Source organism: Sphingobacteriia bacterium, from assembly GCA_017304685.1.
In the GTDB taxonomy this organism is placed as follows: Bacteria; Pseudomonadota; Alphaproteobacteria; order Rickettsiales; family 33-17; genus JAFKLR01.
In genome coordinates this window covers 230686-461371 of the sequence record JAFKLR010000004.1, presented here as the reverse complement: position 1 = coordinate 461371, position 230686 = coordinate 230686, and the positions used below count along the sequence as shown (strand labels likewise).

The 230686-nt window shown below is 29.4% G+C and carries 226 protein-coding genes, 4 tRNA genes and 1 rRNA gene (2 of these 231 running past the window's edge); 104 read left to right on the top strand and 127 right to left on the bottom strand.

The annotated features are described in order from the left end of the window. The 5 genes from J0H68_07630 to J0H68_07610 form a co-directional block, all read left to right on the top strand. A protein-coding gene (locus tag J0H68_07630) for a porin (GenBank protein ID MBN8828560.1) crosses the window boundary here: on the top strand, window positions 1-570 show its final stretch. The gene continues 687 nt to the left of window position 1, outside the view; 570 of the gene's 1257 nt are visible here — the last part of the coding sequence; its start codon lies off the left edge, out of view; the stop codon is at window positions 568-570. A gap of 199 nt (window positions 571-769) precedes the next feature. Continuing rightward, window positions 770-2053 (top strand): porin, encoded by a 1284-nt coding sequence (locus tag J0H68_07625; protein ID MBN8828559.1) that lies wholly within the window; start codon window positions 770-772, stop codon window positions 2051-2053. 81 nt (window positions 2054-2134) lie between these two features. Then, entirely contained in the window at window positions 2135-2515 is a 381-nt protein-coding gene (locus J0H68_07620; protein MBN8828558.1) for a hypothetical protein, read from the top strand. Between the two features lie 108 nt (window positions 2516-2623). Further along, window positions 2624-3037, top strand: a complete 414-nt coding sequence (locus J0H68_07615; protein MBN8828557.1) for a hypothetical protein — start codon at window positions 2624-2626, stop codon at window positions 3035-3037. Window positions 3038-3055: 18 nt separating this feature from the next. Beyond that, window positions 3056-3829, top strand: a complete 774-nt coding sequence (locus J0H68_07610) for a DUF2145 domain-containing protein (GenBank protein ID MBN8828556.1) — start codon at window positions 3056-3058, stop codon at window positions 3827-3829. A 64-nt stretch (window positions 3830-3893) separates the two neighbouring features. Here the strand turns inward: J0H68_07610 and ubiG are convergent, their stop codons facing one another. Together ubiG and J0H68_07600 are read right to left on the bottom strand one after the other, a co-directional pair. Then, entirely contained in the window at window positions 3894-4613 is a 720-nt protein-coding gene (ubiG, locus tag J0H68_07605) for a bifunctional 2-polyprenyl-6-hydroxyphenol methylase/3-demethylubiquinol 3-O-methyltransferase UbiG (protein ID MBN8828555.1), read from the bottom strand. Then, window positions 4603-5427, bottom strand: a complete 825-nt coding sequence (locus tag J0H68_07600) for a dual specificity protein phosphatase family protein (GenBank protein MBN8828554.1) — start codon at window positions 5425-5427, stop codon at window positions 4603-4605. Before J0H68_07600 ends, ubiG begins: the two co-directional genes overlap by 11 nt. A 117-nt stretch (window positions 5428-5544) precedes the next feature. Between J0H68_07600 and J0H68_07595 the strand changes: the two genes are divergently transcribed. Both J0H68_07595 and J0H68_07590 read left to right on the top strand, forming a co-directional pair. Further along, window positions 5545-6282: a Bax inhibitor-1/YccA family protein gene (locus tag J0H68_07595; protein MBN8828553.1), complete on the top strand. Its 738-nt coding sequence runs from the start codon at window positions 5545-5547 to the stop codon at window positions 6280-6282. A 63-nt stretch (window positions 6283-6345) separates the two neighbouring features. Continuing rightward, window positions 6346-7077, top strand: coding sequence for an FkbM family methyltransferase (locus tag J0H68_07590; GenBank protein MBN8828552.1), 732 nt, complete (start codon window positions 6346-6348; stop codon window positions 7075-7077). Between the two features lie 452 nt (window positions 7078-7529). Here J0H68_07590 and J0H68_07585 read toward each other — a convergent pair whose 3' ends face one another. The 9 genes from J0H68_07585 to J0H68_07545 all read right to left on the bottom strand — a co-directional run bounded on the left by J0H68_07585 (window position 7530) and on the right by J0H68_07545 (window position 15855). Continuing rightward, window positions 7530-8810 carry an MFS transporter gene (locus J0H68_07585; protein MBN8828551.1) on the bottom strand — a complete coding sequence of 427 codons (1281 nt, stop codon included), beginning with the start codon at window positions 8808-8810 and terminating at the stop codon, window positions 7530-7532. A gap of 38 nt (window positions 8811-8848) precedes the next feature. Then, window positions 8849-9670, bottom strand: a complete 822-nt coding sequence (gene kdsA / locus J0H68_07580) for a 3-deoxy-8-phosphooctulonate synthase (GenBank protein ID MBN8828550.1) — start codon at window positions 9668-9670, stop codon at window positions 8849-8851. A gap of 9 nt (window positions 9671-9679) precedes the next feature. After that, complete coding sequence (locus J0H68_07575; GenBank protein ID MBN8828549.1) at window positions 9680-11317, bottom strand: CTP synthase; 1638 nt, start codon at window positions 11315-11317, stop codon at window positions 9680-9682. 18 nt (window positions 11318-11335) lie between these two features. Next, window positions 11336-11647 (bottom strand): preprotein translocase subunit SecG, encoded by a 312-nt coding sequence (secG, locus tag J0H68_07570; GenBank protein ID MBN8828548.1) that lies wholly within the window; start codon window positions 11645-11647, stop codon window positions 11336-11338. Between the two features lie 57 nt (window positions 11648-11704). Continuing rightward, window positions 11705-12421: a triose-phosphate isomerase gene (tpiA, locus tag J0H68_07565; protein ID MBN8828547.1), complete on the bottom strand. Its 717-nt coding sequence runs from the start codon at window positions 12419-12421 to the stop codon at window positions 11705-11707. A 52-nt stretch (window positions 12422-12473) separates the two neighbouring features. Further along, window positions 12474-13730 carry a sigma-54-dependent Fis family transcriptional regulator gene (locus J0H68_07560; protein MBN8828546.1) on the bottom strand — a complete coding sequence of 419 codons (1257 nt, stop codon included), beginning with the start codon at window positions 13728-13730 and terminating at the stop codon, window positions 12474-12476. Between the two features lie 13 nt (window positions 13731-13743). Next, window positions 13744-14535 (bottom strand): MotA/TolQ/ExbB proton channel family protein, encoded by a 792-nt coding sequence (locus J0H68_07555; GenBank protein MBN8828545.1) that lies wholly within the window; start codon window positions 14533-14535, stop codon window positions 13744-13746. 1 nt (window position 14536) lies between these two features. Next, on the bottom strand, window positions 14537-14812 hold the full coding sequence (gene fliN, locus J0H68_07550) for a flagellar motor switch protein FliN (protein MBN8828544.1): 276 nt from the start codon (window positions 14810-14812) through the stop codon (window positions 14537-14539). A 125-nt stretch (window positions 14813-14937) separates the two neighbouring features. Next, window positions 14938-15855 carry a 50S ribosomal protein L11 methyltransferase gene (locus J0H68_07545; GenBank protein ID MBN8828543.1) on the bottom strand — a complete coding sequence of 306 codons (918 nt, stop codon included), beginning with the start codon at window positions 15853-15855 and terminating at the stop codon, window positions 14938-14940. Between the two features lie 95 nt (window positions 15856-15950). On the opposite strand from J0H68_07545, the gene J0H68_07540 reads away from it, so the two are divergent. Beyond that, window positions 15951-16040: transfer RNA gene (locus J0H68_07540), tRNA-Ser, on the top strand. Window positions 16041-16139: 99 nt separating this feature from the next. Continuing rightward, on the top strand, window positions 16140-17105 hold the full coding sequence (locus tag J0H68_07535; protein ID MBN8828542.1) for a hypothetical protein: 966 nt from the start codon (window positions 16140-16142) through the stop codon (window positions 17103-17105). A gap of 30 nt (window positions 17106-17135) precedes the next feature. Here J0H68_07535 and J0H68_07530 read toward each other — a convergent pair whose 3' ends face one another. The 4 genes from J0H68_07530 to J0H68_07515 all read right to left on the bottom strand — a co-directional run bounded on the left by J0H68_07530 (window position 17136) and on the right by J0H68_07515 (window position 23733). Beyond that, complete coding sequence (locus J0H68_07530) at window positions 17136-18158, bottom strand: alpha/beta fold hydrolase (protein MBN8828541.1); 1023 nt, start codon at window positions 18156-18158, stop codon at window positions 17136-17138. 27 nt (window positions 18159-18185) lie between these two features. Further along, a complete protein-coding gene (locus J0H68_07525) occupies window positions 18186-19826 on the bottom strand; it encodes an ABC-F family ATP-binding cassette domain-containing protein (GenBank protein MBN8828540.1) in 1641 nt (546 codons plus the stop codon). A gap of 100 nt (window positions 19827-19926) precedes the next feature. Continuing rightward, window positions 19927-20778 carry an N-acetylmuramoyl-L-alanine amidase gene (locus J0H68_07520; GenBank protein ID MBN8828539.1) on the bottom strand — a complete coding sequence of 284 codons (852 nt, stop codon included), beginning with the start codon at window positions 20776-20778 and terminating at the stop codon, window positions 19927-19929. A 24-nt stretch (window positions 20779-20802) separates the two neighbouring features. Beyond that, on the bottom strand, window positions 20803-23733 hold the full coding sequence (locus J0H68_07515) for a hypothetical protein (GenBank protein ID MBN8828538.1): 2931 nt from the start codon (window positions 23731-23733) through the stop codon (window positions 20803-20805). Between the two features lie 154 nt (window positions 23734-23887). Here J0H68_07515 and murJ point away from each other — a divergent pair, with 154 nt between their 5' ends. From murJ to J0H68_07495, 4 genes are all read left to right on the top strand, one after another. Next, window positions 23888-25414, top strand: a complete 1527-nt coding sequence (gene murJ, locus J0H68_07510) for a murein biosynthesis integral membrane protein MurJ (protein ID MBN8828537.1) — start codon at window positions 23888-23890, stop codon at window positions 25412-25414. Between the two features lie 132 nt (window positions 25415-25546). Next, the gene (gene rpsT, locus J0H68_07505) at window positions 25547-25813 is read left to right on the top strand and encodes a 30S ribosomal protein S20 (GenBank protein ID MBN8828536.1); all 267 of its coding nucleotides are present in this window, start codon (window positions 25547-25549) and stop codon (window positions 25811-25813) included. A 27-nt stretch (window positions 25814-25840) separates the two neighbouring features. Beyond that, entirely contained in the window at window positions 25841-26026 is a 186-nt protein-coding gene (locus J0H68_07500) for a Trm112 family protein (protein MBN8828535.1), read from the top strand. A 140-nt stretch (window positions 26027-26166) separates the two neighbouring features. Continuing rightward, complete coding sequence (locus tag J0H68_07495) at window positions 26167-26916, top strand: hypothetical protein (GenBank protein MBN8828534.1); 750 nt, start codon at window positions 26167-26169, stop codon at window positions 26914-26916. Window positions 26917-26956: 40 nt separating this feature from the next. Here J0H68_07495 and J0H68_07490 read toward each other — a convergent pair whose 3' ends face one another. Beyond that, entirely contained in the window at window positions 26957-27544 is a 588-nt protein-coding gene (locus J0H68_07490; protein ID MBN8828533.1) for a thioredoxin domain-containing protein, read from the bottom strand. A 137-nt stretch (window positions 27545-27681) separates the two neighbouring features. Between J0H68_07490 and J0H68_07485 the strand changes: the two genes are divergently transcribed. Genes J0H68_07485 through ychF form a run of 4 tightly spaced genes read left to right on the top strand, consistent with a single transcriptional unit; the run spans window position 27682 to window position 30913 of the window. After that, entirely contained in the window at window positions 27682-28611 is a 930-nt protein-coding gene (locus J0H68_07485; protein MBN8828532.1) for a ribose-phosphate pyrophosphokinase, read from the top strand. Window positions 28612-28624: 13 nt separating this feature from the next. Continuing rightward, window positions 28625-29227, top strand: a complete 603-nt coding sequence (locus tag J0H68_07480; protein ID MBN8828531.1) for a 50S ribosomal protein L25/general stress protein Ctc — start codon at window positions 28625-28627, stop codon at window positions 29225-29227. Window positions 29228-29234: 7 nt separating this feature from the next. Next, entirely contained in the window at window positions 29235-29804 is a 570-nt protein-coding gene (locus J0H68_07475) for an aminoacyl-tRNA hydrolase (protein MBN8828530.1), read from the top strand. Between the two features lie 8 nt (window positions 29805-29812). Further along, entirely contained in the window at window positions 29813-30913 is a 1101-nt protein-coding gene (ychF, locus tag J0H68_07470; GenBank protein MBN8828529.1) for a redox-regulated ATPase YchF, read from the top strand. A 10-nt stretch (window positions 30914-30923) separates the two neighbouring features. Here ychF and aroB read toward each other — a convergent pair whose 3' ends face one another. Further along, window positions 30924-32000 carry a 3-dehydroquinate synthase gene (gene aroB / locus J0H68_07465; protein ID MBN8828528.1) on the bottom strand — a complete coding sequence of 359 codons (1077 nt, stop codon included), beginning with the start codon at window positions 31998-32000 and terminating at the stop codon, window positions 30924-30926. Beyond that, window positions 31987-32532 carry a shikimate kinase gene (locus J0H68_07460; GenBank protein ID MBN8828527.1) on the bottom strand — a complete coding sequence of 182 codons (546 nt, stop codon included), beginning with the start codon at window positions 32530-32532 and terminating at the stop codon, window positions 31987-31989. The genes aroB and J0H68_07460 overlap by 14 nt, the downstream gene beginning before the upstream one ends. A gap of 216 nt (window positions 32533-32748) precedes the next feature. On the opposite strand from J0H68_07460, the gene xerD reads away from it, so the two are divergent. Then, window positions 32749-33681 (top strand): site-specific tyrosine recombinase XerD, encoded by a 933-nt coding sequence (gene xerD, locus J0H68_07455; GenBank protein MBN8828526.1) that lies wholly within the window; start codon window positions 32749-32751, stop codon window positions 33679-33681. 172 nt (window positions 33682-33853) lie between these two features. Then, window positions 33854-34828, top strand: coding sequence for a class I SAM-dependent methyltransferase (locus tag J0H68_07450; protein ID MBN8828525.1), 975 nt, complete (start codon window positions 33854-33856; stop codon window positions 34826-34828). 7 nt (window positions 34829-34835) lie between these two features. Here the strand turns inward: J0H68_07450 and J0H68_07445 are convergent. The 11 genes from J0H68_07445 to J0H68_07395 all read right to left on the bottom strand — a co-directional run bounded on the left by J0H68_07445 (window position 34836) and on the right by J0H68_07395 (window position 45320). Beyond that, a tRNA-Val gene (locus tag J0H68_07445) sits at window positions 34836-34912 on the bottom strand. A 104-nt stretch (window positions 34913-35016) separates the two neighbouring features. Continuing rightward, window positions 35017-35832, bottom strand: coding sequence for a hypothetical protein (locus J0H68_07440; protein ID MBN8828524.1), 816 nt, complete (start codon window positions 35830-35832; stop codon window positions 35017-35019). A gap of 210 nt (window positions 35833-36042) precedes the next feature. Further along, a complete protein-coding gene (locus tag J0H68_07435; GenBank protein MBN8828523.1) occupies window positions 36043-36435 on the bottom strand; it encodes a hypothetical protein in 393 nt (130 codons plus the stop codon). A gap of 74 nt (window positions 36436-36509) precedes the next feature. Further along, window positions 36510-37757 carry a hypothetical protein gene (locus J0H68_07430; protein MBN8828522.1) on the bottom strand — a complete coding sequence of 416 codons (1248 nt, stop codon included), beginning with the start codon at window positions 37755-37757 and terminating at the stop codon, window positions 36510-36512. A gap of 116 nt (window positions 37758-37873) precedes the next feature. After that, entirely contained in the window at window positions 37874-39217 is a 1344-nt protein-coding gene (locus J0H68_07425) for a phosphoglucosamine mutase (GenBank protein ID MBN8828521.1), read from the bottom strand. An 8-nt stretch (window positions 39218-39225) separates the two neighbouring features. Beyond that, on the bottom strand, window positions 39226-41142 hold the full coding sequence (ftsH, locus tag J0H68_07420) for an ATP-dependent zinc metalloprotease FtsH (GenBank protein MBN8828520.1): 1917 nt from the start codon (window positions 41140-41142) through the stop codon (window positions 39226-39228). Between the two features lie 41 nt (window positions 41143-41183). After that, window positions 41184-42488, bottom strand: a complete 1305-nt coding sequence (gene tilS / locus J0H68_07415; GenBank protein MBN8828519.1) for a tRNA lysidine(34) synthetase TilS — start codon at window positions 42486-42488, stop codon at window positions 41184-41186. After that, window positions 42463-43458 carry a tol-pal system protein YbgF gene (gene ybgF, locus J0H68_07410; GenBank protein MBN8828518.1) on the bottom strand — a complete coding sequence of 332 codons (996 nt, stop codon included), beginning with the start codon at window positions 43456-43458 and terminating at the stop codon, window positions 42463-42465. The genes tilS and ybgF overlap by 26 nt, the downstream gene beginning before the upstream one ends. A gap of 103 nt (window positions 43459-43561) precedes the next feature. Beyond that, window positions 43562-44035 carry a peptidoglycan-associated lipoprotein Pal gene (gene pal / locus J0H68_07405; GenBank protein ID MBN8828517.1) on the bottom strand — a complete coding sequence of 158 codons (474 nt, stop codon included), beginning with the start codon at window positions 44033-44035 and terminating at the stop codon, window positions 43562-43564. 257 nt (window positions 44036-44292) lie between these two features. Then, window positions 44293-44769, bottom strand: coding sequence for an ATP-dependent zinc protease (locus tag J0H68_07400; protein ID MBN8828516.1), 477 nt, complete (start codon window positions 44767-44769; stop codon window positions 44293-44295). An 80-nt stretch (window positions 44770-44849) separates the two neighbouring features. After that, window positions 44850-45320 carry a Smr/MutS family protein gene (locus tag J0H68_07395; protein ID MBN8828515.1) on the bottom strand — a complete coding sequence of 157 codons (471 nt, stop codon included), beginning with the start codon at window positions 45318-45320 and terminating at the stop codon, window positions 44850-44852. Between the two features lie 131 nt (window positions 45321-45451). Here J0H68_07395 and rpoH point away from each other — a divergent pair, with 131 nt between their 5' ends. From rpoH to J0H68_07345, 10 genes are all read left to right on the top strand, one after another. Continuing rightward, window positions 45452-46309 (top strand): RNA polymerase sigma factor RpoH, encoded by an 858-nt coding sequence (rpoH, locus tag J0H68_07390; GenBank protein ID MBN8828514.1) that lies wholly within the window; start codon window positions 45452-45454, stop codon window positions 46307-46309. Window position 46310: 1 nt separating this feature from the next. Further along, window positions 46311-47087 (top strand): ABC transporter permease, encoded by a 777-nt coding sequence (locus J0H68_07385; GenBank protein MBN8828513.1) that lies wholly within the window; start codon window positions 46311-46313, stop codon window positions 47085-47087. Between the two features lie 2 nt (window positions 47088-47089). Further along, the gene (gene hemJ, locus J0H68_07380; protein MBN8828512.1) at window positions 47090-47524 is read left to right on the top strand and encodes a protoporphyrinogen oxidase HemJ; all 435 of its coding nucleotides are present in this window, start codon (window positions 47090-47092) and stop codon (window positions 47522-47524) included. Window positions 47525-47706: 182 nt separating this feature from the next. Next, window positions 47707-49056: a transcription termination factor Rho gene (gene rho, locus J0H68_07375; GenBank protein MBN8828511.1), complete on the top strand. Its 1350-nt coding sequence runs from the start codon at window positions 47707-47709 to the stop codon at window positions 49054-49056. 20 nt (window positions 49057-49076) lie between these two features. Further along, window positions 49077-50024 (top strand): malate dehydrogenase, encoded by a 948-nt coding sequence (gene mdh, locus J0H68_07370; GenBank protein MBN8828510.1) that lies wholly within the window; start codon window positions 49077-49079, stop codon window positions 50022-50024. 10 nt (window positions 50025-50034) lie between these two features. Beyond that, window positions 50035-51207 (top strand): ADP-forming succinate--CoA ligase subunit beta, encoded by a 1173-nt coding sequence (sucC, locus tag J0H68_07365; GenBank protein ID MBN8828509.1) that lies wholly within the window; start codon window positions 50035-50037, stop codon window positions 51205-51207. A 4-nt stretch (window positions 51208-51211) separates the two neighbouring features. Then, complete coding sequence (sucD, locus tag J0H68_07360; GenBank protein MBN8828508.1) at window positions 51212-52090, top strand: succinate--CoA ligase subunit alpha; 879 nt, start codon at window positions 51212-51214, stop codon at window positions 52088-52090. Between the two features lie 21 nt (window positions 52091-52111). Continuing rightward, window positions 52112-54943, top strand: a complete 2832-nt coding sequence (locus J0H68_07355; GenBank protein MBN8828507.1) for a 2-oxoglutarate dehydrogenase E1 component — start codon at window positions 52112-52114, stop codon at window positions 54941-54943. 17 nt (window positions 54944-54960) lie between these two features. Then, a complete protein-coding gene (gene odhB / locus J0H68_07350; protein MBN8828506.1) occupies window positions 54961-56151 on the top strand; it encodes a 2-oxoglutarate dehydrogenase complex dihydrolipoyllysine-residue succinyltransferase in 1191 nt (396 codons plus the stop codon). A gap of 17 nt (window positions 56152-56168) precedes the next feature. Then, entirely contained in the window at window positions 56169-57575 is a 1407-nt protein-coding gene (locus tag J0H68_07345) for a dihydrolipoyl dehydrogenase (GenBank protein MBN8828505.1), read from the top strand. Window positions 57576-57603: 28 nt separating this feature from the next. On the opposite strand, the gene J0H68_07340 is transcribed toward J0H68_07345, so the two are convergent. Then, window positions 57604-57861, bottom strand: a complete 258-nt coding sequence (locus J0H68_07340; GenBank protein ID MBN8828504.1) for a SemiSWEET transporter — start codon at window positions 57859-57861, stop codon at window positions 57604-57606. 171 nt (window positions 57862-58032) lie between these two features. Between J0H68_07340 and J0H68_07335 the strand changes: the two genes are divergently transcribed. From J0H68_07335 to J0H68_07305, 7 genes are all read left to right on the top strand, one after another. Then, window positions 58033-58584, top strand: a complete 552-nt coding sequence (locus J0H68_07335) for a NifU family protein (GenBank protein ID MBN8828503.1) — start codon at window positions 58033-58035, stop codon at window positions 58582-58584. 276 nt (window positions 58585-58860) lie between these two features. Beyond that, a complete protein-coding gene (locus J0H68_07330; GenBank protein ID MBN8828502.1) occupies window positions 58861-60060 on the top strand; it encodes an MFS transporter in 1200 nt (399 codons plus the stop codon). Window positions 60061-60187: 127 nt separating this feature from the next. Next, window positions 60188-61927 (top strand): hypothetical protein, encoded by a 1740-nt coding sequence (locus J0H68_07325; protein MBN8828501.1) that lies wholly within the window; start codon window positions 60188-60190, stop codon window positions 61925-61927. A gap of 167 nt (window positions 61928-62094) precedes the next feature. Next, window positions 62095-65256: an isoleucine--tRNA ligase gene (locus tag J0H68_07320; GenBank protein MBN8828500.1), complete on the top strand. Its 3162-nt coding sequence runs from the start codon at window positions 62095-62097 to the stop codon at window positions 65254-65256. Next, window positions 65253-66230 carry an NAD(P)H-dependent glycerol-3-phosphate dehydrogenase gene (locus J0H68_07315; GenBank protein MBN8828499.1) on the top strand — a complete coding sequence of 326 codons (978 nt, stop codon included), beginning with the start codon at window positions 65253-65255 and terminating at the stop codon, window positions 66228-66230. The genes J0H68_07320 and J0H68_07315 overlap by 4 nt, the downstream gene beginning before the upstream one ends. A 3-nt stretch (window positions 66231-66233) precedes the next feature. Continuing rightward, window positions 66234-67079 (top strand): YihY/virulence factor BrkB family protein, encoded by an 846-nt coding sequence (locus tag J0H68_07310; GenBank protein MBN8828498.1) that lies wholly within the window; start codon window positions 66234-66236, stop codon window positions 67077-67079. A gap of 2 nt (window positions 67080-67081) precedes the next feature. After that, on the top strand, window positions 67082-68530 hold the full coding sequence (locus J0H68_07305; protein ID MBN8828497.1) for an AAA family ATPase: 1449 nt from the start codon (window positions 67082-67084) through the stop codon (window positions 68528-68530). A 36-nt stretch (window positions 68531-68566) separates the two neighbouring features. On the opposite strand, the gene J0H68_07300 is transcribed toward J0H68_07305, so the two are convergent. After that, complete coding sequence (locus J0H68_07300; GenBank protein MBN8828496.1) at window positions 68567-69985, bottom strand: DUF4153 domain-containing protein; 1419 nt, start codon at window positions 69983-69985, stop codon at window positions 68567-68569. 271 nt (window positions 69986-70256) lie between these two features. Between J0H68_07300 and J0H68_07295 the strand changes: the two genes are divergently transcribed. Further along, a complete protein-coding gene (locus tag J0H68_07295; GenBank protein ID MBN8828495.1) occupies window positions 70257-70442 on the top strand; it encodes a hypothetical protein in 186 nt (61 codons plus the stop codon). Window positions 70443-70557: 115 nt separating this feature from the next. Here J0H68_07295 and J0H68_07290 read toward each other — a convergent pair whose 3' ends face one another. The 9 genes from J0H68_07290 to rpmH form a co-directional block, all read right to left on the bottom strand. After that, a complete protein-coding gene (locus J0H68_07290) occupies window positions 70558-72381 on the bottom strand; it encodes a hypothetical protein (GenBank protein ID MBN8828494.1) in 1824 nt (607 codons plus the stop codon). Between the two features lie 83 nt (window positions 72382-72464). Continuing rightward, window positions 72465-73643: an O-antigen ligase family protein gene (locus tag J0H68_07285; protein MBN8828493.1), complete on the bottom strand. Its 1179-nt coding sequence runs from the start codon at window positions 73641-73643 to the stop codon at window positions 72465-72467. After that, window positions 73640-74242 (bottom strand): guanylate kinase, encoded by a 603-nt coding sequence (gmk, locus tag J0H68_07280; GenBank protein ID MBN8828492.1) that lies wholly within the window; start codon window positions 74240-74242, stop codon window positions 73640-73642. The genes J0H68_07285 and gmk overlap by 4 nt, the downstream gene beginning before the upstream one ends. A 198-nt stretch (window positions 74243-74440) precedes the next feature. Next, window positions 74441-75382 carry an acetylglutamate kinase gene (locus J0H68_07275; GenBank protein MBN8828491.1) on the bottom strand — a complete coding sequence of 314 codons (942 nt, stop codon included), beginning with the start codon at window positions 75380-75382 and terminating at the stop codon, window positions 74441-74443. Beyond that, window positions 75354-75974: a YihA family ribosome biogenesis GTP-binding protein gene (locus J0H68_07270; protein ID MBN8828490.1), complete on the bottom strand. Its 621-nt coding sequence runs from the start codon at window positions 75972-75974 to the stop codon at window positions 75354-75356. The genes J0H68_07275 and J0H68_07270 overlap by 29 nt, the downstream gene beginning before the upstream one ends. A gap of 16 nt (window positions 75975-75990) precedes the next feature. Beyond that, a complete protein-coding gene (gene yidC, locus J0H68_07265; protein ID MBN8828489.1) occupies window positions 75991-77655 on the bottom strand; it encodes a membrane protein insertase YidC in 1665 nt (554 codons plus the stop codon). 3 nt (window positions 77656-77658) lie between these two features. Then, window positions 77659-77901 (bottom strand): membrane protein insertion efficiency factor YidD, encoded by a 243-nt coding sequence (gene yidD, locus J0H68_07260; GenBank protein ID MBN8828488.1) that lies wholly within the window; start codon window positions 77899-77901, stop codon window positions 77659-77661. After that, window positions 77885-78292, bottom strand: coding sequence for a ribonuclease P protein component (gene rnpA, locus J0H68_07255; GenBank protein ID MBN8828487.1), 408 nt, complete (start codon window positions 78290-78292; stop codon window positions 77885-77887). Before rnpA ends, yidD begins: the two co-directional genes overlap by 17 nt. Then, complete coding sequence (gene rpmH / locus J0H68_07250) at window positions 78252-78386, bottom strand: 50S ribosomal protein L34 (protein ID MBN8828486.1); 135 nt, start codon at window positions 78384-78386, stop codon at window positions 78252-78254. Before rpmH ends, rnpA begins: the two co-directional genes overlap by 41 nt. A 211-nt stretch (window positions 78387-78597) precedes the next feature. Here rpmH and phaC point away from each other — a divergent pair, with 211 nt between their 5' ends. The 8 genes from phaC to J0H68_07210 all read left to right on the top strand — a co-directional run bounded on the left by phaC (window position 78598) and on the right by J0H68_07210 (window position 85244). Further along, window positions 78598-80349: a class I poly(R)-hydroxyalkanoic acid synthase gene (gene phaC / locus J0H68_07245; GenBank protein ID MBN8828485.1), complete on the top strand. Its 1752-nt coding sequence runs from the start codon at window positions 78598-78600 to the stop codon at window positions 80347-80349. Between the two features lie 6 nt (window positions 80350-80355). After that, entirely contained in the window at window positions 80356-80946 is a 591-nt protein-coding gene (gene plsY, locus J0H68_07240) for a glycerol-3-phosphate 1-O-acyltransferase PlsY (GenBank protein ID MBN8828484.1), read from the top strand. 15 nt (window positions 80947-80961) lie between these two features. Continuing rightward, a complete protein-coding gene (locus J0H68_07235) occupies window positions 80962-81735 on the top strand; it encodes a BON domain-containing protein (protein MBN8828483.1) in 774 nt (257 codons plus the stop codon). Beyond that, a complete protein-coding gene (locus tag J0H68_07230) occupies window positions 81728-82663 on the top strand; it encodes a hypothetical protein (GenBank protein MBN8828482.1) in 936 nt (311 codons plus the stop codon). The genes J0H68_07235 and J0H68_07230 overlap by 8 nt, the downstream gene beginning before the upstream one ends. Before the next feature lie 217 nt (window positions 82664-82880). Further along, window positions 82881-83189 (top strand): HU family DNA-binding protein, encoded by a 309-nt coding sequence (locus J0H68_07225; protein MBN8828481.1) that lies wholly within the window; start codon window positions 82881-82883, stop codon window positions 83187-83189. Between the two features lie 5 nt (window positions 83190-83194). Next, a complete protein-coding gene (locus J0H68_07220; GenBank protein ID MBN8828480.1) occupies window positions 83195-83599 on the top strand; it encodes a MerR family transcriptional regulator in 405 nt (134 codons plus the stop codon). 175 nt (window positions 83600-83774) lie between these two features. Further along, window positions 83775-84524, top strand: a complete 750-nt coding sequence (locus J0H68_07215; protein MBN8828479.1) for a transporter substrate-binding domain-containing protein — start codon at window positions 83775-83777, stop codon at window positions 84522-84524. 114 nt (window positions 84525-84638) lie between these two features. Beyond that, window positions 84639-85244 carry a histidine phosphatase family protein gene (locus J0H68_07210; GenBank protein ID MBN8828478.1) on the top strand — a complete coding sequence of 202 codons (606 nt, stop codon included), beginning with the start codon at window positions 84639-84641 and terminating at the stop codon, window positions 85242-85244. Here the strand turns inward: J0H68_07210 and parE are convergent, their stop codons facing one another. The 17 genes from parE to J0H68_07125 form a co-directional block, all read right to left on the bottom strand. Beyond that, entirely contained in the window at window positions 85245-87206 is a 1962-nt protein-coding gene (gene parE, locus J0H68_07205) for a DNA topoisomerase IV subunit B (GenBank protein ID MBN8828477.1), read from the bottom strand. It lies immediately after the preceding gene. Continuing rightward, complete coding sequence (locus J0H68_07200; GenBank protein ID MBN8828476.1) at window positions 87199-87480, bottom strand: cytochrome c-type biogenesis protein CcmH; 282 nt, start codon at window positions 87478-87480, stop codon at window positions 87199-87201. Before J0H68_07200 ends, parE begins: the two co-directional genes overlap by 8 nt. 34 nt (window positions 87481-87514) lie before the next feature. Next, window positions 87515-88042 (bottom strand): thioredoxin fold domain-containing protein, encoded by a 528-nt coding sequence (locus J0H68_07195; GenBank protein MBN8828475.1) that lies wholly within the window; start codon window positions 88040-88042, stop codon window positions 87515-87517. A 67-nt stretch (window positions 88043-88109) separates the two neighbouring features. Next, the gene (locus J0H68_07190) at window positions 88110-88526 is read right to left on the bottom strand and encodes a hypothetical protein (protein ID MBN8828474.1); all 417 of its coding nucleotides are present in this window, start codon (window positions 88524-88526) and stop codon (window positions 88110-88112) included. Continuing rightward, window positions 88513-89382, bottom strand: a complete 870-nt coding sequence (locus tag J0H68_07185; protein MBN8828473.1) for a hypothetical protein — start codon at window positions 89380-89382, stop codon at window positions 88513-88515. Before J0H68_07185 ends, J0H68_07190 begins: the two co-directional genes overlap by 14 nt. 22 nt (window positions 89383-89404) lie before the next feature. Continuing rightward, a complete protein-coding gene (locus J0H68_07180) occupies window positions 89405-90817 on the bottom strand; it encodes a hypothetical protein (protein MBN8828472.1) in 1413 nt (470 codons plus the stop codon). Window positions 90818-90840: 23 nt separating this feature from the next. After that, window positions 90841-91563 carry a winged helix-turn-helix domain-containing protein gene (locus tag J0H68_07175; protein MBN8828471.1) on the bottom strand — a complete coding sequence of 241 codons (723 nt, stop codon included), beginning with the start codon at window positions 91561-91563 and terminating at the stop codon, window positions 90841-90843. A 142-nt stretch (window positions 91564-91705) separates the two neighbouring features. Beyond that, window positions 91706-92491, bottom strand: a complete 786-nt coding sequence (locus J0H68_07170) for a phosphate ABC transporter ATP-binding protein (GenBank protein MBN8828470.1) — start codon at window positions 92489-92491, stop codon at window positions 91706-91708. Next, a complete protein-coding gene (gene pstA / locus J0H68_07165) occupies window positions 92475-93641 on the bottom strand; it encodes a phosphate ABC transporter permease PstA (protein ID MBN8828469.1) in 1167 nt (388 codons plus the stop codon). Before pstA ends, J0H68_07170 begins: the two co-directional genes overlap by 17 nt. Beyond that, on the bottom strand, window positions 93625-94827 hold the full coding sequence (pstC, locus tag J0H68_07160) for a phosphate ABC transporter permease subunit PstC (protein ID MBN8828468.1): 1203 nt from the start codon (window positions 94825-94827) through the stop codon (window positions 93625-93627). The genes pstA and pstC overlap by 17 nt, the downstream gene beginning before the upstream one ends. A 3-nt stretch (window positions 94828-94830) precedes the next feature. Beyond that, window positions 94831-95118 carry a YggT family protein gene (locus J0H68_07155; GenBank protein ID MBN8828467.1) on the bottom strand — a complete coding sequence of 96 codons (288 nt, stop codon included), beginning with the start codon at window positions 95116-95118 and terminating at the stop codon, window positions 94831-94833. Between the two features lie 5 nt (window positions 95119-95123). Beyond that, the gene (locus tag J0H68_07150) at window positions 95124-95804 is read right to left on the bottom strand and encodes an outer membrane lipoprotein carrier protein LolA (protein ID MBN8828466.1); all 681 of its coding nucleotides are present in this window, start codon (window positions 95802-95804) and stop codon (window positions 95124-95126) included. 7 nt (window positions 95805-95811) lie between these two features. Beyond that, a complete protein-coding gene (locus tag J0H68_07145; GenBank protein ID MBN8828465.1) occupies window positions 95812-98055 on the bottom strand; it encodes a DNA translocase FtsK 4TM domain-containing protein in 2244 nt (747 codons plus the stop codon). A gap of 6 nt (window positions 98056-98061) precedes the next feature. Next, window positions 98062-98289 (bottom strand): translation initiation factor IF-1, encoded by a 228-nt coding sequence (gene infA / locus J0H68_07140; protein ID MBN8828464.1) that lies wholly within the window; start codon window positions 98287-98289, stop codon window positions 98062-98064. A 25-nt stretch (window positions 98290-98314) separates the two neighbouring features. Then, on the bottom strand, window positions 98315-99169 hold the full coding sequence (locus J0H68_07135) for an Hsp33 family molecular chaperone HslO (GenBank protein MBN8828463.1): 855 nt from the start codon (window positions 99167-99169) through the stop codon (window positions 98315-98317). A 1-nt stretch (window position 99170) separates the two neighbouring features. Beyond that, window positions 99171-100454, bottom strand: coding sequence for a UDP-N-acetylglucosamine 1-carboxyvinyltransferase (gene murA, locus J0H68_07130; GenBank protein MBN8828462.1), 1284 nt, complete (start codon window positions 100452-100454; stop codon window positions 99171-99173). A gap of 122 nt (window positions 100455-100576) precedes the next feature. Next, window positions 100577-101146, bottom strand: coding sequence for a dCTP deaminase (locus J0H68_07125; GenBank protein MBN8828461.1), 570 nt, complete (start codon window positions 101144-101146; stop codon window positions 100577-100579). 178 nt (window positions 101147-101324) lie between these two features. Here J0H68_07125 and J0H68_07120 point away from each other — a divergent pair, with 178 nt between their 5' ends. Then, window positions 101325-101966 (top strand): peptidylprolyl isomerase, encoded by a 642-nt coding sequence (locus J0H68_07120; protein MBN8828460.1) that lies wholly within the window; start codon window positions 101325-101327, stop codon window positions 101964-101966. Here J0H68_07120 and J0H68_07115 read toward each other — a convergent pair. Genes J0H68_07115 through tkt form a run of 8 tightly spaced genes read right to left on the bottom strand, consistent with a single transcriptional unit; the run spans window position 101963 to window position 111916 of the window. Then, window positions 101963-102910 (bottom strand): mitochondrial fission ELM1 family protein, encoded by a 948-nt coding sequence (locus tag J0H68_07115; GenBank protein MBN8828459.1) that lies wholly within the window; start codon window positions 102908-102910, stop codon window positions 101963-101965. The two genes, J0H68_07120 and J0H68_07115, sit on opposite strands and share 4 nt — an antisense overlap. After that, window positions 102910-103581: an RlmE family RNA methyltransferase gene (locus J0H68_07110; protein MBN8828458.1), complete on the bottom strand. Its 672-nt coding sequence runs from the start codon at window positions 103579-103581 to the stop codon at window positions 102910-102912. Before J0H68_07110 ends, J0H68_07115 begins: the two co-directional genes overlap by 1 nt. Continuing rightward, a complete protein-coding gene (locus J0H68_07105) occupies window positions 103578-106943 on the bottom strand; it encodes an FAD-dependent oxidoreductase (GenBank protein MBN8828457.1) in 3366 nt (1121 codons plus the stop codon). Before J0H68_07105 ends, J0H68_07110 begins: the two co-directional genes overlap by 4 nt. Next, on the bottom strand, window positions 106930-107373 hold the full coding sequence (locus J0H68_07100; protein MBN8828456.1) for an NUDIX domain-containing protein: 444 nt from the start codon (window positions 107371-107373) through the stop codon (window positions 106930-106932). The genes J0H68_07105 and J0H68_07100 overlap by 14 nt, the downstream gene beginning before the upstream one ends. Continuing rightward, entirely contained in the window at window positions 107363-107818 is a 456-nt protein-coding gene (locus tag J0H68_07095) for a hypothetical protein (GenBank protein MBN8828455.1), read from the bottom strand. The genes J0H68_07100 and J0H68_07095 overlap by 11 nt, the downstream gene beginning before the upstream one ends. Next, window positions 107758-108951: a phosphoglycerate kinase gene (locus tag J0H68_07090; protein MBN8828454.1), complete on the bottom strand. Its 1194-nt coding sequence runs from the start codon at window positions 108949-108951 to the stop codon at window positions 107758-107760. The genes J0H68_07095 and J0H68_07090 overlap by 61 nt, the downstream gene beginning before the upstream one ends. Beyond that, window positions 108951-109958, bottom strand: coding sequence for a type I glyceraldehyde-3-phosphate dehydrogenase (gap, locus tag J0H68_07085; protein ID MBN8828453.1), 1008 nt, complete (start codon window positions 109956-109958; stop codon window positions 108951-108953). The genes J0H68_07090 and gap overlap by 1 nt, the downstream gene beginning before the upstream one ends. After that, window positions 109955-111916: a transketolase gene (gene tkt / locus J0H68_07080; GenBank protein MBN8828452.1), complete on the bottom strand. Its 1962-nt coding sequence runs from the start codon at window positions 111914-111916 to the stop codon at window positions 109955-109957. Before tkt ends, gap begins: the two co-directional genes overlap by 4 nt. A gap of 153 nt (window positions 111917-112069) precedes the next feature. On the opposite strand from tkt, the gene J0H68_07075 reads away from it, so the two are divergent. The 5 genes from J0H68_07075 to J0H68_07055 all read left to right on the top strand — a co-directional run bounded on the left by J0H68_07075 (window position 112070) and on the right by J0H68_07055 (window position 114780). Continuing rightward, entirely contained in the window at window positions 112070-112978 is a 909-nt protein-coding gene (locus J0H68_07075) for a DUF1189 family protein (protein MBN8828451.1), read from the top strand. Window positions 112979-113094: 116 nt separating this feature from the next. Then, complete coding sequence (gene rpmG / locus J0H68_07070; GenBank protein ID MBN8828450.1) at window positions 113095-113259, top strand: 50S ribosomal protein L33; 165 nt, start codon at window positions 113095-113097, stop codon at window positions 113257-113259. Between the two features lie 87 nt (window positions 113260-113346). Further along, window positions 113347-113697: an NADH:ubiquinone oxidoreductase subunit NDUFA12 gene (locus J0H68_07065; protein ID MBN8828449.1), complete on the top strand. Its 351-nt coding sequence runs from the start codon at window positions 113347-113349 to the stop codon at window positions 113695-113697. A gap of 10 nt (window positions 113698-113707) precedes the next feature. Further along, a complete protein-coding gene (mlaD, locus tag J0H68_07060; protein ID MBN8828448.1) occupies window positions 113708-114202 on the top strand; it encodes an outer membrane lipid asymmetry maintenance protein MlaD in 495 nt (164 codons plus the stop codon). Between the two features lie 23 nt (window positions 114203-114225). Beyond that, window positions 114226-114780, top strand: a complete 555-nt coding sequence (locus J0H68_07055; protein MBN8828447.1) for a DUF2155 domain-containing protein — start codon at window positions 114226-114228, stop codon at window positions 114778-114780. Window positions 114781-115300: 520 nt separating this feature from the next. Here the strand turns inward: J0H68_07055 and J0H68_07050 are convergent. Beyond that, entirely contained in the window at window positions 115301-120037 is a 4737-nt protein-coding gene (locus J0H68_07050) for an NAD-glutamate dehydrogenase (GenBank protein ID MBN8828446.1), read from the bottom strand. A 94-nt stretch (window positions 120038-120131) separates the two neighbouring features. Here J0H68_07050 and mnmE point away from each other — a divergent pair, with 94 nt between their 5' ends. The 11 genes from mnmE (at window position 120132) to J0H68_06995 (ending at window position 130250) form a co-directional block, all read left to right on the top strand. Further along, complete coding sequence (gene mnmE, locus J0H68_07045) at window positions 120132-121448, top strand: tRNA uridine-5-carboxymethylaminomethyl(34) synthesis GTPase MnmE (protein MBN8828445.1); 1317 nt, start codon at window positions 120132-120134, stop codon at window positions 121446-121448. Next, window positions 121448-121750 (top strand): DUF167 domain-containing protein, encoded by a 303-nt coding sequence (locus J0H68_07040; GenBank protein MBN8828444.1) that lies wholly within the window; start codon window positions 121448-121450, stop codon window positions 121748-121750. Before mnmE ends, J0H68_07040 begins: the two co-directional genes overlap by 1 nt. Before the next feature lie 4 nt (window positions 121751-121754). Continuing rightward, a complete protein-coding gene (locus J0H68_07035; GenBank protein ID MBN8828443.1) occupies window positions 121755-122255 on the top strand; it encodes a hypothetical protein in 501 nt (166 codons plus the stop codon). A gap of 67 nt (window positions 122256-122322) precedes the next feature. Then, complete coding sequence (locus tag J0H68_07030) at window positions 122323-123747, top strand: replicative DNA helicase (GenBank protein MBN8828442.1); 1425 nt, start codon at window positions 122323-122325, stop codon at window positions 123745-123747. Window positions 123748-123752: 5 nt separating this feature from the next. Further along, window positions 123753-124844, top strand: coding sequence for an alanine racemase (gene alr / locus J0H68_07025; GenBank protein ID MBN8828441.1), 1092 nt, complete (start codon window positions 123753-123755; stop codon window positions 124842-124844). 14 nt (window positions 124845-124858) lie between these two features. Then, entirely contained in the window at window positions 124859-125647 is a 789-nt protein-coding gene (locus J0H68_07020) for an ABC transporter permease (protein MBN8828440.1), read from the top strand. 50 nt (window positions 125648-125697) lie between these two features. Continuing rightward, complete coding sequence (locus J0H68_07015) at window positions 125698-126969, top strand: TraB/GumN family protein (GenBank protein MBN8828439.1); 1272 nt, start codon at window positions 125698-125700, stop codon at window positions 126967-126969. Window positions 126970-127137: 168 nt separating this feature from the next. Beyond that, window positions 127138-128154: a GDP-mannose 4,6-dehydratase gene (locus tag J0H68_07010; protein ID MBN8828438.1), complete on the top strand. Its 1017-nt coding sequence runs from the start codon at window positions 127138-127140 to the stop codon at window positions 128152-128154. A 7-nt stretch (window positions 128155-128161) separates the two neighbouring features. Then, complete coding sequence (locus tag J0H68_07005; GenBank protein ID MBN8828437.1) at window positions 128162-128977, top strand: hypothetical protein; 816 nt, start codon at window positions 128162-128164, stop codon at window positions 128975-128977. After that, window positions 128955-129635, top strand: a complete 681-nt coding sequence (locus J0H68_07000; GenBank protein ID MBN8828436.1) for a GNAT family N-acetyltransferase — start codon at window positions 128955-128957, stop codon at window positions 129633-129635. Before J0H68_07005 ends, J0H68_07000 begins: the two co-directional genes overlap by 23 nt. Before the next feature lie 144 nt (window positions 129636-129779). Further along, window positions 129780-130250 (top strand): hypothetical protein, encoded by a 471-nt coding sequence (locus tag J0H68_06995; protein ID MBN8828435.1) that lies wholly within the window; start codon window positions 129780-129782, stop codon window positions 130248-130250. A gap of 47 nt (window positions 130251-130297) precedes the next feature. Here J0H68_06995 and J0H68_06990 read toward each other — a convergent pair whose 3' ends face one another. From J0H68_06990 to J0H68_06980, 3 genes are read right to left on the bottom strand one after another with little or no spacing between them, the layout of a single operon-like run. Then, a complete protein-coding gene (locus tag J0H68_06990) occupies window positions 130298-131158 on the bottom strand; it encodes a glycosyltransferase (protein ID MBN8828434.1) in 861 nt (286 codons plus the stop codon). Next, window positions 131159-132253: an alpha-ketoacid dehydrogenase subunit beta gene (locus J0H68_06985; GenBank protein ID MBN8828433.1), complete on the bottom strand. Its 1095-nt coding sequence runs from the start codon at window positions 132251-132253 to the stop codon at window positions 131159-131161. It lies immediately after the preceding gene. Beyond that, window positions 132243-133205: a thiamine pyrophosphate-dependent dehydrogenase E1 component subunit alpha gene (locus J0H68_06980; protein MBN8828432.1), complete on the bottom strand. Its 963-nt coding sequence runs from the start codon at window positions 133203-133205 to the stop codon at window positions 132243-132245. Before J0H68_06980 ends, J0H68_06985 begins: the two co-directional genes overlap by 11 nt. A 166-nt stretch (window positions 133206-133371) precedes the next feature. On the opposite strand from J0H68_06980, the gene J0H68_06975 reads away from it, so the two are divergent. Further along, complete coding sequence (locus J0H68_06975; GenBank protein MBN8828431.1) at window positions 133372-134310, top strand: GDP-L-fucose synthase; 939 nt, start codon at window positions 133372-133374, stop codon at window positions 134308-134310. Window position 134311: 1 nt separating this feature from the next. Here J0H68_06975 and J0H68_06970 read toward each other — a convergent pair whose 3' ends face one another. The 19 genes from J0H68_06970 to J0H68_06880 all read right to left on the bottom strand — a co-directional run bounded on the left by J0H68_06970 (window position 134312) and on the right by J0H68_06880 (window position 152592). Next, window positions 134312-135463 (bottom strand): serine hydrolase, encoded by a 1152-nt coding sequence (locus J0H68_06970; protein MBN8828430.1) that lies wholly within the window; start codon window positions 135461-135463, stop codon window positions 134312-134314. Continuing rightward, a complete protein-coding gene (locus J0H68_06965; GenBank protein ID MBN8828429.1) occupies window positions 135460-136179 on the bottom strand; it encodes an SDR family oxidoreductase in 720 nt (239 codons plus the stop codon). The genes J0H68_06970 and J0H68_06965 overlap by 4 nt, the downstream gene beginning before the upstream one ends. Continuing rightward, window positions 136176-137189, bottom strand: a complete 1014-nt coding sequence (locus J0H68_06960) for an NAD-dependent epimerase/dehydratase family protein (GenBank protein ID MBN8828428.1) — start codon at window positions 137187-137189, stop codon at window positions 136176-136178. The genes J0H68_06965 and J0H68_06960 overlap by 4 nt, the downstream gene beginning before the upstream one ends. Window positions 137190-137213: 24 nt before the next feature. Next, window positions 137214-138206 carry an NAD(P)-dependent oxidoreductase gene (locus tag J0H68_06955; GenBank protein ID MBN8828427.1) on the bottom strand — a complete coding sequence of 331 codons (993 nt, stop codon included), beginning with the start codon at window positions 138204-138206 and terminating at the stop codon, window positions 137214-137216. After that, window positions 138206-139513: an aminotransferase class I/II-fold pyridoxal phosphate-dependent enzyme gene (locus J0H68_06950; protein ID MBN8828426.1), complete on the bottom strand. Its 1308-nt coding sequence runs from the start codon at window positions 139511-139513 to the stop codon at window positions 138206-138208. The genes J0H68_06955 and J0H68_06950 overlap by 1 nt, the downstream gene beginning before the upstream one ends. 239 nt (window positions 139514-139752) lie before the next feature. Further along, window positions 139753-140220, bottom strand: coding sequence for a hypothetical protein (locus J0H68_06945; GenBank protein ID MBN8828425.1), 468 nt, complete (start codon window positions 140218-140220; stop codon window positions 139753-139755). An 82-nt stretch (window positions 140221-140302) separates the two neighbouring features. Beyond that, complete coding sequence (locus tag J0H68_06940; GenBank protein MBN8828424.1) at window positions 140303-141280, bottom strand: BON domain-containing protein; 978 nt, start codon at window positions 141278-141280, stop codon at window positions 140303-140305. A 72-nt stretch (window positions 141281-141352) separates the two neighbouring features. Further along, window positions 141353-142849 (bottom strand): 16S ribosomal RNA (locus J0H68_06935). 196 nt (window positions 142850-143045) lie between these two features. Next, window positions 143046-144590 carry a YifB family Mg chelatase-like AAA ATPase gene (locus J0H68_06930; protein ID MBN8828423.1) on the bottom strand — a complete coding sequence of 515 codons (1545 nt, stop codon included), beginning with the start codon at window positions 144588-144590 and terminating at the stop codon, window positions 143046-143048. Between the two features lie 87 nt (window positions 144591-144677). Beyond that, the gene (locus J0H68_06925; protein ID MBN8828422.1) at window positions 144678-144857 is read right to left on the bottom strand and encodes a hypothetical protein; all 180 of its coding nucleotides are present in this window, start codon (window positions 144855-144857) and stop codon (window positions 144678-144680) included. Between the two features lie 14 nt (window positions 144858-144871). Further along, the gene (locus J0H68_06920) at window positions 144872-145108 is read right to left on the bottom strand and encodes a DUF1653 domain-containing protein (GenBank protein MBN8828421.1); all 237 of its coding nucleotides are present in this window, start codon (window positions 145106-145108) and stop codon (window positions 144872-144874) included. 4 nt (window positions 145109-145112) lie between these two features. Continuing rightward, the gene (locus tag J0H68_06915; protein ID MBN8828420.1) at window positions 145113-145313 is read right to left on the bottom strand and encodes a phosphodiester glycosidase family protein; all 201 of its coding nucleotides are present in this window, start codon (window positions 145311-145313) and stop codon (window positions 145113-145115) included. A gap of 1168 nt (window positions 145314-146481) precedes the next feature. Next, complete coding sequence (rnhA, locus tag J0H68_06910) at window positions 146482-146913, bottom strand: ribonuclease HI (GenBank protein MBN8828419.1); 432 nt, start codon at window positions 146911-146913, stop codon at window positions 146482-146484. Further along, window positions 146913-148013 (bottom strand): MltA domain-containing protein, encoded by a 1101-nt coding sequence (locus J0H68_06905; protein ID MBN8828418.1) that lies wholly within the window; start codon window positions 148011-148013, stop codon window positions 146913-146915. Before J0H68_06905 ends, rnhA begins: the two co-directional genes overlap by 1 nt. A 245-nt stretch (window positions 148014-148258) precedes the next feature. Then, on the bottom strand, window positions 148259-148591 hold the full coding sequence (locus tag J0H68_06900) for a hypothetical protein (GenBank protein ID MBN8828417.1): 333 nt from the start codon (window positions 148589-148591) through the stop codon (window positions 148259-148261). Next, on the bottom strand, window positions 148581-148865 hold the full coding sequence (locus tag J0H68_06895; GenBank protein ID MBN8828416.1) for an EscU/YscU/HrcU family type III secretion system export apparatus switch protein: 285 nt from the start codon (window positions 148863-148865) through the stop codon (window positions 148581-148583). The genes J0H68_06900 and J0H68_06895 overlap by 11 nt, the downstream gene beginning before the upstream one ends. Window positions 148866-148944: 79 nt before the next feature. Further along, window positions 148945-150345 carry a hypothetical protein gene (locus J0H68_06890; GenBank protein MBN8828415.1) on the bottom strand — a complete coding sequence of 467 codons (1401 nt, stop codon included), beginning with the start codon at window positions 150343-150345 and terminating at the stop codon, window positions 148945-148947. Between the two features lie 75 nt (window positions 150346-150420). Then, on the bottom strand, window positions 150421-151179 hold the full coding sequence (locus J0H68_06885) for a hypothetical protein (GenBank protein MBN8828414.1): 759 nt from the start codon (window positions 151177-151179) through the stop codon (window positions 150421-150423). 45 nt (window positions 151180-151224) lie between these two features. Next, window positions 151225-152592, bottom strand: coding sequence for a hypothetical protein (locus J0H68_06880; GenBank protein ID MBN8828413.1), 1368 nt, complete (start codon window positions 152590-152592; stop codon window positions 151225-151227). A gap of 114 nt (window positions 152593-152706) precedes the next feature. On the opposite strand from J0H68_06880, the gene J0H68_06875 reads away from it, so the two are divergent. The 3 genes from J0H68_06875 (at window position 152707) to J0H68_06865 (ending at window position 156190) form a co-directional block, all read left to right on the top strand. Beyond that, window positions 152707-153666: a COX15/CtaA family protein gene (locus J0H68_06875; GenBank protein MBN8828412.1), complete on the top strand. Its 960-nt coding sequence runs from the start codon at window positions 152707-152709 to the stop codon at window positions 153664-153666. 19 nt (window positions 153667-153685) lie between these two features. Then, on the top strand, window positions 153686-154909 hold the full coding sequence (gene hemA, locus J0H68_06870; GenBank protein ID MBN8828411.1) for a 5-aminolevulinate synthase: 1224 nt from the start codon (window positions 153686-153688) through the stop codon (window positions 154907-154909). A 78-nt stretch (window positions 154910-154987) separates the two neighbouring features. After that, complete coding sequence (locus tag J0H68_06865; protein MBN8828410.1) at window positions 154988-156190, top strand: pyridoxal phosphate-dependent aminotransferase; 1203 nt, start codon at window positions 154988-154990, stop codon at window positions 156188-156190. A 12-nt stretch (window positions 156191-156202) separates the two neighbouring features. Here J0H68_06865 and J0H68_06860 read toward each other — a convergent pair whose 3' ends face one another. The 7 genes from J0H68_06860 to J0H68_06830 are packed head-to-tail and all read right to left on the bottom strand — an operon-like array spanning window position 156203 to window position 162832. Beyond that, complete coding sequence (locus tag J0H68_06860; protein ID MBN8828409.1) at window positions 156203-156547, bottom strand: hypothetical protein; 345 nt, start codon at window positions 156545-156547, stop codon at window positions 156203-156205. Beyond that, window positions 156540-157262, bottom strand: a complete 723-nt coding sequence (locus tag J0H68_06855) for an ABC transporter ATP-binding protein (GenBank protein MBN8828408.1) — start codon at window positions 157260-157262, stop codon at window positions 156540-156542. Before J0H68_06855 ends, J0H68_06860 begins: the two co-directional genes overlap by 8 nt. Further along, entirely contained in the window at window positions 157262-158674 is a 1413-nt protein-coding gene (locus J0H68_06850) for a hypothetical protein (GenBank protein ID MBN8828407.1), read from the bottom strand. The genes J0H68_06855 and J0H68_06850 overlap by 1 nt, the downstream gene beginning before the upstream one ends. Further along, a complete protein-coding gene (locus tag J0H68_06845; GenBank protein MBN8828406.1) occupies window positions 158644-159327 on the bottom strand; it encodes a hypothetical protein in 684 nt (227 codons plus the stop codon). Before J0H68_06845 ends, J0H68_06850 begins: the two co-directional genes overlap by 31 nt. Further along, window positions 159324-160892, bottom strand: a complete 1569-nt coding sequence (locus J0H68_06840; GenBank protein ID MBN8828405.1) for a hypothetical protein — start codon at window positions 160890-160892, stop codon at window positions 159324-159326. The genes J0H68_06845 and J0H68_06840 overlap by 4 nt, the downstream gene beginning before the upstream one ends. Window positions 160893-160907: 15 nt before the next feature. Continuing rightward, entirely contained in the window at window positions 160908-161630 is a 723-nt protein-coding gene (locus J0H68_06835) for a 3-oxoacyl-ACP reductase (protein ID MBN8828404.1), read from the bottom strand. A gap of 17 nt (window positions 161631-161647) precedes the next feature. Further along, the gene (locus J0H68_06830) at window positions 161648-162832 is read right to left on the bottom strand and encodes an acetyl-CoA C-acetyltransferase (protein MBN8828403.1); all 1185 of its coding nucleotides are present in this window, start codon (window positions 162830-162832) and stop codon (window positions 161648-161650) included. Between the two features lie 128 nt (window positions 162833-162960). Between J0H68_06830 and J0H68_06825 the strand changes: the two genes are divergently transcribed. The 3 genes from J0H68_06825 to J0H68_06815 are packed head-to-tail and all read left to right on the top strand — an operon-like array spanning window position 162961 to window position 163872. Beyond that, entirely contained in the window at window positions 162961-163272 is a 312-nt protein-coding gene (locus tag J0H68_06825; GenBank protein MBN8828402.1) for a hypothetical protein, read from the top strand. After that, complete coding sequence (locus J0H68_06820; protein ID MBN8828401.1) at window positions 163272-163535, top strand: hypothetical protein; 264 nt, start codon at window positions 163272-163274, stop codon at window positions 163533-163535. Before J0H68_06825 ends, J0H68_06820 begins: the two co-directional genes overlap by 1 nt. Then, window positions 163525-163872 (top strand): hypothetical protein, encoded by a 348-nt coding sequence (locus tag J0H68_06815; GenBank protein ID MBN8828400.1) that lies wholly within the window; start codon window positions 163525-163527, stop codon window positions 163870-163872. The genes J0H68_06820 and J0H68_06815 overlap by 11 nt, the downstream gene beginning before the upstream one ends. Window positions 163873-163880: 8 nt before the next feature. On the opposite strand, the gene J0H68_06810 is transcribed toward J0H68_06815, so the two are convergent. After that, a tRNA-Thr gene (locus J0H68_06810) sits at window positions 163881-163955 on the bottom strand. Between the two features lie 133 nt (window positions 163956-164088). On the opposite strand from J0H68_06810, the gene J0H68_06805 reads away from it, so the two are divergent. Genes J0H68_06805 through J0H68_06790 form a run of 4 tightly spaced genes read left to right on the top strand, consistent with a single transcriptional unit; the run spans window position 164089 to window position 166769 of the window. Next, window positions 164089-164793 (top strand): hypothetical protein, encoded by a 705-nt coding sequence (locus J0H68_06805; protein MBN8828399.1) that lies wholly within the window; start codon window positions 164089-164091, stop codon window positions 164791-164793. Between the two features lie 3 nt (window positions 164794-164796). Next, a complete protein-coding gene (virB9, locus tag J0H68_06800; protein ID MBN8828398.1) occupies window positions 164797-165573 on the top strand; it encodes a P-type conjugative transfer protein VirB9 in 777 nt (258 codons plus the stop codon). Further along, complete coding sequence (locus J0H68_06795; GenBank protein MBN8828397.1) at window positions 165573-166193, top strand: RDD family protein; 621 nt, start codon at window positions 165573-165575, stop codon at window positions 166191-166193. Before virB9 ends, J0H68_06795 begins: the two co-directional genes overlap by 1 nt. A gap of 6 nt (window positions 166194-166199) precedes the next feature. Further along, a complete protein-coding gene (locus J0H68_06790; GenBank protein ID MBN8828396.1) occupies window positions 166200-166769 on the top strand; it encodes a hypothetical protein in 570 nt (189 codons plus the stop codon). Window positions 166770-166975: 206 nt separating this feature from the next. Here the strand turns inward: J0H68_06790 and J0H68_06785 are convergent, their stop codons facing one another. The 4 genes from J0H68_06785 to petA all read right to left on the bottom strand — a co-directional run bounded on the left by J0H68_06785 (window position 166976) and on the right by petA (window position 170247). Further along, window positions 166976-167629: a Tim44/TimA family putative adaptor protein gene (locus tag J0H68_06785; GenBank protein MBN8828395.1), complete on the bottom strand. Its 654-nt coding sequence runs from the start codon at window positions 167627-167629 to the stop codon at window positions 166976-166978. Window positions 167630-167737: 108 nt separating this feature from the next. Then, entirely contained in the window at window positions 167738-168502 is a 765-nt protein-coding gene (locus J0H68_06780; protein ID MBN8828394.1) for a cytochrome c1, read from the bottom strand. 2 nt (window positions 168503-168504) lie between these two features. Then, complete coding sequence (locus J0H68_06775) at window positions 168505-169719, bottom strand: cytochrome b N-terminal domain-containing protein (protein ID MBN8828393.1); 1215 nt, start codon at window positions 169717-169719, stop codon at window positions 168505-168507. Window positions 169720-169722: 3 nt separating this feature from the next. Further along, window positions 169723-170247 carry a ubiquinol-cytochrome c reductase iron-sulfur subunit gene (gene petA, locus J0H68_06770; protein ID MBN8828392.1) on the bottom strand — a complete coding sequence of 175 codons (525 nt, stop codon included), beginning with the start codon at window positions 170245-170247 and terminating at the stop codon, window positions 169723-169725. 216 nt (window positions 170248-170463) lie between these two features. Here petA and J0H68_06765 point away from each other — a divergent pair, with 216 nt between their 5' ends. The 5 genes from J0H68_06765 to J0H68_06745 all read left to right on the top strand — a co-directional run bounded on the left by J0H68_06765 (window position 170464) and on the right by J0H68_06745 (window position 172920). Continuing rightward, window positions 170464-170676 (top strand): 50S ribosomal protein L31, encoded by a 213-nt coding sequence (locus J0H68_06765; GenBank protein ID MBN8828391.1) that lies wholly within the window; start codon window positions 170464-170466, stop codon window positions 170674-170676. Between the two features lie 23 nt (window positions 170677-170699). After that, window positions 170700-170775 (top strand) — tRNA-Phe (locus J0H68_06760). 27 nt (window positions 170776-170802) lie between these two features. After that, entirely contained in the window at window positions 170803-171747 is a 945-nt protein-coding gene (locus J0H68_06755; protein MBN8828390.1) for a DMT family transporter, read from the top strand. Next, window positions 171716-172111 (top strand): flagellar FliJ family protein, encoded by a 396-nt coding sequence (locus tag J0H68_06750; GenBank protein ID MBN8828389.1) that lies wholly within the window; start codon window positions 171716-171718, stop codon window positions 172109-172111. The genes J0H68_06755 and J0H68_06750 overlap by 32 nt, the downstream gene beginning before the upstream one ends. A gap of 35 nt (window positions 172112-172146) precedes the next feature. Further along, entirely contained in the window at window positions 172147-172920 is a 774-nt protein-coding gene (locus J0H68_06745) for a GNAT family N-acetyltransferase (protein MBN8828388.1), read from the top strand. 15 nt (window positions 172921-172935) lie between these two features. On the opposite strand, the gene J0H68_06740 is transcribed toward J0H68_06745, so the two are convergent. The 8 genes from J0H68_06740 to mtaB form a co-directional block, all read right to left on the bottom strand. Beyond that, entirely contained in the window at window positions 172936-175701 is a 2766-nt protein-coding gene (locus tag J0H68_06740; GenBank protein ID MBN8828387.1) for an alkaline phosphatase, read from the bottom strand. Between the two features lie 149 nt (window positions 175702-175850). Next, window positions 175851-176894, bottom strand: coding sequence for a Holliday junction branch migration DNA helicase RuvB (ruvB, locus tag J0H68_06735; GenBank protein ID MBN8828386.1), 1044 nt, complete (start codon window positions 176892-176894; stop codon window positions 175851-175853). Further along, window positions 176891-177484, bottom strand: a complete 594-nt coding sequence (gene ruvA, locus J0H68_06730) for a Holliday junction branch migration protein RuvA (protein ID MBN8828385.1) — start codon at window positions 177482-177484, stop codon at window positions 176891-176893. The genes ruvB and ruvA overlap by 4 nt, the downstream gene beginning before the upstream one ends. An 84-nt stretch (window positions 177485-177568) precedes the next feature. Beyond that, complete coding sequence (locus J0H68_06725) at window positions 177569-177820, bottom strand: hypothetical protein (protein MBN8828384.1); 252 nt, start codon at window positions 177818-177820, stop codon at window positions 177569-177571. A 127-nt stretch (window positions 177821-177947) separates the two neighbouring features. After that, complete coding sequence (locus J0H68_06720) at window positions 177948-178250, bottom strand: hypothetical protein (GenBank protein MBN8828383.1); 303 nt, start codon at window positions 178248-178250, stop codon at window positions 177948-177950. Window positions 178251-178284: 34 nt separating this feature from the next. Further along, window positions 178285-179565: a DUF21 domain-containing protein gene (locus J0H68_06715; protein MBN8828382.1), complete on the bottom strand. Its 1281-nt coding sequence runs from the start codon at window positions 179563-179565 to the stop codon at window positions 178285-178287. Between the two features lie 6 nt (window positions 179566-179571). Further along, on the bottom strand, window positions 179572-180507 hold the full coding sequence (gene ftsY / locus J0H68_06710; protein ID MBN8828381.1) for a signal recognition particle-docking protein FtsY: 936 nt from the start codon (window positions 180505-180507) through the stop codon (window positions 179572-179574). Continuing rightward, a complete protein-coding gene (mtaB, locus tag J0H68_06705; GenBank protein ID MBN8828380.1) occupies window positions 180507-181745 on the bottom strand; it encodes a tRNA (N(6)-L-threonylcarbamoyladenosine(37)-C(2))-methylthiotransferase MtaB in 1239 nt (412 codons plus the stop codon). Before mtaB ends, ftsY begins: the two co-directional genes overlap by 1 nt. An 87-nt stretch (window positions 181746-181832) precedes the next feature. On the opposite strand from mtaB, the gene J0H68_06700 reads away from it, so the two are divergent. Continuing rightward, complete coding sequence (locus J0H68_06700; protein ID MBN8828379.1) at window positions 181833-182114, top strand: DUF1467 family protein; 282 nt, start codon at window positions 181833-181835, stop codon at window positions 182112-182114. On the opposite strand, the gene J0H68_06695 is transcribed toward J0H68_06700, so the two are convergent. Next, window positions 182083-184554, bottom strand: coding sequence for a hypothetical protein (locus J0H68_06695; protein MBN8828378.1), 2472 nt, complete (start codon window positions 184552-184554; stop codon window positions 182083-182085). The two genes, J0H68_06700 and J0H68_06695, sit on opposite strands and share 32 nt — an antisense overlap. A gap of 26 nt (window positions 184555-184580) precedes the next feature. Between J0H68_06695 and J0H68_06690 the strand changes: the two genes are divergently transcribed. The 4 genes from J0H68_06690 (at window position 184581) to iscX (ending at window position 188146) form a co-directional block, all read left to right on the top strand. Continuing rightward, window positions 184581-185483 carry a hypothetical protein gene (locus J0H68_06690; protein MBN8828377.1) on the top strand — a complete coding sequence of 301 codons (903 nt, stop codon included), beginning with the start codon at window positions 184581-184583 and terminating at the stop codon, window positions 185481-185483. 85 nt (window positions 185484-185568) lie between these two features. After that, on the top strand, window positions 185569-186663 hold the full coding sequence (gene rlmN, locus J0H68_06685; GenBank protein ID MBN8828376.1) for a 23S rRNA (adenine(2503)-C(2))-methyltransferase RlmN: 1095 nt from the start codon (window positions 185569-185571) through the stop codon (window positions 186661-186663). Continuing rightward, complete coding sequence (gene rodA, locus J0H68_06680) at window positions 186663-187808, top strand: rod shape-determining protein RodA (GenBank protein MBN8828375.1); 1146 nt, start codon at window positions 186663-186665, stop codon at window positions 187806-187808. Before rlmN ends, rodA begins: the two co-directional genes overlap by 1 nt. Window positions 187809-187936: 128 nt before the next feature. Continuing rightward, window positions 187937-188146 carry a Fe-S cluster assembly protein IscX gene (gene iscX, locus J0H68_06675; GenBank protein MBN8828374.1) on the top strand — a complete coding sequence of 70 codons (210 nt, stop codon included), beginning with the start codon at window positions 187937-187939 and terminating at the stop codon, window positions 188144-188146. A 4-nt stretch (window positions 188147-188150) separates the two neighbouring features. Here iscX and J0H68_06670 read toward each other — a convergent pair whose 3' ends face one another. After that, window positions 188151-188432, bottom strand: coding sequence for a BolA family transcriptional regulator (locus J0H68_06670; protein ID MBN8828373.1), 282 nt, complete (start codon window positions 188430-188432; stop codon window positions 188151-188153). 169 nt (window positions 188433-188601) lie between these two features. On the opposite strand from J0H68_06670, the gene J0H68_06665 reads away from it, so the two are divergent. Together J0H68_06665 and rsmA are read left to right on the top strand one after the other, a co-directional pair. Continuing rightward, complete coding sequence (locus J0H68_06665) at window positions 188602-188973, top strand: helix-turn-helix transcriptional regulator (GenBank protein MBN8828372.1); 372 nt, start codon at window positions 188602-188604, stop codon at window positions 188971-188973. A 28-nt stretch (window positions 188974-189001) separates the two neighbouring features. Then, the gene (gene rsmA / locus J0H68_06660; GenBank protein MBN8828371.1) at window positions 189002-189841 is read left to right on the top strand and encodes a ribosomal RNA small subunit methyltransferase A; all 840 of its coding nucleotides are present in this window, start codon (window positions 189002-189004) and stop codon (window positions 189839-189841) included. A gap of 27 nt (window positions 189842-189868) precedes the next feature. Here the strand turns inward: rsmA and ndk are convergent, their stop codons facing one another. Next, entirely contained in the window at window positions 189869-190291 is a 423-nt protein-coding gene (ndk, locus tag J0H68_06655) for a nucleoside-diphosphate kinase (protein ID MBN8828370.1), read from the bottom strand. A 172-nt stretch (window positions 190292-190463) separates the two neighbouring features. Here ndk and polA point away from each other — a divergent pair, with 172 nt between their 5' ends. Beyond that, window positions 190464-192995 carry a DNA polymerase I gene (polA, locus tag J0H68_06650; GenBank protein MBN8828369.1) on the top strand — a complete coding sequence of 844 codons (2532 nt, stop codon included), beginning with the start codon at window positions 190464-190466 and terminating at the stop codon, window positions 192993-192995. A gap of 161 nt (window positions 192996-193156) precedes the next feature. Here the strand turns inward: polA and J0H68_06645 are convergent, their stop codons facing one another. Next, window positions 193157-194908 carry an ABC transporter ATP-binding protein gene (locus J0H68_06645; protein ID MBN8828368.1) on the bottom strand — a complete coding sequence of 584 codons (1752 nt, stop codon included), beginning with the start codon at window positions 194906-194908 and terminating at the stop codon, window positions 193157-193159. Between the two features lie 14 nt (window positions 194909-194922). Here J0H68_06645 and J0H68_06640 point away from each other — a divergent pair, with 14 nt between their 5' ends. Then, window positions 194923-195747 carry a shikimate dehydrogenase gene (locus J0H68_06640; GenBank protein ID MBN8828367.1) on the top strand — a complete coding sequence of 275 codons (825 nt, stop codon included), beginning with the start codon at window positions 194923-194925 and terminating at the stop codon, window positions 195745-195747. On the opposite strand, the gene trpS is transcribed toward J0H68_06640, so the two are convergent. Then, complete coding sequence (gene trpS, locus J0H68_06635) at window positions 195724-196719, bottom strand: tryptophan--tRNA ligase (GenBank protein ID MBN8828366.1); 996 nt, start codon at window positions 196717-196719, stop codon at window positions 195724-195726. The genes J0H68_06640 and trpS overlap by 24 nt on opposite strands. After that, window positions 196719-197480 carry a competence/damage-inducible protein A gene (locus tag J0H68_06630; GenBank protein MBN8828365.1) on the bottom strand — a complete coding sequence of 254 codons (762 nt, stop codon included), beginning with the start codon at window positions 197478-197480 and terminating at the stop codon, window positions 196719-196721. The genes trpS and J0H68_06630 overlap by 1 nt, the downstream gene beginning before the upstream one ends. An 88-nt stretch (window positions 197481-197568) precedes the next feature. Between J0H68_06630 and map the strand changes: the two genes are divergently transcribed. The 6 genes from map to J0H68_06600 all read left to right on the top strand — a co-directional run bounded on the left by map (window position 197569) and on the right by J0H68_06600 (window position 204013). Beyond that, window positions 197569-198363, top strand: coding sequence for a type I methionyl aminopeptidase (map, locus tag J0H68_06625; GenBank protein ID MBN8828364.1), 795 nt, complete (start codon window positions 197569-197571; stop codon window positions 198361-198363). A gap of 19 nt (window positions 198364-198382) precedes the next feature. After that, a complete protein-coding gene (locus tag J0H68_06620; GenBank protein ID MBN8828363.1) occupies window positions 198383-198763 on the top strand; it encodes a carboxymuconolactone decarboxylase family protein in 381 nt (126 codons plus the stop codon). Window positions 198764-198951: 188 nt separating this feature from the next. Beyond that, a complete protein-coding gene (gene dnaK, locus J0H68_06615) occupies window positions 198952-200874 on the top strand; it encodes a molecular chaperone DnaK (protein ID MBN8828362.1) in 1923 nt (640 codons plus the stop codon). A gap of 72 nt (window positions 200875-200946) precedes the next feature. Beyond that, a complete protein-coding gene (gene dnaJ / locus J0H68_06610; GenBank protein MBN8828361.1) occupies window positions 200947-202098 on the top strand; it encodes a molecular chaperone DnaJ in 1152 nt (383 codons plus the stop codon). A gap of 178 nt (window positions 202099-202276) precedes the next feature. After that, window positions 202277-203260, top strand: a complete 984-nt coding sequence (locus J0H68_06605; GenBank protein ID MBN8828360.1) for an ankyrin repeat domain-containing protein — start codon at window positions 202277-202279, stop codon at window positions 203258-203260. 99 nt (window positions 203261-203359) lie between these two features. Next, window positions 203360-204013, top strand: coding sequence for a superoxide dismutase (locus tag J0H68_06600; GenBank protein ID MBN8828359.1), 654 nt, complete (start codon window positions 203360-203362; stop codon window positions 204011-204013). Window positions 204014-204054: 41 nt separating this feature from the next. Here the strand turns inward: J0H68_06600 and J0H68_06595 are convergent, their stop codons facing one another. Together J0H68_06595 and glnA are read right to left on the bottom strand one after the other, a co-directional pair. Then, window positions 204055-204339: a GTP cyclohydrolase gene (locus tag J0H68_06595; GenBank protein ID MBN8828358.1), complete on the bottom strand. Its 285-nt coding sequence runs from the start codon at window positions 204337-204339 to the stop codon at window positions 204055-204057. Between the two features lie 60 nt (window positions 204340-204399). Next, window positions 204400-205800 carry a type I glutamate--ammonia ligase gene (gene glnA / locus J0H68_06590; protein MBN8828357.1) on the bottom strand — a complete coding sequence of 467 codons (1401 nt, stop codon included), beginning with the start codon at window positions 205798-205800 and terminating at the stop codon, window positions 204400-204402. Between the two features lie 115 nt (window positions 205801-205915). Here glnA and J0H68_06585 point away from each other — a divergent pair, with 115 nt between their 5' ends. The 4 genes from J0H68_06585 to J0H68_06570 all read left to right on the top strand — a co-directional run bounded on the left by J0H68_06585 (window position 205916) and on the right by J0H68_06570 (window position 211267). Continuing rightward, complete coding sequence (locus J0H68_06585; protein MBN8828356.1) at window positions 205916-207178, top strand: insulinase family protein; 1263 nt, start codon at window positions 205916-205918, stop codon at window positions 207176-207178. Further along, window positions 207141-208334, top strand: coding sequence for a CCA tRNA nucleotidyltransferase (locus J0H68_06580; GenBank protein MBN8828355.1), 1194 nt, complete (start codon window positions 207141-207143; stop codon window positions 208332-208334). The genes J0H68_06585 and J0H68_06580 overlap by 38 nt, the downstream gene beginning before the upstream one ends. Window positions 208335-208399: 65 nt before the next feature. Then, window positions 208400-208624 (top strand): hypothetical protein, encoded by a 225-nt coding sequence (locus tag J0H68_06575; protein MBN8828354.1) that lies wholly within the window; start codon window positions 208400-208402, stop codon window positions 208622-208624. 30 nt (window positions 208625-208654) lie between these two features. Then, the gene (locus J0H68_06570; GenBank protein ID MBN8828353.1) at window positions 208655-211267 is read left to right on the top strand and encodes a UvrD-helicase domain-containing protein; all 2613 of its coding nucleotides are present in this window, start codon (window positions 208655-208657) and stop codon (window positions 211265-211267) included. Here the strand turns inward: J0H68_06570 and J0H68_06565 are convergent. The 8 genes from J0H68_06565 to J0H68_06530 all read right to left on the bottom strand — a co-directional run bounded on the left by J0H68_06565 (window position 211264) and on the right by J0H68_06530 (window position 220228). Next, entirely contained in the window at window positions 211264-211659 is a 396-nt protein-coding gene (locus tag J0H68_06565; protein ID MBN8828352.1) for a holo-ACP synthase, read from the bottom strand. The two genes, J0H68_06570 and J0H68_06565, sit on opposite strands and share 4 nt — an antisense overlap. Further along, window positions 211659-212021 (bottom strand): histidine triad nucleotide-binding protein, encoded by a 363-nt coding sequence (locus J0H68_06560; protein ID MBN8828351.1) that lies wholly within the window; start codon window positions 212019-212021, stop codon window positions 211659-211661. Before J0H68_06560 ends, J0H68_06565 begins: the two co-directional genes overlap by 1 nt. Then, window positions 212018-212590, bottom strand: a complete 573-nt coding sequence (locus J0H68_06555) for a GNAT family N-acetyltransferase (GenBank protein ID MBN8828350.1) — start codon at window positions 212588-212590, stop codon at window positions 212018-212020. The genes J0H68_06560 and J0H68_06555 overlap by 4 nt, the downstream gene beginning before the upstream one ends. Before the next feature lie 87 nt (window positions 212591-212677). Next, entirely contained in the window at window positions 212678-213967 is a 1290-nt protein-coding gene (locus tag J0H68_06550) for a bifunctional folylpolyglutamate synthase/dihydrofolate synthase (protein ID MBN8828349.1), read from the bottom strand. A gap of 28 nt (window positions 213968-213995) precedes the next feature. Then, window positions 213996-215975, bottom strand: a complete 1980-nt coding sequence (locus J0H68_06545; protein MBN8828348.1) for a hypothetical protein — start codon at window positions 215973-215975, stop codon at window positions 213996-213998. Next, a complete protein-coding gene (gene flhA / locus J0H68_06540; protein MBN8828347.1) occupies window positions 215975-218104 on the bottom strand; it encodes a flagellar biosynthesis protein FlhA in 2130 nt (709 codons plus the stop codon). Before flhA ends, J0H68_06545 begins: the two co-directional genes overlap by 1 nt. An 80-nt stretch (window positions 218105-218184) precedes the next feature. Beyond that, entirely contained in the window at window positions 218185-219225 is a 1041-nt protein-coding gene (locus J0H68_06535; GenBank protein ID MBN8828346.1) for a ferrochelatase, read from the bottom strand. Continuing rightward, entirely contained in the window at window positions 219218-220228 is a 1011-nt protein-coding gene (locus J0H68_06530) for a uroporphyrinogen decarboxylase (GenBank protein ID MBN8828345.1), read from the bottom strand. Before J0H68_06530 ends, J0H68_06535 begins: the two co-directional genes overlap by 8 nt. Before the next feature lie 362 nt (window positions 220229-220590). Between J0H68_06530 and J0H68_06525 the strand changes: the two genes are divergently transcribed. From J0H68_06525 to J0H68_06500, 6 genes are all read left to right on the top strand, one after another. After that, window positions 220591-221427, top strand: coding sequence for a kinase/pyrophosphorylase (locus J0H68_06525; protein ID MBN8828344.1), 837 nt, complete (start codon window positions 220591-220593; stop codon window positions 221425-221427). A 120-nt stretch (window positions 221428-221547) separates the two neighbouring features. Beyond that, window positions 221548-222714, top strand: coding sequence for a hypothetical protein (locus tag J0H68_06520; protein MBN8828343.1), 1167 nt, complete (start codon window positions 221548-221550; stop codon window positions 222712-222714). 1 nt (window position 222715) lies between these two features. After that, a complete protein-coding gene (gene glmS, locus J0H68_06515; protein ID MBN8828342.1) occupies window positions 222716-224518 on the top strand; it encodes a glutamine--fructose-6-phosphate transaminase (isomerizing) in 1803 nt (600 codons plus the stop codon). Continuing rightward, window positions 224475-225101 carry a 16S rRNA (guanine(527)-N(7))-methyltransferase RsmG gene (gene rsmG / locus J0H68_06510; GenBank protein ID MBN8828341.1) on the top strand — a complete coding sequence of 209 codons (627 nt, stop codon included), beginning with the start codon at window positions 224475-224477 and terminating at the stop codon, window positions 225099-225101. The genes glmS and rsmG overlap by 44 nt, the downstream gene beginning before the upstream one ends. After that, window positions 225082-225897, top strand: a complete 816-nt coding sequence (locus J0H68_06505) for a ParA family protein (GenBank protein ID MBN8828340.1) — start codon at window positions 225082-225084, stop codon at window positions 225895-225897. Before rsmG ends, J0H68_06505 begins: the two co-directional genes overlap by 20 nt. Next, on the top strand, window positions 225890-226774 hold the full coding sequence (locus J0H68_06500; GenBank protein MBN8828339.1) for a ParB/RepB/Spo0J family partition protein: 885 nt from the start codon (window positions 225890-225892) through the stop codon (window positions 226772-226774). The genes J0H68_06505 and J0H68_06500 overlap by 8 nt, the downstream gene beginning before the upstream one ends. 4 nt (window positions 226775-226778) lie before the next feature. Here the strand turns inward: J0H68_06500 and J0H68_06495 are convergent, their stop codons facing one another. The 3 genes from J0H68_06495 to J0H68_06485 form a co-directional block, all read right to left on the bottom strand. Beyond that, a complete protein-coding gene (locus tag J0H68_06495; GenBank protein MBN8828338.1) occupies window positions 226779-228599 on the bottom strand; it encodes a hypothetical protein in 1821 nt (606 codons plus the stop codon). Window position 228600: 1 nt separating this feature from the next. Continuing rightward, window positions 228601-229434 (bottom strand): helix-turn-helix domain-containing protein, encoded by an 834-nt coding sequence (locus J0H68_06490; GenBank protein MBN8828337.1) that lies wholly within the window; start codon window positions 229432-229434, stop codon window positions 228601-228603. A 433-nt stretch (window positions 229435-229867) separates the two neighbouring features. Further along, on the bottom strand, window positions 229868-230221 hold the full coding sequence (locus J0H68_06485) for a YraN family protein (protein MBN8828336.1): 354 nt from the start codon (window positions 230219-230221) through the stop codon (window positions 229868-229870). Between the two features lie 128 nt (window positions 230222-230349). On the opposite strand from J0H68_06485, the gene dksA reads away from it, so the two are divergent. Further along, window positions 230350-230686, top strand: the 5' portion of a protein-coding gene (gene dksA, locus J0H68_06480) for an RNA polymerase-binding protein DksA (protein MBN8828335.1). 83 nt of this gene lie beyond the right edge of the window; the window shows 337 of its 420 coding nt (coding positions 1-337); its start codon is at window positions 230350-230352; its stop codon lies off the right edge, out of view.

The following is a 230686-nucleotide window of genomic DNA, read 5'->3' as shown; positions in this document are numbered from 1 at the left end:
GATGGTGTTACACCAGGTTCTGCAAACAACTTCTCTAATGCATTCGAAGTTGGTTTAAAATATAAGTATCAATTCGACCAAGTTGGTTTAGAATTAGGTGCTACAGGTCAATTCGCTAGTGCACAAAAAGTTGCTCCAACTGTTACTGTAACAACAGCTAAACAACTCCGTTCAGTTAAAGCTTACAACGTTGGTGGTACATTAACATACACTAACTTCTCTTTAAGCGGTTCTTACGGTTCTTGGGGTAAAAGCACTAATACAAAACAAACCGAACAATATAACCACTCATCTTCACGTTACTACACTTTAGGTGGTGCTTATGTTCAAGGTCCAGTTGGTCTTAGCGTTACATACTTAGACAGTAAACGTTTAATGAACAAATTCCACAACATTTCTGTTGGTGCTGATTACCAATTAGCTCCTGGTATGTTACCATATGTTGAAGGTAACTTCTTCAAATATAAACCACATGCTGGTGCTTTCTTAGCTTCTACTGGTGGTACTGCTGGTGATGCTAAAAAGAACAACGGTAACGTTACATTCGTTGGTGTTAAATTCATGTTCTAATTTGAACACAATTTAATGTTCTTAAAAGGCGTGCTTTCGAGCACGCCTTTTTTTATTTCCTTTTAAAAATATTTTTCGCTTTACTATTAGCTTATTAAAATTTACATAGTAATATGTTAATATAAGAAATTTTATAAAGATTAATTTAAATTTTTCTTTCTATTACTATATTTATTTTAGTATTAGCTTTGGAGTTTTCGTGAAAAATATTTTTAAATATTTAATTATTATTGCCATAATAATTAGCTATACCTATCCTTCATTTGCTACTCCACTAAATATTCAAATTACTGGTAAAGTAGGTTGGAAAACCGCTTTTACTAATCAAAGTAAATATTTTCAGGTAGACCATTTAGACAGCAAAAAATTTTATAGCAGCAAACAAAATATGACTACCGAAACAGGAATTAAAATTCTTGCAAATAATGAAACAGATTTTGGTATGAAATATGGGGCTAGTATAGAATTTGGAGATGACACAACTTTTGGAAAGAGTGGTAAAGATATATATTTTGAAAATACATTTTTATTTCTTGAAAGTAATTTAGGTAAATTGGAATTTGGTAGCCATATTAGCGCATCAAAAACAATGAAAGTTGATGCTTCCAATATAGGACGTGCAACAGGAGGAATTAGTGGCTCATTTAATAGTTTTATCAATAATAAAGTAGGATATTTAGATACTAATCTAGCTGGAGCGGAAACTGGTAAAAGAATAGAAGCAACATATTTAACTGGTCCCCATCAACCATTTAACACTAGTTCACATAATGGTAGGTTTAATAAAATCTCCTATTACACTCCCGAAATTTCCGGTTTACAGTTAGGGCTTACTTATGCTTTAGATTCAGGTGATAAAGGGAATTATAAAGGCTTAACAGGGAAATATTTAAATTTTAATACAAACACACCAGGTTTATATAAAATTAAAAAACAATATCAAAATATTTTTGAAGTTGGGATGAAGTATAAATTCCAATATCAAAAAATAGATTTGGAATTAGGTATAGCAGGACAAGTTGCAAAGGCAGAAAAAGTTAATCCATACATATATCCTAATCCTGAACTTCATCAAAAAATTCATGGAATTAAAGCTTTTAATAGTGGAGTAATTCTTACTTATAATAATTTAAGTTTAGCTGGTTCTTATGGGAATTGGGGAAAAAGCCTTAATACTAAACAAACTGATATGTATAATAAATCTACTACTTCATATTACACATTAGGTGCAGCCTATATTCATAACCTGACTGGCGTCAGTGTAACTTATTTTAACAGTAGTCGCTTAAAAAATAAATTTACTTATCTTGCTTTTGGGTCAGACTATAAGCTACGCGAAGGAGTATTAGCATATGCAGAAACAAGTTTTTTTAAATTTAAGCCTGCACAATATGCTTATTTAAAGCCTATTGGAGGAATTCAAGGTGACGCAAAAAATAATTTAGGAAATATTACATTTGTTGGCATTAAATATATGTTTTAATTTACATCTAAAAAGTTACCTTTCTATTGAATATTTTTAAAAGAAAATTATTATTACATTTTAACTTTAAATAGTAATTATATGTCACTTAAAATTTTCATAATAGTTGTAATCATTTTCTTTAATATAATATCTAATACTTATGCTATAAATCCCTTAGAGCCTAACAAATCAAAAATAACAATAGTAGATGCGAATATTGTTGAAGGCAACCCTGAATTACTTAAAGAACAAGGTCAATTAATAATAGAAGATATACTTTATTATTATGAAGAAGAAAGCTTAGTTACTTTAAGAGATTCAACGGCCACAGAAAAAGTTATACTTAAGCTTCCTACATCTTATATTAACGATGCCGATCTCCATATAGGTGAATTTGTAAACGTACTTATAAAAGATGATAAAACTATTCTGGAAGCAGTAGGTGAAACTTTAATGTTTTTACCTGAAAAACATAAATAAGCTTTTAAATTTATTACAAAAGTATTAAGTTTCATTAATTTATTTGCATAAAACTTGACTTTGAACTTTGTTTATTTAAGATATAAAATCAATTTAAAAGGTAAAAACATGAAGTTATTTAAAATCTTATTAACATTAGGCGTTTTTCTAACGTTAACTTCTACTATGGTTAAGGCTAATAGTACAATGAGTGCTGCAGGTTCTGAATTATCAGTTATAGGTGCTTCTAATATAATTGAAGGAAGCGCTAATATAATTACTGCTGGCGCCAATTTAACTGTTGAATCTGTTAAAATTGTTGGTGATTCAATGGTAATAGTTTTAAAAGATATTAGCCATGCATCAGCTGAAACTTTAAAATTATCATTAAAAGCAGGCGGACATTTATCGGTAGCTGCGGGTCAAACAATAAAAGTTGTTACAACTGCCACAGGTTTAGTTTTAGAATCTGCAGGTAAAGCTATTGCTTTTTTACCAAATGAAGTAGGTGAAGAATTGATTCATTCATCAAAAAGTCATTAAGCTTTATAGGTATATTTTATGTTAAAAACAATTCTTTGCTTATTTTCTATATTACTTCCGATAACCAGTTTTGCTGGAACAAGCTGTGAACAAAAAGCAATTTCAGCTCAAGAAATATTAAATGCAAGTAATGCCGCTATAGGCTTAAAAAACTTTTTAAATAAACATGATCCAGAAGTAGCTATTATTGCACGAGTCGGTTCAAATGCTGCTAAATATGGGATAAAATTTACCCATGGAGCATATGTACTTAAACAAGGTAACAGTAGTGCATGGAAAGTTGTACATTTATTAAATAAATGTGGTAGTAATAAATCAGACATTTATGATCAAGGTTTAATGAATTTTTATCTTGATGATTTACATACTATGGAAACTTTAGTAATCATTCCGGAAAAAAATTTACAAAAATCATTAGCTAAAGTTTTAAATTCATCGACTAAATTAGTTGTACACCATCCGCATTACAGCACTATTGCTTATCCGTTTTCACTCAAATATCAAAATAGTAATCAATGGCTACTAGAAGCTTTAACTATGGCTGAAAATCAAAGTATTAACAATCGACAAGAAGCTCAGCATTATTTAAAAAATAATAATTATGTACCTTCCAAAATTGCTATAGGTGGTTTTGAGCAATTAGGAGCCAATTTATTCAAATCAAGTGTCAGTTTTGATGATCACCCTAAAGAAGAAAATGCATCTGGAAAATTTTCTGTAGTTACAGTTGATTCCATACTTAATTATCTTAAGAAAAATAAGCTACTAATTAAAGCATACGCTTTAAAATAATTTTAATTAAATAAGAGGAGAATTAGTTTTTCCTCTTATTTAATTCTATTCATAAATATATTTATTATCTTTTTAAAGTTATCAGATAATTAACTTCTAAATCATCTGACAAATACCATTCATTTTTAATTGGGTTAAAACTCATTCCCTTCATATTAGAAACTTTTAAATTGTAATTATTAGTTACATTTATAATTTCAGAAGGTTTAACAAATTTTTTCCATGAATGCGTTCCTATTGGAATCCATCTTAGAATGTACTCAGCTCCAAGAATTGCGAGTAAATATGATTTTATTGTTCTATTTATTGTAGTAATAATAATTATACCATTATCATTTAAAAGGTTTACAAGTGATTCTAAAAATTCCTTAATATCACTTACGTGTTCAATGACTTCAAGAGCTAAGATACAATCAAATTTTTGTTCTTCATTTGCTAAAGAGATTGTATCTATACATCTATAATTTATATTTAAATCTAATTTTTTGCTATGAAAACTCGCTGTTTTAATATTTTTTTCACTCGCATCAATACCAGTAACTTCAGCCCCCAAACGATGCATCGGTTCAGAAATAAGCCCTCCTCCACATCCTACATCTAAAAATTTTAATCCAGTAAAGGGTTTATTATCTAAGGTGATATTAAAATAGTCTAGCACATGTTTTTTAATATAATTTATTCTTAAAGGATTAATTTTATGCAAAGGTTTAAAAGGACCTTCCTCATTCCACCATTCTTCAGAAAGTTTAGAAAATTTTTCTATTTCTTTTAAATCAATAGTCATCTTTTAAGCCATTAATTTCTTGTTTTTTAAGTTCATAAAATAAATTATTTATAAATATAGCTCTTTCTAAAGCTAATTCACGATATATACGTTCTTTCTGCATAGCAGTATCTACACTTAAATCTACTCCACCCATAATTCTATGATGTGCGATCATTTGCTCTAAAGTAAAATCTTGAGAGTAATTTAATATAGTGTAAATCATTAAAAAAGTAGTTGTACGTCCCTTTCCTGCTCTGCAATGAATGTGTACCCAATGATTCTTAGGAATATCATTTAAGTAATCAACAAATTGTTTAACCATAGAAATATGTGGTTTATGCAAATCTCTAACTTTAATTGAAATATATTCTATATCATGCTTTCTTGCTAACTCTTCTTCGGTCCAAAATTCTTTTACTAAAACTTCTGTATATTCTTTTGAATCCCTAAAATATATTTTAACTTTTTTTCCTAATATTTTAGATTTATCAATTTGAACTGTTTCACCAAATTTTTTTGCAACCAATAAAACTGGTAAACCATTTATAAATCCATGAGGCTCACCTCTAAGATCTATTATCACTAATTGCTTATTTCTTTTACTAGCAAGGTCTTTAACATATAACAATTGCCTCTCTGAAAATTGTCCGCTTGCGGAAACTGGAGCTTCTAAATTTGGTAAAATATCTGACGGACCTATAATTCTAAAATTTTTTGGTACTAAAGATAGAAAAGAAGTGATGTCATAACGAAAAACATAATTCTCTGCTGTTTCCGCTAAAACATTGCTAGAAATTAATAAAAATACTAAAAATTTTAATATATTGTACACTTTTATAAAAATTTATTTGTAACTATCACTTGAAGTCCAGGACTTCTGTTATTATAATATTAATCAGGTATTATATACAATTCCGAATATTTTTCAAATTATGTTTGAGGTAGTCTTATGAAATTTAATCAAAATCAATCTTATTCATATGCTAAGACAGGCCAAATCGATTATCACGAAGGCTTAAGAAAGTATATGCTAAGAGTTTATAATTATATGGGATTGGCTCTTGCAATCACTGGTCTTATAGCAATGTTTGCTTCTTCGTCCCCAGCTTTTATGCAAATGATGTATAACCCAATGGGCGGAATGACAGGCTTAGGTTGGTTAATTGCGCTTGCTCCAATTGGATTTGTAATGTTTTTAAGTTTTGGACTTGAAAAAATGCAATTACAAACTGCTCAAATGGTATTTTGGGGATATGCAGCAGTTATGGGTCTTTCCTTATCTTCATTGTTCCTCGCTTATACCGGTGAAAGTATTGCAAGAGTGTTCTTTATAACAGCATCAGTTTTTGGCGGTATGAGTATTTATGGCTATACAACTAAAAAGGATTTAACTAAATTTGGTTCATTCTTAATGATGGGCTTATTTGGAGTAATCATTGCAAGCCTAGTTAATTTATTCTTAAAAAGCTCTGGTTTAGTATTTGTTACTTCTTTACTCGGAACCTTCATTTTTATTGGCCTTGTAGCGTATGATACCCAAAGAATTAAACAATTATATTTTGTATTAAGTGGTAATCCAGAAGGTGAAGCAAAAAGTGCTATATTAGGTGCTTTAACTCTTTACCTTGATTTTATCAATATATTTATTCATTTGCTTCAATTCTTAGGCCAAAGAAGAAATGACTAGTTTTTAATTTAATCTAAATTTCACTATTTAGGGGCTTTAGAGCCCCTTTTATTTTATAATATTATGCATTTAACCGAGCTACTTAATATAACCAAAATTCAATTCATCGATATTGGAACTAAAGATGGAATATTTAAGCCATTAGAGAATTATAAGCAATTTTTGGATATCGCACTTTTTGAACCCAATAAAAAGTTTTTTGATAGTTTAGAAATTAAATACCAGGATTATTCCAATATTAATGTATTTAATTTAGCTGTATCAAATTTTAAGGGTCAGGCTAATTTTTATCAAACTAAAATGAATAGCGCTTGTTCCTTACTTGAACCACTTTCTAGTGAATTAAATAAGCTAAATATGAAAGCTTTTAACGTTAAAGAACAAAAAGAAGTTGAAGTAAATTTTTTAGATAATTTAGTATATAAAGAAAATAAAATTAATTATAAATTACCTACTATTTTAAAAATTGATGCCCAAGGCGCTGATTTAAAGATACTTGAGGGTGGAAAAAAATTTATTTCCGAATCCGTGTTTGGGATTATTTGCGAGATTAGCTTTATAAGCAGATATAAAGGTGAGCCTAAACCTTATCAAATATTTGAATTCATGGAAAATAATGGGTTCATTTTGATTAAATTTACTAATCATAAGTATCTTGAAAATTTACCAAATGGTTTAAAAGAAAAATTATTTTTCAGCGATGGAATATTTATAAAAGAAAATTTGTTTGGCGAAATCAATGAAACAAATAAGAATTTAATTAATATAATAAATGAATTGTTTTTAATTCAATAATTTTACGGTTCTAAGATTATACTTCTTATATTTATTAGTTTTTAATTTTTAATCTATTAATGATTCAAAAATGATTCGTTTAAAATAGAAATAAGCGTAATAAATAAATTATAAAACCAAGTGTATATAGCTATAAAAAATTATCTTTATATCTTTTCATTTAAGCCTTTTAAAAATTGAAGTATTTAGAATTTTAATTTTAGTATTCTCAATAATTTCTTAGAAAAGATTTTCAATATTTGTTGATTCTTTATTATGTTTATAGCGAGATATATATTAATCTATTTAAGTACCTTATAACTACCATAAGTTGCCTAAATAATTGATGCTTATATGATATGATTAGTAATATTGTTATTTTACGTGAGATAAATAGGTAAAATATTTTAGATAGCATATTTAAACTCAATTAGAGTTTAAATATGCTAATGCCAACATATAACTTTATTAAATTATTTTGAAGCAGATAAACTTAATTCTTCTTCTTCTTCTTCTTCTTCTTGTAAATCACTAAATTGTTTTGACTTTACCATTGAAAGGAAAGCTAAAGCACTAAGTACCATTAAATACATTGCAGGCGCATAATGGCTTCCTGTTACTTCAATTAAGTAAGGCGCAACTATCGGTGTTGTACTACCAATAATTCCTACACCTAAACCAAATCCAAGTGATACCGCTCTACCACGTTTATTAACGCTATATAAATTTACAGTAAACGCATGTACTGGCCCTACGAAAGCACCTGTAAATAATGTAATTAAAATTTGGAATGCAGTGAAATTTTGTTTTACTAAAAACCCAAATAATGGATAAGCGAAAACAATCAATCCCATACATGCAATTAACATTACTTTAATTGGTTTAAATTTATCTGCGATATATCCCATTACTACACAAGAAATAATATAAGTAATAATTGCAGTTAAAGTTGCATCTAATCCTATCTCATTAGGTAACTTTAAGGTTTTAGTTACGTAAAAATTTGTAAAAGTTATTGGGATCCATACTAATGCACCAACTAAACCACCCACTGCTATAAGAGCTATGAAGTTACGGTAATCTTTAAATATTTCTTTAAATCCTTCTGTATCCGCACTACGTTTAACTTTTTTGTTAGCTTCGAAAAGTTTAAATTCATCACTTTCCATGATTACTCTTCTTAATCTATATGAAATTAAGCCGAATACACTACCGAAAATAAAGGTTGCACGCCATAACCATTCAATCTCACGGAACATTAAAACAATATATACTAATCCAAGAGCTATTAAACTACCAACTTGGCATGAACTTGAAAGTATACCACTGACTATTCCTTTATTCTTAGGGAAGTTTTCCATAAGTAATAAACCTGAGTTATTGTATTCTCCCCCCATTGCAACACCTTGCATGAAGCGAAGACCAATCATAATAATAGTAGCTAGTACTCCAATAGTTGCATATGTAGGCATTAATCCAATAAGTAATGTTGGAAGACTCATTAGTAATACAGTTTTAGCTACAGCTTCTTTACGACCTTCTTTATCAGCCATACTACCAAAATATATTGCACCTACAAGGCGTGAAATATTACTTAATGCAAAAACACCAAGTATAGCTAAGTGAGATTTATCAGGACTATCACTTGGGAAGAATAAAGGACCAATAACAGTAGAAAGATGAGCAAATATCATAAAATCATAAAATTCTAAGATATTACCCATTATAACAGCAAGCAGCATTTTATATTTCATTGAACTCTCCAAAATTATAGAATATTTGTAATAATTATTTAAGATTTAACAATTGTATCAAATTTTTTTAGAAGTGAAAGTAAATTTTCAAGGTTATCAACTTTTAGCATGCATGGACCATCACTTGGAGCATTATCAGGGTCATTATGTACTTCCATAAATACTGCTGCCACTCCTACTGCGATAGCTGCACGAGCCAGAACTTCTACAAATTCTCTTTCTCCACCACTCTCACTACCCTTACCACCAGGCTGTTGCACTGAATGTGTTGCATCAAAAACTATTGGCGCACCAAATCTGGCCATAATAGGCAGAGCTCTCATATCTGAAATAAGAGTATTATAACCGAAGCTTGTACCTCTTTCAGTTATTAAAACATTTTTATTTCCAGTAGAGTAAACTTTTTCAATAATATTTTTAATATCCCATGGGGCTAAAAACTGCCCTTTTTTAACGTTAACAACTTTTCCTGTATTACCGGCTGCTAATAACAAATCAGTTTGTCTGCATAAAAAAGCTGGGATTTGTAAAACATCAATTATTTCAGCAGCTATTTTACATTGTTCTTCTGTATGAACATCTGTAAGCACTGGGCAATTAAATGTTTTTTTTATTTCCTCAAATACAGGTAATGCATTTTCTAAACCTATGCCTCTCTTACCATTTAAAGAACTGCGATTAGCTTTATCAAAAGATGTTTTAAATATGAATTGCATATTCAATCTATCGCATATCTTTTTTACATGCTCAGCCATTTTCATCGCATGGTCCCGAGATTCCATTTGGCAAGGACCTGCAATTAAAACTAACGGTAAATCATTACCAATTTTAATATTACCTACATTAACATGATTTGCCATCTTTAACCTCTAACCATTTTTCTTCTTATTATATTTTTTTGCTGCTTCTATATATGAAGCAAATAATGGGTGTGGAAAAGTTGGCTTTGATTTAAGCTCAGGATGGAATTGAACTCCTATAAAAAAGTCATTATTTCTATTTTCCACTATTTCAGGTAGTTTATTATCAGGTGACATACCTGAAAAAATTATTTTATGTTTTTTGAAAGCTTGTATATAAGCTCCATTAACCTCATAGCGATGCCTATGACGTTCTTTAATTGCGTTTGATTTATATATTTTATAAGCAAGACTTTTAGTTTCTATTACACAATCATAACTTCCAAGTCGCATGGTACCGCCCATGTTTTTACTGTCTACAAAATTTTTACTGCCATCATTTAATTGCCATTCAGTCATAAGACCAACTACAGGATGATCGGTATTTTGATTGAACTCGGTTGAATTCGCATCTTCAAATCCTAGTAAATTCCTTGCAGCTTCAATTACAGAAAGTTGCATTCCTAAACAAATTCCTAAATACGGTATATTGTTTTCTCTTGCATATTTAATAGCAACAATTTTACCTTGAACACCATCTTTCCCAAAGCCGCCAGGTACTAATATGCCATCAATATCAACCATTTTATCTTCGATATTATCTTCATTCAAGCTTCGTGCATTTATCCATCTTAAAGTAACTTTTGTATTATTTGCGATACCGCCATGATTTAAAGCTTCGATTAAAGATTTATAAGCATCTTTTAATCTATTATATTTCCCAACTATTGCTATTCTTACTTGATGTTTTGGTGAATTAATTTTTTCAACAATTTCTTCCCATGTACGTAAATCAGGAACTTTATATTTAATTTTAAAATGCTTTAAAACTTGTTTATCAAGACCATATTCATGATACGAAATAGGAGCTTGATAAATTGTACTAACATCAAGAGCAGGAATTACGCTTTCTACTTCAATATTACAGAATAAAGCTATTTTTTCGCGCTCAGAAATATTAATATCACGATCTGCTCTGCATAAAAGTATATTTGGTTGAATACCAATTGCTCTTAATTCTTTTACAGAATGTTGAGTAGGTTTTGTTTTAAGTTCACGAGCTGCAGCTACATATGGCACTAATGTTAAATGCATATATAGAGTATTTTCTTCACCAATTTGATATCTTAGTTGTCTTATTGCTTCAAAGAATGGAAGAGCTTCGATATCCCCAACTGTGCCTCCAATTTCACACAACATGAAATCTACATCATCAGGATCTTCTAGAATAAATTCTTTAATTAAATCAGTAACATGTGGAATAACCTGAACTGTTTTACCTAAATAATCACCTCTTCTTTCTTTTTCTAATAAATTAGAATAAATTTTTCCTGTGGTTACGTTATCACCTTTTCTTGCATTAACACCGGTAAATCTCTCATAATGTCCTAGATCTAGATCTGTTTCTGCTCCATCTTCAGTAACAAAAACCTCACCATGTTCATATGGACTCATAGTGCCAGGATCAATATTCAAATATGGATCTAATTTTCTTAATCTTACAGAATAGCCATGAGCTTGTAAAAGTACAGCAAGGCTGGATGAGGCGAGTCCTTTCCCTAAAGAAGATACAACTCCACCGGTAATAAAAATAAACTTTTTGGCCATTTTATAATAAAATTATAGTTATTTTCTGATATTTTCTATATCTGCGTTCTCTTTATCCTCAGCAGATTTACTTTCAATTTTTTCTATAAGAGAATCTGAATGATTTTTTTTATCCATAACAATTGATAAACCTAAACTATTTATCATGAATATAGCTGCTAAAATTGCAGTAGTTTTAGTAAAAAAGTTACTACCACTTGAGGACTGAACAAAATTATTAGCTCCTCCGCTTAAATTACCTACGCTATCACTGCCAGTTTTTTGAAGTATGACTACTACAATAAGTAATAAAGTTACAACTATTTGAATTATAAGTAATATTGTTTCCATTGCTACCCTTCTAATTTGTATTCTGGAGGATGTTTTAATGCCCAAAATAATTCTATATTATTCGGCAAAACTAATTATTTTCTTAAAATCGGGAAGCTTAAGACTTGCTCCCCCAATCAAGGCTCCATCAATTGGCCATGAATTTAGTATTTCATTAGCATTACCTGTATTTACTGAGCCACCATACACTATTTTTAAATTTTTTTCAAATAACTTATTAATAATATCTTTAACTTTAGAAATATATTTTAAATCCGGTATAAGGCCCGTGCCGATTGACCAAACTGGTTCATAAGCAATTATTACTTTTAATTGATCAGTAACTGGTAAGTTTTTTATTATTTTTAGCTGATCTTCAAGTACTTTTGCCGTTAATTGCTTATCATATTCTTCTTTTGTTTCACCAACGCAAAATATTGGTTGTATATTAAATTTTAAAGCATTTTGTAATTTTTTATTTAAAATTTCATTATTTTCATTGAAATATTGTCTTCTTTCAGAATGACCTATTAAAACATGCTCACAACCAGAGTATTTTAATAATTTACCACTTATTTCTCCTGTATATGCGCCGTATTCTTCTTCAATAACTGAAATATCTTGCGCTCCTAGATTTACTTTTTGATGATCAAAATAATTAAAGAAAATGCTAGGGGTACAAATAATTATTTTATTTGGCGCATTTACCATTTTAACTAGATAATTATTTATTTCATGAGCTAAAGAAAAATTACCGTTCATTTTCCAATTAGCTATAATAATTTTACCTGGCATTCTTACCTTTTATTTAAATTTACTAAGTAATTTTTGTGAATTAAAAATGATATTACATATTTTGTTCGTAAGCTGCTAGTTTTTCTTCAAGATTTTTTACAGAAATTCCTAAAATTTTTGCAGCAGCAATATGATCGCCCAAGCAATTTTTTAACGTTGAACTAATCGCTTCTTTTTCAAGATCGGCTAATGACTTTGCTCTAAAACTATTTTCCGCGCTTATCATTAAACTATCTTTGCTAATAATGCCGTTCTCTGCTAGTAAACAAGCTCTGTACATTGTATTTTCAAGTTCTCTAACATTACCAGGCCAATTATAATTCTCTACTATTTTAAGAGCTTCTTCATCAAATTTAGGTATTTTCAGACTGTTTTGTTTACTATATTTTTCAATATAAAATGAAGAAATTTTTAAAATATCTTCTCTCCTTTCTCTTAAAGGTGGAAGACTAATATTTATAACATTTAAACGAAAATAAAGATCTTCTCTAAATCTCCCGTTTTTAACTTCTTCAGATAGAGTTCTATTACTAGTAGCTATAATTCTTATGTCTAATTTAACTTTATTATTTCCACCTATTCTTTCTATTTCTTTTTCTTGAATTGCCCTTAGTAACTTTGCTTGTAATTTAATATCAATTTCACTAATTTCATCTAATAAAAGGGTTCCACCATTAGCTTCTTCAAATTTACCTACTCTTCTTGCAACAGCTCCTGTAAAAGCACCTTTTTCATGTCCAAAAAGCTCGGATTCTAGTAAATTTTCTGGAATAGCAGCACAGTTTACAGAAACAAAAGGTTTAGTTTTCCTTTTACTTTGAGTATGTAAAAACTTAGCCATTACCTCTTTACCAGTTCCTGATTCCCCAGTTATCAAAATAGTAGCATCAGAACTTGCTACTTGTTTGCCGAGTTGCATAATTTTTTGCATTGTCTCACTTGAAGCTATGAAATCTTTATTATCTATAGATATTGCTTCAATGATTGAAACTATTAAATCTTCATCAGGAGGAAGAGGTAAATATTCTTTTGCACCAGATTTTATAGCAGTTACTGCATCATCTTTATTTTGATCGAATCCGCATGCTATTACATTTGCAAAAATCTTTTCTTGAGATAATTGATCAACTAATTTTTTTATATTTTGTTTAGCATCAATAAAAATTAAATCTGCACTATTGCCAGATCTTAAATCCTCTAACGCATTATCAATATTATTTGCTTGCCTAACAGATGCACCTCTTTTTGATGCTACCTGACTTGCCTTATATAATTCACCAGATAAATCACCAATAATTAAAAGTCGCATTTTTACCTTTTATCTACTTGTTATCAAAATAATGTACTTTTTTATCGTGAGGTAAAATATTATTTAATGTAATTTCTAATAATCTTGGATTTTGTTTTTTAGCGATAGAAATTATTGTTTCATAAAATAACTTATTTAAAATTAATTCTTCTTGCGTATTTCTTTCTAATTTTGAAGCAAGAGGAAACATAAAAACATAGGAAATAATAGCACCATAAAAAGTTGTAAGCAATGCAACTGCCATAGCAGGCCCTATTTTTGAAATATCGTTCAAATTATTTAACATTTGAACTAACCCAACAAGTGTTCCTATTAAACCCATTGCTGGTGCAATTTCTCCCGCCTTTTTAAGAATAGCGACAGTTTTTTTATGTCTTTCGACCATAAAAATTAAATGTTGTGTTAAATTGTGATCTAAAAAATCCATTGCTACACTATCACTTACTAATTTTACTCCTTCCCAAAGAAAAGGATTAAAATTATAAATTTCTCTTTCTTGATTTGCTAAATCAAGTACCCCTTTTTTATAAGCTCTTTCTGAACATTTAATACAAAAATAAGCTGAATCTGTTAAATCATTAATAGTATAAAAAACTGTCTTAAGAGAAATTTTTATTGAAGCAATGATTTCATCCCATTTAAAACATGCAGACGTTACACAAAAGGTACCACCAACAACTATAAGCACTGATTGCGCATCAAGAAAACTTAATACATTACCACCTACTATTATAGCAGCAAATATTAATGCTATACAAAATACGATACCAAAAAAACTTGTTAAATCTGTAGAAGTTTCATTCATTTTATTCTTTATCTTGTCTCATAATTTCAGTTAATGTCACACCAACTTTTTCATCAACTATTACTACTTCACCACGAGCAACTAAGCGGTCGTTTACAAAAATATCAACTGCTTCCCCAACTTTTCTATCAAGTTCAACTACTGAACCTTTACCTAGTTTAAGAAGTTGACCTACTGACATCATCGATTTGCCGAGTAAAACTGAAATTTGTACAGGAATATCATATACACTTTCTATTTTGATATTTTCATCAATAGTTTCTTGATTTTCTGTCATAATAAACTCGAACCTATATTTGGATAATATTTAATATATTAATCTAAATTATAAATAATACAAGAGTATTAAATTGTAAATTTTTTTATTTTAGTAGATAAGTAAAAAAATATTTATAACTTTTTTTAGGAAGCTTTTTGTAAAATTAAGCAAACCCAATCACCATTAATTATTCTATCAAATAATTTTAATCCAAAATAAGAATATTTTTCAAAAACCATTTTTTCTTGATTTAATAAAAAACCTGAAAGAATTATATAGCCATCGTCTGCAAGAACATTTGCAGCATCTTCAGCCATATCGATTAATGGTTGCGCTAATATATTTGCAAATACTAAATCATATTTATTATGTTTTATTTGTGCATCTTTAAATCCATCACAGGCAAAAGCTTTAATATTTGAAATATTATTTAATTTAAAATTTTCTTTAGCTACTTCAATTGCCACATTATCTAAATCTGTAGCGGTAATATTTGAATTAAAAATTTTTGAAGCTGCAATTGCCAAAATACCTGAACCTGTACCAATATCTAATATATTTTTAAACGTATTATTTTCTATCAATTTACTTAAAGCTTCAATACATGCTGCAGTAGTTTCATGACTTCCCGTGCCAAAGGCTCTACCTGCACTAATTTTTATATGATATTTTTCTCTATTATCATTCATTTCTTCTGAGCTTATAACAAATGGTGGGATTATAATTGGTGGAATATTTTTTTGAACCTCACTAACCCAATCTATGTCTGGTACTTCTTCAAAATTTAAAATTTCAGCTTCAATTTTAAGCTCATTAATATAATTTTTTGTTCCTTCAATGACTTCCTGCTTTTCTTTTAAATCAAAAAAATATGCTTCAACTTGCCATTTATCCTCTGGGTATGGATCTACATGAGTAGTTATATCAACTTCGTAAGCACTAGTAGAAGCTTCATAAAATTCTAGGAAATCGCTTAAAAGCTCAACATATTTGAATTTAGTAAGAATACTCAATTTTGAGATTTTGCTTGCACCTTTAAAGGGGTTTTCAATATTATCCATATCACTACATTTGAAGAATTTGATCTTACTAAATAATAACTATTGCTAAAATGCAAGTTATATGTTATCTAAAGTAACTCAATTATTCATTATACGGATGGGTGACCGAGTGGTTTAAGGTACCGGTCTTGAAAACCGGCGTGCGGGGAACCGTACCGTGGGTTCGAATCCCACCCCATCCGCCACATTTTTAATCTCTTGTTATTTAACAAAATTGAAAATTCTTTACTAAATTAATCTTAAATTTTTATATCATTTTTTGAAGATAGTTTAATTTTATAATTATGAGTAACAATAGAATAATATTATCACCAACTGGTAGTTACAAAGTTGGAGTATGTAAATATAATTTATACAATGAATTCAGGAAAACTTTTGAATATCCTGAAGGACAATTAATACCTATTCAAATATATTTTCCTTTATCAAAAGGACCTCATACTCCAAAAGAAAAAATATATGAAGAATTTGCACCTAAATTATTCCCTATTTTAAAAAATAAAGTATTTGCGGAACAAGCTAATGTAAAAAGCATCTCTTCAGGTAAACACCCTGTTGTAATCTTTAATCATGGTAATGGAGCAATAATGACTGATTATGCTATCCTTAATGAAGAATTAGCTTCACATGGTTTTATTGTAATATGCATTCAACATCAATTAGTAACTGACAAAACTCAGCCGGAAATATGGAATAATAGAAGCTGCGCTAAACATAGTAATATCATAGATAATATTCTTTATGTATTTGACTGGATAAAGAAAAATAAAAATGAATTTTCTGGAAATATTGATACCTCTAAAGTTGCACTTATTGGGCATTCAATGGGTGGCAATGCATTATTTATGCTTGCTAATCGTATTACTAGTATATTTAGATCAGGAGTTAATAGCTTATTACCACATGAACCTACTCATTCAAATGTTAAAGAATGTATAGTATTTATTGATGGAGAATTACAATTTCCTTATCCCACAAAATATCCTATCCTATTCTGCTTATCTGAAGAAAGACAAATTTATCAAAAAAATACTGGTATTATGGAATTACTTAAACAGTCAGGTTATAAATTTCATTACTATCCTGGTTCACGTCATATTAGCTTTATGGATCATGCCTATTTGAATGAATCATTACCACATAATTCTAACGAAAAATATTTTAATGGCACTATTAGCGACTGCAAAGCATTTTATAAAAATCTTAGAAAAGATATTTTAAATTTTTTAAATGAAAACATTAGATATTAATCTATCTATTCATATAATTATTATTGCAAATTATTTACCCAAATTTTCTGATAAAAAATCTACAATTTGTTTACTAACCTGCTTTTGTAATTTATTCCTATTTAGATTACTATTACATAAATGCGGGGTGATTTTCTTACCAAGCTTTGAACAATTATTCATAAAATCGAAATGTTCAGCATCATTTATAATTATAACCTTAGAATTATTCATATTTTTAGCATAAAATTCTGCATTCACTTTTGCAGGTGTAATGAAATCTTTAGTGCCTACAATAATTAAACTAGGAATCTTACTTTGTTTGAGTCCATTTTTATCAAAACCCTCACCTAAATCTGGAGCTATAGAAAAAATAGCTTTAATTCGCTTATCATAATATAAATTTTGAGCATACGACCAATCAACCTTATTAGCTTTTTCTTTCGCATATTCAGGCCAATCATTCCACCTTGAATATTTATGATCCATTGCATTTTTAAAAAGGTCTTTATCTGCTTTAATGCCACTCAGCCAAAGCGAAGTGAGTCCACCAAGTGAAAAACCTCCTGCAACAATCTTTTCCTGATTTATTACCTTACCCCAAGTTTTATCATTTAAAAGATATGTCAAAAACTCTGAAACATCTAAAGGTCGTTGCCACATTGAAGTATAAAGAAACAAATCACTATGTTCATAACTTGTATTATGCGTATGTTCAATCATAGCTACAATATAGCCTTCTTTAACTAAGCTCTCAGCAATCCATGAATTTCCAAACCTATCCCCTTGCCAGCCATGCGAAAATATTACTAAAGGGTAAGTTAATGATTTGTTAGATAAAGGAGCATTTTTCACATAAAATTTTCTATGCCAAATTCCATGTTCTATAGTTTTAGAATTTATTTTTTCATCAATTGGATAATAAATTTCTGTTATTATTTCTCTATCACTATTAGGAAGAGTAAAAGAAATTTCTTGAGTACCAAGAGCATTTGCATCAAATAAAGGTATTACATTTATTATGATGCATGCAATAGCCAATAAATAAAAAGTTTTTTTAATTTGTTTCATCATATACCTAGTAAAATTTATTTTTATCAATTAATTCGCTTTTGCGACTTTAAGTTCAGGTTGTTTATCTAGTTGTAAGAAATCACTACCATTTTTAGCTAGATATTCCTCATATTTACCTTTAAAATCGGTGACTCTTCTTGGAGTTATTGCAATAATTCTATCAGCGACGCTCATAGCAAAATCTCTATCATGCGTTACCATAATTACTGTACCTTTAAAATCAACTAGTGCGCGTTTTAATTCATCCTTAGTTTCAATATCAAAGTGGTTAGTTGGTTCGTCTAAAATTAGCACATTAGCTTCTTCTAAAATCATTTTTGCAATTAAAAGCCTACCAGCTTCGCCACCACTTAAGTTTAATATATTTTTTTCAATTTCCTCTTTGCGGAATAAAACATTTCCTAAAATAGTTCTTACTTTAGGTTGCTGGTCATGCGATGTGTAATTTTGCATCCAATCAAAAACAGATATACTTTCATTAAGTAATTCATGGTGATCTTGTGCGAAATATGAAAATTTTGTTTCATATCCCCATTCAACATTTCCTTCATCAGGCTTTAAATTACCAACTATAATTTTAAGTAATGTTGATTTACCAATACCATTTGGCCCAACAATAATTACTTTTTCACCACGTTGTATATTAATCGAAATATTATTTAAAACTTTTTTCTCTTTAAAACTTTTACTCACATTACTTACAGTTAAAACTGTTTTTCCTGAAGGACGCACTTGAGTAAAATTAAATTTAGGGTTTAATCTTGAGCTTTTATCGATAGTTGGCAATTCCATTTTATCAATAAGTTTTTCACGTGAAGCACTTTGCTTTGAACGAGTTGCTGATGCTCTGAATTTTTCGATAAATACTTTCATTTTTTCAATCTTTTTTTCAAGATCTGCACGTTCACTTAATTTAGCTTCCGCCAGCAATTGTTTTTTAACTACAAAATTATCATAGTTACCTATGTAAGGTCTTATTTCACCATAATCGATATCTAATATGGTAGTTGCTAAATTATTAAGAAAAACTGTGTCATGTGAGATAACTACAAGAATTCCTTTAAAAGTATTTTTTAAATAATTTTCTAGCCAATAAATTGTTTGTAAATCTAAGTGGTTTGTTGGTTCATCAAGTAATAAAACATCAGGATTTTCAAATAAACTTTGTGCAAGTAATACCCTTAATTTATAACCACCAGACAGTGCTGATAATGGCTGATGATGATACTCCTCTTTTATCCCTAAACCTACTAATAATTCTGCTGCTATAACTTCTGCAGTGTAACCATCATTTTCAAAAATAACTTCTTCTAATTCACCAAGTTTATAACCATCTTCTTCAACGAATTCTTCTTTAGCAAGAATTTCTTCTTTTTCCTTCAATGCTTCCCATAAAGCTTTTTTACCTGCAATTACGGTATCAACAATTCTAGTATTTTCATAAAGAAATTGATCTTGTTTTAACCATCCAACTTTATATCTTTTTGGAATACTAACTTCACCATCTAACGGTTCTTCTTCACCTGCAAACAAACGAAGAAATGTTGATTTACCAGAACCATTAGCACCGACAAGCGCATAGCGATCACCAACATTTAAATTTAATGTTACATCAGTAAAAAGTAATTTTGAGCCGTAGCTCATTGCAAGATTTTTAATACTTATCATTTAATTAATTTTATCTCTTTTAAATATGTTAGTTTTGTATAACCCGTAATTGAAATTAATCAAGCTTTTTAAATACATCCAACCTTGCAATGAAACTTTCTTAAGCTACGTCCAGCATATAGTAGTCTGGTGCCTGAATTGGATTTTCAGAATATTGATGATCAGTTAAATTTTCTAAGCTTGTTACTAATTGTGCAGAAATTTTTCCATCAATATTTTCTGGCATATAATGTATTTGAAAAGCTTTAATTGTAAATTCTGTTTGCGGATCATAAATATCTGTTTGTTCAATTTTATAACCATTATCCGCTAATAATTTTTGAACATTTTTTAAACTTAAATCAATCTCATCTTCACGAGTTCTTTCTTCTTTTGGCCACACTCCAATTCCTTCTTTTGCAAGTAACTTCCATGGAAATTTTGCACCTGGATCAGTTTTACCTAAAATTGCATTTCCATCTTTATCAAGTCTCCACGGCGCAATATCAAAGTGACCAATAACATTTTCTTTAGGAATATTATATTTATTCATAAGTGTTTTGATTAATTCAACACCTGCTTGAATTTGATCTTGTTGGAAACCATCAAAATGATACCAATCTAAATTTCCATCACCTGTTATAGCATTTGCATAATTTGGTGAATTAAACTCAATACCAATTGAAAATGAATTTAAATTCTCATCTTGATACCACTTACTAGCACCTGCATGCCAGGCTTTTTTATTATCACTAACAAGGTTATATATAGGGTATCCATCAAGCGTAGTATCTTGTACTTGAGGAATAAAATAATGTGAGCTTACTCCGCCACCCCCATTTTCAACAGTTTTTGTAAGAATATCTAAAGCTTTTATATCATCATATCCTATACAATGAATGACTATATAACGTGGGGTTATTTCTTCATCTGTAAAATTTACACTTGGTCTATCAATAATGTTTATTTTCATAAGTTTCCCCTTCAAATTAAGTGACTAACCTTTTTGTGATGGCGAATTGGAAATTAAAGCTACTTTTCTTTCAAGAATATATTTTCTTGCTTTGCCAACTTTATTACCAACCCAGCCACCGAATTCGTTTAATTTAGGCTTAATATTGCTTGTTTTATCTTTAAGTAAATTACTAGCTGACGCTACATGTTTTGGGAAGAAATAGCAAATAGCAATCGAGATAAAAGCAGCTGTTGCAACACCACATATTATTTTAAGGGTTTTTACAGTTTTTTCTAATGAATTTTTAGACGCTTCTAACAGCTTAATATTTTCCCCATTGGTTGCATTTTCTCTAACTTGTCGTTCAGCTGCTGCTTTACCATTTTGAGCCTCTTCAAGTTGCTGTTTTAATTTAGTAACTTCTTCTGTAAAGTTTTTATCAGTTTTAGCTGATTGGAGCTCCTTAAATTGCTTCTTCAATTGAGTAATTTCTGTTACAGCTTCTTCATTAGCTTTTTCTTTCTCACTAAGATTTTCTTTAAATATTTGAGATTCATCTTCAACACTTTTTCTAGCTTTCTGCTCTTCTTCTAATTGCTTTTGCAAATTAGACGCTTGTTGTTTTAAACTTTCGATCTCAGATTCTAAAGCTGCACTTTGTTGAGTAAAATCATTTTTATTTTTTTCTTCTTCTCTTTTTAGTTTCTGCGCTTCTTCATGTAATTGTTCAATCCTTTTTGTTTCTTCTCTTATTAAGGTTTCAAGATCACTAATTTTCTTTTGAAGGTCTTGAACTTGATGTTCTTTTTCTATTTTAATTACTTTATTTTCAGAATGAAGTTGCTCACTTTGTTTTTTTAAATCTTCAATTTCAGTATTTAACGATTCTTTTTCTTTTTGAGATTGTTCAAGCTGTTGTTTTAACTGCTTAACTTCTTCTAAAACTTTTTGATTTTCACTTTTGAGTTCTTCTATTTCTGATATTGCCCGCTTAATTTCTTTTTCACTTTCATCTAGCAAATTTTGCGCTTCATTATGAGTTTCTTTAGCATTTTCAATCGCCTTTGCTTCTTGCTCTAATTTATTTTTAGCTTCAGTAACTTCTTCAAATTTTTGCTGTAAAATTATAAGCTGATTAGCAAGAGAAGTTTTTTCTTGCTTTAAAGATTCTAATTCAGTTGTTTGTTTTTCAATTAATGAATTATATTCTGCTGCTTCTTCATTATGCTTCTTTATTTTTTCCTGCTCACTTTCAAGCGTAGATTTTAACTTATCAATATTTTCCGCTAATTCCTGTTCTCTTTGAGTAAGGTTTTTCTTATATAATTCTTCTTTGTCTTCTTTATTCGCTAATTCTTGTTTTAACTCTTCTAACTCTTGACTTTTTTGCTTCAATTCTTCTTCTAGTTCAGAAAGTTTAGCTTCAAAAATTTCTTTATTTTTAGCAATTTCTAATTCTAATTGTTCTTTAGTTTCATTAAATTGTTGCTGATTATTTTGAAACTTTATTTCAGCGTCTTTAAGTTTAGCTTCACTTTCCTGAAGTTGGCTTTTTAATTCTTCAGTATTCTTTTCATAATTTTCCCTAAACGCTTCCATTTGCTTTTTTTGCGCTGTATATTCGTTTGTATACTTTGCTAATTCTTCAATATAATTTTGCTGTATTGCCTCAATTTTTTTTGCTTCATCTTCTAACTGAATTTTATTTTTTTGCCTTTCAAAGCCTATGTTAAATTGTAAATCTTTAAGCTCTCCATCTTTTTGACTTAATTTTAATTTGTATTCCTGGGTTAATTGCTCTATTTTACTTTCAAGATCACGAATATTTCTTTTTAAACCATGCTTTTCTTCTTCAAGTTTTCTTTTATCAGATGCTTCGTTTTGATTATTTTGACTTATTTCTAGCTTAGTTTTTTCTAATTCTTTTTGCGTACTTTCAATTTGTTCTAAATGTATTTTATTTTGCTCTTCTAACTTCCTAACTTTAGTTTCAGCTTCTATTTTTTCTTTTTGTAAAGTTTGAAGTTGAGTTTCATATTCAGTTAGTAAATTTATTTTTTCCTCTAATGCCTTAGTTACATCTTCTTCTTCGTTCTTCTTATTACTTATACTATTTTTATCATCTAAAAGGGGAAGATTAAGCGCTTTACGGAAACTATTAATCATTTTAAAAAAAACTTTATTTTTTTTAACTAACATTTCATTAGCAGTTCTGCTAATTCCTAACTCTTTAAGTAAATCTTCATTTTTAGCCTGTAAATTCTTAAACTCTTCTTTAAGCTTGCCTTCAACTTCTTTTACTTCTTGAATCTTTCTAAAATTATCATTAAATGATTTTTCGCTTTCTCCCTTAAGTCTATCCAGTTCACTAGATAACTTTGCAATTTCGCCCTTTAAAATTTCATTTGTTTTAGCTAAATCTTCACTTCCATTATTGTTTGTTTTGAACAACTTACTTCTTGAATTAGCTTTCATATCATTACCCTTTTTTTTATTATTATTTTCTTCAGGTTTTTGATTATTGTTAGTTCCATCTTTTCTTGGTGAATTTGTTGGGGTAGTTGCTGGAGTATCAGGATGATCTTTAACTTGAATAGTTGGCTTAGCAACTGGTTGCTCAGATCGCTTAATTTTTTCAAGTAAACTACTCAAGCTATTTTTTATCTCTTTACTTTTTGATATAATCTCTTTGTTTGTGAATTTGTTATTTTCAATTTTTTGTGCACATGTATGCACTAATTGTGTAATTTTAATAAAAGTTAATCTGTCATTATCAGCAAATCTTGAAGTTATTTTTTTTATGAATTCGGAATCCTTTGTAATCTCTTCAGGTTTAACGCTTATACCTATGGTTTTAGTAAATCCCTTTAAAGCTCTTTTTGCTTTTTCGATGTCATCATTTTCTATTACTTCTTCTAACTTTAAATTAAAGTTATTTAGCTCACTAAATTTATCTTTACTTAACTTCGACATCCCTATTTCCTTAATCTTTTATTTTTTGCAAATTATACACTAACAAATAGTTAATATAAAGTTTTATTTGTTCATTTTGTTAATATTTTATTTATTTGACTGTTATTAAATAAAAATTTAAAACTTGAACATAAACTTTTGATATATAAAAATTATGCTTATCCGCTCATCAATACTTATAAGCTTTTTTACCCTTATTTCACGCATGCTTGGGTATGCTCGGGAAATCCTTATGGCAACCGTGCTAGGGGCCGGCCCTATTGCTAATGCTTTCCATGTAGCCTTTAGGTTTGCGAATGTTTTTAGAAGTTTCTTTGCAGAAGGAGCTTTTACTTCTTCTTTTGTACCTATATTTACAAAGAAACTTAATAATGAAGGTATTGAAAAAGCAAGTTTTTATGCAAGCCAAACCTTCTCGATGCTTATACTTGCCTTAATAGCTTTATCTGTAATTGCTGAGTGGCAAATGGATAAGATTATGACAGTTCTAGCTCCTGGCTTTAATAACGAACCTGAACTATTCAATTTAGCAGTTACTTTTGCTAGAATCACCTTCCCTTATTTATTCTTTATGTCTTTAAGCGCGCTTTTTGGTGGAATGTTAAGTAGCGTTGGGAAATATTCTAGTATTGCTATTTCTCCTATTATTTTAAATCTTTGCATGATGGTCGCTTTAGTAATTAAAAGTGATGATAAAGAATATATAGGCAAGTTATTATCCTTAAGTATTGTAGTTTCTGGGTGTTTTCAGTTAGTTTTAGTTCTTTATATAGCTATTAAAAATAAACTTTTCGTAAAACTTGTAAAACCTTCACTAAATTCTGATACTAGAAAATTTTTAAAAACTATGATTCCAGGAGTTTTAAGTGCCTCAGTAGTACAAATTAATTTATGGGTAAGCACTTCAATTGCAACTCTTTTTGAAAAAGCCGTGTCTCTTATGTATTATTCTGATAGGATAGTACAATTGCCTCTAGCTCTTATTGGCACCTCTATTTCAATGGTATTACTCCCTGTTTTATCTAAATATCAATTAACTGATTCCTCTAAAACTAATGATATAAAAAACCGCACTATTGAAATTACTATGCTTTTAACCCTTCCAACAGTAATTATCATTATTGCGCTCGCTGAACCAATAATTGTGTCGACATTTGAATATGGAGCATTTACTAAGGAAGATAGTCAGGCCACAGCTAACCTTATGATTATAATGACATTAGCTTTACCTGCTTACATTCTAAATAAAATATTTACCCCATGTTTTTATTCTATTCATGATACTAAAACCCCCTTTAAAGTTGCTTTAATGTCGCTTTTATTAAACATTGCTGTAAATATGTTATTTTTAGGATTTCACAAAACTTACTTAGGAATTGCTATTGCAAGCACCATTTCATCTTGGTTTAACGTTACTCTTTTATATTGTTATTTAAAAAGATTCGATTTAATCAAATTCGACAAACGCTTAAAACGTAAATTATTAGCGAATTTATTTGCATGTTTGATTTTAATCGCTATTATGTTTCTAATTATTAAAATTAATATTGCTCTTCCTACGCTAATTTTAACATTAATTAAAGTAGGGATAGCTTACTCGGCTTTTATAATTATTGCTTTCTTATTTAAAGCTTACGATTTTACTGAAATTAAAGGCATTTTGATTTATAGGAAAAAATAATTATATTGCTTAATAAACAGTCATAAATAGTGATTTAACATAATATCAGTCGCTTATTTTTGAATTTTAATCATTGACTGTTTCTATATAAGATATTATTATGCTCACAAAAATTTATTAATGGGTTCAGAAATGGCAAATCATAAATCGGCTGAAAAAGCTCACAGAAAATCACTCAAAAGAGCTTCAATTAACCGCGCTAGAAGAAGCAGAATTAAAACTTTTATTAAGAAAGTAGAAGTTGCGATTGCAGCCGGTAATAACGATGACGCTCGTAAAGTTTTATCACATGCTCAAAGCGAAATTATGCGTGGCGTTACAAAGAAAGTTTTAAGCCTTGGTACCGCTTCAAGAATGGTTAAGAAGCTTGCAGCGAAAGTTAAAGCTATGGCAGCGTAACTTTTAAAATTTGGTAAAATTTATTAAATGACAGCAGAAAAAATTTTCGAATTTGATGTTACTCTTTTAGAAATCCTTGCTTGTCCGCTAACAAAGCAGCCTCTTAAGTTCAATGAAATTACTAATGAACTTATAAGCGAGGCTGCTGGACTTGCCTTTCCCATAATTGATGGTATACCCGTTCTTCTTACAGACCACGCTAGAAAATTATAATTTTTAATTTTTAGGTATATGTAACAATTATTTAAGGTTTATCACCTTAAATAAAAGTAAATATATTAATTATCTCATTGACATATTGGTTAATTTTTAGTATAAATCTTTTCAATAGTTAATTATTTAATGAGTTTTAAATGTTTGATTTTTTAACTAAAAAATTGTCAAGTGTATACGATAGCACAATAGATAAGATAAAAGAAGGAACAAACCATTTTTTAAATAAAGCCTGTCAAACCTTAAAAAAAGCTAGCAATTATTTTCTTGGAAATGTTTTCAATGCTCTTTCCCTAGATGAAAATAAATATGAAAGCCCTTACGGAAAAGCCTACGCAAGAATGGCAAAAAGCATTGTATATCTTACCCCTATTATTTTCAGCGCTTATTTTGCAAAAGAAGCTTTCACTGCCTTTGCAGTAATTGCAAGTAGCTTCGCTACCGTTTGTAGTAAATTTACTATTCTTTTAATTACAATAAGTACAGTAGTTACAACTTTATCCTTTTTAGCAAGTTCAAGTGACGCAGATCATAAAGAAGCACCAAAGAAAGCAGAATTAAAAGATGCTCAAGACCAACATAAAAGAGATACAGAAGCTGCTAAGTTGAAATTAAAACAGACGCAAGTAGAAGTAAATCAACAGTTAATTAATTTGTTTAAAAATCAATTTAATCCTTTTAATTTCCAACCTACAGCCCCAATAGTAAGCGAACCTGTAAGTCGTGATGAAATTATTGATGCAGATTCAAAGGAAGTAGAAGTAAAAAGAGCTATTTTTGACCAGGCTCAAGTTTTACATGTTAATAATTACTCTACGAAATCTCCAGTGCGTACGGTCTTTGATTTAAATAGACAAGCCGACAACTTTTTAGGAACAGATATAAAATAATTTAATTAATAATATACTGGGTGTTTGAATTCTCAGTATATTATTTTAATAATTCTTCAATCTCTTTAGATAAATATTCAAAACCATGAGCACCCTTATAAGGCTTACCATTAATAAGCATAAATGGTATAACATCTATATTTAATTGACTAGTGGCTTCTTTTTGAGATCTTAGTAATTGATCTTGCAAATATTCATTATTCATACATTTTTCAAATTTGTTTTTATCATATCCTGCAAGAGATGCTATATTTTCTAATCTATTTAGATACTCTGATGATATAACCCAATGTTCAAATTGCTTGGATAAAACTTTAATTATTTTATAATAATCTTTTTCACCTTCACAATAAGCAAGCATTGTTCCGGCTAAACTTACACGATCATTTAATATAGATCTATTTACGAAAGCTATTTTATTATTATCAATATAGGCCTGTTGTAACTTAGGGAAAGTTTTCGTATAAAAAGTAGCACAATGAGGGCAAGTTAAAGAAGAATACATTATAATTTGTACTTTAGCATCTCTATTACCCAAGACATAGTCACTATCCAATAACTTATTGTAATCCAAAGCTAAAGATATTTTACTTACCATCATCATTAAAATTAAAAAATACTTCTTCATAAAATTCCTTAACGTATCCTCTAAAATAAGTTTACAACTAAACTAAATCATGATATTAGCGTTAGTTTAATTTAATAACATAGTTTTGTATATAATATACGAAAAATTTTTCATTAAAAAATAATATTTTAATAACAATGCAAATTTTAGCTTGTAACAGTAATAAGGTCTTAGCGGAAAAAATTGCAACCAATTTGGGTGTAAAATTAATAAACGCTAATATAAAAAGATTCCTTGATAACGAAATTTTCGTAGAAGTTATGGATAATGTCCGTGGCCAAGATGTGTTTATTATTCAATCTACAAGCTTTCCTGCTAATGACCATTTAATGGAATTATTAATTACAATTGATGCATTGAAAAGAGCTTCTGCTAAAAGAATCACTCCTGTTATCCCTTACTTTGGATATGCAAGGCAAGACCGTAAACCCGGACCAAGAACCCCTATTTCTGCTAAATTAGTTGCCAATTTAATAACTGCCGCAGGCGCTAATAGAGTTTTAACAGTAGATTTACATGCAGGTCAAATTCAGGGCTTTTTTGATATCCCTGTTGATAACTTATATGCAATGCCTGTATTTGTAAGCGATATTTTAGCTAATTTTAAAAGTAAAAATTTAACAATTGTTTCTCCTGATGTTGGAGGAGTGGTAAGAGCTAGAGCCTTAGCTCAAAAATTAGGAGTTGATTTAGCAATTGTTGATAAACGTCGTGAAAAAGCTGGCATTTCAGAAGTTATGCATATTATTGGTGATGTACATGACAAAGATTGCATAATGATTGATGATATTGTTGATTCTGCAGGAACTTTATGCAATGCTGCTGCAAAATTAATTGAACAAGGAGCTAGAAGTGTTAGCGCTTACGTTACCCATGGAGTGTTATCGCAAGGAGCTTTAGAAAAAGTAAAAAATTCTAAATTGCAAAATTTAGTGATTACCGATAGTATCTACAAACAAGAAATTAACGAGATAAGTAATATTAGACAAGTTTCAATATCAGGACTTATGGCGGAAGCGATAAGAAGGGTATCAGAAGAAACTTCTGTCTCTAGTTTATTTGATTAAAGGAGAAAATTTAATGTCAATAGCTGCGCAAATAATTGAAGGTGAATATAGAACTAACTTAGGTAAAGGTTCTGCTCGTGAATTAAGAAGGAACAAAAAGGTTCCAGCAATAATTTATGGTAAAAATAAAGAAAATGTGAACATAACACTTGATGCAAAAGAAATGACTGTTCGTATGCATAAATCAGGGTTTATGGCACAATTATTAAACATTAAAGTTGGAAAAGAAACTTATCTAGCTCTTCCATATGAAGTTCAACTTCATCCTGTAAGTGATAGTATTGAACATATTGACTTTATTCATGTTGATGAAAAATCAGAAGTAAAAGTACATGTAAAAATTCATTACACTAACCAAGATAAAACTATTGGTATTAAACGTGGTGGCGTACTTAACATAGTTCGTCGTGAAATTGAGTTAGTTTGTAAGGCTCAAAATATCCCTCACTTTATTGAATTTGACCTTAGTACTTTAGACATTGGTAGCAGTATTCATATTAATGATATTGACTTACCGGCTGGTACAAGATTTGCAGGCACCGAAAATGTTACTCTTGTAACTATCGTTGGTCGTGTTGATGACGCGGAAAATCCAGCTGCTCAATCTCAACAATAACAAATAAATGAAGTTAATTTGTGGGCTTGGTAATCCAGGCCCTGAATATACTTTAACTAGACATAATATTGGCTTTTTGTTCATAGATTATTTTACAGAATACTTGAATCAAAAGGCCAATTCTTCTATTTCCTTTAAACATAAATGGCAAGGCGAAATCGCCACTACCAACTACAAAGGTAATGAACTTGTTCTTTTAAAACCCATAACTTTTATGAATTTATCAGGTAAATCGGTTCAACAAGTTGCAAGTTTTTATAAAATAAAGGTAGAGGACATTTTAGTAATTCATGATGACATCGATCTTGATTTTGCAAAAATCAAAGTTAAACAAGGTGGTAGTAGCGGCGGACATAACGGTTTAAAATCAATCGATAGTTTAGTAGGAAATAATTATTTCCGCTTAAGAATTGGAGTAGGCAAAAAAGGGAATGCTTCAAGTCATGTATTAGGTAAATTTAAAGAAGCCGAGTTAGATGAATTAGAAGGATTATTTTTAAATATAGCTAATAATTTTCAAACACTTTTAAATAAAGATTTAAATAATTTTACAACCAAAATAGCATTAGAAAAATAGAGGGTTTTATGGGTTTTGCATGTGGCATAGTTGGCTTACCAAATGTTGGGAAATCTACATTATTTAACGCACTTACTGCGACCCAAGCTGCAGAAGCTGCAAATTATCCATTTTGTACAATTGAACCAAATGTTGGAAAAGTTTCTGTACCAGATAATCGCTTAGAAACTTTAGCAAAACTTGCAAGTTCACAAAAAATTATTCCTACTCAACTCGAATTTGTTGATATTGCAGGTCTTGTAAGAGGCGCAAGTAAAGGCGAAGGTTTAGGTAATCAATTTTTAGGACATATTCGTGAAGTAGATGCTATTATCCATGTTTTAAGATGTTTTGAAGATGAAGATATTACTCATGTTGATGGCTCAGTAGACCCGCTTAGAGATGCTGAAACAATTGAACTAGAACTTATATTAGCTGATATGGAAAGTTTAAATAAAAGACTTCCAGGTTTTGAAAAAAAAATTCGTTCAGGAGATAAACAAGCTAAAGAACAATTTGAATTAATAAAAAAAGTTCTTCCTGTACTTGAAGCAGGTAAGCCAGCTCGTTCAATTACTTTTGATAAAGATGAAATTCCTACACTTAAATTACTTCAATTACTTACAACTAAAAAAGTATTATATGTTTGTAATGTAAAAGAAGATGAAGCAAGTAAAGGTAATAAATGGACTGAAGAAGTTGGGAATTTTGCTAAGAAAAATAATTGTAAACATGTAATTATTTCGTCAAAAATAGAATCAGAAATCGCAGGCTTAAATTCAGAGGAAGAAAAGCAAGAATTTTTATTAGATTTAGGCTTAGAAGAAACTGGATTAAAGAAAATTATTAAAGCTGGCTTTGAATTACTTGATTTAAGCACATTTTTTACTATTGGACCAAAGGAAGCTCATGCCTGGACTGTAAGAAAAGGCGCTACAGCTCCTGAAGCGGCAGGTGTTATTCATACCGATTTTGAAAAAGGATTTATCAGAGCTGAAACAATTTCTTACGAAGATTATGTTAAATGTAACGGTGAGAATGGCGCTAAAGAAGCTGGTAAAATGAGGCTTGAGGGTAAAGAATACACCGTACAAGATGGTGATATCTTCCATTTTAGATTTAACGTATAATAATTATTGTTTATTTAAGTAGATTAAAAGATTCAATATTTACTTTTTCTAAATTAGATTTACCAATCTCTTTTATTATTGGCATAGTAATTTTGTTTTGTTCTTTCTTTTTATCAAATGCTATGGATTCTATAGCTTTATTTAGCAAATTATTTTCTAATTGATAGGGTAAATTATAAAGTTTTAAAACTTCTAAAGTTTCTTCCACAATATTGTTAGGTGTAATACCAAGCTTACTAGTAAGTTGAATTTCATAGGCCATACCGATGCTTACAGCAAAACCATGCGAAATACTAAAGTTACTCGCAGTTTCAATCGCATGTCCTATAGTGTGGCCAAAATTTAAAGCCTTTCTCTCACTTGCATCATTTAAATCTTTTTCAACAAATTTATTTTTTAATTCAACACCGGTTTTGATAATATGAATTAAATTTTCTTTCTGAAATTTTACTATGTTTTGATAATTAGTTTTAAGATAATTAAATAAATCTTTATCGCATAAAATAGAAATTTTAATTAATTCTGCAATACCATTTAAAAATTCTTCTTGAGAAAGAGAATTCAAAAAAGCAACATCAGAGATTACTAAACTCGCTGGATAAATAGTTCCAATGTAATTTTTATATGAATTAACATTAACACCATTTTTTCCGCCAATTGAGCTATCAACCTGTGATAAAAAGCTAGTAGGTATTTGAATAAAATTAATTCCGCGAAATAATATACTTGCAACAAAACCTGTTATGTCCCCTACTACACCTCCACCTAAAGCTATCAAGCAGCTATTTTTTGATAAACCTAAGTTAGTAAGATGTTCACATAAATAATTCACTATTTGCAAAGTTTTACTTTCTTCCTTTTCATCAATAACAATAAAATGAACCGGAGAAATTATAGAAAAAAAGTTTAAAACAGTTTGTAAGTATAACTTACTAATTGTTGCATCAGTTATAATTATAAATTTTTCAATGTTTAGAGAATTTAAGGTTTCTATTAATAGTGAATTTTCAAAATCGTCAAATAAATGTGAACCAATTATTATTTCACCTTCTTGAGTTTCATGACATTTGAATTTAATAGTTTTCATCACCAAAATATTGATTAATAGCGTTAATAATCATTTTTACAGTTTCAGCATGAGTTTTATTATCACTAGAAATTGTTATATGTGATTCAGCATAAACTGGATATCTTTCTTCCATTAAAGATTGAAGAATTTGTCTTTTATCTCCATGTTCTAATAAGGGGCGTGTATTTCTGCGTGATACCCTTTCTACAATTACATCTAAACTTGCATTAATCCAAATTGATAAACCTTTTTCATTAATAAGATTTTTTACATCAGGATTAATATAAGATCCACCGCCTGTAGCAATAATTTTGCCTTCCGGTTTTTCAAGAAGGGCTTTCATTGTTTGATGTTCAATTTTTCTAAAATAAGCTTCTCCGGCATAATAAAATATGTCAGAAATTGAACAACAAGCTGATTTTTCTATTTCTTTATCACTATCAAAAAAAGGTAAACCAAGTTGTAAAGCAAGACGATAACCAATGGTAGTTTTCCCTGATCCCATGAGTCCTACAAGAACTATTGGCTTGTTAATTTTTAAAATATTCATCTTGCTTTAATATTTAATTGTTTTAATATTAAAAGAGATAATGGTTGATAAGCACCTAAAAGACAATAAGTTTTTAAAAAAATTATATGAAAAAAGGCATAATTAAGCATTTAAAATATTCATCATTAGTTTTACTTGGGCTTATATTAATTATTATGTTATATTTGCTCAAACAACCTGAACCAAACTTTCTTCCAATAACTAAGGAGCTGAAGTTTGACACATACCAAATTGAAAGATAATTTATTAGAAATATTTGATGAATATTTAAAATCTGAAGTCGGGGCAAGTGCTAATACTACCGCTTCATACTTAAAGGATTTAAATAATTTTTCAGAGTATTTAAATAAAAGCAAAGTAAAATTTGAAAATGTTCAAAGTACAGATATCGAAAATTTTATAAAATACTTAAATTCTAATAGTTTTAAATCTTCTACAATAAATAGACATATCTCTGCCATAAAAAGTTTTTATCAATTTTTATTTACTGAAAAAATTATCTCATCATCTCCAGCCTTAAATATTGACCATAACAAATTACCACAAAAACTTCCTAAATTTCTCTCAAAAGAAGAAGTGAATCAGCTAATGGAAATTATACGAAAAGCTGAAACTCTTGATGAAATAAGATTACTTGCAATGCTGGAAATTTTATATGCAACAGGAATGAGAGTAAGTGAACTTGTAAGCCTTAAACGCAATTCAATAAAATTTAGTGAAAAAGGTGAAATTGAACCATATTTAAAAGTATTAGGTAAAGGTAATAAAGAAAGAATGGTACCTTTACATAACAAGGCAATTTCTGCTTTACATAATTACATAGCAAAAGTTTTAAAAAATAATTTACAAAACCAATACTTATTTCCTTCAAATTCTAAAGAAGGTTATATAACACGGCAAAGATTTGGCCAATTACTGAAAGAATTAGCTATTAAAGCAGGCATTGATCATAAACGTATTTCTCCGCATGTAATAAGGCATACATTTGCTACACAATTATTAGAAGGAGGAGCGGATTTAAGAATAATTCAAGAAATTTTAGGCCACAGTGACATTGCTACTACTCAAATTTATACGCATACTACCAGTGCACGATTAAAATCTGTTGTTTATTCGCATCACCCTCTTGCAAATGATCATATTAAATAAAAAATTATAATTTTACATTTGCTACAAGAAAACATTAGGCTTTTTCTGTAATTTACTCTATAAAGATCTTTAGCAAACAAGAGAAATCTAAAATTTATTAAAATAAAAACTTTGGCAAATAAGAAATATTTGGTAAAATAATTAATAAAGAATTTAAATTAAGAATAAAAACATGTTAGTAGAAAAAGTAAAATTTTATTGGAATTATTTTAATCAAGAATCAAGAAAATTTATTGAGGAAATAAAATATCGCGTTAAGCACATAGCAGAAGGAAATGAAGAATTATGCTATTTTTATTTTTTCAATAAAAGCTATAAGGATTTAGAATTACGATTAAAAATTTTAAAATATTTTTATCCTAATTATGCTCCTTATACTTTCTTTGATGGAGTTATTAGTTTTTTTAAAGGCGATAAAGTCAAAGCTAAAGAATGCTTTTTAAAATTTAAAGAAGTTGATCCCCGTCACGCTATAAATAATTATTATTTAAACATATTAGATAATGTTGAAAATATTACCTTACCAGAAGATGTTGTAAGATTATATTTTGAAGTATCCGCTAATTTTTATACACAGTTAAACAATGCTTCTATTGAATTATATGTTTCACAAATAGGCGTTAATCAAGACAAATTAAAATTAGATCAAGAAAAAGTTTCAGTGTTAGATTTAGGATGTGGCACTGGAATATTCACCAAAAAGATTTATAAATTTTTAGGAAAAAACCCTGAAATTATAGCAATTGATTTTGCAAGTAACATGCTCGAGAAAGCTATTAAAAAATTTATTAAAGAAGAAAAATATTTATACTTACAAACTATCAATAAAAATGCTTTTGATTATTTAGAACAGGATAATACTAAATTCGATATTATTATTGCCTCAGAATTAATTCCTTACGTAAACGATTTAGAAACATTATTTAAAAGCTTAGCTAATAAAATGTTTGATAGTAGTAAGGTAATTTTAACATTTGAATTTAATGATAATAAAGAAAATAGAAGTTTTTCTACTGATTATTTTAAATATATTTATACAAGAGATTACATAAAAGAAATTTTGCATAAAAATAAATTAAAAATTGTTTCTGAGCCGCTTAATGCGAGTTCAGGTCATACCGTTATGATAATTAAAAAGGAAATATAAATACTAATGGTGGGCGATAGAAGACTCGAACTTCCGACCTCCACGATGTCAACGTGGCGCTCTAACCAACTGAGCTAACCGCCCTTAAGTAATAGTTGTATATAATAAATTTTTAGAAAATATTCAAGAAAATAATAAAAAATAGCTATGTTAAAAATTAACATAGCTATTTTTAAAACTTTATTTAACTAACTTATAAAACTAGCAACTTTATTGAATACTTTGTTAATTACTGCATTTGATTCTAGATTAGTGCGTGCGAAACTTGTAGTAAGTTCTGCAGGATAATGATCTTGTACAGTGGCATCTAACTTCTTTTCTAAACCATTTTCTATTACTACTTTTTTAGATTTACTTAATGTCATCGTCTCTAGCCCAGTTTTAATAGCTGTACCTATAAATGGTAAACTAATAGCCGCCGCTAATAATCTTGGTAAATTATCAACAAAATTAACTAATGCAGTTGGAGCACCACTTAAAGCTCTCCTTGCTGTTTGTGCCGCAAAAGAAGTGTTTGTAGCTGCAAGATATGGTGTAAATGACGGAATAAAGGTAAATAGTGAAGCTGCGAGTCCTAAATTTGCTGCATAATTCACTGTTGATTCTGCTTGATTAAATAAGTTTGGCTTATAACCCTCTTTCTTTTCTTCTTTAAGCATATTAATAGCTAAAGCACTGCCTACACATATTGCGCTTGTAATAGTAAATGAAGGTAAAATATAACCTAACATTGGAGCGAAGCTATTTAATACTAAACCAATGGTTCCTGCTAATGTTAATACATTAATGCCATCGTTAAAATAACCTTTAACTTTTTTGTCATTAATTCCAAGGTTATTTTTAGTAAATATAGTACTTGCTGAATCCCATAATGCAGCAATACCTGCACCCATTGCCCATAAAGGTAAATTTCCTTTTGGTGTAACATTAAACCAGCGTAATGCTTTAGTTGCAACAAATGTTTTAGTGCCTAAATCAACAGCGCCTGTAAAAAATTCTTTCATAATAATTCTCCTTAAAGTTTAATAAACAGTAACTTGTATTAACCAGGATAAAGATAAGATTAAATTAAGCAAGACAAATATTTACTCGAATTAAAAATTTATTTTTATGAATAAAGATAAAATTAACGATTAAACTTTTTAAAAAATTACGTATGAAAATAGATTTTAGTCTATAAAAATCCCCTTTTATAAACTAAAATTTAATTTCGATTATTTAGCCATTTCATTTGGAATGAATGCAATAGCTTTACCTGCAGTTTCTAATATCATACCGCTTGAAGTTTCTACTACTTTTACTGTATGACCGACAACTAAATTTATAGCTTTATTAGTATCTGAAAAAAATTTTATAGTTGCTGAATTTGATGTTTTGGCATCTTTTAATACCACGATCATACCATCAACTGTGTTTTCAATAGAATCTATAACTAATTCTGCGCCACCAAAAATTATTTTTTCCCCATTATCTAAAATAGTTTCAACCATTTGAAAAGGGAGATCAAGTATTGAAAATATATCTTCATTTGCATAAGAAATATTGATTGGTTTACTAATAAATAAACTTACAAATATAAGAATTTTTAAAATCTTAAACAGAAACATTTAAATTAAATTTACAAAGAACATTAATTTATAAATTTAATTTATAATAAAGTGTTAGTCAATGCAGTTTAAAATTATAAACTTACCTTATTATCAGTAGATTGTTCTAACATATTTTCTAACCTTGAACGCTCACTATTTAAATTTATTGTTTCATGTTTATTTTTAAGTGCTTCTTTCCGCGTATTAAACATTATAACTTTAGATTGTTCCAGGGGTAACCTCTCAACTTTTTTTTCAATTACTGCCTTATTATAATGTTCATTCATTAAAATTGCTGTTTCAGAAAAAATAGATAAAAGCTCGCTATTTTCTAACTTTGCTTTGTCTCCTGCAGGATAGATTTCAATTTTTAATTCAATATTACTTTCTAACGATTTTTGAGTAAGCACATTATTAAAATTGACTACTTGCCTAGAAATATATGGCTGCCTACCCAGTAGAATAACCTTACATGTTTTAGCCTTAAATTTACCTAACGCTAATAAATCATTATAAAAATCTTGAGCATTGCTAACGGTGGTTGGGCGCGCGCCATTTTCATTTTGTTTAGAATCAATCACTCTTATTTTACTAAATAATTCTTTTGCATCTCTTTTTAAAAGGTAATTAGCTGCATCTGTTTCTGTAAGAGTTTTAGGTGAGTTTAATACTATTTTTTTTGGGTTACCTTTTTCTATAAATGGCATATCCTTGTTGTATGGTAAGTTCAAGAAGCTCGCTAATTCAAGTATAAATAAATCACTATCTAAACCTACTGTTAGTTCTCTTTGGCCAGTTAAAAAATATAATGTATCAAATTTTATATTTGGAGCTATTATGCTTTTTGTATATTTAATAAATTCTACCATGCTTCCTGCGGTTGCACCTAAAATAGCTATAATATCTACTTTCTTAATATCGGTTTTTAACTCATTAATAATATTCAATTCTTTAAATGCTTGTATAAAATATTCTTTGTTGCTACCTTCCATCCATTTAGGTAGAACTTGTAATTGAGCACGTTCCATACCTGATTCTCTATTGAATGCTGTTTGTGATAAATACAAGATTAACGCAAGTATATCTTGCTCTGTTAAGGTGTTTTGAATACTTAATTCTTCAATTTTTGTAAGAACATTATCTATATTAATGGTATTATTTAAATAAGGCTCAAGTTTAAAATATATCGTCTTAGCTTTTTCAGTTGGGTATATATTATTCAATGTAACCCAAAAAGTTTCTTTATCTAAATAACCTGCCATTTCAAACATTTTAAAATATTGTTTAATTTGATTTGGAGTAAAATCTAATTTATTTATTAAATCGCTAAATTTTGACATTTTCAAACCTATAATAATTGTTATGTCACTAATTATCTTCACTTGAAGTGTTAATAATTAGTTAATAATCTATAGGTTATTTTAGTAATAATCAATTGTAAAAAAATTGCAAAAATTTAAGCTAATGATATTTTTTCTTCAATTTCATTTGCAAGGTTATTTATTAAATTTGAATCTTTACCTTCGACCATTATTCTAATTAATGGCTCGGTACCAGATTTCCTAACTAGTATTCTTGCATTACTAGAATTTGTAGTTTGGACAGAATTAATAAATACTTTTATTTCTTCTTTTTCTAATGGATTAGAATTTTTAAATTTAACATTTTTACATATTTGAGGATATGGTTTAAACACTCTACATATTTCGCTGGCTGGCTTCTTTTGCTCGGCCACTACTGCTAGCACTTGTAAAGCTGCTATTAATCCATCTCCAGTAGTCGCATAATCACTCATAATTATATGGCCAGATTGCTCACCACCAAGATTTACTGAATTCTCTTGCATAGCTTGCATTACGTAGCGATCGCCTACTTGAGTACGTATTACATTTATATTTATTTTGTTTAAATAATCTTCCATAGCTTTATTAGCCATAACAGTGGAAATTACTGTGTTTTGCTTTAATATCCCAGTTTTTTTCCAATAACTTGCTATTAATGTAAGAATTTGATCTCCATCAATGACATGACCTTTCTCATCAACTATTAAAACTCTATCACCATCCCCATCTAAAGCAATGCCTATATCTGCTCTAAGTTTTTTTACATTTTCTATTAATAGCTCAGGATGTGTAGCTCCACATTTTTCATTTATATTATATCCATCTGGCGTATTAGCAATAGTAATAACTTCTGCACCTAATTCCCATAAAATTGTTGGCCCTATATGGTAAGTTGCACCATTAGCACAATCTAATACTACTCTTAATCCATTTAAGCTTAATCCTTTTGGAAAAGTGTTTTTTACAAATTCAATATATCTGCCTTGTGCATCTTCTATTCTTTTCGCTTTCCCTAAATTATCAGGAGTTGCAAAATAGTTTTTCCATGAGCCATTTAACACTTTACGGGAAATTTCTGCTTGCATATCATCAGAAATTTTATAACCATCACCGCCAAATATTTTTATTCCATTATCTTGATAAGGATTGTGTGAGGCTGAAATCATAATTCCTAAATCAGCTCGTAATGATTTTGTTAACATACTAATTCCAGGTGTAGGCATTGGTCCAACTAAAAACACATCTGTACCACTAGCGATAAATCCAGCAGTAAGTGCATTTTCTAATAAATAACCTGAAAGCCTTGTATCTTTCCCTATAAGAACCTTATTATGTCGACCTGTTGATCCTAAAACTCCAGCAGTAGCAATTGCTATTTTTAAAATATTGTCAGGCTCTAAGCTTCCACTATTAGGAACACCTCTTATACCATCTGTACCAAATAAGTTTTTAGTCATATTTAAATTTATGTGCTCGATTGTTGGCCAAAATTTGTATCAATATTATCGCTAGATGCTGTATCACTTGAGCTAGTTGCTAATGACGAACGCTTAGGTTTATCATCATTATGATCTCTTTTTATCTTTTTCCCAGCTAAAATATCTTTTATTTCATCACCGCTTAAAGTTTCATATTCTAAAAGAGCGTTAGCAAGTAAATGTAATTTGTCTAAGTTATCTTTTAAAATTTTAGTAGCGCTTTTATATCCATCATCAACAAACTTTTTGATTTCATCATCAATCAATTTGGTTGTATCATCTGAGCGAGATTTCTGACTACCGGTACTGTGTCCTAAATAAACATCTTGTCCTTCACCACCATAATGTATAGGGCCAACTTTATCACTCATTCCCCATTCAGTAACCATTGCACGAGCCATTTTAGTAGCTTGTTCAATATCTGACGAAGCTCCACTGGTTATTTTTTCTTTACCAAATATTAGTTCTTCAGCAACTCTTCCACCCATTGCCACTGAAATGTCAGCTTTAAGTTTTTCTAAAGTAACATTATATCTATCAGTTTCAGGTAAACGCATAACTAAGCCTAAAGCTCTACCACGAGGAATAATTGTAGCCTTATGGATTGGATCAGAGGCAGGACAGTGTAAAGCAACTATGGCGTGACCACCCTCATGATACGCAGTTAACTTCTTTTGATCTTCAGTCATAGCCATTGACTTACGTTCTACACCCATCATTACTTTGTCTTTTGCTGCTTCAAAATCTTTCATAGTAACGATTTTTCTATTTTTTCTAGCCGCCATAAGCGCGCCTTCATTTACGATATTTGCGAGATCAGCACCACTAAATCCTGGGGTACCTCTTGCAATTACTTTAAGATCCACATCTGGAGCAACTGGAACTTTTCTTGCATGAACACTTAATATTTGTTCACGGCCATTAATATCTGGTGCTGGAACAACTATTTGTCTATCAAATCTTCCAGGTCTAAGGAGAGCCGGGTCTAAAACGTCTGGTCTATTTGTTGCAGCAAGAATAATTACCCCTTCATTTGCTTCAAAACCGTCCATTTCAACTAGTAACTGATTAAGAGTTTGTTCTCTTTCATCATTACCGCCTCCAAGGCCTATACCTCTATGTCTACCTACCGCATCTATTTCATCTATAAAAATAATACATGGAGCGTTTTTCTTGCCTTGTTCAAACATATCTCTTACACGGCTTGCACCAACACCAACAAACATTTCAACAAAATCTGAACCTGAAATTGAGAAAAACGGTACATTCGCTTCTCCTGCAATAGCTCTTGCAAGTAAGGTTTTACCAGTACCAGGTTGACCAATTAATAAACATCCTTTTGGAATTTTACCACCAAGTGATTGGAATTTGCCCGGGTCTTTTAAGAAATCAACTATTTCTGTTAATTCTTCTTTAGCTTCATCAATACCTGCAACATCTTCAAATGTTATTTTAGATTTTTCAGATAACAATTTTGCACGTGATTTGCCAAACCCCATTGCTTTACCGCCACCACCTTGCATTTGCTTCATGAAGAATACCCATACCCCAATAAGTAAGAAAATTGGGAACCAAGAAAGCAAAATTCCTATTACCGAATTCATTTTACTATCGGTAGGCACAGCTTCAATCCTAACGCTATTAGTTCTTAATTTATCAATTAAATTAGGATATTCAGGAAGAAAGGTATTAAATCTCGTACCATCAGTAAATTTTCCTTCAATATTTCTACCTTGGATTAATACGCTAGCCACTTGTCCTTCTTCTACTTTACTTAAAAAGTCAGAAAATGGATATGTTGAATAAGTACCGGTGATAGACCCGCCTTGAATATAGTTATAAATGCCTAATAGCGTTAGAATAACAAAGGCCCAAACTAACAAATTTTTCCCGAAATTTCCCATATAAACCTACAAATATGTTTCCATTTAAGTGTAATATAAATTTATGTATGTAACAAGTTTATTAATTCTCTTGAACGCTCTTGACTATTTAATTTACTCAAGCTTTGCCTTGGTTGCCAATACATTTTTATATTATTATTTTTTATACATGTAATCATTGTACTTGAAATATTCAAGTTTGAATCCAATATTATTGGCAAAAAATACCTAATCTTTTCAACTATTTTAGGTATATTTTTAAATTCTCTTTTTATCTTTTTCCATATTTCTGGCGTTAATGGAGTTATATTATAGTGTTCATTAATAGATATATTTTTAACATAAAAACCCTCTATTATTATATTTTCTTTAAAATAAACAGTCTTTTCTTTATTAAACTTATATTCGGGATAAACATGTAAAATGTTATTATTAATTTCCAATAAGCAATTACCTAAAGTTTTAAACTTAAATCCCGATTTTATACTGTTAATAATTTCTACAATTGAAGAAAATCTAGGAGTATACTTTACTTCACCTATTAATTTAATAATATCTGCTATTATTCTACCTTGATCAATAACTGAGTATTTTAGAAATTTATTCAAATCTATTTCTGCTAGTTTAAAAGGATGGATTCTTATACAATTTACTTCTAATTCATTCAATCTATTTTCATAATTTATATTAGTTAAAGATAAATTTAATATTGTAGTAAAAAGATTTTCTAAATTAAGGTCTAAAACATTCAAATTTGCTCTTATTCTATTACGTAAATATTTATCATTAAAGTTACTAGCATCTTCTTTCCAAGAAATTTTATGATATTCTAAATATTCAATAAGATTTTTCTTATTAAAATTTAATAATGGCTTTATTAATTTTATATTTTCAGAAATATTATAATTTTCGAATTCTAAAGAATTAGCTACTCCTCTTAAGCCACTTCCTCTATTAATTCTTATAAAGAAATTTTCAATTACATCATCTTTATGATGTGCTGTTATTATATTAATGATGTTATATTGTTTACAATATTGATTGATTAAATCATACCTAACTTCTCGAGCTTCATTTTGGTTACGAGCAAGAGGACGATTTTCAGGCCATGCTAAAATTTCATGCCTAATTTTATTTGAGGCACAAAATGAATTAACAAAATTAGCTTCTTCTTCAGCTTCCGGTCTTAATTTATGATTTATTGTAATTACATGCAATCTATCATTATTAACAGCATTAATTAATAATGATAGAAGCGCCATTGAATCGGCTCCTCCTGAAACAGCTACACAAATTTTGCTGCTAGGAAAAAAATCAAATTTTTGCCAAATTTCTTTAAATTTAGTTTGAAGCTTTTGTGCATCCAAGACGTTTATACTCTTTATCTGCTTTACTCTTTATACTTGCTGATGCATCTGGAAACCGATCATAGAGTTTATCTATGGTGCTACATGCTTCTTTAAGTTTTTTAAGTTGTCCTAATGACATTGAAAGTTTTAATAAAGTATCTGGCGCTCTTTTCCCTTTAGGAAATTGTTTATAACCTTTTAGATACTGAATTGCAGCTTCTTGGTATTGTTTTTTAACATAAAACACTTCACCATACCAATAATATGCATTTCCAACTAATGGATCATCACCATATTTACCAATAAATGTTTCTAAAACTTTTGCTGCCTTATCTAATTCAGACTTTTTTATTAAATTAATTGCTTCATCATATGATTTCTTTTTTTCATTATCGCTTTCAATGCTTCCAGTTTCTATTGCTTCAGAACTGATTCCTTTACCTTTTTTAGCTTCAGAATCTTTTAACTGCTGATTTAAAGGTTTTTCTTTATTATATTTAGTTTCACCTATTTTTTTATCAAAAGCTTCTTGGTCATTTGTAGCAGTTATAGTTTTAGAAGTAGTTGACTCAGTAGTTAAATCATCTTTAGCACTTTCACTACTTGGGGTAGAAGCTAGCTTTTTACCTTTCTCTATTTGTTCAAATCTAAAATCTATATCTTTATTTAATATATCAACTCTATCACTTAATTGTTTATTATAAAATTGAACTTCTTCTACTTTACCATTTAAATCGCGCATTTGCTCTTCGATCATCATAACTCTTGATTCTAAGTCCGCAGCATCAGTATTTAAACCAGAAGCGTTACTTTTTTTAGATGAACCACCGGTACGGTAAAATTGTTTTTGAAGTATATTTAAATCTCTTTCCAACCTTTCCATTCTATCGGCTAATCTTGATTGAATGTTATCCTCAGCTAAAGCGTGATTTGTCGTAATTACAAAGGTTAAAAAAAGAGCTTTTAGTAAATTAGAATTTATTTTCATTACGTGTCCTTGTATAAATTACATGCTACTACGTAACTTATCAAAAAAAAAAATAGCTGGCAACTATGTTGTTACCAGCTATTTATAATACGATCGTATTAGACTATTGATTGCTTACAACAGTTACACCACGACGATTTTGAGCATGAGCTTCTTCGGTATTACCGATAACAGCTAAACGCTCTTTACCGAATGAAACGGTTGAAAGACGATCATTAGAAATACCAAGGCTAATTAAGTATTTTTTTACTGATTCAGCACGACGTTCACCAAGAGCAATGTTGTACTCACGAGTACCGCGTTCATCTGCATGACCTTCAATTGTTATTCTTGTGTTTGGGTATTGTTGTAACCAAGCCGCTTGACGTTTTAAAGTTTCTTTAGCTTCTTCTTTAACATCTGAACGATCGAAATCAAAAAATACTCTATCACCAACGTTAGCTTCTAAATCAGCTTGTGTACCTGGAATAATTTGAGCATCACCACCTGCACCATCAACTCCGCCCATTCTTGAACCTGTAGTACAAGCTGAAGCAAATAAGAGCACGAATGCTACAGAAAGAAGTTTTTTCATCATAACCTTTCTCCAAAATTTAATTTATTTACAAGTTAGCATATAACATGAAGTTATATTACCTAAATATACCTACGTACATTTAATTCATGTATACGTCAATAACTTTTGTAGCATTCGTTAGTAGAAATTGCTAATAATCAAATGAATTATTAACCAGAAGTACTTAAAATTATTTTTATGGTGTTGTAAATTTGCTATTAATATATTATTTTTTAAAAACTTTTTAAACTTTCATTCAATATTTAGGTAATATATGTTTATAGATTGTATAGTTTTCTTATATCTTTTATAGAATGTTTACCTAATAAATATTCTTCACCAGGATCTACCATAATTTTGCCTGCCATGGCTTCTCTTCCTAGTAACATTTGATACCGCATTGTAGTTCTATTGGCAAGAGTTAACTCTATTTCCCAACTATTATCTTCGCTTATTTTTAAGAGTGTTTTGATTACATATCTTAATTGCCTGTGCCCCCCTGAATCACTAACAATTCTTTCATCAACAATTTCAGCAATCGCACTATGCTTTATTTTTGAAAAAGGCATCATATTAAATTTTACCCATGGAGCACCTTTGTGAGTAAAATGTCTAATTTCACTAACTCCTATCGAAGAGGTAGTGGCGCCAGTGTCAATTTTAGCTTTTATGTATGGAATATTTAAATCAGGCAATGAAAGCCATTCATGCCAACCGATTATTTTTTTACTTTTTAAAACAAGCGTTTCTTCCATTCAGATTTACTTAATAATTAAAAATGCGAATCCCATCTTAACACATTATTTATTGATTTTAAAACCTTTTTTAACTTTAATTATTTTTTTAATGTTACGATATAAGCTCCTTCTCCTCCTTGCTCTTCATTAGAAAGACAAAAATTACCAATTATTTTTTGCTCTTGAAAATAATTTAACCACTTGGGAGCTTCATTTTTAATCTTCCCAGTATATTTTCCATCAATAAAATGACCTTTTCCTGTAATAACTAATACGGTTTTACATTGGTCGTTTCTGGAATTAATAAGAAATCGGTATAAAGCCTTATACGCTTCTTCAAGGGTAAAGAAGTGCAAATCTAGTACTCTATCAATTTCCTTACTTTTAAGTCTTTTTTGAAGTTTCCTATCAGATACAAGCGTATCCTTATTATAACCAAGTCCCTGATAATCAATAATTTCTTTAAAATCTAAATTTTTCTTTTTAAATGAAACCTTTTTTGATTCTTCAACAACCCTTTGTTTTTTCGTCACTTTTTTAACTGTATTTATATATTCTTCCCAATCCATTTTTATAATAATTACTTGAATTTATTTACATACTAGCACTTGAAAGAATTTATTAGAACTATTATAATATATGTGAAAATAGTAAATTAGCTATTTTTATTTAACCTAATTTATTAAATTGGTAGCATAATATGTCATTAATATTAGCAACATCACCTTCGGATCAAATTAGCTTAGCTCGTTATCTAGAAGAGATTAAAAGAATCCCTAGCTTAGACGCTGAAACAGAATTTATGTTAGCAAAGGATATGATTGAACATAAAGATATTAAGGCTGCACATAAATTAGTTTTAAGTTATCTTAAACTTGTCCCTAAAATTGCTAGAGTTTATAAAAATTATGGCCTTCCTATGATTGAGATGATTTCAGAAGGCAATATCGGCCTTATGCAGGCAGTAAAAAAATTTAATCCTGAATTAGGTTACAGGTTATCAACATATGCAACATGGTGGATTAAAGCTGCTATACAAGAATACATTATTAAAAGCTGGTCGTTAGTAAAGATAGGTACTACATCTGCTCAAAAAAAATTGTTTTTTAATCTTAGAAAGTTAAAATCTAAAATCACAAAACTTGAAGCTCGCTCTGAATTAAATCATGAAGATATTAAAAAAATAGCAGCTCAATTAAATGTACACGAATCTGAAGTTATTGAAATGGATCAGCGCATTCATTCTTCTGATATTTCATTAAATAATTTTATTAATGAAGATAAAAATGAAGCAATTGATCTTATTCCTGAATCTCGTCCTAATCAGGAAGTTATTTTTGAAAAAAAACAGGAAAAGAAAAGAAAGCTTAATTTATTTCATAAAGCTTTAGCTTTACTAGATGTTCGTGAAAAAGAAATCATTGAGCAAAGACATTTAAGTGAGAACGCTTTAACTTTAGAACAAATTGCTAAAAAATTTAATGTCTCAACTGAAAGAGTAAGACAACTTGAAACACGAGCTTTAAATAAACTTAAAGAAGCCGTAGCTAATAACTAAAATGCTTTCTCATAAAAAACGCCTTATTTCTTATAAAGTTTTATTATCCAAAGAAATTTGGCGTTTTTTTAAAGTATACCATCAGACAATTATTTCTCCTATTATATCCGCGTTATTATTTTTTAGCATTTTTACAATAGCTATAGGTAAGCATGTCGATTTTATCGGAAGCATTAAGTTCGAAGTATTTATGTCGGCAGGTTTAATTGCGATGAGTATAATACAAAATGCTTTCGCAAACACTTCATCTGTAATGGTTATTAGTAAAGTAAACGGTGCTATAATTGACTATTTACTTCCACCTTTCACTCCTACTCAAATGATTACCTGTTTTGCAATTTCAAGCTTGATTAGATCAACTATAATAGCTTTTATTTTATATATAATCTTATTCTTTATTACTGGAATCCCTATTTATAATCCGGGTACCTTACTTGCATTTATAGCTCTTTCTTCAATTTTATTATCCAATATTGGATTACTAACTGGTATTGCTTCAAAAAGATTTGACGATTTAGCTGCTATTACAAATTATATTGTAACCCCTTTATCATTTCTTTCAGGAACATTTTATCCTATTAGCAATCTTTCACCTTGGTTTAATAAAATCATTTATTACAACCCATTCTTTTATATTGTTGACGGAATAAGGTTTAGCTTTACTAATTTCAAAGAATGTAATATTGTCACAGCCTTAGCTAGTTTAACTATCTTAAATATCTTTATCTGGGCAATTTGCTATTTCGTTTTAAAATCAGGTTGGAAATTACGTAAATAAACATGACAGAATACTATTTAGTTATTAAATCACTCCATATTATTTCTATGGTAGCATGGATGGCCGGTCTTTTTTATTTACCTCGTTTATATGTTTATCACACTCGAACTGAGCAAAATTCTGAACTTGATTTAACCCTTAAAGTAATGGAAAAAAAACTTCTTAGAATAATTATTAACCCAGCTATGATATTTACATTTATTTTTGGCTTAATGCTAATTCATATATTAGGATTTAAAAATTTAGGTATTTGGTTTCACATTAAGTTTTTATTAGTTATACTACTTTCCGGCTTCCACGGAATGCTTGCAAAGTGGAGAAAGGATTTTGAAAAAGGACAAAATAAGCATTCAGAAAAATTCTATCGAATTGCAAATGAATTTCCTACTGTAATGCTTGTTCTCATTGTTTTTTTAGTGGTTTTAAAACCATTTTAAGAAAATACTAAGAACTTTTACCATAGCGACATAAATGTCATAATATGATTAAATTTCTATATTTTCACTAAAATAGCAGTTGACAATAGAGACACATATATTTAGCTTCTAAAATATATTTGTTTCTCCCCTATTCATTCCTTAATAAAGTTTTTTGTCACAAATGTTAATTAAGAGTAAAAATGAACAGAAATACTAGTAATATAGAACAAGAGCCACAAAATTCAACTGGCCTTGAACAAGAATTACCATCAAATTCTGCACCCGCAGAGATTTTATATTTAAAAGATATAAAGAAAAAAACACCTACTGAACTTGCTGAACTTGCTGAAAGTTACGGAATTGAGAAAGCAAGTGAGCTTCGTAAACAAGATATTATTTTTGAAATATTAAAAAAAATAGCTGAAAAAGGTGGTTCAATTATCGGTGAAGGAGTTTTAGAAGTTTTACCGGACGGATTCGGTTTTTTAAGATCTCCTGAAGCAAATTATTTAGCTGGACCAGATGATATTTATGTTTCTCCAAATCAAATTAAAAAATTTGGTTTAAGAACAGGGGACACTATAGAAGGGCAAATTCGCGCTCCTAAACAAGGGGAAAGATATTTTGCTCTTGTTAGAGTTACGAGCGTTAATTTCGAACAGCCTGAAAGAATTCATCATCGTATAAATTTTGATAACTTAACACCTCTTTACCCAAATGATAGATTAAAGCTTGAAAATGATAATGGCGACGGTAAAGATTTAAGCACAAGAATTATTGACCTTGTTTGCCCGTTAGGTAAAGGTCAAAGAGCATTAATAGTAGCACCTCCAAGAACAGGTAAAACTATGCTGCTACAAAACATCGCTCATGCAATTACTGCAAACCATCCTGAAATATATTTAATGGTATTATTAATAGATGAAAGGCCAGAAGAAGTAACTGACATGGCTCGTTCTGTTAGAGGTGAAGTTGTAAGTTCTACATTCGACGAACCTGCAACCCGTCACGTACAACTTGCGGAAATGGTTATTGAAAAAGCAAAAAGATTAGTTGAGCAGAAAAAGGATGTAGTAATTTTACTAGATTCTATAACACGTTTAGCAAGAGCATATAACACTGTTATTCCATCATCTGGTAAAGTTCTTACCGGTGGTGTGGATGCTAACGCATTACAAAGACCAAAAAGATTTTTTGGTGCGGCTCGTAATATTGAAGAAGGTGGCTCTTTAACAATTATTGCTACTGCACTTATTGATACCGGTTCAAGAATGGACGAGGTAATATTTGAAGAATTTAAAGGTACTGGTAACTCAGAAATTATTTTAGAAAGAAAAGTTGCAGATAAAAGAATATTTCCTGCCCTCGATATTACAAAATCAGGTACCCGTAAAGAAGACCTATTATTTGATAAATCTACATTACAAAAAATGTGGGTATTAAGGCGTATTATTATGCCTATGGGTACAGTTGATGCAATTGAATTCTTAATTGACAAACTAAAACCAACTAAGAACAATGGCGAATTTTTTGATGCAATGAATTCATAAAAATAATACAGGGGGTATTAATGCAAGATCGTAAAAAAATTTCTCTTATCGGTAGCGGTAACATTGGCGGAACACTTGCTCATTTAGTAGCAATGAAAAAATTAGGTGACGTAGTACTTTTTGATATCGCTGAAGGTACTCCACAAGGAAAATCACTTGATTTAGCTCAAGCATGTGCAGTTGAAGGTGTTAGCGTTACAATGGCAGGTGCAAATAATTACGAGGCTATAAAAGATTCGGACGTAATTATCGTTACTGCTGGTGTTCCAAGAAAACCAGGTATGAGTCGTGATGATCTTGTTGCAATTAATACGGATGTAATTAAAACCGTTGGCGAAAATATTAAAAAATATTCTCCAGATGCTTTTGTGATAGTTATTACTAACCCGCTTGATGCGATGGTTTGGGTAATGCAAAAAGTAACAAATCTTCCAAGCAATAAAGTAGTTGGTATGGCAGGTGTATTAGACTCAGGTCGTTTCAAGCATTTTTTAGCAGAAGAATTTAAAGTATCTGTAAAAGATGTAAATGCTTTCGTATTAGGTGGACATGGTGACACAATGGTACCACTTGTAAGATATTCTACCGTTGCTGGCATCCCAGTACCTGATCTTATTAAAATGGGTTGGTCTACTCAAGAAAAAATCGATAAAATAATTCAAAGAACAAGAGATGGCGGTGCTGAAATTGTGGGATTACTTAAAACCGGTTCAGCATTTTATGCACCAGCAGCCTCAGCTATTGAAATGGCTGAAAGCTATTTACATGATCAAAGAAGAATTCTTCCATGCGCTGTAAATTTAAATGGTGAATATGGAATTAAAGATCTTTACGTAGGTGTGCCTGTTGTTATAGGCAAAAATGGCGTAGAGAAAATTGTAGAAATTACTTTAAATGAAGAAGAACAAAAAGCTTTCAATAATTCTGCAAATGCAGTAAGAAGTTTAATAGAAGGTATTAAATTATAAGGAAGACAAAATGAATATTCATGAATATCAGGCAAAAGAGATACTTCGAAAATACGGCATTCCCGTTAATAAACAAGCGGGACTTATTACCGATTTATCACAACTTGATAATGTTGTAAGTAAGCTTGAAAATAATAAATTATATGTTGTGAAAGCGCAAATTCACGCAGGTGGCCGCGGTAAGGCAGGTGGAGTTAAACTTGCTAAATCGCCAAATGAAGTAAAAGAATTAACTGAAAAAATGTTCGGAATTACTCTTGTAACTCATCAAACTGGTCCTAAAGGTCAAAAAGTTAGAAGGATTTATATTGAAGAAGGCTCTGATATTAAAAAAGAATATTATTTAAGTTTAGTTCTTGATCGTGCTACTTCATCAATAACAATAATTGCATCCTCTGAAGGTGGCGTTGATATTGAAGAAGTTGCTGATAACCATCCTGAAAAAATAATTAAAGCTTCAATAGATCCTGCAACAGGTATTCAACCTTTCCATACACGTAAACTTGCTTTCGCATTAGGATTTGAAGGCGAGCAAATGAAGAAATTTTCTGATTTTGTTATAAAATTATATAATGCTTTCCTTGGAACTGATGCAAGCCAAGTTGAAATCAATCCAATGATTACAAATGACAAAAATGAATTTGTAGCATTAGATGCTAAATTTAATTTTGATGATAACGCACTTTATCGTCAGGCTGAAGTTTCAACAATGCGCGATTTAGATGAAGAAGATCCTTTAGAACAAAGAGCGAATAATTCTGGGCTTAGTTACGTTAAAATGGATGGTAATATTGGATGCATGGTTAACGGCGCAGGTCTTGCAATGTCAACTATGGATATTATTAAACTTTACGGTGGCGAACCTGCTAACTTTTTGGATGTAGGCGGTGGAGCAAATAAAGAGAAAGTAAGTGAAGCATTTAGAATTATCCTTTCTGACCCTGAAGTAAAAGGAATACTTGTAAATATTTTCGGTGGTATTATGCGTTGTGATATTATTGCTGAAGGTGTAATCGCTGCTGCTAAAGAAGTTTCATTAAGTGTACCGCTTGTTGTAAGACTTGCAGGAACTAATTTTGAATTAGGTAAGCAAATCTTAAATAACTCAGGTTTAGCAGTAATTGCAGCCGATGATTTAGCAGATGCAGCAGAAAAAATAGTTAAAGCAGTTAATAAGGGCTAGTATTATGACCATTTTGATTAATAAAAATACAAAAGTTATTTGCCAAGGTTTTACTGGTTCCCAAGGAACTTTCCATTCAGAGCAAGCGATTGCATATGGAACAAAAATGGTAGGAGGAGTAACTCCGGGCAAAGGAGGGTCAACTCACTTAAATTTACCAGTGTTTAATACAGTTGAAGAAGCAGTTAAAACTACAGGCGCTAATGCTTCAGTAATATATGTTCCTCCAGCTTTTGCAGCAGATTCAATTTTAGAAGCAATCGACGCTGAAATTGAATTAGCGATCTGTATCACTGAAGGTATTCCAGTACTTGATATGATGAGAGTAAAAAGAGCTTTAAACGGTTCTAAAACTAGATTAGTAGGACCTAACTGTCCTGGCGTAATTACTCCTGAAGAATGTAAAATTGGTATTATGCCTGGTCACATCCATAAAAAAGGTAGAATAGGTATTGTATCTCGTTCAGGAACTTTAACTTATGAGGCTGTGGCACAAACAACAGCTATTGGACTTGGACAATCAACTTGTGTTGGTATTGGTGGTGATCCTATAAATGGAACAAATTTCGTTGATGTTATAGAAATGTTCTTAAACGATCCTGATACTGATGCCATTATCATGATTGGTGAAATTGGTGGTAGTGCTGAAGAAGATGCAGCTGAAGTAATTAAAAATTCCAAAATTAAAAAACCTACAGTAGGATTTGTAGCAGGGCGTACCGCTCCTCCTGGTAGAAGAATGGGCCACGCAGGAGCAATTGTTGCCGGTGGTAAAGGTGGTGCAGATGATAAAATGGAAGCGATGAGAAGCGCTGGCATTGTTGTATCTGATTCACCAGCTGAAATTGGTAAAACTATGGGTAAATTATTAGGTAAGATTTAAAGCAAGGTTAAAGTTTATTGTATGTCGGATTTAAAAGGAACTAGTTATCTTTTCGGTGCTAATAGTGTTTTTATTGAAGAATTATATGAAAGATATTTAGAAAATCCAAATTCTGTAGATGAAAACTGGCGACAATTTTTTGCTAATTTTAATGACAATAAACAAGCTGTTAAAACAATAGTTAATGGTCCTTCTTGGTGTAACAGGGGAGTTACAATTACCAAAATTAAGGAAGAGCCAAAACCATTAGATAAAAAAACAGCAAATATTGATGTTCAAGAAGTTCTTTATTTAAAAGCCATTAGAATGGTCGATAATATAAGACTTCATGGGCATAAGATAACTTCTTTAGATCCACTAAACTTAGAAAAATTACCTCTATTAGAGGAAGTAGGGTTAGATTTACCACAATTAGGTTTTTCTGAACAAGAAATCGATTTAAATGTCGATTTAAAAAATTATGTTGAGGGAATAGGTCAAGTAAGAATTAGAGATTTACATTCTTACTTATTAAACGTTTACTCTTCAACTTACGGTGTCGAAACCGCACATATCCGTGATGAAAATGAAAAATTATGGTTATATAAAAAATTTGAAGCTCCTGATTTTCAAAATTCACTAAATAATGAAATAAGAAAACAAATTGCAGAAACCATTCTTCATGCAGAAGGGTTTGAACAATTTTTGCACGTAAAATTTCCTGGCGCAAAACGCTTCTCGGTTGAAGGTGGAGAATCTTCAATTATGGCGGTAGATCAAATAATTGAAAAATCAGCAGAACTTGGTGTTAATAGATTAATTATGGGTATGGCTCATAGAGGTAGGCTTAATATGCTTACTAAAATCATGGGTAAACCATATGTCGCTATGTTATCACAATTTCAAGGTAATTTAGCTTTCCCAGATAGTTTAGGTTTTGCAGGAGATGTAAAATATCACTTAGGTTATTCGTCAATTAGAAAAACGAAATCAGGTAATGACATATCGCTATCAATGGTCCCTAACCCATCTCATTTAGAAACTGTTAATCCAGTTGTTATGGGTAAAGTTAGAGCAGAGCAAACTGAAGCAGAAAAAAATGGTAATAATCGTTCTTCTGTTGTTTCTCTTTTAATCCATGGTGACGCTGCAGTATGTGGACAAGGTGTAGTTGCAGAAAGCCTAATGTTGGGTGATATTCCAGGTTATGAAGTAAAAGGAACTTTACATATCATTGTAAATAACCAAGTTGGTTTTACAGCAAATCCATGGAATGGCCGCAGTTCTAGATATCCATCTGAATTCGCTAAAGCTATTTCTATTCCTATTTTTCATGTTAATGGTGATGATGCAGAAGCTGTAGCAAAAATTGCAAGACTTATGGTTGAATACAGGCAAACTTTTAATAAAGATGCCATAATGAATTTAGTTTGTTTCCGCTTACATGGTCATAATGAAACAGATGAACCTTTCTTTACACAACCTGTAATGTATGAGCGCGTTAATAATCATGAAGGCGTTGCTACAAAATATAGTAATTATCTTATCAATTCAGGTGTAATTAATGAAACTTGGGTTGAAAACTGCAAAAATAATTTTAAAGAATTTTTAAATAAAGAATTAGAACAATCTAAAACCTATAAACCTAATAAAGGCGATTGGTTAGAAGGTAAATGGTCAAAATTTAAACCGGCTGATGTTAATAAAAAAATTGAACCTATTACAGGCGTTGATGAAAAAATATTAAAAACAATTGGTCAAAAAATCTGTGAAATACCAAATGATTTTAATATAAATAGCAAAATTGCAAGACAATTAGATCAAAGAAAAAAATTAATTGAAAGTGGTGAAAATATTGATTGGGCTACTGCTGAAGCACTTGCATATGGTTCCCTTTTGCTTGAAGGAAATTCAGTAAGACTTTCAGGTCAAGACGCTGGGCGCGGTACATTTTCTCATAGACATTCAGTTCTACATGATCAAAAAAATGGCAATAGACATATACCACTAAATAACATCTCAGATAAACAAGCAAATTTTGAAGTACATGATAGTAATTTATCAGAATATGCAGTTATGGGATATGAATATGGCTTTGCATTAGGCAACCCTAACTCATTAGTTATTTGGGAAGCACAGTTTGGTGATTTTGCAAATGGCGCCCAAATTATTATCGATCAATATATTGCTGCAGCTGAAACTAAATGGCTTAGAATGAATGGCTTAGTTCTTCTATTACCACATGGGTTTGAAGGTCAAGGTCCAGAACACAGTTCCGCAAGACTTGAAAGATTTTTACAACTTTGCGCTGAAGATAATATGCAAGTTGCATATCCAACAACCCCTGCTTCAATATTCCATTTATTACGTCGCCAGGTTATTAATAATTTTAGGAAACCATTAATAATAATGAGTCCTAAATCATTGCTTAGACATAAATTAGTAACTTCTAACATTAAAGAATTTGGTAATAAAACTTCATTTAAGCCAGTTATTGGTGAGATTGATAAATTAGATCCTAATAAAGTTCAAAAAGTTGTTTTCTGTACTGGAAAGATTTACTACGATCTATATGAAGAAAGAGAAAAAAGAAAAGATCAAAATGTAGCATTAATTAGATTAGAGCAATTATATCCATTTGCAGAAGGTTTAATAAAACAAGAAGCAAATAAATATAAAAAAGCTAAATTTATATGGTGCCAAGAAGAACCAAAAAATATGGGTTCATATACATTTATTGCACCAAAATTAATGGAAACATTAGGCGAAAAAATTGAATATGTAGGTAGAAAAGAAGCTGCTTCACCAGCTACTGGTTATTCAAAAATTCATACTAAAGAACAACAAGAAATTATTCAAAAGATATTTAGCTAAAAGGGAGAGTTTACATTATGTCAGTTGAAATTAAGGTTCCAGCACTGGGTGAGTCTGTAACTGAAGCAACCGTTGGTAAATGGACTAAAAAAGAAGGTGATTTTGTTAAAGTTGATGAATTACTTGTTGAACTTGAAACTGACAAAGTAACAATGGAAGTTACTGCTCCCGCATCTGGTGTAATCGAAAAAATTACAGCTAAACAAGGTGATACCGTTGGTATTGGCGCACTTCTTGGTTCAATTAAAGATGGGGCAGCGCCAGTAGCTTCAAAACAAGAATCAAAACCAGTCGCTGCAGCTGAAGTAGCTGTAAATAAAACTCTTGCACCAAGTTCAAATACTGCAGCAGGATTTATGATGCCTTCTGCTAAGAAAATGGCTGTAGAAAATAATTTAAGCGAAAGTAATCTAAGTGGTACTGGCAAAGATGGAAGAATAACAAAGGGCGATGTTATTAATGCTCTTGAAAACCCATCTACTGCTACTACTTCTAAAGCTTCTTCGTCAAGAAATGAAGAGCGCGTTAAGATGACTAGACTTAGAAAGCGTATTGCAGAAAGACTTAAAGAGTCACAAAATAATGCTGCTATTTTAACTACCTTTAACGAAGTAGATATGACAAATATCATGAATCTTCGTAACCAATATAAAGAAAGTTTTGAAAAGAAACATAAAGTAAAACTTGGTTTTATGTCGTTTTTTGTAAAAGCTGCTGTTACGGCATTAAAAGAAATTCCTGCAGTTAATGCTGAAATTGATGGCGATGATATTATATATAAAAATTATTACGACATAGGTGTGGCTGTTGGAACAGAACAAGGTTTAGTTGTTCCTATTGTACGCGATGCTGAGCAGAAAAGTTTTGCTGAAATTGAACAAGAAATTGTTAATTTAGGTAAAAAAGCTCGTGATGGTAAGCTTACTATGGCTGAACTTACTGGCGGTACTTTCTCTATATCAAATGGTGGTGTGTATGGTTCACTTCTGTCTACACCAATCATTAACCCTCCACAATCAGGTATATTAGGTATGCATAAAACTATGGAAAGACCAATGGCGGTTAATGGTAAAGTAGAAATAAGACCAATGATGTATTTAGCATTATCATATGATCATAGAATTATTGATGGTAAAGAAGCAGTTACATTCCTCGTTAGAATAAAAGAGTGCATTGAGAACCCTGAAAGATTATTATTTGATTTATAAATTTAAGGTGAAATTTTATGGCTGATACAGATTTTGATGTAATAGTAATTGGTGGTGGTCCTGCAGGTTATGTTGGCGCAATAAGGCTTTCACAACTTGGTTTTAAAACAGCCTGTATTGAAGCAAGAAAAACTTTAGGTGGAACTTGTTTAAATGTTGGATGCATTCCTTCTAAAGCGCTTTTACAATCAAGTGAATTATTTGAAGAAGCAAAACATACATTTAAAAATCATGGAATTAGTGTATCAGGTTTAAAACTCGAACTTGAGCAAATGCTTGCGCGTAAAGATAAAGTTGTCAATGACTTAACTAAAGGCATTGAAGGTTTATTCAAAAAGAATAAAGTCGCTCACTTTATTGGTACAGGTTTTATAAAATCTGCAAACCAAGTTACTGTTAAAGATGGTAAAAATGAAACCATTTTAAATACTAAAAATATAATGATTGCAACTGGTTCAGAAGTAGCCACTCTTCCAGGTATTGAAATTGATGAGAAGCAAATAGTTTCATCAACAGGTGCTTTAAGTTTACCTAAAGTTCCTGAATCAATGATAGTTATTGGCGGTGGATATATTGGGCTTGAAATGGGTTCAGTATGGCGTAGGCTCGGATCGCAAGTTACAGTTGTTGAATTTTTAGATAAAATTGTTCCTACAATGGATAGTGAAATTGGTAAACTTTTGCATAAAGAACTTGAAAAACAAGGAATGCAATTTAAGTTAGGAACAAAAGTAATTTCCGCTGAAAAGAAAAAAGGTAAAGTAATTTTAACTGTAGAACCTGCTCAAGGTGGTAAGCAAGAAAAAATTGAAACAGAAGTTGTTTTAGTAGCAGTTGGAAGAAGACCATTTACTGGTAATTTAGGACTCGAAAATGTTGGTATTAAAACTGACAAAGCAGGTCGCATTGAAGTAGATGATCATTTTAGAACAAACGTCCCAAATATTTATGCAGTCGGTGACGTTATTCGTGGCCCGATGCTTGCTCACAAAGCTGAAGAAGAAGCGGTTGCAGCAGCAGAAATTATGGCAGGTCAAGCAGGACATGTTAATTATGATACCATTCCTGGTGTAATTTATACATATCCTGAAGTTGCATCTGTTGGTAAAACTGAAGATGAACTTAAAGCAAGTGGAGTTTCTTATAAAGCAGGTAATTTCCCATTCCTTGCAAATAGTCGCGCAAGAGCGGTTGATAGTACGGCAGGTAAAGTTAAAATTCTTGCTGATGCGAAAACCGATCGTATTTTAGGCGCTCATATAATTGGCCCTGATGCGGGTACATTAATTGCTGAACTTGTAGCGGCAATTGAATTTGGCGCTTCATCAGAAGATATAGCACGTGTTTGTCATGCTCACCCAACACTTAATGAAGCTGTAAAAGAAGCAGCTTTAAGTGTACTTGGCAGAACTTTAAATATGTGAGCTAAAGGGTAGTTTAACTACCCTTTTTTTATTTCCACCTAATTTTCATTATTAATATACTTACTGCTAGAACTAATGTTAAAGCATTCCATAATATTAATGAAATAGAATCCATGTAAACTCCATAAGCCACCCACGAAGCTAGTCCTGTACAAAATAATACATACATAAGTAAAGAAATATCTTGTACTGAACGACTTTTCCAAACTTTAATTACTTGTGGAACGAATGAAACCGCCGTGCACGCGCCTGCGATTAAGCCTATTAATTCAATAGAATTTTGCATAATTTTTACTCCTAAGATTTTGAATTTTAATCCGAGAGGGTAATATACCTTTAAATCACCTGAGGTAATAAAACAATATTTTTATTATTAAACTATATCCTTGCAATTTTCTATAATTTTATTAAAATACCTGACAAAATTACTAAGTTATTATACAAGAGGGATTTTATTATGTTTATCCAAGTTGAACTTACCCCTAACCCACTTACCTTAAAATTTATTCCAGGTGAATATGTTACAGGTAGCGAACCTGTAAACATTCCATCAAAAGAGACCGCATATAAATCTCCTCTTGCTGAAGAATTATTTAAAATTCAGGATGTAGAAGGAATATTCCTAGGATATGATTTTATTACAGTAACAAAAAATGAAGCTGCCGATTGGAATATTTTAAAAGCTGAAATTTTAACAACTATAATGGATTTTTACGTTTCAGGAAAAGCCATTTTAAATGATAAAGCTAATACTACAATTGAAGTTTCTTCAGAAAATGATACTGATATTGTTAAACAAATAAAAGAAATTATCGAGACTAGGGTTCGTCCTGCCGTAGCTCAAGATGGTGGTGATATAATTTTCGTCGAATATGAAGATGGTATTGTAAGGCTAGAACTTCACGGCGCTTGTTCAGGTTGTCCAAGTTCAACCATTACCTTAAAAAGTGGCATTGAAAATATGTTAAAATATTATGTTCCAGAAGTTGTGGCAGTAGAAGCAGTTTAAATATAAAAATACTAAGGTTATATATACTTAATCTAAGTATTTTTATAAGCCTTTATTATAACTGTACTATTAAATTTTAACTATTTCTTTACTTAATATTAAAATAAAATATAATAATTTTTAAATTATAAAAGTTAATTACAATGCGCAGAATTTTAATACATACATTATCATTTCTAACACTTCTTAGCAGCTAAGCTGCTATAATTATCTCTTATGTTTTCTTTACAATTAAATAAATTTCATTTCCACTTAAATAATAAATAAGGATATTTTATGTTTAATCGTTACACCTTATGGGCTTTCGCAAGTATATTTTATGCCTATCAATATATATTAAGAGTCTTACCTAACGCTATTAATTCGGAAATAGTAAATAAGTTTAATATGGGTGCTACAGAGCTTGGTCAATTTTCTGGTATTTACTATTTAGGTTATGTATTAGCTCACATTCCTATTGGTATAATGTTAGATAAATTAAGTTCTCGCATTGTTCTTTCCTTAATGTGCACTTTAACGTGCTTAGGTACCGCAAGCTTAGTTTTTTCTGACCATTATATTATAGCTATTTTAGGTAGGTTTTTAGTTGGTGTTGGCTCATCTGCTGCAATTATTGGTTTATTTAAAATTACTCGTGAAAGTTTTGAAGAAAATAAATATTCAACCTTCATGGGTATTGCAGTAACAATTGGCTTAAGTGGCGCTATTTTTGGTGGGTTACCACTTGAAATGTTACTTAAATCCTTCGGTTGGCAAAAAAGTGTTTTAATTTTAATTGGTATTGGAATATTTACATCCATCTGTATCTTAATTTTTGCAGGAGGCAATAAAAATACCCAAGCAATTTCTAATATCCAAATTTTTTCAAAAGATATTTTTCATCCTGCACTCATAACTATTTCTATTTTAGCAGGTTTAATGGTAGGGCCATTAGAAGGCTTTGCTGACGTATGGAGTAAAAGGTTTTTACAAGAAGTTTATTCATTACCTCCAGAAAATGCCAGTTTTATTGCTTCACAAATTTTTATCGGTATGTGTTTTGGAGCAAGTATTTTAGGATATTTAGCACGGTTTATTTCAGCCCCGGTTATTGTTATTTTAAGTGGCATTATAATGACTGGAGCTTTTGGCTTAAGTTTATCAGGAAGCATTAGTCCAACTACTATTATACCATTATTTATCTCTTTAGGAGCATTCTCAGCCTATCAGGTGGTTGCAATAAGCTACGCGGTAACAAAGGTTCCGGCAAGCAGAGCCGGCGTTGCTTCATCAGTGGCAAATATGATCATAATGGCATTTGGCTATGTCTTTCACACAGTCATAGGTTATGCGCATGATTACTCAAGTAAAATTACCAATAACCCTAAGGAACAATACTTAATTTCAATGGGAATAATCCCTATAGCTTTAACAATTGCTGTAAGCGGGTTTATTGTTATTTATTTAAGAGATAAACACAAGCTTTCGGTTAAGTAACTGAAATTCATAGAAAAAATTAATACTCTATCATTAATCTTAGTTTAACATTGACTATTGGTTAAAAAAAAGGTTAATTTCATAGCAACTTTTAATCAAATAAATTATCTTATTTAAGGAGAAAATTATGTCAAAAGAACAAGCAATTAAGTTGTATCATGATAGCGAATATAAAGAAGCGTTTTCAATGTTCGTTCAATTATTAAAAGACAAAAAATTTTCAGTAGAAAAAATTGCTATAAATATTAGTGATGATGAACTTAAAAAGTTCGCTGATGACACCCCTATTCAAAAAGTTGATGATGATTGTTTAACATTTTTATATTATTGCGGAAAAATATACCAAAAATTAGAACAACCTACCGCAGCAAGGTCAATGTTCCAAATATTAAATAAAAGTAATAATAACCGTAATTCCGATGCACATTATGAATTAGCAAAATCATATTATGAAGAAGCTATTAAGGAATTACGCAAATTAATAAATACTACGTTAAAACCTACAGAAATTAATGATGAAATTAATTCTTGTAAAAAACTTGCCGAAAGTTATCATACAAATCTTAAAGAAATTGATGATTCTTATCACGGCTTTTCAGAATTAAATAATTTAAAAGAAGAACTTATTAAAACTGAAAATACTATAAAATGTAAAGAAGCAATTGATTTATATAATCAAGGAAACTATGAAGAAGCATTTCCAGTATTTGTAGAAATTCTAAAAACTAATGGATTTCCTGCTGAAAAACTTACTATTACAACAAGCGAGGGTGATGTTCAGCAAATTATAGGTGAACAACTTAGTAAAAAAGCAGAGAATAATAACGATGAATTTTTAAATGCACTTCTTTATTGCGGAAGAATATATAAAAAATTAGGGAAAAATAATGCTGCTTTATCAATGTTTTTCATGGAAACCAATAGCAATAATAATGATCGTAAAGCAGAAGCTCACTTTGAAATAGCAAGCCTATATTATGAAGGAGCTATTAAAGGGTTAAATGCATTAATAAATAATCAAGTCGAACACAAAAAAGATACCTTTGATGCTATTAACTCTAATAGAAATAGTGCTAATGAATATTATGAAAAATTAAAATCCCTTAACGCTTCTTATAAGGAAATTCCTCAATTAGAAGAATTAAGCAAAAATGTTACTGAAAAATTTGAAGAATTTTATAATTCTGTTATTCAACAAGTAGCACCTCAAATTGAAGAATATAAAAATGCAAAAACTTACAAAGAAGCGGATGAATTATATTTTAAAATTCATAGCAGCTTCACAAACTTATTAAGTACATACGATAGTTTAAGTGAAATAAAAGTAAAATTACACTATGAATTCGCTAAATTTATGTATGGTCATGCAGAGAAAAAAATTGAAGCCTATAAAGCTGAAGAGATAGATTTAATAAATTCACCATTAAAATTAGCCTCAATAAATACAATTATAATGCAAGCTGTTTTACAAACTAGCTTTATTAAAAATCAAACCATGATAGATGAACTAAATTCTTTGAACGAAAAAGTAAATAAAGCTTACAACGAAGAAAATGAAAAATTAAAAACTGCGAAAGAAGCAGAAGCTGAGCGTGCTATTAAAGCAAAAGAAGATAATGCAAAACAAGCTACTGCAAAATATGAAAAATATACACGCATTGCTAAATATGTTGCCGGCTTTGCCTTAGTTGCACTTTTAGGTTATTTCGGTGGTAAGCGTGTATTAAACAGCGTTTCAGGGCAAAACTTTGTTAAAGCTGTAAGCGAAAAAATGCCTGAAATTAACGTTAACTTACCTAAAATTCGCCAAACTTTAGAAGACAAAATTAAGGTTGTTATTAACTCAGTTAGAACACCGCGCGCTTAATTTTTATTAAAATACTGAATCTCAAAATTAATTGAGGTTCAGTATTAATAATATTTTTATACCATCTTATTACATTAATATTTTCTCTACCTAATCCTTGACATAAAGACGCTAAAACGTAATATAAGTGCAAATATCAATAATCCTGGAAACACGTGAGTAAATAAATGAGTGGATATCCTAAAGTCAGCTCGAGTCCTAATTTTAGTGAAGTTGAAGAAAGAGTTCTTTCTTATTGGAAAGAACATAAAGTTTTTGAAAAATCAGTAGAAGAAAGACCATCAAAAATTGATGGTAAAAAAAATGAATTTGTTTTTTATGATGGCCCACCTTTCGCTAATGGTCTTCCACATTATGGTCATTTACTTACAGGATTTGTAAAAGATACTATCCCTCGTTACCAAACTATGAAGGGCAAAAAAGTAAATAGAAAATTTGGCTGGGACTGCCATGGCCTTCCTGCAGAAATGGGCGCTGAGAAAGAATTAAGTTTAAGCGGACGTGCTGCAATTATGAATTTTGGCATTGATAAATTCAACGATCATTGCCGAAATTCAGTCCTTAAATACAGAAATGAATGGCAAGATTATGTAAACCGCCAGGCTCGTTGGGTTGATTTTGAAAATGACTATAAAACTATGGATACAAATTTCATGGAGTCAGTTTTATGGGCATTTAAGCAACTTTATAATAAAGGCTTAGTATATGAATCAATGAGAGTAATGCCTTATTCCTGGGCATGCGAAACCCCTCTTTCAAATTTTGAAACAAGATTAGATAATTCCTATAGAGAAAGAGCTGATAAATCGGCAACAGTACTTTTCAAATTAAAAGAAAAACCAGAATCATTAAGTGATATTTCAGAAGATGTTTATTTAGCAGCTTGGACCACAACACCTTGGACCTTACCATCTAACCTTGCAATAGCAGTTGGGGCAGAAATTGAATATTCTGCAATTGAATTTGATAGTAAAGTTATAATTATCGCTACAAGTTCATTTTCGCAATATAAAAAAGAATTAGGTGAAGAGCCAAAAATAATTAAGAGCTTTAAAGGTAGTGAATTAAAAAATATAACTTACATTCCACTTTTTGATTATTTTAAAGATCATCCAAATAGCTTTAGAATTTTATTAGGTGATTTTGTAACAGAAGGTGATGGAACAGGCGCTGTTCACTTAGCTCCAGGTTTTGGTGAAGATGACCAAATAATTTGTGAAAAAGAAGGTATTACGCTTGTTTGTCCGGTTGATAGCCAAGGTAAATTTACAAAAGAAGTTTCAGATTTTGAAGGCTTGCAGGTTTTTGATGCTATTGATGAAGTAATTAAAGCATTAAAGCTAAAAGGTTTTTGGCTTAAAACAGAACAATTTATTCATAATTACCCACATTGCTGGCGTACTGATACTCCTCTTATATATAAAGCAGTGCCTTCTTTCTATGTAGAAGTAACTAAATTTAAAGATAGAATGGTGGAATTAAACCAACAAATTACTTGGATTCCTGATCATATAAAAAATGGGTTATTCGGTAATTGGCTTGCAAATGCAAGAGACTGGTCAATTAGCCGTAATCGTTTTTGGGGAACACCAATTCCGGTTTGGAAATCAGATGATCCTAAATATCCACGTATTGATGTTTATGGTTCAATTGAAGAACTTGAAAAAGATTTTGGGGTAAAAGTAAAAGATTTACATAAACCTTTTATCGATGAATTAACTCGTCCAAATCCTGATGATCCAACAGGTAAATCAACAATGCGTCGAGTTGAAGATGTATTCGATTGCTGGTTTGAAAGCGGCTCAATGCCTTATGCACAAGTGCATTACCCATTTGAAAATAAAGAATGGTTTGAAAATCATTTTCCAGCAGATTTTATCGTAGAATACACCGCACAAACTCGTGGTTGGTTCTATACTTTAATGGTTCTTTCAACTGCACTTTTTGATAGACCACCTTTCCTAAATTGTATATGCCACGGCGTAATTTTAGATGAGAAAGGACAAAAATTATCTAAGCGTTTAAATAACTACGCAGATCCAAAAGATATTTTTAAAAATTTTGGTGCCGACACTTTAAGATGGCTTATGATATCTTCTCCTGTAATGAGAGGATTAGAACTTCTTATAGATAAAGATGGAACAATGTTAAAAGACGTTCAAAGGCTTGCAATTAAGCCAATTTGGAACTCTTACCATTTCTTCACTCTTTATGCGAATGCCGACAAAATTGACGCTAAAATAATAACAAATAGTAAAGATGCACTTGATAGATATATTTTAGCCAAACTTAGAAACGTTGTTAAAATAGTTACCGAAAGTTTAGATAAATTTGATACAATCACGGCAACTAAATCTATTGAAGATTTCTATGAAATTTTAAATAATTGGTACATTAGAAGAAACCGTCCGAGGTTCTGGCGTAGTGGCTATGATGAAGATAAGCAATTAGCTTATGATACACTTTTCACAGTTTTAATAACCATGGCTAAAATTTCTGCTCCACTTTTACCACTTTTAAGTGAAGCCATTTATTTAGGTTTAAATAAATTTGATATGAGTGATTATAATCAAAGTATACATTTAACTGATTTTCCTGATTATAATATATTCCCACAAGAAGAAAATCTTGTAGTTGAAATGGATAGAGTACGTGATATTTGTACTTCCGCGCATTCCGTTAGAAATAATAATAACATACGTGTTCGTCAACCACTTCAAACCTTAACTGTAGCTGGTAAAAGCGTTACCATAAATGATTTAATTGAATTAATTAAAGACGAGCTTAATGTGAAAGAAGTGAAATTTACTGATGTAGTAAATGAATTTGTAAATTTCAAACTACAGCTTAATTTCCCATTACTTGGTAAAAGAATGCCAGAACTTATTAAAGATATTACCAAGGAAGTTAAGCAAGACAATTGGCAAAAAAATAATGATGGCACAATAGCAGTTGCAGGTAAAACGCTTCAAAAAGAAGAATTTACTCTTTTATTGCAACCAAAAGATCCAAAAAATACTGAAAGCTTATCATCACAAGATGCAGTTGTTATTCTTGATCTTAATATTTCGGAAGAATTATATAATGAAGGTTTAGCCAGAGATTTAGTAAGAGCAATTCAACAAGCAAGGAAAGATGATGGCTTTGAAATAAGTGATAGAGTTGATATTTCAATTGAGGCTTCAGAAAACTTTAAAACTAGCACTCAAAATTTTATTAGTTATATTGAAGAACAAACTCTTTCAAAACTTTCTTTTACAAATGAAGAAGGAAAACATAAACTCGAGAGTGATAAAGAAGTAATTTCATTTAGTTTAAAAAAGATATGAAGATAGGTATTATTGGAGCGGGAGCTTGGGGAACTGCGCTTTCATATTATTACTCGGCTTACTTTGGTGAAGAAAACGTTATAATGTGGACGCGTAATCAGCAAGTAGCTGACGACATAAATAGTCAAGAAAATTCAAAGTACTTACCTCTTCCACCTAGTCATAGGTTAATTTTAGGTTATGCAACAACCAATAAAACTAAATTTAATAATTTTAATAGTGATTTCATTTTTCTAACCATTCCTTCTCAAAATTTAAGAGAAGTTTTGATGGATGGTTTTGAGCTTGATGGTAAAAATTTAATTATTTGCGCCAAAGGAATTGAAAATTCATCTTTAAAATTTATGCATGAAGTTGTAGAGGAAATGTTTCCTAATGCAAATATTGCAGTTCTTTCAGGACCTAACCTTGCTCACGAAATTGTTAAAGACCTTCCTACAAACACCTTAATTGCAAGTAGACATGTAATTTTTAAAGAATTTGCCGATCAATCTTCTTCAGATAATTTTAAATTCCATTTTTCTGAAGATATTATTGGCGCACAAATTTTCGGTGCCTGTAAAAATATATTAGCTATTGGTTGTGGAATAGTCAGAGGATTAGAAATTGGTGATAACGGATTTGCCGCTTTTTTAAATAGCGCTTTCGAAGAAGTTAATGAACTAAATTTAGCTTTAGGTGGAAAAGCAAAAACAGCTTTTAGTCCTGCAGGATTAGGGGATACTATCCTTACATGTATAAGTCAAAAATCTAGAAATAATTCTTTAGGCAGAGAAATAGTAGCTAATAAAGATAAAAGCGTAAAAGAGATTTTAGAATTTAAAAATTTGCTAACCGAAGGTTATATGTCAGCTAAGCCAATATATGAACTTATTAGGAAACATGAGCTATCATTACCAATTATAGAATCTATATATAAGATACTTTATCAAAATGAAAATGTTGATATAATTAAGAAATTAAATTGGTTGTAATTAATGAATATAAAGAGATTTTATAGATCCAGTGCCAATGCCTTAATTGACGTTATAGATCATGACGGCATTGAACATGCGGGCTATTTAAGCTTTATATTTATTTTAGCTATTTTTCCATTCTTAGTTTTATTAATATCAATTGCAGGTTTCATCGGTGAACTTGCGATAGGTGAAAGATTTATTGAATTTTTATTCAGTAACTTACCTATTCATGTACTAAATTTTTTAAAACCACGAATTGATGAAATTATTTTTGGACCACCAGAAAGTATTGTTAGCATAGCTATTTTAGGTGCAATTTGGACTGCTTCCTCATCATTTGAAGGGCTTAGAACTATTTTAAATCGAGCTTATCGAGTTAATTCCCCGCCTGCGTATATTTTACGACGTATGTTAAGCATATTCCAATTTCTATGCTTCGTTGTAATTTTAATGTTTATTATATTTTGCTTAATATTTCTACCTCCGCTTATTAATGATATTTCGAAATTTTTAGACTTAAATATTAACATATCCCCTTCAGTTTATTACTTAAGGAATTTAGCGATATTTTTAGTTTTACTTATCTTCATTGGTAGTATATATTACTTCCTACCAAATATTAAGCAAAGACTTACCACGGTTTTACCTGGAGCTTGTATTACTTCTTTATTATGGTCAATATCGGGTAGCTTACTTTCTGCTTATATTAGTAATTTTAGACAAGTAAATCTAATTTATGGAAGTTTAGAAGGAATCATTGTTACATTGATTTTTTTCTATATTAATAATATAATATTAATATTTGGCGCTGAATTTAACTATCATTTTGCAAATTTTAAAAATAACCAACTTAGTAAGAATTAACTATGAACCTAGTTTTAGACCCGCTTAAAGCCATATTTGAATTTATTTTTCCAGTAAAAAAAAATGAATTAAAAAAGTTTTTCTTACTGAGTATCTTGATGTTCGGTATTCTTTATATCCATGCTACACTCAGATCTTTAAAAGATACAATTATTGTTCCAAATATTGGAGCTGAAGCTTTAAGCTTTATTGATTTATACTTAGTTTTACCTTTCGCTATTTTATTTACCCTCGTTTACACTAAAATTAGTAATATTATTCCTAGTGAAAAAATATTTTATATTATCAAATTCTTTTTCCTAACATTTTTCGTCGCATATTGCTTTTTAATTTACCCAAATATTCATCATTTACATCCTGATCCAGAACATATAGAAAATTTAGTAGCCTTAAATCCTAAGCTAAAATGGTTAATTAAAATTTATGGAAAATGGACATTTGCTCTTTTCGGTATTTTAGTAGAGTTATGGGGCCCTACTGTTACAGTTTTAATGTTTTGGCAATTTGCAAATAGAATTACAACTTCTGAAGAAGCGAGAAGAATTTACCCAACTCTTGCATTGCTTGGAAATTTTGCTTTAATTTTAGCAGGTTCAGTTGTGAAAGATAGTGCAAAACACGCTAAAAATGTCATCGTATATAATCTTGGCGTAGTAATCGGCGCAATTATATTTAACATAGTCATTTATTTTATAGCCAACAAGTTACTTGCTTCTCATAAACGTCAGCTTCCGCCAAAAAGTAATATCTCCGTATTTAAAAGCTTAAAAGTTATTATGAGCTCCCCTTATTTACTTTATATATTCTTAATGGTTGTGGCATATGGCACTATTAATAATATGATAGAAATTCAGTGGAAAGCTAATATCCGTGAGGTTTATAGCGATCAAAATAGCTATGCAAAATTCTTTGGTGGATTTACTCAATACATGGGTTATTCATCAATTATAATTATGTTATTTAGTAGTCAAATTCTTAGAAGATTTAGTTGGAGAGCAGCAGCTCTTGCAACACCGATTGTAATTGCAGTAACCAGTTTCTTTTTCTTTTTAGCTTTATTAAATAAAGATGCACTTGAACCATGGGCGTATGAAAATTTTGGCATTAGCGCTAGTAAATTAATTGTAATTATTGGTATGTGTCAAGTAATTTTAATGAAAGCAAATAAATATGCCCTTTTTGATTCAACAAAAGAAATGGCCTTTATTGCAGCTGATGAAGATATTAAAACTAAAGGTAAAGCAGCAGTAGACGTAGTGGGTATGAGGCTTTCAGATACAACCGGAGCTGCTATACAATCATTTTTATTATGGTTCTTCCCAAGCGCATTAACCTTTGGTATGACCTTCTCAATTGCTATTATTGCTTTTATAATAGTTATACTGTGGATATATGCTGTAAATAATTTAAGCGGAATGTATACAAGACTTGTTAAAAGTAAAGCTGAATAAAAGTGTCTTTATAATAATAAGCTTAATATCTGACCTTTATGGTTTGCAGTAATTATTTTTACAACTTTCAGGAAAATATTTCTCACAAAGTTTAAATGACTCTTTAATATTGCCATTAGGATTACAAACAAGAAATTGGTTATACTTACCTTTTATCCTTACTTGCCCTATTACATATAGATCTTTTGCAACTGAATACACTGCATTTTGCTTTTTATTTGAATAACATTCCATATAACAGCCATCAATACCTTGGTAATGATTTTTTGTAGGAAAAATAACTTTTTTAGAATTAGGCACAGGATAAATATTCATAATATTTCCTTCACCTGTTATGTATACTGTATAATCTTCTGGTAATATACCTGCATATCCTCCAGAAGAGGATTGTGATTTGTTATTTTTATTTTGTGTTGGTTCAGAGATCCCAATATCTTTTAAGATATTTTCTATTAAATTTTCATTTCCTACAAATAAAACTTCAAATAAATTTTTATTCAATGACAAAACTTCAGAAGTTTTATACTGATTTATTACACTTTCTGGCATATTCTTAAACCAAGGTTTGATTAATTCAATACTATCAAACTGAATTAAATACCTTAATTTTTCTCTTACTAATGCTTTATCAGGTAAGGTGATTTCATTTTTATAATCTTTATTAATAACACCATTTTCTAAAATTCGATTTTTTACAAGAATTGTTTCTAATGCCGTAAATTTACTATAAACTGGAAGCTTATTAACACCCCAAGGACCAAAAGATCCAAGTAGCAATATTATACTAAAAAATAACATGTATTTCTTATATGTATCTTTCTCTTTTTGAATTAATAAGAGTACAATTGGATAAATTAAAGATATTAGAATTAAAGCCTTAATATATTCAAAAAATGTAATACCCTGGGTATTAAATTCATTACCTATTTTGTAAATACAATATCCTAACGGAAGAATATAAAATATAGGAAATAAAAATTTAAAAGTTTTTATATATCTAGAAACATTTTTTTGTAAAATTTCATAACTATTGAATACTTGCATACCAATAAGTCCAGTTAAGATCGTATATATTGATATCCAATAATTATCTGAAGTACTGTTAGTAATTGTTTTAATAAATAAAATTTTGAGTAAATATATATTTAAAAGAAATAATAAAACTAAAATAGCCGGTATAATTATATATAAATTTGAGGCAAACAAAGTAGAGTATAATTTATAATCTTCTTTATTTGGCTCTTCATCAAATTTGTTTGGGACGCCAGCGAGCCACAATATATTAAAAAGGCCAAATTGGCAAAAACATGTGAACTTTAGTAACGTTGCATGTGATAACAAAGAGAATTTTAACAAGTGACTGCAAATTATATTAATTATAATTACAAACGTTATTAAGAGGATAACTGATTTAAATACATTTAAAGTATTTTCTCTAATTTTATTTTTAAACATCCAATAATTAGTAGGAGCATATTGCTCGTCAAGATATGGAATTAATTTAATTAAATGTCTTAACCCAAAAAAAATTAAAATAAAACTTAATGTAAGTGAAAATATATTAAGTAATTTAAAATAATAAAAAATAATAAAGAAAATTATGCTAGGAATAATATAAATAATAATAGAGGAATTTCTTTTTTTACTTTCCGTATATATTTTTGAAAGAGTAAATAATAATATTCCGGAAATTAGTATAAAAAATTCAAATAAAACTTTTGTTACAATGTTAATTAATAATATATTTTTATCTTTTACAATTTCCGTTGCAAGTAAGTTTATTGATGTAAATGAAATAATGCTAATTATAACTGCAAAGCAAAAAGCAATAGGAAAACGAAAGGCTGTATTTTTTGTTTTATTAAAAAGAGTTGATAAAGAAAGATTCATTTCATTAGAACTTTTATATTAAATTAATATTTTAACTTAGTTATAATATTATTGTCAATTTTTCCTTTATTAAATTCTGGGATAATGAAAATGTAATTATCTTCCTAAAAAAGATAATTACATCAGATAAAAATCTATTAACGAGATTCTTCCATTGTAAGCGCTATAGTTTTTTCTTTGTCTCTTTCAACTCTATAATTTAAATCATTTATCGCATTATTATTTTCCATTACTGGAATGTTTTTAGTATATTTTTCTTCTATAGAATTATTAGTAAAATACCATACAGGTGCTAATAATAAGTTACCTGCGCCTAATAGTAAATTCCCTACTCCTTTTACTAAAGTTACAGGTGCATAAACAACATTTGATAAAATAGAAGGTGTTTGAAGTGTAATTTCTACATTTTCTTCTATTGCTTTTGCTGTAAAAATATTATGGGTATTAATATATGGGTTTTCTACTAAAGTACTATAAGATAATGCCCATTTTCTGTTACTTTCAAGTTTTTCTTCAATTTTTTTATTAAGTTCTTGGCTTCTTATATCTTCCGGATAACACCCGGTTTCATAATCAATATATTGAATTACATCATTATTTTTTATAGCTTCCCATAAAATTTTCCTGACTTCACAAGTAGTATTTTGACTGTTAAATATACCAAGTGCTGTAAGCGTTTTATTAGTTTTTAAAACTTCACAAAACTCTTTAAATAATTCTAAATTATTAACTATAGAATTGCCCATATTAAAGCTAATTATTGAAGTATTATTTTGTAAAAATGCCTTTATAAAACCAACATTAGTTTTATTAGGATTACGGATTGCTAAACCTACTGCTTTTATTCGCGGTTTATTTTCTAGAAAATTAATTACACATTTAATTTCTTCTTCTGAAAAATCTTTGTCATTTAAATATAGGCTGCTTAAATTATTATTTTGATTTAAAGCATCTAATATTGGTTTTAAGCCCTTTTCAGTAATCGTGGTTGGTTTATTATAAATATCATTTGAACTAATACTAAAACTACTCAAACTGTTATTATTTTTTAAACCTGTCGCTAGAATTTGCAAATTTTCATCAGTAAGCAAATAATTTTCAAATGATAATTCTTTTAAAAATGTATTATTAGATACATATGCGCTTATTATTTTACATTTTTCAGAATCAAGATATTTATCTGGATTAATGTGAAATGTATCCCCTGCAAAATGTAATGCGAGAGAAAATTCCGTATCCTTTTTAAGTATTTGTAAAACTTCTTCAAGGTATTCAGTATCATTATATATAGTCAACTCAAGAAAGTTTTGATATTTCTTTTCTTTAAGAAATTTAACAAATAATAAATCTGTTTTTGTATCGCCACCAATTTCATCAAATGTTAGATTTTTTATATATTTATTTTCTCTAAGCCCATCTATTAAAATTTCAGCATGATTACTTTGAATGCCCACATAAAAAAGCTTTAAATTTTCTAATGTTTTATTTTCTTTAAGATAGGTATTAAATAAATTTATTGTTTCTAGTTGTTTTTCTCTTTCTTCTTTTTCTTGATTAGGATCTGAGTACCAAATTCCAAATGCAATTCCTATCTCTAAATCTTTTAAGGTAGTATTGTTTTTAGCAAATTCAGTAAGATACTTTAAACCAATATGATTTAAAGAAAACTGAGGGTTAAATTTAGTTATAGTTTTATTTGTTTCAAAAATTTTAAAAAGCAACTCAAGATTTTGTTGATTTATTAACTGTACATCGAAAATTAACTCTTCTGGTATACTAAGTTCTGTAATAGTTTCATTATCCTTAAACGCTTCATAAAAATAAGTAAGAATATTATCTTCTAATAGTTTAAGCGCTTTTGGGTAAGTAAAATATATTTTACCCTTAATCTCACCCTTTTTTATTTTTTCTAAATTTTCTATTGTGAATTCGATTTGTTGAATATCGGAAGATTTACTCATAAGCATCTCCATTGAATTGAATTATAAGTAAATTTTAAATTAGAATTTTCAACTAAACAAATTATTTATATTCTAAAAAGCCTTTAATTTTCTTTATGAAGTAATACAATCTTAGTTAAAAGAATCGCAAAAATAATACTTGCTAGCCACCATTGTTGCCAAAGCCCATATGATATGTTTGCAATAACAAAATAATTTGAAAAGGCTGCTGCTATATATGATTTTACTTTACCCTTTTCCTTTATAAATGGCTTTAAAACTTTATTAACAATAAGAGCATAAAATACTAGCCCAACGTAACCTAATTCAAAAGCAATTTGTAAAATATTACTATGTGGATGAAGAGGTAAAGAAGAGCCAAATAAGGGATGAAAAGTTGAAATGTCAGCTTCCCAAAATCTAGATACATTAAAACCATAACCAAAAATTGTATGGAAATAATTATTGAATATTAAGTTACTAACGTAATCCCAAATATAAACTCTATGTTCAGCTGAAGCAGGTAAATGAAAATTATTTAGTACATAATTTTTATCTATATAATAATATAATAGCGGAATTAAAAATATAGAGCTTAAGGTTAAATATCTAAAAATATTATAAAGATTAGGTAAGTATCGTATAATAACAAATATAATTGAAGACAAAATTACTGCCAGACCACTTGCCATTGAATCTAAACTTAGAGTGATGGTAGTCACAATAATATAAAAAGTAACAGCAATTTTTTTATTGTAATTTTCAGATATAAAAAATACGATCGGCCAAAGAAGAAGATTTATAAAACTTATTCCTCTATTTAAATCAGATAAAAACCAGCCGTAATTCTTACTTTTAAAAATATCAATTCTTATTGTTCTAAATAATAGCCCTTGAGTCAAAACTTCAAAAAACATTATAACAATTGCAACTAAAACAGCTAAAATTAATGGTTTAAATAGTTGATCTTTTAAAAAAACTTTATTTTGATTTATCAATTTATCTAATATGAAATACCCAAATTGAATAAGCAAAATAGTCGAAAGGGTAAAATAGCTGCTTTTATTTGTGAATAAAATAAAAATTGATAAAAGCGTATAAGTAAGCAAAATAAAAATAATTTGTAAATTCTTATTTAAAAAAAACTCTTTAAAAATAATTTTTGAACGAATTTTTAATAACGCAAAAAGTGAAACTATTCCAAAGAAAGGAGCTATAAATAAGCCTGCAAGAAAGCTTATTAACGAAAGCGTAAACATAGAAATTTGAAGTAGGTTATTCATGCTTCTAATAATTCTTCAACAAATTCATCTAATTTGTTTAACCTTACTCTTTTTGATCTTTCTACAGTAATTATTTCCTGCAATAATCTTAAACTTTCATTGATGTCATGATTAATAATTACATAATCATATTCTTTATAATGGCTAATTTCACCTTTAGCTTTTTTCATTCTTTTTTGTACTACTTCTTCAGAATCTTGCGCTCTTTTTTTTAGCCTATTTTCTAATTCCGTTAATGACGGTGGTAAGATAAAAATACTAACTATATCTTCACGACAATAATTATAAAGTTGTAGTGCCCCTTGCCAATCAACATCGAAAATTACATCGTAACCTTGATCCAGCATTTTTTGAACAACTTGTTTTTGAGTACCATAATGATAATCAAATACTTTAGCATATTCTAAAAGCTCATCGCTATCGATTAATAATTGAAAATCTGATTCAGAAATAAAATAGTAATCTACCCCTTCAGTTTCTGACAAACGCTTAGGGCGAGTTGTCACAGATACAGAAAGCCTCATTTTAGGGTCATTTGCGAGTAGCAATTTACATAATGTGGTTTTTCCTGCTCCAGACGGCGAGGAAATGATTATCATTATTGACTTGTCTCGATAGTCAAAGTTATTCATTTTATCCTTTAATATTACTTAAAACTTCATAACATAAAAATTCTTTATAAGGTAACAATAACCCCACATTCATAATTCACTTTATTTTAAAATGAATTGCATGTAAATCATAATTTATTAATAAATTTATTATTTTAGCTAAATAAGCAAATTACAAACTTTAAATTAAATACTAACCGGATAAATCATTGTTCCTGGTCTGTTATCAGATAAAATTTCAAAAATAAGCCCATGTTCGACATTTGAATTAACGAAGTGTGCTGATTCAGTATAATTATCGATAGCTGCTAAAGCAGATTTAATTTTATTAATTGCGTGATTCTTAAATGACTTACCCATATTTAATTTTGCCTGAATTGAAGAAATTTCTTCAATAATTTTTCCTTCTTCATCAAGAAATATATCTTCTTCCATCATAATTATAATTTTACATGCTGCAAGCGATGAGGCTACCATTGAAGCAACATCTTCAGGATTTAAATATAAAGCTGCACAATTATCATTAAAACCTATACTGGAAATTATAGGGATAAATTCTGATTCATCAAAATTTGATAAGATATCAGGGTTTATCATTACCGGAACACCTTCCAAATTTGCATTAAATAATGTTTGAACATCATTTAATTTTTTAGTCGTAGTTTTTATTTTACGCGCTTCTATTAATTTTCCATCTTTTCCTGAAATACCAATAGCAAGTCCTCCAGCATTATTTATATGAGATACTATTCTTTTATTTACTAAATGACATACCATTTCTACTAAATCTATATTAGTAGTATTTACATCAACTTCATTTTCCTCATTTAGTGCATATTCAATATTAAATTTATCTAAGTATCTTATAATATTATGACTTGCATCATGAATAATTATTGGATTTATTCCTGCATTTTTAAGTAGAACAATATCTTGGGCGAATGAAGTCATTTTTACATAATCATCTAACAGTAATTCATCAAAGCAAATTACCATAGTTTGCCCTTCATAAAGCTTAATATAAGGGATAGCTTCACTTAAAATATCAAACTCGAAATGATATGAATTTTTATTCTTTTCTTTATTTATTTCACTTATATTAGAGTTTGATGTTTGTAATAATCTCATGTCGGAACTCCGATATTGTATTTATAAGTTTTATGCTTGTAGCAATTAATTCTGGATACATTGCCGCATGTTTATCCATTTGACCTTTGATGAAATTTTCAGTTTTTGCTAATTCTTCTTTACTACATTTATCGATCTTTGTTAGTACTATTCTATACGAAATTCCAGAATCATCTAGTATTTTTGCTACTTGTAGGTCAGATTCTTTTAAACCAACCTTAGGGTCAACTAACATATAAATTCTTTTTAACTCTCTTCTACCTTTTAAGTATTTGATAATTAAAGAATTCCAATTTTCCATTTGAGATTTTGGAAGTTTGGCAAATCCATATCCAGGCAAATCCACTAAAACAAATTTTTCAGAGATTTTAAAGAAATTAAGTTGTCTTGTACACCCCGGTTTTACAGAAACACGTACTAAACCATTTCTGCCCACTAAGGCATTTATCATACTAGATTTTCCTACATTTGATCTACCAACAAAAGCAAATTCAGGTAAATTACCTAAAGACGGTATTTGCTCAATTGTAGCAGCTCCTGCAACAAACTCAGCGCTTGTAGTAAATAATTTTTTTATAAAATCTGCTGACACTGTTTTATTACTTTAATTAAAATCTACGCATTTCTTTTACTACTCTTTTCTGTACAAACCATTGTTGAAGAATAGAAAGAATGTTATTCCATGCCCAATAAATTACTAATCCTGCTGGGAATTTATAGAACATTACAACAAAAATTACTGGCATAAATTTCATCATTTGTGCTTGAACCGGATCAGTTGGCTCTGGATTCATTTTTTGTTGTAAATACATGGTTATGCCCATAATTATTGGCCATGCACCAATTGTTAAAAATGATGGCGCATCCCATGGAGCGAGTCCAAATACATTAAATATTGATGTTGGGTCAGGTGCTGATAAATCTTTGATCCATCCAAAGAATGGGGCATGTCTTGATTCAATACTTATATATAAAACTTTATATAAAGCAAAGAATACAGGAATCTGCACTAAAAGAGGTAAACAACCTGATAATGGATTAATTTTTTCACGCTTATAAAGTTGCATTAATTCATAGTTAAAACGTAATTTATCATCTTTATATCTTTCTTTTAACCTATTAATTACAGGAGTTAATTCTTTCATTTTAGTTATTGAGGTGTAAGACTTATTAGCAAGCGGTAACATAATAAGTTTAATAATAACTGTTAAAAGTAGGATAGCTATTCCAAAATTATGTGAGTAACTATTGATAAAATTTAATATTATAGACATAGGTTTAGTTAAGAAATATAACCAACCAAAATCAATCGCTCTATCGAAATTATCAATGTTATAAGTTTTTTCGTATTGATCTAATAAATCAATTTTCTTTGCGCCAGTAAATAAATGGAGATTATAAGTAAGTTTACCGTCTTGTGGAACTGTTAATCTTTGTCCAATAAAATCTACTTGGAATCTATCTAATTGATTAATTTGCTTATATAGGAAACTTGCATTAAAGGTATAACGACTATCTGGAACAATACTTGAAAGCCAATATTTATCTGTAAGGCCTAACCAACCGGTTTTATTATCTTTATAATCATTTTTAATTTCATCTTTCATATTTTTGAAGCTAACTTCTTGTAAAATACCATCAAAAACACCTAATGGACCTTCATGTAAAATTGAGGTGGAATCGCCAACATTTTTTTCTATTTTTGAGATTAAACCATATGGAATTATAGTTAAGGGTTTATTCATATTATTATGTACTGAATGAGTAATTGAAAACATGTAGTTTTCATCAATTTCAATTCTAGTATTAAATGTCACACCTTGACCATTTTCCCAGCTTAAAACTACAGGATGATTTACGGCTAAAGTTTTATTATCTGTTCTCCAAATAGCATGGTTATCAGGAACCTTAATGCTATTTTCAGTTGATAGCCAACCTAAATGAATATAATGCGCATTTTCAGTATTAATAGGGTTTAGTAATTCAACTTTTTTACTATTTTTTTCAATGCTTTCATCAAATTCTTTTAAAATTAAATCATCAAATACAGCTCCTCTAAGATTTATAGAGCCAGAAAATTTATTTGTATTAATTAAAACTCTGTCATGGATTGAATTTTGAATTGCATGTTCACGAGTTGTAAATTTGATTTCCTGTTCTTGAGCTTTATTAGAAAGGTTATCATTATTTTTCTTTGCAAAAAATAACTGCCATCCACCGATGAGTAATAAAACAATTACTGAGGTTGTAATAAGTTTTCTTATTTCGTTCATATATCATCTCTCAAATTCAATTTTATCAGGAACTGGATCAAAGCCGCTTCCCCCTAGAGGGTTACATCTTAATATTCTTTTAACTATTAATGCAATACCTTTAATTGCACCGTGTTTATTTATTGCTTCAATTCCATAATCTGAGCATGTTGGAAGAAATCGACATGATTTAGGGATTGCTGGAGAAAGCAGATATTTGTATATATTTATTAAAAATATTGAGATTTTGCTAAGAACTTTTGTCATGTTTTGACTTTGTCTTTTTAAAATTCATAATTGCATTTTCAAACTCAGAAACAATATCAGCATAATTTTCTTTTGCTAAATCACGTCTAGCAATTACTAATACATCAATTGACTGAAAGCGATCTTTTTTAAATGTTTCATACGCAAAAGATCTTATTCGTCGTTTGAGCAAGTTTCTTACAACGGCACCACCTAATTTTCTAGTAGCAATTATTCCTAAACGAGGATGTAACAAATTATTATCGGCAATGCATACAAGAAAAAAATTACTGCTAATTTTAAAGCCATGTTTTTTAAGCCTTAGAAAATCTTGAGTTTTATTTAAAGTTGTTAGTTTAAAACGTTGAGTTTTATGCACTAAGTCTCTTACGACCTTTTGCTCTTCTAGCATTTAAAACTTTACGACCATTAAATGTAGCCATTCTTTGTCTAAACCCATGACGACGTTTACGTACGAGTTTACTTGGTTGATAAGTACGTTTCATTAGCAACTCCTGAAAACTTATAAATTTGTTATTTTAAAGTCTTATATATTTATGTTGATAATAAGTCAACATTTTACTGAAATTTAACCTAATTTAATCTTCAATAGCCTGAAATTTATTACAAAATATGTAATAAATTTCTTTATTTATACTTTTTACATTTGTATAATTAGTTTAATAAATCCTATAAAATTCAACTAAAGGTATAAAAGTGCCCCATAAAAAGCCTGTCGAAAGGTTAAGTGAAAATATTATTAATATAATGTCAGCTTACCCAAAAATTATGTCAGAATTTTTTGGAAAACTTTCAGTGAATAATACTTCATACTATCAAACCCCTTACAATATTTTTAACCAATTTTGGCAAGATATTTATCAAAACCCAGACATGCTTGCAGAACGTCAGCAAGAATGGGTAAATAACCATAATTATATTATAAAAAATGTTCTAGAGAAGATTAATGGTAGTAACTCTAATAGCTTATATGAGAGTTCAAATAAAGATAACCGCTTCCAAGACCCCGCCTGGAAAAAAAATGCTTATTTTAATTATATAAAGCAAGTTTATTTGATGACTAATGAATGGGTACAAAAGCTTATAGCAACTAATGATAATTTTGATGCTCAAACAAAACATAAAATTAATTTTTTTACACGCCAAATATTAGATGCGCTTTCTCCTTCTAATTTTATTCATACAAATCCTGCGGTTCTTCGAGAAATTATTGACTCAAATGCAGACAATCTATTATTAGGTTTAGATAAATTACAAAACGACATTTGTAATTCTAACACTTTACAAATTACTACTGTCGATAAAACAGCATTTAAAGTTGGAGAAAATTTAGCTACTACAAAAGGACATGTAATTAAAAGAAGTAAATTAAGTGAATTAATTGTCTATACGCCTAAAAATAATGAAGTTTATGAGACACCAATTCTGATTATTCCACCATTTATAAATAAATACTATATCCTTGACTTGCAGGAAAAAAATTCTTTTGTTAACTGGTTACTTGAACAAGGCCATCAAGTATGTATAGTTTCTTGGGCTAATCCTGACAGCTCATATGCAGATGTAAATTTTGATGATTATGTTAATGAAGTAATTTCAAATATCGAAGCAGTCAAAGATATAACTAAACAACCTCAAATTAGCCTTATTAGTTATTGTATTGGTGGCACTTTAACGATTAGCACTCTTGCTTACTTAAAACAAATAAAAGATAAAAGTATTAAAAACGCTTGTTTAATTACTACATTAGTAGATTTTTCTATTCCTGGAGATTTAGGAGCGTTTATTGATGAAGAGCAAATCCAATTAATGGAACAAAAAATGCAAGCTCAAGGGTATCATGATAGTAATGATATGAGCATGACTTTTAATCTACTACGTGCCAATGATATGATTTGGTCGAATATTGTGAATTCTTATTTACTTGGTAAATCCCCCGTTGCTTTCGATTTATTATATTGGAATTCTGATTCAACTAAAATTCCTAAAAAGGTACATAGCTTTTATTTACGCAATATGTATTTAAATAATAATTTAGTTAAAGCTAATGTACTTAAAATTAATAATGTTCCTATTGATATCTCAAAAATTGATATACCAATTTATAAACTTGCCACAAAAGAAGATCATATAGTTCCATGGCAGGGAGCTTATAAAATTCATGAATATATTAAAAATGTTACTTTCGTTCTTGCTGAATCTGGACATGTAGCAGGGGTAATTAGTCCACCAAATAGAAAGAAATATGGCTTTTATACAAATGAAACTAGTTATTCAGATAGTGAAGAATGGCTTAACAACTCAAAATACATTTTAAGTTCTTGGTGGGAAAATTACAATAAATGGCAATGTAAGTTTAATAAACAAAAAATTAAAAAAATTGATAGCAGAACAATTAAAAAATATGCTATTCAAGAAGCTCCAGGTACATATATTTACATGAGGTAATTTTACATGCATAGCGAAGTGATGAATTATATTATAGCTTATTTTTTTGGTTCTATACCTTTTGGTTTTCTTATTAGTAAAGTAATGGCTGGAATTGATATTAGAAAAACAGGGTCCGGTAATATCGGCGCTACTAATGTAATGAGAAGCTTAGGTAAAAAAGCAGCTATTTATACTTGGATATTAGATTCTGCAAAAGGAGTTATTGCCATTCAAATAATAAATAATTTTAATTTTCATGGTATTCCTAATCTTTACGCATCCGCAATTTTTGCAGTACTTGGTCATATATTCCCTATTTGGTTAAAATTTAAAGGTGGTAAAGGGGTTGCAACTGGCGGCGCATTAATAGTTTATTTTAGCCCAATAGTAGGGATTTTAACCATCCTAAGCTGGGCTTTAACTTTTACTTTCAGTCGTATTTCTTCTTTGTCTGCGATAATTGCCTGCAGCTTAGCGCCTGTTTATGCCTTTTTCTTTTCTAAAAATGACTATTTACCATTATTCTGTTTTGTGCTATCAACGTTAATAATTATTAAACATTATCAAAACATAGTAAGACTATTTAAAGGACAAGAAAAAGGTTTTAAAAAATAATTAGGTATACATATTATGACTAAATTAATTACACTTTCAGCATTAATTCTTAACTTATTAGCTTTAAGCGGTTGCGTTGAAGTAGTTGCAACTTCGGCTGCTGGAACAGGATTTGCCTTAGCTAAAGAAAAATCTATTGGCACACAAATTGATGATTTTGCTATACGTACTAAAATTCACAATGATCTTTTAAGAAAAGATATAAATAATTTATTTGCTAATATAAATGTTAAGGTATCTGAAGGTAAAGTATTACTTACTGGTGCCGTAAAATCACCTGAAGATCGTGTTGAAGCTGTAAGAATTTCCTGGCAACAGAAAGGCGTAAAAGAGGTTATTAACGAGATTTTAATTGAAGATAGTGAAGGAAAACTTGCTATTGGTGAATATAGCAAAGATAGCTGGATAACTACTCAAATAAAAACCAAATTACTTTTTAACCAAAATATTCGCTCAGTAAATTATAATATTGAAACCATTAAAGGGGTTGTCTACATTTTAGGTATTTCAAGAAGTCATGAAGAATTAGAATTAGTAAATTCTATTTCCTCACGAGTTAAATACGTTAAAAAAGTTGTAAGTTACGTTAGAGTTAAAAGTGAGAATGAAAATATTTCATCAAATGAAGAAACTACTATTAATAATAGAAAACCTGCACCGGTAGTAAATAATACAGTAAAACAGGATAAAGTTGAGCCTATTAGAACAAAAGATCTTAAGGCACTAAACAATTCATATAATCCAGAAACTGGAACTGACGTTTACGACGGTGATAGTTTTGATGATTAAAAAACTTGGGTTACAAATAGATCACCCTTCGAGTCTAAATTACTCTTCAGATTCGTCAGTTTTAATTGCGAAATATGCTTCAAGTAAGAATTTTGAAGTGTGGACATACCAACCCAGTGATCTATTTTTTAAAGATGGAAAGGTTTGGGTTAAGGCTCATTTAACGGCTTTTACTAATGAGCCTCCGTTTTATAATTTTATATTTTCAGAGGTTATTAAGTTAGAAGATTTCGAAATTATACTTATAAGGCAAGATCCTCCTTTCAATTTTGAATATCTAACTGCCTGCTATTTAATGAAAAGTGTAAAACATACTAAAATTTTCAACTCCCCTGACTTTTTGATTAGCAACCCTGAAAAAATTATTCCTTTATATTTCAGCTATTTAATGCCTAAAACTCTTATTACTGATAACTTACAACTATTGGAAGAATTTATAACTAGAGAAAGAAAAGTTATATTAAAGCCTTTATATTCCTATGCAGGAAAAGGAATTAATCTTATAACCCCTTCTGATTTTCACTTATTACCTGATTTGATTGTTAACTATAAAACTTCATATGGTAATCTGCCAGTAATCGCTCAAAAATATCTACCTTCGGTAATGGAAGATGGAGATGTTAGAGTAATAATGTCATTTGATAAAATTATTACATGTTTTAAAAGAATACCTGAAGGAGGAAAAGTAATCGCAAATCTTGCTCAGGGGGGAACTGCTCATAAGCATATTCTTACTACATCACAACTTGAAATTTGTAACGAAATAGGAAAGTTTTTGAAAAAAAATAATTGCCTATTTGCAGGTATTGATCTTATTGAAGATAATCTAATTGAAGTTAATGTCACCTCACCTACAGGCTTAATTACAGCAAATAGTCTGTACAATCAAAAGTTTGAAGAGATAATTTTTTCCGGCCTTTTCTCGTAAAAGTTTATTCTATCCGATCTCATACACTATTTTTAGTTGCATATTACATTTTTTTAGATATTATAAACCTAAGAATTAATTTAAATTAAAGACCGTTTTATCTAAAAATTAATTTTTGTATATAAAGTTTTAAGAAATTAACCATATTGACTTTTTAAGAGCGTGTGCTAATATTTAAAATAGGTTAAAAAATAAACTTTTATATTTTGGGGTTATCATGCATAAGAATACAGTAACAAGGGCTTACCTTTCAACTTCACTTAATAAGAAAGTGGGCTTTTCTGAATCGGAAACATCATTAATCGTAAACTCAATAATTAATTTAATCTGCAGAAGTTTAGCTAATAATGAGAAAATTAATATCACAAATTTCGGTAGTTTTCAGCTAAAAGAAAAGAATGCAAGGGTAGGTAGGAATCCTAAGACTTTACAAGAATACCCAATATCTGCTAGAAATGTAGTAAAGTTTAAGATATCTAAAAAACTGAAACAAAAAATTAAAGATAAATTTAAAGATGAAAACTGAGAATTATGGACTTTAGTGATAACGACGAATTAATTGATAGCCCAAATTTTGAAAAAGACGTAAATGCTTATAAAACTATAGGAGAAGTTGCCATTCTTCTTAATTTACCTCAGCATGTACTAAGGTTTTGGGAAACACAGTTTAAGCAAATTAATCCAGTAAAAATTAAGGGTAGAAGATACTATAAAAACCCTGATATTAATATATTAAAACAAATTAAAACCCTTCTTTATGATAAAGGTTTTACTATTAAAGGTGCTCAAAGTTATTTTAAAGATTTCAAAAATGATGCTTTAATAACCCTTAACCCTATACAACCTTCCAATCCTTCTGAAAGAATTACAAATTTAGATGAGTTAATAAAAATTAGAGATGCTTTAAAAGAAACTCTTAATAAAATTGCTAATTAGTTATTTCATTCTTCTCCTGTATCTTTAAAAATTCAACTATATAACATTTAAAACTGTTGTAAAATAGTCACAGCTTATTAATATATTAATACAAGATTAAAATTTTAGTTTATTAATACAGTATAGAAGCGTACGCTTATATTATAAATAAGTTTAAATTTTAATAATTTAAGTCATGTTAAAGATTAAGTTACTATTGATAGTAATAATTTTTATCTTCATAAAATCTTCAAGTGCAAAAGCTGAAGAGAAAAGAATTATTATACGAGTTGGTGGGTATGAGTTCCCACCATATTTGGAGAAGAGCTCTACTCAATATACTGGCTACACCATTGATCTAATTAACAATCTTAATGAACTTCAAAATAAATATTATTTTAAATTAGTTCTAACCTCAAGTGTTCGAAGATATACTGATATAAAAAATAATAAATTTGATTTAATGTTTTATGAAAATGAGAATTGGGGATGGCAAAAAATACAAAATATCACTTTTTCCAAAAGCTTTAATAAGGATAAAGAAGTATTTGTAACTTTAGCAAATAATGAAACATTAAAAAAATGTGATATTAAAGGGAAAAAAATATTAGGTTATCTTGGATATCATTACTCTTTTGCCAATTTTAATTCTGATCCTGAAAACTTAAGATATCGTTATAATACCCATTTAACTACTAGCCATAAAAACAACCTTCTATCTTTAATTAATAAAAGTGCTGATTATGCAGTTGTTAATGCACAATATTTAAAAAATTTTATAACTAATAATAACTCTTATAAAAAACAATTATATACCTGTCCTACTCCCGATCAGGAATATGAACAAAAAGTTTTAGCATCAAATATAAGCCCTATTACCTTGGATGAAATAATTGAGCTTATCAATAAGGTTAATTCTAAAATATCTTCCTCTAATAAAAATTAATTTTTAATTTCTTTTAAATTAAACCTTTCAACTGCAATCTTCCAATTAACCCATTGTTTTTTAATGATAATTTTATATATTTATTGAATTAAAATAATATATAATAGAATTACAATGAAAAGAGCTGATGAAGACGTAAAACGAGAACTTTCCACTTTTTTAAATAGTAACAAACCTTTTTATTTTGTTAGACATGCTAAAACAGAGTGGAATAAAGAAAATCGCGTCATGGGACATAAAGATGTTCAATTGAATTCTACTGGTATTACCCAAGCCCATCTTCTTGGTAGGATGTTACAATTTCAAAAGTTAGGAATTAAATATATATACACGAGTCCTCTTTTGCGTGCAAAAAGAACTGCTGAAATACTTAGTTATTATTTAAAATGCGAAGTAATTGAAGTTGAAGATCTAAAAGGAACTAATTCAGGGATAATAGAAGGGCAAGTTTATAAAGACTTACAATGGAAATTTAATTGGGAAAAAGGCTCAAAAATTGAAGGAGCAGAAACATTTCAAAATTTTCGCAATCGTATTGTAAAAGCAATGAATAAAATCTTTGAAAATCAAGAGCCGGTATTAATAGTTTCTCATGGAGCCGTTTGCAGGTTATTAAGTGAACTTTTATATGGCAAAAAGCAAATAGCTTCTAATGCTGAATTTATAAAATTCCCTGTATCCTTAGTAAAAACAAGTAGTAAAATGGTGTCGAAATTATAATTAAATATCTAAGTTTTCTCTAAGCTTATCTATATTCTCTAAAGCCTGTTCTTTTATAAAATTATATCTAAGCTCTGGCTTTTTACCCATAAGGGTTTCAACATATCCTTCTGCAGAGCCATCTAGAGGTAATTGAACCTTTAATATAGTTCTGTTTTTAATATCCATAGTAGTTTCTTTTAACTGAGGCGCCGTCATTTCCCCTAAGCCTTTAAATCTCCCTATTTCAATTTCGCCTCTTTTCTTTTTTAATTCACTTACTAATTTATCCTTTTCAATATCGTTTTTTACATAATAAGTTTTATTACTATGAACAATTCTATAAAGAGGAGGTTGAGCTAAATACAAATGCCCATTTTCAACTAATTTTGGCATTTGTAAAAAAAAGAATGTCATAAGTAAAGAAGCAATATGCGCACCATCAACATCCGCATCTGTCATTATCACCACTTTTTCATATCTTAGATTTTCTTCCTTATAATTGTTACCAATTCCACAGCCTAAAGCCGTGATAAGGTCACTAATTTCCTGATTTGCAATTATTTTTTCCCTAGATGAGCTTGCAACGTTAAGAATTTTTCCTCTAAGAGGTAATACTGCTTGAGTTTCTCTATTACGAGCTTGTTTGGCTGATCCACCCGCAGAATCACCTTCTACTAAAAATATCTCGGTACCTTTAGGAATATCTCTAGTGCAATCTGCTAACTTACCTGGTAACCTGATTTTCTGTATAATAGTTTTTCTATTAATTTCTTTTTGTTTTTTCCTACTTAATCTTTCATCAGATAGATTAATAAAATATTCTAACAATTGAACTGCCTGAACCTTATTTAAGCTAAACCAATTATCAAAATAATCCTTAATAGTATTTTCAACTACTCTATGCACTTCAGGATTAACTAACTTTTCCTTTGTTTGACCTAAGAATTGTGGATCTTCAATAAATACTGAGATTAAAGATGAACATTCTTGCTCTATATCATCTGCGGTAATTTGACTGGTTTTTTTATTACCTATCATATCACCATAAGCTTTCACACTTTTTAAAATCCCTTGCTTAAAACCCTGTTCATGAGTTCCACCATTAGGGGTGGTGATTGTATTACAATATGATCTTACAAAATGTTCCTCAGCTTCACCCCAAGCTACAGCCCATTCAATTTTACCGTTATAATTAGGGAATGAAAGCAGGCCATCGATAATAGCTCCGCCTACTGCTTTTTCAGGCTCGATATAATTTAATAAATAATCTTTAAGTCCATTTGGAAAATGTAAGATGGCTTTTGCAGGTACATCATTGCTTGCAAGTTCTTCATCGCATGACCATCTGATTTCTACCCCTCTAAATAAATAAGCTTTAGATTTAGCTAAATTATATAATCTTTTAGCTTTAAAATTTTGCTTCCCAAATATTTCAGGATCAGGATGAAAACTTATTGTTGTTCCCTTCTCTTTTGAGCCTAAGGTTTGAACTTTAATATCATTTAATTTATGCCCTTGAGAATATTCTTGGGTATATTTTTTATTATCTCTTTTAATTTCAACAAATAATTTATCTGCAAGGGCGTTTACAACTGAAATACCAACACCATGTAAACCACCAGCGGTTTGATATGCTTTATTACTAAATTTACCGCCTGAGTGAAGAGTTGTTAAAATAACTTCTAATGCTGATTTATTGGGAAATTTTGGATGTGGATCAACAGGTATTCCTCTACCATTATCTTTAACTGTAACAAACCCTTCCTTACTTAAATGAAGCTCAATTTTATTCGCATAACCTGCAACAGCTTCGTCCATGGCATTATCAAGAACTTCGGCAACTAAATGATGAAGCGCATTTTCATCTGTACCACCAATATACATTCCAGGTCTTTTTCTAACCGGTTCCAAACCTTCTAAAACTTCTATATCTTTAGCTGTGTAGTCAGTATTTTTTTTATTATTTGAGGAATTAGCCATTATTTCTACTTTGTTTAATTACGTATAAAAATGATAGTAAACCAAAACTAATAATTACAAAAGGTAATAACCATATGATAAAATTATTTTGTTCCGCTTCTGGTAAAAAAACAACATCCTTGCCGTGATTATTCTTAATATTTTCTAAAATTTCTTGTTTGGAATAACCTTTAGAAGCAAGTAAATATACTTCCTTTTTTAATTTATTTGCAGCTAAAGTATCTGACTCTAATATTGCTTGCCCCTGACAAGTTGTACACTTAATTGTACGCATAACTTCTTGAAGTTCAATATTAGTTAACCCAATACTATTTTTTATCCCGTAGAATAGGAAGAATATAATTATTAATAAGCGCATTAGTTAAGCTACCCATATAGTGTAATTTAATTTTACCAGTTTCATCTATTAGAATTAAATTTGGCACTCCGTATAATTCTAAGGAATTCGTTAATATGTTATTTTTATCAATAAAGTTTCCATCATATGGATTAACTTCATTTTTAATCTGAGCTAAACCATTTTCAATGGTATCATTCCATAACACACCATATATTTTCACTTTAGAAATTTGTTTTAATTGTTCAATTAGCTTATGTTGCTTATGACAATATCCGCACCAGGTCGCATACGAAATCAATATATATTTCTGCCCTATTAAATCATTTTTATGTATTATTTTATCAGTTGTAATATCAAAAAAATTAAAATTAGGTACTTCTTTATTTACATTTTGTTGGTTTAAATATTTTGGATCAACATAATTCTTTGCTAAAAACCCAAGCGTAACCATAAAAGCTAAAAATATAAGTAAAATTACGCGAGAAGTTTTGTTCATACTATTTTCCTAAATAATGTAATAGAACTATATATTTTATAGAAATTAAAATATACGTAAATTATTTTTATTTAACTTTCATATGGCCTTTTTTGCCTTTAAAAGCATTCATTATATGAAGATATGTAGTATAATGTTCTCTATAAGTTTTATAAACTAAAGTGCCTATTTTTGAGCGCATTATTTCTTCACAAATATAAAACGCATCTATAGGTTTTTCTTTTTTAGAAAAATAATTTTCTTTATTTTCAAAAAATTCATTTTCAATTAAATGTTGCCAAATTCTACCATCAAAAACAAATATTTTGAAAAAACCTGCATAGCCAGTGCTGTAATAAGTACCCTTATAAACGCTTGTACTATCATTATTTAAAACAAATAATACATCTCCGTTTTCAGGTAACACCTGATCGTCAACATATTTAAGGAATAATTTACCTGATAAAACTATATGTTTTATGTCTTTTGGTTTACCGCGTGTCATAGGAGTCACTATTATGATCGATTTTAATGCTCAGGATCTTATCAAAAAAATCAGCATCAGTATAGTCTAAAGGCTCAAAGCCACATAAATTTATGTTATCTTTTTGGCTTAAACCTGCTTCTCTTATAAATTCAAAATTTTCTATATCTTTATTTATATGCTGACTCAAATTTTTAGAGGCTTGATCAGCTATTCTTTTAATTTTATGTAAGTATATATTACAATTTTCTAAATAAGCCGATTTATTATATTTTTCTATATGATAGTAATAATCAGTTCTATAAGCTATTATTTTAGCTTGTTTTAATACAAGCCCACTTAAGGTTGTGAGTTTATTATCTAATTCACTACTAAACAATCCTTCAAATTCCTTATCCGAGGTTTTTAAAAGCGTTTCAAATAACTTATTAGTAATAAAAAGCTCATTTGTTTCTACTAATTTACAAGTGTATTTAATGCCATTTTTTTCAAGAGAAGCGTTTACTAAATTAAGTGCTTGAGTATGTGTAAGACTATTATTACTTTTTAAACCATCAAATAATATTTTGATAACTTTAGGGTTCTCTTTATTGCTTACTGCGATTTCTAATAAATCGAAATTATGTTTTTTAAATTGTTCGTCTTTATATAACTTATCTTTTAATAATTTACTTAAGTTATCTTCAGAAGAAGATGAAAACCATCTTTGGTAAAATCGTGGGCTAATGTCTTGAAGATATTCATAAAAGTTTTCAAAGTTGGTTAAAGGTGCCTCTTTAATATCCTCTGGAAATTCTTTTAATTCAACTTTAGTGTTTTCAATTAGTGAAATGTTAGAAGCAAAACATCTATAATATATTTTAGAAAATATATTCATTTAAAAATACCATTATGGATAATTAATTCCATTGTTGTGTATTATGAAATACGTTAGCATCATCATCCATTGGTGGAGCACTAGCTTCAGCGTTGTTATAAGATGCTGGCTGTTGTGCATAGATATTTTTCATTTTAACTTGTGTATCGTGATACTTAGCGTACGCGTCTACTTGCTCTTTTTGTGTTTTTAAACTATCAAATAATTTAGCATTTAAATCTTTTAATTTATTTACTTCACTATATGAATCTTTATATTTTTTAGATAATTCTTGATTTTCTTTTTCAAGTTTTGAAACAATTTTCTTTAAATGTTCATAATTTTTTTGCTTAAAGCTTACTTCTTTCTCTCTAACTTTAATATCATATTCTTTAAGACTTAAAGCCTTTTCTTCTGCTGCGACTTCTCTTGCATGTAATTCATCTTTTTTAATTTCTTCTAATCTCGCATCAATCTCAGCATTTACAGCTTTATATTCTTTAACATTATCTTTAAGCTCTTGTGGAGAATATTCACTAAATTGATTATTAAAATTTATTTCAAGTGATTTCACATTTTCGTTAATGAAATCTTTTAAGTGCTTTAAAGCATATTTATCAGATTGATTATTTTCATAAATAAGCTTTAAATCTTGAGCTTTAATAATAACACCAAAATTTTGCGCTGTATGGTAAGCTTGGCTATATTTTTTTAAAACTATCAAATCATGTAAAATTTCTTCACCTTTTTCACAATCAATTCTACCAGATTGATGACCTGTATAATAAAGTTTATTATATAAATTTGATAAAGATTGACCTGTCGGTAAGTTGAAGTCTTTATCTGTCATGTGAACAATTTTACGAATTAAAGCAAAACTTTTATCTTTAAATTGTTCAGAAATAGAATCAATTTCTCCGACGTGTTTACTTAAATAGTTTTCATATTCTTCAGATTTTACATGTTTATCAAAAATAAAATTTAAAGCTTTTAATTCATTAGTAGAAATATTTCTTACTGAGAAAAATTTATGCGCTAATTCAAAATAATTATCGACAGTTAACTCAGTAAAATAATCGCCTATTACTTTTTCAGCTAAGTTAAATTGATGTTTTCTAAGTAATTCAGCTAATATGTCTATCTCAAATTCAGAAGAAAGTTTAGAGTTTGCATTTGCACTTTCAATTGCAAATTTCATTAAATCTTGTTTCGATGGATCAAGAACTGTTTCTTTAATTAATTCTAATGACCTTTCACTAAAAACCTGAGAAGTAGCAATATAATTCTTAAGAAATTTTGCATTCATTTGATTTAAATGGAGTTGAATCTCTTTTAAATTATCACTTGAAAGATCTTTTTGTTGTAAATTTTGATCTACTATTAATGCGTGATCTTTATTACTCCAAGTTTTAAATCTAAACCAATTTATTACTGAATTATTTTGATGATAAAACATATTAACTTCTCTTAATTAATCGATTATTCGTTAAAATTTCTGCGTAAACAGTAGCCTAACGACCTAATAGTTTCAATAATTGGAAGCTCATCTTTAAATAATTTAAGAGCATTTCTTAATCTATTAATGTGAACGTCAATAGTTCTTGGTTCTATTGAATCAACTTTACCCCAAACATATGACATTAAAAATTCACGTGATAAAATATTTTTTGGATATTCAAGGAAACATTGGAGAATTTTAAATTCTGTTGGACCAAGCTTAATATATTTTCCTTGTCTTGTAACAGTGTATGAACTAAGGTTCATTTCAATATCACCATATTTTAAAGCTTTATTTGATTCTAAAGAACGATTTAAAGCATAATTATACTTAATTTTTGCAATTAAATCATTTTCATCTTTATCTAATACAATATAAGCATCTGGGCCATTTTGTTCACGAGAAATTTCTTTTTCCATAGAACCAGGATATTTAATGATCATAACAATCATGTTATGTGAATTATCAATACTTCTAACGTAATAGCAAAGTTCCATTGCAGAAATTTCATTAATTTTTTCAGAAATAACTACAATATTTGGAAGACTTGTATTAATAAATTTCATTGCATTTTGCGCATTACTTTCATAATGAGCATTAAATCCGTGGAGTTTTATATTTGATTCTAAGCTTGTTAAGGAATTACTCTTGTCATCAACGATTAACATAAGGGGATGGAACCCAGTTCTTAAAATTGTAACCATATTTTAACCTTTTATTAAATTTGTTGTTATACTTTAATGAAATTATAATATTCATGGTTTTAACAAAAGTAAAGAATTTATTGACATTTTTGTAGAGAATTTTGCAAAGATTTATACATTATTAATATATGTATCTGATTTTTCAGCCAAATCTACCTGTAATATAATCTTGGGTCTGTTCCAATTTAGGGTTGGTGAAAATATTTTCGGTTACCCCATGCTCAATTAAATATCCCATGTTAAAAAAACCGGTGTATTCCGATACCCTCGCCGCTTGTTGCATTGAATGAGTTACAATAATTATAGTATATTTTTGTTTTAACTCATCTATTAACGCTTCAATCTTTGCTGTAGCAATAGGGTCAAGCGCCGAACATGGTTCATCCATTAATATCACTTCAGGCTGGATCGCTATGGTCCTTGCAATACATAATCTTTGTTGTTGGCCGCCTGAAAGTGAAGTCGCAGGTTGCATCAATCTATCTTTGACTTCATTAAAAAGCCCTGCCTGAACCAAACTTTGTTCTACAATTTCTTTTTCTTCTTGAGAATTTTTCTTTGCTATTCCATGCAAACGTGGCCCATAAGCTATATTATCATAAATAGTTTTAGGAAAAGGGTTTGGCTTTTGAAAAACCATTCCAATTTTTGTTCTAAGTTGAACGACATCAACATCCTTATTATATATATCTTGCTTATCAATAGTTATTATTCCAGAAACTTTGCACCCTTCAATAAGGTCATTCATACGATTTAAACATCTTAAAAATGAAGACTTCCCACAACCAGAGGGGCCAATAAGCGCTGTTACAGTATTACTGTATATTTCAAAGTTAATATTAAATAAAGACTGTTTGTCATTATAAAATAAGTTTAATGACTGCGCTGAAATTTTAACTCTTTGCTTTTTGTTACCAAATCCGCTCATATTTTTTCCTTACCCAAAACGCAATAAAATTTAAAAAGATACTTATAATTAATAACATTAAAATTGCTGCAAAGGTCTTCTCTATATAACCTGATTCAATACTTGTGGCCCATAAATAAATTTGAATTGGAAGTACTGTTGCAGGCTCGAACACCGATTCAGGAATATTAGCCATATAAGCAACCATTCCTAACATTAAAAGTGGCGCCGCTTCTCCCATAACTCTTGCAATACTTAAAATAATTCCTGTCATAATACCTGGTAAAGATAAAGGAATTAAATGATGAATAATTGTTTGTAATTTAGAAGCTCCAAGTCCCATAGCCGCATCTCTTATATTATTTGGTATTGTTCGTAAAGCTTGACGAGTTGATACTACAATTATAGGTAAAACCATAAGTCCAAGAGTCAAACCTGCTATTAAACTTGAAGATCTTGGCAAATTAAAAATAATTATAAAAATTGATAATCCTAAAATACCATATATTATTGAAGGAATGGAAGCAAGATTAGCAATATTTACCTCAATAAGCTCATGAATCCAAGAGCGCTTAGCTATTTCTTCTAAATATATTGCTGTAATAATTCCTATTGGAACTGCTATAATCATACTAATAAGCACAGTCATTAAAGAGCCAATAATTCCAACTAAAGCTCCGGCTTTTTCAGGCTCACGAGAATCTGTATTTATAAAAAAATCAAAATTTAAATTAACTGAAATAGCGTCTTTTTTTGCTAGTTCGTTTATATATGTAATATCATTTTCATTTATATGAGTTTTTATATTATTTCTAATATATTGGTCGTATTTAGAAGTAAGTTTTAAATAAATTTTTCGGGTGGTTTTAAGATTATTAATCTTCCCAATTTCTCTCTTGCTAATTATAGTTTTAACGAAACTCGCTAATTCAGGATTTTCAAAGCAATTTAGTAATACATGATCTATATCTAAATCTTTATTATCATTAAGATATTTTTTTGTTTCTATTACAACATATGAAGAATTAAAAGCTCCAAAACTTTTAATAATTATCGAAGATAAAATAATAACCAGAATAGCGATACAAAAAATGGTTGAGCCTTTAGCCAGTTGATAAAAAATTTTATCACTTTTACGTCTTTTCCGAAATCTTTTACGAGAAATTACCATATTTCCTTTTATATACGACTATTACTTTATTTGAAATAAAATTTATTGTTACAGTAAATATAAACAATATTGAAGCAAGACCAAAAGCTGAAAGAGTTTTAGGACTATCAAAATTTTCGTCACCTGTCATTAAGCTTACTATTTGAACAGTAATTGTAGTTAAAGAATCGAAAGGATTTAAAGTTAATTTTGCATTAAATCCTGCAGCCATTGTCACTATCATAGTTTCACCAATAGCACGTGAAAGTGCTATTAAAATAGCGCAAATAATTCCAGGTTTTGCAGCAGGTAAAATCACTTTTCTAAGTGTTTCAATGTGAGTTGCTCCAAGTGCGAGTGACGCATCTCTAAGAGCTTTAGGAATCGATGAAATAACATCATCTGACATTGTCATTATTAAAGGTAATATCATTACTCCAATCATTAAACCTGCAGCTAGCGCATTTTCTGTACTTGATGAAAAACCTAAAAATGTTGCGATATCCTTAATAAAAGGCCCTATATAAAATGATGCGAAATAACCATATACAACACTCGGTATACTTGCGAGCATTTCTATAGATGGTTTTATTATCGCTCTCATTTTTTTTGTCATAAATTCGCTAACATATATCGCAGAAAAAATACCAAGTGGAGCAGCAAAGATAAGAGAGATAAAAGTAATGTAAATTGTTCCTAAAAATACAGGTAGCATTCCAAATGAATTTTTTATATCCATTTCATAATTTTGCGGCTGCCAATTACTTCTAAATAAAAAGTCAAAAATTGAAACGTATTTTAAAAAGCTAATTGTTTGTAGGAAAATTATTGCTGTTATACCTAGCGTAATTAGGACACTTATAAGAGATATAGAAAAAATTAATAGCTTTACCCAACCTTCAACATGCTGCCTTGCTTTAAAGCTTCGTCTAATTAAAATAATAATTAAAACTAGAATTCCAAAGCTAACATTTACACCAAAATATGGAATAATAGTTTCTGGAAAGTTCCCAGTAAAATATTTTGCATAAACAGTTGAAGTAATTCCTGCTATTAAACACCAGAGACTTGCAGAATAACCATAAAATCTTGCAGGTGCTGCAGCTTTTCTTTGTGGCGTAGTTTCCTTAATTATTTTATGTTTAATAACAAAATAACTAATAATTGAAATAATAATTATAAAAACTAATGAGAACCATATAGCCATGGGTTAGTAATACAAGTAATTATAAATTAAACTTTGAAGTAATTGTATAGCAAGAAATATTACAATAGGTGAAATATCAAGCGATCCTAAATCAGGTAAAATACTTCTAATTTTTCTCATTAATGGCTCATAGAGCTTATTAAAACCTATGTATATTCTAATCACAATGGGATTAAATTTATTGATAATATCAAAATTTATCAGCCAACCTAAAATTATATAAATAATTAATCCATACGAATATAAATCGAGGACAGTTATTATTAGGTCTAAAAATGGATTTAAATTCATAATTTTTACTTAGTTTTAAATACTCTTGGGTTTTTAAGTATAAATAAATTTCTATCAAGTTCTACATTATATTTTGCTTCATGAAATGATACTGAAGTTATTTGTGCAGTATCATCAAAAAACTCTATCTTTTTTAATTGCAATGGGCTTTCTGTAAAGAGTAAAGTCATTTTTTGTTTTTTTTCAGGATGCAAAACATTCATTCTAATAATACCGTCAGCTTTTAAAGTTTTATCGATTGTAACTTTTTGATCCTTAAAATTAATTTTTTCGGCAGTTAAAAAGGAACCTAAAACTTCATCTGTATTACTATATGTTACTTCATTTAATTCATAATCGTAATATATAAGCTTATTATTATTAACAATAATTAAAATTGGTACTGGAGGATTATATTGCCATCTAAGTTTTCCTGGTCTTGCTAGAAAAAAAGTACCTTCACTACTGCTTCCATCAGGTGAGATTTGGATAAAATTTGCAACCATAGTTTTAATGTTATTTAGATAAGCTGTAATGCTTGCTTGAAGGTTTAAATCAGGGCTACCTGTATTATTTTTTCCATATAAAACTGATTTTTCATCAATATAATTCATTTGCTCGATAATTTCATGAGCGTGACCTTTTGATTTGGCTTCTGCTGGAAAAATTATGAAAACTATTAACAATATTTCTAATAATTTTTTCATAAAGATTTTACCTTCCATCCTGAATTAATATTTCTCTTTTACCAACGTGATTTGCAGCACTTATAATACCTTCTTTTTCCATTCTTTCAATAATAGTTGCTGCTCGATTATAACCAATTTTTAAACATCTTTGAATATAACTTGTTGAAGCTTTTTTATCTCTAATTACAATTGCTACAGCTTCGTCGTATAATTTATCGCCACTATCCATACTAAAGTTACTACCTTCTTCATCTTCTTCTTCGGCTTTAGTAATATCTTCAATATAAGTAGGGCTACTTTGTGATTTTAAATAGGTAACTACTTTTTCCACTTCGTTATCACTTACAAATGGAGCATGAACCCTTACAATTTTACCACCACCTGACATGTATAACATATCACCCATGCCAAGTAATTGTTCTGCACCTTGTTCACCAAGAATGGTTCTACTGTCAATTTTTGAAGTTACTTGGAAACTAATTCGAGTTGGGAAATTTGCTTTAATAACGCCTGTGATTACATCGACAGAAGGTCTTTGTGTAGCCATAATTAAATGAATACCTGCAGCTCGTGCCATTTGAGCAAGCCTTTGTATTGACGCTTCTATATCCTTTCCTGCTACTAGCATTAAGTCTGCCATTTCATCTACGATTACCACAATATAGGGTAAAGGCTTGTTTTCAATTTCAATAGTTTCAAAAATTGGTTTACCTGTTTCAGTATCAAAACCTGTTTGAACATTACGTGTAAGCACCTTATTTTCTCTAGTAGCTTCTTGGACTTTTTCATTATATCCCGCAATATTCCTTACACCGACATTCGACATTAAACGATAGCGATTTTCCATTTCTTTAACCACCCATTTTAATGCAACTACTGCCTTACCCGGCTCTGTAACTACAGGGGCTAATAAATGTGGTATACCATCATAAACTGATAATTCTAACATTTTAGGATCGATCATGATGAATTTGCATTCTTCAGGAGATAATTTATACAGGAAAGACAAAATCATAGTATTTACTGACACAGATTTACCTGAACCTGTTGTACCTGCAACTAACAAATGTGGCATTTTAGATAAATCAACAATTACCGATTCACCACCAATATTTTTACCTAATGCTATAGGTAATTTTACTGTTGAATCTTTAAAGCTATTTGATTCTACTAATTCTCTTAAATAAACAGTTTCACGAGTATTATTTGGTAATTCAATTCCAATTAAATTTTTTCCAGGAATTACAGCTATACGAGCTGACATTGCGCTCATAGATCTAGCAATATCATCTGCAAGGCCTATAATTCTAGAAGATTTAGTTCCAGCTGCAGGCTCAAGTTCATAAAGAGTCACAACTGGTCCTGGTTTAACTTGAATAATTTGCCCTTTAATCCCAAAATCTTGTAATACTTGTTCTAATAAATGTACTTGTTCTTGGAGATATGAAGAACTAACTTTAACTGATGCTTGCACTGCTTTAGAAAGAAAATCAATTTTTGGCAGTAAGTAATTATTTTTAACATTACTAACTGTAGCTTTAGGAGTTTCGGTTTTTCTTCTTTTAACTATATTATGGCTAAGTTTTGTTTTTTCCTTAGCACCTATAATTTCAAAGTTATGAATTTCCTCAGGCAATTCTATAATATTTTCTTCATTATAAATTGTTTCGTTCAAGGATTTTGTATTTTTTGAAAAGAACATTTTTGCAAAAATTATTCTTATAAACGAGAATAAAAATAATACACATTTTAAAACTTGCTTAAATTTTATTCCAGAAGCTGTAATAAAGAATACAAAAGTTGCAAACCCGGTAATTAAATAAAATGTAATGTTATCAACAAAACTTGTAAGATAAGTGTGAATTAAATGACCAAACCATCCACCACCACTCACCATAATATAATTTTCAGGAACTGGTAGAATAGTTAAAAAAGCTGAAACAGCAAATATTAAAAAAGAGAAACATAAAACTTTTAATATCCACCAATTATTCTGCTTATTTCTTATAAGAGCTAAGCCCCAACTTGCAAAAACAATACCAAAAAATAATCCTGAAAATCCAAATAATTGAATTACACTATCAGAAAGAAATGAGCCTATTTTACCTGTAATATTATACACTTCATCATATGAAACTGCATTATTAAATGAAGGATCAAAAGGGCTAAAACTTGCGATTGAAATAATTTGAATAATACCAGCAAAAACAAAGCCACATCCTATAAGGAAAATTGAAATTTTTTTTAAGCTTTTAGCTGATAAATACATTTCTTTTTACTGATCGGTATCTTTATGTCTTTTTGTTATTCTTCCTTTCGATAAATCATAAGGTGTCATTTCTACCATCACCCTATCACCCGCAAGGATTCTTATTCTATTTTTTCTCATTTTCCCAGAAGTATGAGCAATGATAATATGCCCATTATCTAATTTTACCCTAAATGCATTGGGTAAAAGCTCCACTACTGCGCCTTCAAATTCAAGTAATTCTTCTTTTGCCATAAATTTTCACTAAAAATTAAACTAATTAAATATGTTCAAAAACTGTCTCTGTATTACAAAATTGACATTTAATGACTACTTTACCATCAACTTTTAAACTTTCAAGTTCTTCTTCAGGTAAAGATTTTAAAACTTTTAAAGCTTTAAGCGGTGAGCATCGACATTTATCACCTATTTCCTTTTTATCAAATAATACTATATCATGTGTTCCGTAAAGTCTTTTTAATAAATCTTCATTAGAAAGTTCACTATTAACTAATTCCTCTTCGCTTACACTTTCTGTAAATATTCTTAACTCTTCCCAATTATCATCAATCTCATCTAATGTAGAATTTGAAGGCTTAGGCATTTTTTGTATAATAACACCACCACCACACCAGTTACCATTAACCTTTTCAACATGTAATTTCATTACAGTGTTAATTTGCTCTGAATTAATGATATAATTAGTGATTACTTCACTAACACTATTACCGTTAATTTCTACTATTCCCTGATAACGAGTTGAGTTTTCTCCGCCTGGATCAATTGTAATTACAATTTGACCTTTACCCATAATTTCAGAAAAAGCATAATTTTTTGTAAAATCTGCTTCTTCAGCTATTTCTGCATAACCTCTTAAATTCATGCTTGCCGTAATATCAGCCACAAATATTTTTAAAATATTATTAGTGGTAAATTGTAATGTAATTATTCCATCTGTTTTAAGATCATAGCCTATCATGCTTAATGCAAGCATTGATTCACCTATAAGTTTAGAAATTATATCTGGGTAGCTTTGTCTTTTTAAGATATTATCAATTACATTATCTAATTTAACTATTTTTCCTCTAACATTATTTGTATCTATAATGAAAGATCTAACAAAATTATTTGCCATCTTATTTTAACCTTTGAATTACAGCGCCACATTTTTGTAATTTTTCTTCAATGCGTTCATATCCTCTATCGATATGATATATTCTATTAACTATCGTTTCTTCATCAGTTGAGAGTGCAGCGATAAGAAGCGACATAGAAGCACGCAAATCCGTTGCCATTACTTGTGCACCTTTTAATCTTTCGACCCCTTTTATTAAAGCCATATTGCCATTTAATTTTATATTTGCTCCCATTCTTATTAATTCTGGGACATGCATAAATCTGTTTTCAAATATATTTTCTTGAATAGTTGAAACACCTTCAGCAATTGTAGTCATTGCCATAAATTGAGCTTGCAGATCGGTAGGAAAACCTGGGTGCGGTTGAGTTATAATTTCTGCGGCTTTTAACCTTTCTTCTTTTCTTTTAACTAATATTCCATCTTTTTCAGGAACAATATTCACGCCTATTTCTTCAAATTTATCGAGTACATTATGAAATAAATCTATATTAAAATTCTGTAATTTAATTTCGCCACCCGTAGCGCCTACCATTGCAGCAAAACTACCTGCTTCAATTCTATCAGATATAACTCGGTAATTAGCACCTTTTAGTTTATTTATACCTTTAATTACAATTTTATCGCTACCTAACCCTTCAATATCTGCACCCATTGCTTTCAAACAATTTCCTAAATCTATTATTTCAGGTTCTTTAGCAGCATTATTTATAATTGTTATACCATTTGCGAGCGTTGCCGCCATCATTACATTTTCGGTTGCGCCTACTGAAACTTTATCAAAGGTAATTTCTGCACCGTGCAAACCATTGGGGGCTTCAGCACATATATAACCTTCTTCTAACTCTATTTTAGCGCCCATTGCTTCTAAGCCCTTAATATGCAAATCAACAGGCCTTGTTCCAATTGCGCATCCACCAGGAAGGGATACTTTTGCCCTACCAAATCTTGCAAGTAATGGTCCTAAAACTATAACCGACGCTCTCATTTTTCTTACAATTTCATAAGGAGCCTGTAAATTATTCACATTTGCGGCATTAAACAATATCCTTTTACCTGAACAATTATTTTCAAAACTTGAGCCATCTACACAAAAATCAACCCCATGTTGCACAAGAAGTTTACTCATTGTTGTAACATCAACTAAAAAAGGGACATTTGATAATACTAAGGTATCTTCAGTTAAAAGGCTTGCTGCCATAATAGGTAAAGCCGAATTTTTTGAACCACTTATATATATTTCACCATATAGCGGTTTACCACCCTTAATACTTAATTTTTCCATAAATTTTCCAAGTTAGCGGATAAAAAATGATATATTCTGATATATTTCCTGAGTTTTAACTTCCTGAAGCTAAAAACTTAAGCGCATTGTAGTGTTTTCTATAGAATGTAGCAAGTAAGAACTTATACCTTAGGTAAGGTCACGCCAGTTTGCATCATATATTTCCCACTTCTGTCAGAATATGAAGTTTCGCAAATCTGATCGCCTTTTAAGAATATAAATTGGCAAACACCTTCATTTGCATAAATTTTAGCAGGAAGCGGAGTAGTATTAGAAAACTCAAGAGTCACATGTCCTTCCCATTCTGGTTCAAGAGGCGTAACATTTACTATTATTCCACATCTTGCATAAGTTGATTTACCAACGCAAATAACTAATACATCTCTAGGAATTTTAAAATATTCTACTGTTCTTGCTAAAACAAAACTATTTGGAGGGATAATGCAAACATCCGTTTTTCTATCAACGAAACTAGATTTATTAAAATCTTTTGGGTCAACAGTTGCAGAATCTACATTAGTAAATATCTTAAATTCATCCGCAACCCTTGCATCATAACCATATGATGATAAACCATATGATATTAATCCGCCCTTCTTTTGATCTTGCTTTTGTTGTGTATCTACAAATGGTTCTATCATAGCATGTTTTATTGCCATTTCTCTGATCCATTTATCTGACATTACAGACATTTTTTACCCTATTTAATTATTTTGGAATAGAAACAATTTATAAATTTAAATAAGTTTAATGTCAAAACTTATCGTATTTGTAATATATTAAATTTTTTCTGACCTAATCCTTAGATTATAAAGTAGTTGTAAAAAGTTATTTTTTCATCTAAAAATTATAAAAAATAGGTTTATAACCATGACTATAATAAATTTAGAATTAAAAAAAGATAATATTGTACTAATGCAGTTAAAAGATGGTCCTGTAATAATTGAATTATTACCTGATCTTGCTCCAAAACACGTTGAGAGATTTAAAGAATTAGTAGATAAAGGGTTTTACGACAACTTAACTTTCCACAGAGTTATACCCGATTTTATGGCCCAGACAGGAGATCCTACAGGAACAGGGAAAGGTGGCTCGGGTGTTGTTATGGATGCTGAAATAACAAAGGCACATCATTTAAGAGGTATGGTTTCTGTAGCAAATAAACTTAATCTCCATAGTGACGACAGCCAATTTTTTATTTTGTTTAAAAATGCTTTATGGCTAGATAATAAACATACAATTTTTGCTAGAGTAGTAAATGGTATGGAGCACGTTGATAAAATTAATAACGGAGGAAGTCAAAGTGGTAACCCACCTCTTTTCTATGGTAAACCGGATAAAATTTTATCTATGAAATTACTCTCCAATAATGAATCTGAAGATTTTAATATGATTGTTGAAGACACAGGACCAAGCTATGAAGAATATATGTCAGACAACATAAGTTATTCTCCATCAACAATGGATTATATTTGCTCTTGGTTCTCCCTCAATAACTATTTGCATGGCTAAAGTTTTGAAATAACCTTCTCCGCCACTTCATCCATAATGTTTATTTTCTTTGGTTTAAAAGGCGTATAATCTTCGAGGGTTTTTATGTAACCTTCTTTAATTAAGGCTTTTAAAAACATTTTATGCTTTTTACCAGAAAGGTCTTCATTATCAAATATATAAACAGGTTTTCCAACACTTATTACTTCAGAAATCATTGAAATTGAATCAGAAGTAACAATTATCTCATCAGCATAATGTAAATATGCAAGGTATGGGTTATTACCGTCACCGTCATAAAAATATAATTTATCTTTAAGTATTGATTTTAAAATATTTGTTTGTTCACTACCCGTACGCCTACTTGTTGTAATTAGAAGATAAGCATTTTCTTTTTTAGAAATTTCTAATAATTTATTTGCAAGTTTTTTTGCAGCTTCTATTGTAAATTTACCGCTATTATGACTACCGCCAATTAAGCACGCTATTCTTTTCATTGGAATATTTTGGAAATTTATGAATTCTTTACTAGCTTCTTCTGTTCTTTCCTCGGTAATATTATGTAAAGCTCCAAGTACTCTAATAACATTAGGATGATTCCTTAATCTATCATGAATTGGTAGCAAAATTATATCCGCAGATTTCGCTATTGTTTCACCAGGCCACATGATTATAATCGTTTTAATATTTAGAGCTTTTTTTAGAATTTTTGCGATCAATGACGCCCTTCTTCCTGCAGCAATAATTAAATCTGGTTTTATATTATCAAAATCGCTTTTGTTTTTTATTGGGTACAAACCTTTTAAAAACCATGAACAATCAGGTAATTTAATTAGATTATTATATTCCAAATAAATTTTGGTTATATCAGCACCAGTTTTTTCTTTAAGTTTATATGCAAGCCCTAGGGACTGATTAGTAGTGCCAATTCTATTATCACATAATACCAAAATATTTTTAAACATTAGCCTTTATATCCCTTAGCAACTAAGTATATTTCTGCTGAATCGGCTCTACTTGATTTTGGTTTAAAGTGTTTTACTGTTTCAAATCTTTGCTTAACTCTTTTAAGTAAATCACTTTCAGTTCCACCTCTTAAAACCTTCACAACTACACTTCCGCCAGTTTTTAAATTTTGAAAAGCAAACTTAAATACTTCTTCACAGAGCATGATAATTCTATCATGGTCAATGTCAGGAAGGCCTGTAGAAGATGCTGCCATATCGCTCATTATAATATCAGGCTTACCTTTTAATCTTGAAGAGAATTCTTCAACAATTTTTTGTTCTGTAAAATCGCCTTTTAAAATTTCTACTCCAGGTATTTCACCCATCTCTAATAAATCGATAGCAAGTACCTGCCCTTTCTTTTCACTCGGTTTTACAATTTCACTTGCAACTTGTGACCACCCACCTGGCGCTGCACCTAAATCTACAATTACTTGCCCTGGTTTAATTAAACTAAATTTTTCATTAATTTCTATGAGTTTAAAAGCCGCACGTGATCTATACCCTCTTTCTCTTGCTTCTATTACGAAAGGGTCATTAAGTTGCCTTTCAAGCCAACGAGTTGAAGATAGTTTTCTACCTTTTGCTGTTTTTACTCTTACTCTTTTTTGTCTACCAAAATCGCTCATCTTTTATTCATTTGTTTTAAATTATAATCTATCCACTTCGCCGTTAGTTTTTCTTGTAATGTATTTTGTTTAAGCCTTTGATTTAAAAATTCAAAATTTACCTTCTCTAAATCTTGATCTTGATTTACACAACTATAAACATAATATTTTTCCTTTGTAATAGGATCAATATGTTCCTGTAAGCATTGAGCGCATATTTCTTTCATCATACATTGCATTGGGGAATTTATACTAGCAATTTTAATTTTAGCATTTAAAAGCGGTTCTTTTAACTCATTACTTAAAGATTTTGCAAAAGCGCCCATCATTCTATCTGAACCAATAACAATAATGTGTTCAATATCGGAAAGCTTTATATCTAGATTTGGAATTTTTGAATATTCTATTACTGATTCAATGATATTTTTATTAAAGCTATAATCTGCATCTCTTGTAACCGGTAACATCCCTTCATCACAAGCCCAAATTATTTTATCACTAGCTTTTTCAATTTCTTCAATTTTATACCTATCGTGTAGATTACGGTAACCTGCAAAATATAAAACCTTACATCCATTTTTTCGCATAGCCTGGCCAATTGAAAATAATACAGCATTTCCAAGGCCTCCACCTACGAGCATTACAGTTTTATTATGCGGAATTTCAGTTGCAGTTCCTGTTGGACCCATAAGAACTATTTCTTCACCAGGCTTTAGAAATTTACATAAATCAGATGATCCACCCATTTCTAAAACAATGGTTGAAAGTAATCCCTTTTCTTTATCTACTGAAGCACCAGTAAGAGCTAAGCCTTCCATAGCAAGTAGCGTGCCATTATTTTTAAGTGAATTAGTTGCAAAATTTTGCAATTTATAAAATTGCCCTGGCTCAAAATTTTTAGCCGCCATTGGTGATTTAACAACTACTTCTACAATTTTTGGAGCAAGAACATTTACCTCATGAACTACTGAAGTAAATTGCTCTTTAAATATAAATTTATTTTCTAAATTTGAAGAATAACTATTAACAAGATCACTTATGATTGGATAAGATCGTTTGGAACTAGCCATTGCTTTTACTACATTTCCCGCAAATGAAGGATGCATATCTCCCAAGAAACTTACACTAAAATTATTCTCTACATGCGTTAAAACAAAAGTTTCCTCAGGTTTACTAATTCTTTCCGGTACAACTCTATTATTATTTTCATCAACACTTACAAAATATTTACCATCGAGTTTAAAATCTTCTGGGTATTCTTTAGCAATCGTTGTATTTGGGTGCGTACCTGCTGCAATAAAAAGCGTTTTTATTTTAATTTCTTTTATTTCACTATTTTGTTCAAATTTTAAACTTGATAAATGGTTATGCTTATCAGTGATTACTTCTTTCGGAATACTATTTTCAACAAATCTAATTCCTTCTTCAAGCGCGAGCAAAACTTCTTCATGATTAAGTCTATAAGCTGGAGAATCTTGCAAAGATTTCCTATAAATTACACTTACTCCACCTAAATCATTCATTATTTTAATTTGTTCATGCGGAGTTTTATTTTTTAATAACGCGTAATGTGAAGTATATTCGTCTAAAATTTCTTTTTCTTCTTCTGTTAATGAATCTAATAAAATTTCTTTTCCGAAGGTTTTTTGTAAATCACGATAGCGATAAAAGAATTTTTCAAGCATTTTTGGATAATAGGCAAGCGTCTCTGATGCAGTATCAATTGCAGTTAACCCACCGCCAATAACTGCAACAGGAAACCTTATTTGTAAATTAGCTATAGATGATTTTAAAAACGCTCCACCTGATTGTAATTGCATTAAAAAATCAGATGCGGTTCTAACACCTCTTACTAATGAATTTGGTACTTCAATCAAATTTGGTTTACCTGCTCCAATTGCAAGCGCTACGTGATTAAACCCTAATTCTTTGGCTTGTTCTAAATTTAAGTTACTTCCAAATCTAACACCGCCATAAAGCTCAAAGTTTTTTCTTCTTTCTAAAATAATTCTGATTAAATTTAAAAAGTTTTTATCCCATCTAACAGTAATTCCATATTCTGCAACACCGCCAAATCCTTCAGGTATTCTTTCATTTAAATCGCTTTTAATTTCCTCAAATGAATAAATCGGTTCGTTCTTAAGCTTTTCATCAAGTGGTTCTATTTTTAATCCATCAATTCCAATAATATGGTGCCCTTCATTAAGAAGATGATGCGCTAAATTAAACCCTGCAGGTCCCATTCCTGCAACTAAAATTTTCTTATTAGTATCTTTTTTTGGTAGAGATCTTTCAAAATTAAGTGGATTCCACTTTGTAAGAAGTAAATAAACTTCAACACCCCATGGTAAATTAAGAACATCTCTTAAAACTTTAGTTTCAATTTGCGGAATATCAACTGGCTCTTGTTTTTGATATATACAAGCTTTCATACAATCGTTGCATATTCTATGTCCCGTTGCAGCAAGAAGAGGATTATCAATCATAGCTATGCTAAGCGGTGCTATTACATAACCCATATTCTTAAGGCTATTCATTTCAGAAATCTTTTCTTCTAAAGGGCAACCAGTAAGAGTAACATTTTGTGAATTAACTTTAAATTTTCCGTCTTTTTCTTTAAAACCTTTGCTACATGAATCCTTACCTTGGTTATGACAAAAAATGCAATAATTCGTTTGATCTAGTGCAAATTTTAAATCGCCGCCTTGGTCAGTTAGGCTAAAACCTTCTCGAATCTCTTCTGATAAATGTTTAGAAGTAATATATTCAAAATCATTTATTTTTTTATCAACATCAATTAAGTGATTTGGATCTAATTTTTTAGGTAAATAAAAAAGGACATTAAATTTATTGTCATTATTTTTAAGTTTAAAACCGGCAAAAATTATTGCGTTCTTAATTTGCTCTTCATTTTCTTCTTTATTCTCTAAGCACTCATTAACAAAACACGCAAATTCAAGATCATTTTCTATATTAATAAATTTATTTAAATATTCTTTTGCATTTGCAAAATTTTCTAATGATAATTCAAATTCATTAATTGATTTGCTAACAATTCTTTGAATAAAATTTCTTTTACATTTGTAAATTGGTTCAAGTGCATGGGATTTATTTTTAATTAAATCTATCGCTTCTTTGTTATTAAATAACTCACTTAGAAACTCTTCTAAAATAGGAGAAATATTAATAAGAAAATTGGCTATCTCTTTATATTCAGGTTGTTGCTTTTTTAAAAATAAATCTCTTAAATTAAGGATTTGCTCTCTAAGACCGCTTACTTTATTTTCTGCAAATTCTAAAAATAGGTTATCAATTTTTTGAAGCCCATCATTTTCATTTAAGTCAGAAAAACTAAGCCCAAAATTTAAATTAAACTTGTTCATTTTCTTTATTTAGGTAATCTCTTATTAATTCCAAATTTTCCCTTTCGCTAAAAAAATTCCTTACTGGTAAAAATAAATTTTTTGGTAACCTGTCTAGGTTAAACCATTCCCAAGATATGCATCTGTCAGGTTCTTTTATTTGTAGGTCAGGGTTTTCGCATTTTGCTAAAATAAAAAGTGTAATATAATGTTTGTTTTCTTCATGAAAAATATCATTAGTCCAAGACCCTTTAACTAAGTCTTTAATGACAACCCCTGTTTCTTCAAAAGTTTCACGGATTGCACATTCAAAAGGATCTTCATTATACTCTAAATGCCCACCTGGAAAACCCCATGTATGTGAGCCATGCGAATTTATTCTTTTTCCTAATAGAATTTGATGTTCTTTAAAAATAATAACACCAACACCTACTCTTACACTATATTTCATTTTCCATTCCTCCTAAAAATTCATTGAAGGATTTCTCATTAAAATTCAGCATATCATATGCTTTTATTTGATTATAATTAGTTAAAGTGATTTTTTCCCTTACTGCCGCTTCTTCTGCTAATTTTAAATATTCACCTTCTAAATTAGATGTAATAATTTTAAAACCTGATTTTACACCTTGCTCAACAGCAAGTATGCTATCCGCTGCATCAAAAATCCATTTATCAATAGTAAAATTATATCTTTCTTCTGTTAATTTTACCATTGCATTTATATAGCCAATTCCAAGGTAATAGATGGAATTAGTATAATTTTTTAAAAATATATTTTTATTTTCTAAAAGATTAGAAAATATTTTTTCTATATCATCGATATGGTGAATTTCTATTGCGTAATATTTTCTTTGAAGGCTTCGAGACCCGGCAATTTCTTCCCTTCCAACCATTCTAAAAATGCTCCTCCAGCAGTAGATATGTAGCTAAATTCCTCTGCTACATTTGCTTTATTTATTGCAGCAACAACATCTCCACCACCAGCGACAGATAATAAATTATTATTTTTTGTATATTCAGCAATTATTTTTGCAAGCGTAATGCTACCATTTGCAAAAGGCGTAAATTCATAGGCACCAACAGGCCCATTCCAAATCACAGTTTTTGCATCTTTTAAAATATTTTTATAATATTCAAGTGTTTTATCACCAATATCTAACATCATTTCTTGTGGTAAAATTTCTGTTATTTCTCTATATTGAGTTACTACATTTTCACTAATTTCAGTTGCAACAACAAAATCAATTGGTAATACAATGTTACAATTATTTTTTTTAGCAAGTTCTTGAATTTCTTTAGCTAAACTTAAAAACTCAGGTTCCACAAGTGAGCTTCCAACATTTTTTCCTTCAGCCATGAAAAATGTATTAGCCATAGCACCACCAATAATAAGCACATCGAGAGTTGTAACTAATGATTTTAAAAGCTCAATTTTTGTTGAAACTTTTGAACCACCAATAATCCCTACAAATGGCTTTTTTGGATTTTGCATTAAATGCTCTAACACTCTTACTTCTTCTCTTAAAAGTAACCCTGGAGCTGAATCAAGATATTTATTAATAAAACTAATTGAAGCATGAGCGCGATGGCAACATGAAAAAGCATCATTTATGTAAATATCTGCAAATGAAGCAAGGCGTTTAGCAAAGTTATCATCTCCTTTTTCTTCTTCAGGAAAAAACCTTATATTTTCAAATAAAATTATTTCGCCTTTTTTAGCTCCATTAATTTGATTTTCTAAAATATCAAAATTTTCTGCAAAGCTTACTTTTGTATTTTTAAGTTCTTCTTTTAACGCTTCAAAAATTGGTTTTACTGAAAGCGATAAATCAATTTTTCCTTTTGGACGACCTAAATGTGTAAGAATAATAATAATAGCTTCTTGTTTTAAAAGCTGTAGAAGTGTTGGCAAAGATTTTTTTAAACGAGTTTTATCTTTAATTTCTCCATCAATTATTGGTAAATTAATGTCTAAACGTAATAAAACTTTTTTTCCACTTAAATTAAGGGTCGTAAAATCAATCACTAGAAGCCTCCTTTTGCAAGAAGCCTTGTAACGTCAAGCATTCTTACTGAGAAACCCCATTCATTATCGTACCAACTAACTACACGGCAGAATTTTTTATTTGTAACATATGTTTCTAATAAGTCAGCTGTAGAGCTATGTGAATCATGATTAAAATCAATTGATACAAGTGGCTTATTTGTAACTGCTAAAACCCCTTTCATATAGTTATTCGCAGCATTACTTAAAATTTCATTTATTTCTTCTTTAGTAGTTTCACGGCTTGCATTAAAACATAAGTCAACTAATGAAACGTTAGGAGTTGGAACTCTTACAGATGATCCACCGAGTTTACCTGCAAGTTCAGGTATAACAAGACCTATTGCTTTTGCGGCGCCTGTTGTTGTTGGTACCATGGAAACTGCACCTGCACGTGCCCTTCTTAAATCTTTATGACTTCCGTCTAATATATTTTGGTCGTTAGTATATGAGTGAATTGTGGTCATAAATCCACTTTCAATACCTATCGTTTCATGCAAAACTTTGGCAACTGGCCCTAAACAATTAGTTGTACAAGAACCAATTGAAACTACTTTATGTGAAGGTAGTAATTTGTCATGGTTTACGCCATATACTATAGTTGAATCCGCACTTTCACATGGGGCTGATACTAAAACTTTTTTAGCGCCATAATCTAAATGTTTTGCAGCTTCATCACGTTTATTAAATTTTCCAGTACATTCAAGGACTATATCAACACCATATTTTGCCCAATCAAGTTTACTGATATCTCTTTCTCTAGTTAATCTCATTTTATGGCGACCAACAATTAAAGTATCATTATCAACTTTAACTTCTTCATTGAAAACGCCATGAACTGAGTCATATTTAATCAAATGAGCGTGATCGTTAATATCTGCAGGGCCATTAACTGCCACTATTTCTATATCTTTATAATTATATTCGTTTATAGCTCTTATAATACATCTGCCAATTCTACCAAGACCATTAATCCCTATTCTGATCATCCTACGTCCATTTCCTTAAGTTTACGTTCAATTTTTTCAATAATTTTTTCTGGGGCAATTCCATAATGTTCATAAAGTTCTTTATATGGTCCTGATGCACCAAAACTTTCAACCCCTACAAAAATTCCATCTGTCCCAATTAATCTTTCCCAACCGAATTTTATAGCGGCTTCAATACCTATTTTTAAGTTTTTCTCATTTAAAACTTGTTTATATAACTCACTATTTTCTACAAATTTTTCAATACAAGGTAGTGAAAATACTTTTGAAGAAATTCCTTTTTTACTTAAATTTTCATGAACTTTAACTGCAATTTCTACTTCTGAGCCTGTCGCAAAAAGAGTTACTTTTGTTGCTTCATTATTTCCACGAATTATGTATCCACCATTACTAGATAAATTGTTTTCACTACTATCTCTTAATGGTTCAAGATTTTGACGAGTTAAAATTAAAGCTGTTGGACCTTCATATTTTAATGCAAGTTCCCATGCTTCTAAAGTTTCAGTTGCATCACAAGGCCTTAGAACTTGTAAATTAGGTATGGCTCTAAGTGAAGCTAAATGTTCTACAGGTTGATGCGTAGGGCCATCTTCGCCAAGCCCTATTGAATCATGAGTGAAAACATATATTACTTTTAGCTTCATGAGAGAAGCAAGTCTTATAGCAGGTTTCATATAATCTGAGAATGTTAAGAAAGTACCTGCATAAGGAATGATATTCCCAAAAAGCGTCATTCCATTCATTATGGCGCCCATCGCATGTTCTCTTACACCATAGTAAACATATTTACCGGAAAAATCGTTTTTAGTTATAGGCTTAAAATATCCAGGTTTTGTTTCATTAGAAATTGTAAGATCAGCAGATCCTCCAACTAAATTTATAAGGTGTTTGCCTAAAATATTTAAAATATTTCCTGAAGATTTACGAGTAGCTTCTGGTTTTTTGTTATTTTGAATAAAGTCTTTAGCTTCTTTAAGAGCTTTATCTAAATTTTTTAAATAGTATTTATTCTCAATATTTTTAATTAAATCTTTAATTTTATTTGAAGATAAATTTAATTTATTTGCCCATTCATCGTAAATTTTAACTTTTTTACTTACTACATCATTGAAATAAGAATAAACTTCTTTTGGTACTTCAAATTTATTATGAGGCCAACCTAGCTTTTCTCTGGTTTTTGTAATTTCATCTTCACCGAGTGGCGCACCATGAGCAGCTTCACTACCAGCTTTATTAGGAGCCCCAAAACCTATTATTGTTTTTGCAGCAATGAAATATGGTTTCTCTGATTTGTTAGCTCTAAAAATTGCTGCTCTTATCTCATCATAATCATGGCCATTAATCGAATTCGTATCAAAACTACAAGCTTTAAAAGTTTCAATATAATTTTCGGAAGCTGACAGTTCAGTATTTCCATCAATCGAAATGCTGTTGTCATCAAAAATAACAACTAAATTATTTAAATTTAAATGACCTGCAAGAGAAATAGCTTCATGAGTAATTCCTTCCATTAAGCATCCATCACCTACAAATACATAAATTTTATTGTTAAGTAAGTCAGCGCCTATTTCAGATTGTAGTTTTTTAGCAGCTATTGCCATTCCTACTGCATTGGCAACTCCTTGACCTAATGGCCCGGTGGTAGTTTCTACACCTATAGTATGACCATATTCAGGATGACCAGGAGTTTTTGAACCTAATTGTCTAAAATCTTTAATATCTTCAATACTTAAATCATATCCAAACAAATGTAATAATGCATATTGCAGCATTGACCCGTGCCCGTTTGAGAGTATAAAACGATCACGATTAAGCCAATTCGGTTGCTGTGGATTAAAATTTAAAAATTCACTAAATAATACGATTGCAATATCAGCCATTCCCATTGGCATTCCTGGATGACCAGATTTAGCCTTTTCTACAGCGTCCATTGACAAAAACCGTATAGCATTAGCCATGGACCGGTATTTGTTATTTAAGTCGATCACTAGAGTCCTCGAGGTTATGTAACAAAGAATTTGTATAATCGTCGGAAGTGTACTATATTAATAAGATATTTACAAGAAATAGTTTTAATATTAATTATATAAAATAACCTAAAATATTAACATATGCTTTACATTTTAAGATCTTTATACGCTATAGCTAAACGAACCTTTTTCTCAAAACAACTTTATCTCGATGTTATATATAAATGGAAAGGTTATGGTCAAAAATATCTTTTTGTTATTTCCTTGCTAAGCAGCTTGCCTTCTTTATTTATAGCAATTTCACTTCTCGACGATACATACGATATTCTTGGTAATATTATTCAATTAAGTGAAAATCGTGCAATAAATGATAATTCTCCTGAATTTAGGCAAGCAGAAATTTTACATGATCTTATAACCAAATTACCTGAAATAAAAATTGAAAAGGGTCAAATCTCTGCAAATGAAGACCAACCAATTAACATAAAATCAGACATTAATAATACTGATTTTATAAGAATTGACACTTCCCGTAATCCCTCTATTCAATCTCAAACACCTTTGGTAATTAATAGAGATAAAATTATCTTTTTTAATAATGTGCTTTTAGACCAACGTAATCTTGAAAAGCAGGATATGATTATAAATTATAAAGAAATTATGGATTTAATTAAAAAATTTCATAATTTTTCAGTTTCTTCCTTTGTAACCTTTTGTTTAACCGCAATTTTAATTCATATATTAATTATATATTCTAAGCTTTTCCTTACAGTAGTTTTAGCTACTTTAACATTATTAGTAATGAAAATTAGACTAAATTTTTCTCAAATTATAAGAGTTTGCTCAGTTGCTCTAACCCCTGCTATTGTATATTTGTTTATTTTTAATTCTGTTATATTTCTCAGTTATTTTTTAGCTAAACAAAATTTATTAATTCCTGATGTACTTGGAATTGAAAATCAATTATTTATAATTTTAGCTATTGGTTACACTGTTTTTGCGTTGATAATAATAAAAAATCAGGAAAGTAGTAAACCTACTATTTTATAATTATTTATTAAAATCAAACACTTATATTATTTGAGACTTTATTTTTTAGACTTTTTCTTGACATTTACTCATAATTCAATATAAAAAAGTTCATAAATTAAATTAGGAAATTCATCATGGCAAAAAAAGCAACTATATTGATTAGGCTGGTTAGCACTGCCAACACAGGCTATTTTTATGTTAAAAAGAAAAACCCAAGAAAGCTTACAAAGAAACTTTCTTTCATGAAATACGACCCTGTAGTTCGTAAGAGAGTTCAATTTAAAGAAGAAAAAATATAAAAAAAGCGGCTTAAGGCCGCTTTTTTTATGGAAATTAAAAACAATATGTTTTATAAATTATTATAATTAACATAATAAATTATAAAAATGTCCATAAGTACCAAATTATCTTTATTGTTATTTTATAAAAAAGTTGGTGAAGACCAATTTGGGAATAAGTATTATATTTCAAAATCTAAAAATAATGACAACCGCCATAAAAGAGCTATTTGGTATAAAGGCTTAAATGAGCCATCAAAAGTTCCTCCTCTATGGCATGCTTGGTTACATTATACAAGTGATGAACTTCCAAAACATAATGATAAATATCATTGGCAGAGTGATTATCTTCCTAATTTAACCGGCACAAATGAAGCTTACCTTCCAAAAGGGCATCTACATGCTGGAGGTAAGAGAAGCAAAGCAACCGGTGATTATTCATCTTGGCAACCTGAATGAGAATTTAATAATGAACAAATCAAATTTTGAAACACTAGTAGGATTTTTAATAATATTCTTCGCACTTTTTTTCCTTTATTTTGCATATAATAAAGCTGAGAAAGTTTCTTCTGAAGAATCATATACTATAATTGCAAAATTTGACCATATAGATGGTATTAATACCGGAAGCGAAATTAAAATTGGTGGTATTAAAGTTGGGGAAGTTATTGATAAACAATTAGATCCTAATACTTATCAAGCGATTGTTCATTTTAATATTAGAAAAAGTGTAAAAATTCCATCTGATAGTAGCGCTGCTATTACAAGTGACGGATTACTTGGAGAAAAATACGTTTCTATTGCTCCTGGCGCTGAAGATACTATGATTAAAGAAAATGGTGAACTTAAATATACTCAGTCAGCTGTAAGCTTAGAATCTTTAATTGGTAAAATGATTTTCTCAAAAGAAGATAAGAAAGAAGAGAAAGGTAATACTTCAGAAGCTAAAGAAGAAGTAAAATAGCTTATATGTTTTATAATAAAAAAATGATAAAATTATTCTTATTAATTTTGCTTACTGCCATTTCTCATTCTAGTTTTGCTGAAGAAAAAAAAGAATTAGATAATCTCCTTGTTGAAGAACTAAAAGAATCACCTTCGTTAAAACGAGATGCAATTATTTCTACACCATTAGAAAAAGCTTCTAAAGAAGGTGATAAGACTCTTATAGTTAACCCTAATGATACAAAAGATGAACTAGGCGAGCTTTTAGATGAGGAAAACAAACCTAAAGATCAAATCACTTATAAAAAAGCAGAAAACGTTGAAATAACTATTTTAGATAAGGTTTCAACTAAAACTACCAATGTAGAATTAAAGCTTTTAAATAAGAGTAATTTTAAAAATTATGAAATTATTGCATATAATTGCTATATGCCATCAAGAAAATTTGAAAATCATATGCTTCTGGTGGGAATTTGGGAATATAAAAATTCTACTACTCCTGAGAAAATATTTTTAGGCTGGTTATTTTCCGAAGATAAACATTTAAATCATATTCAACATCGCTTTATTGACATAATTAACTTTAAATGTAAGTAATTTTTAAGCTTCTACATTTTAGTAATTTATTTTATCACTCCGCTTTTTATTTATTATTTAGACCTACACATATAAGCTAGTAAGATAAAGCGACAATCTAATCAATATAATTTTTAAAATAAGCAAAAAATGTTACTCATAATGTTAATAGCTTCTATTATTAAAAACCATAAATCAAATTTGAATATAAAAACGCGATAATTATCGTATGTTTGGAATGCTATAGAAATACTTACATTACTATTATTATTTTTAAAAATATCTTGTATATATATTTTAATAACACATCTTACATAATTAACCACTTAATTAGGGATTTATTATGCCTAAAATAAGATTTGCTTTCTGTAAAAATATAATTCAACCAGCTAAAAACAAGAAGTAAATAATATTATTGGGGATATTAACGAAGTTGCGAGCGAAGCACATAATTTATCTAAAATTATTCAATATAAATTAATTCTGATAATATCTTCTTTTATCCGAACAACGAGTTTGTAATTATTAAATGCGCTAATCTCTAATTAACACATTTAATATCAAATAAATATTTAATTCTATTTAAAGCTACAGCAAATACCGCTAATTCTTCTAATTTATGTTCGCGTTTAATTTGGCTAATAAATTCATGGTAACGTTGAATGCTAATTTCATTACTCATGAGCCAATTATTAAATTTATCTAAATCACTAAATTTTTGCTGTTGCTGATTAACACTAATACACATCGCCACTTGTAAATTATCAAGCTCTTCAATCAAATTTTTAAGGGCTGTACGTTGCCAATAAGAAGTAGTTGAAAGAGTAAGTACGGTTTCTTTTAACCATACAAATTCAATTGCTTCATCAATATTAAAGTAAATTTGAGTAGCTTCTGCTAAATTTAAGCCGCTAAGTTTAGCAAATTTAACAATGTTAAAGCTGATAGCAAGAATCTCTACTTCTGCAATTTTTGTTGCTAATTCTTTATCAATACCTAAATCTAAGAATTTTTGTAATTCTGATTTATATAATTCAAAAATATATGTGTTATGCCCTTCAATAAAGCTCTTCTTAAATTCATTAAATGCTACAGAATAATCTCTTACCATATCATCAATAGAATAATTTTTAGGTATGTTTTTAATTAACCATAAAATTGAATTTTGCATTAATTTTTGCATGGTTTTAAACATGGTATTTTTTTGTAGCAATAAATTATGATTAAATGGTAAGTTTTCAACCTCACTCCATAATTCATCAATACCGAATATTTGGCAACTTGCAACAAAAGCTTCTGCAAATTGCTTTGGTTCACATCCAGCTTCCTCAAGAGTAATATGAGTAAAACTTACTCCAACTCTATTGATAATTGTATTAATAATAACTGTTGAAATAATTTCTCTTCTTAATGGATGATTTACTAAATCACTTTTAAATTTCTCCTTCATTTGAATAGGGAAATAATCAAGTAAATATGAATCAAAATAATTATCATCCGGTAACTTTGATTTTAAAATTTTGTTATAAAAAGAAATTTTACTATATGAAAGAAGTATAGAAATTTCTGGCCTTGTTAAGCCTATTTTATTTGCGCCTCTAAGTTCAATTTCTTGGTGGCTTGGTAAAAATTCAATTGCTCTATCTAATAAACCTTCTTTTTCAAGTAAGTTAATTAATATTCCATGCTCATTGACTAAATTAGGTGCTTGGCTTTGTTCAATTGAAACCGCTAAACTTTGCGCTCGGTTATCGGCAAGTACTAATTTACTTACTTCATCAGTCATGCTTTCAAGCATTGTATTTCTTTGTTGTTCTGAAACTTTACCTGAACGCATAAGTAAATTAAAGGCTATTTTAATATTTACTTCATGATCAGAACAATCAACACCTGCTGAATTATCAATAGCGTCAGTATTTATTCTACCGCCATTTAATGCATATTCAATACGACCGCGCTGTGTAAACCCTAAATTGCCGCCTTCGCCGACAATTTTGCATTTTAATTCTTCACCATTAACCCTTACACTGTCGTTTGCTTTATCACCCACATGCTCAGGATGTTCTTCTTTAGCTTTTACGTAAGTACCAATACCACCGTTCCACAATAAATCTACTGGTGCAGTTAAAATGGCTTTAATTAAATTATCTGGTGAAATGACATCTTCTGTAATATTAAGAGCTTCTTGTATTTCAGGCGTTAACTTTAATTCTTTTGCTTTACGTTCAAAAATTCTTCCACCTTTTGATATAAGATCAGCATTATAATCTGCCCAAGTAGTACCTGGGGTTGTAAATAAGCGTTTTCTTTCATTATAGCTTTTCTTAGAATCAGGGTTAGGGTCAACAAATATATGCATATGATTAAATGCACCGATGAGTTTTATATTATCTGATAACAGCATAAAGTTACCAAAAACGTCCCCTGACATATCTCCAATACCTGTTACGGTAAATTCCTGCTTAAATACATCTATACCCATTTCTTGGAAATGACGGATAACACAAACCCATCCGCCACGTGCTGTAATACCCATTTTTTTATGATCGTAACCTTGGGAACCACCTGATGCAAAAGCATCTCCTAACCAGAAATTATATTCGGCAGAAATTGAATTTGCGATATCAGAAAATGTTGCAGTTCCTTTGTCAGCTGCAACTACTAAATATGGATCATCATTGTCATGCCTTACTACATCTTTAGGAGGGATTATTTTCCCATCTAAAATATTATCGGTAATATCAAGCATACCACTTAAAAAAGTTTTATAGCATTCTATAGCTTCTTGAACTTGCTGTTCTTTACTTGCACCTATTTTTTGTCTTTTAACAATGAATCCACCTTTAGAACCTACTGGCACAATAATTGAGTTTTTAGCCATTTGAGTTTTCATAAGGCCCAGTACTTCAGTTCTAAAATCCTCATGTCTATCTGAAAGCCTCAAACCACCTCTTGCAACTTCTCCACCTCTTAAGTGAATACCTTCAATACGTGTAGAGTACACTGATATTTCTGCAAATGGTCGCGGTAGAGGTAGTGTTGGTACATTAGCCGATTTAACTTTAAATGAAATATAATCTTTATATTCATCATTACTATCTTTTTGATAATAATTTGTTCTAAGCATAGCTTGAATAACATATATGCAATTTCTTAGCATTTTATCTTCAGCAGCGCCGCTAACTGTAGTTAAAAGCTGATTTATTTCCTGTAAAGTAGCTTCAAATTCTTTAAGGTCATTTTCTTCAGGAGAAAATTTATAATGAAATAATTTAATGATTTTAGAAACTATTTTACTATGAGAGGTAAAAATTGTAGCAACATAATTTAAAGGATAAACTACCCCTGCTTGCTTAACATATTTTGCAATTGATTTTAAAAGCAAAATTTCTCTAGGTGAAAGTTTGGCAGTTAAAACTAGAGCATTGAATTTATCACTTTTAATTCTGCCTTCCCAAATTAAGGCTAATATATTCTCAATATTATGCTTATAATGTTTAAAATCTTCCAAATCAATATGTTCAGCACTTACTCTAAAATAATGTAACCATAATGTATCTAAATGATCTTTACGAGTAATTGGAAACGTAAAGCTATCTACTGTATGAAAACCAATATTATCTAAAATAGGCATTAAGCTTGATAATGGTAATTGCTTATCAGGGCTATAAATTTTTAAATCAAAAATAAAGGTATTTTTATTTTGATGAAGTTCAAATTTTAATTGATTATCCTTTATAGTTTCTTCAAAAGTTTTGATATCATAAGCAAGTCTCGACACACCAAAAACTTCTTGGTAAGAATAAGGAAAAGCTGATTGATATAATGAATAATATTTTTCACCTTCCTCAAGCCCAAGTTTATTAATTAATTCTTTATGACTATCGTCATCCCAAAAACTTGTTAACGCAATTATTTTTTCTTCTAATTCTCCTTCTTCAAGTGCTTCTATTGCTGAAGGAATAGCAGTTAAAATCAAGTGGTATCTTGCAAGTCTTGATTCATTTAAGAATAAATAATCTCTGTCAATTTTACCGCCGAAGTAGCTTGCTAATAATTCTTGAATTTGCGCGCATAATTTATCACTAAATCTTTCGCGTGGAATGAAAATTATGCAACTTAAGAAGTTATTAGTTAAGCTTGGTTGAATATATAATTTTACTTTTGGTCGCTCATGCAAAGCAAGGATACTTAAAGCTGTTTCAAATAAAGCATGTTCATCAATTTGTAATAATTCATCTCTTGGAAAAGCTTCAATTATTGCTACTAATTCTTTATAATTATGGCTAGCTTTTTGAAAACCTGTTTTTTTAAGCACTGCATCAATTTTTTGTCTTACAATCGGGATAAGAGTAGCGCTTTGATAATATACAGCGGAAGTAAATAAGCCTATGAAGTTAAAAACTTTTTTACTGCCGTTTGGAATTATTGAAATCAAGTTTAAGTTAATATTTTTGTGTACAGGAGAAATATGATGAATTTTGGTTATCACTACTTCATGGCCTAAGTTTAGCACAATTTCATTTTGCTGAATTATTTCTTCAAGAAGAGTTTTATCTTCATTTTTAGCAATACCTAGCTTATTTTCAATTTTACCATTTTCTGTTTCTAAATACGCTAAAAAGGTAAAGCTATGATGTTTAATCCAATTAATAAATTCAACGCTTTCACTATTATTATCAAATTGTTGTTTTAAAGTTTCTGCTTTTTCAAGCATGTTATGCCAATCACTTACAGCAAGACTTACATTTGATAAAATATTTGATATATAGTTTATAATTTCACTATGGTTATTTTCTTCAATAACGCCATAAAAATGAATTTGCATGAAAGACTCAGCTGTAGAGCTTTTTGTAGTATCTGATTCATGGTATAATTCTTCAATTTCACCATTAGTTTTACGTTTAACATTTATTACAGGGTGAATTAATTGACTAATTCTATATCCTTCACGAATAAGTGCGCCGGAAACGGAGTCTACAAGAAACGGTATATCATCATGATGAACTTCAAGAACAGTATTTATACTTGTAAAGCCATTATCAATTATTGTTGGGTTATAGCATCTGATTCTACTAGTTTGATCTTTTTTTTGGAAAAAATTATAGGCATTAAGTGCTAAATGCAAATAATGTTCTGGGTCATGATCAAGTAAATCCTCGTAAGGGATGTGATCATAAAAATATTTAATAAATTTTTTCTGTAGCTCATTAAGAGAGGATTCTTTAGTTTTTATTACATTTTCAATAAGTTCAGAATTATCTCTATAAACTGCCATATTTATTTCTCATAAAATTCAAACTATAACTTTTATACAACTTCCTATATAATTGTAAACAATATGTAAATAATAAATTTTTAATTCTATTATTATGAGCGAATACAATTCAACTATTTATGCTTTAGCTACAACGTATAGTAAATCTGGAGTAGCAATTTTACGCATCTCTGGATCACATGCGTTAAAAACTTTAAGCTTGTTTAATATTAGTAAAACACTAAAACCGCGATATGTAAACTATCTTAAATTACAACATCCAAAAGAAATGTATATTATCGATAATGCGGTTGTAATTTATTTTGAAGGACCTAATAGTTTCACAGGCGAAGATGTAATTGAACTACAGGTTCATGGAAGTAAAGCAGTAATAAACACAATTATAAATATTCTAAATGAGCAAAACTTTTTACGATTAGCAGAACCTGGTGAATTTGCTAAACGTGCATTTTTGAATGGTAAAATGGATTTAACTCAAGCAGAGGGTTTAGCAGATTTAATTGATGCAGAAACTGAAATGCAGTTAAAACAAGCGGTTAAGCAAGTTAATGGTGCGCTTGCTGTAAAATATGAGGAATGGCGTAAAACTATTCTTCAAATACTCGCTTTAACCGAAGCTTTTATCGATTTCCCAGAAGAAGATATTCCTGAAGATATAATTAATGACGCTGAAAATTTATGCACAAATTTAAAAGCTGAGATTAACAACCATTTAAGTGACAATAATATAGGTGAAAAAATCCGCGACGGAATAAAGGTTGCAATTGTTGGAGAACCGAATGTTGGAAAATCAAGTTTAATTAATGCTCTAGCTAAAAGAGAAATAGCAATAGTTTCAGATATTCCAGGAACTACAAGAGATGCTATAGAAGTTCATTTAAATATCCAAGGGTATCAATTTATTTTAACTGATACGGCAGGAATTCGTGAAAGTTCAGACATTATTGAACAAATAGGAATTGATATTACAAAAAGAAAATATGAAGAAGCTGATCTTGTAATAGAAATATATGATTGTAATAATTATCAAAAACCAATTTCTATTTCCGATGATAAACCTAAAGTAAAAGTAATTAATAAAATTGATTTAGACTCTAGTTTTAAGCAAAATGATTTTCTTACCATTTCCGCAAAAAATAATATTAATATTGATCAAATAATAAAAGAGTTAGAAAAATTTGCCTCTCAGTTTGAAATAACCGAAGAAAGCGCCATTATCTCTCGTGCACGATATCGTGAACATTTAACTAACGCCCTTAATTTCCTTGAATATTTTACATTACACAAGCCTATTGAACTTGCAGGGGAAGATTTGAGATTAGCTGCAAGTGAAATTGGAAAAATTACAGGACGAATCTCAGTTGATGAAATTTTAGATATAATTTTCAGTAGCTTTTGTATAGGTAAATAATGAATTTTTTTTATGAAATACGCCCAGGAAAAATTATTTTATCATTAAAAATATCTACTAATGCAAGCGTTACTAAAATTGGTAACCTTGAACCATTAAGTGATAATAAATTTGCTTTAAAATTACAAATTAATGCTAAACCTAAAGATAATGAAGCTAATAATGAAATTATAAGTTTAATTAGTAAACTTACCAAAATACCTAAATCAAAAATTTCGTTTGTTTCAGGAGAGAAATCAAAAATAAAAAAACTTGCTATTGAGACTGAAGACTATACTCTTATTGATAAACTTATTAAATAATTTCATGCAAAATAATCTTCTAAAAAAATTAATTTGGCCAGTAATTTTACTTCTCTTTATTTTAGCCTCGCAACTTGAACCTGCAAAATTAAGTTTAAAGCAGAATGAGGTTGATCTCACCTCACATGAAAGTGGTGAATATGCAGGCCACACTTTAAAAAAACATGTAGATAAAAAGGAAGATTATTTAATTAACCGCCTTAAAAATGAACCAAATATTAAGGCTGCTTCCACTTTTTATGATAATAAAACAGCAGAAAGGGCGATTAAAGAAGTGTTAGATTATCACAAAGAAGGTATAAAATATTGGTTAGAATCTGCAAACTTGGCTAATGTAAAAAAATTTGAACTTGATATTGAAGAAAATGTTGGTTTTGGTATAAAGAGAGAAGATTTTGAAAACAATAACATGATGTTTAAACATAGCTCGCATGTCATTGTGGTGTTAAGGAAAGTATCAGATATTAATTATAAAATTCTAACTGCTTATGTGTTAGTTGATTAGTATATTTACTTCGATTATATATATTAGTTATTATTTTAAAATTATTTAAATTTTTTATTGTATTCATATGACAATTCAAAGGGTAATGCCCCACAACGTTGAAGCCGAACAAATTGTTATCGGTTACTTACTTTATGATAACGAATCAATTTACAAATTTGGTGATTTTTTAAGAACCGACCATTTCTATAGCCAATTACATCAACGTATTTATGAAGCTATTATTTCACATATTAACCGGGGCTTATTTGTATCACCTGTAGTATTAAAAAACTCCTTTGATAAAGATCCAGGATTTGAAGACGGAAACTGCCTAGATTATTTAAATAAAATAATGACTCTTGCAAGTCCTATAGTAAATGTTGCTGATTATGCTAAAATTATTTATGACTTAGCTTTAAGAAGAAGGTTAGTAAATATTGGTGAAGACATCATAAATTCAGCCTTTGATCTTGATTATAATTCTTCCGCAGAAACTCATATTGAAGCAGGCGAGCAAAAACTTTTTGGGCTTGCCACAGAAGGCTCGATTGATAAAGGATTTATTCATTTTAAATCAGCTTTAGCAGAATCAATAAGAAGAATTGAATCCGCTATTCAAAATAGAAACCATGTTACAGGTATTTCTACAAAATTTAATGGATTAGATCATTTTCTATCGGGTTTACAAAAATCAGATCTTTTAATTCTAGCAGGCCGCCCTTCTATGGGTAAAACTGCCTTTGCGATAAATTTAGCGGTAAATGCATGCCAATTTTTATATGAGAATCATTTAAAAAGTAATTCTACGGAAAAATCTCCTGCTGTTGGCTTTTTCTCGCTTGAGATGTCAGGCGAACAGCTTACAACAAGAATTTTATCAATGATGTCTGCAGTTAATGCAACTAAGCTTAGAAGCGGAAATATAAATGAAGATGATTTTAAAAAATTAGCTCAAGCTAATAGAGAACTTTCTAAATATCCTTTTTTCATTGACGATACGCCTGCTTTAAGTATTTCTGCTTTAAGAACTCGTGCAAGAAGATTAAAACGACAACATAATTTAGGGCTAATTATTGTCGATTACTTACAATTAGTTCGCCCATCAAGTTCTGAAGGGCAAAATAGGGTACAAGAGATTTCAGAAATCACTCAAGGTTTAAAAGCTATTGCAAAAGAATTAGATATTCCGGTTATAGCCTTATCACAGCTTTCTCGTGCTGTTGAACAAAGGGAAGATAAACGCCCATTACTTTCTGATCTTCGTGAGTCAGGAAGTATTGAGCAAGATGCCGATATCGTATTATTCATTTTCAGAGAATTTTATTATCTTCAAAGAAAAAAACAAACCGATAATATGGAATTTCAGCAAGAGCTTGACAAAATAAAGGATTTAACAGAAATCATTATTGCAAAACAACGTAATGGTCCGATTGGAACTGTTACCTTAAGCTTTAATGCTGATACAACAAAATTTGCTGATTATGTAAATAATACTCATTCTTCATATTAAAATTTATGTACCAATCAATTCCAAAATTAATTGTTAATTTAAATGCAGTTTTAAATAATTTTAAGTATTTAGGTAATCTTATAAATCCAAGTGAGCTTTGTGCGGTTGTGAAAGCTAATTCTTATGGAATTGGGATGAATGAAGTATCAAAAACTTTATATGAGTTTGGTAAGTGCCGTAAGTTTTTCGTAGCAAATATTGAAGAAGGAATTCAATTACGTAAAATTTTACCAGAAGCAATTATTTATGTTTTTCACGGTATGTTTAGTAATGAAGAAGAAGATTTTTTAAAAAATAATTTAATCCCTATTTTAAATGATTTTTATCAATTAGAAATTTGGCAAAACTTTGCTAAAAGTAAAAATTTACAACTTAAAGCTTGTCTTCATTTTGATACTGGCATGAATCGATTAGGATTTAATTCGATTGATGTAGAAAAAGTAAAAGCAAAATTAGACGATAGCTTAAAGATAGATTATGTATTAAGTCATTTAGCTTGGGGCGAAAATAAAAATAGTGACTTAAATAAATTTCAATTAGAAAAATTTAATACAATTTCTAAATATTTTCCTGAAGCAAAAAAAAGTTTAACTAATTCTCCGGGAATATTTTTAGGTAAAGAATATTATTTTGATATGATAAGGATTGGAAGAGGACTTTATGGCCAAAATCAATACGCCTCACTTCCTACTCAACTTGAAAATGTAGTAAGTATTTACGCTCCTATAATTCAAGTTCGAAATATTTATGAAGATTCACCTGTTGGTTATAGTGCGACTCATATTATGAAAAAAGGTTCAAAACTTGCAGTCCTTGCTATTGGTTATGCTGAAGGCTATATGCGATTATTCGGTAACATGGGGTGGGTAAATTTTGAAGGTTTTAAATTACCTGTGGTTGGAAAAATTTCTATGGATTTAATTACAGTTGATGTTACAGAAGTACCAGATGAGTATTTACAAATTGGCAAATTTGTTGAAATAATTGGAAAGAATATTGATTTTCACAACGTATTGGTGCAAGCTGGAACTTCAAGCTCTGAATTATTTTCAAGACTTGGACAAAGATTAATACGCGAATACATAGAAGTAAGGTAATTGTTATGCAAATAATGCAAAATGCTCAAAAGTTTTTTCAAAATACTGGTGCAATTTTTTTATTATTTTTTGAAAAAATAGGAAAGGTTTTCTTATTTGCTGCAAATGCTGTAAAAGCTTGGTTTAATTTTAAAAACTACTATCCAAAAAATATTTGGCGTGAAATGGTTGATATTGGTTTTTACTCTTTACCAGTGGTTGGTATTACAGCCATATTTACAGGTGCCGTACTTGCACTACAAAGCTACAGCAGTGCTTCTCGTTTTTCAGCGCAAAATTTTATCGCAACCGTAGTGGTATTATCTATTACCCGTGAACTTGGCCCAGTTCTTGCAGGCCTTATGGTTGCAGGTCGTGTTGGCGCATCTATTGCAGCAGAAATTGGCACTATGCGTGTTACTGAACAAATTGATGCACTTGAAACTCTTTCTACAAACCCAATTTACTATTTAGTTTCACCAAAATTAATGGCGGCGACTATAATGCTACCATTCTTAGTTTTAATAGCAGATATTATTGGTATTTTTGGTGGATATATAGTTAGTGTTGGAAGCCTTGGCTTTTCATCAGTTCCTTATTTAAAAAATACTTTTGAATATTTAGAAGCAATTGACGTAATTTCAGGACTTGTTAAAGCTTCTGCTTTTGGTTTTATAGTAGCATTAATGGGGTGTTACCATGGTTTTCATTCTGACAAAGGTGCTCAAGGCGTAGGTAAAGCAACAACAAACGCTGTAGTTAGTTCATCAATTTTAATTCTTTGTGCAAACTACTTTATTACTCAATTATTTTTTGCTAATTAGTTTAACATTGTTATAATGTAACATTGATATTAATTTTTTAAGTCTTAGTTATGTTATCTTCTAATTCTAATAGCAAATTACCTATATTACTAATTGGCGAAAGGCATGATGATATTGCTTTTTTAAGTTATTTTTCTCAATTAGTAACTTTACTAAAAAATTCTGGTTATAATAAAATATTATTTGAAGGTACCGGAGAAATAGAAACTCTTATTCCTGAAGTAGAAACCTATATAAAAAATCTTCCTAATGATAAAATACCTAGCCTAGAGAAATTAGATTTAGGAGAGGAATATATAGAAAAAGCTTATAAATTTAAAAACGATGTCACTTCTCAAACTGAGCAATATTTAAGAATAGAATACTTAATTAGTACCACTCGTAATAAATTACGAAAAATTATAAAAGAAAATGGTTTTGAAACTCCAATTAATATAGATGATTCGAGTTATGCCAATCTTATAAAAAAATATAAAATAGGTATAAGTACAATAAGAAACAATATCTTAAATTTTTTAAAAGAATCTATACGTAATCAAGAAGATTTAGATAAAATCATTGAAATATTTAATACTCCTTATACTGCAAAATCTCAGGAACAAATAGAAAAAATTGCTTCAATTAATTTAAATGAAAAAGATTTGGCCACTCTTACTCAAAGCCTTCAAATTTATAAAAATTGTATCATAAAACAAGCTGAATTGATCTCAAATGAATTTCGAATGGTTGATGAAAGGGATAATTCAATGCTTGAAAAAATTATAAAAGAAGCATCTCAGAATAACATTGTAATAAGAATAGGAATAGCACATATGTCTGGTATTTCAAAAAAATTACAAGAGTTAGGTTATAATGTAATCGAATATTTTCCTTATCATGAAACTTCCATAATACAGTCACAAATTGATTTATTTACAGAAGGAAAAACCTTGATTAACACAGGTAGCTCAAAAACTATTAAACTTACCAAAAAATTTACTAACCTTGAGGATTTAGATGCCACTACGGTAGAATTAAAAGATCAAATTGTTAGTTTATCAATCAAAGATAGGGAATTAAAACCTTTACCCTTGAAAGAAGCATCGGATAAATTTATGCAAGAATTTTCTCATAGGGATAAAGTAGATTTAGAAAATTTAGAAAAATTTATTGAAAAAATAACAATATTAACTTCACTACATAAAACTTCTATTAATAATATTAATACTATTTCAAATATTACTAATACTAAAGAAGAAAATGTTGGATTTTTCTCTCGATTAATTTCTAAAGCTAGTTTTTTTAAGAAAGAAGATAAGAATAAAAATACTAATTATAAATAATTTATAAAATTTTTATATTCATTACCTTATCAATTGACATTATCTTCAACTACGAGTAGTTTAGGGATGTTTTTAACTTTTCTTTAGGGTTCTTTTTAAAACGCATTTTAATAAATAATGTTTCAAATAGAATCCTTTTATCATTAAAATTATATAGGTATAAGCTGTATGTCAAACAAGCCAAGAGCTCTTATTACCGGTATTACCGGAATGGTAGGTTCACATCTTGCCGATTATTTATTACAAAATACTGATTGGGAAATTTATGGTATGTGCCGTTGGCGTAGCCCACTTGATAATATTTCCCATCTTCTTGATCGTGTAAATAAAAGGGACCGCGTGCATATTCTTTATGGTGACCTACGTGATACAATGTCGATGGAATATGTAGTTAAAGAATCTCAGCCAGATTACATATTTCATTTAGCGGCTCAAAGTTACCCTAAAACAAGTTTTACTGCACCACTTGATACATATGATACAAATATTCAAGGCACTTCAAGAGTTCTTGAAGCAGCAAAAAAACATGTTCCACATTCTATAATTCACGTTTGTGCTTCTTCTGAAGTTTTTGGGCGTGTTCCAAAAGAAAAACTTCCAATTGATGAGGAATGTACATTCCACCCTGCTTCACCTTATGCTATTTCAAAAGTAGGTACTGATCTTATTGGTAGATATTATGCCGAAGCTTATAATATGATTGTTATGACTACTCGTATGTTTACGCATACAGGCCCTAGAAGAGGTGATGTATTTGCTGAATCAACATTCGCAAAGCAAATTGCGATGATCGAAGCTGGTAAGATTGCTCCAATCGTAAAAGTTGGTAATCTTGATTCACTTAGAACATTTGCCGACGTTCGTGATGCTGTAAGAGCCTATTATATGCTTGTTACAATAAACCCGATTGCAGGTGAATATTATAACATTGGTGGCACTTATACTTGCACAATTCGTGAAACATTAGATTATTTAATTTCAATCTCAACTGCAAGAGATCAAATTCAGGTAGTAACTGACCCAGAACGTTTAAGACCAATTGATGCTGATTTACAAGTTCCAAATACTAAAAAATTTGAGAATCATACTGGCTGGAAACCTGTAATTACTTTTGAAGAAACTATGCAGGATCTTCTTGATTACTGGCGTGAAAAAGTAAAAGAAGCTCATTACTTAGATAGGTAAATTATTTGTGCTGAGATTTTTTGTCTTATTTACGATAATTATTTTATCCTCTTGCGTTTATAAACCTTTTAAACAGGTTAGATGGACTCATTTAGAATTAGGAGCAGGTAATTATGGGAAAGACGGGCATACAAAAAAATCTCAGCGCAGAACCGTATTAAAAGAATTTAAGTATGTATCAAAATCACCTAATTATATTGATGAATTACCAGAAGCTGATCTAAAATCTTATAATCCAAAATACCAATACGCCATTTTATTTTGGACTTTAGATGAACTTGTTAAAAGAAATGGTAAGACAGGTATTTTCCATGTAAATGATTTGATAGATGAATATGCAAAAGAAGCTACTCTTCAATTAAAACTTTATGCTAAAAATAAAAATTATACTCAAATTATTATTGAACCCATCGTAGGTGATTATACTAAAATTTCTCCTAAAGTCACTTTAGCTCCTTACAGAAAAAGCTTCTATGACAGCGTTCATTTAAAAAATCCTGAAGTTTCACTTTTTAATTATGGCATGGATGGAGATAAAATGCTTTCAAATCATGAAAGTAGAAAAATTGGAAGAGATAAGCTTCAGAAATTAGCAAATCTTTCATCTAACGGCCTTTACTTATTTATGATTAATATTAATGATAATTTTATTCCTAAACTTGAAAAAGAAGAGTTTATAGATAAAAATATTTTTTATTTTAAAACTGATAAGTGGGATAAACTACCTTACTATTTCCCTGAAGGAGTTATGGTAGAGAAAGCTTTAGGAAACGTATTTTTTATTAAAAGTAATTATTATAATGAAACAAATGAAGATTATTAATATCGTTCTTTTAACTTTTATTTTAAACATAAGTTTTGCTAATGCAGAAATAACTTATAAAATTTTTCAAAATGAGACTGCTTCAAGTTACTTTGATACAATTAAAACCCTCCGCCTTAAAATTCGTAAAGAATATCCTTATCTTTACATTGGCACAAATATAGAAAATGAAGATACTTCTTATTATTCTAGATCAAATGAAACAATTTTAGTTGTAGCATTTGAAGATGATAAAGCTGTAGGTTTAGTTATTGGGTTACCACTTAAAGATTTTAAATTTAAGAAGGATCATCTTCTGGTATCTAGAAAACTTCGCCAAAATTTAGGTGAAGACATTTTAAAGTATTATTATATTAGTGAGCTTTTGGTAGAAGAAAATTACAGAAACCAAAGCGTACCTGAAACTTTAATTAAAACAATTGAAGAAAAAGCTAAAGAACTTAAAAATTATTCTATTATATCATTTATGACAGTAGAAAGAGAAGATTCTCATCCATTAAATAGTGTAACTTATTTTTCAGAAAATGACCTTTTACGTTCGCTATCATATCTCCCAACTGGCCTACTATTACCTTTCGCTTGGCCGACTTTACAACCAAATGGTAAAGTTAAAAAAGATAAAAATTATATGCAATTATGGACAAAAAATTTAAGTTAAAAATTAATTCTTTGATTTATATATCTTTTTAAAGTGAATTTTATAACCTATTGATTTTCAAAGAATCATTTTTTGATCTACCCCCTTACTAAAAAATTTTAGTTTCTATATACATATTTAGTACACATTAAAAAGGTAACAAATATGACAAATATAAACCCTGACTACATTATTAATTTAACTGAGAAATTATTAAATAAATTTAGTGAGATTATAAATAATCCTAATAATGAAGATGAAGAAATTATTGAAAAAAAGCTTAAGAAGGTTAAGGATCTTACAAATATCTTAGGTAAAATTACAAATATTTATTTTAAAGCTCAAATAAACAAACCTAAAGTCGAAGTAAATGAAGAAAGCACTCAAATTTCTGATACTTTAGAAAATACCAGTGATGATAATATACCTTATTCTTTTGAAACTTATAAAAACCTAAGAACTACACTTAAAAATGTAAATTGTTTAGATGACTTATATAATATTAACGTCTCTAAAAATGGTTTAACTTCATGGCCAAAAGATAAAGCAAAAGAGATTTTTAGGCTATATCAAAGTAAAGCCCTTAGAATTCAAACAGACACTTTAAGGAATTTAACTTTACAAAACGCATATTAAAGAAGATGTGCTATAACTAAATTTATTTTAGTATATGGAAACCAGGTTTATTTAAATAAATACTTAAAAGGAAAAGTTAGAATTAGCTTAAAAACTTTTTTAAGCTCAAAATGTATCATGTTATAATAAACAAGACGGCGATGGCTTTTATATAAAAAGCGCTTCATAATTTTACGCTCGGTTTTATCAGGAAATTTATCAAAATATCTTTCTGCTATTCGCATATGCTGATTGTGGCATTTAATGATGTTATTTACATTATGAGCAAGTGTTGATGAATTAGCATGGACTAAATATGCGTAATAACAATTATCGCTAGTATTTGCATATTTAATTCTATTTGCTACACATCTAATTAAGAACTCTCTATCAGCACTCATTAAGTAATTTCCACTACTATCTTGTGCTTCAAATTTACCTAATATTTGAAATAATTCTTTTTTAAAAAAACGACAATTAGTTAGGCAAGGTCTCATCATTCTTTTTAAAGTAATATCTAAATCGCTACCCTTAAATTCTTTTAAAATTTTGTCGCTTACATCCACAAATTTTGTAGGGCAACTAATTATCATTGCTTCAGGGTTTTCTTCGTATGTTTTAGCAATTTCGAATAATACATTACCTTCATAATAATCATCAGCATTTAAGAAGGTAATAAATTCACCCGTTGCGATATCTATACCTAAATTATAAGCAAAATTTGCACCTTTATCTGGTTTAGAATGAAAATAAGCAAAATGCTCTTTGTATTTTTCCGCAATTTCTAATGTTCCATCGGTAGAACCTGCATCTAAAAATATATATTCAAGATTAGGATAATTTTGATCAAGTAAGCTTTTTATAGCTCTTTCTATAAATTCAGCACCATTTTTAACGGTTGTTACAACCGAAATTTTTGGTAAATTCATTTAGAACGGTCCTTTAAATGTAGAAATTTCTTTTGCGTCTTCTAAACTTAATTTGCTTACATCTAATTTATTGCCAGTCACCATTTGATAAGCTTGTTCAGCGATTGTAACAGCATTTGGGTAGAAGTAATCTTCTAATTCTCTTGTAGTAGGACATGGGGTATGAGCAAAACCCATTCTTTTCATATTTAATGGCTTACCATCAATACCTTCAGGTAACATTTCAATCATTTTAGCCATAACTTCACTACTTAATCCACAAGTAAGCCATGCATTATCAACAATAAGTAAACGTTTTGTTTTCTTAAATGATTCACTTACAGTTTCGTAATCCATAGGATAAAGAGTTACAGGGTCAATTATCTCAGCGCTAATTCCAACTTGTTCTAGTAATTTTTGCGTTCTTAAAGCTTCAATCACCATATGTGAAACTGCTAAAATAGTTACATCTTTTCCTTCAGTAAAGGTTCTTGCTTTTCCAATTTCTAATGAATAATAATCGCTGCTTACATAGTTTTTTGTATTATAAAGTAAGCGATGTTCAATAAATATAACTGGGTTTTCATCTCTAATTGCAGCAATAAGCATTCCTTTTGCATCATGCGGATTAGACGGTGCTATAACTTTAAGTCCCGGTATATGCATAAATAACGAATGTAAAGCTTGGGAATGTTGAGCACCTTGACCCCAAGAACGTCCTATCATTGTTCTTATTACAAGAGGAACTCTAACCTGACCTTCATACATGTAATGGGCTTTTGCAGCAATATTTACAAGCTGATTCATTGCAAGCAATACGAAATCCATTCTAATGTGGACATGAATAGGCCTTAAACCTGCCATAGCAGCACCAATTGCCACACCTGTCATTGCATCTTCTGAAAGAGGCGTACCGAACACTCTATCGCTACCAAGTTCTTTATTTAAACCTATTGTTGAACCTTGAATACCTAAATGATCATCAACATCAAGCCCGAATAAGAATACTCTTTCATCGCGTTTCATTTCTTGAAGAGTAGCTTCTCTTATAGCTTCAGCGTATGTTATTTCTCTTAAATTTGTTTTTTCTTCTTCAATTACATTTTCAGCTAGCATAGACATTACTATATAAATCATTAAATTTTGGGAATTCACTTTTTTCAGCAAATTGCTGAGCTTCATTTACTAAAGCTTGCACTTCATTCTTGATAGCAACTACATCTTCTTCTGGTAACATTTTTTCTAAACGGTCAACTTGGTCGTTTTGATACCATTTATTATATTCAGTTAAATCTCTATAAATTTCGTTTAAATCGTCAGCAGGGCCAACGTGTTGCTTATATCTATAAGTATCTATTTCAATAAACGCAGGTCCTTTACCACTTCTTACAAAATTCATTAATTTTTGGGTCCTATCCCTCATTTCAAATACATCACCGCTTTTAACTTGGTCAGTAATGATTCCGTAGGTTCCAACTCTTTCAACTATTCTATCAGTTGGCCATCTATTTTGAATTGGGTTGTGAATTGCAAGCCCATTATTTTCACAAACATACAAAATTGGTAAATTATGTAAAGCCGCAAAATTAATTGATTCACTAAAGCAACCTTCTTCTGTTGCGCCATCACCAAAAAAAGCAACTACAACTCTTTGTTTACCAGTTTTTTTAGCTTCTTGCTTCAAAGCAAAAGCATAACCAGTTGCAACAGGAATTGTTGTTCCAACTACAGCAGACGCACCAAGAACACCATTTTTAATATCAATTAAATGCATTGAGCCTGCTTTACCACCAGCGCAACCATCTTTTTTTCCATATAATTCTGCCATCATTTCATTTAAATTACCACCTTTGGCAATGTAAGTTGCATGGCATCTGTATGTGTTAGAAACTAAATCATCATGATTCATAACATCACAAACTGCACTTGCAACAGCTTCCTGGCCAATAGATAAATGAACTGGACTTTTAATTACATCGGTAAAATAAACTTTAACTATATATTCTTCAATTTCTCTAATAAGAAGCATTGAACGATATAGTCTTTTTGTAAGATCAATATTTTGCATAAAAATTAGACTTATTTTTAACTTTAAAAACGCTAAATAAATAGCACCTATATATTTCTGTGTCAATTGATTTACATTATTAACCTAAAGCGCTTTTAATTATGATTGCTAAGTTAAACAAATTAATTATTATAAAGCTCAATTTAATATATTTTGAGATTACATCATGGATAAAAATAGCAAAATTTTAATTACAGGAAGTAAAGGGTTAATCGGTAGTTCTTTATACGAAATGCTGATTACACAAGGCTATAACAATATAGTTGCACCAAGTTCAAAGGAGTTAAATTTACTCGATCAACTAGCTGTTAAAAAATTTTTTGAAGAACATAAACCTGAATATGTCTTTCATCTAGCAGCAATTGTAGGTGGGATTATTGCTAATAGTACCCTTGGTGGTAAATTCCTTTATGATAATACTCAAATGCAATTAAATGTAATTCATTACGCTTATTTAAATGGTGTAAAAAAATTACTTTTTCCAGGTTCAGCTTGTACTTATCCAAAATTTGCAGAACAGCCTGTCAAAGAAGAAAGCTTTATGACAGGAAGCGTTGAACCAACTAACATTGCCTATGCGACTGCTAAGATTAATGGCATAATTATGTGTCAGCAATATAGAAGTCAATATGGAACGAATTTTATTGTACCAATGCCTACTAATGCATATGGTGTTAATGATAGCTTTGACCCTACAAATTCTCACGTTATTCCTGCTCTCATTCAAAGAATTCATAAGGCAAAAACTGAAAATAGCAGTGAAATAATTGTTTGGGGAACTGGTAAACCTTTAAGAGAATTTATTTTTGCAGACGATGTTGCAGATGCTTTTATCTTTTTAATGCAAAATTATAATGATGCATCAATAATAAACGTTGGCACAATGGCAGAAATAAGTATTTTAGAATTAACTAAAACAATCGCTAAAGTTGTTGGCTTTAAAGGCGAAATAGTTCAAGACCTTTCTAAACCAGATGGTACACCAAGAAAGTTATTAGATTCTAATAAGCTATTCAATTTAGGCTGGAAACCAAAAGTAACCTTGGAAGAAGGAATTACAAAAGTTTATAAAGCATATTTAGCAAAAAATTTAGTCTCACAATAAATTAACTTTTTGTAATTGCACTTATTAATTCTTCTGTAAGTTTATAGATTGTAGAATTAATGTAATTTAATTTCATTTGAGGAAGTTTCTTATATAGAGCTTCCTCTAATTCTTCTTCTAGACTATTCGGAGAAAGATTTTTTTCATTAACTAAACCTTTTACATATTCTGTATAATCAAAAGTAGAATTTCCTAATATAACAATTGTAGCGTTCTTATCAGGAATGTATCTTGCACTTGAGCTCATTCCATCCATTCCGCCATTATGGTAATAAACTGTTTTACCATTCATTTTTACAATATTTATTCCTAATCCATAATCACATTCAATTGGCGTTAGCATAAGTTTTTTTGAATTACTCGTAAGTAAATTACCTTCTAAAAAACCGCTAAAAAATTTTGCAATTTGTGTAATATTACTTACTAAACCATAGGCTGGTCCTGCAAAATCCAGTGACCAATCTTTGCATTTAGTAAATTGATTATTATCATAAGTATAACCATAGGCATAAGATAAATTACCTGGAAGATTTAGAGGGTTATTTCGAGTAGAATTTTTTAAATAATAAATCTCTTTTAACCCTAAAGGTTCAAACACATGCTTTAATGCAAATTCATACCAATGAATTTTAAAAAGATGCTTAAATATAATTGAAACTAACCAAAAACCTGCATTACTGTAATGAAAACGCCCTTTATTTTCCTGCTTTAATTCACTTAGTAACTTTAACTGGTTTTTATAACTTAAATGTTCGTGATGATAAGACCAAAATTCTAGACCATCAGAAAGACATGGTAAGCCTGAAGTGTGAGATAAACATTGCTTAATTGTAATTTCATTAAACCATTTAGGAGGGGTTAATTTATATCCTACCCAAAAATCATTTCCTACAATTAAATTTAAAGGTTTATCAATTACACTTAAATTAAATTTATAAAAATCTAAAGCTTTTAAAAAGGTAACAGTAAAAATAGTTTTTGTAATGGAGGCTATTGGAAAGAAACTGTCTAGGGTGATTTGCTTATTTAATTCTCTGTCAGCTAAACCGTTTGTTCTTTCAATAATATTTTCCTCAAGTTTAATATAAATTGAACAAGAGAGATTATATTTTTGAATATATTCATCAATGATATGGTTTAGCTTATTAATCATCTACCACCAGTTATTGAAATAGTACTACCTGTTATGTAACTTGCATCATCTGTTGTAAGCCAATAAACTAGTTTTGCCACTTCTTCTGGCGTTCCTGCTCTTTTTAAAGGAATTGTTTTTATTACGTCACTTGGTGGCGGGTTGTGGTCATTTGCAATAACTGCAGGACTGACATTATTAATACGTATATTAAAATCTGCAAGTTCCCGTGCTAAGCTTATTACAAGAGTATTTAATGCACCTTTAGTAGTTGCATATACACTCATTTTAAAACCGCCAAACTTACCGGCTTCTGATGACAAATTAACTATATTTCCTTTACCGCTTTTTTTTAGTAACTCAGTCCCTAATTGACAAATTTTAATTACAGCACTTACATTAGTGTTTAAATATTCGTCTATTTCTTCCCAAGAAATATCAAGAAAAGCTTTTCTTTCGGTAGTAAAATAAGCTGCATTGTTTACTATAACGTCTAACTTACCAAATTGCTTTTCAATAAATGAGAATAAGTCTTTTATTGCTTTATTATCTTTTAAATCAACTTTTTTAGGAAAAACTTTGCTACCGGAAACTTCAAGTTCTTTAGCAAGAAGCCGTGCTTTTTCTTCATTATTATTATATGTAAAAACTATATCATAACCATTTAAAGCGAAGGCTTCGACAATAGCTGTGCCGATCATGCCCGCGCCACCTGTTATTAAAGCTACCTTTTTCATGCTTCAACTTTTTCTTTCGGTAAATGAGCTGCTTCTGTAAAAGCATTATATCTATTTTCTAATTGGCTTTTATGACTAATATACCAATCAATAGTTTTCTTAATACCTTCTTCAAGTGATGTTTTACATTCAAAACCATAAGATTTAGCACGTTCCATATCCATTAACCTTTTTGCATCACCTTTTGGTTTTGTAGGGTCAAATTGTAATTCAACTTCACCGCCTGGAACGTTTTTACAAACTATTTCTGCTACTTCACGAATTGTAGCCCCTGTTCCACTACCTAAATTAATTGGTTCACTAATACCTTGTTCAACAGCAAGCATCATTCCACGTGCAACATCATCTGCAAATATGAAATCTCTTACTGGCGTTCCATCACCCCAAACTACAAGTGGCCTTTCTCCTGACATTACTCTGTGAATTAATGAAGGAATTACCATTGCGTTATTTGGATCAAAGTTATCATATGGACCATAAACATTTGCAGGGCGAACTATTGAAATTTTATCCCAGCCATATTCAATTTTATATGCATCTGCTTGTAATTCACCCATTCTTTTTGCCCAGCCTGCGAAACGATCATTAGGTGAAGGAAAAGTTTTCCAAACATCATCTTCATAAAATACTTCTGCGGGAGAATATACACCTACCGAACTTGTAAATAAATAACGCTGAGCTCCCTGTCTACGAGCAGCTTCCATCATATTTATACTAAAGCTAATTGTTGGCACAAAAAAGCTTGCCGGTCTTTTTGCGGTCATTGCCGGAGAACCTTTTACACCTGCAAGATGAAAGACTATTTCTTTATCTTTACATACATCTAAACAATTAGAAAATTCTCTTAAATCCGCACGAACAAATTCAACTCCTTGTGGCGCACGTGAAGGATCATCAAGTGACACAACTGTTACTTTTGCACCTTGTTCTACTAACATTCTAACTAAAGGTTGGCCAATTAAACCTGTACCACCTGTAACTAATACTTCCTTATCTTTGTAAAAGGTCATATATCCCCCAAAGTAATTTTAAATTTATGCGTTTTCTTTAAGCGAAGTTTTTAATTGTAAACTTTCTGGGTCAATATTATTTGCCCACCATTCAATAGTTTCTTTAATACCTTCATCTAATTCAACTTTCGGCTCCCAACCAAGTTCATTTTTAGCTAAACTACAATCTAAGCATAGGCTTGTTTTAATTGTTGGCTGGCTTAAATCATGCTCAATTTGTAAATCCTTTTTAGATGCACTTACAATTTTATGTACAAGTTCTTTAATTGAAACTGCTTTGCCATAGCCACAATTATAAAGCCTGTATTTTGCTTCTTGATTTTTAATTGCAAGCTCTGTGAAAGAAATTAAGTCATTTATATGTAATAAATCTCTTTCTTCTTCGCCAGTTCCCCAAACAGTAATTTTATCTGTGGCACGCATCACTTTTGTAACTGTTGCTCCAAATACATGGCTTCTTTCTAAATCAAATTTATCATGTGGACCATAAATATTTGAATGACGTAGCACTGTAAATTTTGTTTCACCAATATTTGCAAAAAATTCTGACATTTTTTCAAGGTAAATTTTTGTATTACCTACGCCAAAATATCTTGGATGAAGTGGTTTATTTTGATCAAAATCACTTTCTTTTAAAGGTATATCACTTGAATGATACATTACTGTACAACTAAAGAAAATTACATGCTTAACTTTATGCTCAAAAGCTGCGCGGAATAGATATGAATTCATTACAGCATTATCAGTAACATGGATAAAAGGCTTTGTTACAATATCTTTTGACCCAGAAGTGGTTGCGGCCGCCTGAACAATTATTTCTACACCTTCAAGTAATTTATTTACAGAGATTGGGTCTCTTAAATCAACATTGTGCCATGTTACATTTGGGACATCATAACTTGGACGATTAAAATGTACACCATGAACATCATATTCTGGATTTTTGCTAAAATATTCCAACATGTTTCTACCGATAAAACCGGTAGCACCACAAACTAATAATTTTTTCTTTTCCATTACACAAATGCCTTCTGATTTGATTCTTGTGTGCTTTCATATTTTGTTTTGATAAAGTTTTTAATTTGCTCAATTACATATGCACAACCTTCATCATTAATTGCATGATGGCAACCAAATGCAAATCCTCTTTGCATAATTTTATCAGAATTTTCTAAAGTGCCTGCAATTCTATGATCAAACATTTTAAGCGCTGGGTGCTTGGTCATATTTCCTGCAATAATTGGACGAGTTTCAATTTTATTAGATTGTAGGTAAGCGTTTATTTCTTTTAAGTCGAATTTTACATTTTCTTTTAATACTAAACCATAACCAAACCATGTTGATTCGCTATCATGCATTTCTTCTTGGAAATGGAATAAATCGCTAAATTCTTCTAAGCCTTTACGGTATAATTCTGCATTACGACGTCGACGCGCTGCAATTGCATCAAATTTCTTTAATTGCTCTTTACCCATAGCAGCTTGAACTTCTGTTATTCTTACATTATAACCATGATTAATAAAAATAAATCTTGGATCAATTTCTGGATACATATCGATATATTTTTGTTTTTCATCTGCTTCTCTTGACCAACCATGAGCTCTTAATACTCTCATTGTTTCAGCGTAATCAAAATTATCGGTAGTACAAATTCCGCCTTCAAGAGTTGTTATGTGATGTGAGAAGAAAAAGCTAAAGGTTCCGATATCACCGAAGCTTCCTACATATTTACCTTTATATTTTGCACCCATTGATTCACAAGAATCTTCAATTACAAATAAATTATGTTTTTTTGCAATTTCAAGTAATGGATCCATATCACATGGATTGCCATAAACGTGGACTAATTTAATAGCTCTTGTTTTTGGAGTAATTGCTTTTTCTAATTTTTCTAAATCCAAGTTAAATGTTTTTAAATCACAATCAACAAACACAGGAACTAATCCGTGTTGTACAAGTGGCCAAACTGTAGTTGACCATGAAAGTGAAGGTACTATTACTTCATCACCTGGTTTTAAATGATTTGGAGTTGCAGGATTTGCAAGTGTTGCAACAGCAAGTAAATTTGCTGAAGAACCGGAGTTGTTTGTTACACCATATTTATGGCCGAATTTTTTAGCATATAATTCTTCAAATTCACGATTTTGCTTTCCCATAGTTACGAATGTTGAAAGCATTGTTGCAACTGCAACATTAATTTCTTCATGAGAAAATGTTGGTTCATGTAATCTAACAATTGGATTTGCTGGATTAAAATCAAATTTAAAATTATTATCGCAATATGCTTTTACGTTATCAAAAATACCTTGTAAATTTTTATCCATTTGAGAGACTCCTCTTAGTTATAACTCTTGCAGTTTTATATTAAGTTTTCTTTATTTTCAACCATTTATTTCTAATTGAATTTTGAGTTACTTTATATTTATAAAAATTAAAAAATCTCTATGAAAAATTTAGTTTTTATAAAAAGAAAAAGTAAGTATGACATAAAATTTATTGCATAAAAAAAGGCTTTAATTAGCGATGTAATTAAAGCCTTTTAATTTAATGTTTTAAGTAATTATTAGTTTAATGTGTAAGATTTTACATTTTTACTTACACTTGGAGAAATAAGCTGATTTTTATCTCTTACCATATTAAGTAAATTACTATTATTAGCGCATCCAAACGAATTATCCTTACACTTAACTAATTGAGTTATTTCACTAAACAACTCGATTTGTAAAAGATCAGATTTATGTTTTGATGTTGTAAACTTTATTTTTTTCTTATTTAAAAGTGAAGTAACTTTTTTATTTAATTGCTTACTAAAGCCTAAAGTTAAGTTAGCATGATATTTTGTATCATCAGTATTAAGCCAATTTTGAAGATCTAAAAATGATTCATCATCACTAACAATGAAGCTTACGCTTTCATCTGTTTTGTTATATAATTTAGTTGCTTTATATTGGCCAAAACTTGATGATGTGTCGCTTATTACACAACTGGATAAGATAAATATTGAAGTGATTAGAATAGCAAGTGATTTCATACAAATTACTTATTTAAAATTAGTTAGACAGATATATTAATCACCTATTATATATACTAATAAAAACCTTTGCTAGATTTTTTTAATCTAAAACAAAACTTGATTTATTAGAATCTTTTTCACCTAATTTTTTACTTAAAAGCTTATCTAATTCTGTTTCAGCTTCAAAATTATCAGTAGGTAATTTAATGTTATCTGAACTTGCAGGATTTACTAAATATGGAGTAATTGAAATTACCATTTCTTTTTGTTCATATGAGCTTTGAGGTGACATTACACCTGATAACATTGAAAACAATCCATTTCTTTTAGCTGATAAATCTGCATTATCTTTTATAATTCCAGCTATCATAAAACTTTCACCTGGAGCTAATTCTACAGTTGTGTATGCGTGACTTTTATTAAATGTAGGTAATTGACCACCTGCTGTAGATATGGAATTTGTTTTGATAATCTCAGAAACTTCATATTCAACATTTATTCTTACATTTTGTGCTGTAATAACTTTTGGTGTAAATGACATTCTTATTCCATATGGTTTATAAGAAACTGTTCTTAAACCATTTGCATCAGTTACAGGTAAAGGAATTTCACCACCAGATGAAAATTGAGCAGATTCACCTGAAATAGCTACTAAACTTGGTTCAGCATATAATTTAAATACGCCTTTTTTTGATAAACTGTCTAAACATGTTGTTAATGTTTTTGGTGAATGTCCACATGTAGCTTGTACATCTGATAATTGACTTCTACTTATTTCACCAAATTTTACTTTTAACATAACTTGTTGACCATATTTTACGGTCAACATGTTAATAACTTCTTTTTCTTCACTAACGTATTCAGAAGCAATTTCAATAGCTTTTCTAGCCACTTCTTGTGAAGAAACTTCACCATGAAGCGCTACGTTATTATTTACATATCTTACTCTAATTCTTTCATTAGGAAGTAATTTTTTTAATGATGATTCAACTGATGTGATCTGATTATCAGCAATAGATATACTAGAAATTGAAATAAGAGCTAAAAAAAATTGGAGAATTAACAATTTTTTTTTCATATTGATACCTTAAATTGATGAAACAAAAAAGCTTAGAAAAAACAAAGGTAGTGACGCCAAAATTTGTCTTTGAAAGGAGGTAATCCAGCCGCAGGTTCCCCTACGGCTACCTTGTTACGACTTCACCCCAGTCGCTGATTCTACTGTGGTCAGCTGCCTCCTTGCGGTTAGCTCACCGACTTCGAATAAAACCAACTCCCATGGCGTGACGGGCAGTGTGTACAAGACCCGAGAACGTATTCACCGCGGCATGCTGATCCGCGATTACTAGTGATTCCAACTTCATGCACTCGAGTTGCAGAGTGCAATCCGAACTGAGACGGCTTTTAAAGATTTGCTCCAGGTCGCCCTATTGCATCTCGTTGTCACCGCCATTGTAGCACGCGTGTAGCCCAGGCTGTAAGGGCCATGATGACTTGACATCATCCCCACCTTCCTCTCGCTTATCGCGAGCAGTACACTTAGAGTCCCCGGCATTATCCGCTGGTAACTAAGTGCGAGGGTTGCGCTCGTTGCGGGACTTAACCCAACATCTCACGACACGAGCTGACGACAGCCATGCAACACCTGTGTTCGATCCAGCCGAACTGAAGAAAGCAATTTCTTGCTCTCGCGATCGACATGTCAAAGCCTGGTAAGGTTTCTCGCGTAGCATCGAATTAAACCGCATGCTCCACCACTTGTGCGGGTCCCCGTCAATTCCTTTGAGTTTTAATCTTGCGATCGTACTCCTCAGGCGGAGTGCTTAACACGTTAGCTACGACACCAGAAAATATATTTCTAATATCTAGCACTCATCGTTTACAGCGTGGACTACCAGGGTATCTAATCCTGTTTGCTCCCCACGCTTTCGCGCCACAGCGTCAGATATAGCCCAGATGGCCGCCTTCGCCACCGGTGTTCCTCCTGATATCTACGAATTTCACCTCTACACCAGGAATTCCACCATCCTCTACTATTCTCTAGCCTATCAGTTTTGAAAGCAATTCCAGAGTTAAGCTCTGGGATTTCACTTCCAACTTAATAAGCCGCCTACGCGCTCTTTACGCCCAGTAATTCCGAGTAACGCTAGCACCCTTCGTATTACCGCGGCTGCTGGCACGAAGTTAGCCGGTGCTTTTTCTGTAGGTACCGTCATCATCTTCCCTACTAAAAGAGCTTTACAACCCTAGGGCCTTCTTCACTCACGCGGCATGGCTGGATCAGGCTTGCGCCCATTGTCCAATATTCCCCACTGCTGCCTCCCGTAGGAGTCTGGACCGTGTCTAAGTTCCAGTGTGGCTGTTCGTCCTCTCAGACCAGCTACAGATCGTTGGCTTGGTAGGCCATTACCCTACCAACTACCTAATCTGACGCGGGCCCATCCAATAGCGATAAATCTTTCCTCCGCAGAGAATATATGGTATTAGCAGTCGTTTCCAACTGTTATTCCAGACTATTGGGTAGGTTCCCACGTGTTACTCACCCGTTTGCCACTAACTTACTAGCAAGCTAGTAAGTCCGTTCGACTTGCATGTGTAAGGCCTGCCGCTAGCGTTCACTCTGAGCCAGGATCAAACTCTCAAGTTATAATCCTAAAAATTAACGTTCCTGAATAAATTCAGGAAAATCTCACAAGCGTCACTACCTATGTTTTTTCTAAACTTTTTAAACAGCTTTTTTGTATTCGAGTTCCCAACTTATACATTTAAGATTACTTACTGTCAACACTCTTTTTCATATTTTTTTCATTTTTTTTCGATTTTTTTTTATTTCTTTTCTTCAACTACGCCAAGTCCCGCAGTTTTGCTTGCAAATTTAAATTACGATAATTTATAGATTCTGCTATATGAAACTTATTTATTTCTGTTTCTGCGGATAAATCAGCTATTGTTCTCGCAACTCGCATAATTCTTGTATAGCCGCGCATAGTTAATTTTAATTTTTCCATCGCATTTTCTAACAGCTCTTTTGCATCTTTATTAAGTTTTACAAACTCTGTTAAATATTCGCCTTCTAAATCGCAATTAAAATTAATAGATAAATTTTTATATCTTTCTTTTTGAATCTCAAATGCGGCTTTTACCCTTGCTAATACCTCGCTACTATTTTCTTCCTTTTCTTCACTTGCTTCATTTATTTCTTTTAAAGATAAATTACGTAAGCTTACATATATGTCTATTCTATCCATTATTGGTCCTGAAATTTTATTAGTATAATCTTCAGAACAACGCGGTGCCTTACTACAAGCTCTTTCCACATCATTTAAATATCCACAATGACATGGGTTCATAGCAGCTATAAGTTGAAATTTTGCAGGAAAGGTTACATGTGTTTGCGCACGTGATACTAAAACTTCCCTAGATTCAATGGGCTGTCTTAGTGCATCTAATACTACTCGTGAAAATTCTGGCAATTCATCAAGAAATAACACTCCGTTATGTGCAAGTGAAACTTCCCCAGGCTTTACCTTATTACCAATTCCACCACCAACCATAGCAGCCATTGAACAAGAATGGTGTGGAGATCTAAATGGACGCTCACTTTGAAGTTTTCCATCAGCAATTAAACCTGAAATACTTGCAATTGTACTTGTTTCTAATATTTCTTCTGCTGTCATTTTAGGTAAGATACTAGGCAAACGCTTTGCAAGCATTGATTTGCCTGCGCCTGGTGGCCCTATCATTAACATGTTATGTCTGCCCGCTGCTACAATTTCAAGTGCGCGTTTTGCTAATTTCTGACCTTTAATATCTGCTAAATTATATTGCTTAGTAAATTCTTCTGTTACATCTTCATTAAGTTTAGGATGATTTAGTAATTCTTCTCCTTTAATATGTTTTAAAAGTAATATTAAATTAGAAGGAGAAAGTATTTTTAAATCTCCTGCCCAGGCCGCTTCCTTTCCATTTCCTTCAGGACATATTAATCCCATATGCTGACTAACCGCAAACATTGCCATGGGTAATACACCATTTACCGGGTTTATATTTCCATCAAGCGATAACTCACCTGCTATTACATATTCTTTAAGATATTCAGGAGGAACAATTCCCATACAAGTAAGCATAGCAATTGCGATTGGTAAATCGAAATGACTACCTTCTTTATAAAGATCTGCTGGTGCTAAATTAATTGTTATTCTTTTTGGAGGTAATGCAAGGCCAATTGATTGAAGAGCAGCTCTTACTCGCTCTCTTGACTCTGCAACCGCTTTATCAGGAAGCCCCACAATTATAAGAGCAGGAAGGCCGCTAGACATATGCACTTCTACATCTACACCAATCGCTTGCAAGCCTTTAAAGGTAACCGTTTTTGCTTTCGCTATCATAAATATTATACGCTTTTAAGTTATAAAAACGTATAATATTTATTTATAAAAACTTGTCTATTTATAATTTATTTATATTTAGAGTTCTTAACCTAGAATATGGAAATTAAGATGTTCTGGAGCTTTAACTTTAGTTTTCGCTCTTTCTTCTTGTATCATTCTTATTTCAAAAGGAGGATAATCTAAAACCATTGCACAAAGCGCAAAATCCATCGAACGTGTAGATTTAGAAGTATTTCTTTTATTATTTTCTATTTTATTTCTCATATAAAAAACTCCTTTTATGAAATTAAAACTTCCGCTTCAGAAAATAAAGGTTTAATAAACTTAAATCGTGGAATTTCCTTTCCCTCAATTTCAATTGTTTCATTAAAAACCTTTATTGGTCTAACCCAAACCTCATAGTTACCTTGCATAGCATGGTAAATTACTACTTCTTCTAAAGTTTCTTCTAACCTACCTACTGCCATAACTCTGTAAAAATTGCCTTTATAGTGCTGATATAAACCTAAATGCATATTTCTAGTACCATTTCTTCTTTATAATAATTGCATCAGAAATTCTTCTAAGTGCTTTTATTCCATTACCTTCGTCTTTATCACCTGTTGGGTTATTTACAATTTTTCCTTCATAATACATGCTAGACGATCCACCACCATCTAGATTAATAGCCCAGTCGCATTTGAGTGTTAAAAGATAATCCGTTAATTCTTTTAACGACATACCTTTTGAAGTTATTTTATTATCTTTAGTAATAACTTTTTGAATTTCGCTATATTGAGCTTTATAAATCCAGTCACGTGAATAACCTTTGGATTTTAATGTTTCATATACATCATTAATTGTCATTTTATAAAAGCTGTTACTATAATCATTATCAATTACAATTAAGTTAAAAGTATTATCAATTTTACAAATGGCTGTTCTTGCATGATGATGATTAACAAAGTTTTTTGGTAAATCTCCTACATATTTTGAAGCAACCGGTTTCCCTTCAGCAATAAGTAATGGCGCACCAGAAACGATATTATCAAATTTATCAATATTTAAATTAGTATTATATTTTAAATTAAACTCAGTTTTTATAATTTTATAATCGCCCCACATTTTTTTAATAAGATCTTTATTAGTTTTTGGAATCATTGCAACAAAACCATCACCTATTGGGATTTCTCCATCATTAGGCAATACTGGTTGTTTTTGAATATCTGTAACAATATGCGGATATTTAGGTAAAGATTCTAAAACATATTTACCATAAAAATCATTGAATAATGTTACTCCAACCATATCTTTTTTATTTATATGATCGATTTTTACACAATCATTTTGAAGTGAACAAAGTTTTAATTCAATGTTTAGAATATCAAATATAAAATTACCATCGTTCCACGCTATAATTGAATATTTACCTGGTTCATATCCTACCCATTTGCCATCAATTTTCAAAATATCAGCAGGAGCGCCGTCATTTTCATTATTCATTTCAAAGAAACTGGCATTAATAGCTGCATCTGCATAATTTCTTTTAGCTATAGAATCTAATTTTTCACGTCCATTCACTATATTATGAGCTTTAACAATTCTTATTTCATTATCGGAAGTATTAAAAGATAAGAGATGAATTCTGTGTCCATCAATTAGCATATTTTTATAAAAAATTGTTTTAGTCTCGTCATCATCAAGATCTATTTGTGATTCAGCAATCGCTGAATAAGAAAATAGGATTATTAAAAGGTAAGCTAAGTATTTATACATGTTTTATTGATAAAAATTTGGAATGGTAATTAATAATAGTCTAATATTATATACTTAATAAAAGCAACCTAATATTCAAGCGATTTTAAATTTTTTGCTTTATTTTTCTTTTGTTAAAATGTTTAAAATTCATTTATACTTTTTCTGCTAAATATTGCTTCACAACACCTCTTGCAATAGCATCAACCCTATTATTTAATTCGTGAATACTATGAGCTTGTACCCAATGCCAAGAAATTTCATGCTTTTTAGATATCTCATCTAATTCAAGCCATAAATCAACATTTTGTTTATCTTTAAAATTGGTACGCTTCCATTTTTCAATCCATTCCGTAATGCCTTGTTTAACATAACGGCTATCAGTATATAAATTTACTTCGCATTTTTCTTTTAAAGCTTTTAAAGCTTCAATCGCTGCCATAAGTTCCATACGATTATTTGTTGTGTCAGGCGCGAAACCACTAACAATTTTTTCGCTATTATTATAAATTAATATAGCTGCCCAAGCTCCAGGACCTGGATTTTTTGAACAAGCACCATCAGTATAAATTGTAACTTTCTTCATTAATCTCTTATATTTACTGTTTTTGGAATTAATACAAAATATCTACCCTTTGATTTCATAGAACTTGCGAGTAATTCAGCTTTTTTACCATGACCAAAAAATACATCTGCCCTAATTGCGCCTTTTATCGCCCCACCCGTATCTTGCGCCATTACCATTGAACCTACAGGTTTTTCCATAGTATAGGCAGTAGCTGGAATTACTGTTTCCATCCACATAGGAACACCGAGTGGTATAAATTTTTTATCTATAGCGATTGAGCGAAGTGATGTAAGCTCAACACCTTGTGAACCTATAGGCCCATCTACGGCATCAACTTCTCTGAAAAATATGTAAGATGGATTTTTATTCATAATGTAATCAGCTTTTTCAGGGTTATGTCTTAACCACCTTTTAATTGTTTCAGCCGATGAATCGTTATCTGGTACTGCTTTCATTTCTTTTAAAGCCCGGCCAATCGCAACATATGGATGACCATTTTGCCCTGCATATCCTATACGTACTGCTTTTTTATTAGGTAAATGTAATATTCCTGAACCTTGAATATGCATGAAAAATAATTCTACTTTATCATCTGTCCAGTAAAGTTCTAAATTTTTCTTTTTTAAAGCACCTTTTTCAATTTCTTCTCTTGTATAGTAAGGAATATTTTTAATTTTATCTGGTGGCATTACATATATCGGGTATTTATACTTTTTTGTTGGCTTAGGTGAAGCATTAAGATTAGCTTCGTAATAACCAGTAAATAAACCTGTATCTTTTTTTGAGCTTTTTACTTTGTAAACATCAAAATAATCTTCCAGTAATTTTCTATAGTCATGAGGTTGAGCTGAAACTACGTGCCTACAAACAAAATGCCAGTCTCTTAAACTACCAGCGTAATATTTGTTACCTATGTGTAATTTTTTTGTTTCAGGAAGCACTAATAATTTGTTACACGATTTAACAAAACTTGGCCAAAATTCATTTAAATTATCTTGATGCCAACCGCGCAGTTTTTCAAATTCTGTTTTTTCAATTATGACATCTTCTTTATGTTTAATTTTTGTTATACAGCCAGTAACTAAAATAACCACAAATAACGCTAAAAATCTTTTCATTTACTACTCATTTATAATATCAAGTAATATGTTGTTACTTCCTAAAAGAACTACATATTTTTTATTATTCATATTTATTATTGCTATCTTATTTTTATTATCTAAAAAATGATAGGAATATTTTAAATTCTCATTTCCAGTAATTAAAAACTTACTTAAAAAAGATTTTTTTATAATTACCCATAGTATTAAAATTAAAGAGATAACTATAATAAAACTTAAAATGAATTTGTAGTAACTAACGTTCATTTCTGTTCATTGCCATTATTTTGAGTTTGCTCATAAAGCTTAAAAGCTTTCATATTGGTTTGAGTATCTAATATTGTATCTTTATATTTATCACGCATTAATTGGAGTTGCAAAATATAGTCTTGTATTTGTGAAGAAATTTTATTTATTTCTTCTAAATATATTTCTCTTTCTATTTCAGGTAAAAGTTTTATTTCTTCTACCGTTTCAATTATTTTATTACGTATAAGAGTTATGTTATTTAATTGACCTTCTTCTAAATTATTTATATCAAGTCTTTGCAAAATAGATTTTATCTTATCAAGATTTTCAGTGATTTTATCCTTCATTATTTGATTCGTCCTTTTTCTTTTTATCATATATATAAGAAAGAATTTCTGCTACCGCCATGTAGGCTTCCATAGGTATTATTGAATCAAGTTCTAAAACTCCTAATATTTCTGCAAGTTCTTTATCTTGGTGGACTTCAATATTATATTTCTGAGCTAGCTCAATAATTTTGTCAGCTAATACCCCTTTACCTTTTGCCGTTACTTTTGGTGCAACATCACTGAGTTTGTCATATTCTAAAGCAATTGCAATTTTATCTTTTTTATTAGCCATAAAAATTATAAAGATTTCATCAATTTAAATAAATTTAATAGATCTTATTAAATTTTAAACTTAATTTTAATTATGTATACTATTTTATAAATTTTTCATTAAAAATTTGTGCGCCATTATCATTGGCAAGGCTTGCTTCATCTAATTTCTTAATTAAACTAAGCAAGTTATGTACGCTTTTCTTTAGGATTACATCATGGGAAAGAATTTTTTGATTATGCTCGAGAGTTAGCATATTTCTAGCAATTGATTTTAGCTCTATTAAAGTTCCATAAAATTCCTTACTACCTTTTTCATTTTTTACTAGTATATGGAATAACACCTCTATTTTATTCATAATTTCTAATACAGGATTAGAAATGGCTTCATCATTTTTCTCATAGGCTTTTAAACTATTTGAAATTTGACTTAAGAGTTCTTTTAACTGAATTTGATAATTATAAGATTTCGTAGGCTTTCTAATATTTATGTAATATCTGATTTTAAATAAAAATAACATAAATACAATTTTACTTAATAAAAGATACAAAACGATTGAAGCTAATAAAAACGAAAGGTTTTTAAGAAAGACAACTTTATAATTTTCTAAAGCTTCTGTTATACGAGATTGAAGGAAATTTTCTAAATATATTTTTAATTCAATAAATTTAAATAAAGCTTCTTGTGAAACATTTAAAAATTTTTCATAGTCAAAATTTTGGTCAAAGGCTGTATGATTGCTAAGCGCATGTTGTTTAAGTTTTAAAAATTTGTAGAAATACATTTTTTCAATATTCGCAAGCATTAAGGGAAAGTTTTCATCATTTGTACGAACAGATAAATTGTGAATATTATTCCAATATTTACTAATCTCAGTTTCTGTTGATTTAAGATCACGTTTTAAAGTAGAAGAATTACCACTTTGTAAAAATAAGTCTCCTGTTACTAATGCTCTTTCTAAATCGATAAGTAAAATTAGATGCCAAGTATCATTCAATATCTTTTCAGTAATTTTAAGCTCTGTAATATCTAAACTTTGTGAGAATAATGGTAGATTACTAATATTTTGAATTACATCTGTATATTGCTGTAACCAGAGATTTATTTTTTGAATATCAACTTCACGCGTTTTTATATAGTGATCTTTTTTCTTACTTAAAGCTTTAATTTTTTTAATATAATTATCTACTACCGTTTCATCTGTTTTTAATAAATAGAAACTTGCGAGTATATCTTCATATTTAAAATCAGTTTTTTCAAATAGTTTAATATTATATACGTCATCTGTTACTAAATTTATGTAACCTTCTGTACGTTCGAGAGAAAGATTAATAATTAAGGATTTTAAATAATCAATGTTTTGTGAAATTACTTTGCTTTTTAATAATGTGTTTTTGTTCTCATTTACTTCGTAAATGTTGCTGCATATTAGATATATAATAATTAATAAAGGTAGTATAAGCGTTATATATACAACCCTTTTAATAAATCTTGCTAGCATTTAGATAATATAAAAGCGTTAACCTATTAATATATTAACACTTTTATAAGATTAAGTGAAGGATATTTTAATATTTTAAGCTTCAGATTGCCCAGTATTTTTCTTTCTTCTTTTATTCTCTTCCATTTTTTCTTTAGAGGTAGCAGCCTTTGGGCTTTCAATTTCAGCGGCATTCTCAATCTTATCTATAGGTAATTTAGAAGCTTTTGCAGCTTTTTTCCCACCTTTATTAGTAACTTTAGAAGCCTTTTTCTCTGAATCATCAGTCAGTTTTTTATTTTTCTCTGAAGATTTTTTAGGAGTATCATCAAAAGATATATCTTCTAATATTGATAAATCTTTTAATTCTTCAGAAGTTTTATCATTATCTTTACTAAGTTCATCTAATTTCTCAAGGCTTTTTAAAAACTCTGCGAAATGATCAAATTCTGCAGTTTTCTCATCTTCTAATATAGGATTTTTCTCTTTATCATTTTTTAGGAACGGCATATCTAAATCTAACCCATCGTATAATTTTGATCTATCACGCTCTAAATCTTTACTTAATGAAGGCATAGCTAAATCTAAGGCATCAAATACTGGTTTTTTATGTTTACCTAGCTCCTCAAGTTTATGTGATTTTGAATGAACTAATCCAGAACCAGGTGTATTCATTCTTACAATGTCACGTGCATAAATTTTTGCATCAGTGTCTTGTGGCTGATAATTTTGATTATATTTTAAATTAGGATTACTAGCCAAAATAAGCTTCTCAGCTTGTTTTGCTGCCCATTCACCTGCGGCATCTTTCATCCTTTCAAAGAATCCTTTTGTTGGTCCTTTATTTTCAGCCATTGCAAAACCCCAAATTATTGAATTTTATGTATTTAACATAAATATTTATTTTTTAGTATACAATTTATTAACATTTGTGATATATTTTAACATATTTATAACAAATGTCAAGCCCCCAATTATAGCAATAAGTCCTCCAAGTCCCATGATTCCCATGGTGATTTTTAATTTAAAATCAATAACTTGGTTAGGATTTTTTCTTAAAGCACCATAACCCCCTGATATTGCGAGCCCCGTAATATGCATTAATTGACCAAAGGCATATAAACCTATTTGATAATAGGCAGATTTATTAAATTTTAAATCAAAAAGCTTTTCGAATAAAAAGTAATAAAAACCCATAAACATTATTGTAATTGCAACAATTGAACCATGATAATGCGCAGGAATTTTGACATTAGTTCCAACAATTTGCATACCTAAATAACCACCTACACTAAATAATAGAATAGAACCGAAAATACTTAAGGTATAAAGATTAAATAAAGGTTTTGGCTTATTTTGTATTAATTTAAATAAGCTATAGATCATGAAAATAGTAGGAACCATACCGCCATAATATTTCATATGATTAGTATAAACTACAACATAATCTTTAAGTAAGTCATTTTGAGCAATCTGAATTTTCAAAGGTAAAATGGTTACTAAACAATTTATCCATAAGAGAAGGTTTATTAAAAAGCCTTCACCCTTTCCTATTTGTTTATCTTTTAGGGTGATTAAAATCAAAGCTCCTATGAAACCTTGAGTAAAAGCAAATTGAAGGATATGTCCAAACCCCCAAAAAAGCATTTCATAAGCTTCGAATTTACTTATATTTGAAGAATCTGGTATTAATTTTAATTGATTATTTGCAGCAACTAAGCTGCATAAAGCTAATACTACAATTACGCTACTAGAAGCTGCTATATTAAAATTTATATCTTTAAAATTAAAACTAACAATGAAGTTTACTGCTACTTTTGTACTTATAATTAATATTCCACTTAAAAAAATTAATAACCCCATAAAGAAAAATGGGTTGTCTATTATCGGCACATAATTATTCATAAGAGCAGGTTTATCAAAATTGTAAAAGGGTGATAATGATATTATCAATGCTCCCAACCCTGATAAAATTGCTGAACCTAAATTAATTATTTTTGAGGAATTTAAATATATACTCCACCACATGGCAAGGCTTGCAAGCATCCATACTAAAACTGATAAATTTACGTGTACCGCTAAGCTATTAGAGAATAAATCTTTAGGTAAAAAATTTTGCAAATAAGGTGTTCTTAAAAACACTATTAAAATTGAAAACACACCTGCTACAGCAAGAGCAAAAATAGAAATATTTACCCAAGGTAAAATAAATTGTTTTTGTTCTTTAAATTTTACAAAGTTTAATGTAATGTTCTCATTATTCTGCATGGTACAACCTATAAATCCTAAATATATATGGATAATAGCTTACTTAATATAAATATAAAGTACAAATCACAAATTTTATCCTGGCTTATTTTATGTATTGTAATGATAATACTCATGATATTTATTGGTGGTGTAACAAGGCTTACTGATTCTGGTTTATCAATAGTTGAATGGAAACCAGTCACTGGAATTATTCCTCCTCTGTCAGAATATGATTGGCTTCAAGAATTTGATAAATACAAAACATCACCTGAATATAATAAAATTAATTTAGGCATGAGTTTAAAAGAATTTAAATTCATTTATTTTCTTGAATATTTTCACAGAGTTTTAGGTAGATTAACCGGTTTCATTTTTTTCATCCCCCTTATCTTTTTTGCTATAAAAAAAGCTTTTCCTAGAAATGTTATTAATTGTTTTATCGGAATAGGAATTTTAGGTGCCATTCAAGGTTTCATTGGCTGGTATATGGTTAAAAGTGGTTTAATTGATAATCCTCATGTAAGCCAATATAGACTTGCTCTTCATCTTGGAACAGCAATTATAATTCTTGGAATATTTTGCTGGATATATTTAATTATAAAATATTTACCTAAAAAGTTTGATTTTTTTAACAAATATAGTAAATTGTCTTTAATTCTAGTTACTTGGGTATTTTTACAAATTTTAACTGGTGCCTTTGTAGCAGGGCTTGATGCAGGGTTAATTTATAATACATTTCCGCTTATGAACGGAAAATTTATACCCGATGAAATTTTACATTTAAATCCTTGGTGGATTAACTTTTTAGAAAACCATGCATCTGTGCAGTTTTTACATAGAATAAGTTCTTACGGATTATTCATATTTAGCCTAGTTTTATATTTTAAAATTTTAAGGCTTAATAATAAAACGCTTTGTAAAACTTATTCAATTTTTGTAGTGCTTCTAGTAGCACAAATGATTTTAGGAATTATAACTCTTTTATATCAAGTGCCTGTAGCTTTTGGCTCTCTTCATCAGATTAATGGGGTTTTAGTGTTTATATTTGCAAATATAATATTTTTTAACTGTTTAACAGAAAAAAGTATATAAAATTCATCAGGTGTTATGTATGAAAAATATTAGACCAATTAATTACGATAATTACTTTAAAGAGGCTATAGAAAAAGTTAAACAAGAAGGCAGATACAGAAATTTTTTAAACATTTCTAGAATTAATGGACGCTTTCCTTTGGCAATTAATAAAAAAAATAATAAAGAAATTACTCTTTGGTGTAGTAACGATTATTTAGGTATGGGTCAACATAGTGATGTCATTAATGCAATGATGCATACAACTGAAGCTATGGGAACTGGAGCAGGAGGAACAAGAAATATTTCAGGTACTAATTCTCCTATTGTCGATTTAGAATATGAAATAGCATCGCTTCATAATAAACAATCAGCATTAGTATTTACCTCAGGCTATGTCTCTAATGACGCAACTATTTCAACTTTAAGTAAAATTATTCCAGATTTAGTTATCTTTTCCGATCAAGATAATCATGCTTCTATCATTGAAGGAATAAGAAGAAGTGGCGCTGAAAAATATGTTTTTAAACATAATAATGTTGAGCATTTAGAACAATTATTAAAATCTGTAGATATTGAAAAACCAAAGCTTATTATTTTTGAATCTTTATATTCAATGACCGGAGACATAGTACCTTTAGAAAAAATTTGTAACCTTGCTGATAAATATCGCGCTATGACTTATATGGATGAAGTACATGCAGTAGGTATGTATGGAAAACATGGTGGAGGCATTGGCGAACATTTAAATTTAATGAACAGAGTTACTATAATTCAAGGCACATTAGGAAAAGCTTTTGGAGTTATGGGAGGATATATTGCTGCAAATAGTAACATAATTGATGCAATTCGTAGTTATGCCTCAGGATTTATTTTTACTACCGCTTTACCACCTTCTTTAGCTGCAGCAGCTCTTGCAAGTATTCGTTACTTAAAAAATAGTAATAAAGAAAGGGAATTACTTCATTTAACTGTAAATAAAGTTAAATCTCTTCTTAAAAAACAAAACATTAATATTATAGAAAATGAAAGCCATATTATTCCTATAATGATTGGCAACCCAGTACTTTGTAAAGAAGCCTCTACGATTTTACTTGAAGAATTTAATATTTTTGTACAACATATTAATTATCCGACTGTACCAAAAGGTACTGAGAGGTTAAGAATTACGCCAACACCATTCCATACTGATCAAATGATTGAACAGCTTATGGAAGGTATTATAGAAGTGTTTACACGTTTACATATTGAAAAAGTAGCGTAAAACTTTTAACAACCTATAGACAATTTATTTTTTTCTTAGATAATAGTCGAGCTTATAAAAGTTTAAATTAGGTTTAACATGTCCTTGATTGCTGAAAGATTAAAATATATAAAACCCTCACCCACTTTAGCTGTAAGTAAAAAGGCTAATGAATTAAAAGCTTTAGGAATTGATATTATTTCTTTAAGTGTAGGTGAACCTGATTTTGATACCCCGGATCATATTAAAGAAGCAGCTATTGAAGCTATTAAAAGAGGGGAAACAAAATACACAAACGTTGATGGTACTCCTGAGCTAAAGAAAGCTATAAAAGAAAAATTTAAAAATGATAATAATTTGAATTATGAATTAAACCAAATTATTGTAGGCGCAGGTGGAAAACAAGTATTGTACAATGCAATAATGGCAAGCGTTAATCCAGGAGATGAAGTTATTATTACTTCACCTTATTGGGTTTCTTACCCTGATATCGTATCACTTGCACAAGGAATTCCTGTTTTTATTAATTGCACAGAAGAAAATAATTTTAAATTAAAAGCTGAAGATCTAGCAAAATTTATTACACCTAAAACTAAATGGATAATTTTAAACTCTCCAAGTAATCCTACAGGGGCTACTTATAGTTATGAGGAATTAAAAGCTATTAGTGAAGTTTTATTAAATTTCCCACATGTTCATATTCTTTCAGACGATATTTATGAATATATGATTTATGATAATTTAAAATTTCATACAATTGCAGAAGTTGAACCAAAGCTTTTTGATAGAACCTTAACATTAAATGGTGTTTCTAAATCATATTCAATGACAGGTTGGCGTATTGGTTATGCAGGGGGACCAAAAGAATTAATAAATGCTATGTCAATTATTCAATCTCAATCAACTTCAAATTCCGCTTCAATTTCTCAAGCGGCAGCTTTGGGCGCATTAAAAGGTCCTCAGGGTTTCTTATCAGAATGGAGAAACTCTTTTACAAAAAGAAGAAATTTAGTTGTAGAACTACTAAATGCTTCTAAATATATTTCCTGTATTAAATCGGAAGGAGCATTTTATTTATTTCCAAATTGTAAAGGAATGTTTGAAAAAATAACTCCTGCTGGAAATATAATTAAAAACTCAAATGATGTGGCTACTTACTTCTTAGAAGAAGCAAACGTAGCAGTTGTTCCAGGTATTGCATTTGGGATGGACGGCTATTTTAGAATTTCATATGCAACAAGTGAGGAAATTTTAAAAGAAGCTTGTAATCGAATTAATAATGCTTGTGAAAAATTGAAATAAATTTAATTAAGTTTAATTAAAATAATCTAAATAGCGCTGTAACGCTGTTTCTTTTGATGAAGATAATACCATTCCTTTTAATTGGTAGCCCTCTAATTTTAATTTAAATTTAAGTAGATCAGGTGCATATAAACCTAAAATTACTTTGAAACATATTATAAAAGCAAAATATAATTCTAAAGAAAATTTATGATATTTAATTAGAAAAATTGAAATAAAAAATAAAATTGATAAACCAAAAAATTTATTAAAGAGAAGCCAAATTTCACTGAAAATAAAAGCAAAAAAATTAAATTTTTCTTCTATAACTTCATAAACGTTACAAGAGTTGTTAAAAAAAATATAATAATTATGCATATCCTAATAATTTCAAAAAGTCTGTTTCAAGATTTTGTGTATTATATAACGAATTTAACTCACTTGGGCTAGAAGAAAATATTATTTTACCTTTATCCATAACTGCTATTTGGTCACAAATTTTTTCTAATCCCTGGATTAAATGTGAGGTAAAAAATATTGTACCACCTTTTGCTCTATGCTCAATCATTATATTTATTACTTCTTGGCGAGACAAAGCATCGAGCCCACTCATCGGTTCATCTAAAATCCATATAGGACATTCACTTAAAATAATAAATAATAAACCTAATTTTTGTGACATACCTTTTGAATATTTATTAACCGCAGAATTAAGTATATCCTCGGGTAAATTTAATAATCCTAAATATTTATCCGCTAATTTGATATTGTCTTCCTTTTTATAAAAAGATAGCGCTATTTTTAAAAACTCTTTTCCTTTAAGAAAAGAAGAAGGTGAAAATTTTTCAGGTAAAAACGCTACTTTGTTTCTAGAGGCTTCATCAGGCAAAGATTTATCAAATACTTTTATGTATCCATTTTCTAAATTTAACAAACCTAGTATGGATTTAATCAGAGTAGTTTTCCCTACTCCATTTAAACCTATTAATGCAGTAATCTTATTTGTAATTATATTTAAATTAATATTGTTTAAAATAACTTTTCCATCAATAGATTTTGTCAAATTTGATATCTCTATTGCAGTTTTAGTCATTAATATTCCCCATCAGTTATTTTCAAAGTTTTAGAATTGAACACCTGATTTAAATACAATCTAATAACTATATAATTATCATTATGACTATATTCTACCTCTTCTCCTGGTATATCTTTATAATCGTCTCTGTTTATTGGCAATTCGGTGTTTTCATCTATTCTAACATTTAAAGTTACGCTATTAGGTGACACGCTAACTATCTTAAAACCACCTGCAAGTGGCTTATCTTTATCTTTATAGTTAATTTTAAAATTATTAATCCATACCGTCCAATTTGTTTGAGAGAAATATAAAATAGTCTTAAGCGATAGTTTTATATTATGTTTAGAACGTTTTATTTTAGGTGCGTCTTTACCATCTTTAGAGCTAATAGCAGTAGGAGTATAACCATATAGAAAATCATTTAAAGCATTTTGTAATTGATTAATTTCTCCGTTATTAAACATTATTGAATTTTCCCAAAGTTTATCTGGGGTAACTATTACTAAATATTTGGCTCCATCATTTTTATTCTCAACTGAAGTTTTAGAGTCTTTTGTAACTGATGGAATAGTTGTTGAGGTAGTTGTAGAAGCATTATTAGGTATGTTTTGAGTTGGTTTCGGTTTCTGACCAGAAGGTTGCAACAACCCTTCAAATTGTAAATCTTTATTTTTTATTTTTTTATCCTCGGCCACATTATTTTGTTGAGGTTGTATAATTTGAGGGGTAGTCGAGATAACTGGAGTTTCTTTAACCTCAACTTTCTCTTTTATAACAGGACCTTCCTTATTTGTTGATAGATCAATAATTGGAAGAGAAATTTTACTATCTTCTATAGAATTATTTTCTTTTAAAATATTATTAATTATAGGTAATTCCTCTTTTTTCTCTTTGTCTTTTATTATTGGAGTTGACGAAGTTTGTGAGTCAGTTTTTATCTTAGGTAATTCTAGAATTGGTTCAATAGCTTTATCGTTTTTTGGTACAACTTTTTCACTCTCTTTTATTAATGGTAGTTTACTATCTTTAATTTCAGAGGATGGAAGTGATAACTCCTTATCAATTGTATTATTGGTAGGAGGCATAATAATAGGTTTAGGTTCCTTTTTTATAGTGGGCGCTGAAATATTATTAGGTGTCTCACTTGGTTTAGGTAAATTAATTGATGGAGAAATAAGAGTTTCTTCTTTTGATTTAACTACAGCAGTTTCAGTTTTAGGCGCAGGTGTTGCTAAAGAGCTTTCTTTCTTTGGAGCGTTTTCAGAAAACAATTCATCTATATCAATTTTTAAATCATTATTTACATCTGAATTGCTTGGTAAACTTACATTCGTGATATTATCAATTTCATTTGCGAAACATAATTTTATAAAAAACAACATAACAAAAAAGGATTTCATTTTTTTATATCCTTTAAATTTTGCCATGTGAATTGAGCACTACACTCAATAATTTCTGGATAAATCCCTCTCTTTAATGATTCTATTAATTGAGGATTTAATTCAGTAATTCGTCCAATTTTTAAATATTTAAAAGTAACAAAGCCTTCAAAATTTGACGTAATTTTCCCTAAAATACCAAATGATAAAATGTCACTCATATTTTTAAATTTAACGTCAACTTCTGCGCTTTCTATTCCAACTCGATAATTTGGGTCATTAAGATTAATAGATGGTGGCGCTATATTTATATCAATTGAGGAAGACAAAAATTTACTTTTGTTAACTCCATTAATTACAGTTCGAGCTAGATCAAAATCCAGACCATTTCTTTTAGAATTTTGTTCCTTTATTTTTTGCCATAACTTTTTACTTTCTTCAAATTCTTTAATATTTCTTTCTAAAACAGCTAAATCATTTTGAGCGGTACTTACTTGAATTAGTAAACTATTTGCACGACTTATTTTTTCATCCTTTAAATTTTTTAAGTAAGAATTTGTTGATAAAAAACTTATAAGTGCGACCAACGCAATAAATACATTAACCCCGAATTTTTTTTGTAAATCAGTATAAAGAATTTTTTTATCTTTTTGCTCAGTTTGAACATTTTCCTGATTTTTTTCCGGTGTCGGCGATTTCATTTATTTGGCCCTTTTATAGTGATACTGACAGGAATTTCTTGAGTTTGTTCTTGAAAAGTAATCTGTTGATTTATTCTTGTATATTCTACTATGTAATCACTAAATTCTTTCTCTAAATCTTTAATGTATTTTTCAAAGTTCGCAAATAATTCCTGATATGATGAACCCGTATTAGTGAATTTAATAGAAAAATTGCTAACGGATCTTACATTATTTGGCAGAAGAACTGGATTAGGATTAGGTTGATTACCTGTTAAATTATTTGCTGCATTTTCTAATTTCCATTCAAAACTTTTTACAATTACATTGTTTTTAGAAGCTTTATAAAATTTATTGAATGCTTGTAATGGTGATATATTTGTTGTAGTTAGAGATTTATATAATTTAGTAACTTCTTTAATAATTATTGAATCTTCTTCATTTATTCTGCTTTGTTTCTTTCTGGTTTCAATTTTATTTAAAAATTCAGCTAATTGAATCTGATTTATATCAATTTGCTGATTATAGGTTTGAGTAGTTATAAAATAATTGACTATAATTACAATAATTAAGCTAAAAACAAAAGCGCTAATAAGCTTACTATATTTTATCGCTTCATGGAAAAAATATAGTAACTTAGTTTTTTTAATATGCAGAGGTAGAATATTTGGCTCAAAAGCAACTAATGAAGCCATTACAACATCAACAAATCTATCACTTCCTAAGACATTACTATTTATATCTAAAAATTTTGCAATTTCATAAGGTGTAAAAGTTTTATAATTATTATTTTTTGCTAGAAATTTTTTAATATCTGTTGAACAAACAACTATAACTTCAATATTATCGTTTTCTTTATTACTATTTCGGTTAATGAATTGAATAGTATTTACTATTTCTTGCTCAAATTGTCCTGCTATCACATCTTCATATTCTTGCTCACCATTTGAAATCAAGCGGGTAAATATTATTTTACCATTTCTTATTACCACCTGCCTGATTCCTGAAACTTTTGTATGTAATACTAAGAGTTGAATTGTTGGTGGTTTAGAGGTTTTATCATAATTTTTTTGATTATATAATTTTATTAAATTTTGGGCTTCTACTGGTAAAAGCAAAATAGATTTTAATTCATTTGGAAGATTAACAATTAAATTAATCCAGTTAAGTATTGTGGGATTTAAAGGCGCCCCGATAAATAAATAATTCCAATCTTTTCTACCAGTAGTAGCTCGATCAATAAACATACTACCTTTCAATATATCTTCTGGAAATTCTCTTTCTAAACGCTTTTTTACTAAGCTATTTATACTAAAAGCATTAACCGCTGGAAGAGATTGAAGATTATAAGTTTGGTCAATGGTATCGAGAAGAATGTAAATAGGAGCTTTCTTATCTTGACCTATTAATTGTATAAATTGATCAATATATTCTTGTGAATAGTCTTGAAGATAAATTCTACTTTCTACTTTAAAATCCTTGAAATAAACTAGGATTGCTCCGCTGTCACCTATAATTAATACATATAGGTTTTTATTTCCAAGTTTTTTAAGACCAATTTTTTTTACTTCCTTCACTACTTTCATTCTACCATTTTGGTATTACATATATTGCCCGCCATTCACAGATAATACTGAGCCTGTAATAAACCCTGCATTATCCGAAGCTAAAAATAAAACTGTTCTAGCAATTTCATTTGGAGTTCCAAGCCTTCCTGCTGGAATCTGTTTTACTATATTTTGTAATACATCTTCTTTTATGGAAGCTAACATTTCTGTTCCAATGTATCCTGGAGCAATAGCATTTACAGTTATATTTTTTATAGCACTTTCCTTAGCCAGTGCTTTGGTAAATCCAATCATACCAGCTTTTGCGGCAGAATAATTAGTTTGACCAAGTTGACCTGTTAAACCATTAATAGAACTTATATTAATTATTCTTCCAAAATTATTTTCTCTCATTGCAGGAATTATTGCATGGCACATGTTAAAACATGAATATAAATTAGTTTTAATTACATCATCCCAATCTGCAAATGATGATTTATGAAGCATGTTATCTCTAGTTATACCTGCATTATTTACTAAAACTTCCGGATGCTTACCAAATTCTTCTTTAATTTTATTGATATTTTTTATACATTCATCAAAATTTGCTACATCCCATTTATAAGCTTTTATACCGGTTTGCTTTTGAAATTCTTCTGCAGCTTTCTCATTACTATTATAAGTTGCGATAACTGTATAACCTTCTGCTTTCAGCGCTGTGCTTATTTCTTTACCAATTCCTCTAGTTCCACCTGTAACAATTGCTATACGACTCATATTATTTGACTCTCCCCTTAATCAAGTTCAACACACATTGCAATCCCCATACCTCCGCCAATACAGAGAGTTGCCAAACCTTTTTTACTACTTGTCCTTTTCATTTCATGAAGTAAAGTTGTTAATACTCTTGCTCCTGATGCCCCAATTGGATGTCCTAAAGCTATAGCTCCACCATTAACGTTTACAATATCTTTAGGTAAATCTAATTCCTTAATAACTGACATTGCTTGCGCGGCAAAAGCCTCGTTTGCTTCTATAAGCTCTAAATCACTTACTTTCCAATTAGCTTTTTCTAATGCTTTTTTACTTGCATATATTGGACCTACTCCCATAATTTCAGGCTCTACACCTGCCTGCGCCCAAGATCTTACTGTAGCAATAATATTCATACCTCTACTTTCAGCGTGTTCTCTTGTGGTAAGTAAAATGGTTGCAGCACCATCATTTATTCCTGAAGCGTTACCCGCAGTTACTGTACCATCTTTTTCAAATGCAGGTCTTAATTTAGCAAGGCTTTCCATTGTTGTACCATGCCTTGGAAATTCATCTTTATCGATTATCACATCACCTTTTTTAGTAGAAATAATGTAAGGAATAATTTCATCTTTAAATTTATTTTCTTTTTGGGCTTTTTCAGCTTTTTGTTGAGAGTTTAATGAAAATTCATCTTGTGCTTCTCTTGAAAAATTCCATTTACGAGCTATGTTTTCTGCTGTAACACCCATTAAATAACGATTAAAAGCATCTGTAAGACCATCTTCTTGCATAGTATCAATCATTTTTGCATCACCCATTTTGATGCCATCTCTAAGTTTAATTGCATGAGGAGCCATGCTCATATTTTCTTGGCCACCGCATATCACAATTTTAGTATTTTCACATTTTATTGATTGATAGCCAAGCGCCACTGATTTTAAACCAGATCCACACACTTGATTTACAGTCCATGCCGGCGTTTGAAAATGTAACCCTGATTTTATAGTTGACTGACGTGCGGGATTTTGCCCTTGCCCTGCGGTTAATACATGACCTAAAATTACTTCATCAACTTCATTATCTTTAATTTTATTTCTTTTAAGTAATTCTTTTATTAAAAATGCTCCTAATTCATGGGCAGGAATATTCGCAAAAGAACCATTAAAGCTTGTAATCGCTGTTCTAATTGCATCAACTATAACTACATCATTTTTATTTTTCATAAATATAACCAATATGTTGAAATTTATTATTTTAAACTTTTGATTATTTTTATAATATAAACTATTGATTTAATTAGCAATAATATTGTAATAAAATATTGAAAAATTAACTTTTTAGGAAAAGTAGTATGAAAAAATTTAAATTTAACATATTGATAGGATTTTTAATTTTTCCTCTAATAAGTTTTGCGCAAGATAAAATTTCTATTAAAAATGAAATTAATAATGTTATTGAAAATATTGACCCAAAAATTAAAGAAGAGTTATTTAAATATCGCGAAGAGATAAATAAATTAAATGAAACAAAAAGAGAAATTTATCATAAGCTTTCGCCTGAAGCTAAAAAAACTCTTAAAATTGCTAATCGTAAAGCTAAACAAATTAAACAAAAAAATAAATATAGGAAACCTAAATTTCCTTTAGAACCTGAGAACAACTAATGTTTTTTCTTAAGAATAATGAATTACTTTCAATCATAAAACATGCAATATCTAATGCTGATAGAGGATTGTTTTTTGTAGCTGATTATGAAAAACAAGCATTAAATGTGTTAAAAGAATTAGATAAAGCCGGATTTAAAGTTGTACCAAAAAATCCTTCTGATAATATGGTTAACGCTGGACGGGAATGTATCTCATACGGTATAACAAACCCAAAAGAATTAGTTAAACAGATTTATGAGAAAATGACCGATGTTATATAATATTATTAAATACCTCCATATTTTATCAGCTTCTTTACTCATAGGTGGAAATGGGTTTATTTTTTTTCATTATAAAAATTTTACAAAAGAAGTTAATTTTTTCTTAAAACCTGTTCTTGTATTAGCATTAGTAACATTCTTTACTGGTTTTTATTTAATGCATATTGCCGGATTTGGATTAGATGAAGTTTGGATTAGCCAAGCTTTAATACTTGCTATAATTAATTTATTTATTGCAGGATATTCACTATATAAGCCTTCAAAACGTCTTTTTTTATTAAGCTTTTTTGGCTGGTGCGTTATATTATTTTTAATGGTTACAAAAATAGATTACTAAGAATTTGATGGTGCCGCCAGAAAGAATCGAACCTTCGACCTCTTCATTACCAATGAAGTGCTCTACCACTGAGCTATGGCGGCTAATTGGAGCTAGACTATAAAATTTTGGAAAAAAATCAAGATTTTTTTATATGAAAACTCTTTTATTTAAAATTCGGTATTGCTAAATTTATGTTTTTTAGTTAAAATTTTAATAAATGGCTGGTGATAATAAATGTCAGATATAAATAGGTCAATAGTTAACTCAATAGAATCACGTGAGTATTTTAAAGATGCTTACGAATGGTATAATTTTAAATATATTTATCCAGTTACTCAAAAACCTCTTATTACACTTTTCTTATTAATGTACGCTTTTTTAGCGATGATTGCCTATTCTATATTAACTAACGTTTCTTCAAAAGATGATACTTATATATTTGTATCGCGGATTAAAGACACTGTTAATCAAAATTCTAGGTTAATATCTCTTGATCACCCAATATCTTCACAACTCGCTGTCGCTGATTATTTGATTAAATTTTATATAAAAAAGTATGAATCATATGATTATGACCAATTAGATAATCAAATTTATTATATTAGAAACAGCTCTACTAGGTCTGTAGTTAATAATTTTTATAAAAATATACAAATAGCAAATTACAATAGCCCTATTAATTTATATCAAAAACATACAATATTGAAAGTCGACAAAATAAATATACAGTTTTTAGTCAACCAATTTAATAATGCTGAAGAAGCCATTGTAGATTTTGATGTATTGACTATTAAAAAGGGATTAGAGCAAATTAATAAGGTACATAAACAAATTTTAATCAGTTTTATGCTTACAGATATTGAAGAAGTTTTAAATAATCAAAAACCTTTGATTTTTCAGGTAAGAGAATATAAATTATATAACAACAATCAGAGTTAAACTATGATAAAGATTTTATTAGTATTTTTCTTAAGTATATTTATAGCATTTGAAGCGAGTGCACTTAGAGAACCGAAGCCTACATTAATTGATAGTAGACTTAGAGTAATCGTATATAACCCAGAAGATGTATTTAAATTAATGGGCTTTTATGGTTACCAAGCAAGTGTAGAGTTTGATGATTCAGAAACCATTGAAAGTATTTCTATGGGTGATTCGGTTGCTTGGCAAATTGTTCCAGCTGGTAAAAGGTTATTCCTTAAACCAATTGAACCTGAAGCTACAACTAACATGACATTAATTACTAATAAAAGAGTATATCATTTCGAGTTACATGCCAAAGAAGCTGAAGATATAAATGACCCGGAAATGGTGTTTAATGTTAAATTTATTTACCCTGATGAAGGCTTTACTAATAATCTTCAAAACTTTGCTAGCTCATCACAGGGGCCTGATCTTTCTCATCCAGAAAAACTTAACTTTAATTATACTATTAGTGGCGTTGATGGAATTTCTCCAATTAAAATTTTCGATGATGGTGAATTTACATATTTTGAATTTAGAGATAAAAACGCTGAAATTCCTGCAATTTTCTTAGTTGATTCACTTGGTAAAGAGGGGTTAGTTAATTACAGAGTTGCAGGTAAATATGTTGTAGTTGAACGTGTTGCAAGTCAATTTACTTTGAGAAATGGTAATGATATAGTTTGTGTATTCAATGAAGCCACTCCTCTTAAGTTAGACCCTAATCGTAAAAAAACTAAAAAGAGACCTGCTTAATGTCATTATTAAATTTATTTAAAAAGAATAAAGTTGATCCAAGATTACTGGTTTTTCCTCAAGAAATAGATGGCAAAAAAGTTTCTTATCCCTCAATTACTAATAGAATTGCAGCAGCGTGCGGTGATTGTGCTATACTAATGCTATTATGCTATCCGATACTTTCCATTATAACGGTTGTCTTCAATTCAAAAACTAAACATTTTGCAGAAGCTAATCAAATAATTAGTGGTTACATGCATGAAACTAACTCACCTATTGTAGCTTTATCAAAAGCTTTAACTGATGAAACTATGATTGAGCTAGGCTTTTTTAAGTTTTTCTTTATGTATCAAATTGTTACTCAGCTAGCTTTATTTATAGTTTCAATTATTTTTCTTAGTTGGTTTAACAATAAATTTAAAACATCGCCTGCAAAATATTTATTAAGAATGTATATAGTCGATTCTACTGATTACACTAGACCTAGCTTAAAACAATTTATAATTAGAAATTTTTCTTATATATTTACTATATCATTATTTCTAATTCCTTTGTTCATTGCAAACCTTGAACTTCGTAAAAGAGCTTTGCATGATTTCCTTTCAAAAACTGTAGTTGTAAAATTATCTAAAAGGTAAGCTTTCGTGAATATTTCTAATTCTATTATTTATTTAATAGGATTTGCAGGTACTGGTAAACTTACCATTGCTAAAGAGCTAATAAAATTAGCTAATTTTAGGCTGATCGATAATCATTTAATAAATAACCCCATTTTTACTACTATTCAATTAGATGGAATAACCCCCATTCCTGAAGAAGTGTGGCAAAAAGTTTGGAAGGTTAGAAATATTGTACTTGATAGTATTTTAAAGTTTTCACCTGAAAGTTTTAATTTCATTTTTACAAATGATCTTATAGAAGGAGGTAAAAAAGATCTAATTGCTTATAATAAAGTAATGAAAATTGCATCAAAACGTAAAAGCGCGTTTTTACCTGTTAGACTTCTATGTGACAGAGAAATTCTTGCTAATAGGATTATTTCGCCTGAACGCGCTAAATATTATAAATCATATAATAAGGAAGCTGCTTTTAAAAATTTTGATAACAACCAAGTTTTTATGCCAGATCACCCTAATTGCTTTAATTTAGATACAAGCAATTTATCGCCAAAGGAAAGTGCTAAAATTATTTTTGATAAACTATTATCACTTTAATAAATTACCTTTATTTCTAAAGGATTATCAATGAATGAAAAATTTAATTAGAAAAGATTAGTCCTGTTAATATAGACCTTACTCATGGCTTAGACGTATAAAGATAAATTACATGAATTCTATAAATCTTTAGGTTATAAAAATGAAGGCAATATGGCTAACCTATATTTAAGAAAAGAATTATAAATAGTCCAACTTATTTTTAATTAAGAAATATCTTCTAATACCCATTCAGGGCCTTGTGCAGATAAATCTTTTGAAAACTTCCAAATATCTTCTATCTGCTCTGTAAGAGTAGGGTTTCCAGAAGTTAAATCACCATTCTTATCATAATGATTGATTATTTGTTCACTTAAAATTTTTAAAGTTATAAAAGCTACATTATTATCAATTGAGGCATCCATTATTTCAATGCTATCAATTGCAACAAGGCTTATTTCTAACCTTTCTTCAAACAAATTTCTTCTATTAATTTCATTTTGAAGTTTATTTGTAAGGCTTGTAGAAATAAGTTGTTTAACTGCGTTCAAATCACCTTCTACGTATGATTTCAGAATAAGTTCAAATAATTTTTTAGCACCATTAATAAAATAGCTTTCAGTAAAATTAGGATAAATTTGATTAATTTTATTCATTGTTTCTACAATAGTAGAATTACTTGAAGTTGAAACAGGTTCAATTACTTTTAAGGTTTGAGCTTGTTCTGGCTCTCCTGTTGTGAAATCAAAAAATTTAAATTCTTTTGCTAAATCATTTTTTCTTGATTCTAAATCATCGGTTGTATCATCTTTTTTACCTAATAAATAATAATACCTATATGCGATAAACGCAGCGACTAATGCAAAAAAGAAAATATCCATTGTTTAACTCGTAAATTAAGCTCTTTCGAAAATATATATATAACATTAAACTTTTTAACGTTTAAAGTCAATCAATGCAAAAAAACATTATTAATAATCTATTAACAATTAATGCTTAAGATTAGCCCAAACTCTTCTTTTAGCAATAATAAAAATAACCGTAAAAATTGTTAAATATATAAATGCTTTAATACCCATATATTTTCTTTTTTCCATTTCAGGTTCAGCTGCCCATTGTAAAAAATTTACAACGTCTTTAGACATTTGATGCACTGTGGCTTCTGTACCATCCATAAATTGTACTTGTCCATCTGCAAGCGGCGGTGCCATTGCAATTCTACCACCAGGCATGTATGGATTATAATATTGCCCTGTGCCTAATGAAAACCCTTGAGGTACTGGTTCATTATATCCTGTTAAAATTGAATAGACGTAATTCGCACCATTTTCCCTAGCTTTTATAATTAAAGAAAGATCTGGCGGATAAGCACCATTATTAGCTGCACGTGCTGCTTTCTCATTTTTAAATGGAGAAACAAATTTATCTGATGGAATGCCAGGACGTTCAAACATTTCACCATCATCGTTTGGGCCATCTACAACTGTGTAACCTGCTGCTATTGCTTTAATTTCTGCTTCACTAAATCCAATTTCTTGTAAATTTCTATAAGCAACTCTTTTAAGGCCATGACATGCAGCACAGACTTCCTTATAAACCTGAAAACCTCTTTGAATAGATTGGCGATCAAATGTTCCAAAATATCCATCAAAATTCCATTTTTGCTCTACCGGATGTTTTGCATCTTCAGCAGCAAAGGAAGAATGGAGAGTTAAACATAAAGCGATAATAGTAACTAATAACTTAGGCATAATTCCTACTTTTTCTGGTTATAATAACTGTTTATAGAATCAGGTAATGGCTTTGTTTTTTCATATTTACTTAGTAAAGGTAATACAACAAAGAAATATGCAAAGTAATACAAAGTACAAATTCTACCTATTGTTATAAATGGTTCTTCAGGAGGTTTACCACCTATATAACCTAATGCTAGTACGTCAATAATAAACAACCAGTAGAATATTTTAAATTTAGGTCTAAACGCACCACTTTTAACTGGTGATTTATCGAGCCATGGCAATGCAAACATTACTAATATTGAAGCAAACATTGCTATTACTCCGCCAAGTTTACTTGGTATTGCACGTAAAATTGCATAAAACGGTAGGAAATACCACTCCGGTACAATATGTGGTGGTGTAACCATTGGGTTTGCTGGCGTATAATTATCAGGATGTCCTAAAGTATTAGGATGATAGAATAAAAAGTAAGCAAAAACTAAAAAGAAAAAACCAAATCCTACAAAATCTTTAATTGTGTAGTATGGATGAAATGGTATGGTTTCATTTTCTGATTTTACTTCTATACCTGTAGGATTACTTGAACCATGTTTATGTAAAGCAAGAATATGAACTATTACTATTCCAACTATAATAAAAGGTAAAAGATAGTGTAAAGCAAAGAACCTATTAAGAGTTGGATTATCAACAGAAAAGCCACCCCATAACCAAGTTACTATAGCATCCCCTACTACTGGGATAGCTGAGAATAAATTAGTTATAACGGTTGCACCCCAAAAGCTCATTTGCCCCCATGGTAATACATAACCCATGAAAGCTGTTGCCATCATTACTAAAAATATAATTATTCCTATAAACCAAACTAACTCACGTGGGCTTTTATATGAACCGTAATATAAACCACGTGCAATATGACAATATACAACTACGAAAAACATAGAAGCGCCAACTGCATGAGTATAGCGGATTAACCATCCATAATTTACGTTACGCATTATATTTTCTACACTATCAAAGGCATGTTGCACATGTGGTGTATAATGCATTGCAAGAATAATTCCGGTAATTATCTGGATAACTAAAGCTATTCCAGCTAAAGATCCAAAACTCCAAAAATAACTTAAATTTTTTGGTGTTCTATATTCTGCCAAATGTTTTAAAAATTCACCTACCGGCAAACGATATTCAATCCATTCACATATAGATTGTTTATCTGAACTCTTTTTTTCCATAAATTACCCAATTCTTATAACTGTATCACTAATAAATTCATATGGTGGTATAACTAAATTAGTTGGCGCTGGGCCCTTTCTAATTCTTCCTGAAGTATCATAGTGCGAACCATGACATGGGCAGAACCATCCTTTATAGTCACCCTGCTCACCTAATGGTACACAACCTAAATGAGTACATACACCTACTAATACCAACCATTGATCATGGCCTGCTTTAACTCTTTCTTCATCTTTTTGTGGATCCGGTAGCGATGTAAGATCTGTTTCTCTAGCTAATTTAATTTCATCTTGAGTTCTATTGCGCACAAAAACAGGTTTACCACGCCACATTATAGTAATACTCTGCCCTTCTTTTACATTTGCTAGATTTACTTCAGTTGAAGCTAAAGCTAGAACTTCTGCAGAAGGGTTAAGCGTATCGAGTAACGGCCAAGCAACACAAGCTGCACCAACACCGGCCACAGCTGAAGCTGTTAAAACCATAAAATCTCTTCTAGTAGTTTCTTTTCCTTGATTTTCAGACATTTAAGTTCTCTATAGTATTTTGCTTAAAGAAAAACATATTTTTTCTATTTTGACAAGTAACAATTGTATCAAATATCAGTAACTTTTAGGTTATTTCATGAGTGCAATTTAATATAATTTTAATACAAATCTGTAAAAAGGTGTTGCAAAGAATAATTTTACTATGTATATAAAAGGTTGAATTAATTATAACCCCATTTTAAACGATATAATATTATGGCACAGAAAGATATACATCCAAAATTATACGACGTAAAATTTGTTATGCCAGATGGCGAGTTTCTTATTGCTAAAAGCACTTATTCAAAAAGCGATACTATTCATTGTGAAAAAACAATTAAACAAGTATTAGGCGGAAAGAAAGAAGTAGCAAAAGGTCAAGCAGTTGACAACTTTAATAAAAGATTTGGCAATAATAATATATTTTAATAAATACCTAAACACAATTATATGGCTAGATAGCTCAGTTGGTAGAGCAAAGGACTGAAAATCCTTGTGTCCCCAGTTCGATTCTGGGTCTAGCCACCATTTTTATTTTTATTTAATTCGTGTAAAATGACAAAAAATTTTATTAATAGAGTTTTAAGTTCTAACTCACTTAAAGGTATTGTATTAGTTATCTTTTCTTTATTCTTATATGCATTTTCTGATGCACTTATAAGATTAATGTTAAAAGGTTATAATTACGGAGTAGAGCAAACTACTTTTTTACGCGCACTTACACGAATTGTTCCTTTAATATTAGCATCCTTAGTTTTTTATAAATCGTTTGAGCCTTTAAAAACAAATAGACCGTGGGCTCATTTAATAAATTCTGCTATTGGATGCGCACGCACTTATGCGTTCATGCTTGCATTTAAATTAATTCCTTTAGCTGAAGCTTCTGCGCTTAGCTATACTTCTGCATTATTTTTTGTAATTTTATCTGTTATTTTCTTAAAAGAAAAAATTAAAAACTATCACATTGCAGCTTTAGTACTTGGTACTATTGGCGTAGTAATTGCATACGAACCAGGGGCAAATATATTAAAACTTGGTGCACTTGTAACGCTTGCAGGAGCTTTCTTTGCTGCTGTAAATAAAATTATTATTAGAAAACTTTCATTTTACGATAATTCATTAGGAATTGTACTTTATCCTAACCTTTTCCTTATGATAGTAACTTTACCTTTCATCGTAAATAATTGGAAAGTAGTACCAATTGAACATTGGGGTATTTTCTTATTGATCGGCTTACTCGCGGCTCTTGCACAATATTCTTTTGCTATAGCTTTAAAACTTACAAAAGGTTTAACTTTAGCTCCTTACGATTATACTTACTTTGTTTGGGTTATTTTAATGGATTTCTTATTCAATGGCGAAATTCCAAAACAAATGGTAATTATTGGCGCTTTATTTATTATAGGAAGTAATGTTATTATTCTTATGAATGAATTTAGAAAGGCTGATAGTGACAAAGGGAATAAAGTTGATAACAAAGCTGCTACAGAAACAGCTTGATAAAAAATCTAAAACTTTAAACGAATTAAATACTTATCTTACTAAGTTAGAAAGCTCCCTCCAGGCTTTAAAAGATGAGCTTGAAAAGGAAAAAGAAGCTTGCTTAAGTAACCCTTTAGTAAGTAGCTCTTTTACAAATTTTTTATCTCATAACAATCATAGACAATCGCTTATAAAAACTCAGATCACTTCTACCGAACAGAAAATTGAAGAAGTAAAAGCAGAAATTTTTGAATTATTCTCAGAAATAAAAAAATATGACGTAGTAAGTGAACGCAAGGCTAAAAGAAAACTTGAAAAAGAAGATAAAAATGAGCAAAAATTTTTAGACGACCTTTTTAGTAAAAATGAAGAAAAAATCTAAATGTAAAGTTATTTTGATTTAAAGCAGAATGTAATATGAATACTTTATTAGAAAACCTCGAAAAGAGCGTTTATGAAAAATTATGTTATTTACCAAATGCAATAAAACTTAAAGTTATTAAACAAACTGATGTTACTATTGTAAATTCTAACCTTGCCACTTCAATGTTTAATATTGTATGCAATACTAATTTTTCTGAAGGCATTCTAAATAATAAAATTAATGAAATAATAAATAGTTTTAATGAGCAACCTTTTGCATGGTGGTTAGGGCCTTCAAATAAATCCCTAAAGCTTAGGGAAGAATTAGTAAAAAAAGGTTTTATAAAAGAATCACCGGAATATATTTTGTGTAATTCATTAGAAAATTTAAATCATATTCACCAATCTAAAAGTGAACTTAAAATTACACGAGTGAATAATTTTAGAGAGTTAGAAGATTTTGCATCAATTATTAAACCATATGATGAAAAAGCGGGTTATTTTTTCGATAAATTATTAAACTCAAATATATTAAATGATAACAACTATCACTTCTTCATTGGATATTATAATAACATCCCTGTTACTATTGGCACTTTATTTTTTAATCAAGATTACGCTGGAGCATTTGATTTAATTACTATACCCCAATATAGAGGCAAAGGTTTTGCTAAAGATATGGTTCTATATAGGCTAAACTTTGCCAAAGAAAATAATATGAAATATTTCTACCTTTCAGCTTCAAGTGAAATTAGCGCTAATATCTATAAAAAATTAGGGTTTGATGTGTTGGGCAATTTCGATTGCTATGAATGGAAAGGAAAATAACTCTTTTTTTACTTTTCACAAAGGTATAGTAAATATAAAGATCGAACCTTTATTACCGTTACTTTCTGCCCAAATTTTTCCTTTATGAACTTCAATAACTTTTTTACATAAAGCAAGCCCAATACCTCTTCCACCTGCCATTGTTTTAGTTCGTGAGCTTACTCTAAATGGCTCAAAAATATCTATTACTTCTTCTTTTGGAATACCTATTCCTTCATCTTCAATACTAAATTTGATTCCTAACTCAATTTTCTTTAATTTAATAAATATTCTACCGTTATCAGAATAATTAATTGCATTAATTATTAAATTATCAAAAGTTTGTTTAATATAATATTCATCAATATATAGTTCTATATCCTTCTCAATTTCAGTAATAAATTCTAATTCTTTATCCTTTAAATATAATTTTTTGCATTCTTCAATGCTATTAATTAAAATTTGACTTAAATTGCTTAATTTAAATTTTAGCTCATATTTTTCGCTATTTAAGTTAGATAAATCTAATATATTATTCATTAAAGTTATTAAGCGCTTTGAACTACTCGCAATTTTCTTAGTAGCATTCCTACGTTGTTCTTCAGTTAAATTATCGTAATTTTCCCATAAACTTTCTCCAATGCTAGTTATACCTACTAATGGAGTACGTACTTCGTGATTTATATTATTTATAAACTCGTTTTTTAAATTTAATAATTTCTCTAATTCATTTTCACGATATTTAATTTGAGTAGCTAGATGTTCATTTCTAGCTTCCGATAATTCATGCGAATCTTGCTTAGGTTTAAGAAAAGCTATAAGAATACTACTAAGTAAAATTAACAAATAAATAGTTTTAAATTCTAAACTACTTCCCAAATCATTTATTGAATCAACTTTTAAATACCATGTATAAGATTTTAAACTTAGGAATATTCCGGTAAATATCATTATTATAGCTACCTGCCAACGTAGTAGAATTGCAGCAGTTATTATATTTGCCATTAAAACTGTTAATTGCAATTGATTAAATTTACTTATAATTGCAAATAAACTACTGGTAAAAATGAGGCAGTAAAAAATTGAAAAATTCCAAAATATAGAAATATAAGTTCTATTAGTAAGTTTTTTTAACCAAAGTGGATAAGTAATAAATGAAGTAGAAATTATCAATATTGAATAATAAAGAAAATTTACTACTGCTTCATTATGCCCATAAATATCACTAGGTAATGTATAAAAAGTAGAAAAAACTGAGACAAGACAAAATAACCCAAAATAAACGTATGTTTTATCTTCCTTAGGGATAGCAAAAAACTTAATTATTTTAAAATTCTTAGTTGATTGGAGAATCAAATTAATTTTTCTTTTGCGTAGCTTTCTTATTTCATCTAACGAGGTTTGGTCTTTAATCCCAACCCATCCCCCTTCTTGTTTAAATAGAAAATGACTTAAAAAATATAAAATTAAATTTGCAACCATACCTGGCATTAAACTATCTATGTCGCTAAATAATTTAAATAAAACTACTGTTATAAATCCTGCTGCCATTCCTATTAAAACAGAAGTTTTGCTACTTCTAAAACCAAATATCGCAAGAATTAAAGGCACTGAAACAATTGGCATAAAAAAGCTATAAGTTCCAAGTATCATATCAAGGATACCTTTAGAAAATAAGCTTATTAATAAAGCACCTACACCTATTATTAAGGCAGATATACGAACAAATAAAAGCTCACGTTTTTCTTCTAATTTTATCCCTAAAGCTTTTAATATATCATTTGCAAATAAAACTGCTGAGCAATTTATATAAGAATCTGCAGTAGACATTACCATAGCCATAATTCCTACTACAAATATGCCTTTTAATCCTGTGTGAACATAATTATCTAATATATGTTTTACAACATTGTCTGGATTTAAATCTTCAACTCCATTTGCAAGCAATAATACTCCTACTAAATATAATATTCCATACATCCAAAAGGTAATTATTATACCTGAAATTGAAAATGATTTCGTAACTTGTATTGTATTTTTTGCCATCGAAATTCTTTGAAAAATTGCCGGGTCAAGGCCTGGTATCAAAAAGAATAGGAATAGAAATATTGTATTTAAAAATTTCGGATTATTATGGTCAAAAACTTGCTTATAATCGAATAATGGGTTTTGTGTAAAAACTGTTTCTATCGCTTCGAAATTACTGAAAGATTTCCATATTAAGTAAGCAGTCATTGGTATAACTACACCGAATGTAAAGAATTGGATCATATCTGTAAAAGTTACAGCTTTAATCCCTCCAAAAGTAGAATATATGATAATTATTAAACTACTAATTATCATTGCATATGAACTAGAAATACCAAGTAAGTAATTTAATAATACAGTTAAAATTGAAAATTGAATTGCCACATTTCCTATTGCTGGAATAATAGCAGAAATTGCAGTAATAAGCCTGACTAAAGGTCCCCATAAATTACCCATTGCTTCAGCTACAGATAAATTACCTAAAAATTCCCGCATGCGGGGAGCATATAAATAAGCGATAATAAAAAATGAGATCCCATCTGCAATACCAGGGATTGCAAAATAATAACCTTGTCTATAAGTTTCAAGTGCAGTTAAGGCAAAGCTACTACCCCCAATCCAGGTGGCAACAATTGTAGCAGCAAGTGTACTTGTTGAAAAGTTTCTGCTTCCAAGAGCATATTCTTTTATATTTTTAATACCTTTACTTAAAATTAATCCAATAAATAGGTTAATGATTAAGAAAAGACAAAATACAATTAAATCAAAATTCATACTCTTCCACCAAGTTTTTTATACGCTTAAAAAATTTATAAATATTTAGTTAGTAAATACAATATAAAGTATAAAAACGCAAGCTACTTAACGTTGAAGTAAAATTTTTAATTGTTTTACAGTGAATTAAAATTAATATTTAAAGTTACTTATTCATTATCAAAAAGCTCAACTTGAGCTTTTTCTACAGTTTCTGGAAATTTAATCCCTAAATGTTGATAAGAAAGTTGAGTCGCCATTCTTCCACGTGAAGTTCGATTGACAAATCCCTGTTGAATTAAAAATGGCTCTATTGTTTCTTCAATTGAATCTCTTTGTTCAAACATAGCGGCTGCCATTGACTCAATTCCAACAGGCCCACCATCAAATTGATTTATTAAAATTTGTAAATATTTTCTATCATGACTATCAAGACCAATATTATCTACTTCAAGTTTATCTAATGCATTGGAAGCCAAGGTTGAATCAATAACACCTTTTGCATCATAGTGATGAGCAAAATCTCTTATTCTTCTTAATAATCTTAAAGCAATTCGTGGAGTACCTCTTGAGCGCTTAGCTATCATCATTGCTCCATCTTCTTTTAAATTAAGCTTAAGAAGCTTAGCTGATCTTTCGATGATAAGTTTTAATTCATCATGATTATAAAAATTAAGTTTTAGTGGAATACCGAATCTATCTCTAAGTGGATTACTAAGTAAGCCAATTCTAGTAGTTGCACCAATTAATGTAAAAGGTGGAAGATCAATTTGTACGGATTTAGCTGATGCACCTTCACCTATTAAAATATCTAAAGTAAAATCTTCCATTGCTGGATATAAAATTTCTTCTACGTGCGTATTTAATCTATGGATTTCATCAATAAATAATACATCACCTTTCTCAAGATTTGTAAGTATTGCTGCCAAGTCTCCAGCTTTAGCAATTATTGCTCCCGATGTAATTTTAATATTTACATTAAGTTCATTCGCAATAATTTGTGCAATAGTTGTTTTACCAAGTCCAGGAGGACCATATAAAATTACATGATCTAAAGCTTCATCTCTAGATTTAGCTGCATTAATAAATATACTTAGGTTATCTTTAATATGAGCTTGTCCAACAAATTCTTTTAATGTCGTTGGCCTTAAAGCTTTATCAACCACACCTTCGTCTTCGTTTATTTGAGAAGATATAATTCCTTCTTTTTTCACTTACCTAATTCCTTTAAACTTAATCTTACTAATTCTCTTACCGAAAGATTATTTTGATTAGCCGCTACTTTATTAACAACTTTAGTAGCATCCATTTTATTATATCCTAAAGCTATTAATGCAGAAATTGAGTCATCAATTTCTGGAAAATCCTTCTTCTGTTTAGCAAATTCTTGAATCTCTACAGAAGATAATTTTAAAACTTTATCTTTTAATTCTACAATAATTCTTTCTGCCGTTCTTGGGCCAACACCACTGATTTTGCTAAGTGATGCTTTATCGGCGGTAATAATATCATTTGCAAGCTTACCTAAATTTGCATGACCAATAATAGTAAGTGCAAGTTTTGGACCGATACCTTTTACAGTTACAAGCAATTTAAACCAATCATGCTCAAATTTATCTATGAAACCATATAAACTAATCTGATCTTCTCTAACTACAGTTTCAATGTGAAGGGAAATATTTTCATTATCAATTTTACTAATTGTTCTTTCAGAACAACCAATTAAATAACCAACACCACTAACATCTATTATTAAGCTTTCATTATTTAGAATTTCGCTTTTACCTGTAAGCCTAGCAAACATTTTTAGCCTATATTTTATTTATTTAATATATTCTAACGTTTTATTAACAGGTAAACAAGAGTAATTAAATTATAAAATTTAATACTATTTGATTTGTCTCTCAATTTCTTGAACAAGATTTCTTACTTCTTCAAACTCAATATCACCTTTATTACCATACATTTTAATTCGTAAAAATTCACCCCATATTCTCTGAATTGAAAAAGGAAATAAAAACCAATTTTCTTTTTTAATAGTATATGTACTATTATCATTTAAATAACTAGGTTCGTATGTTTCATAAAATAATGTAGTTTTAGGAAAATATTTTTTAAAAGTTAAATAATGTCTTCCCACTACAAAGTTTTTGGTAATTATACTTATAATCTCATCTTCTCTAATAAAATTTATAGAATTTTTAACATTCTCAATACTATTATTTGAGGTATTTTCTAAATAAATTTTTAAATTGTATTTTTTAATTTCATTTTTGATTTTTGATTAGATCATAAAAGATTTCTGGCTCAGGCTTTGGTATTTTTATAGAATCTTCGTATAATGGCATGCCCCCTGTAAGAATTAATTTTTTAGGTTTATATTTTTCAATTAGTTCTATTACCAAATCACAAGCATTATCAAGAGAACGAGTACTTCCAAATATAAAAAGCGTATCAATTTTTTGTGGGTTTAAAATAGGTGTGTTTTTAAAACATAATTTTGATAGCAATTTAATAATATTTTTATTCAATTCAGGTGGTTGTGGTAATTTTGGTATCTCTCTTTTCATAATTAATATCTTTTACCACACGACTAAATAAATTTTACTCTATTTCTTCATTATTGATTCTATTTTTGATATTAATTCTAACTTTTGTAATTTGATTTTGATTTTTCTTTAGCACTTGAAAGGTTATTCCATAAAGATTTATAATTTCACCTTCTTTAGGAACTTCCTGAAGTTCAAACATTAACAATCCTGCAATAGTATTTGCAACATCCTCAGGTAAATTTAATTCTAGATCTCTATTTATATCTCTTATAGTCTCTGAACCATTAACTATGTATTCATTATCAGAAATTTTTGAAATAGTATCTTTTGCTACATCATGCTCATCATCAATTTGGCCTACAATTTCTTCTAAAATATCCTCTAAAGTAACAAGGCCCATTAAAACACCATATTCATCAATAACTAGTGCAAAGTGCTTTCTTTGTTTTCTAAAATGATATAATTGATCACGTAAAAGGGTTGTGTTAGGCACAAACCAAGGGTCAACTAATAAATCTTTTATATTTACCTTGTTAATATCATCTTTATTGTCGTTAATAGCTTTTAATAAGCTTTTAATATGTAAAATTCCAACTATATTATCGGGTTCTTTTTGCCATAACGGTATTCGTGAATGAGGAAAATCTAATGCCTCAGCAACTATTTTACTAATAGGATCATCTATATTAATTTTCTTTATTTCTGACCTATGAACCATTATTTGTTCAACAGTTACATCGCTTAAATCAAGCACGCCACCTAGCATATCTCTTTCTGATTTAACCATGCTACCTTCATGTCTTGATAATTCTATCGCCCCTCTTATTGCTTCACTTCCTGAAACTAAACTATCTTTATTTTTTAAATTAAAAAATTTCATTAAAGCTTCACCAATAATTCTTATTGTTACCGTAATTGGCGAACAAACTTTAACTAGAAATAAAATTGTTGGTGCAATTGCTAATGAAACTTTTTCTGGATTTTCAAAAGCATATATTTTTGGTAATACTTCAGCAAATACGAATATTAATATTGTCATCATAAAAGTAGCATAAATTACACCTTCTTCCCCAAAAACTTTTACCATGTATGTTGCTACAATCGAGGAGGCAAGAACATTAAGTGTATTATTTGCAAGCAATATTGCTCCTATTAGCCTCTCTTTATCATTCCTTAAGTTCATTACAATTCCAGCTCTTTTATTACCAGATTGTTTTAATTGATGCATTTTAGCTTGAGAGGAGGCAGTAATAGCAGTTTCCGCGGCAGAAAAAAAACCTGCAAGTAATAAAAGCAGAGAAATTGAAGCGACAAGGATAATTAAAGTAGCCATGTATTTTTACTCAGTTTCGTTTAAAATTAGATTTTTAGCAAAATCGGTAGAAGTAAAAGGTTGAAGGTCATCTATTCCCTCACCTACTCCAATTGCAAAAATTGGTAAGGAAAATTCTTTTACTAAACCCACTACAACACCTCCCTTGGCAGTGCCATCGAGCTTAGTTACAATTAGACCTGTAAGATTAGTTATCTCATTAAATATCTTCACCTGGTTAAAAGCGTTTTGACCTGTTGTTGCGTCTAATATTAAAATTATATCCTCTGGAGATTTTTCATCAATTTTTTTTATTACTCTAATAATTTTACTTAGTTCTTCCATTAGATTATTTTTATTATGAAGCCTACCTGCTGTATCTATTAAAAGAACATCGTAGTTTTCATTTTTTGCTTTACTAAAAGCATTAAATGCAACACTTGCAGGATCTTGATTTTCTTCACCTATTACAATATTAACATTTGTTTTTTCAGCCCACCTTTCTAATTGACTGGATGCCGCAGCTCTAAATGTATCACACGCTGCAAGTAAAACTTTTTTATTTTGTTGTTTAAACCAATGCGATAATTTGCCAATAGTTGTGGTTTTACCATTACCATTTACTCCACATATTAAAATTACATGTGGTGAACTTGTTAAAGTGATTGGTTTTGTATATGGATCTAGGATATTTTTTATAATGTTTAATAAAGATTCTTTTATAGTTTCTAGCGAGTTTTCTTTTCCTAGTTTATTCTTTTTTAATTCTTCAATAATGTATGAAGAAGTTTTAACTCCTAAATCAGCCATTATTAAAGCTTCTTCCAATTCTTCAATGGTTTCTTCAGAAATTTTATTGCGACTAAATATAGATGCAATTTGATTTCCGAGATTCTTTGAGGTTTTATTTAAGCCTAATTTTATCTTTGAAAACCAGCTTTCTTTTCGTTCATTATCCTGCATTATACTGCAACTAACATATTGTTTTTAATTGATAAAATCTCTGCTTCGAGTAATGTACCAGACGGATAAGTTTTCGGCAACATGACTGATAAAAAATTTTCAGTTTTAGCTTGCTCATTTGACTCAACTAAAATTTGCATTTTTTGACCGATATAGTGAGGTAGTATTTTTGCTAATTCCTTTTCCCCTGCTTCTCTTAATAATTTAGCTCTTTCTTTCCTTACTTTTTTTGGTAATTGAGGCATTTTAGCGGCTGGAGTCCCTTCTCTTTCGGAATATGGAAAAACATGTAAATGTGTTAAGTTAGCTTCATGAACAAGGTTTAATGTATTTTCAAACATTTCATCTGTTTCTGTTGGAAAACCTGCAATTAAATCAGCTCCAAATATAATTTCTGGCCTAATTTTTCTTACCTTATTACAAAATTCTATAACTTGTTCTCTGGTATGCCTTCTTTTCATTCTTTTTAAAATTAAATTATCACCTGCTTGAAGGCTAATATGGATATGAGGCATAAATCTTGGCTCATAACAAATTAAATGAAATAAATCTTCATCTATTTCTGCTACATCAATTGAAGATAATCTTAATCTTGGTAATTCAGGAACAAGCGTAAGCACTCTTTTAATCATTTGACCAAGTGTCGGAGTACCAGGTAAATCAGGTCCATATGAGGTTATATCTACACCTGTTAATACTATTTCTTTAAAACCATTTACCACTAATTGTCTGATTTGATTAACAATTTCTCCAATTGGTACACTTCTACTATTACCTCTTCCAAATGGAATCATGCAATAAGTACATCTATGATCACAACCATTTTGGACTTGAATAAAACTTCTTGCTCTTCCATCAAAACTTTGAATTAAATGTGAAGCCGTTTCCTTAATTGACATAATGTCATTTACAAGAGTTTTATCTTCGGGAAGGGAGAAATAAGAATCGGTTTTTAATTTTTCTTCATTACCAAGTACTAAATCTACTTCATTCATTGAAGCATATTTTTTTGGATTAACCTGCGCTGCACAACCTGTAACTATTATTTTATGCTCGGGGTTTTCTCGACGAAATTTTCTAATTGCTTGCTGAGCTTGTCTTTCAGCCTCTTTAGTTACTGCACATGTATTAAATATAATAACTTTTTCATCAAGCTTTCCTTCCAAGCCTTCTTTAATTACTTCGCTTTCATATGCATTTAAACGACAACCAAAGGTTACTATTTCTGGTTTATTCATATTTTTTATAAAATATATTTGTTAAGTTTGGGTGAATTATAGTATCATTTCTTAATAATAACAACCTTTATAAGATTTAGAAAACATATGCCAATAGAAGTTGCTGAATTTATTACTAAAATATTTAATTTTATCTCAACTTATGTGATGACTTGGTTCCTCATTCTTTTTATGGTTTTACCGTTTGGAGTTAAAGTAAAACATAGTAACGACGAGCATTTTGCTGGTAGCGCACCAATTGATCCTCAAATAAAAAAGAAACTTATAATTACTAGTTTAATTACATTACCGCTTGCACTAATAATTGAATATCTTGTTAGCTATAGCAACTTTAATATCAAGGAATTTCTTTTGCATTTTGACATTTAGCTTCGCCTCTTTCTTTAATTCCTTGTCTTATTTTATCAAGCATCGTTCTTGCTTCACAAAATACTTGATTAGGATTGCTCATAATTTCAATATCATTAGAAATATCATATTGCTCTATCATTTCTACTGGTATCTCAATTTCAATATCAACTACTTCAATACCTTTCATAATTTCTTTCCAGTTATTTAAACTTTCAGGAGAAGGCGCTTCATTAAATTGATTTAAGTTAGGTTTATAAGTATTAATTTTCCCTGAGTTTGAGATAAGTAAATTCAAACTTTCATCTTTTTTTCCTTTATGTACCTGACTAATTTGGATCCCATCTTTTACAAAGGGTAAAATTCGATTAAGTAAATATATTTTTAGATACATAATTAAATCATATGTTCGTATAGATAAATACTCAGTTTGTTCTAGAAATATATTAAGTTTTGAAACTAAAGCTCTTAACTCTCCTTGAGTATATAAATTCTTAGCAGTCATTGATTTTGTAATTTTACGAATAATTTTATAAAAGCCTTTACTATAAGCCTTTTTTTCTTCTTTCCTTAACTGAAGTTCTAGCTCAATAGCCTTCTTCATATTTGGACTTAATTCTTTAACATTATAACCTATATATTTTCGTGAAAGAGCAAATATTAAATCTCTATGTTGATTTGAAGTTATTAAAAAAGATTCTATTCTAGACCCTATTGTTTCCTCTTCTGATAATTTTTCTGTATCTTTGATAAATTGATGAAAAAAGTTATTATCTACAGTCTTAAATTTTAAAAGTGATACAGCATTAGGGTTGATTATTTTTATGCTACAAAAAGTATTATTATTTTCTTCAAAAAACCTTATATCTAACACTTCTTGTTTTGAATTATTTGCAAATTTATAATAACTTATTTCATTTAAAATATTTTTTTGAGTATTTGGATCATTTAATTTACATATGATCACATTATCAAAATTATATTTTTTCAAAGGTACAATATTATTTTCTTCTAGCCATTCAATAAAAAATCTTTTAACTAATTTATTAAGCGAGAATATTTTTTTAGCAGTTTCAATATCAAAATCATTCAACTTATCATATGAAATGCGTATACCACCATGCGCTGGGTATTCAATTAATTTTTGCTCTTTTAATATTTTTAAAGCTTTTTGATTAATTTTTGTGTCATCGATTTCAATCCATGGACTAAAATATTTAACTTTAACCTCATTTTCAAAAGTTTCCTCTACTTCTTTTTCTTCTAAAAAATTTAAAATTTCCTGTTTTCTTTTATTAAAATCTTCAATTACTTTATAATATGTGGGTATTAATTTCTTAAAGTGTTCAATATTAAAAATATTTAAGTAAAGTATTATTGAATTATTTTCATTATTAATTTTAAACTTGCATACTTTTATTTCTTTTAAATTATTTAATATGTATATCAAATCATTATAAAAATATTGGCTGGATTTATTAATATTACTAATAATAATGGAATTAGTAGCCTCAGTATTATAATCTACTCCTATTTCTGTTTGAGCTTTTTCTCTATTAAGTAAAATTCTTATTTGCTCTTCAATAATTGATTTAAATTCATTTAAAACTTTTTCTTTCTCAATTGTCGTATTTAAATAAGTAGCAAGTATAGCTAAATTAGCTCTAAACCTACTTTGCTCATTGAATTCTAATACTATTATTCCTGATTTATTCTTAACTTCTTGAGAAACAGCATTAGTAAGTGTTTGCACAGGGTTTTTAACAACTTCAACTATTCCTTCAAAAAAACTTGTTTTTTTACGGCGCTTAATAAATTCAATATTAAAATCTGGCTCAGACTCTTTATCATTAAAAATTAAAGACAGAATATTTGTATAAAACTTTATTTCTTTGATACTTTTATTTTCAATTTCAATTGAAAAACCACCTATTAAACCTTTATTTATTTTGTCAGGAAATACAGTTACCGTATTAGGGAAATTTCTAAGATTTAGAATAAAATCAAAAGGTTTTTTTTGGATTATCTGTTGTGCGTAATTTAAATTTTTCTCGGGGTTTAAAAATGGTTCTTTATTTTCCTTATTAGAGATTACAAATTTATCAAATTCAAAAATATTTTTTATTTCAACATCTTTTCCTTCCCTTATATTACCTACTTTTACAGTTTTTTTTATTCTTCTTTTTTCTTTTAATTTAGTTACTTCCATCACAGATTTGACAGAAAAATTTTCTTTATCTATTATTGAGTTAATTTCCTCTATAAACGCAGGCTGTACTATTACAGCATTTCCCTCTACCCCTATTAGTGATCTTTTCCATAACACTTGAATATAAGGGTTATTAAATATTTGACCTTCACAAAATATTATTTTTTTATTATTTTGCTCTTCATTTATTTCCTTTACTTTTAAACCTATTTCTTCAAGAATGATGGGTACTACTAAAAAACTGTTTAACATATTGATAAATATTGAAAAATTAAATTATGAGTAAAAAGAGTGACTCTTCTATAAACCAACCTCACGCTACTAATACTAAATTATATATTAAATTTCAACTTAATCTAATTACTTTTATTAATTTATTAACCGAATCGAATAAAAAAATACCAGATAATAGTCGTGGTATGATAAATATTAATTTTATATTAGAAGAACAAAAACAATGGCTTAATAAAAAGCTCTTACCAAAACCAGACAAACAACAATTTACTTATGTTTTAATTAAAGGAGATGGTAATAAACTTCAATCCGATATTTGGAAAAAAGTACAACGGAATGTAATTTTTGAAAAACTAATTTTTCAAAATGTTGATTTTAGTGAATTTTATGAAGAAGATCTTCAAATCCTTTCTCATCAATCGAATATTTTTTTGGATTGTATTTTTTCTCCTTCTCTTCAATCTTTATATAATGAGAAATTAAAGAAAACAGATTTAGAAGAAATAATAAAGAAAAGTTTAACTAATGAAAATTCAATTACAAATTATACTCAATCCGAAATACAACATGATGTTAGACGCCCTAAACAAAAGAAAAAAACTTCAATAAAAGATTTAATAACTAATCATATAACTTATATTTTAGCCGGATTAGAGCTTAGTTTTTGTCTTCTTTCGATGTATCTTTCTATAAAATATGGTTTATATAGGGCTTTAAGCTTTTTTATCGTCTCTAATATATCTTTAGTTACATGTAGTTGTATGCTATATGCTCGAAATTTAATTAATAATACAATATTAGAAGCATTTTTTGGCTTATTCGTAACCAGAAACATTGATGATAAAAAATATGATTATTATACTAGTGCCTCATTTCCAGAAATAGATTTTAGAGGATTTAATAATATCTCTACGTCTGATCATGAAAGGGTTGAAAGACTTGTATAGACAAAATGGCTTTTTTCGAGTAAAATAGACCTACTTTAAAACCCTATACATAAAATTCCATAAAAATTAGTATATTATATTTACCATGAAAAAACAGCTTATAGGCCTTAGCCGTGATGAATTAAAATTAGAAATGGAAAATATTGGGGAAAAAGCTTTTAGAGCCAACCAATTGTTTCATTGGCTTTACAATAAAGGTGTAAAATCTTTTCATGAAATGCGTAATATAAGCAAAGACCTTATAGAAAAGCTTGAAAATACTTATACAATTGAAAAGCCTTTAATTAAAAAAGACCTTACATCTTTTGATGGAACTAGAAAATGGCTTATTGAGTATCAAGATAAACAAGAAGCTGAGACAGTTTATATACCTGAAACCGATAGAGGTACTCTTTGCATTTCTTCACAAGTTGGTTGCACGTTAACATGTAAATTTTGCCATACCGGTACCCAAAAATTAGTTAGAAATTTAACAAGTTACGATATTGTTGCTCAAGTAATGACTGCTCGCGATCAAATGGAACAGTGGCCTTCTACTCAGGAACCTAGACTTCTTTCTAATATTGTTATGATGGGAATGGGAGAGCCTTTATTTAATTTCGAGAATGTTTCAAAAGCTCTTAAAATCATTATGGATAATGAAGGAATAGCTATTTCTCGTAAAAAAATTACTTTGTCTACTTCAGGTGTAGTGCCTTTAATTGAACAATGTGGAAAGGACCTTGGAGTTAACTTGGCTATTTCTTTACATGCTGTAAATGATAAATTAAGAGATGAAATTGTCCCTTTAAATAAAAAATACCCTATAAAGGAATTACTTACCGCCTGTAGAAAATATCCTGAGGTTAGTAATACTAAAAAAATTACCTTTGAATACGTAATGCTTGATGGTGTAAATGATAGTGATATGGACGCTAAAGAACTTTTAAGGCTTATCAAAGGTATACCATCAAAAGTGAATTTAATACCATTTAATCCATGGCCTGGTTCAATTTATAAATGTTCTCCCTGGACAAGGATTCAAAAATTTGCTGAAATCATAGAGGAAGCAGGTTATATATCTCCGGTTCGGACACCTAGAGGCAGAGATATTTTAGCTGCATGTGGTCAATTAAGATCGGAATCGGTTAAAAAATCGAAATCAATCTTTAAGGAAGAAGTTTTAGTAGAAGCAAGTTAATGAAATTTAATTACAAAAATAATTCTTTAATCGCTAAATTATGTGATCTCGATTTTAGATTATTATTGGTAATATCTTTAGTTTCATTTATAGGCTTATTATTAATGTATTCTGCTGCTCAAGGAAGCTTACATCCTTGGGCCATTAAACAATCTATACATTTTCTCTTTGGTGTTGGGCTTTTAATTGCGATTGCACTTACTAATATAGTTTTTTGGTATAGATTTGCTTATATTTTTTATGGATTAAGTCTAGGTTTAGTTATATTAACCGAAGTTATGGGTCACACAGCCATGGGAGCAACTCGCTGGCTTAATCTTGGTATTATCAAACTTCAGCCGTCTGAACTTATGAAAATTACTCTTGTCCTTGCTTTATCGAGGTATTTTCATAACCTTCATATTAACAATATAAGAAAAATTGCATTTGTTATACCCCCTGTATTATTAGTTCTTGTACCATGTGCTTTAATTTTAAAACAACCTGATCTTGGAACAGCATCGATATTATTAGCTATTGGCGGAGCAATTTTTTTTGCAGCCGGTGTTGCTATGTGGAAATTTGGAGCAGTATTACTCTTAGCTCTAATTGCCGCCCCCATTGCTTGGAATTCTATGCATGATTATCAAAAACAAAGAATTATAATATTTATGAATCCTGGTAGCGACCGTTTAGGGTCAGGATATAATATTATTCAATCTAAAATTGCCATAGGGTCTGGAGGATTATTTGGTAAAGGATTACTACATGGTTCTCAAACCCAATTAAGTTTTTTACCAGAACATCAAACAGATTTTATTTTTGCTATGGTATCTGAAGAATTAGGATTACTTGGAGGCATTACCGTTTTAATTTTATATTCATTTATAATATTATACTCCTACCGCATTTCTCTTAATTGCCAAAACTTTTTTGGATCTCTAATGAGCATGGGCGCTATAACCATGTTCTTTTTACATGTCTTTATTAACATTGCTATGGTGATGGAGTTGGTACCAGTTGTTGGCGTTCCTCTCCCACTTTTATCATATGGTGGAACTATAATGGTTACCGTAATGTTTGGATTTGGTCTTATTATGTGTGCTAAAATTCATAATACTCCATTTGAAAAAGATAAAATAATAAAATTTTATCTTAACAATTAATTGCATATTCTTCTTATCAAGTTACAATTAAATTTAATATAAATTAGCAAATATTTAATTTAAATGCTTGCAAGTTAAGTAAAATAAATATAGTTAATTCACCTGTTTAATAACATTTGAGGATAGTTATGCAACTTTGTTGGACAGATATAGAAGAAATAGCTGAAGCGCTTGAAGAAACTTACCCTGACGCCGATATTATGACCCTAAGGTTTACTACCTTACGCAAATGGGTTACTGAATTAGAGGATTTTTATGACGATCCTAACCGTTGTAATGAAAAGATATTAGAAGCTATTCAAGGCGCCTGGGTACGACTCAGAGATGAAGAGCTTTAATTTACTAATAATCAGTAACTTCTGTAGGTGAATAAAGCTGTAATTTTAGAGCATGTATAGAATTATTAGTTAATAATTCTTTTAATATACCATAAATCATTTTATGCCTTTCAATTTTGCTTTTATTTTCAAAGGTATAACTTATTACTTTTACTGAAAAATGTGAACTTACTCCGGGTATGTAACCACTGTGACCTATGTGCGACTCAGTTTCATCGGAAATTTCTATAACTTCACATCTTAAATTTTCTACCAATAATTTATTTATAATTTCTTTAGTGTTCATACAATTCAATTTTTATTATTAAAACTCTTTACAATAGGGGTCACTTAGTATATAAATTGTAAATACTCGTCATATCTGTTAACTTAATATTAACTTTATGTTAAAATTATGTTATAGTAATATTTTATATATATACAATTTTTATATACATTATTAAATAGGAAGAATCATGCCAAGGAAAAGCACTAAATTACAGCAACTTGACCGTAAAATAGGTAAAAAAATAAAATCTAGGCGCATATTTTTAGGTATGTCACGTCAAGAATTAGCTGAACAAATCGATATTACACAACAACAACTTCAAAAATATGAAAATGGTTTAAACAGAATTTCAGCAAGTAGACTTTACGATATGGCTGAAGCTTTAAACGTACAAGTAGTTTACTTCTTTGATGATCTAGATGATATGGAAAAAGAAGAAGTACTAAGCGACGAAGGTCAAAGAATGTGTATTGAAGTTGCTAGAAATTTCATGAAAATTGATAATAAGGGTTTTAAATCTGCAATAAATAATCTTGTAAAAATACTTTCAGACGCATAATATAGCGTAAAATTTTACAAGGTATTTTATGGATATTTCCAAATTACCCTCGGTTAAAGATATTGTTACAAGCTTTGATATTGCCCCGGTAAAAAAACTGGGGCAAAATTTTTTATTTGACCAAAATCTTACAGATAAAATTGCCAAAAGTGAATTAATAACAAATGAATTAATATTAGAAATTGGCCCAGGTCCTGGAGGCCTTACAAGATCTATCTTAAAAAATGACCCTCAAATTTTAAAAGTTATTGAGCCTGACGAAAGATGTGTAAAGGCTATTGAAAATATAAAACATACATTAGATTTAAATAATATTTTTATAATTAATAATGATGCCAGAAAAATAAAATTTGAAGAAATATTTGAAGGTAAAGAATTTAGAATTTTAGCTAATTTGCCTTATAATGTAGCTACTGATATTTTAATTCAAGGATTAGAGGCACATAAATACATAAAATCAATGACTTTGATGTTTCAAAAAGAAGTTGCTGAACGTATTAATGCAAAGCCTAACTCAAAAGCTTACGGAAGATTAAGCATAATTTCACAAAATTATTATAAAACGCAAATTTTATTTGAAATAAGTCCAAAAGCATTTTTCCCTGCACCTAAAGTTACTTCAAGTGTAATAAAATTACAAAGAAGAGATGTCCCTCTTTTTACGGGTAATTTTAAAACAATGGAATATTTATGCTTTATTATGTTTAATCAAAGACGAAAACAAATTAAAAAAGCTCTAACCACCTTAAATCTTTATGAAGCATCAATTTTAAAAGAATGTAATTTAACAGGAACTGAGCGGGCGGAAGACTTATCTATAGAACAATATACAAAACTTGCATATTTTTTGGAAAAAACTAGAACGTAAATATTTTACGCTCTAGTTTTACGGATATTAATTATCAATTTCAATTTCTGCAAAGAAATATGAAATTTCTCTTTTAGCTGATTCTAAAGCATCAGAACCATGTACAGAATTTGCCTCGATACTTTCAGCAAAAAGTTTACGAATTGTACCTTCTTCTGCCTGTGCAGGGTTAGTAGCACCCATTAATTTTCTATTTAATGCAACTGCATTTTCACCTTCAAGAACTTGAAGTACTACAGGTCCTGAAATCATAAAATTTACCAAATCATTAAAAAATGGTCTGGCTTTATGTTCAGCATAAAAACCTTCTGCTACTTTCTTACTTAAAGTAATACGTTTTTGAGCAACTATTTTTAAACCATTACTTTCAAAAACTTGGTTAATTTTCCCAGTTAAATTTCTTTTAGTTGCATCAGGTTTAATAATTGATAAAGTTCTTTCAATAGCCATTTATAATTTCTCCATAAAAGCAAAATCTTATTTATAAATTAATAAAGTGTGAATCAACTTATACTATATACAGAAATGAAGCAATATTTTATTTCTTATTTAATAAAAATTATATAGACTGCGAAGTTATAAAATTAAAAATATTTTCAAATCAATAACTTGGTAAGTTTTTATGAATCATCTCGTGTTAATTGATGGTTATGGCTTCGTATTTAGAGCATTCCATTCTCTTCCTCCTCTTTCAAGAAAAGATGGTTTAGTAGTAGGTGCGGTATTCGGTTTTACTCAAATGTTAATGAAGCTTATTAGTGACACACATTGTTCGCATATAGCAGTTGTTTTTGACAGTGGAGGAAAAAATTTTAGGCACGAATTATATCCAAGTTATAAAGCTCATCGTCCTGATGTTCCGGAAGATTTAATAAAACAATTTCCATTAGTAAGGCAAGCTGCTCAAGCTTTTAATATACCAAGCCTGGAATTACACGGTTATGAAGCAGATGATATTATAGCAACACTTGCAAAAAATGCTGAAAAAGAAGATTTTAAAGTTACTATCGTTTCTTCAGATAAAGATTTAATGCAACTTGTTACTAAAAACGTAATTATGTTTGACCCTTTAAAATATAGAATTATTTCTGAGAAAGAGGTTAAAGAAAAATTTGGCGTTGAACCAATAAAAGTAAGAGATGTTTTAGCACTTATTGGTGATGCCTCTGATAATATACCTGGAGTTAAAGGGATTGGCCCAAAAGGAGCTGAAGATTTAATTGGAAGATTTGGCTCCCTTAATGAATTACTATTAAATACAGATAAAATAACAGCAAAAAAACAAAAAGAAAATTTATTGAATAATATTGAAAATGCTAAACTTTCATATGAATTGGTCCGCTTAGATGAAAATGTACCAATTATTTCAAAGATAGATGATTTAATAATTAAAAAAGTTGATTTAGAAAATTTAAGAAATTTTTTAGAGAGAAATGAATTTAGAAAATTAATTTCAAGAGCAGAAGATTTATTTAAATCTAATGATAATGGTAACTATAAACGAATTAAAAATGGGAATTTTGAAGATATTGACCTTAGAATGGATAATCTAGATAAATTCTGTGAGCTTGCTAATCATAGTAATATTCTTGTAATATATCCTGTTGATGAAGAAACCCTGTTACTTGGATTAAAATCTGGCGAATATATTACAACTACCTTCCCTCTGAAGTCTTCTGTTAATAACTTATTATTAGATTCTTCCATTAATAAAATTTCTTTTGGAATAAAGAATTTATTAAAAAATTATATTATTAATTCGTTTGATGATCTACAAATCATGTCATATGTAGTTGATTCAAGTTTTATTCCTGATAATTTATCTTTAATTATTCAAAAACATCTTATGGAAGATGCACCACAATTAACTGATAATATAAAAGTTAAATACCTATTCAAATTATTTGAAGTTTTAAATAGTAAACTATTAGAGATTAAGTCCCTAAATTTATATCATAAGGTTGAAAAACCTGTAATAAATTTATTAGCTAAAATGGAAAAATTGGGAATTAAACTTTCTAAAGAAAAAATTCTAGAAGCTAAACAAGAATTTGCTAGTGAATTACAAAATCTTGAAAACCAAATTTTTGCTGAATGTAATGCAGCATTTAATATCGGATCTCCAAAACAACTTGGTGAAATATTATTTGATAAAATGCAACTTCCAGGCGCTAAAAAAACTAAAAGCGGTAATTACTCAACTGATAATGAAGTATTAGAAGCTTTAAGCTGGCAAGGTTATGAAATTGCGAAAAAAGTTATTGAATGGCGACAATTTTCTAAATTAACTTCAACTTATACTGATCCTTTACTTAACCTTGTTGAAGAAGATGGTAGACTACATACTACTTATTCACAAGTTACAACAATTACTGGTAGACTTAGTTCTAGTAAACCAAATTTACAAAACATTCCTATAAAAACAAAAGAAGGCCAAAAAATTCGTAAAGCTTTTATAGCAGAAGCCAATAATTCTTTAATATCACTTGATTATTCTCAAATTGAACTTAGGTTAATTGCTCATATTGCTGATATTAAAGAATTAAAAGAAGCCTTTAAGCATAATGAAGATATTCATAATATAACTGCAAGCCAAGTATTTGGCGTACCTTTAAATGAGGTTACTGAAGATTTAAGGAGAAAAGCTAAAACAGTTAATTATAGTATTATTTATGGTATTACACCTTTTGGACTTGCGCAACGTTTAATGATTGCTAAAAATGAAGCTAAAGAGATTATCGATAAATATCTTTTAGCTTATAATGGTATAAAAGAATATATCGATCATGTTCATAATTTTGCTCGAAGTACAGGTTATGTTACAACCTTAATGGGAAGAAGATGTTATATAAATGATATAAATAGCAATAATGGAATGATAAGAAGCTTTGCAGAAAGGCTTACAATTAACGCACCTATTCAAGGAAGTGCTGCAGATATCATTAAGCTTGCAATGACAGAGGCTGATAATTTCCTTTCAAATTATAAAACAAAATTATTATTACAAGTACATGATGAGCTTATATTTGAATCTCCGCCGGAAGAAGCAGAAAAAATTGCTATATCATTAAAAAATATAATGGAAAATGTTGTTAAGTTAAGCATTCCACTTGAAGCAAATTTAAGCATAGGAAAAAATTGGGGAGAATTATAACCTAATTTTTATTTAATTTAATTAATATTATAAAACATAATATAGTACCCCAAATTATAATTAATGTAAGTATATTAAGCTTATAAATTATGGTTACTACAATATTGATTATAAATAATGAAAATAAAATTACATAAAGCAAACTATTATATTTTATAACTTTATTTTGATTGTTTCTTCCAAAGTTCATGATAATACCCCTTTTTAATTAAAAGGTCTTTATGGCTACCATCTTCAACTATTTCGCCATTTTTAAATACCAATATTCTATCCATATCTAAAAGAGTTGATAAACGATGTGCAATGACAATTAAAGTTTTATCGGTAATATTACGATAAAGTTCTGTCTGAATGGCATGCTCAGTTATTGTGTCAAGTGCACTTGTAGCTTCATCCATAATAATAATTTTAGAATTTTTTAATACAGCTCTTGCGATTGCAATTCTTTGACGCTGGCCACCTGATAATTTTATTCCTCTTTCACCTACTTGAGTTTCATAACCCTCTGATAAATTCATTATAAAATCGTGAGCTTGGGCCTTTTTAGCAGCTTCTATTACTTCGTCATCAGAAGCATTTATATTTCCATATCTTATATTTTCCATAACGGTTCTATGGAATAATGATAAATCTTGAGGAATAAATGCTATAGCTTCTCTTAATGAATCTATTGTAACATCATAAATATTTTGATCATCAATTAATATTTTTCCTTGATCTATATCAAATAATCTTAATACAAGGTTTGCAAAAGTAGATTTACCAGAACCAGACAACCCAACCAACCCTATTTTTTGATTTCCATTTATGATTACATTTAAATTCTTAAATATGCTTCTGTTTTTTTTGAAAGTGAATTTAACGTTATTAAACTCTACCTTACCTTCTCTAATAATTAATGGTTTTGCGTCTTTCGCTTGTTGGATTTGATGTTGGATTCTAAGTAATCCTAAAGCTTCATCACACTGCCCTACTTGATTATAAAAATTTATTAAATTATATCCAAGCCACCATACTAATGAAATTACATAAAGTGATGACATACATAGTACTAATACCGGTAGTTCAATTAAACCTTCCTTCCATGAATAAATGCTACCAGTTACCATACAAATAATGAAAATTGTTGTATTTATGGCTAAAGAAATATTCAGTTTAAAATCAACAAAACCAGATCTTTTAGAAGCATTAATTTCTATTTTATTAAAATCCATCAAACTTTTTATTTCAAACTTATTTCTAGCAAATAATCTTACATTTGCAATGTTATTTAATATATCAATTATTTTACCATTTAATTTAGTAACTTCATCTGAATGCAAACTTGAATAATATTCACATCTTTTTGTATAATTTAATAAAATTAGAAAATGCACTACAAACCATGCAATTATAAGTAATCCTAAATATAAATTTTCTTGGACAATCAATATAATTGAAATTAAAAGGGCAACTATAATTGGTGTGAAAACTGAAATAACTTTTTCACAAATGTCTTGCACTCCTTCAGCTAAACGAGCGATTTTGTTACCAATGGTTCCCGAATAATTATTTGCAAAGAATTCATGAGAGTGATCTAACGTATAATTTAGCATTAATTCTCTTATTCTTTGTCTCAATTTTGGATAAAAAGTTAGGGCAACATATTCATGCAATCTAAAACCACATTCAATTAATATATAGATCATAAGCGCTGTAATAAAAAATTGCTTATTATCTAAAAAAATATTTTGTTTATTAACATTTTCATCGGTGATTATTTGGGTAATTCTTTTAATAAGGTATGGAAATAATGATTCTTGAAACGCCCATGACAACATTCCTAGTTGCATTATAGCAAATTGCCATTTAAATTCTTTTACAAGTATAAATACGAATTTTGACAGCGAAATATCTTTATACTTATTTAACATATAATTTTTTCTTTATGATTCAAACTACTTTAAAATATTGTATAATAGGTTATCCATTAGAATTTTCTTTATCCCCTATTATTCATCATTATTGGTACCAAAAATATAATATTAATTCATTTTACACTAAGAATCGAATTTCGCCAAATATTCTTGAAGAGTTTATTTATTCAATTAAAGAAAATAAGGATTACAATGGCTTCAATATTACTATGCCATTTAAAGAAAAAATTAAACAATATTGTAAAAATTTATCTATAGAAGCTTCTGAGTCTGAAGCGGTAAATACTGTAAAAATTATCAACAGTGAACTTTTTGGATATAATACCGATTGCTTTGCCTTTAATCATTTATTAAATGAGTATTCTCAAACTTATAACAAGGTTTTAATATTGGGTGCAGGTGGTTATTCCAAAAGCGTTATTAATGTGCTTTTAAAAAACCCTAGTAATGTAATTCATGTTATTAACAGAAACATCGAAAAAGCTGTCTTACTGAAAAAATTTTATAATAATAAACTCGAAATTATAGAAAATTTTAGCGCTGAATCTTACGATTTAATAATTAATGCAACGCCTATTAATAATATAAATTATTTAAAATTAGTAGAAGATGTTAGAGCTTCAAATAAAAACACTCTTTTTATAGATGCAGCTTACACAAATAACCTAACTCCCTTAGAAAAGGCATGCAAAGATTTAGGAAGAAACATTATAAATGGCAAAACTCTTTTAATATATCAAGCTGCTAAGGCGTTTGAAATATGGTTTGATTTCTTTCCCGCTATTGACCAGGCATTATTCAGTAAAATAAATTTAGAAATTAATAAAACCCATTAATTCTTTGGCTTTTTTTAACGTAGGCTCTGCTGTCTCTAAAGCCCTTTCCTTACCTTCTTGTAATATTTTAATTACAAAAGCTTTATCATTACGTAATCTTTGTATTTCTTGACTTATAGGATCAATTTTAGAAATCATAAGTTCAGCAAGTTCTTTTTTTAGCTCAGAAAAACCCTTACCGCTAAATTTATTAATAACATTATCTTTAGTTAAATCAGCTAAAGCAGAATATATAATAACTAAATTATTTAATTCAGGTCTATTTTCAAGATTTTCAGCACTTATAGCGTCACTATCAGATTTAGCCTTTTGAATTTTTAATTTTATAGTGTCAGAATCATCATCTAAATTTATTCTCGCATAATCAGAAATATCTGATTTACTCATTTTCTTCGTCCCATCACGTAAACTCATAACCCTAGTTGCCTCTCCTAATATTAACGGTTCAGGCATAGTAAATAAGTTTCCATAGGAGCTGTTAAATGATTGAGCTATGTCTCTTGCCAGTTCTATATGTTGTTTTTGATCTTCGCCAACAGGTACGTGTGTAGGTTGATATAACAATATATCAGCAGCTTGAAGAACTGGGTAACTATAAAGCCCTAAAAAGGCTTGTTCTTTATTCTTTCCAGACTTTTCTTTAAATTGTGTCATCCGGTTTAACCAACCCATTCTTGCAACACAGCTAAATAACCAAGCAAGTTCTGCATGAGGATAGACTGATGATTGAGCAAAAATAGTAGATTTCTTAGGATCTAACCCACAGGCTAGATAAACTATTACAGTATCAAGAATATTTGCATGCAATTCATCAGGTTTTTGGGAAGTAGTTATTGCATGCAAATCTGCAAGAAATAGAAAATTTTGGGCTTTATCTTGTAATTTTAACCAGTGACGTATAGCACCTAAATAATTTCCTAAATGCAATCTACCACTCGTAGTAATACCAGATAAAATCCTCTTTATTTCCATTACTGCTTTTCCTCTTCATCAATTTCAATAAGCTCACCACCGAAGTGTTTGATCATATTAACAATATCATTAGTAGCCGCTTCAAGATTATCCTTATTCGCGCTTCTTGAAACTAAGCTTGTTCCATATTTACCTTCTGCAACAAAAGGATAACTTCCTATTTCTACATCCGAATATTTAGATTGAATTTTAGCAAGTTCAATTGCGAAGATCCCTTCGGTTAAGTATGTACTAACGTTAGTCGCTTCAATAATTTCACCACCTTCTAAATTTTCTTTAAGGCTATCAAACATTGCATGAGCAATTCTTGGCACTCCAGCCATTACATATACATTTTCAACTTGGAAACCAGGAGCATGTGTAATTGGGTTTGCAATAAGTTCACTATTTTCAGGTAAATAAGCCATTCTAATTCTAGCTTCATTTATTTGATCTTCTGCATATTGGCGCTTTAAGCACTCATATGCTCTTGGATCTAAAATTAATTTTCTACCGAATGCTTTTGCCATTGAAGCTGCTGTAATATCATCATGAGTTGGGCCAATACCACCTGTAGTAAATACATAATCATATTTTTTTCTTAATTCATTTACTGTATTAACGATATCTTCTTCGATATCCATAATCATTCTTACTTCTGCAAGCCTAATTCCTTTATTATTTAACTCACTAGCTAGGAATTGAACGTTTTTATCAGCTATCTTTCCTGATAAAATTTCATTCCCTATTATTATTACTGCAGCTTTAAATTGTTTTTGCATTTTACTTCCCATATAAAATTTAATATTATTAACAAAAGCTATATAAACGGCGATTTTATTAAATTTTTTTAAAAACACAAGGAAAAACATGAAAGTAAAAATTCATAAACCAGAAGATTTTGAAAATATGAGAAAAGCAGGTAAATTAGCTGCTGAAGTTTTAGATATGATAACAGATTATGTTAAACCAGGCGTTACTACAAATGAGTTAAATGACCTATGTCATAATTATATTGTAGAGCATAATGCTATTCCTGCACCTTTAAATTATAAAGGTACTATTATGAATTTTCCAAAATCTATCTGTACTTCTATTAATCATGTTGTATGTCATGGTATACCTGACGACAAACCTCTTAAAGATGGCGATATAGTAAATATTGATGTGACAGTTATTATTAATGGCTGGCATGGAGATACAAGTAGAATGTATTATGTTGGTAAACCTTCTATAAAAGCTCAAAGATTAACTGAAATTACCTATGAAGCTATGATGAGAGGAATTGAACAAGTCCGTCCAGGGGCAACTCTAGGAGATATTGGTTATGCTATTCAGTCTTATGCCGAAGGTTTTGGATTCTCAGTGGTTAGAGATTTTTGCGGACATGGTATAGGGCAAATATTTCACGATGCTCCAAACATTCTACATTTTGGTCAAAGAGGTAAGGGCATGACACTTGAAGAAGGCATGTTTTTTACAGTTGAACCTATGATAAATGCAGGGAAACCTGATACTATTGTAGATGCTCGTGACGGCTGGACTGCAAGAACGAGAGATAAATCTCTTTCAGCGCAGTTTGAACATAGTGTAGGAGTAACAAGTAATGGAGTAGAAATTTTTACCTCATCACCAAAAGGGTTTAACTGTCCTCCATATAAATAAATATATAATGAGTTATGTAATGAAAAGTGAGAAGTTTCAGAAAGGTAAAAGCATTCTAGATAAGCTATCACCCAATGGATCAGATAATATATTAAATAATATGGGTAAATTTTCTCCTGATATGGCGGAGTATATACATGAATATATTTTTGGTTCTTTGTACGCGCGCGACGGTTTGGATTTAAAAACAAAACAAATTATAACTTTAACATGTCTTGCCATGCTTGGATTTGCCAAGCCTCAATTAGAATACCATATAAAAGTGGCTTTAAATTTAGAGATTTCTAGAGAAGAACTCATTGATATATTTATTCATACCTCTGGATATGGTGGCTTTCCTGTAGCATTAAATGCTATAACTGCAGCTAAAGAAGTGTTTGAAAAGTTAGACAATAATTAATATATAATACTTAATAGAAGTAAAAAACTTAGATGTTTTATTCTTTTATTAAATACGAAGTTACTGTTTTTACATATAATTTTTAGAACAAACATATAATTTATTATTTCAAGACTTGTATTTAAACTACCAATACCTATATATACAAATAAGCAATAAATATTAACCTTAATAATAGAGAAAAACTTATGAGCAAAATTATAGGTATTGACCTTGGTACCACTAATTCATGTGTGGCTATTTTAGATGGTAAAAACCCAAAAGTACTTGAAAACGTTGAAGGTAGAAGAACAACCCCTTCTATTGTTGCTTTTACTGAATCTGGTGAAAGATTAGTAGGTGAAACAGCAAAAAGACAAGCTGTTACTAACCCAAAAAATACTGTATTTGCAGTAAAAAGGCTTATTGGGCGTAGATTTGATGATCCAATTACAAAGAAAGATCAAGAATTAGTACCATATAAAATTGGGCCTTCAGATAATGGGGATGCATGGGTAGAAATTAAGGGTGAAAAATATTCTCCAAGCCAAATTAGTGCTTTCACATTACAAAAAATGAAAGAAACTGCTGAAAATTATTTAGGTGAAACTGTAACAAAAGCAGTTATTACTGTTCCTGCTTACTTTAATGACGCTCAACGTCAGGCTACCAAAGATGCAGGTCGTATTGCCGGTCTTGAAGTTTTAAGAATTATAAATGAACCAACTGCAGCAGCGCTTGCTTACGGCTTTGATAAAGGTGGTAATAAAACTATCGCTGTTTATGACCTTGGTGGTGGTACTTTTGACGTATCTATCCTTGAAATTGGGGATGGGGTATTTGAAGTTAAATCTACTAATGGTGACACATTCCTTGGTGGTGAAGATTTCGATATGAGAATAGTAGAATTCTTAGCTGACGAATTCAAAAAAGATAATGGTATCGATCTTAAAAAAGATCCGCTTGCACTTCAAAGATTAAAAGAAGCTGCTGAAAAAGCTAAAATTGAACTTTCAAGTACAGTAGAGACTGATGTTAACCTTCCATATATTACAGCTGATGCAAGTGGTCCTAAACATTTGAATTTAAAACTTAGCCGCTCTAAATTAGAAGCTTTAGTAGAAGATTTAATTAGTAGAACAATTGACCCTTGCAGAAATGCATTAAAAGATGCAGGCCTTTCTACATCGCAAATTGATGAAGTTGTACTTGTTGGTGGTATGACAAGAATGCCTAAAGTTATTGATAAAGTAAAAGAATTCTTTGGTCGTGAGCCACATCGTGGTGTAAACCCTGATGAAGTTGTGGCAATTGGTGCTGCGATTCAAGCTGGTGTACTTCAAGGTGATGTAAAAGACTTATTATTATTAGACGTTACCCCACTTTCACTTGGTATTGAAACACTTGGTGGCGTATTTACTAGACTTATTGATAGAAATACAACAATTCCAACAACAAAAAGTCAGGTTTTCTCTACTGCTGATGATAACCAAACTGCGGTTACTATTCGTGTATTCCAAGGCGAAAGAGAACTTGCTGCACAAAATAAAATATTAGGGCAATTTAACTTAGAAGGCATTGCTCCAGCTCCACGTGGAATGCCACAAATTGAAGTAACTTTTGATATTGATGCTAACGGTATCGTAAAAGTATCAGCGAAAGATAAAGCAACTGGTAAAGAGCAACAAATTAAAATTCAAGCTTCTGGTGGTTTATCTGAAACTGACATTCAGCAAATGGTTAAAGATGCTGAAATGAATGCAGCGGAAGATAAAAAACGTAAAGAAGGGATTGAAGCTAAAAACCATGCTGATAGCTTAATTTATTCAACTGAAAAAGTTTTAAAGGAAAATGAAGCAAGCATTCCTTCGGATGTAAAATCACAAGTAGAAGCTGACATTAAAGAATTAAAAGATGTTCTTAATTCTGAAGATGCAGAAAAAATTAAAGCTGCAACCGAGAAATTAATGCAAAGCTCTATGAAAATTGGTGAGCATATGTATAAACAATCTCAAGATAGCAGTGCTACTTCTGAAGGAGCTTCAGCAGACAATTCATCAACAAATAATAATGCAGATGAAAAAGTTGTTGATGCTGAATATGAGGAAGTAAAACAAGACGATAATAAGTAAATTAATTTACTCGAATTTTTTGTGGGAAAGTGTATATTGCATCTTTCCCATTTTTCAATGAGATAAATAACAATGGCAAAACGAGATTATTACGAAGTATTAAGTATAGGTAAAACCGCATCTCAGGATGAAATAAAAAAAGCTTATCGTAAGCTTGCAATGCAATATCACCCTGACAAAAATCCTGGCAACAAAGAGGCAGAAGAAAAATTTAAAGAAATCAATGAAGCGTATGATGTTTTAAAAGATGATCAAAAACGCGCAGCTTATGACAGGTTCGGCCACAACGCCTTTGGTCAAGGTGGCGGATTTGGCGGTGGAGGTGGCGGCTTTAGCGGCGCTGAAGGTTTTGACTTTTCTAATAGTGGTTTTGCTGATATTTTCGGTGATATTTTTGGCGAATTCATGGGCGGTAATAACCGAGGTGGCGGTAATAGAGCTCAAAGCCATCAAAGAGGATCTGATTTAAGATATAATCTTCAGGTTACTTTAGAAGATGCCTTTAATGGTAAAAAAGAAACTATTAAATTTAAAACCTATGCTCCTTGTGAGCCGTGTAATACTACCGGCAGCGAAAGTAAAAGTTCAGCCCATAATTGCCCAACATGTCAAGGTTATGGGACAGTAAGAGCTTCTCAAGGTTTCTTTACTATTGAAAGAACATGTCATACTTGTCATGGTTCAGGAAAATCTATTAAAGACCCATGTAAAAAATGTCATGGCGAGGGTAGAGTTCAGAGAGAAAAAACACTTAATGTCGATATTCCTGCAGGAGTTGAGGAAGGCACGAGAATTAGAGTATCAGGTGAAGGTGAGGCCGGTGTAAGAGGAGGCGTTCCTGGAGATTTATATATATTTGTTCATATAAAGGACCACGCTTTCTTTCATCGTGAAGGAGCAAATATTTATTGTACAGTACCTTTAAAGATGGTAACCGCAGTAATGGGTGGATCAATTGATGTTCCAACTATTGAGGGTTCACTTGCAAAAGTAAATATTCCAGCCGGTACTCAACATGGTGATAAATTAAGATTAAAAGGCAAGGGGATGCATCATTTAAAATCTAAAAATCGTGGTGATATGATTGTTAGCATTAATGTAGAAATTCCAGTGAACATTACTAAAAGACAAAAAGAATTATTAGAAGAATTTGATCAGGAATCTAAAAAAGAATCTAATCCTAAATCGGAATCATTTTTTAATAAAATGAAAGGTTTTTTCTAGACAAATATTAAACTAATTTTCAAAGACTTTTTGTTAAGGTTTTCAATCACTTGAAAACCTTACATTTTCTGTTATTTTCTTTGTCATTTAATCCATTAAGCGCCTTTTTTACAATTGTAAAATATAATTACTCCAATTATAAAATAATTCTTTAATTATCAAAGACTTGGAGGGTAAAATGGCATTATCAAGAGAAGAAATTTTTAAATTAGCTAAAGAACGTGATATTCATAAAGAATGGTTATTAGGAATATTTATTGCTAGATTACAATCTCCTTTAAATAAAGCTGCCCAAAAACAACATAACAAGGATTTGCTTTATTATACTTTAACAGATAATGCAGAAGAATTAAGTAAGTTACTTACTAAAAGAAATGTAAACTACACCTATAAAATTTCAGATGATTTTTTTTTCAAATTCTCAAATTATACTCTTTTAGAACTTGCTTGTAATTTTAAAAGTATAAATTGTTTAGAATTATTACTTCAGTTTGAAAATATAAATTTAAATTCAACTAAGCGTAAAGATAAGTATAATGCTTTGATAGATGCTTGTAGAAATGGTTATGAAGAAGTTGTAAAACTTTTATTATCGAGAAGTGATATTGATATAAACGTTTCTGGGTTACATGGAAAACGACCTATCACAGAAAGCTTCGATCATTCTAGGGTTTTTAAATTACTGTGGAAAAGGAAAGATTTAGAACTTCCTGAACCAGAATCCGATAAAAAATATTTAGAAAATTTCTTTTCTTCTTTTATCAGATGCAATCACTTAAGTGTAATTGAAAGTGTTTGTAATGAAGTTTCGCCTTTAGTTATAACCCCTGAAAGCTTCGTTGCTTTTTTATATTTTGTATTAAAATCTCATGAAGGGTTAGAAAAACGTAAAGATTATAATGAATTAACAAGCAGTATAATCCCTAAAAAAATTATAATTTTAGCTGAGTGGCTTACTAATAATGATAAAAATTCTACGTTAGATCATTTAAAAAAATTAATTAAAATTATTGAAGACAAATTTCAATTTTTATCTCCAGGTGATTTGCAGATTATAAATAGTTTATCTGATTACATTAATGATATATCGCTTGTAAATACTAATTCCATGAGAGCTAATTTTACAGAAAATAATACTAATATTCTTTCCCAAGGTTTTTAATAAAATAATTTCAAAAATTATTACATAAATTTATGTTTTATGTTAAAACTAAAAAATCGATTTTATAAAGTGCTAATAAATTAAATACTGGAGAATATTATGGATTTAAACAAAATTGGTAATGAAAAAGCTAACCAAAAATCTGCACCTTTCATTTTACCGGAATTACCTTATGCACCAACTGCCTTAGAACCTCACTTAAGTTCTAATACTTTTAGTTTTCATCATGGTAAACATCACAATGCCTATGTAACTAATTTAAATGGCTTAGTTAAAGATAAAAGTGATTTTGAAAATTTAACACTTGAAGAAATTATTTTAAAATCTGCTGGCAAAAGCGAATTAGTTGGTATTTTTAATAATGCAGCACAGATTTGGAACCATTCATTCTACTGGCATTCTATGAAACAAAATGGTGGTGGAAAACCAAGTGGTAAAATTGCTGATAAAATTAATAGTGATTTTGGTAGTTTTGAAAATTTTGCGGCTGAATTTAAACAAGCAGGAGCTACTCAATTTGGTAGTGGCTGGGCATGGTTAGTTGTTGATACTGACGGTAAGCTTAAAGTAACAAAAACTGCTAATGCTGATCTTCCAATGACAAAAGGACAAATAGCACTAATAACAGCTGACGTTTGGGAACATGCTTATTATTTAGATTTCCAAAACAGAAGACCTGATTACTTAAATATTTTCTTAGAGCATTTAGTAAATTGGGATTTTGCAAACGAAAATTTAAACAAAGCTATGTAAGTAATTTTTAAGGTAGAGGTTTTCTGCTTCTACCTTTTCTTTTAAATTAAATTTTTTAAAACCTGATTATATAAAACTGGTTCAAATTCTATAATTTCATATTCTGCAAGTTTTTCTTTATAAAATGGATCTTCTGCTAAAATTTTTTTAAGCTCCTCTTTATCTTTCACTAACGAAATTATTACACCGCCGTTTCTTGGTAGTTTAGGACCCGATGCTAGAAAATAATTCTTTTCATATCCATCTTTTAACCATGTTCTATGCTCTATAAGAAATTTATCTATCTCTTCAATTGGCTTAATATATTTTAGCAAAACTACGAACATAATTTTCTCCCATCTACTTTATGACAAACTATAAGTTGCTTATTTAGCATTAAATTTAAACTAATAATACATTTCAAATTCAGCAGGATGAGGAAGCATGTTTATTTTTTCAACTTCTTGTTTTTTAAGTTTTATATAATTTGCGATAAACCCTTCTGAAAACACCTCATTTTTAGTTAAAAATGCTGTATCTTTTTCTAATGAAACTAAAGCATCATCAAGGGATTTTGCAAGGCTAGGAATTCTTTTTAATTTTTCCTTAGACATTTCATATAAATTTTGTTCAACAGCTTCACCTGGTTCGATTTTATTTATTATTCCATCAATTCCTGCCATAAGCATTGCGGCAAAACATAAATATGGATTAGACATAGGATCTGGGAACCTAGTTTCAATTCTCCTAGCTTTAGCTGAGCTTGTGTAAGGAATTCTTATAGCTGCTGATCTATTACATGCAGAATAAACAAGTGACACCGGCGCTTCATAACCTGGAACTAATCTTTTATAACTATTTGTAGAAGGGTTAGTAAAGGCATTTAATGCTTTACCATGTTTAATTATTCCACCCATATAATAAAGAGCCATTTTGGAAAGATTTGCATATTCTTTACCATCAAATAATGGTTTGTCTTTTAACCATAGTGACTGATGCACATGCATACCTGAACCATTTTCACCATAAATAGGTTTTGGCATAAAAGTAACGCTTTTACCATATGAATTTGCAACATTATGAACTACATATTTTAATTTTTGGACATTATCCGCTGCTTCTAAAATTGTTCCGAACTTAAACCCTATTTCTGATTGAGATGGAGAAACTTCATGATGATGAAGATTAGGAGTAATACCTACGCTTTTTAATTGGCTCATCATCTCAGTACGAAGTTCGCTATATATATCATTTGGGCTTGATAGTAAATATCCACTCTTTGGTTGACATCTATAACCACTATTCCCACGTGTATTAACTGTGCCGCTGTTAATTGGAAGTTCTTCACTATTTACACTAAAAAAGGAATTATATTGTTTTACATCAAATCTTACATCATCAAATATAAAAAATTCAGGTTCAGGGCCGAAATATGCGGTATCTGCAATCCCTGTATTTCTTAAATAATTTTCTGCTTTTTTAGCAATTATTCTTGGATCTCTTTCATACCCTTCTTTCTTTTCTGGTTCATATATATCACATATTAAAATAAGGGTAGGATGGGAAGTGAAGGGGTCAATAAAAGCAGTCTCTAAATCTGGTTTCATTATCATGTCGGAATTATTTATATTTTTCCAACCAGGAATAGATGATCCATCAAAGGTTACTCCTTCCTCTAATATTTCTATTAGAAAATCTTTACTAAAAGTAAAATTATGCCATTTACCAATTAAGTTAGAAAAACGTAATTCTATTAATTCGATCCCATTTTCGTTTACAATTTTCTTAATTCTCTCTAAACTATTCATATAAAACTTCCCTAAAAAGCAACTTTAATTTATATTATGCCGATGCAAATGATTTCAATTTTTGTAGCACGATATAATTTACTTGTTCAACTATAAATAAGTTACATTTTATAACATGATTAATTTAAATGAAAAAATACACACTCTAGATAACGGCATAGTACTTCTTACTGAACATATTCCTAATTCATATACGTTAGCGATAAGAATATGTTTTAAATTTGGGAGTAGATATGAGCCAGTTGAAAAAAAAGGTATAGCTCATTTTTTAGAACATATGCTTTTTAAAGGAACTTCTAGAAGAACTTCTAAAGATATAGTTGAAGAAGTAGATCTTGTTGGAGGAGATATTAATGCTTTTACAGGTAGAGAAAATACTGTTTACACTCTCACAATTTTAAATGAACATCTTGAACTAGGATTAGACATTCTTAGCGATATTTTGATTAATTCTACTTTTCCTTTAGAAGAAATTGAAAAAGAAAGACAAGTTATTTTACAAGAAATTGCTCAATATGTTGATGAACCGGAAGAATTTTTATTTGATTCATTTTTTGAAAGCACTTTTAAAAATCAGCCATTAGGCCACAATATTCTAGGTACTATTGAAACAGTTAATAATATTCATAAAGAAGATTTATTAAAATTTGTGAATGAATTTTACGTAGCAGATAATGTAATTATTTCGATAGCTGGCGATTTGTCTAAATATAACACCCCTAAACTTGTAAATAAATTTTTTGCCTCAATGCCGTCAAATCCAAAGGATAAGAGCTTTATTAAATCTAGTTTTACACCTAGTTTTTTAAGTTTAAAAAGAGAATTAGAGCAGTCTCATTATATTGTTGGTTATAAAGGTGTTGGATCACTAGATGAAGATTATTATAACCTCCAACTTATTTCTATTATACTTGGTGGAGGAATGTCTTCACGACTATTTCAGGAAATAAGAGAAAAGCAGGCTTTGGCCTATTCCATAGGCTCATATACTTATAATTATAGTGATACAGGCCTTATAATCATAAGCGCTTCTACTATTCATGAAAAAATTCCTCAATTAAATGATGGGATAATAAATGTAATAAAAAGTATGAGTGAAATTCAAGATAAAGAATTAGAAAAAGCTAAAAAGCAATATACTGCAAGTTTGAAAATGGCATATGATAGTATAACCTCACGCGCCAATTTTCTTCTAAATCAGTATTTAAAAGAAAATAAAGTTGTAACTATTGAAGAGTTATTAAAAAAGATAGATAATATAAGACTTGTAGATCTTTATCAAACCTTTGAAAGGATATTTACAAAACCTGAAATATCATTAGGTATTTTAGGAGAAACATTTGAAAACACATTATATGAAGCCCATAAAAACATTTGAAAATATTATAAAAGATTTTTTAAAAAATAGAGAATTAAAAGAGCTTATAGATATTTTAAAAAATTATAATGATAATTTTAGGTTTGTTGGTGGTTGTATAAGAAATGCTCTTCTCAAAAAAGAAGTTAAGGATTATGATTTTGCAACTTCTTTTTCCCCTGATGAAGTTATTAATATTTTAAAAAAAAATAATCTCTCGTACTATACTACTGGCATATCCCATGGTACTGTTACTGCTATTATAAATAAATCAACATTTGAAATTACTACTTTAAGATTAGATGAAGCTTGCAATGGTCGACATGCAAAAGTTCAGTATACTACTTCCTGGGAAGCAGATAGTAATAGAAGGGATTTTACAATAAATGCTCTTTATATGGATTTTAATGGGTACATATATGATTATCATTCAGGCCTTAAAGATATTGAACAAAGAAAAATAAAATTTATTGGAAATGCAGAAGAAAGAATTAAAGAAGATTATTTAAGGATTTTACGTTTATTTAGATTTTGGAGTTATTACGGGCAGGATAAATTAGATGATTTAACATTAGAAGCTTGTAAAAAACTTGCCTCTAATTTAAACAAGCTTTCTAAAGAAAGAATAAAGGAAGAATTTAGTAAAATATTAGTTAGCCCGAAAGCCTTAGAAACTTTAAATTTAATGAAAGAATATAATATTTTGAATAGTTTTAATCTTCAATTTTCTGATAATTTTAGCGAACTTGAATATCTCATTAATGAAGAAATAAGTTACAATCTTTCATTTAGTTTCATTAGAAGATTATATTTTATTATTAATAATGATAATGATTTTATTGAGAAAACTGTTGATGCTTTTAAATTAAGTAAAAAGGAAACTATTTATTTAAAAACACTTTTTGAAATTAGTCATAAAAACTTTAATGAAGTTATATATTATTTTGGTAAAGAATATGCTTGTGACTATTATATCCTCCATAAAATAAAAGACCTTTCTATATATACAAAGCTGCTCGATAAAGATATTAAATTACCAATCAAAGCTGATGACCTAATTAATAATGGATTTAAGCCTGGAAAAGAATTAGGTTTAAAATTAAAAACCTTAGAAGGTATATGGATAAATTCAGAGTTTAGTCTTAGTAAAAATGAACTTCTCAATAAAATTATATAAAAATATATTAATTTTTTAACAAAATTGATTTATAATAGAGTTATAACTTTTATTATAGGTCTATTATGTCAAAAGAAAATGAAACATTAAATGAAAACCCTTCAGTTTGGTTTAAAGTCCAATCTTTCTTTATTTTTGTATTTGACATTATAAGTACGTACATTAAAGCTTATTATGAAACTCCAAATTCAGAAACAGATAGTTATAATGAAGTTAGTTCTCAAAATATTTTACTCGAGAATTCGGAAAACATCGAAAAGACAGAGTCAAATCTCGATTACATCTCTTAGTAATTTTAACTTAACCTTTCGAGGTTAAGAATGAGTGAGATATTATATTTTGCTTTAAACCCTTCTTATTCATGCTGGATTTCTGCTTCAGCAGGTAGTGGGAAAACTAAACTATTAACTGATAGGTTTATTAGCTTACTTTTAAATAGTGTAAATCCAAAAAAGATTCTTTGTATCACCTATACAAAGGCTGCCGCTAATGAAATGAAGCAGCGAATTATTTCTGAGCTAAAATACCTTTCAACATGCGAAGAAGAAATTTTAAAGGAAAAAATAGTATATTATAAGGGCAACGCTGATATAGACTCTTTGATTCATGCTAAAAAGCTTTATTTTGAATTTTTGCAATTACAAGATCAAATTAAAATTCAAACTATTCATAGTTTCTGTTTTTACTTACTAAAACAATTTCCTTTAGAAGCAAATTTAGATCCAAACTTTAAGCTTATTGATGATATAGAAAAAGATGAGTTAATGAAGAAAACTCGTAATCAAATTCTTTTAGATAAAGAGATTAAAAACTCTTTGCAAAATTTGTTAGCTAAATTTAGTATTGAGCAATTTGATGAGTTAATAGAAGAATTACTTTTTCATCAAAATGAAATTGAAAATTTAATATATTATTACGGTGATTTTGAAAAAACTTTAATCAAACTAAAAGAAATTTTAGGTATTTTCAGTACTAAAGAACTATTAATAAAAGATTTTATAGATAAAACTTACATAATAAAAGATGAGATTTTATCTCATATAGGTAATGTTATTAGTTTTTCAAAATCGACTAAAACAGATATTGAAAAAGCTTCTCAAATTCAAACTAGTTTAAGCGAAATAAAAGATAATAATTTTAATTCGTATGTTCAAATTTTTTTAACAAAAGAAAATTCTAAATTAAAAAGGTTTTTGTCTAATTCTATTTCTAGTACTTATCCTCAGAGTGTTGAATATTTACTTAATGAGCAAGATCGTGTTTTTTTATTTAAACAGAACCTTCTAAATTATGAATGTTTTGAATTATCATCTTTAATTTTAGGTTTGTGTGATAAGATTAAAAATAAATATGAAAAAATAAAAGGCCGAAATAAAATTGATTTTAATGAAGTTTTATATAAAACAAAGGAACTTCTTTTAAATAAAGAACATTCAGACTGGGTACTTTATAAATTAGATGGAGGACTTGATCATTTTTTGATTGATGAAGCCCAAGATACAAATCCAATTCAATGGCAAATAATTGATGCTTTAACAGCTGAAATTCATAGCGGTGCAAATGATTTAGATAATCCTAAAACTATTTTCATAGTAGGAGATGAAAAACAGTCAATTTATAGTTTTCATGGTGCTGACCCAACTTTTTTTAACTATAAAAAATTAATTTTAGAGAAACAAATGCATATTGCTATGCAAAACTTTAAAATTATACCGTTAAATAAATCTTATAGATCAGCGCCTCCAATTTTAGAAGTAACAGACAAAATTTTTTCATTAGATGTGGCTAAAATTATTTCTAATGAAAAAATTTCTCACTCAACTGTAAAAGAATTTTATATTGGTAAGGTTAATATTTGGCCTATTGTACATAAAGATTTACAAGCTGAATACGTTGCTAATGAAATAGAAAAATGGTTTATTGATAAGAAAAAATTACCTAATAAAAATCGTTTTATTGAGCCTTCAGATATAATGATTTTAGTTAGAAGACGAGGGGAATTTTTAAGTTCTTTAGTTAATGAACTTAACTTAAGAAATTTGCCTAACACTGGTTTAGATCAAGTCAATCCGAATAAAAATATTATATTTTTAGATATATTATCTATCTTTAAATTTATAAATCTTCCTTTAGATGAGTTGAATTTAGCTGCTCTTTTAAAAAGCCCTTTATTTAATTTAAGTGAATCTGATTTACTTTCTTTTCTATTTGAAAGAGAGAAAAACCTTTTTAATAATATTTCTTCAAATTCTATTTCAGAAAAACTTTCCAAGTTATTACACCTTAAGAATATGAAGATTGATGAAATATTTGAGCAAGCTCAAATATTATTAGATATTCATTCAATTTATTCTAAAATTTATGGCAATGAAGCTATTTTTATAATTGAAGAATTCGAAGAAATTATTTACGAATTTATAAATGAAAACAAACTTCCTACCTTAAGTGAATTTATTTTATTACTAGAAAATAATGATCTTCTAATAAAAAAAGAATTAGATAATAATCAAAATAAAATAAAAATTACTACTGTTCATGGTTCAAAAGGGCTTCAAGCTCCTATAGTAATTCTCGCTGACGCTCAAGAAATCCCAATTAACAGAAGCAAATTACTTTGGAAAAATGATGAAACACCTATGTTGTTTCTTAAAATTGGTGCAAAATCCGAGATTATAAATAATATTTTAGAAGAAGAGCAAATCTTTCAATACGCAGAGTATTTAAGGCTTTTATATGTTGCTATTACTCGTGCAGAAGATGAATTTTGTATAATATCAGCTTCTAATAAAGATTCTATAAATGAAAAATCATGGTATTCACTTACAAAACTGGCTATAGAGCAATTCTCTAATCATATTTTAATAAATAATCGTTTAATTTATACTAATGAGGATTTATCTGAAATAAATGAATTGAAAGTATCTTTAAATTAAAATTTTTCTATTGTTACAAATGCTATAGCAAATTTTTTCTCATCGCTCAAACTTACATGAAAACTTATATTCTTAGTAAATAATTTTTCTGTATATTCCTTTGTACTTTTATGTAATACAATTCCAGGCTTACCTAAATCATCGTTAACTATTTCAATTTGATTAAGAATAATTTTTTGCCTTACCCCGGTCCCAATAGCTTTTGCAAAAGCTTCTTTAGCGGCATATCTTTTAGCTAAAATCCCTGCTTGCTGAGAAACTAGTTTTTTTGAAAAAACATATTCCAGTTCATTATTTGTAAAAATTTTTTTTAAAGATTCTCTTGTAGATTTCTTTAGTAAATTTATAAATCTACTTATTTCTACAATATCTGTTCCTATGCCTATTATCATTATTTGCTTAAATTAATATTTCTTAGATCACCGCCACCTAAAATATGTAGATGAAAATGAAATACTATTTGGTTAGCGTCTTTACCGTGATTAGCGCCAATTCTATATCCAGAAGGTTGTAAACCATGCTCAGCAGCAATTTTTTGCGCTATGCGAAAGAAATGGGCTATTTCTTCATCACTTGCTTTTACAGCAAAATCATCAAAAGAAATATATTCACCTTTAGGTATTACAATTATATGAATCGGAGCCTTTGGATAAATATCATGGAAGGCTAGTACTTTATCGTCTTCATAAACTTTTTTAGAAGGTAATTCTCCTCTAATTATTTTAGCAAATATATTATTTTTATCGTAAATCATGCGATTTCCTTATAATAAAAATGTCCTGAAATTATTTTACCATCGACTATTTCATATTTCGGTAATACACCCCATTTTGTGTAACCTTTACTTTCATATAATGATATAGCAGCAGTTCGATTTTCTCTTACACTTAATTTTATTACAGAATAACCTAATTTTCTAGCTTCATTTTCTGCGAATTCTAAAAGTTTTTTAGCAATTCCATAACCTCTTGCCCATGGAACAACAAAGTGATTATCGACTGAGCAAGCGAATGACATTGTTTCATATGAAGGATGTGATTTTACTAATTGTATTGATCCTGCAATTACACCATCAAATTTTGCAATTATTAGCTGCCTTTCAGGGACTAACATTACTCCCTTGAAATATTTTTCTAACATATTTTTATCGGTATTATAAATTTTTGCAAAACCGATAGAAAATCCATTTTGGCTGTTTATTGTTTCTAAAGTTGCATCACATAATTCAACTAGCGCATTGCTGGATAAAGCTTTAGGAGTTTCAATTATTATCTCTGGCTCAGATTTAAATGTTGAAAGCGCTTCTGAAAGAAAATTTATCATTTTTACTTTTAGGGTTTTAAAAAATTATTATTTAATTCATCTTGGTTAAATTATTAAAATTGTCAACACAAACTTTTTCATTTTTTTTTATATAATTTCTGTTTTATTTATTCTTAAAAACATTGCAGCTAAAAATAATGATCCACATACTAATATTCTACATGGTTTATTATTTTGTTTTAAAATTTTTTCTAAAGCATCTTCAAATGATGTTGCAGGACTACAATTTATTTCTATAGAGCTTGCAAATTCGCAAATTTTTTCTGCAGTATAACTTGAAGGTTCATCTTCCACATATATACCACTTAAATGCGTTATAAAGGGTTTGAGGAAAGTAAGAAAGTTTGCAACATTTCTATTTCTTGTCATTCCACATATAACATAAAGTGGTAAATCTTGTTTTTTTTCTGCCCACGCTGCAAGAGCCTGTCCACCAGAAGCATTATGCGCCCCATCAACCCATATTTCCCAATTTTGAGGTAATAAATTATATAAATAACCATAATTTATTTTTTGTAATCTTGCAGGCCACTTAGTTGTTTGTATAGCTTTTGATATTATTTCATCACTAATATTTAAATTTAAACATTCTATAGCTGCTATACTTGTTGCAGCGTTTACATATTGATGATCGCCTTCAAGCGATAAATTTTTTAATTCTAAATATTTATTCTCACTAAGATAAAATACTTTATCTTTTTCTACGTTTAAACCATATTCATAGCCATAAATAAATGCATTAGATTTTTCTTCTTCAATTTTTTCAAATAAAGCTTTTAAAGCTTCTTCTGTTTGCATTGAAATTACTACACTTGAATCTTTTTTTATAATACCTGCTTTTTCTTTAGCAATTGAATATAAATCCTCTCCTAAAAATTCCATATGATCGTAAGATATAGGTGTAATTACTGATAGAATTGGAGAGGGAACAACATTAGTTGCATCTAGTCTTCCACCCATACCTGTTTCTAATATTAAATAATCTGCTTCAATTTCGGAAAATGCTATAAAGGCAGCAACTGTCGTACCTTCAAAAAATGTTACTTGTAATCCTAATTTTTCTTCTGCTAACCTAGTTCTTTCTATTATTTCATATAAATATTCATCTGTTATTTCTTTACCTTGAAGTTTTATTCTTTCATTAAATTCTAACAAATGAGGCGAAGTATATTGATGAACTTTAAAATTAGCACGTTCTAAAATTGTTCTTATAAAGGAAACTGTGGAACCTTTACCATTTGTTCCTGCAACATGAATAACTGGTGGTAATTTTAAATGAGGATTTCCTAGCTCATTTAATAAAGGCAAAATTCTCTCTAAACCAAAATTTATTTTGCTGTACCAAAATGGCTTGGGCCAATGCGGCATTCTAACCATGTTATTACCTTTAAAATAAGGTCAAGGGTTATACTATTATCCCTTTTATATTAGGTTGAATATCCTTTTTTGGATTAATTGTAAAGCTTTCTTCTACTTGAAATAATACTGAACCATTAATTTCTGTAAGTTCGACAATATTATTAAAAATTTTTCTGACTTCTTCTATAGTATTATCCTCTAGAGGCTTTTGGCTACGAAAAATTAAATCAAAATTCTTACTGTGTTGCTTAGCTAAACTTTTTTTAACTCGCCCATCAAGCTGAATTTCTCCATATTTATCTGTATTTACTTCTACTAAAAAACGTGTAACTTTTTCCTCTTCTAATTTATTATTTTCATTTGTTTCATCTTTAACGTAAAAATTTATATTATCAATGAATTCGCCATTCCATAATGGTACAGCAAGCGCCTGCCAATTACTTGTTAGATGAGTTAATTTTTGCGCGTGTTCTGCTACAGTTTTTAAATCTCCAACTAAATTTTCTACCATATTTAAATTTTCAGGATTTGATAAAATTGAAGAAATATTATCATCAAAAATATTCTGCCAATCACTACTTTTACTTAGCTTTACAAAACCATATAAAGTTAAAGCTAATTTTGTTCCCGCTACCGGGAAATTACTTTCAATCCAATTTATTACTGAGGGTTTTAAAACTGGGTTTTGAAGTGCGTTGTTTATATTTGAAAACTCATCTAATAATTTTAATATATCTATTTGTTTTTCTGTAACATTATTAAATAATGGTTTTTGAGAAATAAAATTACTAATTTTGATTGTTAATTCACTGTTAATAGGTAGGTTCAAGCCTTCTACTTTTATGTTTCCTACATTCGTTTTTAATATATTTTGATCAATTATTTTTGCTTGTAAATCAAATCCCTTATTTTTTAAAATTTCAGGTAAATCTTTGGATTGTTCTAACTGAGTATTTTCAAATGTAATATTATTTTTAATTTCTTGATTATTATTTTTTAAGTCTTTTTTTTCTATCGCTTGATTATTAGATAAATTTTGTTTTGGTGGTTCTACAGTATTATTTTTTTTTGCAGATTCAGAAATTATTCCTGTTTCTCCTTCATCTTCAATTTCATTTAATGAGTTATTTTTCTCATTATCGCCAGGTGTATTTACACCGTAATGTTTTAATGCAAATTGGTTAGCAAAATGATTATTTGGATTATATTCATTATCAGCAGTGTTACTTGTGTTTTGAGAGAGTTCTTTTAAAGGATTTAACTCTTGGGGGCTTGGAAGAGGATTAATTTGAGTTATGTAAAAATTAACTAAGGTACCAGTTTTTATATTCATTATTTTCTGAATATCTTGTGATAAATAATTAGGCACTTGAATAAAAAACTGATTAGGAATATCTGCATCTGTCATTTCACTAAGTACTTGGCTCAACATAGTTGGATTATTTTTATAAACGTTTGTTAATGTTTTTATTAGATTTTCGCTATTAATATTTTGAACTGAACCTGTAAAATTTTTTCCTACAGGGGTTGGAGCATTAATATCGAGGATTACGGGATTATTTTTTTGAGTTGAAACTTCATTATTTGAAATATTTTTAGGTGCAGATTTAATAATTACTTCCGCCAAACTTTGTTTTTCAGTTCTAATTGGTGAAGTAGTAAAAACTGATTCTTCAATATCCAAATTAGTTAAACTATCGCGTGGCGGTTTATTATTTATGGAAATTATTTCTAATAATATCGTATTAGCGTTTTTAGTTATTTTTAAGTCTACTTTACTACCTTCATTTAATAAAAGATTAGTAGCAATATTTAGTTGACCAAATTTTGTTTTAAGTAATAAATTTCCTTCTTTATTATTTTGCTCATCGCCATTAACTACTCCATTTAATATAGCTCCATTTTTAATATCATTAAAAAAACTTATATCAGAAGTTACATTTCCGAGATGAATATTTGTAGAATTAACATTGTTTTGAGTTTGTGTAGTAGGAAGGTTAATGTTATTAAATTTTATATTATCCATTAAATTTGCCCGAGAGTTTTAATTCTTGCTTTTGGATAAATTTCTGCTTGAGACATAACTACTGTCATTGGTCTAAAGCGCTCGATTACTGATCTTATATAAGGCCTTGTTTGTGGGCTTACGAGCACAATTGGCATTTCACCTTTCATTGCTTGTTCTTCAAATACTTTTCTGCAAGCTTGAATAAATTCATGTAATTTGGAAGGCGCTATTGCAAGTTGTTTTTCTTCACCTTGTCCTATTATACTTTCAGAAAAGGCTTGTTCCCATGTTGGTGAAAGAATCAGAACTGGTAATGTTCCATCAGGCGCCATATGGCTATGACATAACTGACGAGCAATTCTTGTCCTTACATGCTCTGTTATAAGCATAAGGTTTTTTGTAGTTCTACATATTTCTGCAATGGCTTCAAGGATTGTGTTTAGATCTCTAATCGATACCATCTCATTTAGTAAGTTTTGTAATATTCTTTGAATTCCACTAATTGAAATTTGACCTGGAACAATATCTGATAGAAGTTTTTTATGCTCATCTTTAATACTGTCGAGTAATTTTTGTGTCTCGCTATATGATAATAATTCAGTAATATTTTCTTTTATTATTTCGGTTAAATGAGTTGTGATAACTGTCATTGGATCTACTACAGTATAATTTCTTACCATTGCTTCTTCACGGTATATTTCTGGTACCCACATTGCAGGTAACCCAAAAGCAGGCTCGAAGGTTTTTTCACCGTTTAAACCTATTTCTCCACCTTTAGGATCCATGACCATAATCATGTCAGGTTTTACCATACCTTCACCGCATTTTATTTCTTTAATAAAAATAGAGTAATTATTATTAGGTAATTGCATATTATCTTGAATTCTAACAGAAGGAAGAATGAAACCTAAATCTTTAGCGATTTGTTTTCTTAAAGATTTTATTTGATCAGTGAGCTTAGTTCCTTTGGCATAATTGATCATTGAAATTAAACCATATCCTAACTCTATTCTTATTGATTCAATTTGTATTGATTCTACTAATTGTTCTTCACTATCTTTACTTGCGGTTTGAGCTTCTTGAGCTGCAGCTTCTTCTTCTTTAAGAGCTGCTTCCTCTTTCATAGTTTTAAGTTCTTGATTTGAATTGATCCATGTAATGCCTGCTACGACTGCCCCAATAAAGAAAAAAGGAAGCACAGGTATTCCTGGCATTAAAGCCATCAAAAACATGAGCCCAGATGACATCCAGAGGGCCTGTGGGTACCTACCTAGCTGACCAAAGATAGCTTTGTCTGTTGAGCCTGAAATCCCTGATTTTGAAACTAATAAACCTGCTGCTAAAGAAATTACAAGAGCTGGTATTTGTGAAACTAATCCATCACCAATTGTTAAAGTAGTGTAAGTATGTAATGCTTCTGCAAACGTTAAATCTCTTTGTACTACTCCAATAATAATGCCTGCAACAAAATTTATAAAAGTAATTAAGATACCTGCTATTGCATCTCCTCTAACAAATTTATTAGCACCATCCATGGCTCCATAAAAAGTTGATTCATCTTCTAATTCTTTCCTTCTACTTTTAGCGGAGGCTTCATCAATAAGACCTGCGGCTAAATCTGCATCGATTGCCATTTGTTTACCAGGCATTGCATCTAAGCTAAATCTTGCAGCAACTTCAGCGATTCTTCCAGAACCTTTAGTAATAACTATAAAATTTATTATTGTAAGTATTATGAAAACGATTACCCCGATTACAACACTATTACCCATGATAAAACCACCAAAGGCTTCAATGATTTTACCGGCTGCCGAAGTTCCTATATGTCCATCTGTTAATATTAATCTTGTAGATGCAATATTTAATGAAAGCCTTAAAATTGCTGAGATAAGTAATATTGTCGGGAACGAACTTAAATCTAATGGTTTATTTATAAAAAGACACGTCATCAAAATTATTACGCCACTTGTAATCGAAATAGCTAATAAAAAATCTAATAAAAGAGTAGGTATTGGAAATAGTAAAACTAGTAATATTCCTATGATACCTAATGCTAACCCAACGTCACTATATTCAAAAGCTTTTTGTGCTCTTGAAGCAACCGCAAAAGAGAAGTTTGATCCTAATGTTTGCTTAGCTTTTGTCATATACCAAATTTAAAAAATTAACTAAACAAACAAGATTATAAACTAATTAGAAAATATTAAAACATTTTTATAAATGAAATTTATTTATTGATACAACCACAATATTTTGCAGAACATTTTCTTTCAGGTGGAAAAATAAAATTTTTCTCATTTACGGTAAATATTATTTCTTGTAAAGCCTCGATAAATAAATCATCTTCGCTAAGAGTAGGAACGCGATAGTAATTTGGTACTTCACTTTCTTTTGCAAGATCTTTATACTCCATATCTAGTTCTACTAAAGTTTCAGAATGTTCTGAAACAAAAGTGATTGGAATTAATAAAATAACTTTTTTATCTTTACCTGCTCTTTTTATTTCTTCTTCTGTTGAAGGCCCAATCCATTTTAATGGTCCAACTCTAGATTGATAGCAAATTTGATAATCTAAATTTTCAATTTTTAAGTTACTAACTATATATTTTACACTTTCCTCAACTTGCCATTGATAAGGATCACCTTCTTTAATTATTCTCTCAGGCAATCCATGCGCAGAAAATAGTAGGCGTATATCATTTTGCTGATGATCTGTTAATATATTTTCTAAATATTTTTTTATTAATTTGACGTGTGCTTCTATAAATTTTGGATGGTCATAATAACAACATATTTTTTTAATCGGAATATTTAAGTTATTTTTCTCTAATTCTTTTTCTAATTCTTTTACTGAAGAGCCTGTAGTGGTAGTTGAAAATTGCGGATATAAAGGGAGTAAAATTATAAATTCAGGATTTGTTTTTTTTAATTTTAAAACAATTTCTTTTGCTCGTGGATACCAATATCTCATTGCTATCTCAATATTATAATTTATTTGAAAAATATTATTATTTAATTTTTCATTTAATTTTATCGCTTGACGAATTGTATTTTGTAAAATAGGAGAACTACCGCCTATTTTTTCATAAATTTCTATAGCAGTTTTTTCTCTTTTTGAAGATATAATTTTTGCAATTAACCATCTAAAAATTTTAGGTAATCTAATTATAGCAGGATCATAAAATAAATTGAAAAGAAATGGTTTAACGCTTTTGGGTGAATCCGGCCCACCAAGATTAAGAAGTATTATACTAATATTTTTATTCATAATTTTTCACTGTATTTACAAGTTTGCTTACATTACTCGGTAAGGCCGAAGGTAAAATTCCATGACCCAAATTAAATATAAATTTTCTATTTTTTACTGTATTTAAAATATTCAATATTTCTTTCTCAAGATATTCATTTTCACATGAAAGTAGAGAAGGGTCTAAATTTCCTTGTAGTAAAATATTTGATGGTAAATTTTCATTTGCCCATTTGATACATATATTTTGGTCAATAGATATTCCATCGACACCTGTATTCTTTGCGTAATTTATATAATTATTTCCTGAATTGCGCGGAAATCCTATTATTGGTACATTTGGGAAAGATTCCTTTACAATTTTTACAATTTTTTTAGTTGGCTCAATAATATATTCTTCATAAAATTCACCATGTAATATACCTGCCCATGAATCAAATATTTGTACAATATTGCAGCCATTTTTTATTTGATTTATTAAGTGAGTTGCGCATTCAAAAGTTAATTTGTTAATTACATCGATATAAAATTTATCTTTTGTATAGATTAATTGTTTTATATTTTCAAAATTCTTAGATGTTTTTCCCTCAAACATGTAACAACTTAGTGTAAATGGAGCTCCACAAAAACCAAAAAGAGCTTTATTTTTGCCAAGTTCTTTTGAAAGTTCATTTATAGATGTATAAACTTGGTTTAATTTTCTATAATCTAATTCCTTGCTGGTTATATTTTTGCTTATTTTCCCAAGAATTGGGCCTATTTTTTCTTGGAAAGAAACTTTTTGTCCTAATGCATCAGGAATAACTAAAATATCTGAAAATATAATTGCTGCATCAAAATTAAATCTTTCAAGAGGTTGTTTTGTTACTGTTTTTACAGCTTCTACATTGTAACAAAACTCTAAAAAGTTTTTAAAATTTTTTCTAACTTCTTTGTACTCAGGAAGATATCTACCTGCTTGTCTCATTAACCAAATTGGTTTTTTTATTCCTGGTTTTGTGAATTCATTAATTATCAAGGTCATTATTTTTAATTATTTTATTTAGTTATTTTTTGTACTGTTATTTGTGTTGATAACTTTTTTTCCACAAAGTTTTCCACATATTTTTATCTTTATTTTTCAAATTGTAGATAAGTTTGCGGATAACTCAATTTTCTTAAGTAATATCAATTGACTTATAATTGTGGATAATTTGATTTTTAGCAATAATTTTTTATTTTATCCACATTATTAACATGTACTTGATTTATTATTTCAACATGTTAATTTTTTTGATTAAAACCACCCATTTGATGTGATTTAAAAAGTACCTTTTTTTAACTAACAGCTTATACAGGGGGTTTTGAATAGAGTTTTTAATAACCTTATCTACATAGTTATCCACAATGAGCACCATGGAAGAGAAAAAATTTTTAAATATTTATTTAGTTTCTGATTGTACTGGCGACACTTTAAGTAGTGTATCTAGAGCAGTTATGGATAGGTTTTCTAACGTTGAATATGAAGAATATATTTTTTCACTAGTTAGAACGGAAGGTCAGGTTGATAAGATCTTTTCAAAAATTAAAAGACCAGCTGTTGTTATGTATACAATTGTAGATGAATCGGTTCGTACTCATTTAAAAAAGTTATGTAAAGAAAATAATATTGAATATGTACCAGTACTTTCACCTATTATCTCTAAAATCTCTTCACTTTTAGGTATGAAAACAAATGATATTATAGGAAAGAGGTTTGCTCTTGATGAAGAATATTTCTCTTGGATCGAAGCTGTAAATTATGCCTTATCACATGATGATGGTAATTTAATGGATGATTTAGAAGAGGCGGATATAGTACTTGTTGGTGTTTCACGTACGTCAAAATCTCCTACAACTATATATCTTGCATATCGTGGATATAAAACTGCAAATGTTCCGTATGTTATGAATTCAAGTTTAAATGAGAAACTACCTAAATTAAAAAAACCTTTTATTGTTGGTTTAACTATTTCAGTTGATAGACTTATTGAAATTAGAAAAAATAGACTAATGTCTTTAAACGATTATCATAATAATGATTATGTAAATATTGAAACTGTTTCGCACGAAATTGAGGAAGCACGAAAATTTTTTCTTCAAAACAGATGGCCTATTATAGATGTTTCACGCAAATCAGTAGAAGAAACTGCTACTAAGATTATTCAGTTATATCAAGAGCGTCAATTATCTAAAGGTAATTAGGAAGAGGTTGGCAAGTAGAACTTTGTTGCTAAACTCGCTCATTTGTAATATTAAATAATATTTCTTTAATTGACTAATAATTTATAAATACTCAAATTAATATACAAAAAGGTATTCGTGGTGCTAATAAAATTTCATAATTTTTCATTTAATAACAATGGGTTAGTAGATTCTATAAAAGAGTTTACTGATAAATTAGATTATCAAAATTACCCTTTATTAGATGTTGCAAACCAATTTTCTTCAAGTGAAATAGATTTAGCTAATTTTTTAAGGGATAACTTTAAAAAAGTAATTTTAATAGGTATGGGGGGAGCTATGCTTAATCCTCAAATGCTTACCGCAATTAAATATAATAGCGAATCAAAGATTATTTTTATAGATAATTTGGACAGTGTTTATATACAAAAAGTATTAAAATCCATTGATCTTAATGATTGTGCAATTTTATCCATTAGTAAATCTGGTAATACTATTGAAACTATTGCTATCACGTCTTCTGTAATTTCATATTTTAAAGAGAAAAATATCAATTTAGAAAATAAATTATATGCCATTACTTCTGAAAATTCTTCTCTTTTTCAATTAGCGACTTCTTATAATGCTCATATTATTTTGCATAATAAAAAGATTGGTGGAAGATTTTCTACCTTTACTTCAGTAGGTCTTATACCTTCTATAATTTGTGGTTTAGATTTTAACAAATTTATATATTCAGCAAAAGCTACAGTTGAAGAATTTTTAAAAAATCCAATGCAAGAAGATTTAATTACTTCCATAGCTTTCTTACTTCATAAACCAATTTCTGTTTTATTTACATTTACTAAAGATTTAAAATCTTTTACTAAATGGTACGCGCAAATAATTGCCGAATCCTTAGGTAAGAATGGAAAGGGTATTACACCGATTAGAGCAGAAGGTCCTTTAGATCAACATAGTCAGTTACAACTTTATTTTGATGGTCCACTTGATAAATCTTTTACTCTTTATTTTAATAATCAGTCAAAACCTTTCGATTTTAATTTCTCATTAGAAGGTAAGGAATTATCTTTAAATAAAGTATTGGAGCTTGAATATAATAGTTTACTTAAAATGTTTAATAAAAATGAATTACCAATTAGAGAAGTATATTTTAACAAGTTTGATGAAGAAGTGTTAGGAAAATTAGTAGTTTATTCTCTATTAGAAATAATGATAATTGCACATTATTTTCAAATAAACCCTTTTGATCAACCGGCTATTGAACAAAATAAATTAAATTCAAGAATGATAATTATGAGTAAATAGTATGTGTGGAATTTTTGCGGTAGTATCTAAAAATAATGTTGTTGATTTACTTGTAAGCGGTTTAAAAGCACTTGAATATAGGGGTTATGATTCTTCTGGTTTAGCGGTTTTAAGCGATAAAGAAATTATAACCGTTAGAGCTACAGGTAAAGTTATTAATTTAGAAGAAAAATTAAAATCAAATCTAATTGAAAGTAGAATAGGAATTGCTCATACTCGTTGGGCAACGCATGGTAAAATAAATGAACTTAATGCTCATCCTCATGTTACTAAAGATATTGCTATTGTATTAAATGGAATTATTGAAAATTTTTTACAAATTAAAGAAATGCTTATTAGTAAAGGATATAGTTTTTTTTCCGAAACTGATGCTGAAGTTGCTGCAGTACTTATACAGTATTACATTGATTTAAATCATTCACACTTAGAAGCAATTAAGGAAGCGGTTAATATTTTACTTGGATCTTATTCAATCATTATCTTACATAAAGAGCATGAACAAAAATTGTTTGCTGTAAAAAAAGGTGCTCCAGTTGTTATTGGAATTAATTCGGAATACGGTATAGTTTCCTCCGATATTTATTCTTTAGCAAATTTAGTAGAAAATGTTTATTTTTTAGAAGATAAGGAAATTGCTGAAGTCTCTATAAATAATTTTCAAATATATAATTTAAATTTAGATTTTGTTCCACGTGAAACATTAAAACATAATATTAATATAGATGAAGTTTCAAAAGGTGAATTTGAAACTTTCATGCAAAAGGAAATTTATGAACAACCGGCTGCTTTGAAAAGATGTCGTGAGCAATACATTGATATCACCAGTGAAAAAATAATTTATAATAATACAGAGAAGCTAAAAGAAAAAATAAAAGATAATATAACAATAGTAGCTTGTGGTAGTTCATATTATGCGGCATTACTTGCAAAGCACTGGTTTGAAGAAATAGCAAATATAAAAGTTGATGTAGAAATAGCATCAGAATTTATTTCAAAAAATTATATCTTTAGAAGTAGAGCAACTTTACTAATTTCTCAATCAGGAGAAACAAAGGATACAATTAGTGCTTTAGAAGCAGCAAAAAGTAAAGGTCAGTACATTATATCTTTAGTTAATGTAGTTGAAAGCACTATAGCAAGACTTTCGGATATTGTTTTACCTATTTATGCTGGGCAAGAAATAGGAGTGGCTTCAACTAAAGCCTTTTTAAATCAATTATTATTACTTTATTTAATTGTATTAATAACTAAAGATGTTGAAGGAAAGAAAATTAAAAATGATATTCTCGAAATAGAAAGTGTTATAAGCGAATCATTAAAAATTGATATCCCTATTAATATTATAGAATTAATTAAAAATTCTAAAACTAAAATATTTACAAGTAGAGAAATTCTTTTACCAATTGCCTATGAAGCATGTTTAAAATTAAAAGAATTAAGTTACTTACAGGCTGAAACAATTCCTGCAGGTGAAATGAAGCACGGCCCCATAGCTTTAATCGATGAATCGAGTATAGTAATTGGTATAGCTAATTCTGCTTGCTCATTTTATGAAAAAATAATAAGTAATTTTTATGAGATCAATAGTAGAGGGGGAAAGATTTTAGCAATTATTGACAAAAATTCTCTTCACGATTTTGAAATTACACCTTATAAAATTACTGTACCAAATATTAATAATAAGCAACTTGCTCCGTTTGCTACTATAATTGTATTTCAAAAAATAGCGTATGAAGTTGCAAAATCATTAGGGAATGACGTTGATAAACCGAGAAACCTTGCAAAATCAGTTACAGTTGAATAAATTTAAAATTGTTTCACGTGAAACAATTTTAAAGATTCAAGAATTTATAGAAATATTGTTTTTTTATAATAAAACGATAAATCTGGTCAGTAAAACTATAAGTGAAGAAATTTTACTCTCTCATATTTTTAACTCAATTGAATTAGCAGAAATATTGAAAGAAGATCATGTAGAAAGTGGAAAAGTATCAGATCTAGGTTCAGGAAATGGTTTTCCAGGCGTTATACTAGCAATATGTAATTTTATTCCAAGCTTAATAGAATTAGATGAACGAAAAGCTATATTTTTGGAAGAAGTAAAACGTAACCTAAAATTAGATTTAAATATTATAAACGCAGATATTCAGAATCCAAAAATTGAAATTAAAGAAAATATAACTATCAAAGCTCTTGCCTCTGTATGTAAATGTTTAACATTAATAGAGAAAAAAATTTCTGAGAAGAATACTATATATATGTTAAAAGGTAAAAAAATAAATGAAGAAATAAACGAAGCATTGAAAAATTTTAAATTTCAATATAATATCATAAATAAAAATTACACACAGGTATTAAAAATTTATAATGTCAGCAAAATTTTCTAAGGTTATAGCCGTAGTTAATCAAAAAGGCGGAGTCGCCAAAACAACCACGGCTGTAAATTTAGCGACAGCGTTTGCCGCAGTTAATTTAAAAACTTTAATAATAGATTTGGACCCTCAAGGAAATGCAAGCACGGGTTTAAATATCCAAATGAGTGACAGAAGGAAAAATATATATAGGGTTCTTATTAATGAAGTTTCATCTAAAGAATCAATTAAACCTTCAATTGTCCCAAATTTATATATTATTCCTTCATGTGTCGATTTAAGTGCTGCAGAAATTGAATTAATAAATTTAAATAATAGAGAATATTTATTAAAAAAATCAATAAAAGAAGTAATAGAGAATTACGATAAAATTATAATTGATTGCCCTCCATCTTTAGGCCTTTTGACAATTAATGCCCTGGCTGCGGCTGATTCAATTGTCATACCTTTACAATGCGAATTTTTTGCTTTAGAAGGGCTTGCGCATCTCTTAAAAACCATTGAATTAGTTAAAAATAATATTAACAGAAAGCTGGATATATTAGGCGTATTATTAACTATGTATGATAGAAGAAATAGACTTACCGAAGAAGTTGAAAAAGATGTTAGAGAATGCTTACAAGATAAAGTGTTTACTACAGTAATTCCAAGAAATATTAAATTAAGTGAAGCTCCGTCGCATGGATTACCTGCACTAATTTATGACCATAAATGTTCAGGCTCACAAGCGTATGCATACCTTGCAAAAGAAATTTTAGATAAAGAAAAAATAATAACCACAAATACAACGGAAGAATCAATTTATGCGTAATAAAACTTTAGGCAAAGGTTTATCAGCGCTTTTAGCGGCTAATAATTCATATAATGATGAAAATATTGAAAGTTTAAATGATAACCATAATCAAACATTTATAGATGTTACAAGGTTAAAACCAAGCCAATATCAACCTAGAAAAAAATTTGATGATAATGCGCTTACAGAGCTCGCAAATTCTATAAAATCGAAGGGAGTTATTTTACCTTTAATTATTAGAGAAATAGAAGAGGGATATGAAATTATAGCAGGCGAAAGAAGATGGAGGGCGGCAAAATTAGCGCATCTTGACAAAGTCCCTGTTATAATTAAACAATTAACAGATAAAGAAGCATTAGAATTTGCTCTATTAGAAAATATCCAAAGAGAAAATTTAACTCCAATTGAAGAAGCAGAAAGTTACCAAAGACTAATTGAAGAGTTTAGTTATACCCAAGAAGCTTTATCTAAACAAGTAAGTAAAAGTCGTAGTCATATAGCAAATTTACTAAGGTTATTAAATTTACCTCATGAAATAAAAGGATACTTACATGATGGAAAAATAACTATTGGACATGCAAAAGTATTAGTAGGTCATGAAAAAGCAATTGAACTCGCAGAGGAAGTTCTTACAAACGAATTAAGTGTTCGTGACTTAGAAAATATAGTTAGCGGAAAAAAGACTGTAAATGATATTACAACTAAAAAAGAAAAATCTTCCTCTACACCAAAATTTTCTAGTAAAGATGAAGAAATAATCAATATAGAGAATGGTTTGACCGAACACTTAGGGTTAAAGATATTAATAGAAGATAGTTCTGCAGGTGGAAAAGTAATTATCCATTTTCATAACTTAGAGCAATTAGATAAAATAATTCAAAAGCTAAGTGATTAGAAATTTATAAATTATTTCTTAGTCTATCTAAAGGAATATAGATCTCAACTGTTGAACCTTTGTTTAATTCAGATTTAAATTCTAAATATCCATTATGTAATTTAATAAATTTTATAGCTAAAGGTAATCCTAAGCCTGTACCTTGTTTAATGTTTCGTACAAAAGCATTTCTAGCTTGACCAAATTCAGATAAAATAAGAGGGATATCTTTAGGATCAACACCAATACCATTATCAGAAATTTTTATTAAGATATGTGAAGAGGTCTTTAAAATCTCTATAATTATATGCCCATTTTCACCAGTAAATTTAAGAGAATTTGATAAAATGTTTAAAATAATTTGTTTAAATCTTAGTTCATCAATATAAGCAAATTTTAGTTCATCATTTTTTATAAATTTAATATCAATATTTTTTTCTTCAGCCATTTTTTTAACAAACTCAATACACTTTACGAATATTAAATTTAAGTCAACAATCGATTCATTTAATTCCATACTGCCAGATTCGGCTTTTGATAAATCAAGAATATCATTAATTAATTCTAATAAATGCAAACCTGCTAAATATATGTTATTAGCAGCATTAATATATTCATTTTTTAATGGCCCATAAATTTGTTCTTTAATAGCTTCCGCATATCCAGTTACTGTAAATAAAGGTGTACGAAGTTCATGGCTCATATTAGCTAAAAAGGCAGATTTAGTTTTACTCGCATTTTCAGCGATTAATTTAGCCTTTCTAAGCTCTGTATCAATTTTTATAATCTCATTTATATAAGATTGAATCCTTCCTAAATGTTTAGCGAAATTATCAATTTCATAAGTAGGGAATTCAGTAATTTTTACATGAATATTTCCATTAGCGATTTCATCAGCGAGTTTAGAAAGTTCAAATATTGGTTTAAATATACGATGTTTAAATTCATATAAAATAATGGCGAATAAAAAGCCCATTATAATGAAAGGAATTACCTGTAACTTTAAAGTTTCTTTTACATCATCCCAAACAACTTTAGGATAATAGCCAACTGCAATAATAAATGGATGACGAGATGCTTTTTTTATTAAATTATAATGTATATCATTAAAAACTAGCTGGTTCGGTAAAGTAGATGTTTTAAATTTTTCTATAAAAAAGTTTTTTGGAATTTTAATTTTATGTTTAGATGATTGAGTAATTATACTACCGTCTTCATAAAACAATATATAAGAAATTTCGTTTAAATTAATTGAGTTCTCTAAATAAGTAGTTAATCCATCAACTGAAAGACCAACGCTAATAAAACCGATAATTTTATTATGAAAATTAGTAATAGCTTTTACTGCTGGAACTATATGAATGCCTGAAATTGTACCGATAGTTTGTTGATCAAAAAAAATCTGACCAGGATTTCTAGATGCTAAATTTAAACTACGACGATAACTAATATCTACTGGTTTTTGATGATATCCATTCTTACTACTTATAATAATTTTTTTATTTAAATTTACCCAAGAAAAAGATGTAATAGAAGGAAGGTTTAAGCTTTTATAATCATAATCTAAACTTAGAAATAATTTTTCGATTTCTTTAATATCATTGTAAAAATATCTAATTTGATTTTGGATAAATATTGTAATGTAATTAATGTAATCAAAAGATTGAGTTATTTCTTTATCAATAATATTAAACTCTGCTGAAAGTTTTGAATTATAATTACTTTCTAACTTATTATAATTAAGCCAACTTACCCATGCATAAATAATAACTAAAATTGAAGAAATGATGAAGACAAAATGAAAATAGTCTGTAGATAGACTATATTTATTATTTTTATTACTCATTTTATTCTTTTATAGAAGGAATAAACCTTGTGGATTTTATAAAACTTTTATCACTTAGGTTATGAGTATACAATCCCTTTATCGATTGTAAATTATTTTTATTAAAAAACTCAATCGCTGATTCATTTTCTGCTGTGATAACTAACCCTTCTTCTTGTGGTAAAAAGAAAATTTCACCTTCTTGTAAAAGTCTGTCAGTAAGTAATCTACTTTTTGAATCATAAATTTTTAGCCAAGTAGATTCAGAAGCAATTAAAATCAAATTATTTTCATTTAAAAGTATGTCTGAATAATTATTACTTTTATAAATATTTGAAAGCTTAGTTACTTTATCTTTTAAATTAAAATTATTTAGAGCAGTTTTTTTATAAGTATCCGCATCAATAACTGCTTGTGCAGATTTAATTATATGATCTTTAATATCAAGGGTTCTATTATTTATTTTAATTAAATACCAAGATTCATAAATTCCTAATAACACTAATAATGAAAATAATAAAATAGTTTTTCCATATTTAAATTGTGATCTAAAAGGTTCATTATTAAAATTCTCTGTATCTTCAGTTTTTATTTCTTTAACAGAAATATTACTTATAAATTCATCAACTTTATTTTTTAAAGAAGGATCTTTAATATTAAGGAAATTAGCATAAATATTAATGTAGCCCTTGAAATAAACTAAATTTAGAAAGCCTTCCACTTCATTATTTTCAATAGCTTTAATATAACGTGAATTAACTTTTATAGAATTTGAAATATCTTGAATGCTAAGCCCGAGGTTTTCCCTCGCTTCTTTTAATATGTCACCTACAGTTTTATTATCACTATTAAACATGAATTCAAACTTTTTATTTTAACTATATAATTAATTTAATAAATTTTTAAAAACTTTTCAAGACTTTCTCAACTTAAAGTTCAAATGTTAATTTTTTAAATAAATTCAAGTAAAGACATTACTTGTAATTTTACATGAAAACCATTATATTAAAGCTGTCGCAAGACTATGGCAATAAACGTTATTTAGAATAGGCGCTACGGACCCGGGGGCGGTACCCGGCATCTCCACCAAAATTAATATGGGGATGAATTAGTATCGACGTGCGTAGTAAAAAAATATACTTTTGCCCGGTATGATAACCGCCGAAACGGGTCGAAACTTACAAATGCCAACGATAACGTGGCTTTCGAAGATGCTGTAGCAGCATAAGCTGCATAGTTCTTCGCGGCTTGGGGGCAGCCGGGCAACAGAATGTCCCCACTTATTTTTCTTAATTATCGCTACTTATAATATTTTCATAATGCTTAAGGTTAAAAGAAGAATTAAATATAATTAGATCTACCCTACAATCATAATTAATGTAATTTTCATTTTCTGAAAAAAAATATTGAGCCGCGTTAATAATACGCTTACATTGGCGTTCAGTTAAAGCATAGTGAGCATCAAGTAACATTTTCCTATATTTAATTTCAATAAAAATAATAGAATTATCTTTTAAAGTTATTAAGTCTATTTCCCCGTATTTAGTTTTATATCTTTTATTAATAATAACATATTTATGCCTTCGTAAATATTCTGCGGCTAGCGCTTCAGCTTTTATTCCAAAATTATAAGAGTTTACCATATCATTAAATTTTTAAAAAATATTATACTATTGGGGTTGACACAATAGCACTTTTATTTTAGAAGTTATTAATAATCAACGTAAAAAATATACTACAACAGGCATAATATAACGTCAGAGGGCAAAAGATGGAAATTGATTTAACAGATTACAAACCTAGTGAAAACGAACCATATATGAACCCTAAACAATTAGCATATTTTAAGAAAAAATTGCTAGTTTGGAAGCAAGAATTATTAGATGAATCTCTTGAAACTATTAATCATCTTAAAGAATACAGCAGTAATGAACCAGATATTAGTGATAGAGCAACTGCAGAAGTAGATACAGCCTTTGAGCTTAGAACTAGAGATAGATATAAGAAATTAATTGATAAAATTGACTCAGCTTTGGATAGAATAGAAAATGGTAGTTTTGGTTACTGTTTAGAAACAGGGGAACCTATCGGAATTAAAAGATTAGAAG

Coding starts and splice junctions, on each gene's coding strand:
- J0H68_07620 (MBN8828558.1), top strand. CDS start 2,135: ATGTCACTTAAAATTTTCATAATAGTTGTAATCATTTTCTTTAATATA.
- J0H68_07615 (MBN8828557.1), top strand. CDS start 2,624: ATGAAGTTATTTAAAATCTTATTAACATTAGGCGTTTTTCTAACGTTA.
- J0H68_07610 (MBN8828556.1), top strand. CDS start 3,056: ATGTTAAAAACAATTCTTTGCTTATTTTCTATATTACTTCCGATAACC.
- ubiG (MBN8828555.1), bottom strand. CDS start 4,613: ATGACTATTGATTTAAAAGAAATAGAAAAATTTTCTAAACTTTCTGAA.
- J0H68_07595 (MBN8828553.1), top strand. CDS start 5,545: ATGAAATTTAATCAAAATCAATCTTATTCATATGCTAAGACAGGCCAA.
- J0H68_07590 (MBN8828552.1), top strand. CDS start 6,346: ATGCATTTAACCGAGCTACTTAATATAACCAAAATTCAATTCATCGAT.
- J0H68_07585 (MBN8828551.1), bottom strand. CDS start 8,810: ATGAAATATAAAATGCTGCTTGCTGTTATAATGGGTAATATCTTAGAA.
- kdsA (MBN8828550.1), bottom strand. CDS start 9,670: ATGGCAAATCATGTTAATGTAGGTAATATTAAAATTGGTAATGATTTA.
- J0H68_07575 (MBN8828549.1), bottom strand. CDS start 11,317: ATGGCCAAAAAGTTTATTTTTATTACCGGTGGAGTTGTATCTTCTTTA.
- secG (MBN8828548.1), bottom strand. CDS start 11,647: ATGGAAACAATATTACTTATAATTCAAATAGTTGTAACTTTATTACTT.
- tpiA (MBN8828547.1), bottom strand. CDS start 12,421: ATGCCAGGTAAAATTATTATAGCTAATTGGAAAATGAACGGTAATTTT.
- J0H68_07560 (MBN8828546.1), bottom strand. CDS start 13,730: ATGCGACTTTTAATTATTGGTGATTTATCTGGTGAATTATATAAGGCA.
- J0H68_07555 (MBN8828545.1), bottom strand. CDS start 14,535: ATGAATGAAACTTCTACAGATTTAACAAGTTTTTTTGGTATCGTATTT.
- fliN (MBN8828544.1), bottom strand. CDS start 14,812: ATGACAGAAAATCAAGAAACTATTGATGAAAATATCAAAATAGAAAGT.
- J0H68_07545 (MBN8828543.1), bottom strand. CDS start 15,855: ATGGATAATATTGAAAACCCCTTTAAAGGTGCAAGCAAAATCTCAAAA.
- J0H68_07535 (MBN8828542.1), top strand. CDS start 16,140: ATGAGTAACAATAGAATAATATTATCACCAACTGGTAGTTACAAAGTT.
- J0H68_07530 (MBN8828541.1), bottom strand. CDS start 18,158: ATGATGAAACAAATTAAAAAAACTTTTTATTTATTGGCTATTGCATGC.
- J0H68_07525 (MBN8828540.1), bottom strand. CDS start 19,826: ATGATAAGTATTAAAAATCTTGCAATGAGCTACGGCTCAAAATTACTT.
- J0H68_07520 (MBN8828539.1), bottom strand. CDS start 20,778: ATGAAAATAAACATTATTGATAGACCAAGTGTAAATTTTACAGATGAA.
- J0H68_07515 (MBN8828538.1), bottom strand. CDS start 23,733: ATGTCGAAGTTAAGTAAAGATAAATTTAGTGAGCTAAATAACTTTAAT.
- murJ (MBN8828537.1), top strand. CDS start 23,888: ATGCTTATCCGCTCATCAATACTTATAAGCTTTTTTACCCTTATTTCA.
- rpsT (MBN8828536.1), top strand. CDS start 25,547: ATGGCAAATCATAAATCGGCTGAAAAAGCTCACAGAAAATCACTCAAA.
- J0H68_07500 (MBN8828535.1), top strand. CDS start 25,841: ATGACAGCAGAAAAAATTTTCGAATTTGATGTTACTCTTTTAGAAATC.
- J0H68_07495 (MBN8828534.1), top strand. CDS start 26,167: ATGTTTGATTTTTTAACTAAAAAATTGTCAAGTGTATACGATAGCACA.
- J0H68_07490 (MBN8828533.1), bottom strand. CDS start 27,544: ATGAAGAAGTATTTTTTAATTTTAATGATGATGGTAAGTAAAATATCT.
- J0H68_07485 (MBN8828532.1), top strand. CDS start 27,682: ATGCAAATTTTAGCTTGTAACAGTAATAAGGTCTTAGCGGAAAAAATT.
- J0H68_07480 (MBN8828531.1), top strand. CDS start 28,625: ATGTCAATAGCTGCGCAAATAATTGAAGGTGAATATAGAACTAACTTA.
- J0H68_07475 (MBN8828530.1), top strand. CDS start 29,235: ATGAAGTTAATTTGTGGGCTTGGTAATCCAGGCCCTGAATATACTTTA.
- ychF (MBN8828529.1), top strand. CDS start 29,813: ATGGGTTTTGCATGTGGCATAGTTGGCTTACCAAATGTTGGGAAATCT.
- aroB (MBN8828528.1), bottom strand. CDS start 32,000: ATGAAAACTATTAAATTCAAATGTCATGAAACTCAAGAAGGTGAAATA.
- J0H68_07460 (MBN8828527.1), bottom strand. CDS start 32,532: ATGAATATTTTAAAAATTAACAAGCCAATAGTTCTTGTAGGACTCATG.
- J0H68_07450 (MBN8828525.1), top strand. CDS start 33,854: ATGTTAGTAGAAAAAGTAAAATTTTATTGGAATTATTTTAATCAAGAA.
- J0H68_07440 (MBN8828524.1), bottom strand. CDS start 35,832: ATGAAAGAATTTTTTACAGGCGCTGTTGATTTAGGCACTAAAACATTT.
- J0H68_07435 (MBN8828523.1), bottom strand. CDS start 36,435: ATGTTTCTGTTTAAGATTTTAAAAATTCTTATATTTGTAAGTTTATTT.
- J0H68_07430 (MBN8828522.1), bottom strand. CDS start 37,757: ATGTCAAAATTTAGCGATTTAATAAATAAATTAGATTTTACTCCAAAT.
- J0H68_07425 (MBN8828521.1), bottom strand. CDS start 39,217: ATGACTAAAAACTTATTTGGTACAGATGGTATAAGAGGTGTTCCTAAT.
- ftsH (MBN8828520.1), bottom strand. CDS start 41,142: ATGGGAAATTTCGGGAAAAATTTGTTAGTTTGGGCCTTTGTTATTCTA.
- ybgF (MBN8828518.1), bottom strand. CDS start 43,458: ATGAAAATAAATTCTAATTTACTAAAAGCTCTTTTTTTAACCTTTGTA.
- pal (MBN8828517.1), bottom strand. CDS start 44,035: ATGATGAAAAAACTTCTTTCTGTAGCATTCGTGCTCTTATTTGCTTCA.
- J0H68_07400 (MBN8828516.1), bottom strand. CDS start 44,769: ATGGAAGAAACGCTTGTTTTAAAAAGTAAAAAAATAATCGGTTGGCAT.
- J0H68_07395 (MBN8828515.1), bottom strand. CDS start 45,320: ATGGATTGGGAAGAATATATAAATACAGTTAAAAAAGTGACGAAAAAA.
- rpoH (MBN8828514.1), top strand. CDS start 45,452: ATGTCATTAATATTAGCAACATCACCTTCGGATCAAATTAGCTTAGCT.
- J0H68_07385 (MBN8828513.1), top strand. CDS start 46,311: ATGCTTTCTCATAAAAAACGCCTTATTTCTTATAAAGTTTTATTATCC.
- hemJ (MBN8828512.1), top strand. CDS start 47,090: ATGACAGAATACTATTTAGTTATTAAATCACTCCATATTATTTCTATG.
- rho (MBN8828511.1), top strand. CDS start 47,707: ATGAACAGAAATACTAGTAATATAGAACAAGAGCCACAAAATTCAACT.
- mdh (MBN8828510.1), top strand. CDS start 49,077: ATGCAAGATCGTAAAAAAATTTCTCTTATCGGTAGCGGTAACATTGGC.
- sucC (MBN8828509.1), top strand. CDS start 50,035: ATGAATATTCATGAATATCAGGCAAAAGAGATACTTCGAAAATACGGC.
- sucD (MBN8828508.1), top strand. CDS start 51,212: ATGACCATTTTGATTAATAAAAATACAAAAGTTATTTGCCAAGGTTTT.
- J0H68_07355 (MBN8828507.1), top strand. CDS start 52,112: ATGTCGGATTTAAAAGGAACTAGTTATCTTTTCGGTGCTAATAGTGTT.
- odhB (MBN8828506.1), top strand. CDS start 54,961: ATGTCAGTTGAAATTAAGGTTCCAGCACTGGGTGAGTCTGTAACTGAA.
- J0H68_07345 (MBN8828505.1), top strand. CDS start 56,169: ATGGCTGATACAGATTTTGATGTAATAGTAATTGGTGGTGGTCCTGCA.
- J0H68_07340 (MBN8828504.1), bottom strand. CDS start 57,861: ATGCAAAATTCTATTGAATTAATAGGCTTAATCGCAGGCGCGTGCACG.
- J0H68_07335 (MBN8828503.1), top strand. CDS start 58,033: ATGTTTATCCAAGTTGAACTTACCCCTAACCCACTTACCTTAAAATTT.
- J0H68_07330 (MBN8828502.1), top strand. CDS start 58,861: ATGTTTAATCGTTACACCTTATGGGCTTTCGCAAGTATATTTTATGCC.
- J0H68_07325 (MBN8828501.1), top strand. CDS start 60,188: ATGTCAAAAGAACAAGCAATTAAGTTGTATCATGATAGCGAATATAAA.
- J0H68_07320 (MBN8828500.1), top strand. CDS start 62,095: ATGAGTGGATATCCTAAAGTCAGCTCGAGTCCTAATTTTAGTGAAGTT.
- J0H68_07315 (MBN8828499.1), top strand. CDS start 65,253: ATGAAGATAGGTATTATTGGAGCGGGAGCTTGGGGAACTGCGCTTTCA.
- J0H68_07310 (MBN8828498.1), top strand. CDS start 66,234: ATGAATATAAAGAGATTTTATAGATCCAGTGCCAATGCCTTAATTGAC.
- J0H68_07305 (MBN8828497.1), top strand. CDS start 67,082: ATGAACCTAGTTTTAGACCCGCTTAAAGCCATATTTGAATTTATTTTT.
- J0H68_07300 (MBN8828496.1), bottom strand. CDS start 69,985: ATGTTTAAAAATAAAATTAGAGAAAATACTTTAAATGTATTTAAATCA.
- J0H68_07295 (MBN8828495.1), top strand. CDS start 70,257: ATGTTAATTAATAATATATTTTTATCTTTTACAATTTCCGTTGCAAGT.
- J0H68_07290 (MBN8828494.1), bottom strand. CDS start 72,381: ATGAGTAAATCTTCCGATATTCAACAAATCGAATTCACAATAGAAAAT.
- J0H68_07285 (MBN8828493.1), bottom strand. CDS start 73,643: ATGAATAACCTACTTCAAATTTCTATGTTTACGCTTTCGTTAATAAGC.
- gmk (MBN8828492.1), bottom strand. CDS start 74,242: ATGATAATCATTTCCTCGCCGTCTGGAGCAGGAAAAACCACATTATGT.
- J0H68_07275 (MBN8828491.1), bottom strand. CDS start 75,382: ATGAGATTATTACAAACATCAAACTCTAATATAAGTGAAATAAATAAA.
- yidC (MBN8828489.1), bottom strand. CDS start 77,655: ATGAACGAAATAAGAAAACTTATTACAACCTCAGTAATTGTTTTATTA.
- yidD (MBN8828488.1), bottom strand. CDS start 77,901: ATGACAAAAGTTCTTAGCAAAATCTCAATATTTTTAATAAATATATAC.
- rnpA (MBN8828487.1), bottom strand. CDS start 78,292: ATGCTAGAAGAGCAAAAGGTCGTAAGAGACTTAGTGCATAAAACTCAA.
- rpmH (MBN8828486.1), bottom strand. CDS start 78,386: ATGAAACGTACTTATCAACCAAGTAAACTCGTACGTAAACGTCGTCAT.
- plsY (MBN8828484.1), top strand. CDS start 80,356: ATGCATAGCGAAGTGATGAATTATATTATAGCTTATTTTTTTGGTTCT.
- J0H68_07235 (MBN8828483.1), top strand. CDS start 80,962: ATGACTAAATTAATTACACTTTCAGCATTAATTCTTAACTTATTAGCT.
- J0H68_07230 (MBN8828482.1), top strand. CDS start 81,728: ATGATTAAAAAACTTGGGTTACAAATAGATCACCCTTCGAGTCTAAAT.
- J0H68_07225 (MBN8828481.1), top strand. CDS start 82,881: ATGCATAAGAATACAGTAACAAGGGCTTACCTTTCAACTTCACTTAAT.
- J0H68_07220 (MBN8828480.1), top strand. CDS start 83,195: ATGGACTTTAGTGATAACGACGAATTAATTGATAGCCCAAATTTTGAA.
- J0H68_07215 (MBN8828479.1), top strand. CDS start 83,775: ATGTTAAAGATTAAGTTACTATTGATAGTAATAATTTTTATCTTCATA.
- J0H68_07210 (MBN8828478.1), top strand. CDS start 84,639: ATGAAAAGAGCTGATGAAGACGTAAAACGAGAACTTTCCACTTTTTTA.
- parE (MBN8828477.1), bottom strand. CDS start 87,206: ATGGCTAATTCCTCAAATAATAAAAAAAATACTGACTACACAGCTAAA.
- J0H68_07200 (MBN8828476.1), bottom strand. CDS start 87,480: ATGCGTACAATTAAGTGTACAACTTGTCAGGGGCAAGCAATATTAGAG.
- J0H68_07195 (MBN8828475.1), bottom strand. CDS start 88,042: ATGAACAAAACTTCTCGCGTAATTTTACTTATATTTTTAGCTTTTATG.
- J0H68_07190 (MBN8828474.1), bottom strand. CDS start 88,526: ATGACACGCGGTAAACCAAAAGACATAAAACATATAGTTTTATCAGGT.
- J0H68_07185 (MBN8828473.1), bottom strand. CDS start 89,382: ATGAATATATTTTCTAAAATATATTATAGATGTTTTGCTTCTAACATT.
- J0H68_07180 (MBN8828472.1), bottom strand. CDS start 90,817: ATGTTTTATCATCAAAATAATTCAGTAATAAATTGGTTTAGATTTAAA.
- J0H68_07175 (MBN8828471.1), bottom strand. CDS start 91,563: ATGGTTACAATTTTAAGAACTGGGTTCCATCCCCTTATGTTAATCGTT.
- J0H68_07170 (MBN8828470.1), bottom strand. CDS start 92,491: ATGAGCGGATTTGGTAACAAAAAGCAAAGAGTTAAAATTTCAGCGCAG.
- pstA (MBN8828469.1), bottom strand. CDS start 93,641: ATGGTAATTTCTCGTAAAAGATTTCGGAAAAGACGTAAAAGTGATAAA.
- pstC (MBN8828468.1), bottom strand. CDS start 94,827: ATGGCTATATGGTTCTCATTAGTTTTTATAATTATTATTTCAATTATT.
- J0H68_07155 (MBN8828467.1), bottom strand. CDS start 95,118: ATGAATTTAAATCCATTTTTAGACCTAATAATAACTGTCCTCGATTTA.
- J0H68_07150 (MBN8828466.1), bottom strand. CDS start 95,804: ATGAAAAAATTATTAGAAATATTGTTAATAGTTTTCATAATTTTTCCA.
- J0H68_07145 (MBN8828465.1), bottom strand. CDS start 98,055: ATGTATTTATCAGCTAAAAGCTTAAAAAAAATTTCAATTTTCCTTATA.
- infA (MBN8828464.1), bottom strand. CDS start 98,289: ATGGCAAAAGAAGAATTACTTGAATTTGAAGGCGCAGTAGTGGAGCTT.
- J0H68_07135 (MBN8828463.1), bottom strand. CDS start 99,169: ATGGCAAATAATTTTGTTAGATCTTTCATTATAGATACAAATAATGTT.
- murA (MBN8828462.1), bottom strand. CDS start 100,454: ATGGAAAAATTAAGTATTAAGGGTGGTAAACCGCTATATGGTGAAATA.
- J0H68_07125 (MBN8828461.1), bottom strand. CDS start 101,146: ATGTCTGTAATGTCAGATAAATGGATCAGAGAAATGGCAATAAAACAT.
- J0H68_07120 (MBN8828460.1), top strand. CDS start 101,325: ATGACTATAATAAATTTAGAATTAAAAAAAGATAATATTGTACTAATG.
- J0H68_07115 (MBN8828459.1), bottom strand. CDS start 102,910: ATGTTTAAAAATATTTTGGTATTATGTGATAATAGAATTGGCACTACT.
- J0H68_07110 (MBN8828458.1), bottom strand. CDS start 103,581: ATGAGCGATTTTGGTAGACAAAAAAGAGTAAGAGTAAAAACAGCAAAA.
- J0H68_07105 (MBN8828457.1), bottom strand. CDS start 106,943: ATGAACAAGTTTAATTTAAATTTTGGGCTTAGTTTTTCTGACTTAAAT.
- J0H68_07100 (MBN8828456.1), bottom strand. CDS start 107,373: ATGAAATATAGTGTAAGAGTAGGTGTTGGTGTTATTATTTTTAAAGAA.
- J0H68_07095 (MBN8828455.1), bottom strand. CDS start 107,818: ATGGTTGGAAGGGAAGAAATTGCCGGGTCTCGAAGCCTTCAAAGAAAA.
- gap (MBN8828453.1), bottom strand. CDS start 109,958: ATGATCAGAATAGGGATTAATGGTCTTGGTAGAATTGGCAGATGTATT.
- tkt (MBN8828452.1), bottom strand. CDS start 111,916: ATGGCTAATGCTATACGGTTTTTGTCAATGGACGCTGTAGAAAAGGCT.
- J0H68_07075 (MBN8828451.1), top strand. CDS start 112,070: ATGCTTTACATTTTAAGATCTTTATACGCTATAGCTAAACGAACCTTT.
- rpmG (MBN8828450.1), top strand. CDS start 113,095: ATGGCAAAAAAAGCAACTATATTGATTAGGCTGGTTAGCACTGCCAAC.
- J0H68_07065 (MBN8828449.1), top strand. CDS start 113,347: ATGTCCATAAGTACCAAATTATCTTTATTGTTATTTTATAAAAAAGTT.
- mlaD (MBN8828448.1), top strand. CDS start 113,708: ATGAACAAATCAAATTTTGAAACACTAGTAGGATTTTTAATAATATTC.
- J0H68_07055 (MBN8828447.1), top strand. CDS start 114,226: ATGATAAAATTATTCTTATTAATTTTGCTTACTGCCATTTCTCATTCT.
- J0H68_07050 (MBN8828446.1), bottom strand. CDS start 120,037: ATGGCAGTTTATAGAGATAATTCTGAACTTATTGAAAATGTAATAAAA.
- mnmE (MBN8828445.1), top strand. CDS start 120,132: ATGAGCGAATACAATTCAACTATTTATGCTTTAGCTACAACGTATAGT.
- J0H68_07040 (MBN8828444.1), top strand. CDS start 121,448: ATGAATTTTTTTTATGAAATACGCCCAGGAAAAATTATTTTATCATTA.
- J0H68_07035 (MBN8828443.1), top strand. CDS start 121,755: ATGCAAAATAATCTTCTAAAAAAATTAATTTGGCCAGTAATTTTACTT.
- J0H68_07030 (MBN8828442.1), top strand. CDS start 122,323: ATGACAATTCAAAGGGTAATGCCCCACAACGTTGAAGCCGAACAAATT.
- alr (MBN8828441.1), top strand. CDS start 123,753: ATGTACCAATCAATTCCAAAATTAATTGTTAATTTAAATGCAGTTTTA.
- J0H68_07020 (MBN8828440.1), top strand. CDS start 124,859: ATGCAAAATGCTCAAAAGTTTTTTCAAAATACTGGTGCAATTTTTTTA.
- J0H68_07015 (MBN8828439.1), top strand. CDS start 125,698: ATGTTATCTTCTAATTCTAATAGCAAATTACCTATATTACTAATTGGC.
- J0H68_07010 (MBN8828438.1), top strand. CDS start 127,138: ATGTCAAACAAGCCAAGAGCTCTTATTACCGGTATTACCGGAATGGTA.
- J0H68_07000 (MBN8828436.1), top strand. CDS start 128,955: ATGAAACAAATGAAGATTATTAATATCGTTCTTTTAACTTTTATTTTA.
- J0H68_06995 (MBN8828435.1), top strand. CDS start 129,780: ATGACAAATATAAACCCTGACTACATTATTAATTTAACTGAGAAATTA.
- J0H68_06990 (MBN8828434.1), bottom strand. CDS start 131,158: ATGAATTTACCAAAAATTTCGGTTGTAACAACCGTTAAAAATGGTGCT.
- J0H68_06985 (MBN8828433.1), bottom strand. CDS start 132,253: ATGCTAGCTGAAAATGTAATTGAAGAAGAAAAAACAAATTTAAGAGAA.
- J0H68_06980 (MBN8828432.1), bottom strand. CDS start 133,205: ATGCAAAATATTGATCTTACAAAAAGACTATATCGTTCAATGCTTCTT.
- J0H68_06975 (MBN8828431.1), top strand. CDS start 133,372: ATGGATAAAAATAGCAAAATTTTAATTACAGGAAGTAAAGGGTTAATC.
- J0H68_06970 (MBN8828430.1), bottom strand. CDS start 135,463: ATGATTAATAAGCTAAACCATATCATTGATGAATATATTCAAAAATAT.
- J0H68_06965 (MBN8828429.1), bottom strand. CDS start 136,179: ATGAAAAAGGTAGCTTTAATAACAGGTGGCGCGGGCATGATCGGCACA.
- J0H68_06960 (MBN8828428.1), bottom strand. CDS start 137,189: ATGACCTTTTACAAAGATAAGGAAGTATTAGTTACAGGTGGTACAGGT.
- J0H68_06955 (MBN8828427.1), bottom strand. CDS start 138,206: ATGGAAAAGAAAAAATTATTAGTTTGTGGTGCTACCGGTTTTATCGGT.
- J0H68_06950 (MBN8828426.1), bottom strand. CDS start 139,513: ATGGATAAAAATTTACAAGGTATTTTTGATAACGTAAAAGCATATTGC.
- J0H68_06945 (MBN8828425.1), bottom strand. CDS start 140,220: ATGAAATCACTTGCTATTCTAATCACTTCAATATTTATCTTATCCAGT.
- J0H68_06940 (MBN8828424.1), bottom strand. CDS start 141,280: ATGAAAAAAAAATTGTTAATTCTCCAATTTTTTTTAGCTCTTATTTCA.
- J0H68_06930 (MBN8828423.1), bottom strand. CDS start 144,590: ATGATAGCGAAAGCAAAAACGGTTACCTTTAAAGGCTTGCAAGCGATT.
- J0H68_06925 (MBN8828422.1), bottom strand. CDS start 144,857: ATGAGAAATAAAATAGAAAATAATAAAAGAAATACTTCTAAATCTACA.
- J0H68_06920 (MBN8828421.1), bottom strand. CDS start 145,108: ATGCATTTAGGTTTATATCAGCACTATAAAGGCAATTTTTACAGAGTT.
- J0H68_06915 (MBN8828420.1), bottom strand. CDS start 145,313: ATGTCGTTAAAAGAATTAACGGATTATCTTTTAACACTCAAATGCGAC.
- rnhA (MBN8828419.1), bottom strand. CDS start 146,913: ATGAAGAAAGTTACAATTTATACTGATGGTGCTTGTTCAAAAAATCCA.
- J0H68_06905 (MBN8828418.1), bottom strand. CDS start 148,013: ATGAAAAGATTTTTAGCGTTATTTGTGGTTATTTTAGTTACTGGCTGT.
- J0H68_06900 (MBN8828417.1), bottom strand. CDS start 148,591: ATGAAGGATAAAATCACTGAAAATCTTGATAAGATAAAATCTATTTTG.
- J0H68_06895 (MBN8828416.1), bottom strand. CDS start 148,865: ATGGCTAATAAAAAAGATAAAATTGCAATTGCTTTAGAATATGACAAA.
- J0H68_06890 (MBN8828415.1), bottom strand. CDS start 150,345: ATGCTAGCAAGATTTATTAAAAGGGTTGTATATATAACGCTTATACTA.
- J0H68_06885 (MBN8828414.1), bottom strand. CDS start 151,179: ATGGCTGAAAATAAAGGACCAACAAAAGGATTCTTTGAAAGGATGAAA.
- J0H68_06880 (MBN8828413.1), bottom strand. CDS start 152,592: ATGCAGAATAATGAGAACATTACATTAAACTTTGTAAAATTTAAAGAA.
- J0H68_06875 (MBN8828412.1), top strand. CDS start 152,707: ATGATATTTATTGGTGGTGTAACAAGGCTTACTGATTCTGGTTTATCA.
- hemA (MBN8828411.1), top strand. CDS start 153,686: ATGAAAAATATTAGACCAATTAATTACGATAATTACTTTAAAGAGGCT.
- J0H68_06865 (MBN8828410.1), top strand. CDS start 154,988: ATGTCCTTGATTGCTGAAAGATTAAAATATATAAAACCCTCACCCACT.
- J0H68_06860 (MBN8828409.1), bottom strand. CDS start 156,547: ATGCATAATTATTATATTTTTTTTAACAACTCTTGTAACGTTTATGAA.
- J0H68_06855 (MBN8828408.1), bottom strand. CDS start 157,262: ATGACTAAAACTGCAATAGAGATATCAAATTTGACAAAATCTATTGAT.
- J0H68_06850 (MBN8828407.1), bottom strand. CDS start 158,674: ATGGCAAAATTTAAAGGATATAAAAAAATGAAATCCTTTTTTGTTATG.
- J0H68_06845 (MBN8828406.1), bottom strand. CDS start 159,327: ATGAAATCGCCGACACCGGAAAAAAATCAGGAAAATGTTCAAACTGAG.
- J0H68_06840 (MBN8828405.1), bottom strand. CDS start 160,892: ATGAAAGTAGTGAAGGAAGTAAAAAAAATTGGTCTTAAAAAACTTGGA.
- J0H68_06835 (MBN8828404.1), bottom strand. CDS start 161,630: ATGAGTCGTATAGCAATTGTTACAGGTGGAACTAGAGGAATTGGTAAA.
- J0H68_06830 (MBN8828403.1), bottom strand. CDS start 162,832: ATGAAAAATAAAAATGATGTAGTTATAGTTGATGCAATTAGAACAGCG.
- J0H68_06825 (MBN8828402.1), top strand. CDS start 162,961: ATGAAAAAATTTAAATTTAACATATTGATAGGATTTTTAATTTTTCCT.
- J0H68_06820 (MBN8828401.1), top strand. CDS start 163,272: ATGTTTTTTCTTAAGAATAATGAATTACTTTCAATCATAAAACATGCA.
- J0H68_06815 (MBN8828400.1), top strand. CDS start 163,525: ATGTTATATAATATTATTAAATACCTCCATATTTTATCAGCTTCTTTA.
- J0H68_06805 (MBN8828399.1), top strand. CDS start 164,089: ATGTCAGATATAAATAGGTCAATAGTTAACTCAATAGAATCACGTGAG.
- virB9 (MBN8828398.1), top strand. CDS start 164,797: ATGATAAAGATTTTATTAGTATTTTTCTTAAGTATATTTATAGCATTT.
- J0H68_06795 (MBN8828397.1), top strand. CDS start 165,573: ATGTCATTATTAAATTTATTTAAAAAGAATAAAGTTGATCCAAGATTA.
- J0H68_06785 (MBN8828395.1), bottom strand. CDS start 167,629: ATGGATATTTTCTTTTTTGCATTAGTCGCTGCGTTTATCGCATATAGG.
- J0H68_06775 (MBN8828393.1), bottom strand. CDS start 169,719: ATGGAAAAAAAGAGTTCAGATAAACAATCTATATGTGAATGGATTGAA.
- petA (MBN8828392.1), bottom strand. CDS start 170,247: ATGTCTGAAAATCAAGGAAAAGAAACTACTAGAAGAGATTTTATGGTT.
- J0H68_06765 (MBN8828391.1), top strand. CDS start 170,464: ATGGCACAGAAAGATATACATCCAAAATTATACGACGTAAAATTTGTT.
- J0H68_06755 (MBN8828390.1), top strand. CDS start 170,803: ATGACAAAAAATTTTATTAATAGAGTTTTAAGTTCTAACTCACTTAAA.
- J0H68_06745 (MBN8828388.1), top strand. CDS start 172,147: ATGAATACTTTATTAGAAAACCTCGAAAAGAGCGTTTATGAAAAATTA.
- J0H68_06740 (MBN8828387.1), bottom strand. CDS start 175,701: ATGAATTTTGATTTAATTGTATTTTGTCTTTTCTTAATCATTAACCTA.
- ruvA (MBN8828385.1), bottom strand. CDS start 177,484: ATGTTTGCTAGGCTTACAGGTAAAAGCGAAATTCTAAATAATGAAAGC.
- J0H68_06720 (MBN8828383.1), bottom strand. CDS start 178,250: ATGAAAAGAGAGATACCAAAATTACCACAACCACCTGAATTGAATAAA.
- J0H68_06715 (MBN8828382.1), bottom strand. CDS start 179,565: ATGGCTACTTTAATTATCCTTGTCGCTTCAATTTCTCTGCTTTTATTA.
- ftsY (MBN8828381.1), bottom strand. CDS start 180,507: ATGCAGGATAATGAACGAAAAGAAAGCTGGTTTTCAAAGATAAAATTA.
- mtaB (MBN8828380.1), bottom strand. CDS start 181,745: ATGAATAAACCAGAAATAGTAACCTTTGGTTGTCGTTTAAATGCATAT.
- J0H68_06700 (MBN8828379.1), top strand. CDS start 181,833: ATGCCAATAGAAGTTGCTGAATTTATTACTAAAATATTTAATTTTATC.
- J0H68_06695 (MBN8828378.1), bottom strand. CDS start 184,554: ATGTTAAACAGTTTTTTAGTAGTACCCATCATTCTTGAAGAAATAGGT.
- J0H68_06690 (MBN8828377.1), top strand. CDS start 184,581: ATGAGTAAAAAGAGTGACTCTTCTATAAACCAACCTCACGCTACTAAT.
- rlmN (MBN8828376.1), top strand. CDS start 185,569: ATGAAAAAACAGCTTATAGGCCTTAGCCGTGATGAATTAAAATTAGAA.
- rodA (MBN8828375.1), top strand. CDS start 186,663: ATGAAATTTAATTACAAAAATAATTCTTTAATCGCTAAATTATGTGAT.
- iscX (MBN8828374.1), top strand. CDS start 187,937: ATGCAACTTTGTTGGACAGATATAGAAGAAATAGCTGAAGCGCTTGAA.
- J0H68_06670 (MBN8828373.1), bottom strand. CDS start 188,432: ATGAACACTAAAGAAATTATAAATAAATTATTGGTAGAAAATTTAAGA.
- J0H68_06665 (MBN8828372.1), top strand. CDS start 188,602: ATGCCAAGGAAAAGCACTAAATTACAGCAACTTGACCGTAAAATAGGT.
- rsmA (MBN8828371.1), top strand. CDS start 189,002: ATGGATATTTCCAAATTACCCTCGGTTAAAGATATTGTTACAAGCTTT.
- ndk (MBN8828370.1), bottom strand. CDS start 190,291: ATGGCTATTGAAAGAACTTTATCAATTATTAAACCTGATGCAACTAAA.
- polA (MBN8828369.1), top strand. CDS start 190,464: ATGAATCATCTCGTGTTAATTGATGGTTATGGCTTCGTATTTAGAGCA.
- J0H68_06645 (MBN8828368.1), bottom strand. CDS start 194,908: ATGTTAAATAAGTATAAAGATATTTCGCTGTCAAAATTCGTATTTATA.
- J0H68_06640 (MBN8828367.1), top strand. CDS start 194,923: ATGATTCAAACTACTTTAAAATATTGTATAATAGGTTATCCATTAGAA.
- trpS (MBN8828366.1), bottom strand. CDS start 196,719: ATGGAAATAAAGAGGATTTTATCTGGTATTACTACGAGTGGTAGATTG.
- J0H68_06630 (MBN8828365.1), bottom strand. CDS start 197,480: ATGCAAAAACAATTTAAAGCTGCAGTAATAATAATAGGGAATGAAATT.
- map (MBN8828364.1), top strand. CDS start 197,569: ATGAAAGTAAAAATTCATAAACCAGAAGATTTTGAAAATATGAGAAAA.
- J0H68_06620 (MBN8828363.1), top strand. CDS start 198,383: ATGAAAAGTGAGAAGTTTCAGAAAGGTAAAAGCATTCTAGATAAGCTA.
- dnaK (MBN8828362.1), top strand. CDS start 198,952: ATGAGCAAAATTATAGGTATTGACCTTGGTACCACTAATTCATGTGTG.
- dnaJ (MBN8828361.1), top strand. CDS start 200,947: ATGGCAAAACGAGATTATTACGAAGTATTAAGTATAGGTAAAACCGCA.
- J0H68_06605 (MBN8828360.1), top strand. CDS start 202,277: ATGGCATTATCAAGAGAAGAAATTTTTAAATTAGCTAAAGAACGTGAT.
- J0H68_06600 (MBN8828359.1), top strand. CDS start 203,360: ATGGATTTAAACAAAATTGGTAATGAAAAAGCTAACCAAAAATCTGCA.
- J0H68_06595 (MBN8828358.1), bottom strand. CDS start 204,339: ATGTTCGTAGTTTTGCTAAAATATATTAAGCCAATTGAAGAGATAGAT.
- glnA (MBN8828357.1), bottom strand. CDS start 205,800: ATGAATAGTTTAGAGAGAATTAAGAAAATTGTAAACGAAAATGGGATC.
- J0H68_06585 (MBN8828356.1), top strand. CDS start 205,916: ATGATTAATTTAAATGAAAAAATACACACTCTAGATAACGGCATAGTA.
- J0H68_06575 (MBN8828354.1), top strand. CDS start 208,400: ATGTCAAAAGAAAATGAAACATTAAATGAAAACCCTTCAGTTTGGTTT.
- J0H68_06570 (MBN8828353.1), top strand. CDS start 208,655: ATGAGTGAGATATTATATTTTGCTTTAAACCCTTCTTATTCATGCTGG.
- J0H68_06565 (MBN8828352.1), bottom strand. CDS start 211,659: ATGATAATAGGCATAGGAACAGATATTGTAGAAATAAGTAGATTTATA.
- J0H68_06560 (MBN8828351.1), bottom strand. CDS start 212,021: ATGATTTACGATAAAAATAATATATTTGCTAAAATAATTAGAGGAGAA.
- J0H68_06555 (MBN8828350.1), bottom strand. CDS start 212,590: ATGATAAATTTTCTTTCAGAAGCGCTTTCAACATTTAAATCTGAGCCA.
- J0H68_06550 (MBN8828349.1), bottom strand. CDS start 213,967: ATGGTTAGAATGCCGCATTGGCCCAAGCCATTTTGGTACAGCAAAATA.
- J0H68_06545 (MBN8828348.1), bottom strand. CDS start 215,975: ATGGATAATATAAAATTTAATAACATTAACCTTCCTACTACACAAACT.
- flhA (MBN8828347.1), bottom strand. CDS start 218,104: ATGACAAAAGCTAAGCAAACATTAGGATCAAACTTCTCTTTTGCGGTT.
- J0H68_06535 (MBN8828346.1), bottom strand. CDS start 219,225: ATGAATAAAAATATTAGTATAATACTTCTTAATCTTGGTGGGCCGGAT.
- J0H68_06530 (MBN8828345.1), bottom strand. CDS start 220,228: ATGACCTTGATAATTAATGAATTCACAAAACCAGGAATAAAAAAACCA.
- J0H68_06525 (MBN8828344.1), top strand. CDS start 220,591: ATGAGCACCATGGAAGAGAAAAAATTTTTAAATATTTATTTAGTTTCT.
- glmS (MBN8828342.1), top strand. CDS start 222,716: ATGTGTGGAATTTTTGCGGTAGTATCTAAAAATAATGTTGTTGATTTA.
- J0H68_06505 (MBN8828340.1), top strand. CDS start 225,082: ATGTCAGCAAAATTTTCTAAGGTTATAGCCGTAGTTAATCAAAAAGGC.
- J0H68_06500 (MBN8828339.1), top strand. CDS start 225,890: ATGCGTAATAAAACTTTAGGCAAAGGTTTATCAGCGCTTTTAGCGGCT.
- J0H68_06495 (MBN8828338.1), bottom strand. CDS start 228,599: ATGAGTAATAAAAATAATAAATATAGTCTATCTACAGACTATTTTCAT.
- J0H68_06490 (MBN8828337.1), bottom strand. CDS start 229,434: ATGTTTAATAGTGATAATAAAACTGTAGGTGACATATTAAAAGAAGCG.
- J0H68_06485 (MBN8828336.1), bottom strand. CDS start 230,221: ATGGTAAACTCTTATAATTTTGGAATAAAAGCTGAAGCGCTAGCCGCA.